The organism is Sphingomonas sp. Mn802worker (assembly GCF_000382485.1).
Taxonomy (GTDB): Bacteria; Pseudomonadota; Alphaproteobacteria; order Sphingomonadales; family Sphingomonadaceae; genus Sphingomonas.
In genome coordinates, this window is sequence record NZ_AORY01000014.1 from 1 (window position 1) to 169359 (window position 169359).

148 protein-coding genes and 1 pseudogene are annotated in these 169359 nt (G+C 67.3%); 77 read left to right on the forward strand and 72 right to left on the reverse strand.

What is annotated here, in order from left to right; all coding sequences use genetic code 11:
* The coding region (locus SMN802W_RS0112660) for an SDR family oxidoreductase (RefSeq protein ID WP_019517287.1) at nucleotides 1-699 on the forward strand (699 nt) is incomplete at its 5' end.
* A gap of 25 nt (nucleotides 700-724) precedes the next feature.
* On the forward strand, nucleotides 725-2029 hold the full coding sequence (gene pncB, locus SMN802W_RS0112665) for a nicotinate phosphoribosyltransferase (RefSeq protein ID WP_019517288.1): 1305 nt from the start codon (nucleotides 725-727) through the stop codon (nucleotides 2027-2029).
* 17 nt (nucleotides 2030-2046) lie between these two features.
* On the opposite strand, the gene SMN802W_RS17080 is transcribed toward pncB, so the two are convergent.
* The 3 genes from SMN802W_RS17080 to SMN802W_RS0112680 form a co-directional block, all read right to left on the reverse strand.
* Nucleotides 2047-2316, reverse strand: a complete 270-nt coding sequence (locus SMN802W_RS17080; RefSeq protein WP_019517289.1) for a hypothetical protein — start codon at nucleotides 2314-2316, stop codon at nucleotides 2047-2049.
* 73 nt (nucleotides 2317-2389) lie between these two features.
* A complete protein-coding gene (locus SMN802W_RS0112675; protein ID WP_019517290.1) occupies nucleotides 2390-3370 on the reverse strand; it encodes an SDR family oxidoreductase in 981 nt (326 codons plus the stop codon).
* Nucleotides 3367-3783 carry a cupin domain-containing protein gene (locus SMN802W_RS0112680; protein ID WP_019517291.1) on the reverse strand — a complete coding sequence of 139 codons (417 nt, stop codon included), beginning with the start codon at nucleotides 3781-3783 and terminating at the stop codon, nucleotides 3367-3369. Before SMN802W_RS0112680 ends, SMN802W_RS0112675 begins: the two co-directional genes overlap by 4 nt.
* A gap of 99 nt (nucleotides 3784-3882) precedes the next feature.
* On the opposite strand from SMN802W_RS0112680, the gene SMN802W_RS0112685 reads away from it, so the two are divergent.
* Nucleotides 3883-4725, forward strand: a complete 843-nt coding sequence (locus SMN802W_RS0112685) for a type 1 glutamine amidotransferase (protein ID WP_019517292.1) — start codon at nucleotides 3883-3885, stop codon at nucleotides 4723-4725.
* On the opposite strand, the gene SMN802W_RS0112690 is transcribed toward SMN802W_RS0112685, so the two are convergent.
* The 6 genes from SMN802W_RS0112690 to SMN802W_RS0112715 form a co-directional block, all read right to left on the reverse strand.
* Complete coding sequence (locus SMN802W_RS0112690; RefSeq protein WP_019517293.1) at nucleotides 4722-5207, reverse strand: metallophosphoesterase family protein; 486 nt, start codon at nucleotides 5205-5207, stop codon at nucleotides 4722-4724. The two genes, SMN802W_RS0112685 and SMN802W_RS0112690, sit on opposite strands and share 4 nt — an antisense overlap.
* Before the next feature lie 56 nt (nucleotides 5208-5263).
* Nucleotides 5264-6052, reverse strand: coding sequence for a glycosyltransferase family 2 protein (locus SMN802W_RS0112695; RefSeq protein WP_238560205.1), 789 nt, complete (start codon nucleotides 6050-6052; stop codon nucleotides 5264-5266).
* A 569-nt stretch (nucleotides 6053-6621) separates the two neighbouring features.
* Nucleotides 6622-7173, reverse strand: a complete 552-nt coding sequence (locus SMN802W_RS0112700; protein WP_019517295.1) for a DUF4142 domain-containing protein — start codon at nucleotides 7171-7173, stop codon at nucleotides 6622-6624.
* A 224-nt stretch (nucleotides 7174-7397) separates the two neighbouring features.
* Entirely contained in the window at nucleotides 7398-9488 is a 2091-nt protein-coding gene (locus SMN802W_RS0112705) for a TonB-dependent receptor (RefSeq protein ID WP_019517296.1), read from the reverse strand.
* An 84-nt stretch (nucleotides 9489-9572) separates the two neighbouring features.
* Complete coding sequence (locus SMN802W_RS0112710; protein WP_037524071.1) at nucleotides 9573-10727, reverse strand: CaiB/BaiF CoA transferase family protein; 1155 nt, start codon at nucleotides 10725-10727, stop codon at nucleotides 9573-9575.
* Nucleotides 10728-11406: 679 nt separating this feature from the next.
* Nucleotides 11407-12909, reverse strand: coding sequence for a DEAD/DEAH box helicase (locus SMN802W_RS0112715; protein ID WP_019517298.1), 1503 nt, complete (start codon nucleotides 12907-12909; stop codon nucleotides 11407-11409).
* A 282-nt stretch (nucleotides 12910-13191) separates the two neighbouring features.
* On the opposite strand from SMN802W_RS0112715, the gene SMN802W_RS0112720 reads away from it, so the two are divergent.
* Nucleotides 13192-15291, forward strand: coding sequence for an ATP-binding protein (locus tag SMN802W_RS0112720; RefSeq protein ID WP_019517299.1), 2100 nt, complete (start codon nucleotides 13192-13194; stop codon nucleotides 15289-15291).
* Between the two features lie 12 nt (nucleotides 15292-15303).
* Here SMN802W_RS0112720 and SMN802W_RS0112725 read toward each other — a convergent pair whose 3' ends face one another.
* On the reverse strand, nucleotides 15304-15786 hold the full coding sequence (locus SMN802W_RS0112725; protein ID WP_156818889.1) for a DUF3429 domain-containing protein: 483 nt from the start codon (nucleotides 15784-15786) through the stop codon (nucleotides 15304-15306).
* Nucleotides 15787-15906: 120 nt separating this feature from the next.
* The gene (locus SMN802W_RS0112735; RefSeq protein WP_019517301.1) at nucleotides 15907-17061 is read right to left on the reverse strand and encodes an acyl-CoA dehydrogenase family protein; all 1155 of its coding nucleotides are present in this window, start codon (nucleotides 17059-17061) and stop codon (nucleotides 15907-15909) included.
* A gap of 149 nt (nucleotides 17062-17210) precedes the next feature.
* On the opposite strand from SMN802W_RS0112735, the gene SMN802W_RS0112740 reads away from it, so the two are divergent.
* Nucleotides 17211-18224, forward strand: a complete 1014-nt coding sequence (locus SMN802W_RS0112740; protein ID WP_026326088.1) for a fumarylacetoacetate hydrolase family protein — start codon at nucleotides 17211-17213, stop codon at nucleotides 18222-18224.
* Between the two features lie 187 nt (nucleotides 18225-18411).
* On the opposite strand, the gene SMN802W_RS0112745 is transcribed toward SMN802W_RS0112740, so the two are convergent.
* Both SMN802W_RS0112745 and SMN802W_RS0112750 read right to left on the reverse strand, forming a co-directional pair.
* On the reverse strand, nucleotides 18412-20217 hold the full coding sequence (locus tag SMN802W_RS0112745; RefSeq protein WP_019517303.1) for a DUF885 domain-containing protein: 1806 nt from the start codon (nucleotides 20215-20217) through the stop codon (nucleotides 18412-18414).
* An 83-nt stretch (nucleotides 20218-20300) separates the two neighbouring features.
* Complete coding sequence (locus SMN802W_RS0112750; protein ID WP_019517304.1) at nucleotides 20301-21200, reverse strand: LysR substrate-binding domain-containing protein; 900 nt, start codon at nucleotides 21198-21200, stop codon at nucleotides 20301-20303.
* A 96-nt stretch (nucleotides 21201-21296) separates the two neighbouring features.
* On the opposite strand from SMN802W_RS0112750, the gene SMN802W_RS0112755 reads away from it, so the two are divergent.
* From SMN802W_RS0112755 to SMN802W_RS0112785, 7 genes are all read left to right on the forward strand, one after another.
* The gene (locus SMN802W_RS0112755; RefSeq protein WP_019517305.1) at nucleotides 21297-22844 is read left to right on the forward strand and encodes a CoA-acylating methylmalonate-semialdehyde dehydrogenase; all 1548 of its coding nucleotides are present in this window, start codon (nucleotides 21297-21299) and stop codon (nucleotides 22842-22844) included.
* 33 nt (nucleotides 22845-22877) lie between these two features.
* On the forward strand, nucleotides 22878-23387 hold the full coding sequence (locus tag SMN802W_RS0112760) for a hypothetical protein (RefSeq protein ID WP_019517306.1): 510 nt from the start codon (nucleotides 22878-22880) through the stop codon (nucleotides 23385-23387).
* Nucleotides 23388-23415: 28 nt separating this feature from the next.
* On the forward strand, nucleotides 23416-24570 hold the full coding sequence (locus SMN802W_RS0112765; protein ID WP_019517307.1) for an acyl-CoA dehydrogenase family protein: 1155 nt from the start codon (nucleotides 23416-23418) through the stop codon (nucleotides 24568-24570).
* Nucleotides 24570-25616 carry an enoyl-CoA hydratase/isomerase family protein gene (locus SMN802W_RS0112770; protein ID WP_019517308.1) on the forward strand — a complete coding sequence of 349 codons (1047 nt, stop codon included), beginning with the start codon at nucleotides 24570-24572 and terminating at the stop codon, nucleotides 25614-25616. The genes SMN802W_RS0112765 and SMN802W_RS0112770 overlap by 1 nt, the downstream gene beginning before the upstream one ends.
* A 16-nt stretch (nucleotides 25617-25632) precedes the next feature.
* On the forward strand, nucleotides 25633-26409 hold the full coding sequence (locus SMN802W_RS0112775; protein WP_019517309.1) for an enoyl-CoA hydratase: 777 nt from the start codon (nucleotides 25633-25635) through the stop codon (nucleotides 26407-26409).
* Nucleotides 26410-26415: 6 nt separating this feature from the next.
* A complete protein-coding gene (mmsB, locus tag SMN802W_RS0112780; protein WP_274543662.1) occupies nucleotides 26416-27390 on the forward strand; it encodes a 3-hydroxyisobutyrate dehydrogenase in 975 nt (324 codons plus the stop codon).
* Between the two features lie 174 nt (nucleotides 27391-27564).
* Nucleotides 27565-28209 carry a TetR family transcriptional regulator gene (locus tag SMN802W_RS0112785; protein ID WP_026326092.1) on the forward strand — a complete coding sequence of 215 codons (645 nt, stop codon included), beginning with the start codon at nucleotides 27565-27567 and terminating at the stop codon, nucleotides 28207-28209.
* A gap of 4 nt (nucleotides 28210-28213) precedes the next feature.
* On the opposite strand, the gene SMN802W_RS0112790 is transcribed toward SMN802W_RS0112785, so the two are convergent.
* Both SMN802W_RS0112790 and SMN802W_RS0112795 read right to left on the reverse strand, forming a co-directional pair.
* Nucleotides 28214-29428 (reverse strand): hypothetical protein, encoded by a 1215-nt coding sequence (locus tag SMN802W_RS0112790; protein ID WP_026326093.1) that lies wholly within the window; start codon nucleotides 29426-29428, stop codon nucleotides 28214-28216.
* Between the two features lie 70 nt (nucleotides 29429-29498).
* Nucleotides 29499-30923 carry an aldehyde dehydrogenase family protein gene (locus SMN802W_RS0112795; protein ID WP_019517313.1) on the reverse strand — a complete coding sequence of 475 codons (1425 nt, stop codon included), beginning with the start codon at nucleotides 30921-30923 and terminating at the stop codon, nucleotides 29499-29501.
* A gap of 226 nt (nucleotides 30924-31149) precedes the next feature.
* Between SMN802W_RS0112795 and SMN802W_RS0112800 the strand changes: the two genes are divergently transcribed.
* The 4 genes from SMN802W_RS0112800 to SMN802W_RS0112815 are packed head-to-tail and all read left to right on the forward strand — an operon-like array spanning nucleotide 31150 to nucleotide 36279.
* On the forward strand, nucleotides 31150-32079 hold the full coding sequence (locus SMN802W_RS0112800; RefSeq protein WP_026326094.1) for a right-handed parallel beta-helix repeat-containing protein: 930 nt from the start codon (nucleotides 31150-31152) through the stop codon (nucleotides 32077-32079).
* A 55-nt stretch (nucleotides 32080-32134) separates the two neighbouring features.
* On the forward strand, nucleotides 32135-33667 hold the full coding sequence (proS, locus tag SMN802W_RS0112805; RefSeq protein ID WP_037524099.1) for a proline--tRNA ligase: 1533 nt from the start codon (nucleotides 32135-32137) through the stop codon (nucleotides 33665-33667).
* A gap of 59 nt (nucleotides 33668-33726) precedes the next feature.
* Entirely contained in the window at nucleotides 33727-35967 is a 2241-nt protein-coding gene (locus tag SMN802W_RS0112810; RefSeq protein ID WP_019517316.1) for a VacB/RNase II family 3'-5' exoribonuclease, read from the forward strand.
* A gap of 9 nt (nucleotides 35968-35976) precedes the next feature.
* A complete protein-coding gene (locus SMN802W_RS0112815) occupies nucleotides 35977-36279 on the forward strand; it encodes a hypothetical protein (protein WP_019517317.1) in 303 nt (100 codons plus the stop codon).
* Between the two features lie 55 nt (nucleotides 36280-36334).
* On the opposite strand, the gene SMN802W_RS0112820 is transcribed toward SMN802W_RS0112815, so the two are convergent.
* From SMN802W_RS0112820 to SMN802W_RS0112835, 4 genes are all read right to left on the reverse strand, one after another.
* A complete protein-coding gene (locus SMN802W_RS0112820) occupies nucleotides 36335-37501 on the reverse strand; it encodes a saccharopine dehydrogenase family protein (protein ID WP_019517318.1) in 1167 nt (388 codons plus the stop codon).
* A gap of 81 nt (nucleotides 37502-37582) precedes the next feature.
* Nucleotides 37583-37921: a hypothetical protein gene (locus SMN802W_RS17670; RefSeq protein ID WP_156818890.1), complete on the reverse strand. Its 339-nt coding sequence runs from the start codon at nucleotides 37919-37921 to the stop codon at nucleotides 37583-37585.
* Nucleotides 37918-38094, reverse strand: coding sequence for a hypothetical protein (locus SMN802W_RS18385; protein WP_019517320.1), 177 nt, complete (start codon nucleotides 38092-38094; stop codon nucleotides 37918-37920). The genes SMN802W_RS17670 and SMN802W_RS18385 overlap by 4 nt, the downstream gene beginning before the upstream one ends.
* A gap of 119 nt (nucleotides 38095-38213) precedes the next feature.
* Nucleotides 38214-40019 (reverse strand): ABC transporter transmembrane domain-containing protein, encoded by a 1806-nt coding sequence (locus SMN802W_RS0112835; protein WP_026326095.1) that lies wholly within the window; start codon nucleotides 40017-40019, stop codon nucleotides 38214-38216.
* Between the two features lie 164 nt (nucleotides 40020-40183).
* On the opposite strand from SMN802W_RS0112835, the gene SMN802W_RS0112840 reads away from it, so the two are divergent.
* Complete coding sequence (locus tag SMN802W_RS0112840; RefSeq protein WP_019517322.1) at nucleotides 40184-41416, forward strand: polyhydroxyalkanoate depolymerase; 1233 nt, start codon at nucleotides 40184-40186, stop codon at nucleotides 41414-41416.
* 57 nt (nucleotides 41417-41473) lie between these two features.
* Here SMN802W_RS0112840 and SMN802W_RS0112845 read toward each other — a convergent pair whose 3' ends face one another.
* From SMN802W_RS0112845 to SMN802W_RS0112860, 3 genes are all read right to left on the reverse strand, one after another.
* Nucleotides 41474-41977 (reverse strand): pyridoxamine 5'-phosphate oxidase family protein, encoded by a 504-nt coding sequence (locus SMN802W_RS0112845; protein WP_019517323.1) that lies wholly within the window; start codon nucleotides 41975-41977, stop codon nucleotides 41474-41476.
* A gap of 351 nt (nucleotides 41978-42328) precedes the next feature.
* Nucleotides 42329-43507: an acetyl-CoA C-acyltransferase gene (locus SMN802W_RS0112855; protein ID WP_019517325.1), complete on the reverse strand. Its 1179-nt coding sequence runs from the start codon at nucleotides 43505-43507 to the stop codon at nucleotides 42329-42331.
* Between the two features lie 40 nt (nucleotides 43508-43547).
* On the reverse strand, nucleotides 43548-43982 hold the full coding sequence (locus tag SMN802W_RS0112860) for a MaoC family dehydratase (RefSeq protein WP_026326096.1): 435 nt from the start codon (nucleotides 43980-43982) through the stop codon (nucleotides 43548-43550).
* Nucleotides 43983-44155: 173 nt separating this feature from the next.
* Between SMN802W_RS0112860 and SMN802W_RS0112865 the strand changes: the two genes are divergently transcribed.
* A complete protein-coding gene (locus SMN802W_RS0112865) occupies nucleotides 44156-47098 on the forward strand; it encodes an L-glutamate gamma-semialdehyde dehydrogenase (RefSeq protein ID WP_019517327.1) in 2943 nt (980 codons plus the stop codon).
* Between the two features lie 62 nt (nucleotides 47099-47160).
* On the opposite strand, the gene SMN802W_RS0112870 is transcribed toward SMN802W_RS0112865, so the two are convergent.
* Nucleotides 47161-47547 (reverse strand): glycine zipper 2TM domain-containing protein, encoded by a 387-nt coding sequence (locus SMN802W_RS0112870; protein WP_019517328.1) that lies wholly within the window; start codon nucleotides 47545-47547, stop codon nucleotides 47161-47163.
* A 107-nt stretch (nucleotides 47548-47654) separates the two neighbouring features.
* Between SMN802W_RS0112870 and SMN802W_RS17090 the strand changes: the two genes are divergently transcribed.
* Nucleotides 47655-48176 carry a GAF domain-containing protein gene (locus SMN802W_RS17090; RefSeq protein ID WP_019517329.1) on the forward strand — a complete coding sequence of 174 codons (522 nt, stop codon included), beginning with the start codon at nucleotides 47655-47657 and terminating at the stop codon, nucleotides 48174-48176.
* Here SMN802W_RS17090 and SMN802W_RS17095 read toward each other — a convergent pair.
* From SMN802W_RS17095 to SMN802W_RS0112890, 3 genes are all read right to left on the reverse strand, one after another.
* Nucleotides 48160-48453 carry a hypothetical protein gene (locus SMN802W_RS17095; protein ID WP_019517330.1) on the reverse strand — a complete coding sequence of 98 codons (294 nt, stop codon included), beginning with the start codon at nucleotides 48451-48453 and terminating at the stop codon, nucleotides 48160-48162. The genes SMN802W_RS17090 and SMN802W_RS17095 overlap by 17 nt on opposite strands.
* A gap of 88 nt (nucleotides 48454-48541) precedes the next feature.
* Entirely contained in the window at nucleotides 48542-49723 is a 1182-nt protein-coding gene (locus tag SMN802W_RS0112885; RefSeq protein ID WP_019517331.1) for a mechanosensitive ion channel family protein, read from the reverse strand.
* A gap of 22 nt (nucleotides 49724-49745) precedes the next feature.
* Nucleotides 49746-50768 (reverse strand): DNA topoisomerase IB, encoded by a 1023-nt coding sequence (locus tag SMN802W_RS0112890; RefSeq protein ID WP_037524108.1) that lies wholly within the window; start codon nucleotides 50766-50768, stop codon nucleotides 49746-49748.
* Between the two features lie 105 nt (nucleotides 50769-50873).
* Between SMN802W_RS0112890 and SMN802W_RS0112895 the strand changes: the two genes are divergently transcribed.
* Nucleotides 50874-51434: a type 1 glutamine amidotransferase domain-containing protein gene (locus tag SMN802W_RS0112895; protein ID WP_019517333.1), complete on the forward strand. Its 561-nt coding sequence runs from the start codon at nucleotides 50874-50876 to the stop codon at nucleotides 51432-51434.
* A gap of 24 nt (nucleotides 51435-51458) precedes the next feature.
* Here the strand turns inward: SMN802W_RS0112895 and SMN802W_RS0112900 are convergent, their stop codons facing one another.
* Genes SMN802W_RS0112900 through SMN802W_RS18850 form a run of 3 tightly spaced genes read right to left on the reverse strand, consistent with a single transcriptional unit; the run spans nucleotide 51459 to nucleotide 53972 of the window.
* A complete protein-coding gene (locus tag SMN802W_RS0112900) occupies nucleotides 51459-52505 on the reverse strand; it encodes an acyltransferase family protein (protein WP_019517334.1) in 1047 nt (348 codons plus the stop codon).
* Nucleotides 52502-53845: a putative O-glycosylation ligase, exosortase A system-associated gene (locus SMN802W_RS0112905; protein WP_019517335.1), complete on the reverse strand. Its 1344-nt coding sequence runs from the start codon at nucleotides 53843-53845 to the stop codon at nucleotides 52502-52504. Before SMN802W_RS0112905 ends, SMN802W_RS0112900 begins: the two co-directional genes overlap by 4 nt.
* On the reverse strand, nucleotides 53838-53972 hold the full coding sequence (locus SMN802W_RS18850) for a hypothetical protein (RefSeq protein ID WP_019517336.1): 135 nt from the start codon (nucleotides 53970-53972) through the stop codon (nucleotides 53838-53840). Before SMN802W_RS18850 ends, SMN802W_RS0112905 begins: the two co-directional genes overlap by 8 nt.
* An 84-nt stretch (nucleotides 53973-54056) precedes the next feature.
* Here SMN802W_RS18850 and SMN802W_RS17100 point away from each other — a divergent pair, with 84 nt between their 5' ends.
* Both SMN802W_RS17100 and SMN802W_RS17675 read left to right on the forward strand, forming a co-directional pair.
* Nucleotides 54057-55292, forward strand: coding sequence for a TIGR04063 family PEP-CTERM/XrtA system glycosyltransferase (locus SMN802W_RS17100; RefSeq protein ID WP_019517337.1), 1236 nt, complete (start codon nucleotides 54057-54059; stop codon nucleotides 55290-55292).
* Nucleotides 55262-56425 carry a hypothetical protein gene (locus tag SMN802W_RS17675; protein ID WP_156818891.1) on the forward strand — a complete coding sequence of 388 codons (1164 nt, stop codon included), beginning with the start codon at nucleotides 55262-55264 and terminating at the stop codon, nucleotides 56423-56425. The genes SMN802W_RS17100 and SMN802W_RS17675 overlap by 31 nt, the downstream gene beginning before the upstream one ends.
* Here the strand turns inward: SMN802W_RS17675 and SMN802W_RS17110 are convergent, their stop codons facing one another.
* Together SMN802W_RS17110 and SMN802W_RS18595 are read right to left on the reverse strand one after the other, a co-directional pair.
* Complete coding sequence (locus SMN802W_RS17110; protein ID WP_019517338.1) at nucleotides 56426-56728, reverse strand: hypothetical protein; 303 nt, start codon at nucleotides 56726-56728, stop codon at nucleotides 56426-56428. It lies immediately after the preceding gene.
* Nucleotides 56728-56898 carry a hypothetical protein gene (locus SMN802W_RS18595; protein ID WP_019517339.1) on the reverse strand — a complete coding sequence of 57 codons (171 nt, stop codon included), beginning with the start codon at nucleotides 56896-56898 and terminating at the stop codon, nucleotides 56728-56730. Before SMN802W_RS18595 ends, SMN802W_RS17110 begins: the two co-directional genes overlap by 1 nt.
* A 99-nt stretch (nucleotides 56899-56997) precedes the next feature.
* On the opposite strand from SMN802W_RS18595, the gene SMN802W_RS17115 reads away from it, so the two are divergent.
* Nucleotides 56998-57621 (forward strand): S24 family peptidase, encoded by a 624-nt coding sequence (locus tag SMN802W_RS17115; RefSeq protein ID WP_019517340.1) that lies wholly within the window; start codon nucleotides 56998-57000, stop codon nucleotides 57619-57621.
* A 28-nt stretch (nucleotides 57622-57649) separates the two neighbouring features.
* On the opposite strand, the gene SMN802W_RS18390 is transcribed toward SMN802W_RS17115, so the two are convergent.
* Complete coding sequence (locus SMN802W_RS18390; protein WP_156818892.1) at nucleotides 57650-57841, reverse strand: hypothetical protein; 192 nt, start codon at nucleotides 57839-57841, stop codon at nucleotides 57650-57652.
* Between the two features lie 112 nt (nucleotides 57842-57953).
* Here SMN802W_RS18390 and SMN802W_RS0112945 point away from each other — a divergent pair, with 112 nt between their 5' ends.
* Both SMN802W_RS0112945 and SMN802W_RS0112950 read left to right on the forward strand, forming a co-directional pair.
* Entirely contained in the window at nucleotides 57954-59936 is a 1983-nt protein-coding gene (locus SMN802W_RS0112945; protein WP_026326100.1) for an autotransporter assembly complex protein TamA, read from the forward strand.
* A gap of 5 nt (nucleotides 59937-59941) precedes the next feature.
* Nucleotides 59942-64051, forward strand: a complete 4110-nt coding sequence (locus SMN802W_RS0112950; RefSeq protein WP_019517343.1) for a translocation/assembly module TamB domain-containing protein — start codon at nucleotides 59942-59944, stop codon at nucleotides 64049-64051.
* A gap of 42 nt (nucleotides 64052-64093) precedes the next feature.
* Here the strand turns inward: SMN802W_RS0112950 and SMN802W_RS0112955 are convergent, their stop codons facing one another.
* Complete coding sequence (locus tag SMN802W_RS0112955; RefSeq protein ID WP_019517344.1) at nucleotides 64094-65203, reverse strand: M14 family metallopeptidase; 1110 nt, start codon at nucleotides 65201-65203, stop codon at nucleotides 64094-64096.
* 2 nt (nucleotides 65204-65205) lie between these two features.
* The gene (locus SMN802W_RS18395; RefSeq protein ID WP_019517345.1) at nucleotides 65206-65808 is read right to left on the reverse strand and encodes a hypothetical protein; all 603 of its coding nucleotides are present in this window, start codon (nucleotides 65806-65808) and stop codon (nucleotides 65206-65208) included.
* Between the two features lie 173 nt (nucleotides 65809-65981).
* Here SMN802W_RS18395 and ykgO point away from each other — a divergent pair, with 173 nt between their 5' ends.
* Genes ykgO through SMN802W_RS0112975 form a run of 3 tightly spaced genes read left to right on the forward strand, consistent with a single transcriptional unit; the run spans nucleotide 65982 to nucleotide 67703 of the window.
* The gene (gene ykgO / locus SMN802W_RS0112965; protein WP_003046794.1) at nucleotides 65982-66107 is read left to right on the forward strand and encodes a type B 50S ribosomal protein L36; all 126 of its coding nucleotides are present in this window, start codon (nucleotides 65982-65984) and stop codon (nucleotides 66105-66107) included.
* A gap of 46 nt (nucleotides 66108-66153) precedes the next feature.
* Nucleotides 66154-66765, forward strand: a complete 612-nt coding sequence (locus tag SMN802W_RS0112970) for an HAD family hydrolase (RefSeq protein ID WP_019517346.1) — start codon at nucleotides 66154-66156, stop codon at nucleotides 66763-66765.
* 47 nt (nucleotides 66766-66812) lie between these two features.
* Entirely contained in the window at nucleotides 66813-67703 is an 891-nt protein-coding gene (locus SMN802W_RS0112975) for an EamA family transporter (RefSeq protein WP_019517347.1), read from the forward strand.
* Here SMN802W_RS0112975 and SMN802W_RS0112980 read toward each other — a convergent pair.
* Genes SMN802W_RS0112980 through purD form a run of 3 tightly spaced genes read right to left on the reverse strand, consistent with a single transcriptional unit; the run spans nucleotide 67700 to nucleotide 70245 of the window.
* Entirely contained in the window at nucleotides 67700-68155 is a 456-nt protein-coding gene (locus SMN802W_RS0112980) for a GreA/GreB family elongation factor (RefSeq protein WP_019517348.1), read from the reverse strand. The two genes, SMN802W_RS0112975 and SMN802W_RS0112980, sit on opposite strands and share 4 nt — an antisense overlap.
* Nucleotides 68152-68907: a hypothetical protein gene (locus SMN802W_RS17120; protein ID WP_156818894.1), complete on the reverse strand. Its 756-nt coding sequence runs from the start codon at nucleotides 68905-68907 to the stop codon at nucleotides 68152-68154. The genes SMN802W_RS0112980 and SMN802W_RS17120 overlap by 4 nt, the downstream gene beginning before the upstream one ends.
* Before the next feature lie 48 nt (nucleotides 68908-68955).
* A complete protein-coding gene (gene purD / locus SMN802W_RS0112990) occupies nucleotides 68956-70245 on the reverse strand; it encodes a phosphoribosylamine--glycine ligase (RefSeq protein ID WP_019517350.1) in 1290 nt (429 codons plus the stop codon).
* On the opposite strand from purD, the gene xseA reads away from it, so the two are divergent.
* Both xseA and SMN802W_RS0113000 read left to right on the forward strand, forming a co-directional pair.
* On the forward strand, nucleotides 70244-71686 hold the full coding sequence (xseA, locus tag SMN802W_RS0112995) for an exodeoxyribonuclease VII large subunit (RefSeq protein ID WP_019517351.1): 1443 nt from the start codon (nucleotides 70244-70246) through the stop codon (nucleotides 71684-71686). The two genes, purD and xseA, sit on opposite strands and share 2 nt — an antisense overlap.
* Nucleotides 71687-71698: 12 nt before the next feature.
* Nucleotides 71699-71899, forward strand: coding sequence for a DUF2093 domain-containing protein (locus tag SMN802W_RS0113000; RefSeq protein ID WP_019517352.1), 201 nt, complete (start codon nucleotides 71699-71701; stop codon nucleotides 71897-71899).
* Nucleotides 71900-71909: 10 nt separating this feature from the next.
* On the opposite strand, the gene SMN802W_RS0113005 is transcribed toward SMN802W_RS0113000, so the two are convergent.
* Nucleotides 71910-72443 carry a hypothetical protein gene (locus SMN802W_RS0113005; protein ID WP_019517353.1) on the reverse strand — a complete coding sequence of 178 codons (534 nt, stop codon included), beginning with the start codon at nucleotides 72441-72443 and terminating at the stop codon, nucleotides 71910-71912.
* A gap of 163 nt (nucleotides 72444-72606) precedes the next feature.
* On the opposite strand from SMN802W_RS0113005, the gene SMN802W_RS0113010 reads away from it, so the two are divergent.
* From SMN802W_RS0113010 to SMN802W_RS17130, 3 genes are all read left to right on the forward strand, one after another.
* Nucleotides 72607-75810: a TonB-dependent receptor domain-containing protein gene (locus SMN802W_RS0113010; protein ID WP_019517354.1), complete on the forward strand. Its 3204-nt coding sequence runs from the start codon at nucleotides 72607-72609 to the stop codon at nucleotides 75808-75810.
* 79 nt (nucleotides 75811-75889) lie between these two features.
* Nucleotides 75890-77410, forward strand: coding sequence for a putative 2OG-Fe(II) oxygenase (locus tag SMN802W_RS17125; RefSeq protein WP_019517355.1), 1521 nt, complete (start codon nucleotides 75890-75892; stop codon nucleotides 77408-77410).
* On the forward strand, nucleotides 77407-79272 hold the full coding sequence (locus SMN802W_RS17130) for a tetratricopeptide repeat-containing sulfotransferase family protein (RefSeq protein WP_019517356.1): 1866 nt from the start codon (nucleotides 77407-77409) through the stop codon (nucleotides 79270-79272). The genes SMN802W_RS17125 and SMN802W_RS17130 overlap by 4 nt, the downstream gene beginning before the upstream one ends.
* Before the next feature lie 43 nt (nucleotides 79273-79315).
* On the opposite strand, the gene clpB is transcribed toward SMN802W_RS17130, so the two are convergent.
* The 3 genes from clpB to SMN802W_RS0113035 form a co-directional block, all read right to left on the reverse strand.
* The gene (gene clpB, locus SMN802W_RS0113025; RefSeq protein WP_019517357.1) at nucleotides 79316-81895 is read right to left on the reverse strand and encodes an ATP-dependent chaperone ClpB; all 2580 of its coding nucleotides are present in this window, start codon (nucleotides 81893-81895) and stop codon (nucleotides 79316-79318) included.
* 62 nt (nucleotides 81896-81957) lie between these two features.
* Nucleotides 81958-82752 (reverse strand): glycosyltransferase family 2 protein, encoded by a 795-nt coding sequence (locus tag SMN802W_RS0113030; protein ID WP_019517358.1) that lies wholly within the window; start codon nucleotides 82750-82752, stop codon nucleotides 81958-81960.
* Nucleotides 82752-83816 (reverse strand): glycosyltransferase, encoded by a 1065-nt coding sequence (locus SMN802W_RS0113035; protein WP_162140021.1) that lies wholly within the window; start codon nucleotides 83814-83816, stop codon nucleotides 82752-82754. The genes SMN802W_RS0113030 and SMN802W_RS0113035 overlap by 1 nt, the downstream gene beginning before the upstream one ends.
* A gap of 51 nt (nucleotides 83817-83867) precedes the next feature.
* Between SMN802W_RS0113035 and SMN802W_RS17135 the strand changes: the two genes are divergently transcribed.
* Together SMN802W_RS17135 and SMN802W_RS0113045 are read left to right on the forward strand one after the other, a co-directional pair.
* Nucleotides 83868-84656, forward strand: coding sequence for a glycosyltransferase family A protein (locus tag SMN802W_RS17135; RefSeq protein WP_156818895.1), 789 nt, complete (start codon nucleotides 83868-83870; stop codon nucleotides 84654-84656).
* The gene (locus SMN802W_RS0113045) at nucleotides 84656-85639 is read left to right on the forward strand and encodes a hypothetical protein (protein ID WP_019517360.1); all 984 of its coding nucleotides are present in this window, start codon (nucleotides 84656-84658) and stop codon (nucleotides 85637-85639) included. Before SMN802W_RS17135 ends, SMN802W_RS0113045 begins: the two co-directional genes overlap by 1 nt.
* Nucleotides 85640-85642: 3 nt before the next feature.
* On the opposite strand, the gene SMN802W_RS0113050 is transcribed toward SMN802W_RS0113045, so the two are convergent.
* The 3 genes from SMN802W_RS0113050 to SMN802W_RS0113060 are packed head-to-tail and all read right to left on the reverse strand — an operon-like array spanning nucleotide 85643 to nucleotide 89858.
* Entirely contained in the window at nucleotides 85643-87034 is a 1392-nt protein-coding gene (locus SMN802W_RS0113050; RefSeq protein ID WP_019517361.1) for an efflux transporter outer membrane subunit, read from the reverse strand.
* The gene (locus SMN802W_RS0113055; RefSeq protein ID WP_026326104.1) at nucleotides 87031-88209 is read right to left on the reverse strand and encodes an HlyD family secretion protein; all 1179 of its coding nucleotides are present in this window, start codon (nucleotides 88207-88209) and stop codon (nucleotides 87031-87033) included. The genes SMN802W_RS0113050 and SMN802W_RS0113055 overlap by 4 nt, the downstream gene beginning before the upstream one ends.
* Nucleotides 88206-89858, reverse strand: coding sequence for an MFS transporter (locus SMN802W_RS0113060; protein ID WP_019517363.1), 1653 nt, complete (start codon nucleotides 89856-89858; stop codon nucleotides 88206-88208). Before SMN802W_RS0113060 ends, SMN802W_RS0113055 begins: the two co-directional genes overlap by 4 nt.
* Before the next feature lie 188 nt (nucleotides 89859-90046).
* On the opposite strand from SMN802W_RS0113060, the gene SMN802W_RS0113065 reads away from it, so the two are divergent.
* Nucleotides 90047-90823, forward strand: coding sequence for a class II aldolase/adducin family protein (locus SMN802W_RS0113065; RefSeq protein WP_019517364.1), 777 nt, complete (start codon nucleotides 90047-90049; stop codon nucleotides 90821-90823).
* 197 nt (nucleotides 90824-91020) lie between these two features.
* Here the strand turns inward: SMN802W_RS0113065 and pnp are convergent, their stop codons facing one another.
* The 4 genes from pnp to SMN802W_RS0113085 all read right to left on the reverse strand — a co-directional run bounded on the left by pnp (nucleotide 91021) and on the right by SMN802W_RS0113085 (nucleotide 95408).
* Entirely contained in the window at nucleotides 91021-93363 is a 2343-nt protein-coding gene (pnp, locus tag SMN802W_RS0113070) for a polyribonucleotide nucleotidyltransferase (protein ID WP_019517365.1), read from the reverse strand.
* Nucleotides 93364-93520: 157 nt separating this feature from the next.
* Entirely contained in the window at nucleotides 93521-93790 is a 270-nt protein-coding gene (rpsO, locus tag SMN802W_RS0113075) for a 30S ribosomal protein S15 (protein ID WP_019517366.1), read from the reverse strand.
* Nucleotides 93791-93814: 24 nt separating this feature from the next.
* Nucleotides 93815-94711 carry a tRNA pseudouridine(55) synthase TruB gene (truB, locus tag SMN802W_RS0113080; RefSeq protein ID WP_019517367.1) on the reverse strand — a complete coding sequence of 299 codons (897 nt, stop codon included), beginning with the start codon at nucleotides 94709-94711 and terminating at the stop codon, nucleotides 93815-93817.
* A 1-nt stretch (nucleotide 94712) separates the two neighbouring features.
* Complete coding sequence (locus SMN802W_RS0113085; RefSeq protein WP_019517368.1) at nucleotides 94713-95408, reverse strand: site-2 protease family protein; 696 nt, start codon at nucleotides 95406-95408, stop codon at nucleotides 94713-94715.
* A gap of 274 nt (nucleotides 95409-95682) precedes the next feature.
* Between SMN802W_RS0113085 and SMN802W_RS0113090 the strand changes: the two genes are divergently transcribed.
* The 14 genes from SMN802W_RS0113090 (at nucleotide 95683) to SMN802W_RS17140 (ending at nucleotide 108499) form a co-directional block, all read left to right on the forward strand.
* Entirely contained in the window at nucleotides 95683-96360 is a 678-nt protein-coding gene (locus SMN802W_RS0113090) for a TonB family protein (RefSeq protein WP_019517369.1), read from the forward strand.
* 53 nt (nucleotides 96361-96413) lie between these two features.
* Entirely contained in the window at nucleotides 96414-98000 is a 1587-nt protein-coding gene (locus tag SMN802W_RS0113095; RefSeq protein WP_019517370.1) for an amidase, read from the forward strand.
* 83 nt (nucleotides 98001-98083) lie between these two features.
* Entirely contained in the window at nucleotides 98084-99766 is a 1683-nt protein-coding gene (locus SMN802W_RS0113100) for a sensor domain-containing diguanylate cyclase (protein ID WP_019517371.1), read from the forward strand.
* A 67-nt stretch (nucleotides 99767-99833) separates the two neighbouring features.
* Nucleotides 99834-100043, forward strand: a complete 210-nt coding sequence (locus SMN802W_RS0113105) for a hypothetical protein (RefSeq protein ID WP_019517372.1) — start codon at nucleotides 99834-99836, stop codon at nucleotides 100041-100043.
* 66 nt (nucleotides 100044-100109) lie between these two features.
* Nucleotides 100110-101816 carry a long-chain-fatty-acid--CoA ligase gene (locus tag SMN802W_RS0113110; RefSeq protein ID WP_019517373.1) on the forward strand — a complete coding sequence of 569 codons (1707 nt, stop codon included), beginning with the start codon at nucleotides 100110-100112 and terminating at the stop codon, nucleotides 101814-101816.
* 45 nt (nucleotides 101817-101861) lie between these two features.
* Entirely contained in the window at nucleotides 101862-102101 is a 240-nt protein-coding gene (locus SMN802W_RS0113115; RefSeq protein WP_019517374.1) for an exodeoxyribonuclease VII small subunit, read from the forward strand.
* Nucleotides 102098-103012, forward strand: coding sequence for a polyprenyl synthetase family protein (locus SMN802W_RS0113120; protein WP_019517375.1), 915 nt, complete (start codon nucleotides 102098-102100; stop codon nucleotides 103010-103012). The genes SMN802W_RS0113115 and SMN802W_RS0113120 overlap by 4 nt, the downstream gene beginning before the upstream one ends.
* A gap of 2 nt (nucleotides 103013-103014) precedes the next feature.
* Complete coding sequence (gene coaD, locus SMN802W_RS0113125) at nucleotides 103015-103539, forward strand: pantetheine-phosphate adenylyltransferase (protein WP_019517376.1); 525 nt, start codon at nucleotides 103015-103017, stop codon at nucleotides 103537-103539.
* 120 nt (nucleotides 103540-103659) lie between these two features.
* Nucleotides 103660-104361, forward strand: a complete 702-nt coding sequence (locus SMN802W_RS0113130; RefSeq protein ID WP_019517377.1) for a peptidylprolyl isomerase — start codon at nucleotides 103660-103662, stop codon at nucleotides 104359-104361.
* Between the two features lie 28 nt (nucleotides 104362-104389).
* Nucleotides 104390-105427, forward strand: coding sequence for a tRNA preQ1(34) S-adenosylmethionine ribosyltransferase-isomerase QueA (queA, locus tag SMN802W_RS0113135; protein WP_019517378.1), 1038 nt, complete (start codon nucleotides 104390-104392; stop codon nucleotides 105425-105427).
* A complete protein-coding gene (locus tag SMN802W_RS0113140; protein ID WP_019517379.1) occupies nucleotides 105424-105939 on the forward strand; it encodes an EF-hand domain-containing protein in 516 nt (171 codons plus the stop codon). Before queA ends, SMN802W_RS0113140 begins: the two co-directional genes overlap by 4 nt.
* On the forward strand, nucleotides 105936-107084 hold the full coding sequence (gene tgt / locus SMN802W_RS0113145) for a tRNA guanosine(34) transglycosylase Tgt (protein WP_019517380.1): 1149 nt from the start codon (nucleotides 105936-105938) through the stop codon (nucleotides 107082-107084). Before SMN802W_RS0113140 ends, tgt begins: the two co-directional genes overlap by 4 nt.
* A gap of 2 nt (nucleotides 107085-107086) precedes the next feature.
* Entirely contained in the window at nucleotides 107087-107275 is a 189-nt protein-coding gene (locus SMN802W_RS0113150; RefSeq protein ID WP_026326108.1) for a hypothetical protein, read from the forward strand.
* Between the two features lie 114 nt (nucleotides 107276-107389).
* Nucleotides 107390-108499, forward strand: coding sequence for a cell wall hydrolase (locus SMN802W_RS17140; protein WP_156818896.1), 1110 nt, complete (start codon nucleotides 107390-107392; stop codon nucleotides 108497-108499).
* 6 nt (nucleotides 108500-108505) lie between these two features.
* On the opposite strand, the gene SMN802W_RS0113160 is transcribed toward SMN802W_RS17140, so the two are convergent.
* The 3 genes from SMN802W_RS0113160 to SMN802W_RS0113170 all read right to left on the reverse strand — a co-directional run bounded on the left by SMN802W_RS0113160 (nucleotide 108506) and on the right by SMN802W_RS0113170 (nucleotide 111826).
* The gene (locus SMN802W_RS0113160) at nucleotides 108506-108919 is read right to left on the reverse strand and encodes a hypothetical protein (RefSeq protein WP_026326109.1); all 414 of its coding nucleotides are present in this window, start codon (nucleotides 108917-108919) and stop codon (nucleotides 108506-108508) included.
* 96 nt (nucleotides 108920-109015) lie between these two features.
* On the reverse strand, nucleotides 109016-111295 hold the full coding sequence (locus SMN802W_RS0113165; RefSeq protein ID WP_019517385.1) for an NADP-dependent malic enzyme: 2280 nt from the start codon (nucleotides 111293-111295) through the stop codon (nucleotides 109016-109018).
* A gap of 39 nt (nucleotides 111296-111334) precedes the next feature.
* On the reverse strand, nucleotides 111335-111826 hold the full coding sequence (locus SMN802W_RS0113170) for a methylated-DNA--[protein]-cysteine S-methyltransferase (RefSeq protein ID WP_019517386.1): 492 nt from the start codon (nucleotides 111824-111826) through the stop codon (nucleotides 111335-111337).
* Nucleotides 111827-111953: 127 nt separating this feature from the next.
* Between SMN802W_RS0113170 and mutS the strand changes: the two genes are divergently transcribed.
* Entirely contained in the window at nucleotides 111954-114527 is a 2574-nt protein-coding gene (mutS, locus tag SMN802W_RS0113175) for a DNA mismatch repair protein MutS (protein ID WP_019517387.1), read from the forward strand.
* 43 nt (nucleotides 114528-114570) lie between these two features.
* Nucleotides 114571-117318, forward strand: a complete 2748-nt coding sequence (locus SMN802W_RS0113180; protein ID WP_019517388.1) for a [protein-PII] uridylyltransferase — start codon at nucleotides 114571-114573, stop codon at nucleotides 117316-117318.
* Nucleotides 117319-117375: 57 nt separating this feature from the next.
* On the opposite strand, the gene SMN802W_RS0113185 is transcribed toward SMN802W_RS0113180, so the two are convergent.
* The 4 genes from SMN802W_RS0113185 to thrS all read right to left on the reverse strand — a co-directional run bounded on the left by SMN802W_RS0113185 (nucleotide 117376) and on the right by thrS (nucleotide 126021).
* Nucleotides 117376-120201, reverse strand: coding sequence for a TonB-dependent receptor (locus SMN802W_RS0113185; protein WP_019517389.1), 2826 nt, complete (start codon nucleotides 120199-120201; stop codon nucleotides 117376-117378).
* Nucleotides 120202-120437: 236 nt separating this feature from the next.
* Nucleotides 120438-120971 carry a translation initiation factor IF-3 gene (gene infC, locus SMN802W_RS0113190; RefSeq protein WP_019517390.1) on the reverse strand — a complete coding sequence of 178 codons (534 nt, stop codon included), beginning with the start codon at nucleotides 120969-120971 and terminating at the stop codon, nucleotides 120438-120440.
* A gap of 136 nt (nucleotides 120972-121107) precedes the next feature.
* Nucleotides 121108-123873: a TonB-dependent receptor gene (locus SMN802W_RS0113195; protein ID WP_019517391.1), complete on the reverse strand. Its 2766-nt coding sequence runs from the start codon at nucleotides 123871-123873 to the stop codon at nucleotides 121108-121110.
* 144 nt (nucleotides 123874-124017) lie between these two features.
* On the reverse strand, nucleotides 124018-126021 hold the full coding sequence (gene thrS, locus SMN802W_RS0113200) for a threonine--tRNA ligase (RefSeq protein WP_026326111.1): 2004 nt from the start codon (nucleotides 126019-126021) through the stop codon (nucleotides 124018-124020).
* A gap of 257 nt (nucleotides 126022-126278) precedes the next feature.
* On the opposite strand from thrS, the gene SMN802W_RS0113205 reads away from it, so the two are divergent.
* The gene (locus SMN802W_RS0113205; protein ID WP_019517393.1) at nucleotides 126279-126899 is read left to right on the forward strand and encodes a retropepsin-like aspartic protease family protein; all 621 of its coding nucleotides are present in this window, start codon (nucleotides 126279-126281) and stop codon (nucleotides 126897-126899) included.
* A 3-nt stretch (nucleotides 126900-126902) separates the two neighbouring features.
* Here the strand turns inward: SMN802W_RS0113205 and SMN802W_RS17145 are convergent, their stop codons facing one another.
* From SMN802W_RS17145 to SMN802W_RS0113225, 4 genes are all read right to left on the reverse strand, one after another.
* Nucleotides 126903-128390: a PepSY-associated TM helix domain-containing protein gene (locus SMN802W_RS17145; RefSeq protein WP_238560207.1), complete on the reverse strand. Its 1488-nt coding sequence runs from the start codon at nucleotides 128388-128390 to the stop codon at nucleotides 126903-126905.
* Nucleotides 128387-128929 carry a hypothetical protein gene (locus SMN802W_RS0113215; RefSeq protein WP_019517395.1) on the reverse strand — a complete coding sequence of 181 codons (543 nt, stop codon included), beginning with the start codon at nucleotides 128927-128929 and terminating at the stop codon, nucleotides 128387-128389. Before SMN802W_RS0113215 ends, SMN802W_RS17145 begins: the two co-directional genes overlap by 4 nt.
* A gap of 137 nt (nucleotides 128930-129066) precedes the next feature.
* Nucleotides 129067-129438 (reverse strand): hypothetical protein, encoded by a 372-nt coding sequence (locus SMN802W_RS17680; protein ID WP_019517396.1) that lies wholly within the window; start codon nucleotides 129436-129438, stop codon nucleotides 129067-129069.
* Nucleotides 129435-130220, reverse strand: a complete 786-nt coding sequence (locus tag SMN802W_RS0113225) for an exodeoxyribonuclease III (protein ID WP_019517397.1) — start codon at nucleotides 130218-130220, stop codon at nucleotides 129435-129437. Before SMN802W_RS0113225 ends, SMN802W_RS17680 begins: the two co-directional genes overlap by 4 nt.
* Before the next feature lie 94 nt (nucleotides 130221-130314).
* Between SMN802W_RS0113225 and SMN802W_RS0113230 the strand changes: the two genes are divergently transcribed.
* Entirely contained in the window at nucleotides 130315-131139 is an 825-nt protein-coding gene (locus SMN802W_RS0113230) for a SirB1 family protein (protein ID WP_019517398.1), read from the forward strand.
* Here the strand turns inward: SMN802W_RS0113230 and SMN802W_RS0113235 are convergent.
* Nucleotides 131136-131579 carry a hypothetical protein gene (locus tag SMN802W_RS0113235; protein WP_019517399.1) on the reverse strand — a complete coding sequence of 148 codons (444 nt, stop codon included), beginning with the start codon at nucleotides 131577-131579 and terminating at the stop codon, nucleotides 131136-131138. The genes SMN802W_RS0113230 and SMN802W_RS0113235 overlap by 4 nt on opposite strands.
* Nucleotides 131580-131743: 164 nt before the next feature.
* Between SMN802W_RS0113235 and SMN802W_RS0113245 the strand changes: the two genes are divergently transcribed.
* Complete coding sequence (locus SMN802W_RS0113245; protein WP_019517400.1) at nucleotides 131744-132748, forward strand: LacI family DNA-binding transcriptional regulator; 1005 nt, start codon at nucleotides 131744-131746, stop codon at nucleotides 132746-132748.
* Here the strand turns inward: SMN802W_RS0113245 and SMN802W_RS0113250 are convergent.
* Entirely contained in the window at nucleotides 132745-133761 is a 1017-nt protein-coding gene (locus SMN802W_RS0113250; protein ID WP_019517401.1) for a putative sulfate exporter family transporter, read from the reverse strand. The two genes, SMN802W_RS0113245 and SMN802W_RS0113250, sit on opposite strands and share 4 nt — an antisense overlap.
* Before the next feature lie 117 nt (nucleotides 133762-133878).
* Here SMN802W_RS0113250 and SMN802W_RS0113255 point away from each other — a divergent pair, with 117 nt between their 5' ends.
* On the forward strand, nucleotides 133879-135171 hold the full coding sequence (locus tag SMN802W_RS0113255) for an MFS transporter (RefSeq protein ID WP_019517402.1): 1293 nt from the start codon (nucleotides 133879-133881) through the stop codon (nucleotides 135169-135171).
* A gap of 60 nt (nucleotides 135172-135231) precedes the next feature.
* On the opposite strand, the gene SMN802W_RS0113260 is transcribed toward SMN802W_RS0113255, so the two are convergent.
* A complete protein-coding gene (locus SMN802W_RS0113260; protein WP_019517403.1) occupies nucleotides 135232-137688 on the reverse strand; it encodes a TonB-dependent receptor in 2457 nt (818 codons plus the stop codon).
* Nucleotides 137689-137766: 78 nt separating this feature from the next.
* On the reverse strand, nucleotides 137767-138843 hold the full coding sequence (locus tag SMN802W_RS0113265) for a Gfo/Idh/MocA family protein (protein WP_019517404.1): 1077 nt from the start codon (nucleotides 138841-138843) through the stop codon (nucleotides 137767-137769).
* A gap of 54 nt (nucleotides 138844-138897) precedes the next feature.
* Here SMN802W_RS0113265 and SMN802W_RS0113270 point away from each other — a divergent pair, with 54 nt between their 5' ends.
* Genes SMN802W_RS0113270 through SMN802W_RS0113290 form a run of 5 tightly spaced genes read left to right on the forward strand, consistent with a single transcriptional unit; the run spans nucleotide 138898 to nucleotide 143053 of the window.
* Complete coding sequence (locus SMN802W_RS0113270) at nucleotides 138898-139806, forward strand: aldo/keto reductase (RefSeq protein ID WP_083925793.1); 909 nt, start codon at nucleotides 138898-138900, stop codon at nucleotides 139804-139806.
* 47 nt (nucleotides 139807-139853) lie between these two features.
* Nucleotides 139854-140912, forward strand: coding sequence for an LLM class flavin-dependent oxidoreductase (locus tag SMN802W_RS0113275; protein ID WP_193378589.1), 1059 nt, complete (start codon nucleotides 139854-139856; stop codon nucleotides 140910-140912).
* A gap of 26 nt (nucleotides 140913-140938) precedes the next feature.
* On the forward strand, nucleotides 140939-141526 hold the full coding sequence (locus SMN802W_RS0113280; protein WP_026326115.1) for an NADPH-dependent FMN reductase: 588 nt from the start codon (nucleotides 140939-140941) through the stop codon (nucleotides 141524-141526).
* Nucleotides 141507-142712 (forward strand): molybdopterin-dependent oxidoreductase, encoded by a 1206-nt coding sequence (locus SMN802W_RS0113285; protein WP_019517408.1) that lies wholly within the window; start codon nucleotides 141507-141509, stop codon nucleotides 142710-142712. The genes SMN802W_RS0113280 and SMN802W_RS0113285 overlap by 20 nt, the downstream gene beginning before the upstream one ends.
* Nucleotides 142709-143053, forward strand: a complete 345-nt coding sequence (locus SMN802W_RS0113290) for a hypothetical protein (RefSeq protein ID WP_019517409.1) — start codon at nucleotides 142709-142711, stop codon at nucleotides 143051-143053. The genes SMN802W_RS0113285 and SMN802W_RS0113290 overlap by 4 nt, the downstream gene beginning before the upstream one ends.
* 3 nt (nucleotides 143054-143056) lie before the next feature.
* Here the strand turns inward: SMN802W_RS0113290 and SMN802W_RS0113295 are convergent, their stop codons facing one another.
* The gene (locus tag SMN802W_RS0113295; protein ID WP_019517410.1) at nucleotides 143057-144415 is read right to left on the reverse strand and encodes a cation:proton antiporter domain-containing protein; all 1359 of its coding nucleotides are present in this window, start codon (nucleotides 144413-144415) and stop codon (nucleotides 143057-143059) included.
* A 220-nt stretch (nucleotides 144416-144635) separates the two neighbouring features.
* Between SMN802W_RS0113295 and SMN802W_RS0113300 the strand changes: the two genes are divergently transcribed.
* The 5 genes and pseudogenes from SMN802W_RS0113300 to phaR all read left to right on the forward strand — a co-directional run bounded on the left by SMN802W_RS0113300 (nucleotide 144636) and on the right by phaR (nucleotide 150217).
* Complete coding sequence (locus tag SMN802W_RS0113300; RefSeq protein ID WP_026326116.1) at nucleotides 144636-145769, forward strand: DUF47 family protein; 1134 nt, start codon at nucleotides 144636-144638, stop codon at nucleotides 145767-145769.
* Between the two features lie 10 nt (nucleotides 145770-145779).
* Nucleotides 145780-146793, forward strand: coding sequence for an inorganic phosphate transporter (locus SMN802W_RS0113305; RefSeq protein WP_019517412.1), 1014 nt, complete (start codon nucleotides 145780-145782; stop codon nucleotides 146791-146793).
* A gap of 70 nt (nucleotides 146794-146863) precedes the next feature.
* Nucleotides 146864-148465, forward strand: coding sequence for an MFS transporter (locus SMN802W_RS0113310; RefSeq protein WP_019517413.1), 1602 nt, complete (start codon nucleotides 146864-146866; stop codon nucleotides 148463-148465).
* 57 nt (nucleotides 148466-148522) lie between these two features.
* Nucleotides 148523-149566, forward strand: a complete 1044-nt coding sequence (alr, locus tag SMN802W_RS0113315) for an alanine racemase (RefSeq protein ID WP_019517414.1) — start codon at nucleotides 148523-148525, stop codon at nucleotides 149564-149566.
* Between the two features lie 91 nt (nucleotides 149567-149657).
* A pseudogene (gene phaR, locus SMN802W_RS17155) lies at nucleotides 149658-150217 on the forward strand (polyhydroxyalkanoate synthesis repressor PhaR).
* A 30-nt stretch (nucleotides 150218-150247) separates the two neighbouring features.
* Here the strand turns inward: phaR and SMN802W_RS0113325 are convergent.
* Nucleotides 150248-151051, reverse strand: coding sequence for a class I SAM-dependent methyltransferase (locus tag SMN802W_RS0113325; protein ID WP_026326117.1), 804 nt, complete (start codon nucleotides 151049-151051; stop codon nucleotides 150248-150250).
* 45 nt (nucleotides 151052-151096) lie between these two features.
* On the opposite strand from SMN802W_RS0113325, the gene SMN802W_RS0113330 reads away from it, so the two are divergent.
* Nucleotides 151097-151312 carry a hypothetical protein gene (locus SMN802W_RS0113330; RefSeq protein ID WP_156818897.1) on the forward strand — a complete coding sequence of 72 codons (216 nt, stop codon included), beginning with the start codon at nucleotides 151097-151099 and terminating at the stop codon, nucleotides 151310-151312.
* Here SMN802W_RS0113330 and SMN802W_RS0113335 read toward each other — a convergent pair.
* Together SMN802W_RS0113335 and SMN802W_RS0113340 are read right to left on the reverse strand one after the other, a co-directional pair.
* Entirely contained in the window at nucleotides 151309-152493 is a 1185-nt protein-coding gene (locus tag SMN802W_RS0113335) for a retropepsin-like aspartic protease (protein ID WP_019517417.1), read from the reverse strand. The genes SMN802W_RS0113330 and SMN802W_RS0113335 overlap by 4 nt on opposite strands.
* Before the next feature lie 69 nt (nucleotides 152494-152562).
* Entirely contained in the window at nucleotides 152563-154077 is a 1515-nt protein-coding gene (locus SMN802W_RS0113340) for a CpaF family protein (protein WP_019517418.1), read from the reverse strand.
* 299 nt (nucleotides 154078-154376) lie between these two features.
* Between SMN802W_RS0113340 and SMN802W_RS0113345 the strand changes: the two genes are divergently transcribed.
* The 5 genes from SMN802W_RS0113345 to SMN802W_RS0113365 all read left to right on the forward strand — a co-directional run bounded on the left by SMN802W_RS0113345 (nucleotide 154377) and on the right by SMN802W_RS0113365 (nucleotide 159236).
* Nucleotides 154377-154946, forward strand: a complete 570-nt coding sequence (locus SMN802W_RS0113345; RefSeq protein ID WP_026326119.1) for a F0F1 ATP synthase subunit delta — start codon at nucleotides 154377-154379, stop codon at nucleotides 154944-154946.
* Nucleotides 154947-154949: 3 nt separating this feature from the next.
* Nucleotides 154950-156479 (forward strand): F0F1 ATP synthase subunit alpha, encoded by a 1530-nt coding sequence (atpA, locus tag SMN802W_RS0113350; protein ID WP_019517420.1) that lies wholly within the window; start codon nucleotides 154950-154952, stop codon nucleotides 156477-156479.
* Nucleotides 156480-156594: 115 nt separating this feature from the next.
* Nucleotides 156595-157485 (forward strand): F0F1 ATP synthase subunit gamma, encoded by an 891-nt coding sequence (locus SMN802W_RS0113355; protein ID WP_019517421.1) that lies wholly within the window; start codon nucleotides 156595-156597, stop codon nucleotides 157483-157485.
* Nucleotides 157486-157509: 24 nt separating this feature from the next.
* Nucleotides 157510-158982: a F0F1 ATP synthase subunit beta gene (gene atpD / locus SMN802W_RS0113360; RefSeq protein ID WP_019517422.1), complete on the forward strand. Its 1473-nt coding sequence runs from the start codon at nucleotides 157510-157512 to the stop codon at nucleotides 158980-158982.
* Nucleotides 158982-159236, forward strand: coding sequence for an ATP synthase F1 subunit epsilon (locus SMN802W_RS0113365; protein ID WP_019517423.1), 255 nt, complete (start codon nucleotides 158982-158984; stop codon nucleotides 159234-159236). The genes atpD and SMN802W_RS0113365 overlap by 1 nt, the downstream gene beginning before the upstream one ends.
* Nucleotides 159237-159420: 184 nt before the next feature.
* Here SMN802W_RS0113365 and SMN802W_RS0113370 read toward each other — a convergent pair whose 3' ends face one another.
* Entirely contained in the window at nucleotides 159421-160323 is a 903-nt protein-coding gene (locus tag SMN802W_RS0113370; RefSeq protein ID WP_019517424.1) for a tyrosine recombinase XerC, read from the reverse strand.
* 19 nt (nucleotides 160324-160342) lie between these two features.
* Nucleotides 160343-160942 (reverse strand): DUF4197 domain-containing protein, encoded by a 600-nt coding sequence (locus SMN802W_RS0113375; protein ID WP_019517425.1) that lies wholly within the window; start codon nucleotides 160940-160942, stop codon nucleotides 160343-160345.
* Nucleotides 160943-161173: 231 nt separating this feature from the next.
* Here SMN802W_RS0113375 and SMN802W_RS0113380 point away from each other — a divergent pair, with 231 nt between their 5' ends.
* From SMN802W_RS0113380 to SMN802W_RS17685, 3 genes are all read left to right on the forward strand, one after another.
* Nucleotides 161174-163339 carry a primosomal protein N' gene (locus SMN802W_RS0113380; protein WP_026326122.1) on the forward strand — a complete coding sequence of 722 codons (2166 nt, stop codon included), beginning with the start codon at nucleotides 161174-161176 and terminating at the stop codon, nucleotides 163337-163339.
* Between the two features lie 232 nt (nucleotides 163340-163571).
* Entirely contained in the window at nucleotides 163572-164138 is a 567-nt protein-coding gene (locus SMN802W_RS19000) for a type I-E CRISPR-associated protein Cas5/CasD (protein ID WP_083925789.1), read from the forward strand.
* Nucleotides 164139-164577: 439 nt separating this feature from the next.
* Nucleotides 164578-165030, forward strand: coding sequence for a hypothetical protein (locus SMN802W_RS17685; RefSeq protein WP_156818898.1), 453 nt, complete (start codon nucleotides 164578-164580; stop codon nucleotides 165028-165030).
* 987 nt (nucleotides 165031-166017) lie between these two features.
* On the opposite strand, the gene phhA is transcribed toward SMN802W_RS17685, so the two are convergent.
* Nucleotides 166018-166884, reverse strand: a complete 867-nt coding sequence (phhA, locus tag SMN802W_RS0113390) for a phenylalanine 4-monooxygenase (RefSeq protein WP_019517429.1) — start codon at nucleotides 166882-166884, stop codon at nucleotides 166018-166020.
* Nucleotides 166885-166906: 22 nt separating this feature from the next.
* On the opposite strand from phhA, the gene SMN802W_RS0113395 reads away from it, so the two are divergent.
* Nucleotides 166907-167560 (forward strand): TIGR02117 family protein, encoded by a 654-nt coding sequence (locus tag SMN802W_RS0113395; RefSeq protein WP_037524081.1) that lies wholly within the window; start codon nucleotides 166907-166909, stop codon nucleotides 167558-167560.
* Between the two features lie 16 nt (nucleotides 167561-167576).
* Here SMN802W_RS0113395 and SMN802W_RS17170 read toward each other — a convergent pair whose 3' ends face one another.
* A complete protein-coding gene (locus tag SMN802W_RS17170; RefSeq protein ID WP_019517431.1) occupies nucleotides 167577-167951 on the reverse strand; it encodes a hypothetical protein in 375 nt (124 codons plus the stop codon).
* A 7-nt stretch (nucleotides 167952-167958) separates the two neighbouring features.
* On the reverse strand, nucleotides 167959-168573 hold the full coding sequence (locus SMN802W_RS0113405) for an SOS response-associated peptidase family protein (protein WP_019517432.1): 615 nt from the start codon (nucleotides 168571-168573) through the stop codon (nucleotides 167959-167961).
* Between the two features lie 469 nt (nucleotides 168574-169042).
* On the opposite strand from SMN802W_RS0113405, the gene SMN802W_RS0113410 reads away from it, so the two are divergent.
* Complete coding sequence (locus SMN802W_RS0113410) at nucleotides 169043-169264, forward strand: hypothetical protein (RefSeq protein WP_156818899.1); 222 nt, start codon at nucleotides 169043-169045, stop codon at nucleotides 169262-169264.
* Nucleotides 169265-169359: the final 95 nt, after the last annotated feature.

The window sequence follows — 169359 nt, forward strand, 5'->3', positions numbered from 1 at the left end:
ATCGGGCGCGCGGTCGCGCTTGCCTTCGCGCGCGAAGGCGCGGACGTGCTGATCAGCTACCTGAACGAAGATGATGACGCGGCCGAGACCAAGCGGCTGGTGGAGGATGCGGGGCGCAAGGCGGTGCTCGTGCCCGGCGACATCAGCGATCCCGCGCACGCGCGCGCGGTCGTCGCCAAGGCGGTGGAGGCGTTCGGTCGCGTCGACGTGCTGGTCAACAACGCGGCCTACCAGCACACCTTCGCCGAGATCGAGGACATCGCCGACGACGAGTGGGAGAAGACCTTCGCGATCAACATGCACGCGATGTTCTACCTGTCGAAGGCCGCGGTGCCGCACATGCGCGAGGGATCGTCGATCATCAACACGACGTCGATCAACGCCGACAAGCCGCTCCCCACCTTGCTCGCCTATGCGACCACCAAGGGCGCGATCCACAATTTCACCGCCGGGCTGGCGCAGCTGCTCGCCAAGCGTGGCATCCGCGTCAACGCTGTCGCGCCGGGTCCGGTGTGGACGCCGCTGATCCCGTCGACGATGCCGGCTGATCAGGTGAAGTCGTTCGGGCAGGAGACGCCGATCGGCCGCGCGGCGCAGCCGGCCGAGCTGGCGCCACCCTACGTCATGCTGGCTAGCGACGAGGCGAGCTATATCTCGGGCGCGACAATCCCGGTGACGGGTGGTACGCCGTTCCTGTGATCTGACGGACATGGAGTAAGGCCGCGTGGCGGTGACCGACATCGCCACGCGCGTGTACGACCATAGCTGGCGACTGGACCCGATCGTCCGCAGCCTGCTCGATACCGATTTCTACAAGCTGCTGATGCTGCAGATGATCTGGCGCGAGTACCGCGACGTGCGCGCGACCTTCGCGCTGATCAACCGGACGAAGTCGGTGCGGCTGGCGGAGGTGGTCGACGAAGCCGAGTTGCGCGAGCAGCTGGACCATGCGCGCGGGGTCAGGCTGGCGAAGAAGGAGCTGATCTGGCTGGCCGGCAACACCTTTTACGGCGAGCGGCGGATGTTCGCGCCCGATTTCCTCGCCTGGCTCGCCGACTTCCGGTTGCCCGATTACGATCTGCGCGTCGCCGATGGCCAGTACGAATTGCACTTCGAGGGTGCATGGACCGATACGACGATGTGGGAGATCCCCGCGCTCGCGATCGTCAACGAACTGCGCAGTCGCGCGGCGCTCAGGGCGCGCGGGCGCTTCGAGCTCGATGTGCTCTACGCGCGCGCCAAGGCGAAACTGTGGGAGAAGGTCGAGCGATTGCAGCAGCTACCCGAGCTGGTCATCTCCGATTTCGGAACGCGGCGGCGACACAGTTTTCTGTGGCAGCGCTGGTGCGTCGAGGCGTTGAAGGAGGGGCTTGGGCGCCGCTTCATCGGATCGTCCAACGTGTTGCTGGCGATGGACAACGACCTTGAGGCGATCGGCACCAACGCGCACGAGCTGCCGATGGTGATGGCGGCACTGGCCGATGACGATGCGGGCGTCGCGGCGGCGCCGTACCGCGTGCTGGAGGAGTGGCAGGCGCATTACGGCGGCAACCTGCGCGTCGTCTTGCCCGACGCGTTCGGGACCAAGGCGTTCCTGTCTCACGCGCCCGACTGGGTCGCAGACTGGACCGGGTTTCGTCCCGACAGCCTGCCGCCAATCGCCGCGGGCGAGCAGATCATCGAATGGTGGCGCGCGCGCGGGCGCGATCCGCGTGCCAAGCTGCTGATCTTCTCAGACGGAATGGACGTCGATTCGATCGAAACGACGTACCGCCACTTCGCGGGACAGGTGCGGATGAGCTTCGGCTGGGGCACCAACCTGACCAACGACTTTCGCGGCTGCGATCCGCAAGGCGGACACGCGCTGGAGCCGATCTCGCTGGTCGCCAAGGTGATCGAGGCCAACGGGCGACCGGCGGTCAAGCTGTCGGACAATCCGTCGAAGGCGACCGGGGACCCGCGCGAGATCGAACGTTATCTGCGGATCTTCGGTAACGAGGGGCGGACGCAAGCGACGGTGTTAGTTTGAGTGGCTTGGCGCAAGACCTAACCTGCTGACCCCTTCGAGGAGGGATGGTCGGCGGCCAAGTCGAGCAACGCGAACCAGTCGGCGTAGGGTGTGTTGCGTGCCATGTGGCGGTTGAGGTCGAGGGCGCCGTCTTCCCACCAGATCGGGCCACGTTCGCCCAGCGCGACCTTGGCGGCGTGGACGCGGGCACGGGCGGCGCTGATCGCGGTTGCGTCTTTCGCCTGGCCGATGATGCGTCGCGCGTTCATCAATTCGGCGACGAGTTCGGCGCGTCGCTCCGGCGACAACGCAGGGTTGCTTCGCCGCCACAATCGGCCGCGCACCACGATGTAGCGGCCATCGGGCGTGACAGGCGCAGGCTCAGTCGTGGCGCCGACGCCAGAGGAAGGCGGTGAGCCCCGCCACGCCTGCGGCGGCGATCCCGCCGGCGACCATGCCCGCCTTGCGCCGGCGCTCAGGATGGCGACGACCGCCGTCGGCCCCGCTGGGAGTCGCGGGCGGTTGGTGGATTGTGCCGGCATCGTCCTCGCCTGGCTTGGCGCGGTTTGACCAGACGTCCATGAAGCCGTTCATCATCGCGGCACCGAGGTTCGGCGCGGCGAACTGCCCGAGCTTCATCGCGCAGGCGGGCGCGCCGACAACGGTCGTGTTGCGCGGCCGTTTGGCGAGTTTCACCACCGCCTTTGCCACCGTTTCGGGTGCGAGCGCGCCGGGGGGCAGTGACAGCTTCGCGCCGGTGTAATTGCCCGCGTGATCGATACCGGGCGTGTCGACGAAGGTCGGGTAGACGTCGCAGACGTGGATGTGCGGGTGCTTCGATACTTCGGCACGCAACGCCTGGCTGAATCCGCGCAAGCCGAATTTGCTCGCGGCATAGGCAGCGGCGTAGGGCGTCGCGACAAAGCCGCCGACCGAGATCATGTTGACCCAGATGCCGCGGTCCTGCGCCAGAAAGATCGGCCACACCGCGTGCGCGTCGTTCATATGGCCTAGCAGATTGGCGTCGATCACCTGCTTGTGATCGGCCATCGGCACGTCCTCGTACTTGCCGACCACGCCGACACCGACGTTGCTGAACCACAGGTCGATCTCGCCCAGGATCGCCTTTGCCTCGGTGGCGAAGGCAGCGACGGCGGCGGCGTCGGTCACGTCGACCGAGCGTACCTCTGCAGTACCGCCCGCCGCGTGCACCTTGGCGGCAATGTCCTCCAGCCCCGCTTGCCCACGCGCGGCGAGCACGAGGTGCGCGCCCTTCTTCGCGAAGGCGAGCGCGGTGGCGGCACCGATCCCGCTCGACGCGCCGGTGATGACGACACGCAGGGTGGAGGATCGCTTGCTCACCGGCCGATCGCGTCCTTGATCGCATCACCCGCCTTGGCGAGCAGGCCCTTCTCGGCTTCCTCTGCCTCCGCCTTGGTCTTGAACGCGGCACCTTCGGGCTCGGCAGGCGGCGCGTAGACCGAGAACAGCTTCAGCGCGGTTGAGCCCTTGTTGGCGAAGTTGTGCTTTGATCCCTTGGGCACGACGACCATGTGGTTGGGACCCGCCTTGGTGTGATGGTCGTCGATCGTGACCTGCGCCTCACCGGTGACGATGAAGGTCGTCTGGTCGGCATTGTGCGTTTCGAGGCCGATATCCTCGCCCGCCGGGATGCTCATCAGCACCACCTGCACCTTGTTGTCGCGGTACACTTCCTTCTGCCAGAGCTCGTTGTTGTTCGCGAGCTCGACCATGTCCTTGTTGAAGATCGCCATCTTTCTTCCTTTCAATATGTTGCGGACAGAACGTCAGGGGGGCGCAAGCGTTCACTGCGTTCACAACAATGATTCGATCGGACGCGCGTGAGATTTCTGGTGGCAGAAAGTGAGACCGCGCAGGACCGTGCCAACCGGCGCGAGCGAGCAGGCAAGAGTTCGGGGGAGAGCTTCCAGGCGACGCTGGAGCAGATGGCGCCGGATGCGGAAGTCACTCGGGTTATGCCGGCCGACCCGGACGGTGACCGCCTGGGCGCGGACGAGATCGCTGAATACGACGCGGTGTTCCTGACCGGATCGCCGCTCCATGTCTATGACAACGCGCCAGAGGTCGACCGGCAGCTCGCCTTCATGCGCGCGGTGTTCGATAGCGGGGTGCCGTCGTTCGGATCGTGCGCGGGGTTGCAGGTCGCGGTCGCGGCAGCGGGTGGGCGCGTACGCAAGATGCCCGAGCGGCTGGAGGCGGCGGTCGGCCGACGGATCACTGCGACCGAGGCGGGACGCGATCACCCGCTGCTCGCCGGACGAGCGGCGTCGTGGGATGCGGCCTCGGTCCACAGCGACGAGGTCGAGGAACTGCCCGAGGGCGCGCTGCTGCTGGCGACGAACGGGGTGACGCGGGTGCAAGCAGTGGAAATCCGGCACGGCAACGGCGTGTTCTGGGGCGTGCAATATCACCCCGAGCTGAGCCCGGGCGAGATCGCTTCCGCGATCCGGGCGCAAAGCGAGTCGCTGGTTGAGGCGGGGCTGGCGAGCGACGAGGGCGCGGTGGAGCAGCGCGCCGCGCTGCTTGATCGTATCCAGCGCGACCCCGACGATCACGCCGCACGCTGGGAACTGGGCGTCGACGACGAGTTCGCGCACGAGGACCGGCGACGGCTGGAGATCGCCAATTTCATCGCCGCGATCCCGTCGCTGCGCGGTGGCAGGAACGGGGACTAGCGCGCGAGCAGGTCGGCGAGCGTGACGGGCGCGAAGTCGCGCGCGTCGACGCCGACATCGAACTGGCGCGGCATCGGCTTTAACCGACCGTGACTATGCCCGTGCAGGTTGATCGCGGCACGCGACTGACCGTTCCACGAACGAAAGGGGTAATGGCAGAGGACCAGCTTGCGACCGTCATGCTCGAGCTCGGCATAGTCGGCGACGCTCGCCCAGCCTTCGGCGGTGAGTGTGGCGTCGGGATCGTTGTTGCCGCGGATCAGATGCTTCGTGCCATTCAGGCTGGCGAGCAGTGCTGGCACGTCCGACGCGCGGCGCGCGACATCGCCCAGATGCCAGATTTCGTCATCAGCGCCGACCACCTCGTTCCAGCGCGCGACGAGCAGCGCGTCCATCTCCGCCACCGACGCGAAGGGGCGACGCTGGATGTTGATCGTGCGATGGTCGCCGAAATGCGTGTCGGCGGTGAAGAAACGCGTCATTGCCCGGTCGAACGTTCTGTGCGGCTTGCCTGATCCCCCCTATCTCCAATCTGTCATCAGGCGGGTTGCAGCAGGTCGGCCAGATAGGGATGCGCGCGGACGCGTCGCGCGTTGACCGCGTTGATCGCGTCGTCGTCGACCAGCCGCGCACCCGCGACGGTGCGGTACAGCGCGACGCAGCGATCGATCCGCGCGAAGCGGGCGCCATCCGCGGCGGCACGGGTGTAGAAATCCCAGTCGTTGCAATTGTGGAAGCTGGGATCGAAGCCCGCGACCGCGGTGACGATGGCCCGGCGCACGATCGACCAACTCGGCCCGATCACGCCGCCTGTGGCGAGCGCGCGGCGGATGTCGCCGCCCGACCAACCGCACTCGGGTTCGCCCGGCATTGCGTTCCCTTCGACGCGGGCGAAGGAGCCGACGATGATGTCGTGGCCCGCGGCTTGATCCAGCAGCGCGCGCGCTGCGCCCGGCAGCCATATGTCGTCGCTGTCGAGAAAGGCGACCCAGGGCGCGGTGCAGAGCGACACGCCGACATTACGTGCGTTCGACGCGCCGCCATTGCGCGGCAGGACGGCGGCCTCGACATTCGCGTGCATGCTCGCCAGCCGCCGGATGACCGCATCGCTGTTGTCGCTCGATCCGTCATCGACCAGCACGATGCGCGTCGGTGCGTGATCCTGCGCGAGGACGCTTGCCAGCGCATCGCCGACGACGTGCGCGCGGTTGTAGCAGGGGATGACGACGTCGTAGGCGGGCAGGGAAGCGTGCGTGGAGCGGGTAAGGTCGGAACGGCAGTCGTCGGTCGGCAGGTACATGGCGTCCTTTGCAAGTCTCGCGTGCACGCGCCGACATGATCGTCGCACGTACGATAAATATTCAGGGCTTTATGGAACCTTCTGCGAAGGTCAGAAGCACCATAGCAGATCGCGAGCGGACGGGAAGGTGCAAGAGCCTGTTTTCCGCCACTTCTCCGGTCGATTGTACGTCCTGACCTTGCTCCGCTACGATCCCGCTATGCGTGACGCAGCAGTCTGCGCGAGCGTGTCTCGGGTGGCGCGACCGTCGGGCACGACCACCCGGGGACGCGAGGATAATGCGGGAAAGTCGGGCAGGGCAGGCTTGCACGTTACGTCGCCGCGACGAAGCCGGCGGTTGCATGCGCAAGGCTCATGCCGGCTCAACGGCTATGGTCGCACAGGGGCGCGCCGCGCGATCGCAAGCTAAATCTAGTTGGTGCAACACAGCGGGTTTGTGCGCGCTGCCGGTTAGGTCGACGTTCGCCTACGTGGCCGTCGGCGGGATTCAAACAGCGCATGCGGCATCCGCTGATCAACAGAGAACGCCGCCCTGCTTTCAGCTACTCCTGCGCGACGCTGTCCAGCGGATCAGCGTCGCGCCTGAGCGGACCGGGTTACATCTTGTGCCCGGCGTCCATCTTTCCGGCCTGCATCTTGGTGACCATGTCGACGTGACGCTTGACGATCGGGGTCGCCGCCTTCGCGTTGGCGCGCAGCGCGGCCTGATCGCCGCCGGCAGCGTAGCTTTGCTGCAAGTCGAGCGCGGCCTGATGCGCGGGCAGCTGCTGCGCGAGATAGATGCGGTCGAAGTCGCCCGGTGCGGCCTGTTGCAATTCGTTGATCGACGCGGTTGCGCCGGCATCGAGCATCGGCGGCGTGGGGGTGAGCCCGGCCTTCTTTGCCGCCGCCATCGTCGCGGCAGTGGTCTTCTGATGGTCCTTGATCATCATGCTGGCAAAACGCTTAATCGCGGGGTTCTGCGACTTCTGCAGCGCAACCTGGCTCGAGTTGATCTCGTACAGGTCGCTCATGCCCGACGCCATGACATAGGGCATTGCCTGCGACTTCGCCTCGGCGGGCGGCGGAGGCGGCGGGGTCTGTGCAACGGCGGGAAGTGCGGCGGCGGCGGAGGCGAGCGCAAGTGCGATACCGGTGAGCGTCTTCATTTTCTTCTCTCCCTTACAGACAGGAATGTCGAGCGGACAGGAACATGGGTGACGCGGCACGACGCTGCGACATGCGTCCTTAACCAGAAGAACAGGGTTAAGTTTCCTAGCGAACACAAAAAGAACGCTGATATCGATCAAGCTCGTTGTTCTGCGTCGAGGAAAGTAGAAACGAGCTTTGCAGCCAACCATTACTTGGAGCGATCAGATTGAAGTGCGAGCGCTCACGATCCGCGCAGGCGAAAACCGATCCACAAGGTCCGCGGCGTCGCGCGTTCGACCAGGTCTGCGCCGCTGACGCCTGCCTCCACCCGCGCGTCGAAAAGGTTCTCCGCCCGCGCCTCAAGCGCCAGCGCGCGCGTGAGCGGCAGCGACAGATAGCCGTCGATCGTGGTTGCAGGAGCAAGCGTGCGCGTGTTGGCATCGTCCTCGAACTGGCGTGCGGCGTGGCGCAGCGTCGCCGACGCGGTCAGCGCGTCCCGTCGCCAGCCGAGCGTCGCGGAGACGAGGTCGCGCGGCGTCTGCGCCGGGCGCAGGCCGTCAAGCGTCGCCGCGCTGCCCAACGTTTCGACGCGCGGCGACACATGGCTCCACGATGCGCGTGCGAACAGCGGCCCGCTCGCGCGCCACTCCGCATCGATCTCGATGCCGGTCGAGCGGATGGCGTCGAGGTTTTGCCGCACGCGGTACACGCCCGCCGCCGACACGGAGCCGACGCCCGGGAAGGTACCGGGCCCGCGCGCGGCGGTGACGTTCGCGATCGCGTCCTCCAACCGGTTCCAGAACACCGTCGCGGCAAGGCTGACGCGCGCGGTGGGTGCGATCGTGACGCCGCCGTCGATCCCGCTCAGCCGCTCGGGTGAGAGCGCGGCATTGGCGGCGGTCGCATCGGCACCGACGCGGAACGGGCGGTAGAGCTCGTTCAGCGTTGGCAGGCGCCAGCCGCGATAGGCCGAGGCGCGCAAGCTCACGCCGTCGACCACCCGATAGGCGACGCCGGCACGTCCCGTCGCCTCCGTCCCATCGCGGTCGGCGAAATGATCGTTGGTGTAGACGGTGCCGGTGGTGAGCGCGCGTTCGCTCAGCCGACCGTCCGCGATCCACCAGCGATCGATGCGGCCGCCGAGCGTCAGCGTGAGTGGGCCGCGGGTCCGGCTCGCGTCGGCGAAGGCGCCAAGCGTCGTGCTGCTGCCGCCCGCCACGCGGCGACGCGTCGGCTGCGCGTTCACGTAGCTGTACAGCTCCTGTGTCCGTCCGCTGACATCGCGCCAGTCGACCCCGAGCCGCAGGTCCGCGTCCGCGCCGACCGGCGGCACGAGCTCCAGCCGCGCACCGACGCCGGTCGCGGGCGTGTTATACTGGTCGAGCGTCTGTGTCGCGGTGGTGCGCGCGGCGTCGATGCTGGCGAACTCGGACGCGAACGCGCGTGTCTGAAGATAGGCAAGCGCGGAATAGCCCCAGCGGCCTGTCGCATCGCCGTGCCCGACGAGGCGCAGGCTGGCGTCCGCGCCTTCGCTGCGGTTGGCGGAAAAGGCGGTGCCGCGCGTGCGCCGGTCGGTGAAGGCGCTGACGTTCGCCTGCAACTCGCTGTCGGTGCCGGTACGGATCACGCCGCGCATCGCGCCCGAAGCCTGCTCGTACGGCGCGCGGCCATCGACGGAACCGCGATCCTCCGCGACGATCGGAGTGAAACCGTCGCCGCGCGCATAGGCGGCGGACAGCGTCGCGAAACCGCGATCGTTGCTAAGCGTCGCCGATCCTTGCGTGTCGAGCGAGTTCCGGCTGCCATAGGCGACGCTGCCCATGTAGCGCGGCACTTGCGTCGGGGCGGCGCTTTCCAGCTCCACCGTGCCGGCGAGTGCGCCCGGGCCGTAGTAACCGCTGCCGCCGCCGCGGGTCACGCGGATGCGCCCGATGCGGTCGGTCGCATAGGCGGGGAAGGGCACCCAGCCGCCGAACGGATCGGCCTGCGGCACGCTGTCAAGGATCAGCAGCGCGCGGCTCGACGCGTTGCCGCCGATCCCGCGCAAGGAGATGCCCTGGCTGGTCGGATTGGCCGAACGCGAATCGGAGCGGCGGAACTGCTGCACGCCCGCCACGTCGGCGAGCACGCTTTCGAGCCGGTCGGCGGCGTTGGTTTGAAGCTGCTCGGCGGTGATCGTCACCACGCTGGCGGCGGCATCGCCGGGACGGTCGCTTAAACCCCGGCCGGTGACGACCACGTCCTCGCCGGTGATCGCCTCTGTGGGTGTCTGGGCGAAGGCCGAGGCCGCGCTGCCGAGCAGCAGGACGAGTGTGACGGTGCGACGGATCATGCGGTTACTCTTGCGCGGAAGCGCTCCTGTTAGCCGTGTGCGGCGGCCGACGCGTTAACTTTGCGCGGGTAGCGGGCGACTCGATCAGATCCAGTCGGCGTCGGCGTGCTCGCCCAGCCGCGGGCTGGCACGCGCGGCGATGACGCGGCGACCGTCGATCGTGATCGGCGCGGCCAGACCTGCCAGCCCGTCGACGCTGATCTGCATGCCCCTTGCAACCACCTGCGGGTCGGCGAAGACCTGATCGATGCGGTTGACCGGACCGACCGGTACTCCGGCATGCTCCAGCGCGGCGAGCAGATGGGCGCTCTCCCACTTCACCGTCTCCGCGACGATCAGCGGCAGCAGCGCGGCGCGGTTGCGCACCCGCGCCGGGTTGGTCGCGAAGCGCTCGTCAGCGGCGAGCGCGGGCGTGCCGAGTACCGCGCACAGCTTCGCGAACTGCCGGTCGTTGCCGACCGCGACGATCAGGTCGCCGTCGCCGGTCGGAAAGCTCTGGTACGGCGCAAGATTGGCGTGGCCGTTGCCCATCCGGCCGGGGACGGTGCCGCTCGCCATCCAGTTGAGCGCTTGATTGGCGAGCGCGCCGACCTGCGTGTCGAGCAGCGCCATGTCGATGTGCGCGCCCTGTCCGCTCCGCTCGCGCTCGCGCAAGGCGGCGAGGATCGCGACTGCCGAGTAGACGCCGGTGAATAGGTCGGCGATCGCGACGCCGCTTTTCTGCGGCGCGCCGTCCGGCTCACCCGTCAGCGACATGATCCCGCCCATGCCCTGAATGATGAAGTCATAGCCGGCGCGGTGCGCGTAGGGGCCGGTCTGCCCGAAGCCGGTGACCGAGCAGACGATCAGCCGCCGGTTCACTTCACGCAGCGTTGTGGCGTCGAGCCCGTATTTGGCGAGACCACCGACCTTGTAATTTTCGATCACCACATCGGCACCTGCGGCAAGGGCGCGCACGCGGGCCTGTCCCTCCCTGCTCGCGATATCGATCGCGACCGATCGCTTGCCGCGATTGCAGGCGTGGTAATAGGCCGCCGACAAATCGGTGCCGTCGTCGGCGGTGACGAAAGGCGGACCCCAATGGCGCGTGTCGTCGCCTTCGCCCGGACGCTCGACCTTGATCACGTCCGCGCCCAGGTCGGCGAGCAATTGCCCGCACCACGGCCCTGCGAGAATGCGCGCGAGTTCAAGGACGCGGAGGCCGGCGAGCGGACGGGGCGGGGTGGAGGTCTCTGTCATGCCGGGTGTTGTACCGGCGATGGGTGCGAAGTCGACGGGGCTGGGACGTGGTTGGTCACTGTCCTCTCTACCCCATCCACCAGACGCTGGAACTACATACCTAGTATGAGGTAGCAGACATCATCAAGGCGAATAAGCCGAAGGTGTGTAGTAGTATAGCGACCTCAAAGATAATAATAAGCTTTCTACCGCGCTTCATATCATCAAAAAGCCGGTACAAAGTAAAAGCCAGTATTGGAAAACGACAAAGGCGCAAGAAACGATAACATCACAGCTCCTCTACCAGAAGGAGACGAGTTTATGACCGCTGCAAACGCTCTCGGTCAAATCCCGATATGCAACTTCCGGTTGACATCGCGCCGGACCTGATCCGCGCGTGATGAAGGTAACGGGTCGCGCGAAGCTGCGCGGGCGCACGTGCGCGTGCGGGGTCAGCTTCGTTTCGGCGTGTATCGCGGTGAACAAACCGTCGTTGAACAGGCCGCGAACGCGGTGCCACCGGCTAATTGCCTCGATCAACCGCCGAACTGCCCAACCCTTGCCGGGTTGGCGCGGATGGTGCTCTCGGCCCGCATGTCTTGAACACGCCCGCCAACGCGACGAAGCCCGCTCCGCCCGCCACGCCGAAGCGAGAAGGGGCGGCACGGGCTTCGTAAGTCACCTGCTCAGATTGCGCAAATCAGACGAAGCTGCGACCGCCGCCTCCTCCGCGCCGACCGGAGCCGCCGCCACCACGCCGGCTGGCGTTGGCGTAGTTGCGGCCGCCGGTCGCGGCACCGGCGCCGCCGTTGCCACCGCTCGCGCCCTGGCGCGGCCCGCCCTGACGCTGGCCGTTGTGAGCCTGTCCGCCTTGCGCCGGACGACCGCCACCGTGTTGGCCGCCGCCGTGCGCGCGGGCGGGCGCCTGCGGCTCGTGCTGGCGCGAACCGTGTGCGGGGCGCGGTGCGTGCGTCGCCTTCGGGCGCGCAGGCCCGCGCTGGCGGTCGACGCGCGGTGCCGGGTCGGCACCGATCGTCTTGACGCGCTCGGCCTTCAGCTGGTCTGCGCGGCGGGTGAAGTCGTCGGGCAGCGGCACCGAGGGGATCTTCTGCCGCGTGACCTTCTCGATGTCCTTCAGGTACGGCCGCTCGTCATCGGCGCAGAAGGCGATCGCCTCGCCGCTCGCGCCCGCACGCGCGGTGCGGCCGATGCGGTGGACGTATTGCTCGGGCACGTTGGGCAGCTCGAAGTTGAACACGTGGCTGACGCCCGACACGTCGATGCCGCGCGCGGCGATGTCGGTCGCGACCAGGATCGGCACCTCGCCCGACTTGAACAGCGCCAGCGCGCGCTCGCGCTGCGGCTGGCTCTTGTTGCCGTGGATCGCGCTCGACGCGATGCCGTTGCCGGCCAGCAGCTTCACGACGCGGTCGGCACCGTGCTTGGTGCGCGTGAAGACGAGCGCGCGGTCGATCTTCGTTTCCTGCAGCAGGATCGTCAGCAGCGCCTGCTTCTCGGCCTGATTGCAGAAGATCACGCTCTGGTCGACGCGCTCGGCGGTGGTCGCGGCGGGCTTGATCGAAACGGTCGCCGGGTCGGTCAGAAACTGCGCCGCCAGATCACGGATCGCCACCGGCATGGTGGCGGAGAAGAACAGGGTCTGGCGCTTGCGCGGGACCATGCGGACGATCTTCTTCAATGCGTGGATGAAGCCGAGGTCCAGCATCTGGTCGGCCTCGTCGAGCACCAGGATCTCGATCATCGACAGGTTGATGTAGCCCTGCTCAACGCAGTCGATCAGGCGACCGGGCGTCGCGACCAGGATGTCGACGCCGCGCGCGACGTCCTGCCGGTTCTTGTTGATGCTGGTGCCGCCGAACACGGTCGCGACGGACATCTTGGAGAACGCGCCGTAGCCGCGCGCGCTTTCCGCGATCTGGCTGGCGAGCTCGCGCGTCGGGGCAAGCACCAGCATGCGGACGTGCGTCGGCAGCACGCGCTTGTCGGCAGCAACGAGGCGCTGGATCGAGGGCAGCACGAACGCGGCGGTCTTGCCGGTGCCGGTCTGCGCGATGCCGAGCAGGTCGCGGCCCTCGAGCAACGTCGGGATGCTGTCGCGCTGGATCGGCGTCGGTTCGGAATAACCCTTGGCCTCGATCGCGCGGACGAGCGGCTCGGCCAGGCCGAGATGTGCGAATGACATGGAAATATAGTCCAAATAAACGGACCCCCGACACGCATCGGGCGTGAAGAGGGCGGGGAGGTAAGAGACACCCCGCGTGACATGGGAGGTCGGTCGATGATCGACCGAGGCGGAGCCGGACCCCTTGCGGGATCGATCACGCTGCAAACGCCTCGATAGCGCGCCATGTGCTCGCTTGGCCGCGAAAAGTCAAGTTTGCGGTTGAACAAGCCGGCGGTGCGGGTGTTCAGCCAACCTCTCCCCTCGATCCTTCTTGCTCAATCACGATAGTTGATTTCGACCATGACCGATCCCTTCGCCGTTCCCACCCGCGATGATGCGCCAAGCGTCGGGCGCTGGCAGTGGGACGTGCCCGCCGACCGCATCACCGCGGATGCGTCGTTCGCGACGATGTACGGCGTCGCGCCCGACGTCGCGGCGGCCGGCGCACCGATCGCGACCTTCTTCGGCGGCATCCACCCGGCCGATCTGCCGCGTGTCGAGGCGGCGATCGCGCAGGCACTGGCGGGTAGCGACGCGTTCGAGCAGGAATATCGCGTCATCGGGCTGGACGGGCAGGTCCGCTGGCTCGTCGCGTCGGGCCGGGTCGAGCGCGACGAGACGGGGGCGGTGATCGCCTTCCCGGGCGTCAGCTACGATATCGATGCGCGCAAGCGGCATGAGCTCAGGCTTTCAGCGATCGTCGAGATCAACGACCGGTTGCGCAGCGGCGGTGACGTCGGCGATCTGGCGCTTGCCGCGGCCGAGGTGCTGGGGCGCGTACTCGACGTCAGCCGCGCGGGCTATGGCACGGTTGATCCGGTCGCGGAAACGATCACGACCGAGCGGGCCTATTGCGCCGACGGCATCGCGCCGCTGCCCGCGCTGCTGCACTTTCGCGACTATGGCAGCTATATCGAGGATTTGAAGGCGGGCGTGACCGTCGCGATTCCCGATGTGCGCGACGATCCGCGTACCCGCAGCACCGCAGAGGGGCTGCGGCAATTGTCCGCGATGTCGTTCATCAACATGCCGGTGACCGAGCAGGGCGGGTTCGTCGCGCTGCTGTACCTCAACAATGCGGTGCCGCGCGTGTGGAGCGATGCGGAGGTCGCCTTCGTCCGCGACGTGGCCGAACGCGTGCGCGACGCGGTCGAGCGGCGGCGCGCCGAGCGTGAGCTGGCGGACCTCAACGCGCGGCTGGAGGATGAGGTCGAGGCACGCACGACCGAGCTGATGCGCACGGAGGAACAGCTGCGCCAGGCGCTCAAGATGGAAGCGGTCGGCCAACTGACCGGCGGTCTGGCGCATGATTTCAACAACCTGCTGACCGGCATCTCGGGCGCGCTTGAGATGATGCAGCTGCGGGTCGGGCAAGGGCGCGTCAACGAGCTCGACCGCTATGTCGCCGCGGCGCAGGGCGCGACCAGGCGTGCGGCGGCGCTGACACACCGGTTGCTCGCCTTCTCGCGCCGTCAGACGCTCGATCCCAAGCCGACCGACGTCAACCGGCTGATCGCGGGCATGGAGGATCTGATCGGGCGCACGGTCGGCCCGCAGATCACGCTGGAGGTGGTCGGCGCGGCCGGGCTGTGGCCCGCGCTGGTCGATCCAAACCAGCTCGAAAATGCGCTCCTGAACCTGTGCATCAACGCGCGCGACGCGATGCCCGATGGTGGCCGGATCACGATCGAGACCGCGAACAAGTGGATCGACGAGCGCACCGCGCGCGAACGCGACCTGACGCCGGGGCAGTATCTGTCGATGTGCGTGACCGACACCGGCGCGGGAATGACGCCCGAGGTGCAGGCGCGCGCGTTCGATCCGTTCTTCACTACCAAGCCGATGGGCGAGGGCACCGGGCTCGGCCTGTCGATGATCTACGGTTTCGCGCGGCAATCGGGCGGGCAGGTGCGCATCTACAGCGAGTTGGGCGACGGCACGACCATGTGCATCTATCTGCCGCGCCATTATGCCGTGCAGGAGGGCGAGGGCGTCCAGCCGGTCGGCGAACTGGCGATATCGCCGTCCAGCGAGCGGCGTACCGTGTTGCTCGTCGACGATGAGCCGACGATCCGTATGCTGGTCGCCGAGGTGCTGGCCGAACAGGGCTATACCGTAGTCGAGGCAGGCGACGGCGCGGGCGCGATGGCGTTGCTCGCATCGGGGATAAGACCCGATCTGCTGGTCACCGACGTCGGGTTGCCCGGGCAGATGAACGGGCGGCAGGTGGCGGATGCGGCGCTGACACAGGTGCCGGGGCTGAGGGTATTGTTCATCACCGGCTATGCGGAGAATGCCGTGATCGGCAATGGGCAGCTTGCGCCGCACATGGCGCTGGTGACGAAACCGTTCGCGATGGACACGCTCGCCGCCAAGGTCAGCCTGCTGCTCGCCGACTGACCATCACGCGGATCAGACCGCGAGCACGCCGGCGATGATCGTCAGCACGCCGAGCCCGGTCGACAGCGGCACGCGCAGGCTCATCCAATTGGCCGGTGCGGCACCGCGCGCGACCAGCCGGCGGTCGACCGGCAGCGTCAGCAGGATCGCGCTGCCGAGCGCGACGAGTCCGCCGGGCAGGTGGATCAGCGCAAGCGCGACCAGCGCGCCCGCGACGAGGCTAGGCACGACCGCCAGCGTCACCAGCACCGCCTGACCGCGGCGCAGGTACATCGCCAGTCCCCACCACATGCCGCCGAGGAAGCTCAGGATCAGCGCGCCGTAGGCGACCGCGACCATGCCGCCGACCGGATAGCCCAGCCCCGCCAGCAGCGCCGCGGCGGCCTGCGGCAGCAGCCCGGCGAAGCCGAGCGCGAAGGCGGCCCTGCCGACCGGAAACGCGGCTGTTTCCACTTCCCGTTGATCGTCCATCCCGTTCATCGTCGCTTCTCTCACCACCGCGTTCCTGCCGCGTGACTACGCGACAGACGGATCATCGATCCGGCGCGGCGACGATGATCGCGCCCACGTTCATGCGCGGCACTGCCTCATGCGATGGCACACCGGCGCGTGGCGTCACAATTTGCGCGCGATCACTTCCTTCATGATCTCGTTGGTGCCGCCGTAGATGCGGCTCACGCGCGCGGCGCGCCACGCGCGCGCGATCGGATATTCGTTCATGTAACCCGCTCCGCCGTGGAGCTGGAGGCATTTGTCCATGACCTCCCACTCTAGCTCGGTATGGAACAGCTTGGCGGCCGCACCCTCCTCGTTGGTCAGCACGCCCGCCAGATGCCGCTTGATGCACCAGTCTAGGTGCGCCCAGCCGACCTGCAGCTTGGCCTTCAGGTCGGCGAGCACGAATTTGGTGTTCTGGAAATCGAACACCGTGCCCTTGAAGGCCTTGCGATCCTTGGTGAAGGCGACCGTCTCGTCGAACGCCTTCTGCGCGGTCGCCTGTACCGACACCGCGATCGACAGGCGCTCCTGCGGCAACTGGCTCATCAGGTAGACGAAGCCTTTGCCCTCTTCGCCCAGGCAATTGGTGATCGGCACGCGCACGTCGTCGAAGAACAACTCTGACGTATCGGCGGCGTCCTGTCCGATCTTGTCGAGCTTGCGGCCCTTCCTGAAGCCCTCGCGGTCGCTCTCGACCAGGATGATCGACATGCCCTTGTACGCCGGCTGCGCGTCGGGGTCGGTCTTCGCCACGACGAGCGTCAGGTCGGTGTTCTGACCGTTGGTGATGTACGTCTTCGAACCGTTGATGACGTAGTGATTGCCGTCCTTCTTCGCGGAGGTGCGGATCGATTGCAGGTCGCTGCCCGTGCCCGGCTCGGTCATCGCGATCGCGGTGACGACGTCGCCCGACACCATCTTGGGCAGCCACTGCGCCTTCTGCTCCTCGCTGCCGTAATGCTCGATATAGCCTGCGACGATGTCCGATTGCAGCGAGAAGCCCGCGGGGACGCCCGCATAGGCCATCTCCTCGTCGACGATCGCGTTGTAGCCGAAATCGAGCCCGAGCCCGCCATACGCTTCCGGCACCGTCGGGCACAGCATCCCGACCTCGCCTGCCTGTCGCCAGAACGATTTCGGCACCAGCCGGTCCTTGTTCCACTGATCGGCGAAGGGTTGGCCCTCCTTGGCGAGGAAACTGCGAACCGTCTGGCGGAACGCCTCGTGATCTTCGGTGTAGGCTTGTCGGCCGGCGACGGTATCGAGTGTCATGGGCGTCCTCTCACGGATGTTTTCGAGAGTGTCGGCAGCCGGCCGATCGCCGTCAAGTAACTTTTGTTATGGAAGGTAGCCGTGCGGCGAGGCGGCTCGACTTGGATGCGCCTTGCCTCCTATGATCGTGGGACAAGGAGAGCATGCGCATGAAACTGGCCAGCCTGAAGCCCAATGCCGAGCGGGGTCGCGACGGCAAGCTCGTCGTCGTGTCGAACGACCTCGCCTGGTATGCCGACGCGCAGCACATCTGTCCGACGTTGCAGGCGGCACTCGACGACTGGGATCGCGTCGCGCCGCAGCTGGAGTTGCTCGCGACCGACTTGGAGCATCAGACGATCCCGCGCGAGCGCTTCCACGAGCATGACGCCGCCTCGCCGCTGCCGCGCGCCTACCAGTGGGCGGATGGTTCGGCCTACGTCAATCACGTCGCGCTTGTGCGGCAGGCGCGCGGGGCGGAGATGCCAGAGACGTTCTGGCACGATCCATTGATGTATCAGGGCGGATCGGACGGCTTCCTGGGGCCGCGCGACGCGATCCCGCTCGCCGACGAAAGCTGGGGCTGCGACCTCGAGGCCGAGGTCGTCGTCGTGACCGGCGACGTGGCGCAGGGAGCCAGCCGCGACGAGGCACTCGCCGCGGTCCGGCTGGTCGGGCTGACCAACGACGTGAGCTTGCGCAACCTGATCCCGGGCGAACTCGCCAAGGGGTTCGGCTTCTTCCAATCGAAGCCCGCGAGCGCCTTCTCGCCGGTGTTCGTGACGCCCGAGACGCTGGGCGACTGGTGGAAGGACGGCAAGCTCCACCGGCGGTTGTGCGTCGACCTGAACGGCCAGCCGTTCGGGCGCGCGCAAGCCGGCGAGGACATGACCTTCGACTTCGGCACGCTCGTTGCGCACGCGGCGAAGACGCGGAAGCTTGGCGCGGGAACGATCGTCGGGTCGGGTACCGTGTCGAACCGTGACGCTGATGGCGGTCCAGGCAAGCCGATCGCCGAGGGCGGTGTCGGCTATTCGTGCCTAGCGGAGGTGCGCACCGTCGAGACGATCGCGTCGGGCACGGCGACGACGCCGTTCCTCAAGAAGGGCGACACGGTGCGCATCTGGGCGGAAGACGACCGGCATCACCCGATCTTCGGGGTGATCGAACAGACGGTGGAGTGACCTTACTTCCTATCCCCTGCGGGTAGAGGGTTAGAGATGAGGGGGGCGGTGTGTCACCGGAGCGCACCGCCTTAAGCCAGCCCCTCACCCCAACCAGTTCCGGGTCAACATTGCCCCGCATGTTGAGATCGTGCCGGGGGCATGATCGACTAGGAACTCCCCAGAAGGGAGAGGGCTAGAGGGACCATCATTTCCCCGACTTCGCCCAAGTCTCGATCTTGCGCTCCAGCACCGGCATCGGCAGCGCGCCGGTATCGAGCACCTGCGCGTGGAAGGCGCGGGGGTCGAACTTCGCACCCAGCGTCGCCTTGCTCGATGCCTTGAGCCGCGAGATGGTGAGCTGGCCCAGTTTGTACGCCAGCGCCTGTCCGGGAATGGCGATGTAGCGCTCGACCTCGGCGGTCGCATCGGTGCGCGCCATCGGCGAGTTGGCGAGCATGTATTCGATCGACTGGTCGCGCGTCCAACCCTTGGCGTGGATGCCCGTGTCGACCACCAGCCGCATCGCGCGCAGCATCTCGTCGTTCAGCCCGCCCATGCGCTGATACGGATCGGTCTCCATGCCGAGCTCGTTCCACAATGTCTCGGCATAGAGCCCCCAGCCTTCGGCATAGGCGGTGTTGCCGCCGAACCGCATGAACGCGGGCAGCGCGGTGTTCTCCTGCGCGAGGCTGATCTGGAAGTGATGCCCCGGCACCGCCTCGTGCAGGTACAGCGTCTCCATCTCCCACATGTAGCGCGAGGGGAGGTCATAGGTGTTGTAATAGAACACGCCCGGCCGCGATCCGTCGGGGGTGCCGCCATTGTACGAGCCGCCGGCGTCGGTCTTCTCGCGGAAGGCGGGGACCGGGCGGATCTCGAGTTTGGTCTTGGGGATGAGCGAGAATTGCTCACGCACGCGCGCGTCGACGCGGCGGCCGATCGCCTCATAGCCCAGCCGCAGCTGTTCGGCCGAGGTCGGCTGGAAGCGCTTGTCGGTGCGCAGATAGGTGAAGAACTCGGGCAGGGTGCCCTTGAAGCCGACTTTCGCCTTTTGCACCTCCATCGCCTTCAGGATGCGCGCGACTTCGCTGAGGCCGAGCTGGTGCACCTCCTCGGCCTTCAGGGGCAGCGTCGTGTTCGACTCGATCAGGTAATCGTACAGCTTCGCGCCGCCCGGCATCGCCGACAGTCCGACGCTCTCGCGCGCGACGGGCAGATATTCAGTTTCGAGGAAATCACGCATCCGCTTGTGCGCCGGGTTGATGACGTCGCGGATCTGCGCGGCATAGGCGGCGCGCAGGCGGGTCTGGTCGGCGGCGGAGATGCCGGCGGGGAAGGTCTTCACGGGGCCGTAGAAGGTCGAGCCTTCGATGCCTTGCTTGAGCAGATTGTCGAACTGTTCGACCATGTTGCGCACGACCAGCTTGGGCTGGACGATGCCAGCCTTCATGCCCTGACGGAAACGAACGATCGCTTCGTCCATCAGGTGCGCATATTGCGCGTTGCGCTTCAGGTTGTTGTCGTAATCCGCCACCGTCTTGAACGGCGCCGCACCCTGGCCTGAGGCGAAGTCGGGGTAGAAGGCCTGAAAGCCGTAGAAATGGTCAAGCGGGCGGACAACCGTCAGCGCGACGATGTCGGGCTGAAGCCCGCGCAGTGCGACCTCGGTCTGGTACTTGAACACGTCATAGGCGATCTGGTCGACGTGGGTCAGCTTCGCGCGGTCGATCTGCTTCAGGGCAGCAAGGTCGCGCTCGTTGGCGGCACGCTCGGCGGCGATCGAGGCGTCGGACAGGGGATCGCCGAGCCGGTCGGCGTAGCGCAGGTCGCCGCGGAAGATCGCGTTGATCGGATTGCGCTTCAGGCTGGCTTCGTCGCTGTCGTAGAACAGTCGCTTCAGCTTCGTGTCCTCTGCGCTGTCGCCGGCAACCGGGGCGGGGGGCGGCAGCGCCTGGGCGAAGGCAGCGCCCGAGCAGGCGAGCAGCAGGGCGGCGGTGATGGCGAAGCGCATGATCGGTGGTAACCCCTGAGACGATCCGCCGTGTCTATGGGGCGGCGCGGGCGCCGACAAGCGATTGTGGAACCCTCATCCCCTCACATGCCGGTCAGTTGCGCGCGGTGGCGCGTGACCAGTTCGACCAGCCACGCGCGGAAGGCGCGCACGCGGCGCAGCTGGCGCGTGTCGCGATGGGTGACGAGCCAGAAGGCGCGCGCGATCTCGACCTCGGGCATCACGCGGACGAGCGCGGGATTACCGCCGGCGATGAAGTGCGGCAGCACGCCCATGCCGGCGCCGCTCGCGATCAGCCGTGCCTGCGCGTTGATGCTCGAACTGCGCAAGCTTGGCGACAGAGCGGGATCGATCTCGCGCAGGTAGCGCAGTTCGGGCGAGTAAAGCAGGTCGGGGATGTAGCCGATGAGGCGGTGATCGGCGGCGATCGTCGCGCGCGTCGGCGTGCCGTGGCGATCGAGGTAATCGCGGCTGGCGTAGAGCCGGAGCGTATAGTCGGCGAGCTTGCTCGCGACGACGGGTCCTGCGCTCGGCCGTTCGAGCAGCACCGCGGCATCCGCCTCGCGCTTCGATGGCGACAGGAAGCCCGAGCTTGCCACCAGGTCGATCGTGAGCGCAGGGTGGCGGCGTGCGAAATCGTGCAGGTGCTCGGCGATCAGCCAGGTGCCGAACCCTTCGGACACGCTGACGCGCAACAGGCCCGACAGCGTATCGCGGTCGCCTTCACCGGTCTCGCCGATGCGCTCCGACGCGCGCTGCATCGCCTCGACCTGCGCCAGCAGTCGCTCGCCCGCTTCGGTCAGCACCTGACCCTCGCGCGTTTGCTCGAACAAGGTCGCACCCAGTCGCGCCTCAAGCCGGCGCAGGCGTCGCCCGATCGTAGTCGCGTCGACGCCGATCTGCGCTGCGGCACGCGCGATCTGCCCGGCGCGCGCTACGGCGAGGAAGTCTTGCAAGTCGCCCCAGGGTACCGGCTGCATCATTGCAGGTGGACGTTGCAGATTTGCCCGTTGCCTGCAACGCGCATGAGGCGCAGACGCCAGTAAAGGTTTTAGCACCCAGGATTTAGGAGAGCGGCAATGCGGTTCATCGACCATCACATCGTCGGCCATTCGGGTGGCGCGGGCGCCGGGCGTAGGGGCGACGTGTACGATCCCAACACCGGCCGTGTGCAGGCGAACGTCACGCTGGGCACGCAAGCGGACCTCGACCGTGCGATCGCGGCGGCGCAGGCCGCGCAGCCCGCTTGGGCCGCGACCAACCCGCAACGCCGCGCGCGCGTCATGTTCCGCTTCAAGGAACTGGTCGAGGCCAACATGGACGAGCTGGCGCACACGCTATCGTCCGAGCACGGCAAGGTGATCGCCGACGCCAAGGGCGACATCCAGCGCGGGCTGGAGGTGATCGAATTCTGCTGCGGCATCCCGCATGTGCTCAAGGGCGAGTATACGCAGGGCGCAGGGCCGGGCATCGACGTTTATTCGATGCGCCAGCCGCTGGGTATCGGCGCCGGCATCACGCCGTTCAACTTTCCGGCGATGATCCCGCTGTGGATGTCGGGCGTCGCGATCGCGACCGGCAACGCGTTTATCCTGAAACCCAGCGAACGCGATCCGTCGGTGCCGGTGCGGCTGGCCGAACTGTTCCGCGAGGCAGGGCTGCCCGAGGGCATCCTGCAGGTCGTCCACGGCGACAAGGAGATGGTCGACGCGATCCTCGATCATCCGGCGATCAGCGCGGTCAGCTTCGTCGGATCGTCCGACATCGCGCACTACGTTTATCGCCGCGGCGTCGAGGCCGGGAAGCGCGTGCAGGCGATGGGCGGCGCGAAGAACCACGGCATCGTCATGCCCGACGCTGATTTGGACCAGGTCGTCGCCGATCTGTCCGGCGCGGCGTTCGGCTCGGCGGGGGAGCGTTGCATGGCGCTGCCGGTCGTGGTGCCGGTCGGCGATCAGACCGCCGATCGCCTGCGCGAGAAGCTGATCCCGGCGATTGAGGCGTTGCGCGTCGGCGTGTCGACCGATGCGGAGGCGCATTACGGCCCGGTGGTGAACGCCGCGCACAAGCAGCGCGTCGAGAACTGGATCCAGACCGGTGTCGACGAGGGCGCGGAGCTGGTCGTCGACGGCCGTGGCTTCACGTTGCAGGGACATGAGGACGGCTTCTTCGTCGGCCCGACGCTGTTCGACCGCGTGACGACGGACATGAGCGCGTACAAGGAGGAGATCTTTGGCCCCGTGCTCCAGATCGTCCGCGCCAAGACGTTCGAGGATGCGGTGCGGCTGCCCAGCGAGCATCAGTACGGCAACGGCGTCGCGATCTTCACGCGCAATGGCCATGCCGCACGCGAGTTCGCCGCGCGCGTCAATGTCGGCATGGTCGGCATCAACGTGCCGATCCCGGTGCCGGTCGCCTACCACACCTTCGGCGGGTGGAAGCGCTCGGCATTCGGCGACACCAACCAGCACGGCATGGAGGGCGTCAAGTTCTGGACCAAGGTCAAGACGGTGACGCAGCGCTGGCCTGATGGGTTCGGCATGTCAGGCGGCGAGTTGCCTCGCGGAAGTGAGGACGGTGGACCCAGCCGTATCCAGGACGCGTTCGTCATCCCGACCATGGGATAACGACGGAGGGGCGCGATGCGGCAAGCTGGCTGGATGACGACGATCGGAGCGGCGCTGCTCGGCGCCTGCTCGCCGTCGTCGGACGCGGATTACAACACGGTCCACGTCGATCCGGCGCAGGCGCGCGCGCAGGCGCAGATCGACCGCGCCGCCGCCGCGCAGGGTGCGCGCACCGCGGCGCGTAGCGGGCTGCCGGTCGCGACGACGACGCCGACTTCTGCGGGTGCGCGCAAGCTGCCGGTGGCGTTTCAGGGCTATTGGGGCAGGACGCCGGGCGACTGCGCGCTCGCCAATGTCGACGCGCAAGGGCGGCTGGCGATCGAGGCCGACCAGTTGCGCTTCTTCCGCCAGCGCGCGCGAGTCGATGCGCTTGGCGAATTGTCGGCAAACGAGGTCGATGCGACGCTGTCCTTCAAGCACGACGACACGCGCTGGACGCACCCGACGCGCCTGACGCTCGAACAGGGTGGCACGCGCCTCCTAATGGTCGAGCAGGGCGACGCAGGCCGACCAGGGCAGACGGCGCGGTACCAGCGGTGCTAAACGGCGCCAACTCAAGCATGATTGAACGATGATGAGCGACACCAACCAGTTCGACCTGACCGAAGACCAGCGCGAGATACAGGAACTCGCGCGCCGCTTCACCGCCGACCGCATCACGCCGTTCGCGGCCGAGTGGGACGAAAAGTCGCATTATCCGGTCGACGTATGGAAGGCGGCGGGCGAGCTCGGCTTCGGTGCGATCTACGTCAGCGAGGCGTCGGGCGGCATCGCGCTCGGGCGACTGGAAGCGGCGCTGGTGATGGAGGCGATGGCCTACGGCTGTCCCGCCACGTCGGCGTTTATCTCGATCCACAACATGGCGGCGTGGATGATCGACCGCTTCGGTTCCGACGATCTGAAGGCGCGCTACCTGCCAGGGCTCGTCACGATGGAGAAGATCGCCAGTTACTGCCTGACCGAGCCGGGTTCGGGCTCGGACGCGGCGGCGCTGAAGGCGACCGCGCGCCGCGACGGCGACCATTATGTGCTGAACGGTACCAAGCAGTTCATCTCGGGTGCGGGCTATAACGACGTCTACGTCTGTATGGTGCGCACGGGCGAGGAGAAAAGCCGCGGCATCAGCGCGATCGTGGTGGAGAAGGACACGCCCGGCCTGTCGTTCGGCGCCCCCGAGAAGAAGCTCGGCTGGAACGCCAGCCCGACCGCGCAGGTGATCTTCGAGGATTGCCGGGTCCCCGCCGCCAATCTGGTCGGCGGCGAGGGCGAGGGGTTCAAGATCGCGATGGCGGGATTGGACGGCGGACGGCTCAACATCGGCGCGTGTTCGCTGGGCGGTGCGCAGCGCTGCCTCGACGAGTCGATCCGCTACACCAAGGAGCGGCAGCAGTTCGGGCAGCCGGTGGCCGAGTTCCAGAACACGCAGTTCACGCTCGCCGACATGGCGACCGATCTGGAGGCGTCGCGCGCGCTTCTGTACCTCGCCGCCGCGAAGGTGACCGCGAACGCGCCCGACAAGTCGCGCTTCTCCGCAATGGCGAAGCGGCTTGCGACCGACAACGGCTCCTCGATCGTCGACCGCGCGCTGCAGCTGCACGGCGGCTACGGCTATTTGCGCGATTACCCGATCGAGCGGTTCTGGCGCGACCTGCGCGTCCACTCGATTCTCGAAGGGACCAATCAGGTGATGCGGATGATCGTCGGCCGCGACCTGGTGCGCCAGTGATGGATCACGCGACCGATGACCTGATCGTCGAAACCGCGGATGCGGTCGGGCGCATTCGGCTGAACCGGCCCAGGGCGATCCACGCGCTCAACACCGCGATGTGCAACGGCGTGCTCGCCGCGCTGGAAGCGTGGCGGGCGGACGCGGACGTGCGCGTCGTGACGATCGACCACGCCGAGGGCAGAGGGTTCTGCGCGGGCGGCGACATCCGCATGTTGGCCGAGAGCGGCGCGAAAGACGGCGCCCTGGCGCGGCAGTTCTTCTTTACCGAATATCGCATGAACCACCGGCTGTTCACCTATGCCAAGGACACGGTCGCGTTCATGGACGGGATCACGATGGGCGGCGGCGTCGGCATCTCGCAGCCGTGCCGTTTCCGCGTCGCGACCGAGAACACGCGCCTGGCGATGCCCGAGACGGGGATCGGGCTGTTCCCCGACGTCGGCGGCGGCTGGTATCTGTCGCGGTTGCCGGGTCGGATCGGGCAATATTTGGCGCTGACCGGGCACCGGCTCGATGGTGCGGAATGCCATGCGCTCGGCCTCGCAACGCATTACCTGCCCGCGAGCGCGCTGGACGAGGCGAAAGCGCGGATCGCGGAGGGGTCGCAGGCGGTGCTCGATGGTCTTGCGATCGACGCGCCCGATGCTCGCATTCTCGCACAGCGTGACGCAATCGACCAACTGTTCGCGTCCGATCGGCTGGAGGAGGTGTTCGCCGCACTGGAGGCGGACACGTCCGAGTTCGCGCAAGCGACGCTCGCGACGCTCCGCACCAAGTCGCCGCAGACGATGAAGGTGTCCTTGAAGCTGCTCAAGGATGGCGCGGGAATGGCGACCTTCGCCGACGAGATGCGGCAGGAATATGCGGTCGGCAGCCGCGTGGTGCAGCGGCACGACTTCCTGGAGGGCGTGCGCGCGGTGATCGTCGACAAGGACAATGCGCCCCGCTGGAACCCCGCGACGCCGGAAGGGGTCAGCGATCACGTGATCGACCAGATCTTCGCGCCACTTCCGCAAGCCGAGGCGTGGACGCCGCACGACTGATCCGAAGGAGCTACGAATGGCCGAGTACGAAACCATCCTGGTCGAGCAGCGCGGGCGTGTGACGCTCGTCACGCTCAACCGTCCGCAGGCGCTGAACGCGCTCAACAGCCAGGTGCTCGCCGACCTGCTCGCCGCCTTCGCTGCGTTCGACGCCGACGCGTCGCAGGGCTGCGCAGTGCTGACCGGCAGCGAGAAGGCGTTCGCCGCCGGCGCCGACATCAAGGAGATGCAGGCACAAGGCTTCGCCGACATGTACGGCGGCAATTTCTTCGGCGGATATGAGCGGCTGACGCAGACGCGCAAACCCATCATCGCGGCGGTCGCCGGCTATGCTTTAGGCGGCGGGTGCGAGCTCGCCATGATGTGCGACTTCATCCTGGCGGCGGACACGGCCAAGTTCGGGCAGCCCGAGATCAAGCTGGCGGTGTCGCCCGGCATGGGCGGGTCGCAGCGGCTGACCCGCGCGGTCGGCAAGGCGAAGGCGATGGAGATGTGCCTGACCGGGCGCATGATAGACGCCGCCGAGGCCGAGCGTGCCGGTCTCGTCAGCCGCATCGTCCCTGCCGCCGAGCTGGTCGAGGAAGCGGTGAAAACCGCGGCGACGATCGCGGGCATGGCGCCGCTCGCCGTCATCGCCAACAAGGAGATGGTCAACGCCGCGTTCGAAACCGGCCTCGCGCAGGGTGTTCAGTTCGAGCGGCGGCTGTTCCACGGCCTGTTCGGCACCGCCGACCAGAAGGAAGGCATGAGCGCCTTCGTCGAGAAGCGCGCGGGCAACTGGTCGGGCAAGTGACGCGGGATCGGTTGCCGCAGTGAGGTCCTCGGCCGGCTTCGGAATGGGGAGCGGGTTGCGGCGAATAAATCTGGAGAGGACGGGATAATGGCACGCGTCGGTTTTATCGGACTGGGCAACATGGGCGGCGGAATGGCCGCGAACCTGGCGAAGGCGGGGCACGACGTGCACGCGTTCGACCTGTCGGCCGACGCGCTCGACAAGGCGAAGGCGGCCGGGTGCCTGCCGGTCGGCTCCGCGCGCGAAGCGGCGGAGGGTGCGGAGGCGATCATCACCATGCTGCCCGCCGGCACCCACGTCGAGCAGGTCTACCGTGAGAGCGTGTTCGATGCGGCATCCCCGTCGGCGGTGCTGATCGACTCCTCGACGATCGACGTCGCGACCGCGCGGCGTGTGGCGGAAGCGTCGACCGCGCGCGGGCTGCTCGCGGTCGACGCGCCGGTGTCGGGCGGCATCGCGGCGGCAAATGCGGGGACGCTGACCTTCATGGTCGGCGGCAGCAACGAGGCGGTCGAGCAGGCCAAGCCGTTCCTCGACGCGATGGCGAAGTCGGTGTTCCACGTCGGCGCGAGCGGCGCGGGGCAGGCGGTGAAGATGTGCAACAACCTCGTCCTTGCCTCCACCATGATCGCGACGTGCGAGGCATTCGCGCTTGCCGAGAAGCTCGGGCTCGACCCGCAGGCGTTCTACGATGTCGGCAGCGTGTCGACCGCGCAGAGCTGGTCGATGACCTCCTATTGCCCGGTGCCGGGGGTCGGACCCGAGAGCCCGGCCGACCGCGGCTATCAGGGCGGGTTCGCGACCGCGCTGATGCTCAAGGATTTGCGGCTCGCGATGGCGGCGGCGGCGGACGCGGGCGCGGACGTGCCGATGGGAACGCGCGCGAAGGAGCTGTACGAGGCATTTGCCGAAGCGGGTGAGGGTGCGACCGACTTCTCCGGTATTTTCAGGACGTTCGGCTCCGGTTCGGCCGGCGCCTAAGGCGAGCCCGGATCGGGCATAATCCTCGTTGCGCCGCGCACGGAACGCGCTATCGTCGTGCGCGGAGAGGATGCCGCAACGGCACCGACGACAAGGGCGAGTATAGCGATGCCCATTCATCGGGGGGCGGGAAGCAACCCGTCGCGTGAACGATCGCCTGTACCTGCATCCGGCGTGCCCGCGTCTGGTGCGCGAGTGGCGCGGCGGCGCAATTCGGCCGACCAACTGCTCGACGCCGCCAGCGCGCTAATGACCGAGCGTAATTCGGTCCACATCACCTTTGCCGATATCGCGGAGCGATCCGGGCTCAACTCCGCGCTGATCCACTACCGTTTCGGCGGCAAGCCGGGGCTGTTCCGCGCGCTGCTGGAGCGTGATGCGGGCGGCGTGTTTCCGCATCTCGACGCGCTGATCGCGTCCGACCGCAGTGCGGCCGAGAAGCTGCGGCTGCACGTGCACGGCGTGATCCGCGTTTACTGGCGGCACCCGTACATCAGTCGGCTGGTGGAAGTGATGACGGCCGAAAGCGAGTCGGACAGCGCGCGCTTCATCGCGCAGCGATTCACGACGCCGATCGCCGCCGCGCACGCCGCGATCCTGGCGCAGGGCGTGGCGGAGGGAACGTTCCGCCGCGTCGATCCGATGCTGTTCTACTTTACGTTGTTCGGCGCGTGCGAACATCTGTTCAGCGCGCGCCACTCGCTCAGCTGGTCGTTCGGCGTGGACGCGATCGACGAGGAACTGAGCCGCCGCTACGCCGATCAGGTCGCGGACACGGTGCTGGGCGGGGTGCTGCTGCGCGCGTGCGGCAGCGCGTGAGGCGTCACAGCGCCCATTCCGCGGTCAGCCAGAATTTCTGCGTGTCGGTGCCGAAGCGATCGGCGAGGTAATCGGCGTAGCGCGCCGACCACGTGACGCCGCCCACACTAGCGCTGGCAAGCAGGTTGACCTCGTCGCCGTAGCTGCGCACGAGACGATCGCTGTTGTAATGGTGCGCGAAGGCGGACAGCTCGACGTTGCGTGCCCGACCGAGCGTCGGCCAGCGCGCGCCGAGTCCGGCGTAGACGTCGCGCACGCCGTCCGCTGGCGTGGTCGTGAACTTGTCGGCCCAGCCCTGAAACCCGAATACAGCACCGTATGGTGTCTGAACGCTGGTGAGCGCGCGACCGTCGCTTGCACCGAGCACCTCGTAACCGAACGTCGCGACGATCGCGTGTCGCGACAGCTTGGCCTCGGCGAGCCAATAGTCGGCGGCATAGTCGTTCGGGTTGCGCGCATAGTCGCTCTGCCGCGCGTAACTGAGCGCGTAATCGACTGCGTAGCCGCCGCCGAGCGCGCGCTTCCCTGCCAGCCGCGCACCATAGGTCTGGCTGGAGAGGCGATAGCCCTGGTACGCGGCCTCATCCGCATCGATCAGGTAGGCGAAGCCGGTCAGCGTGCCGATCGGCGATGCGTAGCCGAGGAGCGCAAACACGCTGTTGCCGCCGATCGAGCGCGGGCGCGCGCCGCGCCCGTCGATGCCGTTGATCGGGCGCACGTTCCATACGTAGCTGATGTCCACCGTCAGTTTGGGCGCGAGCGTCGCTTGCGCACGTACCGCATCGAAGGTCTGCGCATTCTGCCGGAACTTCGCCGCACCGACGAAGCGCTGGTCGAGCAGCGCCAGATACTGCCGTCCGGCGGTGAAGGTCGCGCGGTCGGGTACGGCGTAGGACAAAGAAGCGCGGTTCAGCTCGATGTTCTGCGGATCGGCGATCGTCGGCCGCCCGGTGTCGCCCTCCAGCCCATCGAAATAGCGCGTCCCGATCGCGAGCGTGCCTTCGCCCTCGATCAGCGCGGAGAGGCGGTCGTAATCTGCCTCGACGCCGGTTCGGACGCGCAGGGTCACCGCGTCGGAGCGGCGCGGCAGGCCGTCCTGCTCCACGCCCTCGTAGCGCAGCCGTGCCTCGGCGAGCGGATCGAGCGTTACCGTCTGCGCGGTGACACTGCCCGCAGCCGCCAGCGACGCGGCAAGCGCGGAGAAAAGATAACGCTGCATGATCACCCCTTTGCGGAGGCGGCCATGCGACAGGCGCGGGGGCGCGCGCAACCCCGCGCCATTTGGCAGGTCAGGCGGGCGCGCCGGTGATCGTCTTCACTTCCATGAAGTCGGCGAGGCCGTATTTGCCGTTCTCGCGCCCGTTGCCCGACTGCTTGTAGCCGCCGAACGGTGCGGCGATGTCGGGCGACCAGCTGTTGATCGTGACCAGTCCGGCGCGCAGGCGACCCGCAACCTTTGCCGCCTCTGCCGGATCGCCCGAGATCGTCGCCGACAGGCCATATTCGGTGTCGTTGGCGATCCGCACGCCCTCGTCGATCCCGTCGTAGCTGGTGATCGTCGCGACAGGGCCGAACGTTTCCTCCTGCGCGATGCGCATGTCGGGGGTCACGTCGGTGAACAGCGTCGGCTGGATAAAGAAGCCCGCATTGCGTCCATCGGGTCGGCCAGGGCCACCGGTGACGAGCGTCGCGCCCTCGTCGATCGCCGACTGGATCAGCGACTGGATCTTCTCGAACTGTGCCTTGTTGACGACCGGTCCGATATGCTGGCCTTCGTCCATCGGGTTGCCGACCGGCGTCTGCTCCATCATCGACTTCACGATCGCGGTTGCTTGCTCGACCTGACTGCGGTGCACGAGCAGGCGGGTGGGGGCGATGCAGCTCTGCCCCGAATTGGCGAGCACGCCCGCAACCGTGGGGGGCAGCACCGTGCCGAGGTCCGCGCCCTCCAGCACTAGGTTTGCAGCTTTCCCGCCCAGTTCCTGATGCACGCGCTTGACCGTCGCCGCCGCTGCCTGCGCGACTGCGATCCCGGCGCGGGTCGATCCGGTGAAGCTGACCATGTCGACGCCGCGGTGCGCGCTGAGCGCCGCGCCGACCCCGGCACCGTCGCCGTTGACGAGGTTGAAGACGCCCGCGGGAACGCCCGCCGCGTGCATGATCTCGGCCAGGATCACCGCGCAGCCCGGCGCCTCTTCGCTGGGTTTCAGGATCATCGTATCACCGGCGGCGAGCGCGGGCGCGACCTTGGCGCAGATCTGGTTGAGCGGCCAGTTCCACGGCGTGATCATCGCGACGACGCCGAGCGGTTCGTGGACGACGCGCGCCTTGCCGATCGTTTCCTCAAAGGTGAAGCTGTCGAGCGCCTTGAGCGTCGCGGCGAAATGGCCGAGCCCGGTCGGCGCCTGCGCCGCCATCGCAAGCCCGATCGGCGCACCCATCTCCTGCGCCATCGCACGCGCGAGGTCGGGGATGCGCGTCTTGTACTCGGCGATGATGCGCATCAGCACCGCCTTGCGCTCGTCGACGCTCGTCTGCGACCAGGTCTCGAACGCGGCGCGCGCCGCGGCTACCGCACGGTCGACATCGGCAGGGGTGCCGAGCGTGATCTCGGTGCAGGGCTGCTCGGTCGCGGGGTCGATCACCTGATAGCGGCGGCCGCCGTCGCTCTCGACCCATTCGCCGTTGATATAGTGCTTGAGGTAGCTGTTCACGCGCGCTCTCCACCGTATGTTCTGCTTTGCTCAGGGTGATGGCGCGGGGCGCAGAGCGTTGCAAGGTGAAACGCAGATCGGCGGAACGATGCCCTACCGTGCCGGTATGGTACGGTCGGGCGCATGTTTAAGCTGGCGCGCCGGTCGGCATGTCGGTTAACCCTCTTTGCGGGTGGCGTGGTTCACCCGCACGCGTGCAAGGGTGCCGACGATCAAGGAGTCGTCCATGCGCAAGTTCCTGCCCCTCATCGCGCTCACGCTCGCCGTTCCTGCGGCAGCACAGGGGTCCGGTCCCTTCACGGTCCAACAGACCGGCCAATCGTTCAACAAGCTGGACGACGCGCTGATGGCGGTGCGCGGGCAGGACGTCACGGTGGTGATCGCGCCGGGTACGTACCATGAATGCGCGGTGCAGCAGGCCGGGCACGTCACCCTCAAGGCGGCGCGGCCGGGTTCGGTGATCTTTGACGGCACGACGTGCGAGGGCAAGGCAGCCTTGGTGTTGCGCGGAGAGGGCTCGGCGGTCGACGGCATTGTGTTCCGCAACATGCGCGTCGAGGACGGCAATGGCGCCGGCATCCGCATCGAGCTGGGTGACCTGACCGTCACCAATTCGATGTTCCTCGACAGCCAGGAAGGCATTTTGGGCGCGACCGATCAGCCGACGCGCATCCGCATCGATCATTCGACCTTCGCCGGGCTTGGCCAATGCGACGAGACGCCCGATTGCGCGCACTCGGTCTATCTGGCGACGCACGGCAGCGTGACGATCACCAATTCACGCTTCGAGCGCGGGCGCGGTGGGCATTACGTCAAGATCCGCGCACCCCGCGTGTCGATCACCAACAACAGCTTCGACGATACGCAGGGCCGCAAGACCAATTATGCGATCGACCTGCCCGAGGGCGGGACGGGGCGGATCGCCGACAATGTCTTCGTGCAGGGCACGCACAAGGAGAATTGGACCGGCTTCATCGTCGTCGCGGCCGAGGCGAAGAACTTCTCCTCCGCCGGCTTGCAGGTTGAGGGCAACACCGCCTCGCTCGCACCGGGGCAGGACAAGCAGCCCGCCTTCGTCGCCAACGCGAGCGGTGACCGGATGGCGATTGGGCAGAATCGGCTGGGCGCTGGGATCAAGCCGTACGAGACGCGCTGACGCCTAAACGTTTCGCTTCCATCGTGTGAGCAGTCGCGGCTATCGCTGCGGGATCATGATCAAGCACGCATTGTCCGTCACCCGCGAGGGTGATTTCGCCCAATGGTACCAGACCGTCATCAGCGAGGCCGACCTCGCCGAGGAGAGCGGCGTGCGCGGGTGCATGGTGATCCGCCCGTGGGGTTACGGCATCTGGGAGCGGATGCAGCGGTTGCTCGACGACGCGATCAAGGCGACCGGGCACGAGAATTGCTACTTTCCGCTGTTCATTCCGCTCAGCTATTTCGAGAAGGAAGCCGAGCACGTCGAGGGCTTTGCCAAGGAGATGGCGGTCGTCACGCACCACCGGTTGGTCGCGGACGGAAAGGGAGGCCTCGTCCCCGATCCCGCCGCGAAGCTGGAGGAGCCGCTGGTGGTGCGGCCGACCAGCGAGACGGTGATCGGCGCGGCCTTCTCGCGCTGGGTGCAGTCGTGGCGCGACCTGCCGGTCCTGATCAACCAATGGGCCAATGTCGTGCGCTGGGAAATGCGCACGCGCATGTTCCTGCGCACCGCCGAGTTCCTGTGGCAGGAGGGGCATACCGCGCACGCCAGCGCCGAGGAGGCACGCGACGAGACGCTGAAAATGCTCGAGGTCTACCGCGACTTCGCCGAGAACGCGGTCGCGCTGCCGGTGATCGCGGGCGAAAAGCCGGAGAACGAGCGCTTCCCCGGTGCGGTCGCGACCTACTCGATCGAGGCGATGATGCAGGATGGCAAGGCGCTGCAGGCCGGCACCTCGCACTTCCTCGGCACCAACTTCGCCAGCGCGCAGAACATCCGCTTTCAGAATGCCGAGGGGCAGCTCGAACTCGCCAATACGACCAGCTGGGGCGTGTCGACGCGGATGATCGGCGGGCTGATCATGGTGCACGGCGACGACGACGGGCTGCGCGTGCCGCCGCGGGTCGCGCCGTGGCAGGTGGTGATCGTGCCGATGCTGCGCGACAACGCGGACGACGCCGCGCTGGTCGACTATTGCAAGGCGCTGCAACAGGCGCTGGCGCTGCAAAGTGCGCTAGGCGAGCCGGTGCGCGCGCTGCTCGATCTGAAAGCGGTCAAGTCGACCAACAAGCGCTGGGGGTGGGTGAAGAAGGGCGCGCCAATCGTGATCGAGGTCGGCGGGCGCGACATGGCCGCAGGCAACGTGTCGGTGATCCGTCGCGACCGGCTGTACCGCGCCGACGGCAAGCTCGACAGCGTCGGCACGGCGAAGGACGATTTCGTCGGCGGCGTCGGCGCGATGCTCGCCGACATCCAGCAGTCGCTGTTCGACGAGGCCGACGCGCGGTTGAAGGCGAACATCACGCCTGCCGATGACTGGGCGCAGGTCGAGGCGCACTTCGCCGATGGCAACAAGACGCCCGGCTGGCTCGACGTGCGCTGGTCGCGGCCGACCGGGGACGCGCTCGACAAGGTGGTCGAGCGGCTGAAGGCGCTCAAGCTCACGCTGCGCAACGCGCCGATGGGGCAGACGCACCCGGAGGGGCAGTGCATCTTCACCGGCGAGCCGTGCGTCGAGCGCGTGCTGGTCGGGCGCGCGTACTGATTACTGCTTAACCCGTCCGCGCAGGTGACGCGGGCGGGCACAGCGCCTATCTCCGGCACGTGCCAAGAAAACCACAGAAGGTCGGCCTGCCGACCCGCGAGCAGATCCTCGACTTCATCTCAGCTTCGGCGCAGCCCGCGGGCAAGCGCGAGATCGCGCGCGCTTTCGCGCTTTCCGCGCAGGAGAAGATCGGGCTCAAGGCGCTGCTCAAGGACATGGCTGACGAGGGGCTGATCGACTCCGCCCCCGGTCGCGCGTTTCACAAGATGGGCGGCGTGCCAAAGGTCACGGTGCTGCGCGTCACCGCGATCGACGACGGCGGTAACGTCTGGGCCGCGCCGGAGAAATGGGACAGCGAGGCACCGCTGCCGCGCATCCGCGTGCGCGAGCAGAAGCGCGGCGCGCTGGGCGTCGGCGAGCGTATCCTCGCGCGCACCGAGGAGACCGGCAGCGGGATCACCGCGCATCCGATGAAGGTGCTGAAACCCACCTCCGAGCAGGTGATCGGCGTGCTGCGCGGGGCTGGGGACCGCTTGTGGTTGCAGAGCACCGACAAGAAGGAGCGGCGCGAATATGCGGTGTCGGACGCGGGCGGTGCGGAGGCGGGGGAGCTTGTCTCGGCCGAGCTCGCCGGACGCCCGCCGCGGATCACCGCGCGCGTCGTGCAGCGACTGGGCGATCCGTTCGCGCCGCGCAGCTTCTCACTGATCGCGATCGCCAAGCACGGCATTCCCGACACGTTCGCGCCCGAAGCGCTCGACGAGGCCGAGCGCGTCGCGCGACAGCCGCTCGGAGGGGACCGTGAGGACCTGACGCATCTGCCGATCGTCGCGATCGATCCCGCCGACGCGCGCGACCACGACGACGCGGTCTGGGCGACGCCCGACGACGATCCCGCCAACGAAGGCGGATGGCGCGCGATCGTCGCCATCGCTGACGTCAGCTTCTACGTCCGCCCCGGCAGCGCGATCGACCGCGAGGCGCGCGCCCGCGGCAATTCGGTCTATTTCCCCGACCGCGTCGTGCCGATGCTGCCCGAGATCCTGTCGGCGGACGTGTGTTCGCTGAAGGAAGGCGAGGACCGTGCCGCGCTCGCCTGCCACTTGCAGGTGACGAAGGCGGGGGCGCTGAAATCGTGGCGCTTCACCCGCGCCACCGTCCGACTCGCCGCCAACATCGCCTACGAGGATGCGCAGGCGACGATCGATGCCGGCGAGGGCGATCAGATCGACGCGCTGCGCCCGCTATGGGATTGCTGGCGCGCGCTGGCGGCGGCGCGCGACAAGCGCGAGCCGCTCGACCTCGATCTGCCCGAGCGGCGCGTCGTACTCGACGCGGGCGGCCGCATCATGTCGGTCGCCGCGCGCGAGCGGCTCGATGCGCACCGCTTGATCGAGGATTACATGATCGCGGCGAACGTCGCGGCGGCAAAGGCGCTGGAGGCGAAGAAGGCGCCGGTCATGTACCGCGTCCACGAACCGCCCGCGCGCGAGAAGCTGGTCGCGCTCAAGGACTATCTCGACACGTTCGGCGTGCCGTTCGCGATGGGGCAGGTGATCAAGCCCGCCACGTTCAACCGCATCCTCGAACGCATCGGTGACGCCGATTACCGGCCGCAGGTGATGGAGCAGGTGCTGCGCACGCAGACGCAGGCTTATTACGCGCCGCTCAATCACGGGCATTTCGGGCTGTCGCTCGGCAGCTACGGCCATTTCACCTCGCCGATCCGCCGCTACGCCGACCTGCTGGTCCACCGCGCGCTCGTCTCGGCCTATGGCCTGGGACCAGGTGGCCTCAACGGCGACGAGAATTTCGAGCATCTGGGCGAGCAGATCAGCAAGCTCGAGCGCCGCGCGATGGAGGCGGAGCGCGACACGATCGACCGCTACGTCGCCGCCTTCCTCGCCGAGCGCGAGGGGCAGGTGGTCGAGGTGCGGATCACTGGCGTGACCAACTTCGGCTTTTTCGCGACGGTCGACGGGATCGGCGGCGACGGGTTGATGCCGGTGCGCGATCTCGGCGGCGAATATTTCCGCTTCGACGAGGGTGCGCGGACGCTGACCGGCGAGCAGAGCGGCGAGGTCTATGCGCTCGGCCAGCGGCTCGATCTGCGGCTCGCCGAAGCGAACCCGGTGTCGGGGGCGCTGCGCTTCGAGTTGCCGGAGGGACGGTTCGCACCACCTTCGGCCTCGCGTCACCGCGCTGGCGGAGGTAAGGAGCGCACGCCGAACAAGGCCGGACGCGTGCTCAAACGCCGCGGTCGACCGGCGAACATCCGCCACGACGGCAAGAAGCGATAGGATCGAGCGATGATTGGCGACCGACTGCCTGCACTGATCGCGCGCACGCGCGGCCGCATCGTCGACTATTTCGTGAATGCGGGCGCGACCAAGCCCGATGCCGCGCTGCCCTATGCGCCCAAGGGCCGGCTGGAAACGCGGCTGTTCCGGCGGATGGTCGATTTCGGCCTGCTGGTCGAGGTGAAGCAGGGCCGCTTCTGGCTCGACCAGTCGCGGCTGTCCGACTTCCGCAAGGAGTCGCTGGCACGCGTGCTCGGCGGGATCGCGCTGGCAGGCTTCGCCGCAGCAGGTGCGATGGCGATCGGGGGATAAGGGACGGTGGCGAGTAGCGGCGGCCGGCGGGTGAAGATGCCCACCGCCGCCCACATCACTGCGCGGTGAAGGTCATTCCCGCGCTCGCCACCAGCCGATCGCGCAACTTCCTGCCCAGCAACGCGCCGGGCGTCCAGATGCCGCCATCGCCCTTCACGTCGTGCGCTAGGCACAGCGCACTTTCGGTCAGCATCCGGCTGGTGCAGCCATAACCGGGGTCGCGGTTGCCCGTCACCACCGCGTCGATCCGCTGTCCGTCGTCGTACAGCCCGGCGAACAATAGGTCGAAGTGTCCGGCCTCTCGTTCCTCCTTGCTCGGCCCCTCGCCGGGTTTCGGTCCCTTGTCGCCGCCGAACGGGTTCAGCTTGCCCAGCGCCTCGGCGGCGGCGCGGCCGAAGTCGCCAAGGCCGGTCACGACCATCTCGTCATAGACGATGTCGCCCCACGGCTGACCGAGCAGGAAGTTGGTGCGGTGGACGTTCTTGGTGTTGATCGGCGCCATGACGAATGGCGCGACCCAGGAATGCAGCGTCGGATCATATTCGGGGATCAGCCCCGATGGCTGGTTCGGCCCCTTGTGCCCCGGGGTCAGCGCGAACGGATCGGCGAGCAGCGGGATCAGCGACGGCTTCTTCGCCGCCGCCGCCATCGTCGCCTTGAGGCTCGCCGCAGTGCCGCCCGAAAAGCCGCCCTTCATCTCGCGCACGCGTGCCTTGATGCGGGGTACGGGCTTGCCGAAGCGCGCGCGTGCCGCCTCCTGCAACGTCAGCACGCCCAGGTCGAACGGGATCGAATCGAACCCGCAGGAGAAGACGATCCGCGCGCCGCTCGCCTGCGCGGCGGCGTGGTGCGTGTCGATCATCTCCCGCATCCATGCCGGCTCGCCGCACAGGTCGACATAGGCGGAGCCGGTCTCGACACAGGCGGCGACCAGGTCGCTGCCGTAAAGCTGGTACGGCCCGACCGTGGTGATGACGACGGTCGCGCGCATGCACATCGCGCGCAAGCTCGCGGGTGCGTCCGCGTCGGCGGTGACGATCGGTATGTCGGCGGACACGCCCATCTCGTCGCGCACTGCTTCCAGTTTGGCGACTGATCGCCCCGCCATCGCCCAGCGCACACCCGTCGGGTAGGTCTGCGCGAGATACTCGGCCACCAACCGCCCAGTGTACCCGCTCGCGCCGTAGACGATGACGTCGAACTCGCGTTGCGTCTGTGACATGTCAGCCTCCCTGCCGTTACGAGCGGAAGTAGAGCCGACAGCGCTGGGCGAGACAAGCCCGCGTTACGGGTCCGTAACGGATCAGGTGACCGGCGACGCTCTGACAACCGGCGCGTCGGCCGTCGCGACTGAGCGATCGCTCAACAGACGCTCGGCAGCCGCGAGGCCATCGGCGCCCGACACAGCGGCATCGATCGGGCGCTGCCCGAGCGCGTCGTCGTGCGTGTTGAGGAAGGCGAGCGCCGCGTCGCGGTTGCCGAACGCAAGGAACGCCGCCTGCGCGATCCGGCCCTGACGCTCGGCCGCGCCACGCTCCATCGCAACACGCGCAGGGCGAAAGTGGCGGCCGGCGGGCCTGGTGGGGGCAGGCTTCGTAGTTTCGCTCTCGAGGGCGGCGGCGGGATCGACGGCGTCGCTCAACTGACGCGGTCCAGCGTCATGGCGGCGGCGCCCATCGTTTCGCGCAGTGCCGCGATCCGCTGCCGATAACCGGTGGCCAGCCCGCGGTGCGCATGGCGGGCCTCATCACTGGAGCCGGATCCTGCGCGCATCAGCGATATCTGATGACGGTGAAGAAGGTAGTTGAGGTCCAAGCGACATACTCCTCGTCGTAAGCGGGAGCGCGATGGTCTCTCAGCCGCGCGCGCCTACGGTCCGGTTGCGCGTGGTACTACTCATATAGGTGATAGGCGCGCGAATAGATAGGCGCTGGTCAGGCCGCCTCGCTGAACTGCAGGCTGGCGAGCCGCGCGTAGAGCCCGCCGCGCGCGAACAGGGAGGCGTGCGTGCCTTCCTCGACGATGCGGCCCTCGTCCATCACGATGATGCGGTCGGCGGCGCGGACGGTGGCGAGGCGGTGCGCGATGACGATGGTGGTGCGGTCGGCCATCAGTCGTTCGAGCGCGTCCTGCACCAGCCGCTCGCTCTCCGCATCGAGCGCGCTGGTCGCCTCGTCGAGCAGCAGGATCGGCGCGTCACGCAGCAACGCGCGCGCGATCGCGACACGCTGGCGCTGCCCACCCGACAATCGCGCGCCGCCTTCGCCCAGGAAGGTGTCGAGCCCCTCGGGCAGCGCACGCAGGAAGTCGGCGGCGTTGGCGGCTTCGGCGGCGTGCCAGATCGCGGCATCGTCGGCGTCCCAGCGGCCGTAGCGCAAATTGTCGCGTGCGCTGGTGCCGAAGATCACCGTCTCCTGCGGCACCATCGCGATCCGCGCGCGCACCTCGGCCGGGTCGGTGTCACGCAGGGCGATGCCATCGACGCTGACCGTACCGGCGACGGGATCATAGAAGCGCTGAATCAGCTGGAACAACGTCGACTTGCCCGCGCCCGATGGGCCGACGATCGCGACGGTCTCGCCGGGTGCGACCGAGAGCGAGAAGTCGTGCAGCGCGGGCAGGTCGGGGCGCGTGGGGTAGCGGAACTCTACATGGGTGAAATCGACGCGGCCCTGCGGCGGCAGCGGCAACGCGACCGGGCTCACCGGCGGTGCGATCTCCGGCCGCTCGTCGAGCAGTTCGGCCAGACGACCTGCCGCGCCGGCTCCGCGCAGCAGGTCGCCGTACACTTCCGTCAGCGCGCCGAATGCGCCCGCGACGATGCCGCCGGTCAGCACGAACGCCGCGATTGCGCCGCCCGATAAACGCCCGGCGGCGACGTCGATCGCGCCCTCCCACATCACCAATGTGATCGCGCCGAAGACGAGCCCGATGACGATCGCGGTCATGATCGCGCGCAGCAGGATGCGCTTGCGCGCCGCCGCCATCGTCGCCTCGACCGCGTCACCGAAGCGCGCGGCCTCGCGGCGTTCCTGCCCGAACGCCTGTACGATCTTCATCGCGCCCAGCGTCTCGGTCACGATCGACCCGACATCGGCGATTCGGTCCTGCGAGGTGCGCGAATAGCCGCGCACGCGTTTGCCGAGCAGCGCAATCGGCGCGATGATCAGCGGGATGGCGACCACCAGCAATCCGGTCAGCTTGGGTGAGATGGTGAACAGGTAGACCAGCCCGCCGACGCTGGTGAAGGCATTACGCAGTGCGATCGATACCGTGCTGCCGACCACCGTCTCGATCTGTCCGGTGTCGGCGGTCAGCCGGCTGGCGATCTCCGACGGGCGGTTTTCCTCGTAGAAGCGTGGGGTGAGCGTCAGCAGGTGACGCTGCACCTGCGTGCGGATGTCGGCAACGACCCGCTCGCCCAGCCACGACACGAAGTAGAAGCGGAACGCGGTGCCGATCGCTAATACGACCACAATCATCAACATATAATGAAACGCGCCAGATACCGCAGAACTGTCGCCGCCCGCCGCGAAACCGCGGTCGATCACGCGCTTGAAGCTGTAGGGGATCGCGATCGTGGCCGCCGACGTGACGGCGAGCGCCACGCAGGCGCCGGCGATCTGCAAGGGGTACGCCCGCGCAGCGCGCCAGACCATCGCGAGATTGCCGATGCGGCGCGAGGGCGCGACCTCTGATAAGGTCGGAGCAGGGGCGGGAGCCGGGGGAGCGCTTGCCATGCGCGTGCCCTAGCAGCGGGGGCAAGGTGGCTCAACGCCGCGGCGGTGTGACCCATCGGCCACCGCGCATCACGAAGCGGCAGGGGGATGGTGCAACATCATTGTGCAGTGCAGCGTTTCGGTTAGTATCATGAGCCCCTGTCCGGGGCGGAGAGGCATACCCGATGTTCTACGACGCCTATGAACTGCAGCGCTCCTGGCTCTCATCCGCCAGCGCGCTGGCGACCGCGACCGCCGGCTGGCTCAACGATCCGGCAAACCCGTTCGCCTATCTGGGCGGCGGACCGGTGATGGCGAGTGCGCTGGAAGTATTCGCGCACGCGAGCGCGTCGCGTGGCAAGCCGGCGTTCGGGCTCGACACGACGGTGATCGACGGGCGTGAGGTGGCGGTCACCGAAGAGGTCGTGCTCGCACGCCCCTTCGGCGATCTGAAGCGTTTTCGCCGCGAGGGCATTGAAAGCGGACCCAAGCTGCTGATCGTCGCGCCGATGTCGGGGCATTTCGCGACGCTGCTGCGTGGCACGGTCGAGCGGATGCTGCCGTTCGCCGACGTTCACATCACCGACTGGCACGATGCAAAGAACGTGTCTGTCAGCAAGGGGCGCTTCGACCTCGACGATTATGTCGATTATCTCATCGCCTTTCTTGAGGAGATGGGCAGCAACGAAGGGCAGGGCGGGACGCACATGCTCGCGGTCTGCCAGCCGTCGGTGCCGAGCCTCGCCGCCGTCGCGGTGATGAGCGCGGACAAGAACCCCGCGCGGCCCAAAACGCTGACGATGATGGGAGGGCCGATCGACACGCGCGAGGCGCCGACTGCGGTCAACACGCTCGCGACCGAGCGACCGTTCGCCTGGTTCGAGCAGAACGTGATCGCGACGGTGCCGGCGTGCCATCCCGGTGCCGGCCGACGCGTTTATCCCGGCTTCCTGCAACTCACCGGCTTCATGTCGATGAATCTTGGCAACCACCTGCTCAGTCATTGGGAGATGTTCAAGCATCTGGTCCAGGGCGATGGCGCCAGCGCGCAGGCGACCAAGGACTTCTACGACGAATATCGCTCGGTCGCGGACATGACGGCGGAATTCTACCTACAGACGATCGACGTCGTGTTCCAGGAGCACAAGCTGCCGCGTGGGCTGATGACGCATCGCGGGCGGCGGGTCGATACGGGTGCGATTACCGACGTGGCGCTGCTCGCGATCGAGGGCGAGCGCGACGATATTTCGGGACTGGGACAGACCAAGGCGGCGCTGACGATCGCGACCAACCTGCCCGAGGAGAAGAAGCGCTATCTGATGGCTGAGGGCGTTGGCCATTACGGCATCTTCAACGGGTCCAAATGGCGCAACCGGATCGCGCCGGTGGTAGAGGAATTCATCACCGCCAACGCCTGAAACGCGAAAGCCGGCCGCGGCGACGCGACCGGCTCTTGTTGCATGTCGATGCGCGGGTCAGGCGTTCGAGTTTTCCGCCGTCGTCTGAACCTTGGCGTGGCTGCCTTCCTCACCAGCCTTGATCGTGCCGCCAAACAGCTGCTTCACCTTGCCCGAGATCGACATGTCGGTTTCCCACAGCTCGGCGCTGTCGATGTCGACCTGTAGCAGCGCGAGGTTGGGGTCTTCCTTGCCGCCCGGAAACCATGCCTCGACCTGGTTATTCCACAATTTGTCGATCAGCGCGCGATCGTTGTTGATGTGGCCGCGACCGTGCATGCAGGCAAAGAAATCGTGCCCCTTCGACACGAATTGCGCCATCAGCTTGTTCTTGTCCGCGACGCGGTTGTCCTTGCCGATGAAGAAGAACAACGTGTCGACCTGATCCTTGTCAAGCTGGACCGCCAACGGTTCGCTGTGCGTGCTGCCGTCCGCCGGGCCGACCATCAGGTACGGGCTCTCTGCCATCTTCTTCCACATGTCGGACTTGAGCTGCTTGGGGTCGGTGTTGGCGTCGGCCATCGTCGTCTCTCCTCGTGAGGGGTTCGGCGGGAGAACGAGGGGCGGCAGGGTTGGTTGCGCGTGCGTATCGGACCTGCTTGGATGACCGGTGGCGGCATTGTCGCCGTCGAACCGAAAAGGTGAACTATGTCACTCGCCGACTTGTCGCAGGTGCTTCCGGCGCTCTTCGGGTTCGGGATGCTCGTCCTGAAGATCGTGGAGGTCGCTCGCAAGAACTAGGCACGGGCGGGGCTCGATCTGGCAGTCGAGCCCCAAACGATAAGAACCCCGACCGCTGGCACGATCGGGGTTCCCGAAAAGGCGCTATGTCATCGCCGCAACCTACATAAGCCGATCTGGCTTACGGTTCAATTACAGCACTTCGAACAATCCGGCCGCGCCCATGCCGCCGCCGACGCACATCGTGACAACGACGTATTTCGCCCCACGACGCTTGCCCTCGATCAGCGCGTGGCCGGTCATGCGCGCGCCCGACATGCCGTAAGGGTGGCCGATCGAGATCGCGCCGCCGTTGACGTTCAAGAGCTCGTCGGGAATGCCCAGCTTGTCGCGGCAGTAGAGCACCTGCACCGCGAACGCCTCGTTCAGCTCCCACAGCCCGATGTCGTCCATCTTGAGGCCGTTGCGCTCAAGCAGCTTCGGGATCGCGAACACGGGACCGATCCCCATCTCGTCGGGCTCGGTGCCCGCCACTGCCATCCCGACATAGCGACCGAGCGGAGTCAGCCCCTTCTTGGCAGCGAGGCTTTCCTCCATCAGCACGCTGGCCGAGGCGCCGTCCGACAGCTGCGACGCATTGCCGGCGGTGATGTTGAGGTCGGGGCCGAGCACCGGCTTGAGCGATTTCAGCCCGTCCAGCGTCGTGTCGGCGCGGTTGCCCTCGTCCTTCGACAGCGTCACGTCCTTGTGCGAGACCTCCTTGGTCTCCTTGTCGGTCACCGCCATCGTCGCCGACACCGCCACGATCTCGTCGTCGAACTTGCCCGCAGCCTGCGCCGCCGCCGTGCGCATCTGCGACTGGTAGCCGTACTCGTCCTGCGCGTCGCGGCTGATGCCATAACGCTTGGCGACGATCTCGGCGGTCTGGAGCATCGGCATGTAGATGTCGCCGTGCATCGCCAGCAGCTCCTTGTCGGGCGCGACGCGCATCTGCGGAGTCTGAACGAGGCTGATCGACTCGACACCGCCGCCGATCGTCACGTCCATACCGTCGACGATGATCTGCTTCGCCGCGGTCGCGATCGCCATCAGGCCGCTCGCGCACTGGCGATCGACCGACATGCCCGATACGGTCGTCGGCAAGCCTGCGCGCAGCAGCGAGGTGCGCGCGATGTTGCCGGCCTGGTGACCCTGTTGCAGCGCGGAGCCGAGGATCACGTCATCGACCTCGCCGCCATCGATCTTGGCGCGCTCGACCGCGGCCTTGATCGCATGGCTCGCCAGCGTCGGCGAGGGCAGGTTGTTGAACGCGCCGCGGTAAGCGCGGCCAATCGGGGTACGGGCGGTGGAGACGATAACGGCGGAACGCATGGCGAGCCTTTCAGATGAAACAGGTTGGAGGAGTCGGCGGTCAGTTAAAGACCTGCGTGATCCATTCGGCGATCATCGCAGGCTTGTCCGAGCCCTCGATCTCGATCGTCGTCTCGGTGGTGTACTGATACTGGCCGGGGCGCTTTTCATCGAACTGGACGATCTTGGAGCGGCCACGCACGCGCGAGCCCGAGGGGACGGGCGCAAGGAAACGGACTTTGTTGCCGCCGTAATTGACGCCCATCTTCACGCCGTCGAGCTTCGGCGCGTTGGGCGTCTTCGCGGCGAGTTGCGGGAGCAGCGACAGAGTGAGGAAACCGTGCGCGATCGTGGTGCCAAACGGCGTCATCTTAGCCATTTCGGGGTTCACGTGGATGAACTGATGGTCGCCCGTCGCGTCGGCGAACTTGTTGATCATGTCCTGCGTCACCTCGATCCAGTCGGAAACGCTTTCCTGCCCGATGCTGGCCTTCATCTCGTCTGCGGTCACGACGAATTCCCCTTCACGGTACGACGCGCTAAAGCAGCGGCCGAGCGCCGCGCTGCACTGCGGCACTGCATAAGCGCGGGGTAGCCCATCCCGCAAGTGGTCCACGAACCGGAAACCTGAACATGTCCTCTGCCGTAGCGTCAGCAACCCGCGAAACCATGCGTCGCCTGCACCGTGCGAGCGAACCGGATGTTCTAAAACCGCTGTTGCAGCGCGCCGCACTGACGCCTGATTCGCGCGAGCGCGTGATGGACACCGCCTCGGGGCTGCTCGCCGACCTGCGCGCGGCGCAATCGCGCGGCTGGGTGAACCAGTTCCTGCAGGAATATCGCTTGAATTCGTCCGAAGGCGTCGCGCTGCTGAGCCTCGCCGAGGCGTTTCTGCGCGTGCCTGACCCTGAAACAGCCGACCTGCTCATCTCCGACAAGCTGGGCGAGGCGAACTGGCGTAGCCACGCCGGCCAGTCAAACAGCCGCCTGGTCAACACCGCGACCTGGGGACTGGTGGTCGGCCGCGCCTTGGTCGGTGAGGGCGAGGCTGGGCCATTGAAGCGCCTGCTGAGCCGCGCGGGCGAACCGTTCGTGCGCCAGGCGGTCGGTGCCGCGATGAAGATGATGGGCGAGATCTTCGTGATGGGGCGCACCATCGACGAGGCGATGCGCCGCATGAAGAAGCCCGACAATCGCGGCTTCACCGCCAGTTTCGACATGCTGGGCGAGGCGGCGCGCACGACCGCGGACGGCGAGCGTTACTTCAAGGCGTACGTCGATGCGATCGACGCAGTCGCGCGAGATTCCGCAGCCGGCCACTCGATCTCCGTCAAGCTGTCGGCGCTCCATCCGCGCTATGAAGTGGCGAAGTGGGGCGAGTGCGTGCCTGCGCTGACCGAGATGCTTGAGGCACTGGCGGTGCAGGCGGCGGGCAAGGGCATCGCGCTGACCGTCGACGCGGAGGAGAGCGAGCGGCTCGACATGAGCCTCGACATCATCGGCAATGTCGCCGCCCTACCGTCGCTGAACGGCTGGGATGGCTTCGGCATGGCGGTGCAGGCGTACGGCAAGCGCCCACGCCCAGTCGTCGCCTGGGCGAACGAACTCGGCCGCGTGATGAACGTCCGGCTGGTCAAGGGCGCGTACTGGGACAGCGAGATCAAGCGCACGCAGGTCGAGGGCTTGGAGGATTATCCGCTCTTCACGCGCAAGGCGTCGACCGACGTCAGCTACCTGGCGGTCGCGCGCGACATGCTCGACGCGCCCAACATTCGCCCCGCGTTTGCCAGCCACAATGCGCTGACGGTCGCAACCATCGTCGAATGGGCGGGCAACAGCCGCGATTTCGAGTTCCAGCGGCTCCACGGCATGGGCGACGGGCTGTACGAACGGCTGGTGCGCGACAACGGCTATCACTGCCGCATCTACGCGCCCGTCGGCGGGCACCGTGACCTGCTTGCGTACCTCGTGCGCCGCCTGCTGGAGAATGGTGCGAATTCGAGCTTCGTCCACCAGCTCGCCGACGCGCGGCTGACCGAGGACGAGATCCTTGCCGATCCGGTCGCCAAGATCAGCGCGGTCGGCGGCGCGCGGCATCCCTCGATCCCGCTTCCGGTCGACCTGTTCCGCGCCGCCGATGGGCACCGCAACTCGATGGGCATCGACCTGGCTGAGCGTGACGTGCTGTCAAAGACCACGCGGGCCATGCGAGCTCCAGTGAACCTGTCGGTCGAAAGGGTGAGCGCGCAGGCGGTGAACGACGCCGTCACGCGCGCGCACGCCGCCTTCCCTGCGTGGCGCGCGACGCCGGTTGAGGCGCGTGCCGACTGCCTCGATCGCCTCGCTGCCCTGCTTGAGCGTCACCGCGACGAATTGATGGCGATCTGCGTTCAGGAAGCGAAGAAGTCGATCGCCGACTCGATCGGCGAGGTACGCGAGGCGGCCGACTTTTGCCGCTATTACGCGATGCAGGCGCGCGCCAAGATGCAGCCGATCGAGCTGCCCGGGCCGACCGGCGAGCGCAACATGCTGCATCTCGACGGGCGCGGCGTGTGGGCGACGATCGCGCCGTGGAACTTCCCGTTGGCGATCTTCCTGGGACAGACCGTCGCCGCGCTGGTCACGGGCAACACCGTCGTCGCCAAGCCTGCCCCGCAGACGCCCGCGATCGCGCGGCGCGCGGTTGCACTCGCGCACGAGGCGGGCGTGCCCGTCGACGCGCTGATCCTCGTGCCCGGCGGGCCGGAGGTCGGTGCCGCGCTGACCGCCGACGCGCGCGTGCAGGGTGTTGCCTTCACCGGATCGACCGCGACTGCCAAGAAGATCGCACGCAGTCTGCTGGATGACGACGCCCGCCCGATCGTCCCGCTGATCGCAGAAACCGGCGGGATCAACGCGATGATCGTCGACTCGACCGCGTTGCCCGAGCAGGTGGTCGCTGACGTCGTCACCAGCGCGTTCCGCTCGGCCGGGCAGCGCTGCTCGGCGCTCCGCTTACTCTTGGTGCAGGAGGATATCGCCGACGGGCTGATCGAGATGCTGTCGGGCGCGATGGACCTGCTGACGCTGGGTGATCCGTCCGATCCGGCGACTGATGTCGGTCCGGTGATCGATCAGGATGCCTATGACCGGCTCATGGGCTACCGTGACAGCGCGCGCACGCAATGGGTCAAGACGATCAACGCACCCGCCGGGGGCCTGTTCGTGCCGCCGACGCTGATCCGTTTGGGGTCGATCGAGGAACTGAATCGCGAATGGTTCGGGCCGATCCTGCATGTCGCCACCTGGAAGGCGGGCGAGTTGGAGCAAACGATCGCGCGGGTGAACGCCAAGGGGTACGGCCTGACGATGGGGCTGCACAGCCGCATCGCGCGTGCGGCCGAAGTTACCGAGGGCCTGGCTGAAGTCGGCAACCTTTACATCAACCGTTCGATGATCGGCGCGGTGGTCGGATCGCAGCCGTTCGGGGGTGAGGGGCTATCCGGCACCGGACCCAAGGCGGGTGGGCCGCACTATCTGTATCGTTTCTGCGCCGAGCGCGCGGTGTCTGTCGATACTACCAGCGCGGGTGGAAACGCGACATTGCTCAGCCTCGACGAAGGCGGGATCTGAGCGGATATGAAAACGGCCGGGCACTGAATGCCCGGCCGTCGTTGCTCTGATTGGTCAGCCTATCAGCGGCACTTGACGTTGCCGCGATCGATCGAGCGGCCGAGCAGTGCGCCCGCGCCACCGCCCGCCAGCGTGCCGAGCGTACCGCCGCCGACGAGATTGCCGAGCAAGGCGCCACCGACGCCGCCGACGACCAGCCCGGTCGTGCCGTCGTTGCGCTTGCAATAGGCGCGACCGTCCTGCCCGCGGTAGATGCGGTCATTGCGGCCGAGCCGTCGATCGTCGCCGCGACGCTCACGATAGCTGTCGCGCGGGTTCCAGTTCCGATCGCCATCGCGCCAGTTATAGTCACGGTCGCCACGCTGCGCGGCTGCAGGGGCGATCGCCATCGGGGCAGTCATCGACGCGATTGCGGCGAGCGAGAAGAGGGCATTGCGGATCATCGGCATTCTCCTTTGCATCCTCAACGTCGCAAGGGCGTGCGGAGTTCATTGCCGCCAAATGTCTTGTCGAACGGCCGCAACGGGTTATCTAGCGCCTCGCTGCGGAGACAAACATGGATCAGATAAACGACCGTGAGCGCGCTCGGCTGAACAGCCTATTGCGGCTCGATGTCATCAACCAGCCGCCGAATGCGATGCTCAACGAACTGGCGGAGGTGGCGGCGCTGGCGCTCGACTGCCCAATCGGGATCGTTAGCTTGGTCGCCAAGGACCAGATTTGGCTCAAGGCATCCCCCGGGATCGATGGCCTCGACCAGCTCGCGCGCGACGAGGGGCTGTGCGGATCGGCGGTGCGGCAGGATGATCCCTGGGTGGTGGAGAATGCCGCGATCGACGTGCGCACGCTCGCCAATCCGCTGGTGGCAGGAGATTTCGGTCTGCGTTTCTACGCCGGCGTGCCGCTGAAGGGCTCGGACGGACATAACCTCGGCATGCTTGCCGCGATCGACGCGAAACCACGCCCGATCAGCGAGCGCGAGCTGACGATCCTGAAGAAACTGGGCGAGGTGGTCGTGCACCTGCTTGAGACGCGGCTGGAGGAGCGGTTGCTCGACGCGGTCACATCGGACGCGTGACGTTATCGAGGACGCTCCAGCCCTTGTGCGTCAGCATGGCGCCGCGCGCGATCGGCGTGTCGGCGGTGCCGATCAGCAGCGCCTCCATCGCGATCAATCCTTCGTCGACCAGCCCGCGCACCGCGGCGACGAACAGCCGGTCGTCATCGCCGCCGATCACGCCGAGCGCGTGAGGATCGAGGTCGGTCGCGACCGGCCATGCGGCGTGAAGCACGTGTAGCACGGCTGCGGTGATCGCCGTCTGGCGAAGCGTGTCGTGTAGCGGCGCGCTGATCATGTCGCCCCGTCTTAGCGGGCGAATTTGTTACAAAGAAGTGCACGAGCGCAACGGTTCACCGCAACATGCCGTAACGTAAGGCGCGCGATCAGCTCTCCGCTGCTTGTCGCCGCGCGGGGCCGTCGGGTGCCGGATCGACCAGCCGTCCGTCGGCTGCGGCGGTGTAGTTCACCTGCGTTGGATAGGCGATCACCAGCCCTTCGTCGTTGCAGCGCCGCACGATCGCGACGCCGACACGGTGTCGGCCGTCATACGCCTCCATGAAATCGGCCGAGGGACTGTCGAAGCGTAGGTCGAAGTCGAGGCTCGACGCGCCGAACTGGAAGAAGCCGCAACGGACGAACGTCATCCCGCACGCCTCGATCTCCTCCCGCATCATCTGTGGGAAGCGGTCGAGCAGGTCGGGATCGGTTTCATAGGCAAGCCCGATCGTGAAGGTCGAGCGGCGGCGCTCGCGCACTGTGTTGTTCTGAATTTCCTTGTCGAGCAGGTTCTTGTTGCTGATGACGCGCAACTCGCCGTCGATGCCGCGGATGCGCGTCGACTTGAGCCCGATCTCCTCCACATTGCCGCTGGTTTTGTCATAGGTCACGGCGTCGCCGCGGCGGAACGGCCGGTCGAAGATGATCGCCAGCGCGGCGAACAGATCGGCGAAAATGCCCTGCGCGGCCAGACCGATCGCGATGCCGCCGACGCCGAGCCCCGCGACCAGCCCGGTCACGTTGACGCCGAGATTGTCGAGCACGACGACGAGCGCGACCGCGAAGACGCTGAAGCTGACCAGCAACCGTATCAGCCCCATCGCGCTGCCCAGCGCCTCGCCGCCGATATGCTCTCCGCGGGTGCGATGCTCGATCGCGCCAAGGATGATCTCGCGCGCCCAGATCGCGGCCTGGAACACCGCGGCGATCGTGAACAGGAAGGTGACGGTGCTCGTGACATCCGCGGGCGCGCCTGCGTAGCCCACCACCAGCTTGGCCGACAGCATGACGATGAAGAAGCCGTGCGTCCGCTCGACCGCGCGGCCGAACACCGCCGACCAGCCCTTGCCTGTCTTGCTGCGCGCGACGATTCGGGGGCCGAGGCCGCGCAACCAGAACAACGCCGTGGCGATCGCCACGCCCGCACCGATGCCGATCAGGATCTTGAGCCAGTGGGTCTGTAGCCACAGCGCGCTCGAATTGAACAGGCTCTCAGCCTGATCCTGTACGCGTCCGGTATCGATGTGCGGTTTTGTAGCGGCGGCGGCGGTGTTGTTGGTGGTCGTCATGCTGTCCGATCGTCGAGCGGCGTTACGCCGCCTTGGCCGTTTCGTTGTGGTCCGCGCTCAGGAACGCGATCAACCCGCGCTCGGCGCGGCTGAGATATGGCGTCGAGCGCGGCAGTTTCAGTTCGGCGCGAAATGCGGTTTGCGCAGCCTTGCTCTTCCCGATCTCGATCAGTTCGGGGTGCACGTAGGATTTGCGCGCGATCGCCGGCGTGTTGCCCAGCCGCTCCACGACCGGCTCCAGCATCGTTTTCAGGCTGATCGGCTCGGGCGCCTGTGCAAGCGCCTCGAACGCGACGACGCTCGCGCCCCAGGTGCGAAAATGCTTGGCGCTGAAATCTTCGCCCATCGCTTCCTTGATGTAGGCGTTCACATCGGACGAGGTGATCGGGCGCGGCTCCCCTTCGGCGTCGACGTACTGGAACAGGTGCTGCCCAGGCAGATCCTGACATCGCTTCACGAATTGCGCGAGGCTGCGGTCGGTGATCGTCAGCATCCGCTCCTTGCCCGATTTCGCGCGATACTTGAGCCGGAGCGTCTTGCCCGCGATCTTCGCATGGCGATCACGCAGCGTGGTCAGCCCGAAACTCTTGTTCGTCTTGGCGTAAGTCTCATTACCGATCCGCAGATTGTGCGTGTCGAGCAGCTTGACGACTGCGGCGAGCGTGCGGTCCTTGTCGTGGCGACGATGCGCCAAGTCTTCTTCGACCTGCCGGCGCAATTTTGGAAGCGCCAGCCCGAAGCTGACGCACTTCGAATATTTCGCCGCCTCCTGCGCGGCGCGGAACTCGGTGTGGTAGCGGTATTGTTTGCGACCCTTCTCGTCCCAGCCGACCGCCTGCACATGGCCGAACGGATCAAGGCAGAACCACGCATCGGTGTAGGCCGGGGGAAGACCGATCGCATTCAGCCGGTCAATCTCGTCGCGATCGGTGACGCGCTCGCCGTCAGGCGTCCAGTAGCTCCACTTGCCCGCACGTGTCTTCTTGCGGGTGATGCCGGGTTCGCTGTCGTCACAGTAGTTGATCGTCGCCGTCACGCTGCGCATCGCCTCCTCATCTGCAAGCAAATGCGTGCAAGGCACCTTCGTTCCCGGAACGAGGATGCGGGCGCGGGGGTTCAGGCAGACCCTTTCCGACGGAGTTCCCCCGACATGGCCGACCTATCCAATATGCGCGTGCTGATGCTCGCCACCGACGGGTTCGAGGAAGCCGAGCTGTTCGACCCTCGCCAGGCGCTGCTCGATGCGGGTGTCACGGTGACGCTCGCCTCGATCAAGACCGATCCGATCCAGGGCGTCGTCAACGATGACCAGAAGGGCAAGTCGATCACCCCCGATCTGACGCTCGACGCGGTCGACACGCAGGAGTTCGACGCGCTGGTACTGCCAGGCGGTGTCGGCAATCCCGACAAGATGCGCTTGCAGGAGCGCGCGCTCGAGATCGTCGAGGAGTTCATGGATGACGATAAGATCGTTGCCGCGATCTGCCACGCGCCGTGGCTGCTGGTCGAGGCCGATGTGGTCGACGGGCGTCAGGTGACCAGCTGGCCGTCGGTCCGCACCGACCTGGAGAATGCGGGCGCTGACGTCGTCGACGAGCAGGTGGTGGTCGACGACAATCTCATCACCAGCCGCAAGCCCGACGACATCCCCGCGTTCAACAAGGCGATCATCGAGGCGCTGACACAGGTCGCCGCGAACGCCGACGACTGAAGCGTGCTGCCCCGGCCGGGTGATTTACTCGGCCGGGGCGAGCATTCGACGCGGCCCGGCGCGGTTGAGCACGCGCTGCGCAGGCCGCTCGACGAAGCGATACAGCAGCGCGGACGCGGCGAGCACCAGCGTGAGATAGCCTGCCACTGCGAGAGGACCGATCGGACCCGACTGGTGGACGAAGGCAAGCTGAAACAGCTTCCACAGAATGTAGTGCGACAGGTAGGTGGCGTAGCTGATCTCGCCCAGATAATGGATCACGCGTATCTCGAGCGGGTTCCCGGCGCGGCCTGCTGTCAACGCGGCGGCGAGCAGTAGCGCGGCGAACGCGGCGGGAACGACCAGCGTCTCGGGCGCGCCGCTTTCCCAGGCGGCGAACAGCATCGCGGCGGCGACGAGGTACGGCAACGCGGGCGGTCGGCGCAGGTAAAGAGCGGCAACCAGCGTGCCGGTGGCGAACTCGCACAAGCACCGCACGATGCCGAAATGCGGGATGTCCTGACCGAGCGATGTCACGCCTCGCATGACGAGGTGAAGCAGCAGCAGCGTGAGACCGGCGAGCCCGACCAGCGTCGTGCTGCGGCAGCGGCGCCAGTCGACGGCGGCGACAAGCAACGGGAAGGCGAGATAGGCGGCGAGCTCGCAACTGATCGACCACGCGGGATAATTCCAGCGCATCGGATCGGCGAGGCCCCATGACTGGACCAGCACCAAATGCGCGGGCAGGTCCTGCCACCGGAGCGCCGCGTCGCTGCGTCCGGTCACGGCGAACAGCAGCGCCAGCGCGATGGCGACCGCAAGCATGACGAGGTGGAGCGGCCAGACCCGCGCGACGCGCTTCTGCCAGAAGCGCACGACCACCGCCGCATCGCCGATGCGCAGGCGCTCGCCCCAGCTCAGCCAGATGACGAAGCCCGACAGCAGGAAGAAGAAGTCGACCGCCAGATAACCCTTGGCCAAGACGCGCTCGACGGCGGGCGGAAGCCCGGCGATCGCGCCGCGCAGATGGTAAAGGACGACCAGCCATGCCGCGATCCCGCGCAGGCCCGTCAGTGCGCGAAGCTCGCTCACGCCGGCATCGGCTGCGCGCGCGGACGGCGGACGATGCCCGGCGCCGCTTCCTCGCGACGCCGCCGCGCCAGATAGGTGTCGAGCCCGATCTGCGTGCCGATCAGCATGTAGACGAACGACTGGAACGCGACCGCGATGAACGCCGCGCCGAACAGGTAGACGACGTGCGCGCTCTGCAATCCCGCGGCAAGCGATCCCGCCCAGGCGAACGCCCCTTCGCGGTAGCGGCGACGCAGCACCTCCATCCGCACCAGCCCGGTCAGGTTGATGAGCAGCCACAGGCTCAACCCGACATAGCCCTGCTCACCCAGCATCTCGAAATACGCGCTGTGATAGCCGCGCGCCTTGTCGGTCACCGTGCTGTTGTGCACCGAGCCATCGGGCGCAGTCTTGACGATGTCGTAGCGGATGCGGTTGCCGCGATACGCCTCGAACCCGCCGCCGAACGGATGCGTCTTCGCGTATTCCATCGTCCACTTCCACACCGCGATCCGGGTGGAGGCCGATTCGTCGGCATTATGATTCTCGATCGTGCTCATGCGATTGCTGAACGACGCGGGCAGGAACGGCACCGCGATCATCCCCGCGACCGCGATCAGCGACAGGTACACGAACTTGCGCTTCACGTTGCGCAGCGACAGCAGCGCGACCAGCACGATGCAGATCAGCCCGGTGCGCGTCGAGGTGCCGATCGGGATCAGCAGGCACGCGAACACCAGCGCCAGGCAGAACAGACGCACCTTGTTGTCGGGCGGGAAGATCGTGCCGTAGCGCATGAACCAGACGATCAGCGGGATGATCGCGATCGCGACGGTCGAGATGGTGCTGCCCTCGTAGAGCCCCGAATTATTGTCCACCATCAGGTTCAGCTGACCGTAGCCGCCACCGCCCGCCAGCGTCTTGATCCCGCCGACGATGATGATCGACGCTGCCGACAGGATCATGAACAAGAGCAACGCCTCCATCCTGAGCCGGGTGCGCAGTGTCAGCGGCAGGAACGCGGCAAAGAACAAGGTGCGCGACACCCACTCCCATTTCTCCTGCGCCTCGACCGGGAAATCGGCGCTCATCTTGGTCGCGAAGCAATAGGCCATCAGCAGCAGGATCAGCCCCTGCCGCGGCGCGACGCGGCTGTCCTTCTTGTCGTCGCTCAGCGCCCAGCCGCCGAGCATCAGCACCGCCGCGATCAGCGAGATCGGCACCGCGTTGAGCATGTAATAGGTCAGCCGCTGCGGCGAGACGATATCGATGTAGACGTACGTCAGCACGAACAGGAACGGGCGGCGAAAACCCGTTCCCCATAATGCGACCAGAAAGGCGATGAAGGCCAGGTCACGCACGGCGGCGGCGACGCTCCACCGGGTCGGTCGGCGACACCTCGCGATCGAGGTCGGGGCGACGCAGCAGCAGGATCGCGGTCAGCATCATCAGCCCGTGCGAGAGCGCGAGTGCGAAATTGTCGATCATGGCCGCAGCGTCCTCATGGGAGGAGCGCTTTAGCCGCGCCCTGGTTGACGCGGCGTTAAACCTGGCCGGTGCATGAGGGTCGCCATGCGCATCCTCCACGTCCTCGATCACGGATTGCCGCTGCAAAGCGGTTACACCTTCCGCACCCGCGCGATCCTCCATGCGCAGATGGCGCGCGGGTGGCAGGTCGCGGCGGTGACGGGCGCGCGGCAGGGTGCGGCGCAGGCGGGAGAAGAAACCGTCGACGGGATCGACTTCTACCGCACCGTGCCGCCGCGCAAGCTGCCCGCGCCACTGGGTGAGCTGAGCGAGATCGCCGCGCTGGCACACCGGGTCGATGAGGTCGTCGAGCGGTTTGGTCCCGACGTGCTTCACGCGCATTCTCCGGTGCTGGGCGGACTCGCCGCGTTGAAGGTCGCGCGCGCACGCGGCCTGCCGCTGCTCTACGAAATCCGTGCCTTCTGGGAGGATGCCGCGGTCGGCAACGGGACCGGGCGCGAGGGCAGCGTACGCTACCGTGCGACGCGCGCGCTTGAGACGTGGCTGTGCCGCCGCGCCGATGCGGTGGCGGTGATCTGCGAGGGCTTGCGCGGCGACCTGATCGCGCGAGGCATTCCGGCGGGCAAGATCATCGTGTCGCCCAACGGTGTCGACCTGACCTTGTTCGGCACCCCGCCTGTGCGCGACACCGCGCTTGCGGCCGAACTGGGGCTTGGTGACGAGGTGATCGGTTTCATCGGCAGCTTCTACGATTACGAGGGACTCGACGACCTGATCGCCGCGATGCCCGCGCTGGTGGCCGCGCGGCCACGCGCGCAATTGCTGCTGGTCGGGGGCGGGCCGATGGAAGCTGCGTTGCGCGCGCAGGCCGCCGCCTCGCCCGCCGCCGCGCAGATACGCTTTGTCGGACGCGTGCCGCACGACGAAGTGGAGCGTTATTACGGGCTGGTCGACGTGCTCGCCTATCCGCGCAAGCGGATGCGGCTGACCGATCTCGTCACGCCGCTGAAGCCGCTGGAAGCGATGGCGCAGGAACGGATCGTTGCCGCATCTGACATCGGCGGGCACCGCGAACTGATCCGCGACGGCGACACCGGCACCTTGTTCGCGCCCGACGATCCCGCCGCGATTGCTGCCTCGTTGGCGGCGCTGCTCGCCGACCAATCGGAATGGCCGGAGCGGCGGCGGCGTGCGCGCGCCTTTGTCGAGGCGGAGCGTAACTGGTCGTCAAATATTGCGCGCTACGATCCCGTTTACCACGAACTCGCACACGCGCGGCAGGACCGAACATGGCAACCACATTCCCCCTTGAACGCGTGAGGCACTACGTCCTCCCTGCGGTCGCCGCGCTGATCGGGCTGGGCGTCGCGATCGGCATCGCAACGGTGCCGAGCGACGTGCTGAACGCCGCGGTCGATCGCGCCGGGTTCAACAGCGTGCTGCCCGCCGCCGCCTCGCCGATCGGCACAACCGGGCGAACGATCCTGGCGCTGGTCGCAGGCGCGCTGATCGCGGCGTGCGGCTTTGCACCGCAGGCAAAGGCGTGGCTGGTGGAGCGGCTCGACACGTTCGCGCGCAAGCCGGCCGACAGCGGTAGAGCGCTGCACGACGACGAGGAGGAGCCTCCCGTCATCCGCCGCGCCGATGCGCATCCCGATGCGCCGCCGCGCCGGCCGATCCGTGCCGCAAGCGATCTCGGCGATCCGCTGCCGATCTTCGGCGAGGAGGATGAGCGCTCCGCTCCGCTGCCGCCGCCGGCCGAGCAGCCGCTGCCCGCCGACCTCGACCGGCCGCTCGCCGACTTCGATCCCGCCGCGGTGCCGCTACGCCCGATGGCGCCACCCGAGCCGATCGCGCCATTGCTGCACCGTCCCGGATCGAACGGGAAGGTTGATGATGTCGCGATCGACGTGCCTGAATGGGTCGATGCATCCGATCAGCTGCCGCTCGCCTCGGCCGAGTCGCAGCATTGGCCTGAGGAAAACGCCTGGCGTTGGTTCGAAGACGAAGCGTCGCGTCCTAAACCGATGGCGCCCACGCTCGATCGAAGCGCATCGGGGCAAGCAACTTCGATCGAAGAGGTCGCGCTTGGCGTTGCCACGAACCCGCCTGCCGATCAGCAGGAGCGCAGCGACATCGATTATAGCGACAAAGCACCAGCAGTGATGCCGACTGCAGCGGTCGCTTCACCTGAGGCTCAAATGCCGCCCCCGCTTTCACCCAAGCTCGTGGTCGCGAGCGCCGCGCCGCGGGGCGATGCGCCCGACGAGTCGATTGCCGGTTTGCTCGCGCGATTGGAGCGCGGGGCCGCGCAGCGGCGCGTCGTCGCGACACCCATGCCCGCGCCCGCCTCGGCGCCGGTCCAGCCGCCAGCGCCACCGCCGGTCAGCGAGCCCGCGCCCGTCTCGCTCGACGACACGTTGCAGCGCCTGCGCCGCCTCGCCGCGGGCTGATCAGGCGAGCGCGACCGTCACACCTTCCAGCCGGAAGCGTGCCGCGCCGCCGTCGCTCGCCCGCTCCCCGACGCGCAGTTCGGCGACGACGTGACCGGGCACCGCGAGGTCGGTATCGCCCAGCGTCGCCAGCCACGCGTCGAGCGCATCGCCGCGCGTGCCGCACGCCTCCACCACATGACGTGCGCCATTGAAGGTCGCCGAGCGCCATTCGCGCGCCGCGTGGCTGGCAATCGCGATCGGCGCGCCCGCACGCCGCGCCGACGCGCATAAGGCACGCTCGAACCGTTCCGCCGCGCGCATCAGCGTTCCTCCATCATCGCGAACACGCGCGCGCAGATGCGCTCACCCGGCACGCGTCCGCGCCGCAGGTCGTGGACAAGGCGGGGGTCGCGCACCGCCAGCCGCCCGAATTTCGTTTCGGGCATGCCGGTGCGACGCAGGTAACGGTCGATGTCGGTCAGCAGGGTCATGCAAACGCGCTCCATAGAATCGGTGTCCGTTCAGACATGTTCCCGGTCTGTTCTGCATTTTCCAACTTGTCTAGGAATTTTCCTGCGCTACGAACGTGCATGGTTGAGACGCCCCGCGACACGCTCGATCGCCTGACGCAGGCACGGGGCACCAGCCTGTCGGCGCTGTCGCGAATGCTGGGGCGCAACGTCGCCTATCTGCAGCAATATGTTCGCCGCGGTACGCCGCGCGTTTTGCCGGAGCGCGACCGGCGCGAACTCGCCGCGTTCTTCGGCGTGGAAGAGGCGGTGCTGGGAGGACCGGCTTCGACGGCGCCTGTGCTGGTGCGGGTGCCCTATCTCGCGCTCGCCGCATCGGCCGGGCCGGGGGCGACCGCAGCCGAGGAACGCGTGCTCCGCTACGAGGCGTTCGCGCCCGAGGCGCTGCGCGCCGCCGGTATGGCAGCGGCCGACGCTTCGATCATCGATGTGCGCGGCGAGTCGATGGCACCGGGCATCCGCCACGGCGACCGCGTGCTGGTCGATCGCGCTGCGCGCACCGTTTCCTCGACCGGTGACCTGTTCGTGATCCGCGTCGACGACCTGCTGTCGCTCAAGCGCGTGCGGCGGGCAGGCGACACGCTGGTGATCGCGAGCGACAATCCGCTTTATCCCACCACCGAACGGCTGCTGCGCGACGTGGCGGTGATCGGCCGCGCGCGGATGCTGCTGCGCGACCTTTAACGTTCCGGGCTGGCCGGAACGCCGGCGATCAGCGGCGGCGGTCGATCAGCCAGATGCCCAACGCGATGGCGACGCCGAATGCCAAGCCGGCGAGGAAGCCGACCGACGGCTGTCGCATCGCGATCCCCACGCCGGTGCCGACCAGCGCGCCCATCGCGATGAAGAAACCGCCCGCGGCGGATGATCTGGTCGACTGGCTCATGTCGCAGCGCTGTGCCACGTCGGACCCGCTTGCGCCAGCGCGACGGGCCGTGGCGCGGCTGCGGTCCGAAGTGGACCTGCCCGCGCTTTGCCCCTGTTGCGCCGCGTGAGAGCGGGCTAAGCCGCGGATCATGGGTTCGCGTGTGGGACGCCGCGCGTTGCTGTGCGCGGCCGGGGGGATCGTTGGTCTGGTACCGGCTGCGCACGCGCAGCAGGTGAACCGAGCCGCGCCCACGTCTGTATCCGCCGTACCGCAATCGCCCGACCCGCTCGATCTCGATCCCTCAGCACCGCTCGCCGCGATGCCCGACATCGGCGTCGACTGGCCCGACCTGACCGCGGCTGCGTCGACGGCGAGCACCGATCCGCGCCGCGCCGACGTCGGCGCGCTGACCCGTTACGGCTACCGTGTCGAGGGGCTCGACGGGGTCGCCTCCGACCTGTTGCGGCAACGCTTCGAGGAACTGTCCACCCTTGCTGCCAACCACAACAAGGAAGCGAATGCCGCGCAGCTCGACCGCCGCGCGAAGCAGGATGCCGACCTGCTCGTCACGCTGCTGAAGGGGGAAGGCTATTACGACGCCGCGGTGACGACTTCGGTCGCGAATGAGGCGAAGCGCCCGGTGATCGTGCTACAGGCGACGCCGGGCTCGCTGTACCGCTTCGCCGGCGTGACGCTGAACGGTATCACGGGCGCGGGTGACAAGGCGGCTGCGCTGGAGAAGGCGTTTCCCATCACCGGCAACGATCCGGTCAATGCCGATACGATCGCCGCCGCCGAGGGCACCTTGCGCACCGCGGTCGGCGAGCAGGGGTTCGCCTTCGCCAAGGTTGGTGAGCCTGCGATCGTGGTCGATCATGCGACCCGCACCGCCACGCTCGCGCTCGACCTGTCCACCGGCACCGCGCGCCGCTTCGGCCGCATCACCGCCAACGCGAACAACCGCGTGTTCGACGCCGCGCACGTGCAGGAGATCGCGCGCTTCGCCCCCGGTGTTCCGTACACGACCTCGGGCGTCGACGACCTGCGCCGCGCATTGATCCAGACCGGGCTTGTCTCGACCGCGCAGGTGACACCGGTGCCGGGTGCCACGCCGGAGACGGTTGATCTCGACGTGCGGCTAGAGCCCGCGCCGCCGCGCACGGTCGCGGCCGAGCTCGGTTACGGCACCGGCGAGGGTGCGCGGTCCGAGGTCAGCTGGACGCACCGCAACCTGTTCCCGCCAGAGGGCGCGTTGACGCTGCGCGGCGTGCTCGGCACGCGCGAGCAGCTTGGCTCGGTGGTGTTCCGCCGCAACAATTTCCGCGAGCGCGACCAGGTGCTGACCGCGCAATTCGCCGCCGCGCATACACAACGCGACGCGTACGACGCCAACACGCTGACGCTGTCGGGATCGCTCGAACGGCAAACCAACATCTTCTTTCAAAAGACCTGGACCTGGTCGCTCGGCGCCGAGCTGGTCGCGACCGACGAGCGCGACGTGATCGCCTCGACCGGCGAGCCGCGCCGCCGCACCTTCTTCATCGGCGCGCTGCCCACCAGCCTCGGTTACGATGGATCGGACGACCTGCTCAACCCGACGCGCGGGTTCCGGCTGGCGGGGCGGCTCAGCCCCGAGATCAGCCTGCAGGGCAATGTCTTCGGTTATGCCCGCACGCAATTGGATGCCAGCGGTTACCTCCCCGCAAGCAAGGGCGTGACGCTCGCCGGACGCGTGCGCGTCGGCACCATCCTCGGCGCACCGCGCGATCAGATCGCGCCGTCCAGGCGCTTCTACGCCGGCGGCGGCGCGTCGGTGCGCGGCTACGGATTCCAGGCGATCGGCCCGCGCGACGTCAACAACGATCCGATCGGCGGGCGGTCGCTGTCCGAATTCTCGATCGAGGCGCGGGTCAGGGCGTTCGGCAATTTCGGCATCGTGCCGTTCTTCGACGGCGGGAATATCTACACCGGCGTCGTACCCGACTTCAAAGGGTTGCAGTACGGCGCGGGGCTGGGCGTGCGTTATTACTCCAACTTCGGGCCGATCCGCCTTGATGTCGGCACCCCGCTCAACCCGCAGCCGGGTGACAGCCGGGTCGCGGTCTATGTCTCGCTTGGGCAGGCGTTTTGAGAGCCATGTTGCGCTGGACCCTGCGGATCGTCGCAGGCTTGGGCGTGCTTATGGCGATGGTCGCGGTCGTGCTCGACAGCGACATCGGACACCGCTTCGTCGCCGACCGCGTCAACGCGCTCGCGCCCGCCAACGGCTTGCGCTTCCACCTCGGCCGCATCGATGGCTCGCTGTACGGCAAGGCCGAACTGGTCGACTTTCGCCTGAGCGATCCCGACGGGCTGGTGCTGGCGGTGCCGCGCGCGACGCTTGACTGGGATCCGTTCGCATGGGTGTCGAACCGGCTCGACATCGATGCGCTGGACGTGCCCTTGGCCATGCTCGCCAAGCTGCCGCGCACGATCGACACTGGAAAGCAGGGTCCGATCCTGCCTGACTTCGACATCGCGATCCGCCGCCTGCGTGTCTCCCGGCTGGTCGTGGCACCGCGGGTGACCGGGCGGCAGCGTTACGGGCGGCTTCAAGGGCGCGCCGACATCCGCTCGGGCCATGCCGCGGTCGATCTCGCCGCGTTGATCGAGGGAAGCGACCGCGTCTCCGCGCGGATCGATGCCGTCCCCGATGCCGGGCGTTTCGACATCGACGTGCACGCGGCAGGCGCCGCGCAGGGCGTGCTCGCGCAGTTGACAGGATTGCGCCGCGCCGTCTCGCTCGATGTCGGCGGCGTCGGTGACTGGCAGCGCTGGCGCGGGACTGCGCGCGCGCAGGTCGGCGGCGCGCGTGTGGCCGACCTCGCCCTCGGCAACGACGCTGGCCGCTACACGCTGACGGGTACGCTTGCGGTCGCCGGGATCACGCGCGGCAAGCTACAGGCGCTGACCGTCCCCCGCGTGGCGGTGAACGGCAGCGGGACGTTCGCCGGTCGGCGGCTTGACGGCACGTTGTCGCTGCGTTCGGCCGCGCTCGCCGCCGAGGCGACGGGCGTGGTCGATCTGGCCCGCACCCGGCTCGACAACCTGCGCCTGCGCGCGCGGTTGCTCAGGCCCGAGGCGCTGTTCCGTAACATGCGCGCGACCGGCATGGAGCTGCGCGCGATCCTCGACGGGCCGCTGCGCGCGTTCACGTTCGACTATCGCATCACGAGCGCCCGCTTCTCGTTCGACCAAACCGGGTTCGAGCAGGCACGCGCGGCTGGGCGCGGGCGCTGGTCAAAGGCGCCGATCGCGCTGCCGGTGCGCTTCACTGCCGCGCGCGTGACCGGCCTCGGCAATGTCGCGGGCGGCATCCTGCGCAATTTGGCGGTCGACGGTACGCTGCGGGTCACCTCCAGGCTTGTCACCGGCGACGATTTGCGGTTGCGTTCGGACAAGCTCACCGGGCGCATCAACCTTCAACTCGACCTGACGAACGGTCAGTTCGACATCGGCGTGAACGGCGCGCTCGGGCGATTGCTGATCCCCGGCCTCGGCGTGGTTGACGTGCAGTCGCGGCTCACTGTCGTGCCGGGCCCGGGCGGCCATGGCACCCGCGTCGTCGGACGCGGCAGCGCGCAGATGGTCCGGCTCGACAACGCCTTCTTCCGCAGCCTGGCGGGCGGATTGCCGCATGTCGAGACGCTGCTGGAGCGCACCCCGGACGGCGTCCTGCATTTCACCAACCTCGTCCTGACCGCACCGCAGATCAGACTGAGGGGCAGCGGATTTCGCCGCCGTGACGGCACGTTCCATTTCGAGGGCGCAGGGACGCAGGCGACCTACGGCGCGCTGACGTTGAAGCTGGACGGGCAGATCGAGCGGCCGGTGATCGACCTAGTCTTCCAGCGGCCGAACGCGGCGCTGGGCCTGACGGGCGTGCGCGCGCACCTCGATCCGACACCCGCCGGCTTCGCCTTCACCGCCGCCGGCGGATCGCGGCTTGGACCGTTCACGACCGAGGGGCAGATTCTGTTGCCGAAGGGCGGGACCGCACGGATCGCGGTCGCGCGGCTCGATGTCAGCGGCACCCGTGCGAGCGGCGCGCTCGACATCGTGCCCAACGGCTTCCTCGGGCGGTTGACCGTCGCAGGCGGGGGCATTTCCGGCACGCTCGACTTCGCGCCGCAGGGCACGATCCAGCGTATCGTCGGCTCGCTTGATGCGCGCGCGGCGCGGCTCGACAGCGTGTCGGTACGGCAGGGTCATGTGGATTTCACCACATTGCTCGATCCCACCGGCACGCGCGTCAGCGCGACCATGACCGGCAACGGGTTGCGGCGTGGCTCGCTCAGTATCGCGCGCTTGGCCGGCACCGCGACGCTGAACGGCGACACGGGGGAGGTGCGTGCCTCGATCGCCGGATCGCGCGGTGCGGGGTTCCAGATCCAGACGGTGACGCAAATCGCCGCCGATGGCTACACGGTGCAGGCACAGGGTAAGGTCGGTAACCAGCCGATCCGGCTCGACACGCCCGCACGGCTGCGGCGCGACGGCGACGATTGGCTGCTCGCGCCCACCAACCTGTCGTTCGCCGGTGGCCGCGCGCAGGCGTCAGGACGGTTCGGCGCGGTCGACACCGCGGTCGATCTCACCGTCGACACGATGCCGCTGTCGGTGCTCGACATCGGTTATGCCGGGCTCGGCCTCGGCGGCAACGCGTCGGGTACGCTTCATTACGCGGCGCGCGGAGCCGAGGCGCCGACCGGCCGCGTCAACATGACGGTGCGCGGGCTGACGCGCTCGGGGCTGCTGCAATCCTCCGCACCGATCGACCTGGGGATCGCGGGCGTGCTGACCGCCGACAAGGCCGGGTTGCGCGCGGTCATGGCATCGAACGGCCGCACGATCGGGCGCGCGCAGGCGCTGCTCCGGCCGCTGGGGCAGGGCGACGTGGTCGAGCGGCTGACGGGTGCGGGTCTGTTCGCGCAACTGCGCTACAGCGGGCCCGCCGACACCTTGTGGCGGCTGACTCGGGTCGAGCTGTTCGACCTCGCCGGACCCGTCGCGATCGCCGCCGATGTGTCGGGCAGCGTCCGCGCACCTCAGATCAGGGGGCAGGTGAAGGCGACCGGCGCACGGATCAGCAGCGCGACGACCGGCACCGCGCTCACCAACGTGCAGGCGACCGGCCGCTTCGCCGGATCGCAATTGCAGGTGGGAAGCTTCACCGCCGACGCCGGGCGCGGCGGCACGGTGACCGGCACCGGCCGGTTCGACTTCGCCGGCGCGAAGGGCGTCGCGCTCGATCTCAGGATGCAGGCGAACCGCGCGGTGCTGATCGACCGCGACGATATCGGGGCAACCGTGACGGGGCCGCTCACCTTCACCTCCGACGGGTCGGGCGGGCGGATCGCGGGCGACGTGCGGCTCGACGCCAGCCGCTACCGCCTCGGACAGGCGACCGTCGCGAGCGCATTGCCGCAGCTGAACGTGCGCGAGATCAACCTGCCCGGCGGCGGCGAGGCCGATGACGACGCCGGACCCGCGCCGTGGACGCTCGCGGTGCACGCGCACGCCAGGGGCGGGTTGATGGTCAGCGGGCTCGGCCTGTCATCGGAATGGTCGACCGACGTGAACATCGCCGGCACGCCGGACAATCCCGCGATCACCGGCCGCGCCGACCTGATCCGCGGCGATTACGAGTTTGCCGGGCGCGAGTTCGAGCTGGAGCGCGGCGTGCTTCGCTTCGCAGGCGAGGTGCCCGCCAACCCAGCGCTCGATATCGAGGCGAATGCCGACTCGACCGGGCTGCGCGCCAGCATTCGCGTCACCGGCGTCGCGCAGAAGCCCGAGATCACCTTCAGCAGCGTGCCTGCGCTGCCGCAGGACGAACTCCTGTCACGGCTGCTGTTCGGCACCTCGATTACCAACCTGTCCGCGCCCGAGGCGTTGCAGCTCGCCGCGGCGGTGGCGGCGTTGCAGGATGGCGGGAACGGCATCAACCCGATCAACGCGGTGCGCCGCGCGGCCGGGCTCGACCGCCTTCGCATCCTGCCAGCCGACCCGCAGACGGGGCAGGCGACCTCGATCGCGGCGGGCAAATACGTGACGCGGCGGCTCTATGCCGAAATCATCACCGACGGGCAGGGCTATTCCGCCACGCGGGTCGAGTTCCAGGTCACGCGCTGGCTGTCGCTATTGTCATCAATATCGACGCTCGGCCGGCAGAGCGGCAACGTGCGGGTGTCAAAGGATTATTGAGGCGCCGGCTCCCGCCCGGTCCCGGGCGGGGTGATCGGTCGATCACAGCCCGTCGATCATCTCCGACAGCACTTCCAGGCACGACACGCCGAGCTGCTTCGACCGCTCCGGGCTCCAGCCGAACTCGGCATCGGGGTTTGGATCGTGATCCTTGAACGGCATCTCCAGCGTCACCGACACCGCACCGAAGCGCTCGGCGAGCTGGTTGGTCGACATCGACAGGTTCGCCTTGCCCGCCGCCGACTTGTCGTAGCCGAGCTTTGTCTGGAAGTCGGGCGTGTGCGCCGCGAGACGCCGGCCGAAGTCGTAGAACTTGTCGCCGTGCGCGTCGGTCCACGACGGGATGCCCTCGAACCCCGCGATGAAGTTGGCGGCGATCGCCTCGTCACCATGGACGTCCATCGCGAAGGTGACGCCGGTGCGGTCCATCTCGGCCAGCACGCACCGCACCTCCGGGCTACGCTCGGCACTCGGCGAATGCCACTCGCGATTGAGGTTCACCCCAGCTGCATTGGTGCGCAAATGGCCGCGACGCGTGCCGTCCGGGTTCATGTTGGGCACGACGTGGACGGTCGCCTTGTCGAGCAACGGTCGCGCCGCATCGCTGGTCAGCCAGTCGAGCGCGCCTTCCATCCACCATTCGGTCATCGATTCGCCCGGATGCTGGCGGCCGTAGAGCCAGACCTGCTTCTCGCCCGACCCGATGCGGAGGTAATCGATCGCCTGTCCGTCGAGTGTCTGCCCGATCTCGCGATGCGTCACTCCCGGCCGCGCTGCGACACGCGCGATCAGATGCGCGTGCATCTCCATCGTGTACGGCGCGAAATAGGCGAACCAGGCAAGGTCGCCGCTGCCATCCCAGTCGAACTCCAGCACGCCATCCTTGTAGCGCGTGTCGATCATCCGCCACTGCGCGAGATCGGTCGAGGCGCGCGTCTTGTACCCCGGCCAGCCGAACGGATAGGCCGACTTGCCCGCGTTGAGGATGCGGAAGGTCGTCGCGCGACCCGCAAGGCCGGAAGCGCGAAAATAGAACCATTGAAAGAAGTCGGACTGGTGATCGTGGACGATCTCCAGATCGACGTGATCATCATGCACGGCGACGACACGAATGTTGCCGCCATCAAAGGCGGCGTTGATCGACACGGCCATGCTCACTTGACCTCGATCGTCCGGCCCGACTCGCCGGGGAAGCCCTTGAACAACGCGGCTGCCAGGCGCTGCGAGATCGATCCTGCATCGGCGGTCGGCGCGCGCACGTCGGTGAGCGACTGCGCCTGTCCTTCCCAGATCGCGTCCGGTCCCTTGCGGATGCGCACCGACAGTTCGGTCACCACGCCTTCGCCGCCACCACCGCCGCCGACCGGGAAGCCTACCCCCGCGCCGACTCCGCCGCCGCTGCGCCAGCCGCCGCCACCCACGCCGCCGCCGAGCCCGATCGACACCGGCGAGCGTCGCCGCGGCAGCGATTGCGGCGCGCGGGTGAAGCCGACCGTTGCGATATATTCGGCCGTGGCGCCGGGGGCGGGATTGGTGAAGCCCTGCCGCAAGAGCTGGCTCTGCACCGCGGCGGCATAGGTCTTGTACTCGATGCTGGGCGTCGTCGGACCGGGCAGCGGCTCAACCGCGATTGTGCCGCGTTGCGTCACCGGATCATAGTGGAAGCGCGTGGCCGAGACGGGAAAGGATTGCGGCCCCGTCGCGCAGGCGGAAACCAGCGTGGCGGTCGCGAGGGCGGCAAGTGGTAGGGCGCGCATGTGACCTTCTCTTTCCTGTGACGATCGTTTCGACTAGGTAACGCCGCACGATGCTGCAAGCTCCCGCGCCGCGCCGTTCGTGTGCGACGGGGAAGCGCGGTTGACTTGCGCGGCCGGCTTCACTAGGCGGCGCGCTTTCCCTGAAGACTCGAACACGACCGTAAAGGCGCACCATGAAGATCCGCAACAGCTTGAAGTCGCTCAAGGACCGCCACCGCGACAACCGCGTGATCCGTCGCCGCGGCCGTACCTATGTCATCAACAAGACCAACCGCCGCTTCAAGGCGCGCCAGGGCTGATTCGCCCGCTGCTGATTCGATCGGCACGGTTGGAATAAAGCGGTTCATGCCCGTTACGTCGGTGATCTTCGATGTCGGGCACGTCCTCTTCGATTGGGACCCGCGAGTCCTGTACGAGCGCCTGTTCGACGACGAACAGGCGCTCGACGTGTTCCTGCGTGATGTCGCCACGCGCGAGTGGCATTTCCAGCACGATGCGGGACGGCCGTTTGCGGAAACCTCGGCCGAGCTGATCGCGCTCCACCCCGAACATGCGGAGATGATCCGTCTCTGGGGACCGCGCTTTTCCGAGCAGATCCCCGGACCGATCGCGGGCATGACGGAGATCGTCGAGGAACTGGACGCGAACGGCGTGCTCCTGTTCGCGATCACCAATTTCTCGGGCGAGTTCTTTGCACCTTTCCGCGCGCGTGAGGCGGCGCTGTTCGACCGATTTCGCGACATCGTCGTGTCGGGCGACGAGAAGCTGATCAAGCCCGACGCCGCGATCTACCACCTCGCGCTGCGCCGTTTCGGCGTGGCGGCGGACGAGACGATCTTCGTCGACGACAACGAAGCCAACATCGCCGGTGCACGCGTGGTCGGCATCCGCGCGCATCACTTCCGCGACGCCGAGACGCTGCGCGTCGAGCTGACCGAGCTGGGACTGCTGCGCTGAGCCAGCCCGTCGTCAGCGCCGGGGCAACTGGAGTCGAGGGAGGGGATGTGCCGCTGCGCCACCTGCTGCTCGGGCTGGCCGTCGTGGTGGTCTGGGGCACCAATTTCGTCGTCATTCGCGTCGCGCTGGAGCAATTTCCGCCGCTCGCCTTTGCCGCACTTCGCTTCACGCTCGCCTTCTTTCCTGCAGCGCTGTTCATCCGTCGCCCGGCAGTGCGCTGGCGCGACCTCGCCGCCTACGGCGTGCTGATCGGCGCGGGGCAGTTCGGGCTGCTGTTCATCGCCATGAACGGCATGATCTCGCCCGGCCTTGCGAGCCTGGTGGTGCAGAGCCAGGTGTTCTTCACCATCGCGCTCGCGATGGCGTTCCGCGGCGAGCGGGTGAAGCGGGTGCAGGTGCTGGCGCTCGTCATGGCGACCGCGGGGATCGGCGTGATCGTCGCGCACGGCGGCGGGGCGGCAACGCCGCTCGGCCTCGTGCTGGTCATCGCGGCGGCACTCAGCTGGGCAGGCGGCAACCATGTCGCGAAGGCGAGTGGGGTGACCGACATGCTCGGCTTCGTCGTCTGGTCGAGCATGTTCGCGGTGCCGCCGCTGGTCGTCGCCGCGCTGTTGCTGGAAAGGGCAGGGCCGATCGCAACGGCGCTCGCGCAGGCGACGCCCGGCGCGTGGGCGGCAGTCGTGTGGCAATCGGTTGGCAACTCGCTGTTCGGCTATGCCGCCTGGGGCTGGCTGCTCGCGCGCCACCCGGCCGCGACGATCACCCCACTCGCGATGCTGGTGCCGGTGTTCGGCATGGGCGCGAGCGCGATGCTGCTGGGTGAGCCGCTGCCGGGTTGGAAGCTGGGCGCGGGCGCGCTGGTGCTGGGCGGCCTCGCGCTCAACATCCTGTGGCCGCTCGCCGGGCGCATCCCGTGGCGACGCGGCGCGGGCGCCTAAACGACCGCCATCACCTCGATCGCGTCCTCGCGACCGTTGAAGGCGACGATCTCGCCCGCCTCCGCGCCCATCAGCGCACGCGCGAGCGGAGCGGAGAAGGGGATGGTGCCGGCAGCCGGATCGGCTTCGTCGTCGCCGACCAGCGTCACGCGGCGTTCCTTGCCGCCAAGCGTGAAGGTCACGCGGTTGCCGAAGCCGACCGCCCCGTCCGAGCGCGGCGCGGTTTCCACTGCAGTTACCTGGCGCGTCTGCCAGTAGCGCAGGTCGCGACGCAGCTTCTTGACCACCTCCGCGTCTTCGGTCGCGGCAATCTGATGCTCCAGCGCGCCGATCCGCTCGTCGATCAGCGCGCGCCCGCGCGGCGTCACCAGATTGGGCCCGGACGGCAGCGGCAGCTCGAAGGTCGGCTCGAGATGCTCGTCGTCACTTTCACGGCGAAAGGCGACGCTCATCCGAGCTTGCCGAACTGCGCCTCGTAGCCGGCGCGATCGCCCTTCGCGAGCAAGCGCGCCTGCTCGCGCCAGCGGTCGCGCTCCATCCGGCCCTGGAACGCCCCCATCTTGGCGTCGAGCTCGGCTGCTTCGCCGTCATCGATCCATGCGAGCTGATCGACCTGCGTGATGCCGAGTTCGTTCAGACGCGTGGCGATCTTGGGGCCGAGCCCCTTTAGCTGAGTGATCGAGCCTGCGTCAGCCGGGGTTGCGGCGGGCGCGGAAGGTGCCGGGCGGGGCGTATCCGCGGCCGTGCTGGCGGGCGATGCGTCGAGCGGTGCGGCTGCCGCGATCGGCTCGTCGGCGAGCGGCGCTTCGTCCGGCTGCTCATCGAATGTTCGGTCGGCGGGTTGCGGCTGGCCGACCGTCGGGGACGGCAGCGGGGCAGGTGCCGGCTGCGGCGAAGTTTCGCGTGGGGCCGCGTCGCGCTCGTCACGGCCTTGCTCGGCTTTGTTTTCCTCGGGTGCGAGCGTCGATGCCGCATTCTGCTTCGGTGCGTCGGCGAACGAATCGCCCGCGAGATCGGCCTCACGCTCCTCGACGCCGTCGTCGCGCAGCGCCTCGATCCGCGTCTGCTCCTCCTGCTCGGCCACGCGGCGCGCGCGCTTCAATCGCGCGCCCTTGATCATGCCCAGGATCGTCAGCAGTGCGAGCACTGCCACCAGCCCGAGCGCGACCAGCACGAGCACGCTGTCCTGCGAAAACGGCATCATCGAGTAATTTCCCATGGCGCGAGAACGTAGAGCGCGCTCGTTATGTCCTCAAGCCGACGCTTGCTCATCCTCGCGCGCGATCTCGCGCCAACCGATATCGCGGCGGCAGAAACCGGTCGGGAAGTCGATCCGGTCGACTGCGGCATAGGCCGCCTTCTGCGCCGCGCCGACACTGTCGCCGGTCGCGGTGACCGCGAGCACGCGTCCGCCGCTCGCCATTAGCCGCCCGTCCTGCAACCGCGTGCCCGCCTGGAACACGCGCGCGCCGTCCGCCTCGGCCGCCGCGATCCCGTCGATCGTGCCGCCGGTCTCGGGTGTGCCCGGATAGCCGCGCGCCGCCATCACGACGGTCAGCGCGACCTCGTCGCGAAAGCTGGGCGCGGGCAGATCGGCGAGACGCCCTTCCGCCACCGCCAGCAGCACCTCCGCCAGATCGCCGTCGAAGCGCGCCATCAGCACCTGGCACTCGGGATCGCCGAAGCGGACATTGTATTCGATGAGCTTGGGCCCGTCCGCCGTCAGCATCAGCCCGGCATAGAGCACCCCGACGTACGGCGTGCCCGCGGCGGCCAGCGCATCGATCGTCGGACGCACGATCTCGCCCAGCGCGCGTTCCTCGTCCTCCGGTGAGAGGCACGCCGCGGGCGAATAGGCGCCCATGCCGCCGGTGTTCGCGCCGGTGTCGCCGTCGCCGACGCGCTTGTGGTCCTGCGCCGATCCGAACGATGCGCTGACCGTGCCGTCGCTTAGCACGAACAGGCTGGCTTCTTCCCCTTGCAGGAACTCCTCGATCACTGCCTCGGCCGGGCCGTCAGCGAACAGGTCGCGGATCGCCGCCTCGGCCTCGTCACGCGACATCGCGACCGTTACGCCCTTGCCCGCGGCGAGGCCGTCGGCCTTGATGACGCAGCGGCAATCGTCACCATCGGCGAAATCGTCGAGGCAGGCGAGCGCACCGTCGCGCGAGGTGACGCGGAAATAACGCGCGGTCGGGATGCCCACACGCGCGCACAAATCCTTGGTGAAACCTTTCGACCCCTCCAGCCGCGCTGCCTCGCGGCCGGGTCCGAACACCGGCACGCCGATCGCGCGGACGTTGTCGGCCAGCCCTTCGACCAGCGGCGCCTCCGGCCCGACCACGACCAGCCCGATCTGCTGTCGCCGCACGAAGTCGATCACCGCGCGGTGGTCGCTCGTATCCAGCTCCGCGATCGTCGCATGTTCTGCGATGCCGGGGTTGCCCGGTGCGGCGAAGAGCGTACCTAGAGCCGGCGACTGCGCCAGCCGCCACGCCAGCGCGTGTTCGCGGCCGCCCGACCCGATCAACAGGATATTCATGGCCGACCCCCTTTTCGATACGTCCGCGGACGCTCCGGCGAGCCGGCTGGTAGCCGAGCCGGTCGCGGGCGACAATGCGATGGCGCTGTCGGTCGGCGAACTGTCGGGCCGGTTGAAGCGGATGGTCGAGGGCGAGTTCGGCCATGTCCGGCTGCGCGGCGAGATCTCGGGCTACAAGCGCGTCGCCTCCGGCCACTCCTATCTGGCGCTGAAGGACGACAGCGCGGTGATCGACGGCGTGATGTGGAAAGGGAACAGCGCCGGCCTCGCCTTCCGCCCAGAGGACGGCGTCGAGGTGATCGCGACCGGGCGGCTGACGACCTATCCGGGGCGTTCCAAATACCAGATCATCATCGAGCGGATGGAGCTGGCGGGCGCGGGCGCACTGATGGCGCTGCTGGAGCGCAACAAGGCGCGCTTCGATGCGGAGGGGCTGTTCGCCAAGTCGCGCGCGCGCCGGGCACTACCGTTCATGCCGCGCGTGATCGGCGTCGTTACCTCAGGGACCGGCGCGGTGATCCGCGACATCCTCCATCGGTTGGAGGATCGCTGCCCGACGCACCTCATCGTCTGGCCGGTCAAGGTGCAGGGGCAGGGCGCGGCGGAGGAGATCGCGGCGGCCGTGCGCGGTTTCGACGCGCTGCCCGGCCGCAATGATGCGGCGCCGGGCGCTGTTGCAAGACCCGATCTCGTCATCGTCGCGCGCGGCGGCGGCTCGATCGAGGACTTGTGGGCGTTCAACGAGGAACCGGTCGTGCGTGCGGTCGCCGCCTGCTCGATCCCGATCATCTCCGCGGTCGGGCACGAGACCGACACCACGCTGTGCGACCACGCCGCCGATCTTCGCGCACCGACGCCGACCGCGGCGGCCGAGATCGCGGTGCCGGTGCTCGCCGATCTGCGCTACACGCTCGATGCGATGGGGGCGCGCACCGCTCGCTGCGCCAACCGCCATGTCGAGCGCGGGCGCGAGCGCTTGACCGCGATGGCGCGCCTGCTTCCTTCACGCGACCGGCTGCTCGGACCCCAGCGGCAGCGGATGGACGAGGCCGCGTCGCGCGCAGACCGTGCACTCGAACGCCGCGTCGCGGGCGCGCGCGGCACGCTCGACCGTGTGGCGGGCGCGATCCGCCCGGCGACGCTCGACCGCCGGCTGGAGGCGGCGCGCCGCAGCCTCGTCGACGTGGGTCGTCTGATCGAAAGCCTCAATCCCGATCGCATCCTCGAACGCGGCTATGCCCGCGTGACGACGCGTGGCGGGGCGACGATCACCACCGCGCAGGCGGCACGCGACGCGGGCGCGATGACGCTCCACTTCCGCCATCATGAGGTCGTCGACGTGATTGCCGACGCGGCGGTTGAGGAAACGCCTGCTCGGCCCCAGGTGCGTCGCAAGCCCCAACCGCACGCCGGCAAGCCCGAACAACCGACCTTCCTCTGACGGACCAGATCAATGCTCATGTCGAACACCAACCGCCCTGCGAAGCTTCACTACATGGCCAACGGCTTTCGCGTGCTGAGCACCGGCGACCATGTCGTCTGCGCCGCCTCAGGCGCCGCGATCGCGCTTGACGACCTGCGCTACTGGGACGTCGCCGGACAGCGCCCGTTCGCGACCGCGCAACTCGCCAGCGAGGCGATGCGGCCGCGCTAGGCGCGCAGGCTTAGCGGTCGCGCCGCACCTTGGCCGACGCGTTACCCTCGAACGCCGCGAAATAGCTGCCGAGCATCCCGGCGCTGATCCGCACCTTCGTGCCCGGCTTGATCCGCGCGAGCATCAGCATGCGGTCGTCGTCCTGCACCCAGCGCGCGCCGCCCTCGACCGTGAAGACCAGTTGCCCCGCGCTGTTCTTCGCCGAACTCGTCACCACCGTGTCGAGCCGCTTGAGCTCCGTATCCTCGCGCTTCGACGAGTCGGCATTGTCCTTCCCGAACAGGTTGCGCGTGGGCAGCGCGAAGCCGAACAGCGACCGCCGCGTTTCACGCACCGCTTTCTCGTCGAGCACGACGATCTTCTTCGTCTCGGCCGCGGTCGACAGCGCCGCCACCTCGCGATCGAAACAGGCGAGGCGGGCGCTGTCGCCCTTGATGGAACGGCACGCGATCAACGGGTCAAGTGCCTGTGTTCGCGGCGGATTTACGGTCCCGGCCGTTGCCGCCTGAAGCGCCAGCCCGATGATCACCTCTGCTGCTGCCATGTCTGTCCCCTGTGTCATTTCGGTGACGCTCTGCCGGGAAAGCGCTGCCGGATTGTAACGATGGATTTACAGCCGGCACGATATGGCAGCAAGCAGAGCCTAACGCGCCATGAAGTTGCGAGAACGGCAGTTTGGCGTTGTGAAACGGAAAGGGATTTCGGCAGTGAAGAAGCAATTGCTTGCCAGTCTGAAGGCGGGTGCGGCTCCGGTCATCATCGGCCTCGGCATCATGTCCGCGCCGGCGTTCGCGCAGACGCAGCCTGACACGACCACCGGCACGACGCCGCAGACGGCGCAGCCGACCGCCGGTCCGGTCGAGGGCCTGAGCCCCGCCGAAAAGCCCGCCAGCGCGGACGGCAACAATGCCGGCGCCGCGGCCACCGGCGACATCGTCGTCACCGGCTCGCGCATTCCGCAGCCGAACCTGACCTCGAGCAGCCCGGTCACGGTCGTCAACCAGCAGGATTTCAAGCTGCAGGGCGTGACCCGCACCGAGGATCTGCTCAACTCGCTGCCGCAGGTGTTCGCCGACCAGGGTGGCTCGGTCTCGAACGCCGCAACCGGCACCGCGACCGTCAACCTGCGCAACCTGGGTGCGAACCGCACGCTGGTGCTGATCAACGGCCGTCGCCTCGTCCCCGGCGATCCGACCGACTCGGCCGCCGACATCAACTTCATTCCCTCGTCGCTGATCAAGCGCGCGGAAGTGCTGACGGGCGGCGCGTCGTCCACCTACGGCGCGGATGCGGTCGGCGGCGTCGTCAACTTCATCCTCGACACCGATTTCACCGGGTTCAAGCTCGACGGCCAGTACAGCCTCTACCAGCATGACAACAATGCCGGTTCGGGCACGATCAACGCGCTGCGCAACCGCGGCTTCGGCTATCCGAGCGGCCCGGTCGCAGACGGCGGCACGATCGACGTCAGCGGCGTCATGGGCACGTCGTTCGACGACAACCGCGGTCACATCACGGCCTATCTCGGTTACCGCAAGATCAACGCGATCACGCAGGACAACCGCGACTACAGCTCGTGCGCGCTCGCGTTCAGCCGCGCCGGCGTGCCGAGCTGCGGCGGTTCGGCGACCTCGGCCAATGGCACCATCTTCGACGGCCAGTCGAACACCTATCAGGTCGGTGCCAACTCGACGCTGGTCCCCGGATCGACGCCGTACAACTACGCGCCGACCAACTATTATCAGCGCCCCGACGAGCGTTACACGGCGGGCTTCTTCGCCAATTACGAAGTGTCCGACGCGTTCAAGCCGTACATGGAAGGCATGTTCATGGACGACCGCACGGTCGCCCAGATCGCGCCGTCGGGCGACTTCGGCAACACGTATTCGCTCAACTGCAACAATCCGCTGCTCAGCGCGCAACAGCGCGGCATCATCTGCGCACCGACCAGCCTGATCGCGCGTACGGTGGTGCAGAACCCGGACACGGGTGCCTACACCACGGTTGCGCCATCCTACTCGGCGACGGGCGTGGTGTCGTCGATCGCGCAGAACCGTGCGCTGTACGGCAACACTGCCGGTGTGCCAGCGGATGCGTTCACCGCGTTCAACTTCATCGATACGACCACCGGCGGCACCTACAATCGCGGCTTCGCGCAGATCCTGCGTCGCAACGTCGAGGGTGGACCACGTCAGGACGACCTGCAGCACACCGCCTACCGCTTCGTTGCCGGTGCGCGTGGTGACGTGTCCAAGGGCCTGACCTACGACGCTTACTATCAGTATGGCCGGACCAACTTCGCCGAGACGTACCTGAACGATTTCTCGGTCACGCGCCTCGGCCGTGCACTGGATGTCGTGTCGGTCAACGGCACGGCGACCTGCCGTTCGGTCGTGGACGGCAGCGATCCGAACTGCGTACCCTACAACATCTTCTCGCAGGGTGGCGTGACGCCGCAGTCGGTCGCTTACCTCGCGACGCCGGGCTTCCAGCGTGCGCAGGTGACCGAGCAGGTCGCGTCGGTGAACTTCACCGGCCTGCTGGGCGAGTATGGCATCCAGTCGCCGTGGGCGAGCGAGGGTGTCGGCGTCAACTTCGGTGGTGAATATCGCCGCGAGACGCTGAACCTCAACACCGACACCGCGTTCCAGACCGGCGACCTTGCGGGCCAGGGTGCGGCGACGCTGCCGATCAACGGCGCGTTCAACGTCTACGAAGCCTTCGGTGAAGCGCGCGTGCCGATCATCTCGGACAGCTTCATCAACAGCCTCGCGATCGAGGGCGGCTATCGCTACTCGAAGTACGAGGTCGGCGCGCGCGACTTCAGCACCGACACCTACAAGGTCGCGGTTGATTTCGCGCCGGTTCGCGCGATCCGCTTCCGCGGCGCGTACAACCGCGCGGTTCGTGCACCGAACATCCAGGAGTTCTTCGCAACGCAGCGTATTGCGCTGAACGGGTCGACTGATCCGTGCGGCGGTCGTGTGCTGACCGCAGCGGACGCGGGCTGTCTCGCGCAGGGTCTGCGTGTCGGTCAGACCGTGGCGCTGAACCCGTCGGGCCAGTATAACGGCCTGATCGGTGGTAACCCGAACCTGCGCCCGGAAACGGCGGACACCTACACCGCGGGCGTCGTGCTGCGGCCGGAGTTCATCTCGTTCCTGCGCAACTTCGCGGTGACGGTCGATTACTTCAACATCAAGGTGAAGGACACCGTCCGTCAGATCGGTCAGGACACGATCCTCGCGTCGTGCACCGCCAATGCCGCGTCGCCGTTCTGCTCGCTGATCAACCGTGACTCGACCGGATCGCTGTGGCGCTCGAACCAGGGTTATGTCACCGACCTGACGCAGAACCTGGGCACGCTGCAGACGAGCGGCATCGACGTCGGCGCCAACTTCAATTCCGAAGTCGGCTCGGTCGGCACGATCTCGTTCAACTTCAACGGCACGTGGCTGAACGACTTCAAGGTCAACAACGGCGTCGTCGCGACCTACGATTGCGCAGGTTACTACGGCACGCAGTGCGGCACCCCGGCACCGGAATGGCGTCACAAGACGCGCCTGACGTTCACCCTTGCCGACGGCATCGGTATCTCGGGTCAGTGGCGCTACTTCTCGGCCGTCCGCATCGACGCGAGCAGCAACCAGTCGGCTTTGTCGGGTGACTTCACCGCGTACAATGCGCGCATCAAGCCGCAGAGCTACTTCGATCTCGCGCTGACCGCGCCGATCGCGGATAAGTTCGCTTTCCGCCTGGGTGTGCAGAACCTGCTCGACAAGGATCCGCCGCTCGTCGCGGGTGCGGGCGCCTATGCGCAGCCGGCCGGCTTCGCCAACGGCAACACCTATCCGCAGGTGTATGACGCACTCGGCCGCTACATCTACTCGGGTGTGACGCTAAACTTCTGATCGATCGATCAGCAATCGAGAGGGCCGGGGTATTCCCCGGCCCTTTTTTTGTGCGCGCGACCCGCTACGATCGCGCGGCATGTCGACGCACGATCAGGCACAGCCTCAGGCGACCGCCACCTCGTTGAGCGCACATGAGGCAGTGGCGCTCGCCAGTCACGCATCGGCGCATGGCGGCGAGGAGCAGGCGATCGACCGGGTAGCCGCCGCCGCCCGCCGCATCGGCAATGACCCGCTATTGTGGCAATGGACCGCGCTGTTGCACCGCGCGCTCGACGACCGACGCGCGGCGTTGCTTGCGTTCGAGGCCGCGACGCGCCTTGCGCCGCGCGACGTGCGGATCGCGCATGGCCTCGCGCAATGTCGCTATGAGGCGGGTCTAACGAGCCTTGAGCACTTCGATGCCGCGCTCGCCCTGGCGCCGTTCGATGCCGGATTGCTGCTCGGTCGCGCCGCGGCCTTGTTCTCCGCCGGGCAAGGGGAGGAGGCGTGCGTGAGCCTGCGACGCGTCCTCGCACAGGAACCGCGCTGGATCGACGGGCAGCGTGAACTCGCGCATCTGCTCTGGCTGCGCGGTGCGCGCGAGGAGGCTTTCGTGCCGCTCCGCCACAGCATCGCGGCGCAACCCGCCGAGCCTGCCAAGTGGCAGTTGCTGCTGGAATTGTTGATGGAGGCGAAACGCTACGACGACGTGCTCCGCCACGCCGCAGCGGCGCGCACCAGTATCGGCAACCAGCCCTTCCTTCGCGCTGCCGACCTCGCTGCGCGCGCCGAGGCAGGGCTGCTTTCCGCCGATAGCGACGCGTTCTCCTCCGCCAATCTGGCGAGCGATGCCGGTATGGCGGTCTACCACGTCCGCCATCTGCTGCGTCACCGGCGCGTTGATCGTGCCGCACGGGTCATCGAGCCGTGGCTGGGGCGTGCAGAGGCGGCGTCCTTCTATCCTTATGCCTCGCTGGTCTGGCGGTTGACCGACGATCCGCGCCACGCCTGGCTTGAGGGCCAGCCGCAACTGGTACAGCAGCATGACCTGTCGCGTGTCTTGCCGCTGGCTCGCCTTGCCGCCTTGCTGCGGGAGCGTCATCACGCCGGCGGACCGCATCTGAACCAGTCGGTCAACGGCGGCACGCAGACCGAAGGCATGCTGCTCGCGCGGATCGACCCCGAGATCGAGCAGCTGCGCGAAGAGATCCGCGCCAGCGTGCGCCGCTATATCGACGCGCTGCCGCCGCGTGACGGTTCGCACCCGACGCTTGCGCCGGATCGACGTGCGCGGCCGCGTTTCGCCGGATCATGGTCGGTGCGGTTGCGCGGCGGCGGGCATCATTCCAACCACGTCCATCCCGCCGGCTGGATCAGCTCGGCGCTCTACATCGACTTGCCTGAACGCGCCGCGGACGAACCGGCAGAGGCGGGCTGGCTCGCGATCGGGCAACCGCCCGCCGATCTCGGGCTCAGCCTTCCGCCCACCGCGATGATCGAGCCGACGCCGGGCAAGCTGGTGCTGTTCCCCTCGACGATGTGGCACGGCACCATGCCGTTTGCGGCCGGCGAACGGCTTACCGTCGCCTTCGACATCGCCTATCCGACGTCGCCATGACGAGCATCAGAGAGCAGGTATTGGGCGCAGCCGGTGCGGATTGGCGCACAGGCAAGCGCACCCGCGCGCGCGACCGGCTGCGCGACGCAATCGACCAACTGCCCGACGACCCGGTACTGCCGGCCATGGCAGGGCTGCTCGCATGTCAGGACGGCGATCCCGCGGCTGGCGCGATCTTGCTGCGACGCGCACTCACGCTCGACCCCGCCGAACAGGCGACGCGCTTCAACCTCGTCGCAGCGCTAATCGACGTGTGCGCCTTCGTGGAGGCGGACGAGGTTGCTGCATCGCTTGACGAGGCGAACTCGCGCGCCATGAGGATGCGCGCCTTCCTGTCGGCCGAGTGCGGCCGCCACGACGAGGCGGTGACCCGCTACGCCGCCTGGCTGCGCCTTCAGCCCGGTGACGCGCAAGGCTGGAACAACATCGGCAACAGCTACACCGCGCTTGGGCGCCACGATGACGCGATACAGGCGTTTGAGCGCGCGGTGCAAATCGCGCCGAACGAGGCCGCGCCGCACGTCAATGGTGCCAAGGCGCTGACCGACGCGGGTCGCGACGAATACCGACTGTCGTGGACGCGCCGCGCCGCCGGGTTGCTGCCAGACGATTACGACATCGTCTTCCAGCACGGCCTCGCCGAGGCGAACAGCCGCGACTTCGATCGTGCGGTGGAGGTGTTCGCCAGCGCGGTCGCACGCGCACCGCAGCGCTCCGACGCATATGTCGAGCTTGGCCTGCTGTACGAGAACCTCAACCGCATCGACGAGCTGGAGCAGCTTGTTGCAACCGCGCGCGCGAGCGGCGTTGCCGACCGGCACGTCGCGCTGATCGCGGCGTGGCTGCATCGGCGGCGTGACCGCCTGAACGACGCCGCGCGCGAGGCGGAGCTGATCGGCACTGACGTGGCACCCGTCAGGCGTCACCACATCCGCGCCGACATCGCCGAGCGGCGCGGCAAGGCCGGGGAAGCATTCGCCGAATTCACCTTGATGAACCAAGCCGCGCTGGCCGGGGCTGGGGCGGGCGAGGAGCCGGACTACCTGGCCCGCGTCCGTCAGGAAGGCGACGGGCGACTTGCCGCGACCGTGCGCGACGCGGCCACGTCAACGACGCGCACGCCGGCGTCGCCCGTTTTCATCATGGGCTTCCCGCGATCCGGCACGACGCTGCTAGACACGCTGCTGATGAACGATCCGCGCTTCCACGTGCTGGAAGAACTGCCGATCGTCGGTACGATCGAGGCAGAGGCGCGCGCCGGCGGCGGGATCGACCAGGCCGATCCCGACGAGCTGCGCCGGCGCTATTTCGCCTTGCTCGAGCGGGTGGCGCCGAACCAGCGCGGAGCGACCGTGGTCGACAAATTCCCGCTCCACATGGCGCGCGTGCCGCTGCTTCATCGCATGTTTCCCGACGCGCGGATGATCTTCGTCGAGCGACATCCGTTCGATGTCGTGCTGAGCTGCTTCATGGCGAACTTCCAGCCCAATCTCGCGATGCGTCACCTGACCTCGCTGGGCGAAGCGGCGGCGCTCTACGACGCGGCGATGACGAGCTTCACCAATGCGGAGAGCCAGCTTCCGCTCACCGTACATCGCTTCCGTTACGAGCGCCTCGTCGCCGATCCCGACGCGGAGTTGCGGGCGCTGATGCGCTTCCTCGACGTGTCGTGGAACGATGACCTCCTCGACAATCAGGCAAGCGCCAGCCGCCGCGGCCATATCGCCACCGCCAGCTATTCGCAGGTGACCGAGCCGATCTACACGCGCGCGATCGACCGGTGGCGGCGCTACGAACGCTATTTCGGTGACGCCGCGGCGCTGCTGCGGCCGTGGTGCGAGAAGCTCGGCTACGAGGCGTAGCCACGTCCGGGTGGGCTAACTTCCGCCCGGACGTCCGTCATCGCTACTGCGCCGACAAGGCGAGCTTGCCGTCACCCTCATCGACATGGACGGTCGCGCCGTCCTTCACCTCGCCACGCAGGATCAGGTCGGCGAGCGGGTCCTGCAGGTAGCGTTGCACCGCACGCTTCAGCGGCCGCGCGCCGTAGACCGGATCATAGCCGACCCGACCCAGCCACGCGCGCGCCGCATCGGTCAGGTCGAGCGTTACCTTGCGGTCGGCGAGCAGCTTGCCGACCCGCGACACCTGAATGTCGACGATCGGTCCCATGTGCGCCTGACCCAGCCGGTGGAACAGGATGATCTCGTCCAGCCGGTTGAGGAACTCCGGCCTGAAGTGTGCGCGCACCACGTCCATCACCTGCGGCTCGACGCTTTCCACGTTCGCGTCCTCGGGCATGTTGGCGAGGAACTGCGAGCCCAGGTTCGAGGTCAGGATGATCAGCGTGTTGCTGAAATCCACCGTCCGCCCCTGTCCGTCGGTCAGCCGACCGTCGTCGAGCACCTGGAGCAGCACGTTGAATACGTCGCCGTGCGCTTTCTCGACCTCGTCGAACAGGACGACCTGATAGGGCCGTCGCCGCACCGCCTCGGTCAGCACGCCGCCTTCCTCATACCCGACATAGCCAGGCGGCGCACCGATCAGCCGCGAGACCGCGTGCTTCTCCATGAACTCGCTCATGTCGATCCGCACCATCGCGTTCGGGTCATCGAACAGGAACTCCGCCAGCGCCTTGGTCAGCTCGGTCTTGCCGACGCCGGTCGGTCCCAGGAACAGGAACGAGCCGAGCGGACGGTTGGGGTCCTGCAAGCCGGCGCGCGCACGGCGTACCGCGGTGGAAACCGCGCGCACGGCGTCGGCCTGTCCGATGACCCGCTTGCCGAGCACCTCCTCCATCCGCAGCAGCTTCTCGCGCTCGCCCGCCAGCATCCGCTCGATCGGCACGCCGGTCCAACGACTGACGACGCCGGCGATGTCGTCGGCGGTCACTTCCTCGCGCAGCATCGCGCCCTGGGTCGTCGCTTGCGCCTCGACCAGCTGCCGCTCGAGCGCGGGGATGCGGCCGTAGGACAATTCGCCCGCGCGCGCGAGATCACCCTGGCGCTGCGCCTGTTCAAGCTCGAGCCGCGCGGCGTCGAGCTGTTCCTTCAGCTTCGCCTCGCCCGCGATCTTGTCCTTCTCCGCCTGCCAGCGCGTCGTCAGTTCGGCCGACTGCTGTTCGAGGTTGGCGAGCTCCTGCTCCAGATTGACAAACCGGTCGCGCGAGGCCTCATCCGACTCACGGCGCAATCCCTCGCGCTCGATCTTGAGGCGCAGGATGCGGCGGTCGAGCGTCTCGATCTCCTCGGGCTTGCTTTCCACCTCCATGCGGATGCGGCTGGCCGCCTCGTCCATCAGGTCGATCGCCTTGTCGGGCAGGAAGCGGTCGGTGATGTAGCGGTTCGACAAGGTCGCGGCCGAGACGAGCGCACCATCGGTGATGCGCACGCCGTGGTGCATCTCGTATTTGTCCTTCAACCCGCGCAGGATCGAAATCGTATCCTCGACCGTCGGCTCCCCGACGAAGACTGGCTGGAAGCGCCGCTGGAGCGCCGGGTCCTTCTCGACATACTTGCGATATTCGTCGAGCGTGGTCGCGCCGACGCAGTGGAGCTCGCCGCGCGCGAGCGCGGGCTTGAGCAGGTTGCCCGCGTCCATCGCCCCCTCCGACTTGCCCGCGCCGATCAGCGTGTGCATCTCGTCGATGAACAGCACGACCTCGCCCTCGGCCTGACGCACCTCGTCGAGCACGCCCTTCAACCGCTCCTCGAACTCGCCGCGGTATTTCGCGCCCGCGATCAGCGCGCCCATGTCGAGCGCCATCAGCCGACGGTCCTTGAGCGTGTCGGGCACGTCGCCGTTGGCGATACGAAGCGCCAATCCTTCAGCGATCGCGGTCTTGCCGACGCCGGGTTCGCCGATCAGCGCCGGATTATTCTTCGTCCGGCGCGCGAGGATCTGGATCGTGCGGCGGATTTCCTCGTCGCGGCCGATCACGGGATCGAGCTTGCCGTCGCGCGCTGCTTGGGTGAGATCGCGCGCGAACTTCTTGAGTGCGTCGTAGCGATCCTCGGCCGACTGCGTGTCCGCGGTGCGCCCGCCGCGCAGCTCGTTGATTGCGGTATTGAGCGCCTCTGGCGTTACGCCCGCCGCCTTGAGCGCCTTGCCCGCTGCGGTGTTGAGGCTGAGTGCCAGCGCGACGAGCATCCGCTCGACGGTGACGTAGCTGTCGCCTGCCTTCTTCGCGATCTCCTCGGCCTGGTCGAGGACGCGCACCGTGTCGGTGCCGAGACCCGGCGGGGTCTGCGCGCCCGATCCGCTCACGGACGGGATCTTGGCGAGCGCAGCGTCGACCTCGGCGGTTGCGCGGCGCGCGTCGCCGTCGGCGCGCGCGATCAGCCCCGCGGCCATGCCCTGCTCGTCCTCGAGCAGCGCCTTCAACAGATGTTCGGGCGCGATCTGCTGATGGTTCATGCGGATCGCGACGGTGCGCGCGGACTGGAGAAAGCCCTGTGCGCGGTCGGTAAACTTGTCGAGGTTCATGTCTGTCCCCTGAGGTCTTGCCGACTAGATGGTGTGATATTCAAGCAACACAAGTGTCCCTGCTATGCGTCAGTCTTCCACGTCTTCTCGCGCAGGTTGAGGTGCGTCAGCCGACGGTGCGCGAGGCGGGGCCCGAGGAAGCGGTAGAAGTACCAGTCCTTCGCGCCATGCGGCGTGAAGTGGTAAAGCAGCCGCTCGACAAGCGTCCAGCGCACGCGTGTCCGATCGGAACGGCGCGGGGAGGGGACGCACCACATGTCGTAGGGGTAGACCGCATCGCCGCGTGCGAGCACGCGTTCCATGATCTCGTGATCCATCAGCACATAGGGCCAGTGCGCGTGCGTGTAGCCTCCCGCCGCGACATAGGCCTCGGTGCGGAAGCACTGACCATAGCCGCCGGTGTGCGTCTGCTTCGGCCACAGCCGGCTGACACGCTGGTTGTGGCGACGCTTGGCGAGCGCGGCCGGGCCGTCGGCGGGATCGGTCACGTCGGTTGCCATCACCGCGACGACGCGCGTGCCGCCCTTAGCGAACGCCTGCGCCGCAGTGGCGAGATAGTGCGGGGGGTAGAAGGTGTCGGCGTCGGTGAAGGCGACGAACGGCGTCGCGATGTGCGGATTGGCGGTTTCCAGTGCGTGGATCTTGCCGGGCTGGTCCGTGAACAGGTGGATCACCTCGACATCATGCATCGCCGCCGCCGCGTCGCGCGCGATTTCGGCCGAGCCGTCGTCGGACGCATTGTCGACGAGGATCAGGCGGAAGGGCTTGAGTGTCTGCGCGTCGAGGCTGGCAAGCGTTGCGGCGAGGTAGTCGGTTTCGTTGTAGTAAGCGAGAACGACGGTCCATTCGGGCGCCATCACGCGTCTCCTCGCGCCAGCCGCAGCAGCGTCTGGCACGCGGGCTCGCTCGACCGCAGCCCATGCGTCGCCAGCGCGTGCGCGCGCGCCATCAGCCCCATTGCCGCCATTCGCGTCGGATCGGCGAGCAGTGCGGCGACCTCCCGTCGATAGTCGCGGTTGGTGACGCGCAGCCCGCAATTCGCCGGCAGCACGTCGGCGCTGATCCGGTCGGCGAAGGCGACCACCGGCCGGCCGCACGCCATCGCCTCGACGATCGCGCGCGGGAAATAATCGCGCCGCCCGGCGTGAAAGTAGAGCGCAGCCGAGCCGAGCAGCGCAGGTATCGCGGCATTCGGCACGTGGCCGAGCCAGTCGATTTCGGGATAGCGCTTGGCGAGCGCGTCCGCATCAGGTCCGCCGCCTGCGACCGCGACACGGTGCTCGACCGACAATGCGCCGACCTCGGAGAAGCTCTTCCACCGCGTCAACCGGCTGACCGCGATCACGTCGCGCCGCCGCTCGCCCATCACGGGGCGGAAGCGTTCGGTGTCGATCGACTTGGGCAGCCGCTCCATCCGCGCGTACGGGATCGCCGATCGCCACGGTACGCGCGGGCGGGCAAGCGCGCGTTCCTGCAACTCCGATTCGGTGAACACCATCGAGGCGTGCGGCACCAGCCGGCTCCAGTAATCGCCGCCGATGATGACCGCGAAGCGGCGCGCATCGGGCTTGAGCACGCGGTCGAACAGGCGATAGCCCGCGCCGCCGTTGCTGCCGATCACGACGAACAGGTCGGCCGTGTCGGCGCGCGCGGCGGCAACCATCGCGTCGCTGTAATGATCGCGCGACTTCGTGCCCCCGCCGTTTCGCGCGAACAGCCTGAGCGTGTAGGGTGCGCCCAGATCGGGCGTACAGCGCAGCACCGCGTCCTCGCGCGCCACACCCCATAACTCGACATCGGCTCCCAGCGCCGATAGGAGCGCGGGCATCCGGCGGTCGCGATTGTCCCAGCGCAGCCACTCCGCGGGATCGGCGACGCTGTGATACGTCGGGTAGGAAAGAACGAAGACGATGCGTGTCATGTCAAGGCGCGGCGGATACCAGCACGCTTTCGCGCTGACTAGGATCATGGCGTGACGCCCGCAGTCCAGCCGTTTGGTGACGATGGCCCGCGCATTTCGTGCCTGATGGTGACCGCCGACCGGATGGCGCTGGCCGAGCGATCGGTCGATTGCTTCCTGGCGCAGACCTATCCGAATCGCGAGCTGATCGTCGTTGACGACGGCGAGCAGGATTATGCGCCGATCCTGTCGCGCGTGCCCGCCAACCGGTTGATCCATCATCGCTTGGCCAAGGACCCCGCGACCACGCTCGGCGCACTTCGCAACTTGTCGCTCGATCTCGCGCGTGGCGACCTGATCGCGCAATGGGACGACGACGACTGGTTCGATCCCGAGCGGCTGGCGCGGCAGATCGTCGTGCTCGGCGACCACGCGGCATGCTGGTGCCCGGTCGCGCTGATGCATCTCGCCGAGCCCGAGTGGCTGGAACGCCCGTACATCGGCTGGTTCCAGGGCGGGGTGCCGAGCACGATCCTGCACCGTCGCCGCGACGACATCCGCTACCCGCTGGAGCGCCGCGGCGAGGACAGCACCTACCGCGACGCGTGGCGGCGGCTGGGGTTCACGCTGCTCGACGAGGGCGAGGCGGCGCTGCTGATCCGCTGCTTTCACGGCGGCAATACATGGGAGCGAACGCATTTCGAGAAGCGGATCGCGCTCACCCCGCGCGACCGGATCGAATGGGGCGTGCGCCGCCTGCTCGGGCGAACGGAAGGTTATTCGCGCTTTCGCTTGACCGGGCGACAGCAGGCATCGTTCGACGCCTTCTTCGCACACTCGCGCGCACTTGGGTTGTTCTGATGACGCTGATCGAGCGTGTGCGGTCATGGGCGGGAACGGAGGATGCAAAGCGCGTCGCGATCGCGCTGCGTGTGCTGTTCTTCGCCGCCATGTTCACCTGGCTCGTGCTCAAGGTACGCGCGATCGGCTGGCGGCAGGTGGCCACGTCGCTGCCGACCAACCCGCTGTTCTACCTCCTGTTCTTCGTCAATTTTCTGATCCTGCCAGCATCAGAGACGGTGATCTACCGCATCGTCTTCCGCCGGGCGCTGCCGCGCGCGTTCCCGGTGCTGATCCGCAAGCGCGTCTACAACAGCACGCTGGTCGGTTATTCGGGCGAGCTGATGTTCGCGATCTGGCTCAAGCGCAGCTTCGGGCTCAAGACCAAGCGCATTCTGGTGGCGTTGAAGGACAATGCGATCCTGTCGGCGGTGTCGTCGGGTCTCGTCACGTCCGTGCTGCTGGTGCTGTTCGCCGCAACGGGCAATGCGCGGCGGATCATCGACTGGCTTCACCCCGGACCCGCGCTGATCGTCGCTGGCATCCTCGCCGCAGTGTTCGTGCTGCCGGTGCTCTACCGCCTGCGCCGTCACCTGATCGCGCTGACGGGAGGGCAGGCCGTCAGCGTGCTCGGCATCCACGTCTCGCGCACCTCGCTCGTCGTGCTGTTGCAGGCGGCGCAATGGGCGGTGGTGCTGCCGCAGGAGCGCTGGGACACGTGGCTCGTCTTCCTGACCGCGCAGATGGTGATCTCGCGCCTGCCGATCATCCCCAACCGCGACCTCCTGTTTCTGAGCGCCGGGCTGGAGATGAGCAACACGATCGCGGGGCCGCGCGCGGCGATGGCGGGGCTGCTGCTCGCGGGCGGCGCGCTGACGCAGGCGATGAACCTCGGCTTCTTCATCGTCACCTCGTTCATCGCGCAGCCGCCGAAGCTCGACGCGCGCGAGATGGAGGAGGTGGACGACGCCGACGAGGAAGCGCTGATCGCCGGTACCGCCTGAGCGCTACCGCCCCGTCGCGTCGATCTCCGCGCGCGACCAGCCGCCGCCCATCGCCTGATACAAAGCGACGAAGTTGGTCAGACGGTCGGCCTGCGCCTGCGTCAGCGCGAGTTGCGCGGTCAAAAGGCTGCGCTGCGCATCGAGCTGCTCGATATAGGCCGAATAGCCCGCACGGTAGCGGTTGGTCGCATTCTCCAGCGCCCCGCGCGCCGCGTTCGCCTGATCGGCCAGGTCCTGCGCCTGCTGCGCGATGCGGGCATAGCCTGCCAGCGCGTCATCGACCTCGCGGAACGCGGTCAGCGCGGTGCGGCGATACGCGAATGCGGCCTGATCGCGCCGCGCCACCGCGCCGCGTTCCTGCGCGCGCAACCGCCCGCCGTCGAAGATCGGCGACAGGATGCTCGCCCCCAGCGAGAACACGCCGACCGGGTTCGCCAGCGCGGTCGACAGCACCACGCCCACAGAGCCGGTGAGCGCCAGGTTCGGCAGCATCGCCGCGCGCTGGCTGTCGAGCGAACGGTCGGCCGCGACCAACGTCTGCTCGGCCTGGAAAAGGTCGGGGCGGCGGCGCAGCAGGTCGGCTGGCAATCCGGCAGGAATTGGCGGCAGCTGCAATCGCTCGAGCGACAGCCCGCGCGCGATGCTGCGCGGCGCATCGCCGGTCAGCAGCGACAGCGCATTCTCCTGCCGGCTGATCGCGAGCTGCGCCTGCGGCACCAGTTGCGCGGTCGCGGCGTACTCCGCCTGCGCCTGCCGCAGTTCGAGCCGCGACGAGTAGCCGGTCTCGAACCGCCGCCGCGCGATGCGCAGCGCGTCGTTGCGTGCGGCCAGCGTCCCGCGTGCGATCTCCAATCGTTGGTCGAGCGCGCGGAGCGTGACGTAGCCCGTCGCCGTGCTCGCCGCGACCGCCAGCCGCACCGTGTCGCGTGCCCCCTCGCTCGCCAGCAATTGCGCGCGTGCGGCGCGGCTCGCCTGTTTCAGCCGCCCGAACAGGTCGAGGTCGAAGCTGGCGGTGATCGCGGGCTGTGCGCCCAGCGCGCGGCTGGGCGTGCCGAACGGGCTGAGCGTCTGGCCTTGCGTTTCGGGCACCTGTCCACCGATCGAGGGCAGCAGCTGCGCCCGCGCCAGCGCTTCCGCCGCACGCGCTTCTTCAACGCGTTTGGCGGCGACCGCGATGTCGAGGTTGTTGGCGAGCGCGCGCTCGACCAGCGCAGTCAGTTGCGCGTCGCCGAAGCTGGTCCACCAGGCTTGCGCGATCGGTTGCCCCGGCGGCGTCTGCGTCCGCCACGCCGGCGGCGGCACCACCGCGGCCGCGGCGGGCGCCTCGGCGCGCTTGCCCGGCAAGGTGCACCCCGCGAGCAGGAGCGCGGCGAACAGGGGAGCCGTGCGCGTCATTGCACCGCCGGCGCGCCGTTCAGGTCGACGCGCGCCTGCACCGACATGCCCGGGCGCAGCCGCTGCGCGAGTGGCTGACCGGAATCGATGCGGATGCGCACCGCGATCCGCTGCGGCACCTTGGTGAAGTTACCGGTTGCATTGTCCGATTTCAGCACCGCGAACTCGCTGCCCGCGGCGGGTGAGATACGCTCAACATGACCGCGGATGCGCGCGTTGTTGAGCGCGTCGACGGTGAAGCTCGCCGGCTGTCCGACAGCGATCCGCGCGGTTTGCGCTTCCTTGAAGTTGGCGATCACCCACACTTCGGGCGGCACGAGGAACATCAGCTGCGATCCCGCCGTCACGTACTGGCCGACGCGAACGCCGACCTCGGACAGCCGCCCACGCTCGGGCGCGCGGATCAGCGTGTTGGCGAGGTCGATGCGGGCGAGCCGCAACTGCGCTTCCGCGCCCGATACGCCCGCCTGCTGCCCGCCGCGGCCGACCTCGACCGTGCGGATGTCTTGGCTCGCGATCTCGCGCGCGGCCTGCGCCTGCCGCACGCCCGCCTGCGCCTGCCGCAGCGCGGCGAGCGTCTGGTCGCGTTCGCGTAGCGACACCGACCCGTCCTTCACCAGATCGTTGACGCGCGCCATATCGGCCTGCGCGCGCATCAACTGCGCCTGCGCATTCTCGACCGCCGCCTCCTGCGCGCCGAAACTCGCCTGCCGGCTCGCGGCCTGCTGGCGCGAGTTGGCGAGCGTCGCCTGTGCCGCCTCGACCTGCGACGCCGCTGCCTCGACGCGCTGTGCGTAGATGCGGCGGTCGATCTCGACCAATGGCTGCCCTTGCTCGACATTGGCGAAGTCACGCACCAGCACGCGCGTGACATAGCCCGATACCTGCGGGCTGATCACGGTCACGCGCCCGCGGACATAGGCGTTGTCGGTCGACTGGTCGTCGGGGTTGAACGGCCAGATCCGCCAAGCCGCCAGCACTGCGGCGAGTCCGGCGAGCGCCAGTACGACGATCAGCACGACCGAGCCCGCCTTCAGCTGCGGCGGACGCCAGCCCGACCCTTGCGGTGTGGCGGATGCGGGGACCGCACCATCGGCCGGCGTGCCGCCTTGCTCGGCGATCTTTTCCTCCGTCATCGGTGTCGGAGAAACGTTGGGGGAACGCGGGTCGGTCATGCGGCAACTCCGCGACGCGCGCGGATCGCACGCCGCACCAGCAGGAAAAGAAGGTAGAGGAAGGTCAGCGCAGCGAGCACCGCGACCAGCCGGAACACGTCGTTATAGGCGAGCACATTGGCCTCGCGCGTGGCCGATTGCGACAGCAGCGCCGCGCCCTCCGCGCTGCGCAGGCTTGGGTCGCCGACGACGCGACCGACCCCGGCGGCGCCCGCCTGGATGCGCTGCGTGACGATCGGGTCGGTCACGTCGACACCCTGCACCAGCGCAGCGCTGTTCGCCTTCTCGCGCACCACCTGGTACGTGCCGAGCAGCGCGGCACCGCCCAACCCACCCATCGAATTGATGATCCCGAACAATGCGATGAAGCTGATGATGTGCCCGCTGCCCGCCGCCAGCGCACGCGTCATTCCGAACAGCAAAGCGGGGCCGAGGAAGAACGCGCCGGCGAAGGCGATCACCGCTTGCGTCGCGTACAATTGCGGGGCGCGCGTCAGGCTGGTCGAATGCGAGTCGATGAAGGCGGCGACCGCGACCAGCCCGACCGCGAGCATGATCGGATGCGCCAACTTCTCGATGTTGAGCGTCACTGCGCTCGCCGCGACGCCCGCGACCGTCGCCAGCGTCAGGATCAGGAAGAACGGCACGAGCTGGTCGTTGTTCTGCCCCAGCACGGTCAACAGTCCAACCGCGCCGGTGGTCTGCTCCGCCAGCACGATCCGCGCCATAATCGTGACGATCGCAAAGCGCAGGATGTCCGCGCTCGCCAGCCAGCGCGTGTTGAGCAGCGGATTGGCGCGCCCGCTCTCGATCAGCAACGCGGCGGCGAGCATCGGGATCGCGACGATCATCGCCCAACCGATCCAGCTCGCCTGTGTCCACCATTCGATCCGCCCCAGCCCCAGCACCGCGGCGAACAGCGCCATCGAGCCTGCGAACAGCACGAAGGTGACGAAATCGAGTGGCTCGAACGCCTTGACGCGGTTGGTCGGCGGCAGCCTGAGCGCGATCACCGCGGCCAAGCTCATCGCCGCGAGCCCGAGCTCGAACAGGTAGAGCGTCCGCCACTGGCTCATCGCCAGCAGGTCGGGCGAGAACAGCCGCGCCATCGGCGTCGCGCATTGCGGCACGCCGATGCCCACCACCACCGCGCGCAGCCGCCACTTCGCCGGAAACCCCTGCATCAGATAATAGAGCGCCAGGCTGCTGATCGGTGCGCCCGCCATGCCGCCCGCCGCGCGCACCAGGATCGCCGAGCTGAAATCGCGCACGAACAGATGCGCGAAGGTGACGATGACATAGACCGCGAGAAAAATGATCGCGAAGGGGCGGAGCCCGAACTCCTGCCGGAACTTGATCATCAGCAGGTTGATGCTGACGTTGGTCATTACGTACACCGTCGGCAACCACGCGATCTCGGCCGGATCGAGCCCGAGCGCGCCCTGCAACGTCGTCGTATTGGCGGTGATCAGCGCATTGCCGAACCCCGCGGTCAGCCCCAGCAGCACGCCGATCAGTGCATAGGCGATGCGGCGGCGTGCGGGATGCTCGGGCGATCCGGGCGAGCCCGGCAACGCCGGCAGTTCGTGCTGCGCGAACGTCCATTGTTCTTCACGAAGGAAGTCGCGCACGCGCGCCATCACCGCCATGTTGCCGCTCTATGGCCGTTTCGCGACCAAGCGCAACGACCCATAAAGGGCGCGGCGGCACGTCTTGGCTGCGCCGCCACGGACTTGCCGGCCGCGGTACGTCAGATCGGCTGCGCAAGCGGGGCGGGGGTGACGCATGTTCGATCCTGCGGTATGACGTTGCGAAACGCAACGGAGAGGATCACGTCATGGCAACGCTGGCGACCGTCGACCATCAGGAGGCACAATATGCGCCGGGTGAGTGGGAGGCTCGGGTTGACCTCGCCGCCGCCTATCGGCTGGTCGCGCTATACGGCTGGGACGATCTGATCTTCACGCATCTGTCGGCGCGCGTGCCCGGACCCGAGCACCATTTTCTGATCAATCCGTACGACATGATGTTCGAGGAGATCACCGCCTCGTCGCTGGTTAAGATCGACGTCGAGGGCAATCCGGTCGGCCCCGCCACGCATCCCGTCAATCCGGCGGGTTTCACGATCCACTCCGCGATCCACATGGCGCGCGAGGATGCGGCGGCGGTGATGCACCTCCACACGCCGCACGGACAGGCGGTGTCGGCGATGGAGTTCGGCCTCCTGCCGCACACGCAGACCGCGATGATCGCGAGCCACGACGTCGCCTATCACGACTATGAAGGCATCGCGACCGACCTCGACGAGCGCGAGCGGCTGGTCGCCGACATCGGCACCAAGAACGCGATGATCCTGCGCAACCACGGCACGCTGGCGGTCGGCGACACGGTCGCCTCTTGCTTCCTCAGGCTCTACTTCCTCGAACGCGCGTGCGAGGCGCAGGTCATGATGTTGTCGGCGGGCCGCGAGCACCTCAACAATCCGCCGCAGGGTGTCGAGCACAAGGTCGCGGGACAGTCCAACCCCAAGGGCATGGGCGGCCTAGCGCAGAAGCTCGCCTGGCCCGCGCTGCTGCGCAAGCTCGACCGGATCGATCCGAGCTTCCGCCACTGAGCAGCGGCTGGCGGCTGCTCGTTCCGCGCCGTCGTTGCCACGGCGTTGAGCCCGCTATCTCGTCAGATGGTAGGAGGCGCGATCACGGGTCAAGCTGGGGATGACCAGCGCTGACAAGACCAGCGATAGCATCAACGAGAAAGGCCCCCGGCATCGCTGCCGGGGGCCTTTTCCATGTTATCGCTGACGGCTGACGCTTAGTCGCGGTCGCCGGTCAGGAAGGCGGGGGCGAACTCAGGATCGGGCCCGTTGTCCTTGCCGCCTTCGCTGCGCTCGCGGCGCGGGCCGCGGTCGCCGCCGCGGTCACCACCACGATCGCCACGACCTTCACGACGCGGACCACCACGATCACCACCGCCGCGGCCGTCACGGCGCGGACCACGATCACCGCGCTCGCCACCCTCACGCGGCTCGCGCTTCGGACGCGTGTCCTCCAGCTCCTCACCCGTCTCCTGATCGACAACGCGCATCGACAGGCGGACCTTGCCGCGCGGATCGATCTCGAGGACCTTGACCTTCACGGCCTGGCCTTCCGACACGACGTCGGTCGGCTTCTCGACACGCTCGTTCTTCATCTCGCTGACGTGGACGAGACCGTCCTTGCCACCCATGAAGTTCACGAATGCACCGAAGTCGACGATGTTGACGACCTTGCCGTCGTAGATCTTGCCGACCTCGGCCTCTTCGACCAGGCCCTTGATCCACTTGATCGCGGCCTCGATCTGCGCGCTGTCGGACGACGACACCTTGATGACGCCCTCGTCGTCGATGTCGACCTTGGCGCCGGTGGTGGCAACGATCTCGCGGATCACCTTGCCGCCGGTGCCGATCACTTCGCGGATCTTCGACTTGTCGATCGTGAACGTCTCGATGCGCGGCGCATGCGCCGACAGCTCGGTGCGCGTCGAGTCGAGCGCCTTCGCCATCTCGCCCAGGATGTGCGCGCGGCCTTCATGCGCTTGGCGGAGGGCGACGCGCATGATCTCCTCGGTGATGCCGGCGATCTTGATGTCCATCTGCAAGGACGTGATGCCCTCGCTGGTGCCCGCGACCTTGAAGTCCATGTCGCCCAGGTGATCCTCGTCACCCAGGATGTCGGACAGGACGGCATAGTCCTTGCCTTCGAGGATCAGGCCCATCGCAATGCCCGACACCGGGCGCTTCAATGGCACACCCGCGTCCATCATCGACAGCGACCCGCCGCAGACGGTCGCCATCGACGACGAGCCGTTCGACTCGGTAATATCCGAGGTGACGCGGATCGTGTACGGAAACTCCTCCTTGGTCGGCAGCACCGGGTGCAGCGCGCGCCAGGCGAGCTTGCCGTGGCCGACTTCGCGACGACCGGGCGCACCGAAGCGGCCGACTTCACCGACCGAGTAGGGCGGGAAGTTATAGTGGAGCATGAAGTTCTGGTACGACAGGCCGTTCAGCCCGTCGATCATCTGCTCCGCGTCGCGCGTGCCGAGCGTCGTGGTCGCGATCGTCTGCGTCTCGCCGCGGGTGAACAGCGCCGAACCGTGCGCGCGCGGCAGGAAGTGGACCTCCGCCTCGATCGGACGCACCGTCTTGGTGTCGCGGCCGTCGATGCGGCGGCCGGTCTTGAGGATCGCACCGCGCACGATGTCGGCCTCGAGCTTCTTCACCAGCTTCAAGGTGCCGAGATACTCGGCCGGATCGCTGTCCTTCAGCGACGCGAACGCCTCGCGCGCCTTGGTGCGGGCCGCATTGACCGCGGTCTGGCGCGCCTGCTTGTCGGTCAGCTTGTAGGCCGCCTCCATGTCCTTGCCGATGGCCTTCTTCAGCTTGGCCATCTTCGCCGACTTGTCCTCGACCGGCGCCAACTCCCACGGATCCTTCGCCGACTGCTCGGCCAGATCGATGATCGCGTTGATGATGTCCTGGCTCGCCTTGTGCGCGAACATGACCGCGCCGAGCATCACGTCCTCGGACAGCTCCTTGGCTTCCGATTCGACCATCATCACCGCGTCGTGCGTGGCGGCGACGACGAGGTCGAGCTCGCCTTCCAGCACCTCGGAGTCGGTCGGGTTGAGCTGATACTCACCGTCCTTGTAGCCGACGCGCGCGGCGCCGATCGGGCCCATGAAGGGCACGCCCGAGATCGTCAGCGCGGCAGAAGCGGCGACCATGGCGAGGATGTCCGGCTCGTTCTCGCCGTCGTACGACAGCACCTGCGCGATGCAGTTGATCTCGTTGTAGAAGCCTTCGGGGAACAGCGGGCGGATCGGACGATCGATCAGGCGGCTGACCAGCGTCTCACGCTCGGTCGCACCGCGCTCGCGCTTGAAGAAGCCGCCGGGGATGCGGCCCGAGGCCGAAAACTTTTCCTGATAGTGGACGGTGAGCGGGAAGAAGTCCTGCCCTTCCTTGACCGTCTTGGCGGCGGTGACCGCGCACAGCACGACCGTCTCGCCCAGCGTCGCGATCACGGCGCCGTCGGCCTGGCGCGCGACCTTGCCGGTTTCCAGCGTCAGGGTCTTGCCACCCCATTCGATGCTGACCTTCTTGGTATCGAACATATGATTTCCTTTGGACCGGATGCCCGATGCACCCGGGGCCTCTTGGTGCAGGCTGTCCGGCCTGCGCGGTGCGGGGCTTGTGGTCGCCCCTTCGCGCCGTCGCCGAATTGCGATGGCGCCGATAAGCGAAGGGCGGCCCGAGAGCCGCCCTTGCCGGTTACTTGCGAAGGCCGAGCTTCGCGATGAGATCGAGATACCGCTGACCATCACGCTTGCGGAGATAGTCGAGCAGCGAGCGGCGCTTGTTGACCATCATGAGCAGACCGCGACGCGAGTGGTTGTCCTTCGCGTGGCCCTTGAAATGCTCGGTCAGGTTGCGGATGCGCTCGGTCAGGATCGCGACCTGGACCTCGGTGGAACCGGTATCACCCTCTGCGCGGGCGTGTTCCTTGACGAGTTCCTGGCGGCGTTCTGCGGTGATCGACATTGTATCTTTACCTTCGACATCGGTTCAGAGGTTGAAGCCGCGAACGACGCGAAGCTGGTTGGCTTCGACCTCGGCCAGCGCGACGGGCGTATCGCCTGTGCACGCAAAGACGAGACCATCGTCGGCGGCGATCCCGTCCAGCACCCGCCCCTGTCGGAGCGCGCCTGCCTGGTCGGGGGTGAGGGGAAAGGCCGGGATGTCGTCCAGCCCCGCCCTCAATGGCAGGAGTAACGGTTCAAGCGCAGACGCCTTAGCGGCCGCGTCCAATTTGTCCAGCGTTATCGCCTGGGCAAGTGCGAACGGTCCCGCCTTGACGCGGTGCAGCCAGGTGACGTGGCCGACCGTGCCGAGCGCCAGCGCGATGTCGCGCGCCAGGCTGCGGATGTAGGTGCCCTTCGACACATGCGCGACCAGCGTGACCTGATCGAGCAGGGTGTCCCCCGCCGCATCACCGTCGCGCGTCAGGTTGTGGATCGTCACATTGCGGGAGGCGAGCACCACCTCTTCGCCCGCGCGCGCTAGGTCATAGGCGCGCTGCCCGTCGACCTTGAGCGCGGAATAGGCCGGCGGCACCTGCGCGATTGAGCCGGTGAAGCGCGGCAGCACCGCGTTGAGCTCGGCCACGCTCGGCCGTACGTCGCTGCGTGCGATCACCTCGCCCTCGGCGTCGAGCGTCGTTGTCTCCGTGCCGAAGCTGAGCGTGAAGGCGTAGACCTTGTCGCTGTCGAGCATCCGCCCGGCAAGCTTGGTTGCCTCGCCAAGCGCAATCGGCAACACGCCGCTCGCCAGCGGATCAAGCGTGCCGCCGTGCCCGACCTTGACCTTTGCGGCGCCAGCGGTGCGCAATGCGCGCTTCACCGCGGACACGACCTGCGTCGAACCAACTCCCACGGGTTTGTCGATAACCAGCCAGCCGTGCATGTCAGGCGATCGCCGCTGCGATGCCGAGATACACCTGCGTCAGCGCCTGCGCCGGCGGGCCGACCAGCCGCTGGACGATGTTGGCGCCCGGCACCAGCGCGGGCAGCACCAGCAGCAGGAGGATGAGCAGCGGAAAGCCGAACCGCGCCAATTTGTCCCATTGCAGCGCCGCGCGCTCGGGCAGCAGCCCGGCGACGACGTGCCCGCCGTCGAACGGCGGCAGCGGGATCAGGTTGAACAGCGCAAGGAAGACGTTGATCAGCAGGAAGTTGACGAGGTTGTCGCCCAGGAACGCCGCTGCGCTGCCGTCCGCCGGCTCACCCACCCAATGCGCGAAGATGCCGAGCAGCAGCGCCCCCACGAACGCCAGCGCCAAGTTCATGCCCGGGCCCGCGAGCGCGACGAGCATCATGCCGGTGCGCGGGGAAGTCCGCGTGATCCGCCGCGCATCGACCGGCACGGGCTTTGCCCAGCCGAACACCGGTGCCTTCGCGATCGCGAGCATCAGCGGCAGCACCACGGTGCCGATCGGATCGACGTGGCGCAGCGGATTGAACGACAGTCGCCTGAGCTGCGCCGCGGTCGGATCGCCCAGCGCGCGCGCGGCAAGCCCGTGGCTCACCTCGTGAAACACGATCGCGATCACCAGCGGGATGATCCACACCGCCGCCGACCAGATAACACCATTGGGGTTCATGGCCGCCGAGATAGGGCCGGAGCCGAGACAAGGCCAGCGCGTCCGCTGTAAGCAATAACATGTCGCGGGCGGCTTGACCGCGCGCGGATGAGCGTCAAACTCGTCGACCAACCTCTCGGAGTTCGTCACGCTCTACCGACAGTCAGCGCTCGGACATGATCCGCGTCGGACGCGCTGGGCCGTCGCGTCGATCGCACTGCATCTGGCGGTCGTCGCGCTGCTGCTCTGGTCGCCGGTGTCGCCTTTGCCACGCAGCCTGCCGACACCGGCGCTGATGACCTTCGATGTTCCGCCGCCGCTCGAGCCGCCGTTGCTGACCGCGCCGACCGAACCGGCGGTTCAACCCGATCCTGCGAGGTCGCGCAACGACGATCCCGGAGGCGCTTCTGCCGGGCGTGCCTCGCCACGCGACACGCAGGTCAAGCGCCCGCCCGCGCCGCAGCCCGAGGTGCCGCTACCGCCGGCACGGCTCGACCAATCGCCGATGCGCGCCGCGCCGATCACCGCAGACGGCTTTGCCGCGTCGCTCAATCCCGCCACCGACTCGATCGCGGGTCTGGGCAGCGCCGCGATGGGAGCAGGCATCGGCAGCAGCGACGGCGCGGGTGCCGGCAGCGGGCAGGGTGACGGCAACGGCGCTGGTCGCGGACGCGGCAAGCCGGTCCGCGCACGCTGGCAGCAGGTGCCGACCAACCTGGAAATGAAGCCCTATTGGCCCGAGCGCGCCCGCGCCGCGCGGCTGTCGGGCAAGGCGATCCTCGAATGCGTCGTGCCCAGGGTCGGACCACCGAAGAGCTGCCGTGCGCTTGCCGAGATCCCGAGCGGATCGGGCTTCGGACAGGCGGCGGTGAAGATGTCGCCGATTTTCCGCATCGTCCCCGTCACGCGTGAGGGCAGGGTCGAGGACATGCCGATCATCGTGCCGGTCGTGTTCACCTATACCGGCCGGTAAGGTCGGCTGCTAAGCCGCTTGCGTGCCTCCGGGCGGCACCGCATCATCGGCGCATGACCGTCCGCTCGCTTCGCCTCCTGCTCGCCGCCACGATGCTGGCAGCACCACTCCCCGCCGCCGCGCGCACCGTCGCGGTCGCGGAACAATCGATCGAGCAGATACAGGCGGCGATGACCGCGGGACGCGCGACCAGCGCCGAGGTGACCCGCGCCTATCTCGCTCGCATCGCGACGATGGACCGCAAGGGACCGACGTTGCGCAGCGTGGTCGCGCTCAACCCCGATGCGCTGGCGCAGGCGCGCGTGCTCGATGCCGAGCGCAAGGCCGGGCGCGTGCGCGGACCGCTCCACGGCGTGCCGGTTCTGGTCAAGGACAATGTCGAGACCGCCGACCGGGTCGCGACCACCGCGGGCAGCCTCGCGCTCGCCGCCAACGTGACCGGCCGCGACGCGCCGCTCGTTGCGCGGCTGCGCGCGGCGGGCGCGGTGATCCTGGGCAAGACCAACCTGTCCGAATGGGCTAACATCCGCTCCGACCGGTCGATGAGCGGGTGGAGCGCGGTCGGCGGGCTGGTGCGCAACCCCTATGCGCTCGACCGCACCGCCTGCGGCTCGTCGTCGGGATCGGGCGTGGCGGTCGCGGCGAGTTTTGCGGCGGCGGCGGTGGGGACCGAGACCGACGGGTCGATCACCTGTCCCTCGTCGCTGAACGGGGTGGTGGGGTTCAAGCCGACGCTCGGCCTCGTCAGCCGCACCCACGTCGTCCCGATCAGCCATAGCCAGGACACCGCCGGGCCGATGGCGCGCAGCGTCCGCGATGCCGCTTTGCTCCTGTCCGCGATGTCGGCACCCGACCCGGCCGATCCCGCGACCGCGGGGACGCAGGTCCGCGACTATACCGCCGGGCTGTCGACGGCGGCCTTGTCGGGGATGTGCGTCGGCGTGATCCGCCCGCGCGATTTGCCCGCCGATCTCGCCCAGCGCTTCGATGCCGCGCTCGCCGTGCTGCGCGCGCAGGGCGCGACGCTGGTGGAGATCACGCCGCCCAAGCTCGACGGGCTGGGCGAGGCGGAGATCCAAGTGCTGCTGACCGAGTTGAAGGCGGACCTGAACAGCTATCTTGGCTCCACGCCCGCCGCGGTCACGACGCGCACGCTCGATCAGGTCATCGCCTTCAACCGGGCGGACGCGAACGCGGAAATGCCGTTCTTCGCACAGGAAACGTTTGAGAAGGCGGCCGCGACCAAGGGGCTGTCCGATCCTGCCTACAAGGCAGCGCGCGCCAAATCGCTGCGGCTAGCCGGCGTGCAGGGCATCGACGCCATGCTGGCGCAGGCGAACGCGCAGGTGCTAGTCGAGCCGAGCTATGGTGCGGCGTGGCTGAGCGATCCGGTCTACGGCGATCAGTACAACGGCCCGTCCGCCGCCAGCCTTCCCGCGATCGCGGGCTATCCGCACCTGACCGTGCCGATGGGGCTGGTGCGGGGCCTGCCGGTCGGGCTGTCGTTCATCGGCATGCGCGGCGACGACGGGCGCGTGCTCGGGGCCGGCTACGCCTATGAACAGGCGTCGCACGCGCGCGTTGCGCCGCGCTATCTGCCGCACGCGGATGCAGGGGCCGGACTCGACGGACAGCGTTGATCGCGCGACCGGATATACGTGAGCGTCGACCGGCCGCTCAGCGATTTACGATATCTTCGCTTCGGCCGCTTTAATGATGTTCCATGCCGCTTCGTTTCCTGTGCCGGTCGATTGCCGCCGTGCTTGCCTTGTTGCTCGCGTGGCCGGCGGCGGCGCAAAGCGCCACAGCGGGTGAGATCGTCGCCACCTGCGTCGCGCCGGTGCATGCCAGCGACAGAGCCGCGGCGATGCTGCGCCCGCCCATGCGCTTCGATTGCACGACGCCGCAAATTGCCTTTGGCGCGGGCGATTACTGGGTGCGCGCACGTTCGGTGCCGACCGGCGCTGGAGCCGCACCGCGCGTGCTGCGGTCATGGAGCGTGTGGCAGCGCGCCGCGACCTTGTACTTCGGCTACGCCGACGGGGTGGTGATACGCCGCACGATCGACGACGTCGGTGCGGCACGCTCGATCGCGCTTGGCGCGGTGTTCGAGCAGCCGATCCCTGTTCGTGGGGTTCCGGTGACGCAGCTGCTCTGGCACGTACGCGGCGCCGCCAACATCCGCGGCATCGTCGCCAATGCGCGGATCGCGACGCCGGCCGAGAGCGTGAAGCGAAACCTCGTCTTTGCCACACTTTACGGCGGGTTCGGCGGGCTGTGCCTCGCGCTGCTGGTCTACAATCTGTCGCTCTGGTCGGCGCTCCGGCATCGGTTCCAGCTTGCTTATTGCGGCATGGTGAGCGCGCTTGCAGTCTATGCCTTTTCATCGTCGGGCGCGATGGCCTGGCTGTGGCCCGAACTCGGCAATCTCGCGCGGCTGCGGGTCAATTACGTCGCACTCGCGCTTGCCGCGGCGATGGCGTTATATTTCGCGCGCCACTTCTTTGAGTCGCGTGTGTTCGGCTCGCGGACGCTGCTCGCCGCGCGTGCTGTCGGCCTGTACCTTGTCGCGACTGCCGCCGCCTTCGCGCTGCTGGCGCCGTGGCAGGCGCGCGTCCTCGACCTTTTCTACTCGCTCGGCTTTGTGGCGTTGACGCTGCTGGCGGGCGTGATCCTCGTGCGCGCGTGGCGTGAGGGGAGCAATTACCTGTGGGTGTTCGGCGTGGCCTGGGCCGCACCCTTCCTGCTTGCCGCGATCCGCACGATGAGCAGCCTGCACCTGATCGCCTCGAGCACGTGGCTCGACAATTCGACACTCGCCGCGATGACGCTCGAGGCCTTGGTGTCGAGTGTCGCGATTTCCTACCGCATCCGCCTGCTGTCGATCGAGCGCGACGCGGCGCGCGCGCAGGAGCTGGTCGCACGCATGCTGGCGGATACCGATCCGCTGACCGACCTCCTCAATCGCCGCTCCTTCCTGCGCGAAGCATTGGTGGCAGGCGCACGCACGCCGCAATTGCTCGTTCTCGCCGACGTCGATCACTTCAAGCGGGTCAACGACACGCTCGGCCACGATCTCGGCGACGAGGTGTTGCGCCGTGTCGCCGCTGCGCTGCGCACGACCGCGCCGGCGGGATCGCTGGTATCTCGCATCGGTGGCGAGGAATTCGCGGTGCTCGCGCCGGCGGATACGCGTGGTCTGCCTGACCGCATCCTCGACGCGGTGCGCGCGACGCGGATGCCGTACGACCTCACCATCACCGTTTCGGTCGGCAGCCACGCCGGCGTGCTCGACCATGAGGGCGACTGGGCGACGATGTACCGGATGGCGGATCAGGCGCTCTACGCCGCGAAAACGGCCGGGCGCGACCGTGCGCGTGGCGCGGCCCTGTCGATCGCAGCCTGATCCCGTCGCAGGATCTTCTTCCCGCCCGCCCTCCGATCCTGTATGGGCACGTGCAGAGGGGAGCCTGATGCCGCAACATCGTCGCCGTCACATTGCCATCGCCGCCACCGGCGCCGTGCTGGCCCTGGTGGCGCTCAGGCACCCGTCCGCCGACCTGAAGATCATGACGCATGAGGCGCGCGACACCGCGCCGCATCGTATCCAGGCGGCGATCGACCTCGGGCTGGTCGGCGTCTCCGTGCTCTACACCTGGAGCGCGCCGCGCATCACCGGGTGAGGACGGACATGCAACGTCACGCGTGACCGATTGAAGCACGCGCGGCTCCTGCTTACACGCATGTCAATGATCGACGCTCCCATCTGGCAGACCAGCTACCGCCACCCGACGCCTTGGACGACCGAGCTGCCGCCGATGTCGATGCCGGCGCTGTTCGATGCCGCGGTCGAGCAACACGCCGTGCGCCCGATGATCGATTTCCTCGGTCGTCACTACAGCTATGCCGAGGTCGCCGACAGCGCACACCGCGTCGCCGCCGGGCTCGCCGCGCTCGGTTATGGCAAGGGCGACCGCGTCGGGTTGTTCCTGCCCAACGTGCCGCATTACGTCGCGGCCTATTACGGGGCGCTGCTGCTTGGCGCGACAGTGGTGAACTTCTCGCCGCTCTACACGGTCGATGAGCTGGTGCATCAGGTCGAGGATTCGGGCACGCGCGTGCTGTTCACGATCTCGGCCAGCGCGCTATTGCCGACCGCGCTCAAGGTGCTCGACCGCAGCGGGCTGGAGCGGCTGGTGGTCGGATCGGTCGCGGGTGCGCTGCCGCCGGCCAAGTCGCTCGTCTACCGCCTGTTCCGCGGCAAGGAGGTCACGAAGCGTCCCGATGACGCGCGCGTCACCGCCTTCTCCGCGCTGATCGACAATGACGGCAGTTTCGACCGACCCGCGATCGATGCCGAGCGCGGTGTCGCGCTGATCCAGTACACCGGTGGCACGACCGGCGCGCCCAAGGGCGCGATGCTGACCCACGCGAACCTGTCCGCCAACGCGCGCCAGGTCGTTTCGCTCGACCCGCGCCGCGACGAGGTCGACCGCATCGTCGGCGCGCTGCCGCTGTTCCACGTCTTTGCCAACACCTGCGTGCTCAACCGCACCGTCGTGAACGGCGGCGAGATGGTGCTGCTGCCGCGGTTCGAGGCGGGGCAGGTGCTGGCTGCGATTACGCGGACGAAGGCGACCGCGCTGCCCGGCGTGCCGACGATGTACCAGGCGCTGCTCGACCATCCAAAGTTAGCCGCCACCGACTTCTCGTCGCTGCGCATGTGCATCTCGGGCGGTGCGCCGCTGCCCGCGGAGTTGCGTGACAGATGGCAGGCGGCGACCGGTGCGCGGCTGGTCGAAGGCTATGGGCTGTCGGAGAGTTCGGGCGTGCTGACGTGTAACCCGTATGAGGGCGAGCAGCGCCCGGGCACGATCGGCCAGCCCGTGCCCGGCACCCGGCTGCGCCTCGTCGACAAGGAGGACGCCACGAAAGAGGTTGCCGCCGGCGCGCCGGGTGAGATCGTCGCGCGCGGGCCGCAGGTGATGGCGGGCTATTGGAACCGCCCCGATGCCGCCGCCGACGCGTTCGTCACGCTGGACGGGGAGCAGTGGTTGCGTACCGGCGATGTCGGCGTGATCGACGGCGACGGCTTCGTCGCGGTGGTCGACCGGTTGAAGGACATGATCTCGGTCGGCGGCTTCAAGGTGTTTCCGAGCCAGATCGAGGAAATCCTCTACCACCATCCTGCGATCAAGGAGGCGTTGGTGGTCGGCATTCCCGACGCCTATCGCGGCGAGGTGCCACGCGCCTATGTGACGCTGAACGACGCGTCTGACCCGGCGACCGCGACCGACCCGGACGCGCTGCTCGCCTGGCTCAACCCGCAACTCGGCAAGCACGAACGCGTCGACCGCGTGGTGGTGCGCGACACGCTGCCGAAGACGATGATCGGCAAGCTCAGCCGCAAGGACCTGCTGGCGCAGGTCGCCGCCGAGGCCGGCACCGCATCGTGACGGCGATCCTTGACCATCATCCCTGCGCTGCCGCATAGCCCGCGCATGGATCAGGCGATCGAGAACCTGTCGTTCGAGGAAGCGATGCGCGAGCTGGAAGGCATCGTCGGCAAGCTTGAATCCGGCGACACCCCGCTGGAGGATGCGATCCGGCTGTATGAGCGCGGCAGCGCGCTGCGGCAGCGCTGCGCCGACCGGCTCGACGCGGCACAGGCGCGGATCGAGGCGATCCGGGTCGGCGCCGACGGCAAGCCCGCGGGCGTGCACGCCTTCAACGCCGGATGAGCTCCGCGCCCGTCCAGCCGGCCGCACCCAGCCTCGCCGACGCGCTGGTCGAGGTGCAGGCCGAGATCGACCGCCGCTTCGACGCACTGCTCGCCGTTCCCGACGATGCACGCGCGCGGCTGTACCAGGCGATGCGCCACGCCGCGATCGGCGGCGGCAAGCGGTTGCGCCCGCTGCTGGTGTTCGCGACCGCGCGATTGTTCGACGTCGATCACGATCACGCCGGCCGCGCGGCGACCGCACTGGAGGCGATCCACGCCTATTCACTCGTCCACGACGATCTGCCAGCGATGGACAACGACGACCTGCGCCACGGCAAGGCGACCGTGCACAAGGCGTATGACGAGGCGACCGCGATCCTGGCGGGCGACTGCCTCCACGCGCTTGCGTTCGAGCTGCTGGCCGATCCTGCGACCCACCCCGACGCAGGCGTGCGCGCCGAACTGATCGCCGATCTCGCGCGGGCGTCCGGCCCCGCGGGCATGGCGGGCGGGCAGATGATGGACTTGGTCGCGGAAGGGACAACGTTCGACCTCGGCACCGTCACACGCTTGCAGCAGCTGAAGACCGGTGCGCTCATCTGCGCCGCGGTTGAGGCGGGCGCGATCCTCGGCCGCGTGGCGCCCGAACAGCGCACGTCGCTGCGCGGTTACGCGCACGACCTGGGGCTCGCGTTCCAGATCGTCGACGATTTGATGGACGTTGAGGGTGACGAGGAACTCGCGGGCAAGAAACTGCGCAAGGACGAGGCCGCGGGCAAGGAGACGTTCGTCTCGCTGCTCGGCATCGAACGCGCGCGCGAACAGTCGCGGATGTTGGTCGACCAGGCGATCGACCATCTGGCGCGCTACGGCGCGGAGGCCGACCTGCTGCGCCAGATCGCACGCTTCGTCGTCGAGCGGGATCGTTGAGCATGACTGATACGAGCGCAGCCGCCCCGCGCATCGGCGTCTACCCCGGCACCTTCGATCCGATAACACTCGGCCACATGGACATCATCCGCCGCGGGGCGAAGCTGGTCGACCGGCTGGTGATCGGGGTTACCACCAACCCGTCGAAGTCGCCGATGTTCTCGCTTTCTGAACGCATGGCGATGGTCGAGCGCGAGGTGGCCGGGATCGCGGGCGATATCCGCGTCGTGCAGTTCGACGCGCTGCTGATGAACTTCGCCGAGCGTGAGCGCGCCAGCGTCATCGTCCGCGGCCTGCGCGCGGTTGCCGACTTCGAATATGAATACCAGATGGCGGGCATGAACCAGAAGCTCAATGACCGGATCGAGACGGTCTTCCTGATGGCCGACGTCGCGCTGCAACCGATCGCATCGAAGCTGGTCAAGGAGATTGCGATCTTTGGCGGCGACATCCGCAAGTTCGTGACGCCATGTGTGCGCGAGGAAGTGGTCGCCCGCGTCGAGGTGGTCGGCCGCCGCGGCAGCTGACGCTCGTCAGCGCCAAGCCTGCGCGCCCTTCGGTTTGGCAAGCCCGCGCGCCATTCAGTTTGGCGCAAGCCGCGAATTGCTTTAGGTGAACGCCGTCCCTGTCATCACCGTGTAGGCCCGATGCGCTTTCTTGCCGCTTTCCTGTCGCTGATCCTGTCGTTCGTCGCGCTGCCTGCGTTGGCGCAGGCGCCCCAACCCGGTGCTGCTGCCCCGGCACAGCCATTGCCGACGACTGACCTTGCCAACGTCTGGCTGCTCGACCTGTCGACCGGCGGGCGTGTCGCGATCCTGCTGCGCCCCGATGTCGCGCCCAAGATGGTGGAGCGGATCAAGACGTTGACGCGCCAGCATTTCTACGACGGGTTGATCTTCCACCGCGTAATCGATGGCTTCATGGCGCAGGGCGGCGACCCGAAGGGTGATGGCACCGGCGGATCGCAGCTGCCCGACGTGCCGGCGGAGTTCAATTACCTGCCGCACGTGCGCGGCGCGGTGGCGGCAGCGCGGGCGGAGAAGGAAGACAGCGCGAACAGCCAGTTCTATATCGTCTTCCAGCCGCGCCTTCAGCTCGACAAGAAGTACACCGTATTCGGTCGCGTGATGACGGGCATGAACTACGTCGACACGATTGAGCGCGGCGAGCCGCCGGCGAACCCGTCGCGCATCCTCCACGCCTATATCGCCAGCGACAATCCGCCCGCCTATCAGGCCGCGCCCGCGCAGGCGGTGATCCCGGCCGCACTCGGCGACGTGACGCTGCCCGGAGCGAAGCCGGCGAAGCCGATGCCGGCGCCTGTGAAGAAGCGCAGCCCGCGCCGCTGACGCCTGCTCTGGTATTCGGGGTAAGCGCGTGAACGTCGACCTGTTCGATTTCGATCTGCCGGCCGAGCGGATCGCGCTGCGCCCCGCTGCGCCGCGAGACGCCGCACGGATGCTGGTGGTCGACGGTGCCGGGCTGCACGACCGCATCGTGTCCGACCTGCCGGTGCAACTGCGCGCGGGCGACCTGCTCGTCTTCAACGACACGCGCGTGATCCCGGCGCAGCTCGAGGGGACGCGCGGGCAGGCGCGCATCGGCGCGACGCTCCACAAGCGCGAGGGGTTGAGGCGCTGGCGTGCGTTCGTGCGCAACGCCAAGCGGCTGCGCGATGGCGACGTGATCGACTTCGGCCACGGCGTGTCCGCTACCGCAGGCGCGCGCGAGGAGGACGGCAGCCTCGCGCTCGACTTCCACGGCGACGAGCCGGTCGAGCTGCTGCTCGAGCGCGCCGGGCAGATGCCGCTCCCCCCCTATATTGCGGGCAAGCGCGCCACCGACGCGCGCGACGCCGAGGATTACCAGACGATGTTCGCGCGGCAGGCGGGCGCGGTCGCCGCGCCGACCGCGGCGCTGCACTTCACGCCCGATCTGCTCGCGCGGGCAGAGGCGGCGGGGATCGCGCACGCGACGCTGACGCTTCATGTCGGCGCGGGCACGTTCCTGCCGGTCAAGGCGGGCGACACCGACGACCACCGCATGCACGCCGAATGGGGCCGGATCGACGCCGCAACCGCCGATCGGCTGAACGAGGTACGCGCGCGCAGCGGGCGCGTGATCGCGGTCGGCACCACCTCGCTCCGCCTGATCGAGAGCGCGGCGGATGCGGACGGCACGATCCGCGCATTCGAAGGCGACACGTCGATCTTCATCACGCCCGGCTATCGCTTCCGCGGCATCGACGGGTTGATGACCAACTTCCACCTGCCGCGCTCGACCCTGTTCATGCTCGTGTCAGCGCTGATGGGACGGGAGCGGATGCAGGCGGCCTACGCGCACGCGATCGCGTACGGCTATCGCTTCTATTCCTACGGCGACGCATCGTTGTTGTTGCCGGAGGTCGCCGCATGATCGCGGCGCTGCTCGCGCTGGCGTTACAAGCGCCCGAGGCGGGCGACGTCGTCGTCCGCGCGCCGCTGCCCGGCACGCCGCAGACGCCCGCGACGATGGTGGTCGAGCCGGTGGCGATGATGATCGCGACTTTCGACACCGACGGCGACGGCTTCGTCGACCGGGCAGAGCTTCAGGCGGGCGTGCAGCATTCGTTCGAGGTGATCGACACCGCAAAGACGGGCTACCTGCGCTACATCGCCTTCGCCGACTGGGCCGAGCGCTGGCTCGGCGACCGCAACGCGCTGCCAAGCCCGTTCGAGGTCGATCGAAATCAGGACGATCAGATCTCGCTCGACGAGTTGCAGGACCATTTCTCGCGGCTGTTCGCGCGCTACGACAAGAACGGCGATCACCGGATCAGCCGCGCCGAACTGGTCACATATCGCACGGGACCGATCGACGCCAAGGGGCCGACTGCCGGACGACCGATGCCCAAACCCGCGCCTCCGCCTGAAAAGAAGCGCCGGTGACCCGCTTCGCCTTCACGATCGCCGCGAACGACGGACGCGCCCGCACCGGCGAGATCGCAATGGAGCGCGGCGTCATCCGCACGCCCGCGTTCATGCCGGTCGGCACCGCTGCGACGGTCAAGGCGATGAAGCCCGCCGATGTGCGCGCGGCGGGCGCCGACATCATCCTCGGCAATACCTACCATCTGATGCTGCGCCCGGGCGCCGAGCGCGTCGCGCGGCTGGGCGGGTTGCACGCCTTCATGGCGTGGGATCGACCGATCCTGACCGACTCGGGCGGCTATCAGGTGATGAGCCTGTCCGAGCTGACCAAGCGCTCGGAGGAGGGCGTCGCGTTCCGCTCGCATCTCGACGGATCGCGCCACCTCATCACGCCCGAGCGCTCGATCGAGATCCAGCGTCTGCTCGGCAGCAACATCACGATGGCGTTCGACGAACTGGTGCCGACGACCTCGACGCGCGAGGTGCAGGCTGCGGCAATGGAGCGGTCGATGCGCTGGGCGAAGCGCAGCCGTGACGCATTTGATGGGCGCGACGGCGCCGGCGGCGAGGCGCACGCCAAGCATAACGCGATCTTCGGCATCCAGCAGGGCGCGCTTGACGAGGGGCTCCGCCGCGCTTCCGCCGACGCGCTGGTCGACATCGGCTTCGACGGCTACGCCATCGGTGGTTTGGCGGTGGGTGAGGGGCAGGAGGCGATGTTCGCCTGCCTCGACTACGCGCCCGCGCAATTGCCCGCCGATCGTCCGCGCTACCTGATGGGGGTGGGCAAGCCTGACGACATCGTCGGCGCGGTTGAGCGCGGGGTCGACATGTTCGATTGCGTGCTTCCCACGCGCTCTGGCCGCACCGGGCAGGCGTTTACGCGCACCGGGCCGCTCAACATTCGCAACGCGCGCTTCGCCGAGGATCAGGGACCGCTCGACCCGACTTGCGCGTGCCCTGTCTGTGCCACGTGGAGCCGCGCCTATCTGCACCATCTGGTGCGTGCGGGCGAAATGCTTGGCGCGATGTTGATGACCGAGCATAACATCTTCTTCTATCAGGCGCTGATGGCCGATCTGCGCGCCGCGATCGCTGCGGGCACGCTCTCGGACTTTGCGGGCGATTTCCGCGCGCGCTACGGCCGCGGCAAGGGAGAATGACGATGAGCGACGAGCCGAACGAGATCCTCGAAGCCGCCAAGGCCGCAAAGGCGCACAAGGACGCCGGCGCCGATAAGGCGAAGGCGAGCGATAAGGCGCGCCGCTGGCAGCTTGGCAGCATCGTCGGGGTCGGCATCGGCTCGGCCGCGGTCGCCGCTGCATTGCTGTTCGCCAACGGCAAGAAGCGCTGACCATCCGCGACCCTGGCCGCGCGCCGCTAGCGGTTCGGCAAGGATTGCTGCGCTAAGGCGTGCATTGCCCTGCGGGACTGCAGGTCATGGCACGGAGCAGGCGCGATCATCGGCATGGCGAGGCGAACGGGACCGGGTACCGCTTTGGTGCGGTTGCGTCAGGTGCGCGTGTCGTGGGCGATCGTCGCGGCGCTCGTCATCCTGCTCGCCTCCGCGCTGGCGGTGCAGGGCATGCTGCGTGTCGTGGGGGAGGGGCTGACCCGGCGGGGAGGGGCCGTCATCAGCGTGCCGGTCCCCGGTCGCGCCCAATCGTCGGCCGGTCGCGCACAAGCCGCCGCCGACCCGGTCTACGCCTCTCCCGCTGCCGGCGCGACCGGAACGATCGCGCTGCCGCCCGTGCCGCTCGCCTTTGCGCGATTATCCGCCAACAACGGCTCGGTGGTCGCCGCACGACCATTCTCCACTGTGGCAGCAACTGCGGTCGATCGCGGCCGCGCGCTCGAATGCCTGACCGCGGCGATCTATTACGAGGCAGCGTCGGAGCCCGATGACGGCCAGCGTGCGGTCGCGCAGGTGATCCTCAACCGTGCGCGCCACCCCGCCTTTCCCGCCACGGTCTGCGGCGTGGTCTATCAGGGGTCGGAGCGGCGTTCGTGCCAGTTCAGCTTCGCCTGCGACGGCGCAATGGCGCGGGTGCCGTCGCCGTCCGGCTGGGCACGGGCGGCGCGCGTCGCGGCGGCGGCACTTGGCGGCTACGTCTTCGCGCCCGTGGGGCTCGCGACCCATTATCACACCTATGCGGTCACCCCGGCGTGGAACCGCACGCTGGTGATGACCGACGCGGTCGGCGCGCACTTCTTCCATCGCTGGAAAGGATTTTGGGGCACCGCCGGCGCGTTCGTCCAGCGCTACGTGGGCCATGAGCCGGTACCAGGTCCGCACCACATGGTCGATCCGATGATCCCGACGCCGATCGTCGCCGCAAGTCAGGCGATCGTCGCACCCGCACCCACGAGCGGAGTGACGGCTCCGATACCGACTGCCACGCCGACGCGCGCCCCCGCCGCTGACCGCAAGATTACGCCGGCGACCGACATGCAGCCACGTCACGCGAACAGCGGCGATGCCATTGCACCGCCGCCATCTGTTGCCGCACCGAAGCCCAACCTGCCCGAGTCGCAGGTGCTCGATCGCTGGAAGGACTCGGGCAAGCCGCTCAGATAACGTGCTTCAACGGCAGCGCACGTTGTTCCTGTCGACCGACTGACCCAGCGCCGCGCCACCCGCACCGCCGAGCAGCGCGCCGAGTAGGCCCGACCCGCCCGGCGCGATCGCTGAGCCGAGCACGCCGCCCGCCAAACCGCCCACGATCAACCCGGTCGTGCCATCGTTGCGGCGGCAGTAATAACGTCCGTCACGCCCGGCATATACGCGGTCGCGGCGGCTCAGCCGACGCTCGCGGTAGCTCGGATCGTCGCGGTAATAACGATCGGCGTAATAGCCGTTATACGCCGGATCGGGCCGGTTGTAATCGTACGCGCCATAGCCGTTATAGCCGGCGTAGCGCGGGCCGGGGCCGTAATCGCCTGCGCAACCCGCCACCAGCATTGCGGCGCCGAGCGCCATCACCGTCATCTTCATCATCCGCCTCCTTGAACCAAGTGACGGAGGCGAAATGAACGACCTGGGCGACGGGTTGCATTTTACGCGATGAGCAAAGTCTGCATCCCTGCCGCCCGTTTATCGTGCGATCCCGCCCGCCGCCAGCACCGCCAGCGTCATCAGGTCGCCCGCGGTCGACGTCATCGGCGCGATCTGCACCGGCTTCTCCATTCCGATCAGCATCGGGCCGATCATGTCGTCGCCGCCCAGTTCGCGCAGCAGCTTGGCCGAGATGTTGGCCGATTGCAGCCCCGGCATGACCAGGATGTTGGCCGGTCCCGACAGGCGCGCGAACGGATAGTTCGCCTGCTGCTTGGGATTGAGCGCCACGTCGGGCGACATTTCGCCCTCATATTCGAAGCCGACCTGCCGCCCGTCGAGCACGGTCACCGCCTGGCGGATGTTGTCGAGGAACGAACCCTCGGGCGTACCAAAGGTCGAGTAGCTCAGGAACGCGACACGCGGTTCGTGGCCCATCCGGCGCGCGACCGCGGCGGTCTGCTCCGCGATGTCGGCCAGCTCCTCCGCGCTCGGGCGTTCGTTGACGGTCGTGTCGGCGATGAAGATCGTGTGGCTCTGCCCGACCAGCACGTGGATGCCGAACGGGGTGCGATCGGGCTTGGGATCGATCACGCGGCGCACCTCGCGGTAGCTTTGCGCGAAGGTGCGCGTGATGCCGGTGATCATCGCATCCGCCTCGCCCAGTTGCAGCAACACCGCGCCGAAGGTGTTACGATCCTGGTTGATCATCCGCTCGCAGTCGCGGCGCAGGAAGCCGCGGCGTTGCAGCCGACCGTAGAGGAAGTCGACCATCCGCGGCACCAGCGGCGACTTGCGGCTGTTGTGGACCTCATATTCTTCGGGGTGCGTGATGCCCAAGGCAGCGAGACGGTCGTGCACGTCGTCGCGCCCGACCAGCACCGGGGTGCCGTAGCCGCCTTCCTTGAATGCGATGGCGGCGCGCAGCACGACTTCTTCCTCACCTTCGGCGAAGATCACGCGCTTGGGATGCGCACGCGCGCCCTCGTAGGCGAGGCTCAGCACCGACGTGGTCGGGTTCAATCGCGCGCGCAGCGACTGGCGATACGCATCGATGTCGAGGATCGGCTTGGTCGACACGCCCGAATCCATCGCTGCCTTGGCAACCGCGACCGACACTTCCTCCATCAACCGCGGATCGAACGGCGCGGGGATGATATATTCGGGGCCGAAGCTGTGCTGGACGCCGTAGGCCGCGGCGACTTCCTCCGGCACGCGCTGCCGCGCCAGTTCGGCGATGGCGTTGGCGGCGGCGATCTTCATCTCGTCGTTGATCGCGGACGCACGCACGTCGAGCGCGCCGCGAAAGATGAAGGGGAAGCCAAGCACGTTGTTGACCTGGTTCGGATAATCCGACCGCCCGGTGGCGATGATCGCGTCGGGACGCGCAGCGCGCGCCTGCTCGGGGCGGATTTCTGGCTCCGGGTTCGCCATCGCGAAGATGATCGGCGCCTTGGCCATGTCCTTGACCATCTCGGGCTTGAGCGCGCCCGCCGCCGACAACCCCAGGAACACGTCAGCACCCGCCAGCGCCTCGGTCAGCGTGCGCCGGTCAGTCGCGACCGCGTGCGTCGACTGCCACTGGTTCACGCCTTCGCGCCCCTGGTAGATCACGCCGGTGCGGTCGCAGATGATGACGTTCTCCTGCCTGACACCCATCGCCTTGATCAGGTCGGTGCAGGCGAGCGCCGCCGCGCCTGCGCCGTTCACGACGACCTTGATCTCGGACAGCTTGCGCCCGGTCAGCAGGCACGCGTTGATGAGCCCCGCGGCGCAGATGATCGCGGTGCCATGCTGGTCGTCGTGGAAGACGGGAATGTTCATCCGCTCGCGCAATGTCTGCTCGATGATGAAGCACTCGGGCGCCTTGATATCCTCAAGGTTGATGCCGCCGAAGCTCGGCTCCAGCAACGCGACCGCGTTGACGAAGGCGTCGACGTCCTCGGTCGCCAGTTCCAGATCGATCGAGTCGACGTCGGCGAAGCGCTTGAAGAGCACCGCCTTCCCTTCCATCACCGGCTTGGACGCGAGCGCGCCGAGGTTGCCGAGCCCGAGGATCGCGGTGCCGTTGGAGATCACCGCGACCAGATTGCCCTTGGCGGTGTAATCGTAGGCAGTGGCGGGGTCCTCCGCGATCGCGCGCACCGGCACCGCGACGCCCGGTGAGTAGGCCAGCGCCAGATCGCGCTGCGTCGCCATCGGCTTCGACGCGATGATCTCGATCTTGCCCGGCCGCCCTTCCGAGTGGAACAGCAGCGCCTCGCGCTCCGAAAACTGGTCGTTGCTCACTTCTTCGGCGGGGGTGCGCGGATCGGTCATGCCGCTGCCCTTACGGAAAGGTGGCCGCAATGTGAACCGCTACCAGACGCCCGCCACACGCCGCTCGTGATCGAGCAGGAAACGCTTGGTTTCTAACCCGCCTGCGAACCCGGTCAGCGCGCCGTTCGCTCCCACGACCCGGTGGCATGGCGCGACGATCGACAGCGGATTGCGCCCGTTCGCCGCGCCCACCGCGCGCGTGGCGGAAGGGCGGCCGATCGCACGCGCGATCTCGGCGTAGCTGCGCGTCCCGGCGAATGGAATGTCGGCGAGCGCCAGCCACACGTCGCGCTGGAACGGCGTGCCCTGCGGGTCGAGCGGCAGGTCGAACGTGGTGCGCGTGCCGGCGAAATACTCGCTGAGCTGCGCAGTAGCCGCGGTGAGCACCGGATGATCGTCGCGCTCGCTCGCCTCGCCAAGCCGCACCCGGTCGGGGGCCTCGTCCGGCCACAGGATCGCGACCAGCCCCGCGTCGGAGGCGACCAGCGTCAATGCACCGATCGGGGAGGGCAGGGACGTGCGGTACAGCATGGCGACGGCGGCTCCCGATGGCGACGGCGTGAGCATAGCGCCTACCGCCCGGCACTGACACGCCTTTCGCCGCCGCGCGCGCTTCTGTATCGCGCCCGCGATGGCGAGCCCTTCAACCCCGACCCCGATGATGGCGCAATATCTGGCGCTGAAGGCGGAGGCGGCGGATTGCCTGCTGTTCTATCGCATGGGCGACTTCTTCGAGCTGTTCTTCGACGACGCGCGCGTGGCTGCACAGGTGCTCGACATCGCGCTAACCGCGCGCGGCGAGCACGAGGGCGAGAAGATCCCGATGTGCGGCGTGCCGGTCCACGCCGCGACCGCGTACCTGCAACGCCTGATCAAGGCCGGGCACCGCGTCGCCATCGCCGAGCAGACCGAGACGCCCGAGGCGGCGCGTAAGGCGCGGGGGTCGAAGGCGCTGGTCGGCCGCGCGATCGTCCGCTTCGTCACCGCCGGTACCTTGACCGAGGAAGCATTGCTCGACGCGCGCGCGGCGAACTGGTGCGCCGCCATCGGAGAGGTAAACGGCGCGGTCGCAATCGCCGCCGCCGACGTCTCGACCGGACGCTTCGTGGTAATGGAGACCAATGCGGGCGGCATGGGTGCCGAGCTCGCGCGGCTGGGCGCGGCCGAGGTCGTCGCGTGCGAGGGCGCGGACCATCCCGCCAGCGTGTGGCGCCCGCGCGCCGACTTCGACAGCGCGGGCGGCGAGGCGCGGTTGAAGCGGCTCTACGGCGTCGCGACGCTCGATGGCTTCGGCCAGTTCTCGCGCGCCGCGCTGTCGGCGGCGGGCGCGCTCGTCGCCTATCTGGAGCACAACGCCAAGGGCGCGCTGCCCTTCCTGCGCCCACCCGCGCTGTCGGCTGCCGCCGAGGCGATGGCGATCGACGCCGCCACGCGCGAGAGCCTTGAGCTGACCTGCACGGTCACGGGCCAGCGCAAGGGCAGCCTGCTCGACGCGGTCGATCGCACCGTGACGGGTGCCGGCGCGCGGTTGCTCAGCGAGGACATCGCCGCGCCGCTGATGGACCTGGGCGCGATCGAGGCGCGGCAGGCGCTCGTCGCGCTGTTCCACGACGACGAAGGCTTGCGCGAGCGGTTGCGCGGCGCCTTGCGCGCGCTCCCCGACGTGGGCCGCGCGCTCGGACGGCTGGCGGCGGGGCGAGGCGGCCCGCGCGATCTGGGACAACTCCGCGACGGTCTCGACGGCGCATGGCACCTCGCCGAACTGCTCGGCCGCGTCGAGCCCGCGCCCGCGCTCCTCGCCGACACCCTGCCGCGCCTGCGCGGCCACGGCACCCTGATCGACCTGCTCAAGCGGGCGCTGGTGCCCGCACCCCCGATCGAGGCGAGCGACGGCGGCTATATCGCCGCGGGCTACGACGCCGCGCTCGACGACCTGCGCGATGCTGGCGCCGGCGGCCGCCGCGCGATCGCGGCGCTGGAGGCGAAATACCGCGCCGACACCGGTGTTTCCGCGCTCAAGATCAAGCACAACGGCGTGCTTGGCTATCATATCGAGGTGCCCGCGCGCGCCGCCGATCCGCTGATGCGCGCGGACTCGGGTTTTACCCACCGCCAGACGATGGCGGGCGCGATCCGCTTCAACGCGCCCGATCTGCACGAGGTCGCGTCCCGCGTAACGCAAGCCGGCGCGCACGCGCTGACCGCCGAGGCGGCGCATCTTGAGGAACTGACGCAAACCGCGCTCGCCGCGCGCGAGAACATCGCCGCGACCGCAGACGCGCTCGCGCGGCTGGACGTCGCCGCGGGCCTCGCCGAGCGCGCGGTTGAAGGTCATTGGACACGCCCGCAGATGGTCGAGCAACCCTGCTTCGAGGTCGCGGGCGGGCGTCACCCGGTGGTCGAGCGCGCGCTGGCGACATCGGGCGACCGCTTCGTCGCCAACGACTGCCGCCTGTCGGAGGCGAACCGCCTGTGGCTCGTCACCGGACCGAACATGGGCGGCAAGTCGACGTTCCTGCGGCAGAACGCACTGATTGCGGTGCTCGCGCAGGCGGGCAGCTACGTGCCGGCGGAACGCGCCACGATCGGCCTCGTCGATCGCCTGTTCAGCCGCGTCGGCGCGTCGGACAATCTCGCGCGCGGCCGCTCGACGTTCATGGTGGAGATGGTCGAGACCGCGGCGATCCTCGCGCAGGCGACGGCGCAAAGCTTCGTCATCCTCGACGAGGTCGGGCGCGGCACGTCGACCTATGACGGGCTGGCGATCGCCTGGGCGGTGGTGGAGGCGATCCATGAGGACAACCGCTGCCGCTGCCTGTTCGCGACGCACTATCACGAGCTGACGCGGTTGGCCGAACGCTGCGATGCGCTCTCGCTCCATCACGTCCGCGCGCGCGAATGGAAGGGCGATCTGGTGCTGCTGCACGAGGTGGCGGAAGGGCCGGCGGATCGCAGCTACGGCCTCGCGGTCGCGCGACTGGCGGGCATGTCGCCCGGCACCGTCGCGCGTGCGAAGTCGGTGCTCGCCAAGCTCGAGGCCGGACGCGCGAAGACCGGCGGGCTCGCCGCCGGGCTCGACGACCTGCCGCTGTTCGCCGCCGCCGCGCAGGCCGAGGAGGCGCAGTGCGACGCGATCCGCGCCGAGGTCGAGGCGATCGACGTCGACGCGCTCACCCCGCGCGAAGCGCTCGACACGCTCTACCGGCTGAAGGCGCTCGCGCGCGAGGGCTGACGCGGGGCTCCCCATCGCGGTCGCGCGCGCTTATGTCTGCGCAATGCGTCGTACCTTCGAGCAACTGCCCAACCGCCGCGCCATCGTCGACCGCCGCGTGCTTGCCGAAGCGCTCGCCGCGCTGCCGGGCAAGGCGGACGCACAGCTTCGCCGCGGCGCGACCGCGATCCTCAAGGCGGCGCTCGACGCCGGCCGCGCGGAGATCGCGCGGCGCCTGATCGAACATCCTTCGCGCGGGCTGGAGGCGGCAAACGCGCAGGCGTATCTGGTCGATCAGGTCATCGTCGCGCTGGCCGATTTCACGGTCGCGCGGCTTTATCCGCTGAACAATCCGACCGCGTCCGAGCGGCTGCTGCTGATCGCGGTCGGCGGCTACGGACGCGGCGAGATGGCGCCGTTCAGCGACGTCGACATCGGCTTCGTCACCCCGTGGAAGCAGACGCCCTGGGCCGAGCAGGCGATCGAATCGATGCTCTATGCGCTGTGGGACTTGGGGCTGAAGGTCGGCCATTCCAGCCGCTCGCTCGACGACATGGTGCGCCAGGCGAAGGGCGACGTGACCGTTCGCACCGCGCTGCTTGAGGCGCGCTACCTCTGGGGCGACGAGGCGTTGTACGAGGAGGCCGCGTCGCGCTTCGACCAGGAGGTGCGCAGCGGCACCGAGCGTGAATTCGTCGCCGACAAGCTTGCGGAACGAAACGCGCGCCACATCCGCATGGGCGACACGCGTTACGTCGTCGAACCAAACGTCAAGGAGGGCAAGGGCGGCCTGCGCGATCTCCACGCGCTGTTCTGGATCGGCAAATACGCCTACAAGGTGCGCAGCTCGCGTGAGTTGAAGGAAGCTGGGCTGTTCACCGCGGACGAATATCGCCTGTTCCACCGCGCCGACAATTTCCTCTGGGCGGTGCGCTGCCACCTGCACCTGATTGCAGGGCGCGCCGAGGACCGGCTGACGTTCGACTATCAGCGCGAGATCGCCCAGCGGATGCATTACGCCGACCGCCCCGGCAAACCCGCAGTCGAACGCTTCATGCAATTCTACTTCCTGCAGGCGAAGACCGTCGGCTCGCTGACCGGCCTGTTCCTCGCCCACCTGGAGGAGCGCTACAACCGGAGACACAGCGGTGAGCGGATCAAGCGGCTGCTGCGTAGCCCGCGCAAGCTGAACGGCTTCACCGTCGACCGCGGCCGGCTCGCGATCCCGCGCGACGACTTTTTCGCGGAGGACCCGGTGCGCCTGGTCGAGGCGTTCGCGCTCGCCGCGCAGACGAAGATGGAGATTCATCCGCTCGCGATGCGCTGCGCCACGCGCGACGCCAAACTCGCCGCCTCGGTCCGGCGCGATCCGCGCGCCAATGCGCTGTTCCTCGACCTGCTGACCAGCCCGAACGATCCCGAGCTGGTGCTGCGCTGGATGAACGAGACCGGCGTGCTCGGCCGCTTCGTGCCCGATTTCGCGCGCGTCGTCGCGCAGATGCAATTCGACATGTACCATCATTACACGGTCGACGAGCATACGATCCGCGCGCTTGGCCTGCTCGCCCGGATCGAACAGGGCACGCTCAAGGCCGACCATCCGCTCGCCAGCGCGGTGATGGAGCAGGTCGTCTCGCGCCGCGTGCTCTACGTCGCCGTCCTGCTCCACGACATCGCCAAGGGACGCGGTGGCGATCATTCGGTGCTGGGCGCGGAGGTGGCGCTGCGCGTCTGCCCGCGGCTAGGGCTCACCCGCGCGGAGACCGAGACGGTGTCGTGGCTCGTACGCCACCACCTGCTGATGTCCGCGACCGCGTTCAAGCGTGACCTCTCGGACTTCAAGACCATTCTCGACTTCACCGCGGTGGTGCAGAGCGTCGAGCGGCTGAGGCTGCTGCTGGTGCTGACCACCGTCGACATCCGCGCGGTTGGCCCCGGCACGTGGAACGGCTGGAAGGGGCAGTTGCTCGCCGACCTGTACGAAGGCGCTGAGGAGGTGCTGCGGCTCGGACACAAGCAGAAAGGCCGCATCGAGCGGATCGAGGCCAAGCAGGAAGGCTTGCGCGCTGCGATGAACTGGGATGACGAGGCGCTCGCCGCTTACGTGCGTCGCCTGCCCGAACCCTATTGGATCGCCGAGCCTGCCGACGTGCTGGAGGCGAACGCGCGCGTCGTCGCGCAGGCGGGCGACGCGCCGCTGTCGATCGCGGCGCAGGTCTATCCCGAACGCGGCGCGACGCTCGTCACCGTCTACGCGACCGATCATCCGGGATTGTTCTTCCGCATCGCCGGCGCGATCAACGTCGCGGGCGGCAACATCATCGACGCGCGCATCCACACCACGCGCGACGGCATGGCGCTCGACAATTTTCTCGTCCAGGACCCGCTCGGCCGCCCGTTCGACGAGGCGGAGCAGCTACAGCGCATCCGCGTCACGATCGAGGACGCGCTTGCCGGACGGGTGCGGCTGACCGACCGGTTGAAGGCGAAACCCTTACCCCGCCTGCGCGCCGACGCCTTCGCGATCGAGCCGAACGTGTTGGTCGACAACAAGGCGTCGAACCGCTTCACCGTGGTCGAGGTCAATGCGCGAGACCGCCCAGCACTGCTCAACCAGCTCGCCCACGCGTTGTTCCAGTCAAAGGTGACGATCCACTCGGCGCACGTCTCGACCTATGGCGAGCGCGCGGTCGACACCTTCTACCTGACCGATTTGACCGGCGACAAGATCGCGCTGTCGTCGAAGATCAAGGGGCTGGAGCGCCGCCTGCTCGCCGCCGCTGCCGGACGCGCGCTGGAGGAAGCGGCGTGAACGAAAAAGGGCCGGCTCGCGCGTGCGAACCGGCCCTTCTGCCGTAAGCGCTGCCGATCAGAAGCGCGTGCGCACCGTCAGGCCATAGGTCCGCGGCTCGGCCAGATACGAGGTGAAGATCTGGTTGGCCGCGGCGAAGCCGCCCGCGGTTCCGAACGCCTGCACCTGCGCCTGGCTGCCCGACCCTTGGAACGGTGCCGCAAAGGCGACTTGCTGGTAATCCTGGTTCAGCAGGTTCTGCGCCCAGACCTCGATCGCCCACAGGTCGTCGCGCCCGTGCAGGCCGACACGCGCGTTGACGACGGTGAAGCCATCCTGCGCCTTCTCGGGGAAGATGTCCGAGCCGGTGTTATAATCGGACGAGGTGCGCTGATCGATGTAGAACAGCGCCGACATGCCGTTCGACCCGATCTCCGGCGTCCACGATGCCGAGGTCGTGATGACGTTGCGCGGCGCCAGCGGCATCTGCGCGCCCGGCAGCAGGAACAGCGCGGGGTCAAGCGGCTCGCCCGAGGCCGATCCGACGATGTTGTTGCGGATCTTGGTGTCGGCGAGCGTGTAGCCCATCGTGATCGCGACCGACCGCGCCGGATAGAAGCCCGCCTCTAGTTCGACGCCCTGGCTGCGCACGCCCGTGCCGACATCGCCGGTGCAGCGCCCGGTCGCGGCGCTGTTGTCCTTGTCGGCGCCGTTCAGCCCGTCCTTGCAGCTGCTCAGATTCTGCACGATGAAGTTCGTGCCGTTGAACGTGTTAAGCTGGAAGTTGGTGAAGTCCGACCGGAACGCCGCCAGGTTGAAGGTGAACGGCCGTGACGAATATTTCAGGCCGATCTCATACGCATTGACCGTCTCGGGGTCGAAGCGCAGCGCGTTCACGTTCGGCGCCAGCGTCGTCTGCGGTAGATAGGCGAGGCCGAGGTCCGACTTGTCGAGGTTGAACCCGCCCGCCTTGAACCCGCGCGAGTAGCTCGCATAGGTCATCAACCGCTCGACCGGCTTCCACGACAGCACCGCGGTCCCGGTGAATTCGTCGTTGCTGAACTTGTCGCTCAGCGACTTGCCGTTCAGGGTCGAACTCGAATTGCCGGTGCAGCTGAGCGTCAGGATACCCGCAACCGTCGAGGCAAGCTGCGGGTTGGCGAGCAGCGGTGCCAAATTGCCCAGCTGCGACGCGCAAACGGTGTTGTCGTTGGTGAAGCTGGCGTCGAGGTTCTTCGTCTCCTTGGTCCAGCGCAGGCCGCCGGTCAGCGACAGCGTGTCGGTGATCTTCAGCACGTTGTGCGTGAAGAAGGCGAAGCTTTCGCTCTTCTGGTCGTAGATGTCGCGAATGCCGCCACGGTCGCTGATCGTCGACAAGGCGTCGATGCCGGCGAGGACGCGGGTCGCATTGGCGGCGGCGTTCGCCGCACCCGCGCCTTGCGCCGCGATCAGGCTACCGAGCACCGCCGTGCGACCCGACACGCCCAGGCCCGGAATGGTCGTGGTGCCGAGGCAGCCCGGCGCGTTCGGGTTACGCAGCGCCGCGGTCGGGTTCGCCGTCGCGATCACGCGGCAAGCGGCAAAGCGGCCATAGTCCCTGCCGAAGCGGATGTTGTCCGCCACGCGCAGCTTCTCGTTGCTGTAGAAGCCGCCGACGAGCCAGTTGAGCCGGTCTCCGAACGCTTCGCCGTTCAGCCGCACTTCCTGCGTGAAGGTCCGGAAGCGGCGATACGCATTGCCGTCGTCGGCGCGGTAAACGAGGTCGAGGTTGCCGTAGTCGAAATCGCCCGCGCCGCCCGACTTGTATTCGCGATAGGCGGTGATCGAGGTCAGCGCCGCACCGCCGAAATTCCAGTCAATCTGCGCCGACCCGCCATAATCCTTGGTGATGTTCGAATAGGCACGGCCAGGCGTCTGTGCGATGCGACGGTTGTACGGGTCGCCCGCGCTCGGGAACACCGCGCCGAGCGACTGCATGACCTGCACGATGCGATTACCCGCCGGATTGATGGCGTAATCACCCGGCGTGCCCGGCGTCGGGTCGATCTTCTCGCGCGTGTCGATATAGACCGCGCCGCAGCACTTCTCGTCACGCCGCGTGTAATCGCCGATCAGGCGGACGGAGAAATCGCTCGACGGCTCGAGCAGCAACTGGCCGCGCACGAAGAAGCGGTCGCGATCGTTATAGTCGGTGTTGTTGATGACGTCGCGGTAGAAGCCGTCACGCTTGGCGTAGACACCGTCGACGCGGAACGCGAGCAGGTCCTTGACGATCGGACCCGTCAGCGCGCCGGCGACGCGAACGGCGTCGTAATTGCCGTAGGTCGCCTCGCCGTAGCCGCCGAAGTCGAACGACGGCGCCTTGGTGTAGATGTTGATCGCACCCGCCGACGAGTTGCGCCCCGACAGCGTACCCTGCGGCCCGCGCAGCACCTCGACCCGCTCGATCTCGCCGATGTCGTTCAGCCCCGAACCCGTGCGGCTGCGATAGACGCCGTCGATGAAGGTGACGACCGAGCTTTCGAGGCCCGGGTTGTCGCCAACCGTACCGATGCCGCGGATGCGCGCGGAGGCGTTCGCTTCCGAACCCGTCGACGACACGCTCAGCGACGGCGCGAGCTGCGCCACGCCGCGGATGTCCGTCGCGCCCGAATTCTGCAGGCTCTGCTGGCTGACCGCGTTGATCGAGATCGGCACGTCGGCCAGCCGCTCGGCGCGCCTGGTCGCGGTGACGACGATGTCGCCTGCGCCCAGTTCATTCGTAGGGCTCGATTGCTGGGCGGTGGTGTCGGATTGTCCATCGACCGCGGCATTGCTGGTAACCGGGCTGGTCTGCTCCTGCGCGAGCGCCGGATAGGCAGCGAGGCAGGCAACGGTGGACAGAAGGGTCGCAGTGATGCGCATTGATGTCGGTCCTCTCCCGGATTTGAATATCGGGTTTGGCGCCGATCCTATGCGGATAGGTTTACGCGTCTAGTAAAACTTACGTGTCTCGTAACGAAAAGCATGGGCTGTGTGACACCTGTGCAACACCGCTCAGCGAAACGAATGCTCATGCTAGTGAGGCTGACGCTACGGAACGTGTGCGATCAAAGCGTCGGGTGGTGCGCCGACGGTGATCCCGCCGGCGCGCACCAACTTTATTTCGGCGACAGCACCATCAACATCTGCCGGCCTTCCATGCGCGGATAGGCTTCGACCTTGGCGATCTCGTTGGTTGCCTCGGCGACGCGCTGCAACACCGCCATGCCGAGCGAGCCGTGGCTCAGCTCGCGCCCGCGGAACCGCATCGTGACCTTCACCTTGTCGCCTTCCTCGATGAACTCGACCACCTTCTTCATCTTGGTGTCATAATCGTGGTCATCGATGTTCGGACGCATCTTGATCTCTTTGATCTCCTGCGTCTTCTGGCTCTTGCGGGCGAGATTGGCCTTCTTCTGCGCCTCGTACTTGAACTTGCCGACATCAAGGAACTTGGCGACGGGCGGGTCCGCGTTGGGGGACACCTCGACCAGGTCGAGCCCGACTTCCTTGGCCTGCGCCATCGCTTCGCGCGTGTACATGACACCGAGATTCTCGCCCTCGTGATCGATCACGCGGACCTTCTGGCTCTGGATCCACTCGTTGAAGCGAGGGCCGTTCATCGGTGGCGCCTGCATCGGGCGGCGCATCATGGGCGGACGGATAGATACTTCTCCTGTTGATTCACTCTGGCTGATATATGCTTTCGGTCACGAAATCGGAAGATGTCCGACGCACCCTCCTGTGCAAAGAGGAACGGCGCCGGTCGTTTTGTCGTCGATGTGTGCCTCAGAAGCTGCCGCGCAGCGTCACCCCGTAGGTGCGCGGCTCACCCGGAAAGCCGATGAACAGCTGGTTGGCGCTGCCTGGGAACCCGCCCGACGCGGCCTGCTGGACGCTGCGGAACGTGCCCGATCCTTGAGCGGGTATGTCGGACGCGAGCTGGAAGTAGCGCTGGTCGAGCAAATTCTGCGCCCACAATTCAACGCCCCAGCGCTTGTTCGCGCCGTACAGGCCAAGTCGTCCGTTCACGACCGCGAAGGCGTCCTGCACCTTTTCCAGGTCTAGGTCGGAGCCGGTGTTGGTGTCGCTCTGCATCCGCATGTCGACATACACCAACCCCGTCAGCCCGCGCGTGCCGACCGCGGGAGTCCAGCCGATACCGGCAGTGGTGACGACCTCGGGCGCGTTCGACAGGTCGTGGTCGGGCAATTGGAACAGCACCGGCGACAGCGGCCGCCCGCCGGTCCCGACCAGATCGCGGCGGTATCGCGTGTGTGCGTAGGTGAAGCCGAGATTGACCGACACGTCGCGCGCCGGCCGAATGGTGCTTTCCAGCTCGACCCCGGTCGACACCACGCCGGGGCGCAACCGGTCGGGCGCGCACGCGCCGGTCGCCGCCGAGGCATCGGTATCGGCGCGGTTCAGGCCGTCGCGGCACGACTGGATGTTCGCGACCTCGAAGCTCGTCCCGTTGTAGGTGTTGAGCTGGTAACCGCTGAACAGCTGGTGGAATGCCGCGACGTTGACGTCGATGCTGCGGCCGTTCCACTTCGCGCCGACCTCGTAGGCGGTTACCTTCTCGCTGGCGTAGGCGAGGTCGGCAACCTCGGCGCGTCCGTTGCCCGACGTGTTCGCCGGCCGGCTGAGCAGCGTCGCGCACGCCGCCTGTTGCGCTGCTGTACCCGCGCCCGCGAAGCACGGCCGGTCCAGTCCGGAGAAATCGAGGTTGAACCCGCCCGCCTTGTACCCGCGCGAGGCGGAGGCGTAGACGAGCACGCTCGTCACCGGCTTGAACCCCAGCACCGCGGTGCCGGTCCATTGCCCGTCGTCGAACGTCGACCCCGGCGTGCCCGCGGGAATGTCGACGCCTGCGCCGTTAACGACGCAGGCCAGCCCGGCGAGCGACTGGAGCGAGGAGTTGAGCAGCGCCGGGCAGAGCGTGTTGGTCGCGCGGTAATCGGCGCGTACCTGCTTGTGCTCGTCGGTGTAACGCACCCCAATCGTCGCGAACAATCGGTCGGGCACGATCGCAACAGTGTTGTGCGTGAACAGCGCCCAGTTGCGACTCACCTGCGTAAAATTGCCGTCGTTCGCGCCGGTGCCGTTGAGCGGTGCCGCGCCCAGTTGCCGCGCCACCGCGTCATAGCCTGCGAACACGCTCGTCGGCGCAGTCGAGCAGGTGGGGGAGGCGAGGTCGACATGCCCCAGCCCCGAGGCCGCAAACGAGGTCGCGATGATGCAATTGGCGAAGCGGGTGTAATCCTGCCCGTAACGCTGGTCGTCGTCGACGTTCAGCTTCTCGTTGCCGTAATAACCGCCGACCAGCCAGTCGAGCCGCCCGTCGAACGCGCGACCCGCCAGCCGCACTTCCTGAGAGAAGTTGCGGAAGCGGCGATCCAGATCCTGCCGGTCGAGCAGGTCGAGCCGGTTGAAATCGTTGTCCTGCCCCATCCGGTTCTTGTAATCGCGCCACGCGGTGATCGACGTCAGCGTCGCCCCGCCCAGATGCCAGTCGACCTCGCCCGACACGCCCCAGTCGCGCACCTCCGACCGGTACGGGACGCCAGCGCTCGTCGAGGTCGCGAACCGGAACCGCTCGTCCGCAGGCGGCAACTGGTAGTTTGCCCCCAGTGCCTGCAACAGCGGCAGCAGCGTGTTGGGACCGACCGCTACCGCATTCCCGGCGGGATCGGTCCGCGTCAGGTTGCGCACGGGACCCAGCAGCACGCCGTTGCAGCAATTCTCATGACGCTCGGCATAATCGCCGATGATCCTGACCGACAGCGCGTCACTCGGTGCCCAGGCGAACTGTCCGCGCGCCAGCCAGCGGTTCCGATCCTGGATGTCGGGCTCGCCGGGGGTCAGCTGTTTGATGAAACCGTCGCGGCGCTGCCACACGCCGTCGACGCGCAGCGCGGCGGTCTCGCCGACGGGCAGGTTCACCGCGCCGTCGAGCCGCCAGTAATCGTAATTGCCGTAGCTGACAGAGCCATGCGCGTCGGCGCGGCCGAGCTCTGGCGCGCGTGTCACGATGCTGATCGTGCCCGCGGTCGAGTTGCGCCCGAACAATGTCCCCTGCGGCCCGCGCAGCACCTCGACGCGGTCGACCTCGCCCAATTCGGTCAGCCCGACGCCGCTGCGGGCCCGATAGACGCCGTCGACGAACAGCCCGACCGAGCTTTCCAGCCCCGGATTCTCGCCCACGGTGCCGATGCCGCGGATACGCGCGGTGAAGTTCGCCTCGCTCGTCGCGCCGGAGACCAGCAGCGACGGCGCGACCTGATCGATCCCGCGCAGGTCGACCGCGCCGGTCGCGGCAAGCGTCTCGCCCGAGATCGCGGTGATCGCGATCGGCACGTCCGACAGGCGCTCCGCGCGCCGCGTCGCCGTGACCAGGATGTCGCCCGGTGTGTCGCCGGTCTGGTCAGTAGCCGGAGACGCGGACTGGTCGCCCGACCCGACCGGCGACTGCTGCGCGGCCGCGGGAAGGGTGAGCATCAGCGCGGACGAGAGCAGTCCGACCGCGAGCGCGGGCCGATACGAACGATACATGGGTGCGATCCCTGATGACCGCGGCATCTATGCGCCGCCTGATTAGGCGGGGGCGGTTAGCGGTCGTGCGGGGAAAGTCACGCGCTTTGTCGCTGGCCTGCGACGAGCCGATCGGTGATGCGCCGCCACCGATCGGCCCGACACTCACCGCATCATGTCGGGCGCGCGCGCCTCGTCGCGCAGTCGCTGCGTGATGTCGCCGAGCGCGACGAACTCCTGTCCCTGGCTCCCCAGGCGCCGCACCGCGACGGTGCCTTCGTCCGCCTCGCGCTTGCCGACGACCAGCAGCACCGGCACCTTCGCGACCGAATGCTCGCGCACCTTGTAGTTGATCTTCTCGTTGCGCAGATCGGTCTCGACCCGCAGCCCGGCGGCGCGCAGCTCGGCCGCGACCTGGTGCGCATACTCGTCCGCGTCGCTGACGATCGTCGCCACCACCACCTGCACCGGTGCCAGCCACAGCGGGAAACGTCCGGCGTGATGCTCGATCAGGATGCCGATGAAACGCTCGAACGTGCCCAGGATCGCGCGGTGGAGCATCACCGGGCGGTGGCGGTTGCCGTCCTCGCCAACGTAGCTCGCATCAAGTCGCTCAGGGAGCACGCGGTCGGACTGGATCGTCCCCACCTGCCACGTCCGCCCGATCGCGTCGGTCAGGTGGAACTCGAGTTTGGGGGCATAGAACGCGCCTTCGCCCGGCAGTTCCTCGAACTTCGCCTTGATCGCGTCGGACAGGCTCGACGCCTGCACCGCCTCGCGTAGCTCGGCCTCGGCCTTGTCCCACATCTCGTCAGAGCCGAAGCGCTTCTCGGGGCGCAGCGCCAGCTTCACCGCATAATCCTCGAAACCGAGGTCACGATAGACGCTGTCGAGTAGCTCGCAGAACTTGCGCACTTCCTCGACCAACTGATCTTCGCGCACGAAGATATGCGCGTCGTCCTGCGTGAACTGGCGCACGCGCATGATGCCGTGCAACGCGCCGTGCGGCTCGTTGCGGTGGCAGCAGCCGAACTCGGCCATGCGGATGGGCAGGTCGCGGTAGCTCTTGATCCCCTGCTTGAAGATCAGCACGTGCGCGGGGCAGTTCATGGGTTTGAGCGCCATCAGGTCGGCGTCACCCGACAGCACCGCACCCTCGTCTTCAGTGTTGGGAATCTCGTCGGGCACCACGAACATGTTCTCGCGGTACTTGCCCCAATGGCCCGACTGCTCCCACTGCCGCGCATCCATCAGCTGCGGCGTCTTCACCTCGGCATAGTCGGCGGCGTCGAGGCGGCGGCGCATGTACGCCTCCATCTGCCGCCACAGCACGAAACCCTTGGGGTGCCAGAACACCGACCCTTGCGCCTCCGACTGGAGGTGGAACAGGTCCATCTCCTGACCGATCTTGCGATGATCGCGCTTGGCGGCCTCTTCCAGCATGAAAAGGTGCTGATCGAGCTGCTTCTTGTTGAGCCAGCCGGTGCCGTAGATGCGGCTCAGCATCGCGTTCTTCTGGTCACCGCGCCAATAAGCGCCCGACACGCGCGTCAGCTTGAATGCGGCCGGGTCAAGCTTGCCGGTCGAGGCCATGTGCGGTCCACGGCACATGTCGAACCACTGCCCCTGACGGTAGATCGTCAGTTCCTCATGGTCAGGCAACTCCGCCGCCCACTCGGCCTTGAACGTTTCGCCCTGCTTGTTCCACGTCTCGATCAACTGCTCGCGCGTCCACACCTCGCGCGTGAACGGCTCGTTCTTGGCGATGATGCGGCGCATCTCGGCCTCGATCGCGGGCAGGTCGTCGTCAGTGAACGGGCGCTGCTTCCCGTCAATCTTACGGGGCGCAAAATCATAGTAGAAACCGTCGTCGGTCGCCGGACCGAAGGTGATCTGCGTGCCCGGAAACAGGTGCTGCACCGCCTCCGCCATCACGTGCGCGAGGTCGTGACGCGCGAGTTCGAGCGCGTCGGCCTCGTCCTTCTGCGTGACGAGCGCCAGCCGCGCGTCCTGCGTCAGGGGGCGCGTGATGTCGCGCAACTCGCCGTCCACCCGCGCGGCGAGCGCCGCCTTGGCGAGACCGGGGCCGATCGCAGCGGCGATGTCGGCGGGCGTGGTGCCGGGTGCGACCTCGCGAACCGAGCCGTCGGGCAGCGTGATCGAAAGCATGTTCATGGATCAATCCTGAGGAAATCTTCGGTGCCGCTTATGGCGGAAGTGCACACCGCGAAAGAGGCCGCGCGCAAACGTAGGCGAGCGGCGCCGTTCAGGCGCGCGTGTCGCCGAACCCCGGAGCCACCGGGGCGGTGCTAGTTCGCGTAGGGGAATGACGCGGTATCATCGCGCGCCGGCATAGCGCGAACGCGGTAATCGCGCCAGCCTGCACCATTGGGAGGGGCAGGGCGCCTACCTATATAAATCGCACGATGAGCACCGACTTCGCGGGCAACACCCACTTCTACATTCTGATCGGCGTGCTGCTGCTCGCCTCGGTGATCGCACGGCGCGTGCCGGTGCTGCGCACATTGGTGTCGCTTGCGGTCTGGGCCGGGCTCGCCGGGCTGCTCTACATGGTCGTCGCGCAGCGCGAACGGTTCGATCCCTGGATGGGGCGGATGGCGGCGGCGCTCGACATCGAGAGCCAGCAGGTGTCGGGCGAGGAAACGCGCATCCGCATGTCGCCCGACGGCCATTTCTACGTCCGGGCGCGGATCGGCGGTGTCGAGAAGCGCCTGCTGGTCGACAGCGGTGCGACGATCACCGCGCTCTCGCCCGACACCGCTGCGGCGGCTGGAGTCGAGGTGAAGCCCGCCTTGTTCCCGGTCGTGCTGCAGACCGCCAACGGCGCGATCCGGGCCGAGACGGGCGAGGTGAAGGAACTCCGATTCGGCAACGTCGTCGCGCGTGATCTGGCCGTCGTCGTGTCGCCCGCGTTCGGCAACATCGACGTGATCGGCATGAACTTCCTGTCGCGGCTGAAGAGCTGGCGGGTCGAGGGCCGCACGCTGATCCTCACCCCGCACCACCCGCAGGACACCGACGTCTGACGATCACGCCGGCGTCGGATTGACGTTGATCGTAGCGCGGTCGGCGGTTCGACGCGCGCGCATGCCCCATAGCAGCAACGGCACCGACAACCCGATCGCGACCAGGTCGATCACCACCGGCTCCGCGATCGCAGGCCGCAGCAGCACGAGGTGCCCGATCGCGGTCAGCAGCAGCGACCCTGCGCACACGCGCCGCAGCAGCAGCGCGTCACCGACACGCGGATAGATCACTGCGACCACGATCGCCGCCGCGAAGGCGCTCCAGAATGCCAGCGCTAGCGGTGCCTCCGCGCCGAGCCCCGCGCGCAGCCACAGCGCCCACACGATCAGCGTCGCCGATCCCCACACTGTCACGTTCCACGCCGCCCGCAACCGCTCGCCGCCCAACCCACGCCGCCGCCGCTTCTCCAGCCACAGCGTGTTGCCCGTCGCGGTGATCGCGCACAGCGCCAGCCCCATCAGCACGTACGCGATCTCGACCGGCAGCCCGGCGAAGTTGCCGAAATGCAGGTTGTATGACGACGCCGCGACCTGCTTGCCCACGGCGCCATCCGAAAGCCCGGCTTTCGAATGGAACGCGCCGGCTCGGTCGAAGAAATAGCTCTCGCCATAGACCAGCCGCCTGGGCTGCGCGGTGAGGATCTGGACATGCTGCCCCGCGGTGCCGGGCTCGTGGATAATGACGTAGGTCGCCACCGCGCCGGGCACCTGCGCCTCAAGCGTGCGCAGCGCCGCCGCCGCATCGGCGATATCCGCGGGCTTCGGATCGGACGGCGGCTCGTGCCCGAAGATGTGTGCATAAACCTTCAGCGTATCGCCGCCGGTATACGCCTTCGCCAGCAGCGTCGTGCCGACGCCGCCCAGCCCGATGAACGCACCGGTCAGCGCGACCGCCAGCACGAACGGCAGCGTCCACACGCCCAGCCGGTTGTGCCAGTCGGCGCGCGCCAGTTGCGCATCGTGGCGCGCGCGCAGGCGGAACGCGTCGCGGATGATCCTGGGATGCGCGAGCACTCCCGTCGTCACCAGCGCACACAGCATCACGCCTAGCGCACCGACCAGGATCATGCCCCAGGTCACCGGCAAGTGCAGATATTCATGCATCGCGATCAGGAAATCGGTCCACGCATGCCCTTCACGCGCGACGATCCGACCCTCCGCATCGACGTACCAGCCGCCCGAGTCAGTGGTGACGGTTGCACGCGGTAGTTCCGCGCTCGGCATCCGCACGTACAGATGCGTTGTCGCCGGCTTGCCTGACTCGCGCGCGACTGCCCCTGCGATTGCGCGCTGCACCGCGGCTGGCGACAGCGCGGTCATCTCGGGCACGTCGGGTTGTTCCCAGCGCTGCCAGCGGTCGTGGATCACCACCAGCGTACCGGTCAGGCAGATGATGTAGATCAACGCGCTGGCGAGCAGCCCGATCGCGGCATGACCGCCCAGCGCGCGCTTGACCAGCGTCTGGCGCGGCGACACCGGTGGCACGCTCACGCCACGCCCCACAGGATCGTGCCCGCGATCCCCGCGATCAGCGGTGCCGCCACCATCTGCGCCGGCCGCGCGCGGGTCAGCTGCACCGTCAGCAGCGCGGTCCAGATCACGGGTTGCAGGAACAGCGTCAGCACGACCGAGTCGCTGTCGAGCTCGCCGCCGCCGCGAACCGCCGCCTGCATTCCGAACGCCAGCCACTGCGCCGCGACGAACGCGATCGGCACCACCAGTGCGAACACCGCCAGTCGCCGTACCACGTCGCGGCGATGATGCGGAATCGAGATCGCGGGCGCGTCACGGGCCGCTCGACGCTCGCGCACCGGCGAGCGCCAGCCGGCGTACAGGACGCAGGTTAGCGCCACTGCCATGCCGACGACCACGCCAACCGCAAGCCCCCACGCACCATCGCTCCACGCAAGCGCGACCAGCGCCACCACCGCCAACGCCCAGCCGATCGCCGCCGCCAGCCGTGGTCCACTCCAGCCGAGCCGGACCAGCGCGATGCCGGCCGCAACCACGAACAACAGCAGCGCCGTCACTGCGCGTTCTTAACCGTGCAACGAGGAGTGCGCGTCATCGTCTCGCTTTTCCGCAACGCGCCCGCGGCGCCCTTTATCGCGCTATAACAACCACGCTATTGCAAATCAATCGCACACCTGCCGCCGTCTGTGCGACCTCAATGGCCACCCTCGACCCAGCCGATCCCGCCCGCACTCAGCGCAGCGGCGATCGCTTCTTCCAGCTCGATCGACTCCCATCGCTCCATTGGGTTCAGGTGCGCAACCGCTTCGGGCAGTAATTGCACGCCGAAGCGCCGCACCGCGCCGCTCGACTTGTACCCGGCCTTGTGCTGGTCGAAGCGCTGGTCGGGATCGCGCACTGTCTGACCGACATAGATGCCCCATGGCTGCCGCCGCGCCGGATGGTGCAGCAGGATCAGGTACACCGAGTAACCCGCCCGCGCGCTGCCGCGAGAGGTCGCGCGAAAACCTGCTGCGACCTGCGTCGCGCGCGCGATCACCTCTTCACCCGACAGCATCGACGTCACGCTGACCCATCGTCGTCGAGCGTGATCCACGTCGGCGCATGGTCGCTCGCGTGCGGCCAGCCGCGCACGTGCCGGTCGACGCCCGCGTCCGACAATCGCGCCGCGAGCGCGGGGCTGAGCAGCAGGTGGTCGATCCGCATCCCCGCATCGCGCGCATAGGCGTCACGCAGGTAATCCCAGAAGGTGTAGAGCCTGGCATCGGGGTGCAAGTGGCGCAGCGCGTCGGTCCACCCTTGTGCCAGCAACCGCGCGAAGGCCGCGCGCACAAAAGGCACGAACAGCGCGTCCTCCGCCCAGCGCTCGGGCGCATGCACGTCGCTTGGGCCGGGGATGACGTTGAAATCGCCTGCCAGCACCACCGGCGCGCCGCTGTCGATCAGCACCTGCGCGCGGGCGATCAACGCGTCGAGCCACGCCAGCTTATAGTCGAACCGTGCGCCCGGCCGCGGATTGCCGTTGGGCACGTACAGGCTCGCCACGATCACGCCGTTCACCGCCGCCTCGACGTAGCGGCTTTGCGTCGGATCGGGATCGTCCGGCAAACCGCGCTGCGTCTGGTGGATCGCGCCGACACGGGAGAGGATCGCGACCCCGTTCCAGCGCGGCTGCCCCAGCCACGCCGCCTCGTACCCGGCCTCGCGCAGCGCCGCAGCCGGAAACTTCGCCGGCGGCGCCTTCAACTCCTGCAGACAGGCCACGTCCGGTCGCTCCTCGCTCAACCAGCGCAGCAGGACGGGCAGGCGGCCGTTGACGCCGTTGACGTTGAAGGTCGCGATCTTCACTCCGGCCCTCCCGCGCTTCGACCGGACAGACGATCGCTGTTGCCACTCTGTTCCCTACGCACCTTTCGTTGCGCAGCAGGAACCATCGTGCGCGATGGCCGTCCCTGTCATCATGGATGCCGCCATCGTACAATTGGGCCTGGTCGAGGATGAGACGATCCAGCTCGACGCCGCCGCGCTCGAACTCGCCGCGCTCGATCATCCGGGCATCGACCTCGATCCCTATGCCGCGGTGCTGACCGCCATCACCGAACGCGTTGCCGCGCTGTCCGACATCGCTCCTTCCGCCAGCACGCAGGGCGCCGCGCTGGCGCAGGTGATCGCGGGCGAGTTCGGCTTCTCGGGCAACCGCGACCATTATGACGATCCCGACAATGCCGACCTGATCCGCGTCGTCGACCGCCGTCGCGGCATGCCGATCAGCCTTGCGATCCTTTACGTCGCCGCCGCCCGCCGCGTCGGCTGGACCGCCGACGTGCTCAACACGCCCGGCCATGTGCTAGCGAAAATCGGCCCGCCGACCGCCCCCGTCCTGACCGATCCTTTCAACGACGGGCAGGAGATGAGCCAGGAGGGATTGTCCGTCCTGCTCAGGCGGACGCTGGGCGAGGGAGCGGTGCCGCGCGCCGACCACGTCGCGGCGATGACCAACCGCGACGTGCTGGTGCGCCTGCTCATCAATCAGGCGACGCGCGCCGAACGCGCCGGCGATCCCCGTCGCGCTTTGGTGCTGTTCGCGCGGATGACCACCTTCGCGCCCGGCAACCCGCACGTCTGGTGGGAACATGCGCGATTGTCGCTGGTCGACGGCGATGTGAGTGCGGCGCGCGCCAGCCTAGGCGCGATGCTGGAGGTGACGCGCGACGCGGCCACGCGGGTGCGGATCGCCGCCGCGCTCGACTCGCTTGCCGGGACCTAGTCCGCCAACGCCTCGGCGACGGCCTCCTCGCTGATCTTGAACGCGTGCGCGAGTGCCGCGACCGACGCACCACGCCGTGCCAGCAATCGCAATCGGTCGAGGTCGAGCTCGGTCGCATAATGCCGCGTGTCGCGCTCCTCAGTCGCGTGTCCCGTCCGTGCGAGCGAGCCGGTGCTGCTGCGCCGCTTCGGCCGTGCATCGCGCGCGTCGGCGGCGGCAGCGCGACGCTGTTCCTCCTCGACGCGGCGCTGCTCGCGCTGCTGCTCGCGCATGGAGGACTGCGCGTCGCGCGCGCTGATACGAGCCTCGGTCCGCGCCTCGGCGGCGGCGATCCGCTCGGCCGCGCGGCGCGTCCGCGCTTCGGCGCGCTGCTCCTCGCGCTCGCCGCGAGTGCCGCTCAATGCGGGCGCGGCGGTGCTGCTACCCCAGGAACTGTGCATGCTTCCTCTTGATATGTCTGTGTCGAACCGAATTGGGCCCAGTCGTGCCGCCAGCCTCGTGTCCGGCGCCTAGGCGATCATCGACGCTGCGATCAACCATGCGCCGCGTCGGCCATTGTCGCGCTCGCCCGGCTTGTGCACTAGGAGCATTGGGGGAGACATTGATGCGCTCGACGATCAAGGACGTGTCGGAACGCGCGGGCGTATCGATCAAGACGGTCAGCCGCGTGCTCAACAAGGAGCGTTATGTCGGTGCCGCGACGCGCGAGCGTGTCGAGGAGGCGGTGCGCGCGCTCAACTTTCGGCCCAGCCTCGCTGCGCGCTCGCTTGCCGGGCGACGCAGTTTCCAGATCGGGCTGATCTGCGACAATCCCAGCCCCGCCTACGTCTACGCGATGCAGACCGGCATCCGCGACCGCTGCGAGGTCGATGGCGTGCGCATGATCGCGCAGCCCTACGACCGCAATTCGGGTCGGTTGCTCGAGGAGGTCGAGGCGCTGGTCGCGACCAGCCATTTGGACGGGCTGATCCTGACCCCGCCGGTTAGCGACCATGACGAGGTGCTCGACTTCCTGAAAGGCCGCGGCGTCCGCGTCGTGCGCGTATCGCCGGGTCACCGGCCCGAGGCGAGCGCGGCAGTCTTCATCGACAATCGCGCCGCCGCGCGCGAGGTTACGCGCCACCTGCTGTCGCTGGGCCACCGCCGCATCGGACACATCCTCGGCCAGCGCGATTTCGCGACCAGCACGCAGCGGTACGAAGGATATCTGGCGGCGCTTGCTGAAGCCGGCATCTTGCCCGAACCCGACCTGATTGCGCAGGGCGATTATGATTTCGCCAGCGGCGCGCGCGCGGCGGAGGCGATGCTGTCGCTCGGCACACCGCCCAGCGCGATCTTCGCCGCGTCTGACGACATGGCGGCCGGCGCGCTCGCCGCCGCGCACCGGCGCGGGGTCAAGGTGCCGGTCGATCTCGCGATCGCGGGCTTCGGCGACGATCCGCTCGCCAGCTACGTCTGGCCGCCGCTCACCACGATGCGCCAGCCGGTGCGCGATCTCGCCTGGAACGCCGCCGACCTGCTGCTCTCGCCGGAAGAAACCTTTGAGCAGCGCGAGCTGCCGCATGCGCTGATGGTGCGCGACTCGACCGGCGGACGCGTCGGGGGCTAGCCAATCAGGAACATCGCCGCGCCCAGCGCCAGCACGAACGCGCACAAGGTCGACGCCGCGATCACCAGCATCGGCCGCGGTCCCGCCTCCAAGAGCTGCGACAAGGGCGACCGGATCGCGGTCGCGGTGACGGCGGCGGCGAGCAGCCCGGCCGCGACGCGCTCCGCAGTGCCGGTGACCAGCGGAGGGATCATGCCGGTCGAGTTGATGCCCGCCAGCACGAAGAAACCGACGACGAACCACGGCAGACCCTGACGCTTGCCCGATTTCTCGCCGCGCGGCAGGAACATCGCCACGATCGCCAGCACAGGCGCCAGCAGCGCGACGCGGGTCAGCTTGACGATCGCCGCGATCTGCCCCGCGGCATCCGAGTAGGAATAGCCGGCGCCCAGCGCCTGCGCGACATCGTGGATCGATGCGCCGAGCAGGAACCCCGCCTTCAGGTCATTCATGTGCAGCCAGTGCGCGACGAACGGGTAGGTGACCATCGCCAGCGCGCTCAGCGCCGAAATGCCGACCAGCACCAGCGTCAGCTGCGCCTGGCTCGCGCGCCGCTCGCCAAGCGTCGTTGCCAGCGCCATCGCCGCGCTCGCGCCGCAGATCGCGACCGCGCCGCCCGCCAACGTGCCGAACGCCGCGTCGAAGCCGAGCCGGCGTCCCACCAGCACGCCGCACCCGATCGTCACCGCGACAATGACGAGCACCGCCAGCAGCGCGACCGGACCCAGTGCCACGATCTGCCCGAAGGTGACGCGCAAGCCGACGAGCACAATGCCCCAGCGCAGCAGCGACCGCGACGCGAACGCCAGCCCCGGGGTCAGCCGCGCATCCGCCGACAGGAAGTTGAGCGCCAATCCGATCAGCAGCGACATCAATGTCAGCGGCGCACCGTAATGGTCGGAGATGAACCCGGCTGACAGCGTCCCCGCCGCGACGATGATCAGCCCCGGCACATGGTCGCGCCACGTCGCCTTGGGGCTAGGTTCGAGGTCGCCGTACAGGTCGGCCGCCATCGGCAGGGTGGCAGAACGTGTAGCGGCCATCGTCGATCCCGGTGCTAGAGTGCGAGAGGACTAGCCTAAGTAAGCACACTCTGACAACGTTGTCGTCAATCAGATCGGGAGAGGGACATGGCGGCAGATGTGGCGACGCACAGTTCGAGGGACGGGGCAGGGGCAGAGGCGGGCAATCGCGCGCGCTGGGTCATCGTCGCGATGGTGTTCGTTGCGATCATGCTCAACTACGTCGACCGGCAGATCTTGGCGCTGCTGAAACCGACGCTCGAGGCGGAGTTCCGCTGGTCGGATCAGGATTACGCCAACATGGGTACCGCATTCCAGGTCGCGACCGCGTTCGCGTTCCTCGGCACCGGCTGGTTCATCGATCGCGTCGGGCTCAGGCGCGGGTTCGGCATCGGGGTCGGCGTGTGGAGCCTTGCGGGCATGGCACACGCCTTCGCGACCACCGTCACCGGCTTCCTCGGCGCACGCGTGGTGCTCGGCGTCGCTGAATCGATCGGCACGCCCGCCGCGGTGAAATCGGCCGCGACCTATTTCAACCACCGCGACCGGCAGATCGCGCTCGGCATCGGCAACACCGCTCCCAACGTCGGCGCGGTGCTGACCCCGGCGCTGATCCCGCCGCTCGCGGTCGCGTTTGGATGGCAATCGGCATTCCTGCTCGCGGGCGGGTTGGGACTTGTGTGGGTCGCAGTGTGGTTTGCGTTGCGCGTGCGGCCCGTCGCGCTCGACGCGGTCGCGGCCGCGCCGGTTCGCTGGCGCGATATCCTCAGCAGCCGCCGCACGCTCGCGATCGCGATCGCCAAGGTGCTGTCCGATCAGGTCTGGTTCTTCATGCTGCTCTGGCTGCCCGACCTGTTCCACCGCCTGTTCGGGTTGCAGCAAGGGACGCTCGGCTGGCCGATCGCGCTGACCTACGGCCTCGCCGCGATGGGCGCGATCAGCGGCGGCGTGCTGCCAGCGCGACTGATGGCGCGCGGCTGGAGCGTCAACGCCGCGCGCAAGTCGGCGCTGCTCGTCTACGCGCTGCTGGTCACGCCGGTGCCGCTCGTCATGTCGGTCGATAGCCCGTGGTCGGCGGCGCTGCTGCTCGGGCTCGGGCTGTTCGCGCACCAGGGCTTCTCGACCAACGTCTTCGGGCTCGCGACCGACGTAACGCCCGCGCGCGCGGTCGGCTCGACGATCGGGATCGCGGCGTTCTGCGGCAATCTCGGCTCGATCGGGATGATCCAGTTTCAGGCTTGGGCACTGGCGCACGGCCTCGGCTACACGCCCGCGCTGGTCATCTGCGCCACGTCCTACCTGCTGGCGCTCGGCTTCATCCAGCTGCTGATCCCGCGCATCGTCGCGGTCGAGCACGATGGTGAGAATAGGGGGGACGCGCCGGCGATCATCGCGCACTGAACGACAGACGCGAAAAAGCCGGCGAGGGCGACCCCGCCGGCTTCTCCTTCGCCGCGACGCTTAGAAGTTCACGCGCGCATTCACGCCGTAATAACGGTCCGCCTCGCGCGGGATGATGTAGCGGTAGCTGCCGCCCGGCCCGCCCGAGGTGATCGCCGCGGCGAAGCTCTGGTCGAACAGGTTCTTGACCTGGAAGTTGACGCGAAAGCGATCGTTCGCCTCGACGATCCCCGCCTGCACGTCGACCAGCCCATAGCCCTTGATCGTCGTCGCATCACGCACCGCGGCGCTGGCATCGAGCTGCGACAGCTGCTTCGACTGGTACGATCCCTGCGCACCCAGCGCGAAGTCGATCGGCCCACCCGTACGCAGGCGATAGTCGGCGCCGAGCGAGCCCTTCCACTTCGGCGCATAGGCGAGCGTGGTGCCGTTCGGGATCACTCCCGTCGTTACGCCGTTCGCCGGCACGCGGAACTGGTCGATATGCGCGTCGGTGTAGGCGACGCCGCCCGAGAACGACAGGTCGCGCACCGGCTGGAACAGAATGTCCAGCTCACCGCCGCGCGTCGAGATCTGCCCCGCATTGGTGAAGCGCGTGACCACCACGCCCTCGATCACGTCGGGGTTGTTCGCCTGGAAGTTGTAATATTTGGCGTAGTAACCCGCCAGGTTGATCACCAGCTTGCCACCGAACAGCGTGTTCTTCAGACCCACTTCGTAACTGTCGGCGGTCTCCGGCTGGATCACGTTGGTGCCCGTGCCGGTCAGATTGTAGAAGATGTTGAACGCCGGCCCCTTGTACCCGCGCGAATAGGTCGCATAGGCGGTCGACTGCCGCACGATGTCGTACTGCAACCCGACGCGACCCGACCAATTGTCGTTCGTCGTCTTGGCGGTAAAGGGAATGCCGTTGGACGCCGGCACCGCGGCGGTCGCGGCGGTGACGGGCGACACGCCGGTGCGGACCAGCCGCAGATATTCGTTGTACACGCCCTGGTCGAAATTGGGCGAGATGCCCGGTCCGGTCAGCGCCGTCCGCCGGATGTGCGACACGTCCAGCTGGTCGGTGGTGTAGCGCACGCCCACGATGCCGCGCAGCCGATCGGTGAAGTTGAGCGTGCCCTGGCCGAAGAAGGCGAGGTTCTTGAACACCGACCCGAACACCGCGGTCCCGGTCGGGCGCGTGACGGTCAGCCCGGGCGTCGAGCACGGCACCGGCACCGCCGGGGCAGGGGTGCACACTAGGTCGTTGCGCGTGAACGTCCGCGTCGTCTCCGCCCGCGAGTAGAAGGCGCCGAGCACATAGGAGAAGAACTGGTTCGACGGGCTGGTCAGCCGCAATTCCTGCGTGATCGTGTTCGACGTTTGCGGCCCGACATCGTGCAGCTGGTTGAACGTCGTATAGGCGCGCGGCAGCCAGTCGCCGTCGCGGATCTCGGTGTTGTCATACTCGCGGTACGAACCGATGTATGTGATCGTCTGCGTACCGAGCGTCCAGTCGGCCTGACCCGACACGCCCCAACTCTTCTCGTCGGTGTGCGTGATCAGGTCCTGGTTGATCCGCCGCGTGCGGTCACCCTGCGGCGTCGGCAGCACGCCCGAATTGATGAAGCCGTTGACCTGCGCGTTGGTGGTCGCACTGGCCGAGGTTGGGCCGGTGCCGATCACCTCGGCGCAGCAATCGTCGTTCGATCGGCGATAGTCGCCGATGATCGTGATCGTCAGGTCCGGCGTCGGATCGGCGACGACCATGCCACGCACGCCCCAATGATCGTAGCCGTTGACGCGGCGCCCACCGTAGGCGTTGTTGCGGATGTTGCCGTCGTAATTGCCGTAGAAGCCGGTCACGCGCGCGGCGATCCCCGTCGCCAACGGCAGGTCGAGCGCGCCGCGGACACGGTACTCGTTGCCGTTGCCAAAATAATAGCCGCCGTCGATGAAGCCGCCGAAGTCCTTGCCCGGCCGCTTGGTGACAATGTTGATGACGCCCGCCGAGGTGTTCTTGCCGAACAGCGTCCCCTGCGGCCCGCGCAGCACCTCCAGGCGGTCGATGTCGATCAGGTCGCTGAATGCCTCGCCTGCGCGGCTGTAGACGACGCCGTCGACGACGGTGGAGATCGATGGCTCACCCGCGATCGAGAAGGTAGAGGTGCCGACGCCGCGCAGGAACAGCGACTGGTTGATCGCGGTGCCCGATTTGCGGAAGTTGAGCGTGGGGACGAGGTATTGCGCGCCCTCAAGGTTCACAGCGCCCTTCGCCGCGATCGCGTCGCCCGACAGCACCGACACCGCGATCGGCACGTCCTGCAACCGCTCCGAACGCTTCTGCGCGGTGACGATGATGTCGCCGGGCTCGTTCGCCGCGCTCTGCGTCGCGGTATCGCTGCCCACATCGCCGGCGGTCGTGGCACTGCCGGTGCCGGTCGTCGTCTCGGGCGTGCCCGTCTGCGTCTGCGCCATTGCGGGCGCCGCCATCAGCGCCAGCCACGCGGTACTCACGGTCAACATCGTCTTCATCGTCTCGTTCCTCCCTAAAACCTACTCTCTCGCTGGAGATTTAGGTCAACGCTGTCACTGAAAGATTGTCTTTGGTGGCTAGAAACCCAGTTCGCTCATCTCGACGACGCGGTGCTCGCGCGCACTGATCTCGGCTGCGGTCCCGATCGCCACCGCCATCAACCCGTCGCGCGCACTCACCTCGACCGCACCTTCGCCCCGCACCGCCGCGTTGAAGCGCTGGTGCTCGTAGAAGGTCGAACCGTGGTGGCTGCCGGCGTTCAGCGCGGTCTCATCGACGTGGACCGTGCTGCGCTCGACCTGCTTGGGGTTCATGAACCCCACGCGCGGCGAATAGACGATCTCGCCGTCGGGTATCAGCACGTCGAGCCGTGCCTTGTCACCGACCGCGGTGATCTCCTCCTGGTTGGTCGCGCCGTCGGCGAACATCGACAGGTCGAGCATTGCGCGCACGCCATTGGCGAAATCGACCGTCGTGAAGCTGTTATCGATGATGTCGGGGGTGCGTCGGTCGTAACGCTCGTCCAAGTGGTTCACGTCCATCGCCCCGGAGCAATAAACGCGCACTGCCTCCGATTGCGTGATCAGCCGCATCAGGTCGAAGAAGTGGCAGCATTTCTCCACCATCGTGCCGCCGGTGTTGGCGCTGAAGCGGTTCCAGTCGGCGACCTTCTCAAGGAACGGGAAGCGATGCTCGCGAATGGAGAGCATCTGCAGGCGACCGACGCGCCCGGCGTGCACCTGCGCGATGAACTCGGCGGCGGGGGGCATGTAGCGATATTCCATCGCGGTCCAGAACGGCCGCGCGCTCGCCTCCGCCTGCTCGACCACCCAGCGCGCGTCCGGAATCGTCGTCGCCAGCGGCTTCTCGCACAGGATCGCCAGACCCTCGCCGAACAACGGCGTCAGCACGTCGCGGTGCGTGTAGTTGGGGCTCGCGACGATTACCGCGTCGACCAGCCCGCTCTTCGCGAGTTCGGCGGAGGAGGCGAACGACTGCACGCCCTCGCCGCGATCCCCAAGCGCCTTCTTCGCCCACCCAAGCGAGCGTTCGGTCGGGTCGGCGATCGCGGTCACCACCGCGCCCGGCGTGATCGCCAGATTGTTGAGATGCTCGACCCCCATCATGCCGGTGCCGACGAGGCCGTAACGCACTTGCCCTTCCAAAGCCCTTGCTCCTCTCCACTCGTCGCCGTACGTATGACAACGATGTCTGAAATCACTCTATCGCCCGAACCACGTCCTCTCGGCAAGAGCGGATTAACTGTCAGCCCGATCGCATGGGGGATGTGGCGCTTCGCCGGCGTTTCCGCGGCAGAGGGGCGTGCGCTGATCGAGGCCGCGTTCGACGCCGGGGTCACGCTGTTCGACACCGCCGACATCTACGGCTTCGATGGCTCAGGCGGGTTCGGCGACGCCGAGTCGCTGCTGGGCGAGGTATTCGCCGAAACGCCGGGGCTGCGCGACCGTATGGTGCTCGCCACCAAGGGCGGCATCACCCCGCCGGTGCCGTACGATTCGAGCACGGCGTATCTGACCAAGGCGCTCGACGACTCGCTTCGCCGCATGAAGGTCGACTCGGTCGATCTCTACCAGATCCATCGCCCCGACATCCTCGCGCACCCGCAGGAGGTCGCCCGCGCGCTCGACGACATGGTGTCTTCGGGCAAGGTGCGCGCCGTCGGCGTCTCGAACTATACCGCGGACCAGACGCGCGTGCTCGCCTCGTTCCTGTCGGTCCCGCTCGCCTCGCAGCAGCCCGAATATTCGCCGCTGTTCCTCGATCCGCTCACCAATGGACTGATCGATCAGGCGATGGAGATGGACCTGGCGGTGCTCGCCTGGTCGCCGCTCGGCGGCGGACGGATCGGCACGCCGGGCAATGCGCGCGAGCAGGCGGTGGCCGCCGCGCTCGATGCCGTCGCCACGCGCTTCGGCGTCAGCCGCGCGGCCGCGACCTACAGCTGGATCATGGCGCACCCGGCGCGGATCATCCCGATCGTCGGCACGCAGAACACCGCGCGCATCGCCGAACTCGCTGACGCCTTCAAGGTCAGCTGGTCGCGTCAGGATTGGTACGACGTTCTCGTCGCCGCGCGCGGCGAGCGGCTGCCGTAACCGACACACGATAACGAACGAAAGGGGAGAGGATTGTGAGCGATTCCATGCGTGGACCATGCGAGATTTCGTGGTTCTCGGCTTTGTGCGACGATGATTACGAGTTTCTGGGCGTGCCCGATCCCAAGCTGAAGTCTTCGTGGGAGCATTGCCGCGACATCGTGCTCGGGGCCGAAACCGGCGGGTTCGACAACATCCTGCTTCCGTCGGGCTACGCGCTCGGCATCGACACCACCGCCTTCGCCGCGGCGATCGCGACGCTCACAAAGCATATTCACCTGCTGATGGCGGTGCGTGTCGGCGAAAGCTGGCCGCCGCAGCTCGCCCGGCAGATCGCGACCATCGACCAGATCGCGCGCGGACGGCTGAAGATCAACATCATCTCCTCCGACCTGCCGGGTGAGAAACTCGCCTCCGCACCGCGCTACCAGCGGACGGTCGAGGCGATGCAGATCCTCAAGACGCTCTTGAACGGCGAGCATCTTAGCCACCAGGGCGAGTTCTGGAACCTCGACCTCGATCCCGCGGGCGTGAAGACCTTCTCCGGCGAGGCACCGCCGCTCTACTTCGGCGGCCTGTCGCCCGACGCGCGCGACGCCGCTGCGCGCGCCTGCGACGTCTATCTGATGTGGCCCGACACAAAGGAGAAGGTCGCGGAGATCATCGCCGACATGACGAAGCGCGGCGCCGACTACGGCCGCACGCTCAAGTTCGGCTACCGTGCGCACGTGATCGTCCGCGATACGGAGAGCGAGGCGCGCGCCTATGCCGACCGGCTGCTCTCCAAGCTCGACGCAGCGGAGGGCGCGCAGATCCGCGCCAAGTCGCTCGACGCGACTTCGATGGGTGTCGCCGCGCAGGCCGCGCTGCGCGAGGGCGCGTCGGACGATGGCTATGCCGAGGAGAACCTCTGGACCGGCGTCGGCCGCGCGCGTTCGGGCTGCGGCGCGGCGATCGTCGGCGATCCCGATCAGGTGCTCGCCAAGCTGCAAATGTACCGCGACATGGGAATCGACGCCTTCATCCTGTCGGGCTATCCGCACGCGGCGGAGGCGGACCTGTTCGCACGGCACGTGCTGCCGCGGATCGACCACGCGCCGCTGTGACGCACGGCTGGGGAGGGGACGGCAGCATGGACAAGCCATTGGTGGTCGGGATCGGCGGCACGATCGGCGGGCTGTCCTCGACCGAGCGCGCGCTCCGCATCGCGCTCGACGCCGCGGGCGAGCAGGGGTTCTGCACGCAGCTGTTCGGTGGCGAGGCGCTTGCGCGTCTGCCGCTCTACGATCCCAAGGCGACCAGCCGGACGCCCGAGGAACAGTCGTTCGTCGCCGCCGTGCGCCGCGCCTCGGCGATCATCATCGCCAGCCCCGGCTATCACGGCAGCATCTCGGGCGTGGTCAAGAACGCGCTTGATCTGCTTGAGGAGACCGCGCGCGACGCGGAACGCCCGTACCTCGCCGACGTGCCGGTCGGGCTGATCGCGACCGCCTACGGCTGGCAGGCGACCGGCTCGACGATCGCAGCGCTACGCTCGATCGTCCACGCGCTGCGCGGCTGGCCGACGCCGTTCGCCGCCGCGATCAACAGCCAAGTGACCAAGTTCGACGACGAGGGCGGCGCGAGCGACGCCGCGGTGGTCGAGCAGCTCCGCCTGGTCGGGCGGCAGGTCGCGCGTTTCGCGCCGTTGGTGGTGCACGATGTCGCTGCGCTCGCCTGATCGCCGCGAAGCGCTCGCGCTGCTCGGGCTAGGCGGCGCGGGGATTGCGACCGGCGCGGCCGCGCAATCGGTCGACCTCGGCTTCGTGGGCGGCACGCGCCAGCTCTCGGGCGACTGGCCGCAAAAGGGCAGCATGATCGTGCTACGCGAACGCGCGCCGCTGCTCGAAACGCCAATGAGCGCGTTGGACGGGGAGGTGTTTACCCCCAACGACCGTTTCTTCGTGCGCTGGCATTATCAGGACATTCCGACCGCGATTGATCCCGCGACCTTTCGACTGCGCGTCGGCGGCGCGGTGCGGCGCCCGATCGCGCTGACGCTCGCCAACCTTGCCAAGCTGCCGCATGTCGAGATCGCGGCGGTGAACCAATGCTCGGGCAACTCGCGCGCGCTGTTCAGCCCGCGCGTGCCCGGCGCGCAATGGGGCGACGGCGCGATCGGCAACGCGACGTGGAGCGGCGTGCGCTTACGCGACGTGCTCGACCTCGCCGGCATCGCGCCCGGCGCGGCCAACATCCGCGTCTCCGGCCTCGACCGCCCGCCGCCCGGGGCGCCGTGGTTCGCCAAGTCGCTTGGGCTGGACCATGCCCGCGACGGCGAGGTGATGATTGCGCTCGCCATGAACGGCGCGCCCTTGCCGATGTTGAACGGTTATCCGATCCGCCTGATCGTGCCGGGCTGGTACTCGACCTATTGGGTGAAAGCACTCGACCGGATCGAGGTGCTGACCGGTGAGGACGACAATTACTGGATGGCGAAGGCGTACAAGATCCCCGCGACCCCGAACGCGGGCGTGCAGCCGGGCGCGAAGGATTTCCCCACCGTGCCGATCAACCGCATGACCCCGCGCGCCTTCTTCACCAACGTCGACCGCGCGACCAAGGTGGTGGCGAACGATCCTTTCTACGTCCGCGGACTCGCGATGGGCGGGGCAAATGCGGTCGCGCGCGTCGACCTTTCGATGGATGCAGGTAGGACGTGGCACGCCGCGCACCTCGGCCCCGATCAGGGCAAATACGGCTTCCGTTTGTGGGAGGCTACCATCGGCGGGCTACGGCCGGGCGGTTACCGTTTGTGGGCGCGTTGCACCAATGCGGCCGGGCAGGCGCAATCGATGGACGCGATCTGGAACCCCGGCGGCTACATGCGCAGCCAGATTGCCTCAGTCGCGGTGACGGCTGCATGAAGCTAGCGATCATCGCCGCGGCGGTGCTGCTCGCCGCCTGCTCGGCCGAACCCGACGCCTCCCCGACGAAGCCGGCCGGCGCGTTGCAGCCGGTCAGCATCACGCTGCCCGCCGAAACCGCCGCGTTGCCCGACACGCCTGCGGGCACGACACTGTCGCAGCATTGCACCGCCTGCCACTCGCCCGATTTCCTCACCCGCCAGCCGCCGCTGACGGCCGAAAAATGGCAGGCGACTGTCACCAAGATGCGCGAAGCCTATCACGCTCCAATTAGCCCTGCGGACGATCCCGCGATCGTCGCCGCGCTGGTGACGCTACAAGGCGCACCACCGGCACGCTGACCCTTACCGCGCCGGCACCTCGCTCAGCGCGCCGGTCGCGCGACCGTGCCGGCCATAGACCCACTCGAACAGCGGGCTTGCCATCATCGTCGTCACGATCGCCATCAGCACCAGCATCGCGAACAAGGTCGGACCGATGATGCCCTTCTGCAGCCCAATGTTGATGATGATCAGCTCCATCAACCCGCGCGAATTCATCAGCGCGCCGATGCCCAGCGCGGTGCGATTGTCCTCCCCCGCCAGCCGCGCCGCGAGGTAGCAGGCACCACCCTTCGCCAGCACCGACGCCGCGAGGATCACTGCTGCGACCAGCAGCAGCGCCGGCGAACTGACCGTGTCCATCCGCGTGTTGAGCCCGGAGTAGGTGAAGAACATCGGCAGCAGTAGCACGACCGTCAGCGGCTCGATCTTGGCGCGGATCTCCTCCGTCAGCGTACCACGCGGCATTACCACGCCCATGATGAACCCGCCGAAGATCGCGTGGATGCCGACCGCATCCATCAGAAACGCCGACAGGCAGAACGCGATCAGCACGACGGCAAGCAACGGGGGCGTCAACTCATCCGTGCGCTCCACCGCGCGCGCCGCCGGGGCGAGCAGCCGCGGCCCCGCGATCAGCACCAGCGCCGCCCATGCGACCCCGCCGCCGATCGCCAGGATCGCGACACCCGCGCCGCCACCGAACGTCGCCAGCACGACCGCCAGCACGCACCACGACACCGCGTCGTCGAACGCGCCTGCGGTCAGCGACAGCGTGCCAAGCGCCGAATCGGCCAGCCCGCGCTCGTTGATGATCCGCGCCAACATTGGAAACGCGGTCAACGCGATGCACGCGCCCAGGAACAGGGTCGCGTTGAACTGGCTGATCCCGGCCGCGAACAGTCCGGGCACGCCGAGCAACCACGGCGTCAGCAGAATGGCGATCGCGAACGGCGCCGCGATCCCGGCGAGCGAGACGACCGACGCACTGCGCGCCTTGGACCGGAAATGATCGAGCCGAAGCGTCGTGCCTACCAGGAACATGTAGAGTCCGACGCCCAGCTGCGCACCGGCGTAGAGCACGTTCTTCGTTTCCTTGGGAAAGATCGCGCCCTGCAATCCCGGCGCGACGAGTCCGAGCAGCGATGGTCCCAGCACGACGCCCGCGATCATCTCGCCCACCACCTGTGGCTGCCCCAGCGCGACGCGCCCGATCCAGCCGACGACCCGACACGCGATCAGGATCACCGCGAGCTGGAGAAAGAAATGGATCGAGAAATCACCCGGCGCGTAGCTCGCGGTGCCGTTCACCGCCGCGCCGTGCGCGCCCAGGACGCCGCCTGCCGTCCGCCACAGGCTGTTCACCGCCTCTTCCATGACCATCACTCCCCTTGGTCGATCTGAAACGACAAACCTGCGCTTCTGACAAGTAGGGCTGAGGTCGGATGGTCGCGCGCGGCCTCGGCTATCCGCGGTGTGCGCGATCGATCGAGCGCGCACAGGATCGCCCACACTGTACGGCTCGCGGCGGCCGCTGTAAGTGGGCTGCGCATCCTTGATCGCCTTCGATCGTCGACACGATGCGTCAAACGGGGACCGTGCCATTCGACAGATCGCCGCCTTGCCGTACCGGATCGATGCTGCCGCAGGGGCCGACGGCGCGATCTGCGTCATGCTGGTCACCTCGCGCGGGACCGGGCGGTGGATCATTCCCAAGGGCAACATCGGCATGGGTAGCACCTTGCCGGAGGCCGCCGCGCAGGAGGCGGAGGAGGAAGGCGGCGTGCGCGGCGCGCTCTGTCCGGTCCCGCTCGGCACCTATCGTTATCGCAAGCGGCGCGGCAGCGGCGCGTCGCTGATGATCGACGTCGATGTCTTCCCGCTCGCCGTCACGCAGGAACTGCCGACGTGGAAGGAGCAGGGGGAGCGCGAGCGGCGCTGGTTCCCGCTCGCCGAAGCCGCGACCCGGATCGACGAGCCCGATCTGCGCGAACTGCTCCGCTCGTTCGCGCCGTCGCAGTTCCGCGTTGCAGTGCAACAATCCGGTGCTAGGTCGGCCGCGAATCGGGCTTCAAACCAAAAGTGGGGTACAATGTTCGCGTGGTTTCAACGGCTGTTGCCGAAGACCGGTAATTTCTTCGAGATGTTCGAGGCGCACGCCGCGACCGTCCTTGCCGGCGCAGAGGCGACCGCGCGGCTGCTGGCGGGCGGCCCGTCCGCGAAGGAGCACATCCGCGAGATCATTGAGCGCGAGCATGACGCCGACACGATCACGCGCGACGTGCTGAAAACCGTCCGCAAGACGTTTCTTACTCCCTTCGATCGCGGCGCGATCACCGCGCTGATCGGCGCGCTCGACAACACCATCGACGAGATGCAGGCGTTCGCCAATGCGGTCGACCTCTACGACGTCGACATGTTCGAGCCCGAGATGCGCGACATGGCCGCGATCATCGTCGATGCCGCGCGCGTCACCGCGGAGGCGATCCCGCTGTTGCGCGACGTGGCGCGCAACGGCGACCGGCTGCATGAGTTGACCGAACGCGTGATCCGCATCGAGGGTCATGCGGACGAGATCCACGCCGCCGGTCTCAAGCGCTCGCTGCAAAAACACGGCACCAGCGACACGTTGCGCTTCGTCGTCGAGCGCGAGCTCTACAAGCATCTGGAGCGCATCGTCGACGCGTTCGAGGATGTCGCCGACGAGGTCGACGGCATCGTGATCGATCACGCCTGAGGGCGGGACCATGCACGAACTCGCCTTTCCGCTGCTCGTCGGCCTGATCGCCGTCGCGCTCGCCTTTGACTATCTCAACGGGCTGCACGACGCGGCCAATTCGATCGCCACCGTGGTTGCGACCCGGCTGCTCTCGCCGGTCAAGGCGGTGCTGTTCGCCGCGGTGTTCAACTTTGCCGCCTATTTCCTGACCATCATGTTCCCCAGCCTCCACGCGGTGGCAGAGACGATCGGCAAGGGATTGATCGACAAGGATATCGTCACCCCCGCCGTCATCTTCGGCGCGCTCGGCGGCGCGATGTTCTGGAACGTCGTCACCTGGCTGCGTGGCATCCCGTCGTCGAGCAGCCACGCGCTGGTCGGCGGGTTGATCGGCGCGGGCGTCGCGCATGCCGGGATCGGCGGCATCCAGTGGGGCGGGCTCAACAAGACCGTGCTCGCGATCGTGCTCTCGCCATTGCTCGGCATGATCCTCGCCATGCTCGTCATGCTCTTGTCGAGCTGGGCGTTCCGCCGTTCGACCTCAGTTCAGGCCGAACGCAGCTTCCGTGCGCTCCACCTGCTGTCGTCCGCCGCTTACTCGCTCAGCCACGGCTTGAACGATGCGCAAAAGACGATGGGGATCATCACTGTGCTGCTCTACTCGACCGGGCGGCTGTCGGGGCCGTTCGAGGTGCCGCACTGGGTCGCGATCAGCTGCTACATCGCGATCGCGCTCGGCACGATGACGGGCGGGTGGAAGATCATCGAGACGATGGGCTCGCGCATCACCAAGCTGTCGCAGCACCAGGGCTTCTCCTCCTCGCTCGCGGGCTCGATCGTGCTGTTCACTGCCTCGGCGCTCGGCATCCCGGTCTCGACCACGCACACGATCACCGGCGCGATCATCGGTGCGGGCACCGCCCGGCGCGCGTCGGCGGTCCGCTGGGGCGTCGCGCAGGGCGTCGTCGTCGCGTGGATCATCACCATTCCCGCTTCCGCCGCGGTCGGTGCGCTCTTCTACGGCCTGACCCGCCTGTTCTGATCGCTCTATCTGATCCACTTGCCCTTGCTCCTTCCCCACGACATGACGTGGGGAAGGGGAGGACGGGCACATGGCCGCAGTGTTGATCGACGGGGAAGAACCGCCAAGCCACGGCGACATCCGGCTCGTCATTTCCGCCTCCGCGCTCGGCACCGTGTTCGAATGGTACGATTTCTTCATCTACGGAACGCTCGCCGCCTCGGGCATCATCGGGCGCGCCTTCTTCCCCGCCGGCAACGAGACGGTGCAGACGTTGCTCGCCTGGGCGGGCTTCGCGGTCGGCTTCGGCTTTCGCCCGCTGGGCGCCGCGCTGTTCGGCTATCTGGGGGACCGGCTCGGGCGCAAATACACCTTTCTCGTCACCATCACCCTGATGGGCATCGCCACCGCCGGCGTCGGCCTGACGCCGTCCGCCGCCACGATCGGCTATGCCGCGCCCGCGATCGTGCTGCTGCTCCGCATCGCGCAGGGGCTGGCGCTCGGCGGCGAATATGGCGGTGCGGCGATCTACGTCGCGGAGCACTCCCCGCCGGGCCGCTCGGGCTTCTACACCAGCTTCATCCAGGCCGGCGTCGTCGGCGGCTTCATTCTCAGCCTCGCGGTCATCCTGCTGTTCAAGGCGCTGGTGCCCGGCGCCGCATGGGAGGCGTGGGGCTGGCGGCTGCCGTTCCTGTTCTCGCTGCTGCTGCTCGCCATCTCCTTGTGGATGCGACTCAAGCTGTCGGAAAGCCCGGTCTTTCAGAAGATGCGCGCCGCGGGCGAGCGCGCGGTCAATCCGCTGAAGGAAAGCTTCACCTATCCCGGCAACATACGCCGCATGGTCGTCGCGCTGTTCGGCATCGCCGCCGGACTGACCGTGATCTGGTACACCGCGATGTTCACGGTGCTGTCGTTCCTGCAGACGACGATGCGCGTCGAGGAAACCACCGCGCAGCTCATCACCGGCTTCGGCGTGCTGATGGGGACGGGCTGGTTCCTGCTCTTCGGTCATGTCAGCGACAAGGTGGGCCGCAAGAAGCCGATCGTGGTCGGCTATGTCCTGACACTTCTGCTGCTGTTCCCGATCTTCTGGACGATCGGCGCGGCGGCCAATCCGGGGCTGGCGCGCGCGGCGGAGGCGAACCCGGTCGTCGTCGCCGGGGCAGACTGCCGCTACAGTCCGTTCGACAAGCAACAGGCGACCGCGTGCGGGACGCTGCTCGACGCCTTGTCGAAGAAGGGCGTGCCTTATTCCACGCGCAAGGCCGCCGAGACGCAGGTCACGATCGGCAGCAGGATCGTCGCGGATACCTCACCCGCGGGGCTGGACGCCGCCCTGACCGCCGCGGGCTATGATCTCGCCAAGGTCACGCCGTCCGCCGGCAACATCGCGCTGATCCTTGTCGCAATCCTTGCCATGTCGATGCTGTCGGGGATCACCTACGGCCCCGTCGCGGCGCTGCTGGCGGAGATGTTCCCGCCCGCGATCCGCTATTCCTCGCTGTCGATCCCCTACCATCTCGGCACCGGCTATTTCGGCGGCTTCCTGCCCTTCATCAGCCAATATGTCGTCGCAAAGACCGGCGATCCCTATTCGGGGCTGTGGTACACCTGGGGCGTTACGCTGCTCGCCCTGCTGGTGACGCTGTTCGGCCTGAAAGAAACGCGCGACCACCGCGACGCTGTGGCGTGATCGCGCCGGGCGGGGTAGGGGCGCGCGGATGATCCGCGTCCGCCGCTCCGTCCACGCATGACCGCCCCGCAACGCCTCTCCCTTGATGGCGCCGCGCTTGCGGCAAACTGGCGCGCGCTCGCACGCGCGAGCGGCGGCGCGGCTTGCGGCGCGGCGGTAAAGGCGGACGGCTATGGTCTCGGCGTGCGCGATGTCGTCACCCGGCTGCTCGCGGCGGGATGCCGCGACTTCTTCGTGTCGTCGTGGAACGAGGCAGCGGCGCTTGCCGACCTCGATCTGGCGAGCGCGGGCGCATCGCTGTCGGTGCTCCACGGCGTGCGCGACGCCGACATGACGATAGCCACCGCGTCCCAGGCCCGTCCGGTCCTCAGCACCTCCGCGCAGGTACGTCGCTGGCAGGGCGCGGGCGGCGGCGCGTGCGACGTGATGGTCGATACCGGCATGAACCGCCTCGGCATCGCACCCGACGATATCGCCGCGGGACTGCTGGGCGGCGTCGCGATCGACACGCTGTTGAGTCATCTCGCCTGCGCCGATGAGGACAGCGCGATGAACGAGCAACAGCGCACCCGCTTCGCCGCGCTCGCCGGGCGAACGAACGCGCGGCGGTTGAGCCTCGCCAACTCGGCCGGGATCACGCTCGGTGTCGATTACCACTTCGATCTCACGCGTCCCGGTCTCGCGCTCTACGGCGGCATGCCCGTGCCGGCGCTGACTGACGTGATCCGCCCCGTCGCTCGGATCGAGGCGGAGGTGCTGCAACGCCGCCTGGTGCGTGCAGGGGAGACAGTCGGATACAACGCTACCTGGGTTGCCTCGGTCGACACGCAGGTCGCGATCGTCAACCTAGGCTATGCCGACGGTTACTGGCGTGGCTTCTCCGACACCGGCCTCGCCTTTGCGGGCGATGTCCAGCTGTCCGTCATCGGGCGTGTCTCGATGGATTTGGTCGCGCTCGACGTGACGGGCGCGGACGTGGGCGAGGGAGACTGGATCGCGTTCGACCCCGACCTGCCGCGTGCGGCACGGGCATCAGGCATGAGCCAGTATGAGCTGCTCACCGGCCTGGGCCATCGCTTCGATCGCATCTGGCACGACTGATCTGCACGCTTGCTGCGCAGCACAGCGCGCTTGTTGCAGCGCGTCACGCGGTACGATAGCCTTCGCACCATAACGATCAGGCGAGGCGAGGATGAAGAAGCAGCATCAGGGCGACGGCGTGGTCATCATCAAGAAATACGCCAACCGCCGACTCTACAATACCGAGAGTTCGTCCTACATCACGCTCGACCATCTGGCCGCGATGACGCGCGCGGGTCGCGACTTCAAGGTGCTCGACGCCAAGACCGACGAGGACATCACGCACAATGTCCTGACGCAGATCATCATGGAGGAGGAGAGCCGAGGGCAGACGATGCTGCCGGTGCCGTTCCTGCGCCAGTTGATCGCGCTCTACGGCGATTCGATGCAAGCGATGGTGCCGGGGTATCTCGAGGCGTCGATGGACAGCTTCCACCGCAACCAGTCCGAATTCAAGACCGCGGTCGAGGGCGCGTTCGCCGGCTCGCCCTTCGCCGAGATCGCCAAGCGCAACATGGAGATGTTCGAGGCCGCGGCGAACGCCTTCGCACCCCCGGCAGCAAGGGTGCGGCGGCCAGGCCGGCGTCCGCGACCAGCAAGGATGACGAGATCGCCGCGCTCAAGGCCGAACTCGCCAAATTGCAGGACAAGGTCGAGAAGCTGGTGCGGTGAGCGGCCGCGACGCCGCTCACCGGCGTCAGTTCAGCGTGGCTTGACGAAGCGCAGCGTCATCCGGTCGCTTTCGCCGATCGCGGCATATTTGGCGCGATCGGTGTCGCCCGCGGCATAGGTCGGTGGCAGCGTCCACACCCCCTTCGGATGATCGGTCGTGTCCTTCGGATTGGCGTTGACCTCCGACGATCCCGCCAGCTTGAACCCGGCTTCCTCCGCCAGCCGACGGATTGTCGATACCTTCAGGTAACCGCTCTCGCGTTCGCGCGCCGCATCGGCCTTCTCCGGCAGGCGATGGTCGACGATGCCGAGCGTTCCGCCGGGCTTGAGCATCGTGAACCATGCCTTGAACACGTTCGCCGCCGACTGCCCGCCCGCCATCGTCAGATTGTGGACGTTGCGGAACGTCAGCACCACGTCCTGGCTGTTCGCGGGCACCGTCGATGCGCCGGTCGCCGGATCGAGCGTCGCGACACTGCCGGTCAGCGACTTCGCTGCGAGCATCTGTTTCGCACCCTCTGCAGCCTTCGCCGAGGTGACGAGTGCAGTGTAGCTGCCGCCGCTTGCGGGCACGCGCGCGAGGATCTGGCTGTACCAGCCACCGCTCGGATTGTATTCGACCACCTTCTTCGCCGGGGTCACGCCGAAGAAGGCGAGCGTCTCGGCCGGGTGCCGGTAACGATCGCGCGCGCGGTCGGCTTCGCTGCGCGCCGGATCGGCGATCGCGCGCGATATCGCGGGGTCGGCTTTCGGCGTCGCGGCGTGAACGGCGATACTCAGCGCCAATGCGGGAAGGATAAGCGCGGAGCGCGCGAGAAACGTGGAACGGGGCATCGAACCTCCTGTGTTTGATGCGTGCAGGCTGGACGAGCGATGGACGTGGCACAAGTGCTGAACGATGCGAGCGAGGTGCCGCTAGCCGCCGGGATCGTCGCGATCCTGGCGCTGCTGCTCGCGCTCTTTGCGGCGTGGCGTGAGCGGCGGGGCACGATGCGCGTCGATCCCGACGCGGTCGGGCTGCTCGACTGGCGCGGGGTGCAGATGCTTGCGCTGCTCCTGCTCGCGGTCGCGCTGCTGCTGGTGGCGAAGGGCTAGTAGAAGTTGGCGAGCGTCAGCTGTCGCTGTGTGCCGTCGCACAAGGTCAGCGCGACGGTTCGCCCAGCCGCGCCGGCGGTCCAGCGCGCGAGCGGGCTGGTGGCATAGGCGGGCGTCACCGGCTGTCCGTCGACGCGGCAGATCAGGTCGCCGCCGCGCCATCCCGCCGCCGCCGCGGGTCCGCCGCGCATGACGTGCAGCACCTTCAAACGATCTTGCGCGATGCCCAGCAGCAGCCCGCTGGTCGACCTGAGCGGCGGCTGGTCCGCACTGGTTCCGGGTGACAGCAGCATCTGCCCGGCGGTGGGATCGAGCAGCACGCGGTAATTCTGCAGGAACCCCGATCCGATCCGACCCGCGACCCCGATCTTGTCGGAAAAACCGCCGCTCGGCTCGACCCGCACCTCGACGTTCTTCGCGATCGTCTTGCCCACAACCATCTGCGGCACGACCGCGACTTCGCTGACGACCGGGCCCGCGAGCCCGAACGACACGGTGGTGGTAGTCGCGCGGCTCGACATCTGCGCGGTGTTCCAGCCCGCCTTGTTCAGTGTGATCGCCGAACCGTCGCCGGTATCGACCACCATCGGGCGCAACTCCGCGCCGCCGAGCACGACCGAACTGACATAAACCAGGCGTTCGGGCGCGATCGACAGCGGCGACGATGTGCCCGCGAACGGCGTACGTCCGGACTTCAGAAAACGGAAGCGCCGCCCGGCATAATCGATGTCAAGCGCATAGCCCGCGGTCAGGTCGCGGCCGACGAGCAGGTCGACCGCGGTCGCGCTTCCCGTGGCGGCGGCGGGCAGATCGGCGACGACCAGCCGGCCGCCCTCGCGCCTCAGGCCGCCAATTGCCAGCATGCGCGTCGCGATCCAGCCGACCGGCACCGATCCGCCGATTACATCGGCCTTGGCATCGCCGCGCACGCGCAGGTGCTGCGCCTCGGCGTAGCGCTTCGCAAGCACCGAATAGCTGACACCGGTATCTAGGATCGCGCTTGCCGGCTTGCCTTCCAGCGCCATCACGAAGCGGATCTGGTTGCCCGGCGTGAACTCGAACGGGATCCAGCGCGTCTCATGGTCGGGCGACAGCGTCTGCGTGCCTTTGTCGAAATCGGCGGCGGCAGGCGCTGCTGAAACGGGTGCGAGCGCGGCGGCGAGGGCAAGAATGATCGACACGAGCGGCGTTGTAGCGCGCTTGCTCGGCGGGTCACGCCTGTTTCGCCCAGCCTCTTACAAACAGGCCTCTTACAGGCAGGCTTCCAGAAACGCTTGGTCGAACCCGAACTGCTTGGCCTTGTCGATCGTATACGGGCGCAGCCCCATGGCGCGATACTCGCCGATGATCTTGCCGTCGGCGCTCTCGTCCAGATACTCGAACTTGAACAATTCCTGCGTCACGATGACAGGGCCTTCCATCCCGATCACCTCGGTGATGTTGGTGACGCGGCGGCTGCCGTCGCGCAGGCGCTTGACCTGGATGATCATGTCGACCGAGTCGGCGATCTGACGGCTGATCGCTTCCTTGGGCACCTTGATGTCCGACATCATGACCATGTTCTCCATACGCGCCAGCGCTTCGCGCGGGGAATTGGAGTGGAGCGTGCACATCGATCCGTCGTGGCCGGTGTTCATCGCGGCGAGCATGTCGAAACACTCGCTGCCACGAATTTCGCCCAGGATGATGCGGTCCGGGCGCATACGCAGCGCGTTTTTCACGAGGTCGCGGATGCTGATCTCGCCCTGACCTTCAAGATTGGCGGGGCGCGTTTCCAGCGGCAGCCAGTGCGGCTGTTGCAGCCGCAGCTCGGCCGCGTCCTCGATCGTCAGCACGCGCTCGCCCGGGTCGATCATCTTGGACAAGGCATTCAGCATCGTCGTCTTGCCCGAGCCGGTACCGCCCGAGATGACGACGTTGAACCGGCACGCACCCGCGATCTTCAGCGCGGTCGCCATCTTGGTCGACATGCTGCCGAACCCCGCCATCATGTCGAGCGTGATCGGCTTGGCGGAGAACTTGCGGATCGAGATCGCCGTGCCTTTCAGGCTCAGCGGCGGCACGATAACATTGACGCGGCTGCCGTCCTTCAGGCGCGCGTCGGCCAGCGGCGTGGTCTGGTCGACGCGGCGGCCGACCGAGTTGCAGATACGCTGTGCGATCTGGAACAGATGCTCCTCGTCGCGAAACTGAATCTGTGCGAGTTCGAGCTTGCCCTTGCGCTCGACAAAGGTCTGGTCCGGGCCGTTGACCATGATGTCGCTGATGTCGGCGTCCGCCAGCAACTCCTCGAGCGGCCCGAGCCCGAGCAACTCGTCGACCAGCACCTTTTCCAGCGCGAACTGCTCGCGCCGGTTGAGCGTCAGCCGCAGCTCGGCCAGCACCTCGCCGATGATCGGGCGGAATTCCTCCGCCAACTCGTCCTTGCCGAGCGTCGCCGCGGCCTCAGGGTCGACGCGTTCCAGCAGACGCGGCAGCACCTGCTCCTTGATGCGGTGGATCGATGCCTCGAACCCCTCGACCCGGCTCGATCCAGCCTCACCCGACGCCGCCTGGCGGTCGGCCAATCGCTGCATCGCATCGAGCTGCGACGCGGGCACCAGCGACTCCTCCGCCGCGGGCAGCGTCAGCGTATCGAGTGCGGGGAACTGCTCCCCTGACGGCTCAGGCTTCTGGAACCCGCCGCCCTGCATCGGGCGCGCAACGCCGAAGCCGGGTCGCGCCGCTGCACCACCGATATTGTTACGACGCCCGAACGCGTTCATTCCACCACGATCCTTACGGTTCTTGAGGTTGGCGTAGCGCGGCAAGGCTTGCGATTTACCTAATGCCGCGTTCAGCCTTCGTGAGGCGTTGGCTTGTGAGGTGACACGCGGATCATCTGACGTTCATCATCGTTTCACGCAGGCACGCGTCCCCGGTTGTCAATCGCGGGGACCGATGCTACCCGCCCGCCAACCCTTGCGAGGCGCCGTTTGCGCGCCATTGCGCTCGCTCGGGGAAAAATCCTCAGGCGACCAGCGCTCCTGGACGCGGACATTGTTAGGCAAGGAATTCGGATCGCGTGGATAGTTCCAGCGGCACACACGGTAGCAGCATCCAGGCGAGCCTGGGCGGACGCTACGCCACCGCTTTGTTCGATCTCGCGGTCGATGCGCGCACGGTCAACGAGGTCGAGCAGAGCCTGTCGCGCGTCCGCGACGCGCTCGATCAGTCAGCCGATTTCCGCACGCTGACCTCGTCGCCACTCGTCGCGCGTGGCGAAGCGGCCAAGGCCGTGCTCGCCACCGCCGACGAACTGGGCGTCGACGCCACCACCAAGAGCTTCCTCGGCGTCCTTGCCGAGAACCGCCGCCTGGGACACCTTCCCGCGATCATCCGCGCCTATCGCCAGCTCGCTGCACGTCACCGCGGCGAGACGACTGCCGAGGTGACCAGCGCGCACCCGCTTTCCGACGATCAGGTCGCCGAGCTGAAGCAGCAGCTGCGAACCCGCGTCGGACGCGAGGTGTCGGTCGACCTCTCGGTCGATCCCGACCTGCTCGGCGGCCTCGTGGTCCGCATCGGTTCCCAGATGATCGATTCGTCGATCCGCACCCGTTTGAATGCGCTCGCCAGCGCGATGAAAGGCTGAGTAATGGACATCCGCGCCGCTGAAATCTCCCGCGTCATCAAGGATCAGATCGCCAATTTCGGCACCGAGGCACAGGTCAGCGAGACCGGCCAGGTGCTGTCGGTCGGCGACGGCATCGCGCGCATCTACGGCCTCGATAACGTCCAGGCGGGCGAGATGGTCGAGTTCGCCAACGGCGTGCAGGGCATGGCGCTGAACCTCGAGGCCGACAACGTCGGCGTCGTGCTGTTCGGCTCGGATTCGGAGATCAAGGAAGGCGACACCGTTCGCCGCACCGGCACCATCGTCGACGTCCCCGTCGGCAAGGGGCTGCTCGGGCGCGTCGTCGACGGCCTCGGCAACCCGATCGACGGCAAGGGCCCGATCGTCTCGGACCAGCGCAGCCGCGTCGAGGTCAAGGCGCCCGGCATCATTCCGCGCAAGTCGGTGCATGAGCCGGTGCAGACGGGCCTGAAGGCGATCGACGCGCTGGTGCCGGTCGGCCGTGGCCAGCGCGAGCTGATCATCGGCGATCGTCAGACCGGCAAGTCGGCGATCGCGATCGACACCTTCATCAACCAGAAGCAGGCGAACGCCGGCACCGACGAATCGAAGAAGCTCTACTGCGTCTATGTCGCGGTTGGTCAGAAGCGGTCGACGGTCGCTCAGCTCGTCCGCACGCTGGAGGAAAACGGTGCGATGGAATATTCCATCGTCGTCGCCGCGACTGCCTCGGACCCTGCGCCGCTGCAGTTCCTCGCGCCCTACACCGGGACCGCGATGGGCGAGTATTTCCGCGATAACGGGATGCATGCCGTCATCGTGTTCGACGATCTGTCGAAGCAGGCGGTCGCCTATCGCCAGATGTCGCTGCTGCTGCGCCGTCCGCCGGGCCGTGAAGCCTATCCGGGTGACGTCTTCTATCTCCACTCGCGCCTGCTTGAGCGCGCGGCGAAGATGAATGAGGCGAACGGCGCCGGGTCGCTGACCGCGCTGCCGATCATCGAGACGCAGGCGGGCGACGTGTCGGCCTACATTCCGACCAACGTGATCTCGATCACCGACGGCCAGATCTTCCTCGAAACCGACCTGTTCTTCGCCGGTGTCCGCCCTGCGATCAACGTCGGCCTGTCGGTCAGCCGCGTCGGTGGCGCCGCGCAGACCAAGGCGATGAAGAAGGTGTCGGGCTCGATCAAGCTTGAGCTGGCGCAATACCGTGAGATGGCGGCGTTCGCGCAGTTCGGCTCGGACCTCGATGCCTCGACGCAGAAGCTGCTCAACCGCGGCGCCCGCCTGACCGAGCTGCTCAAGCAGCCGCAGTTCAACCCGATGCCGTTCGAGGAGCAGACGGTGTCGATCTTCGCGGGCACCAACGGTTATCTCGATCAGGTCGCGGTGCAGGACGTGGTGCGCTACGAGTCCGCGATGCTCAGCTTCATGCGCGAACAACACGCCGACGTGCTGACCGCGATCCGCGACAGCCGCGAGCTGAGCAAGGACAGCGAGGGCAAGCTGAAGAGCGCGCTCGACTCTTTCGCGAAGACCTTCGCGTAAGAGAACAAAGCCCTCTTCCCGCCGGGGAGAGGGTTGGGAGAAGGGCCGCCCCAAGCGACACGGCCCGGACGAACGCTGATCCTGATCCGCTCGCGGTGACGGTAAGAGGAAATGAATGGCGTCTCTTAAGGCCCTCAAGATCAGGATCAACTCGGTCAAATCGACCCAGAAGATCACCAAGGCGATGAAGATGGTCGCCGCCGCCAAGCTGCGCCGCGCGCAGGAAGCGGCGATGGCCGGTCGCCCCTATGCCGAGCGGATCGAGAGCGTGGTCGCCAGCCTCGCCGCGCGCGCAGGCGGGGAGGGCGCGTCGCCCTTGCTCGCGGGTACCGGCAAGGATCAGGTCCACATGCTGGTGGTCGTCACTTCCGAGCGTGGTCTGGCGGGTGCGTTCAACACCAACATCGTCCGCGCCGCGCGCCGCAAGGCCGAGGAGCTTGAGGCCGCGGGCAAGACCGTTCGTTTTTACACGGTCGGGCGCAAGGGCCGCGTGATCAAGCGCTTCTATCCGACCGGCGTCGTCGCCGACCACGATCTGTCGACGATGAAGGTCGCGCGCTTCGATGAGGCGAAGGCGATCGCTGATGACCTGCTCGCGCGCTACGCCGCTGGCGAGTTCGACATGGCGCACCTGTTCTACGCCAAGTTCCAGTCAGCGCTGGTGCAGATCCCGACCACGCAGCAGATCATTCCGGTCTCGGTCCCGACGCGTGATCCCAAGCTCGCGCCGACGCTGTCAAACGACGGCGACGCCGCGGTCGAGTATGAGCCGAGCGAGGAGAAGATCCTCGCTGACCTGCTGCCGCGTAACGTCGCGGTGCAGGTGTTTCGCGCGCTGCTCGAAAACGCCGCGTCGGAGCAGGGCAGCCGCATGAACGCGATGGATAACGCCACCCGCAACGCCGGGGACATGATCAATCGCCTTTCGATCCAGTACAACCGCACGCGTCAGGCCGCGATCACGACCGAGCTGGTCGAGATCATCTCCGGCGCCGAAGCGCTTTAAGCATTCAGAAGCAGGAACCAGAACATGGCTACCGTCCTCGATGATCGCCCCAACGTGTCGGGCAGCAACAATGTTGGCCGCATCAGCCAGGTGATCGGCGCCGTCGTCGACGTGTCGTTCGACAACCACCTGCCCGCGATCCTCTCGGCGCTCGAGACCGACAACAACGGTAACCGCCTCGTGCTTGAGGTTGCGCAGCACCTGGGCGAGAACACCGTCCGCACGATCGCGATGGACTCGACCGAGGGGCTGACCCGCGGCCAGAACGTGACCGACACCGGCAACCAGATCACCGTGCCGGTCGGTCCGATGACGCTCGGCCGCATCCTGAATGTCGTTGGTGAGCCGATCGATGAGCGCGGTCCGGTGCAGACCGACCTGCGCGCGCCGATCCACGCCTCGGCCCCGCTGTTCGTCGATCAGTCGACCGAGAGCGCGATCCTCGTCACCGGGATCAAGGTCATCGACCTGCTCGCGCCGTACGCGAAGGGCGGCAAGATCGGCCTGTTCGGCGGCGCCGGCGTCGGCAAGACCGTGCTGATCCAGGAGCTCATCAACAACATCGCCAAGGGCCACGGCGGCACGTCGGTGTTCGCGGGCGTGGGTGAGCGTACCCGCGAGGGCAACGACCTTTATCACGAGTTCCTTGACGCGGGCGTCATCGCCAAGGATGCCGACGGCAACGCGATCAGCGAGGGCTCGAAGGTCGCGCTGGTATACGGCCAGATGAACGAGCCCCCCGGGGCACGCGCTCGCGTGGCCCTCTCTGGGCTCGCGATCGCGGAGTACTTCCGTGACCAGGAGGGGCAGGACGTGCTCTTCTTCGTCGACAACATCTTCCGCTTCACGCAGGCGGGTGCAGAGGTATCGGCGCTGCTCGGCCGTATTCCGTCGGCGGTGGGCTATCAGCCGACCTTGTCGACCGACATGGGTGCGTTGCAGGAGCGGATCACCTCGACCAACAAGGGCTCGATTACCTCGGTGCAGGCCGTCTACGTCCCCGCGGACGATCTGACCGACCCGGCGCCGGCGACCTCGTTCGCGCACTTGGACGCGACCACCGTGCTCAACCGCGCGATCTCGGAGCTGGGCATCTACCCGGCGGTCGATCCGCTCGACTCGACCAGCCGCGTGCTGGAACCGCGCACGGTCGGTCAGGATCACTACGAAACCGCGCGTGCGGTGCAGGCGACGCTGCAGAAGTACAAGTCGCTGCAGGACATCATCGCCATCCTCGGCATGGACGAATTGTCCGAAGAGGATAAGCTGACCGTCAGCCGCGCGCGCAAGATCCAGCGCTTCCTGTCGCAGCCGTTCCACGTCGCGGAGGTGTTCACCAACATCCCGGGCAAGTTCGTTCAGCTCGACGACACGATCCGCTCGTTCAAGGCGGTGGTGAACGGCGAGTACGACCATCTGCCCGAGGCGGCGTTCTACATGGTCGGCGGCATCGACGAGGTCGTCGCCAAGGCCGAGAAGCTGGCGCAGGAGGCGTAATGGCGCTCCACTTCGAACTGGTCACGCCCGAGCGCCTCGTGCGCTCGGACGAGGTCTATATGGTGACCGTGCCGGGTACCGAGGGCGACTTCGCGGTGCTTGAAGGCCACGCGCCACTCATGGCGACGATCCGCGACGGCAACGTGCTGGTGCAAAAGGCGCAGGGCGCAGTGCCCGAGACGATCGTGGTCCGCGGCGGTCTGGCCGAAGTCAACGCACGCGGGCTGACCGTCCTGGCCGAACACGCCGAATGATCTGACTGGCAGCAGCGCGTTGCACGCTGCTGCCGCCTGCATCGCTGCGCCGGCTGGTCCGCAGCTGTCCTACGCGGACCTGTGTCGCTAGCGCGACACCATGACCTGCTGCCCCTTTACAAGCGAAGTTGACATATGCCCGCGTGTGCGCGCGTGAATGTCAACTTTCTCAACTTCCACTCGGTCAGGCACGCGGATGCGCGTTGCGATAGACATCCATCAGGTGCGCGGCATCGACCTGCGTGTACACCTGTGTCGAACTCAGACTCGCATGGCCGAGCAGTTCCTGGAGTGCACGCAGGTCCGCTCCCCGTCCGAGCAGGTGCGTCGCGAAACTGTGCCGCAGCGCATGCGGCGTGGTACGGTCGGACAGACCCAGCTTCCCGCGCGCGCGCTGCACCTTCACCCGCACGACACCGGCCGACAAGCCGCCGCCACGAACCCCGCGAAACAATGGCTGGTCACGCTCCAGCGGCCATGGCACACGCCCGGCATAATCCTCGATTGCCGCCCGCACCTCGGGCAACAGTGGCACGATCCGCGTCTTCGTGCGCTTGCCGGTCACGACCAATGTCTCGCCGAGCGGCAGCGCCGCCCCGGCCAGCGCCAGCGCCTCACCGATCCGCAACCCCGCGCCATAGAGCAGCAGCAGCACGGCCCAATCGCGTGCGCCGACCCATGGCTCCTCGCTCTCCTCCGCCACCTCAGCGGCGAGCGCCACCGCATCAAGCGGGGATATCGGTCGCGGAACTCCTTTCTTGACTCGCGGCCCCTTGAACGTCGGCGCGGCACCTTCGTCATTTGCCCAGGCAAGAAATGCGCGTACGGCAGACAGCTCGCGCGCGGCGGATGCGTTGGAAAGCCCCTTCGTCCGCTCCCCTACACCAACCACGCGGCTGGCAAGGTATGCGCGCAGATCAGCCGCTTCGACGCGAGCAAGCGACGCACGATCGACAACAGCACCCCAGTGGTCCGTCAAGAAGGCGACAAATCGCTCGGCTGCGCTCCGATACGCGCGCACCGTGTGGATCGAGCGCCGCCGCTGCTGTGCTAGGTAGATGCTGAACTCGAATGCCGGACCTTGCATCACCCTTGCTTAATGGATGTCAACCGAGCAGGCGACCGCCCGCGAAGATCGACTCGACCAGCGGATCACGTGCAGAACGCGGGTCGGCGCGGATTGCCGCCTCCTCACGCCCGATCGCGCGCCACAAACCTCGGGCAGCCGACGTCGCCACCATACGCTGCAAGCCGACGATATTGATGCCGGTCGCCGCGCCGAGCACCGGTCCTAGGACGCCGTTGCCATCGAAGCTGCGCAAAGCCGCGCCAACTTCTGGAAGCATGGCATCAATGATGCGCGGACCGATGGCGCGCTCAAGATAGTTACTGCCCGCGGTCGGCCCACCGCGTGCAATCCCTACCGCATCGGTGAAGCTCAGGTTGCGGATCGCGTCGAGTATGACGGGCGCAGCACGATCGGCTGCCTCGCCCGCCGCGTCGTTTACCAAACGAAGCATTTGATCCTGCACCGGTCGTGATCGCAACAACGCACCGAGCACCGCGCCCGATCGGTCGCCGTACGCCGTGGTGTCCGGCAAGGTGATGCGTGCCACGGCATCGTTCAGATACCCATTGTCCGCCGCCAGCCGGGTCACCGCTCGCTGCGTCGAGATGGTCAGCAGGCGACGGAGTGCTTCATCCAAGCTCCCCTCTGCGCCGATCGTAGCACACCCTGATAGCAGCATCGCCGAACCGAGTAAGCTTCCGGTCACGAACGCGCGCCGACCAACTGCGTCAATCGACGATTTTGTCCCACTTGGCATCATTGTCCTTCTCCAGGGTACACAGCGCATCCTGCTAAGGCGTGTCCAATAACGAGGCCTGAACGATCTCGCGGCTTTGTCATTTCGCCGGCATACCTACATATTGAAACGATGTCTCGAGCCCGTGTCCTCGTCCTGAATGCCGCACTGGGTCCGCTGGATTATCGGGTGCCACACGGGATGTGGGTCGAGCTCGGTTCGATCGTTGTCGTACCGCTAGGCCCGCGCCAGGTGACCGGTGTGGTGTGGGAGGCAGAGCGGCTCCCATCCGATGCAGAGGTAGGCGACAACCGCCTTCGTAACTTGCTGGCGGTCGCAGATGTGCCGCCGCTCCCCGCACCGCTCAGACGCTTGATCGAGTGGACGGCGGATTATTACCTCGCACCCGTCGCAGTGGTCGCGCGAATGGCACTTTCCATGACTGCGATCGAGGCATCGCGAACGGTGATCGAGTATCGTGCGACCGGTAGTGTCCCAGACCGTCTCACCGCACAGCGCAGGCAGGCGTTGAGCAGGCTTGATGACAGACAAGGGCTGATTCGCGAACTCGCCGAGATTGCGGGGGTGAGTGACACGGTGATTCGCGGTCTGGTGAAATCGGGCGCGGTCGAACAGGTCGAGGTCGATATCGACTTGCCCTATCCCCAACCTAATCCGGCACATGCCCCGCCCAGCCTGTCTGACGAGCAGGAAGTGGCATCGGCTAGGTTGGTGGCGGACGTAGACGCGCGAGCATTCAGTCCAACCTTGCTTGATGGGGTGACCGGGTCGGGCAAGACCGAGGTGTATTTCGAAGCGGTAGCAGAGGCTGTTCGAAAAGGGCGGCAGGTTTTGGTGCTGCTACCTGAGATTGCTCTTACCGAGCCCTTTCTTGCCCGATTTAAGGGGCGGTTTGGTTGCGAACCGGTGGCATGGCACTCAGGCCTGCGCGCAACGGAGCGTCGACGTGCGTGGCGAGCGATCGCGAGCGGATCGGCACGGGTAACGGTCGGCGCACGTTCCGCGCTATTTCTTCCTTATGCCGACCTGGCCCTGATCGTTGTCGATGAGGCACATGAGACGAGCTTCAAGCAGGAGGACGGCGTTCATTACCACGCGCGAGACGTGGCTGTAATGCGCGGGAAATTCGAAGGGTGTCCTGTGATCCTTGCCTCAGCCACGCCAGCGATTGAGACGCGGCAGCAAGTTGAGCTGGGTAATTACGCAGAGGTTAAACTGCCGCAGCGCTTCGGCGCGGCGAAGATGCCTGCGATCGAGACCATTGACCTGATCACCGACCCTCCGCCGCGTGGGCGATGGCTTGCGCCTAGGCTGGTGGGTGCGATTGAGGAAAATTTAGCCAAGGGTGAACAGTCGCTGCTGTTCCTAAATCGCCGCGGTTACGCGCCGTTGACGTTGTGTCGAACTTGCGGACATCGTTTTCAATGCCCGAACTGCACAGCGTGGATGGTCGAGCACCGACTGACCCGACGGCTGGCATGCCACCACTGCGGCCACGTTGAGCCGGTCCCGCGGCTTTGCCCGGATTGTCAAGGTGAAGACACGCTGGTCGCGTGTGGGCCAGGCGTCGAGCGCATTGCGGACGAGGTTGCAACATTGTGGCCTGAGGCGCGCACCGCGGTAGTTACCTCAGACACCATCTGGTCTCCGGCAAAGGCGGCTGAGTTCGTCGCGCAAATGAACGCGGGCGCAATCGACATTATTGTTGGTACCCAGCTCGTGACCAAGGGCTACCACTTTCCGAACCTAACGCTTGTGGGCGTGGTGGATGCTGATTTAGGGTTGGAAGGTGGAGATCTGCGTGCGTCGGAGCGAACGTTTCAGCAGATCAGGCAAGTTTCAGGTCGTGCTGGTCGCGGTGAGAAGCCGGGGCACGTGTTTATCCAAACACATAATTCGTCAGCTCAGGTGATGCAGGCGCTGGTGTCGGGCAACTCAGATGCCTTTTACGCAGCGGAGATAGGGGCTCGTCGCGACGCCGAAGCTCCGCCGTTCGGTCGCTATGCGGCGATCATCGTGTCGAGCGAGGACAAGGCGGCGGCTCAGGCGACGGCGCTGTCGATCGCGCGTTGTGCGCCTGATATTAAAGGCATGCATGTCTACGGACCCGCACCAGCGCCATTGGCGATGCTGCGTGGGCGACATCGCTTTCGGTTGCTGGTGCACGCACGCAGGGCCCTTGGCATGCAAGACGAGATACGGCGTTGGTTGAGCGAAGTGACGTGGCCAGCAAAGGTGCGCGTTGCCGTTGACGTCGATCCTTATAGCTTTGTCTGACTCACGGGTTGGGGTGTGATCGGGCAGGCTTCGCTGTAAGTTGAAGCCTTAAGATCAGCGTGCGGCGAGCGATGTTCAACGCGGTTGAGAAGATGATCGTCATGGGGTGTAATCCTCCAATTGCCGACTGGCGAGGGAGAGGTGCCACAAAGCCCGATTACACAGTATTTTAGATATATCGATAATGGATCGATCGCAGTACACGCTGCGTAGAACGTACTAAGAACGGTTCGTGAACAAGACGAATACCGTTTCAATATCAGTCGTAATCGAGGGCGCGCGAGCATGCTTTCGTCGTCCCGAATTTACCACTGATCTTGTCTCTTACGACATCATACCTCCTTATGCTGCGGACCAAATCCTTAGGCACGCTTTGCATCTGGGGCCGAGGCGATGGTCGATTGACCGCATCCGCGTGGCCAAACCTATTAAGTTCATTTCGGATCAAGTTTCTAGTGATCGTGGTCCTAGGCGGGCGCTTTTACTAGATGACGTCCGGTACGTGGTAGAGGCATGTATCAGCTGCTCAGCGGAAGAAGAGGCAGAGTTGCAGATCATAATCAATGAGTCGCTGGCAACGCCACAGAACGTATACCTGGGACTTGCTGAATGTCCCGGTATCATACGGTCCTTTAAAGTCTGCGACATCAATCAGAACCTAATTGATCCATGTGTCTTCGACCTCGGATGGATGGTAAGAACGCAGAAGAGCGATAAGGATAGATTTCCAATTTTCTTTAGAGCACGCCTAGTTGATGGAGTAGTAGATGTAAGAGGGTCTAGCTTGACCGCTAGTTAGCTGAGCGCCGCTTATAGCCCTGACGTGATTTGCCTGGAGGTGGTCCATCGCGTGCGCCGGCGGAAGCGGCAATGCGTCAGGCAAGGTTGTTCGAAGCAGCTGTCGAAGCGCGGCGATCCGATGGAGACGATGTCGCGGGTTTGTAAAATTTGAACTGTTCCGGCCGGTGCTGAAGTAGGCGCTGGTACGATGACGGCATGAAAGACGACCGCCCGCCCTATGACCCGGTGGCGATGTTCAAGGTGCTGGTTGTGGCAGCACAGAACACGGTGAGCGATGCGAAGACGAAGTCTCTGACCCGGGGTCGGCTGAGCTAGCTATGGTTCCTAGGCCTCGATCTGGGTGCGGCGATGCCGGATGAGAATGCGATAACGCTGTTTAGTAAGAAGCTGACCGTGCCAGAGCGATCAACGCACTGTTCACCGCCTTTGACCGATCTTTGCGCGACTGGAGATCTCTGCCGATGGCCAGACAGATCGTCGACGCCACGCTGGTTAGAGCGTGCAAGCAGCACACCGCAGCCGAGCGGCAAGCGATCAGAGCAAGCAGAACCGTCACGGCGATACGGCCGAACAACTCGACCAAGCCGGCACAGAAGGGCACCGGTGCACGCTGGACGCTGAAGTTTGCCAAAGCTAGCGCGTTGTCGGATCGCTGGCCGTGGATCGACATCGCCATTCCCAGCCTCGACTTAAGAGCAGCATCGCGACCTGTCGGCACGACGGCTTCGTTCGACGCGGCAAGGTCACCGGTGGTGCTTGCTTCGACGGACGGATGCTGCGCGCCGGTGACCCGCGACAACATGGCCTCCGACGTGTGGGCGGACATGACCTATCGCAGCCACGCCAACGAAGCCTGGATGAAGGCGATCGGACGGGTCAGCCGCATCTAACACAAGAAATCCAAGGCAAGGCGCTGTCATCGCGTATCGCCGGATCTAATGTGAACCGCTCTGCCGTGGGTTCTCGCATCGAGCGCGTCCTTGCCGGGCTGAAGGACCAGATGGGACTGTTCATCCGAACCATCGGCCTCGCCCGCCCTGAGGTGAAGGTCGGCTTGGCGCAGCCTCGTCTACAATATCGCCCCTCAATCTTCCACAAACGTCGTGCCGCCACGGGGTAGCTGCGCCGGGCGCGAACGTTTTCCAGAAATAAGTAATCGAAAACGGCTCGTTCAAACTGCCAGCGACTTACCCAGTAACCGCCTCGCCCCATCAACATTGACATGCACGTTGATAGGAGTTCCTAAGTTCGAGGCGAGCGACACGCCAGACTGCACTAGGCGGAATAATTCGGCCATCGTTGACTACTGGGCCAATCCGCAACATGCCGACCGTCGAAGTCGAGAGAGCGCTACCATCCTGCCGCAAACTTCGTTGACGTGACGTCGCGACTAACTTCAAACGGCATCTGACGACCCGATTCGGTTCACCCTCAACCAACACGCTCGAACGGCCACAAGGATGTAACATTTTGGAACTCCCAAAGCGCGCGCAGGCGTGAAGTTGCAGGACGAGCTTTCGCGCAACACTCAAGGTCTTCTTTGCATATAACCCTGTTTGTTGGGACGGCGTCATGATGCCTGAACGGCCGCCGCGCTGGTGGTTACGTCGATCGACTAACTGCCTGTGACCTATGCTGTCAGAGCTTGAAGTGTGTGTTGGACAATCCGCTAGGAACTCAAAGCGGTAGCATCGAAACACTCCATGTTGATGCCCATTTTCTCATGCATAACACGATGCTTGCGCATCCGGTCACAATTGCCTGATAGCGCTGGTGCGAATATCATCCTCAACTACGACAAAGCCTAATTTACTTTCCACTATCAAGCCGGACACGATCAGGTGACAAATTAAAATAATTCTACAGCCCTAAAGACTCTATTGACGTTGTTCGACGTACTCTTGGCTTCCGCGTGTAATAATTCGATCATCCGGTAGCAGTGTAGCAACAGGAATGTCAATTTTGTTCTTCAATCTTGCGTAAAGCGGGGAAAAGTCGGTCTCGATTGTTACGCGCAGAAGTTCGTCGAAGCTAGGGATTACAAAATAATTCTGTTGAAAATCGTCTATCCGGTATTCGGTTCGCATGACTCGCGGTAGATCGAATGCGATACGGTGGGGACTTGAACTACCTAGTGCGAACCTACTCTCCGCAGCCGATGAAACGATGCCTGCGCCGTAGATGCGAAGATCGTCACCTTCCTTGACCAGCCCAAATTCGACCGTGTACCAATATAGCCGTCCGAGGTATTTCAACGCATTGAGCCCCAGCGCGCGCTGCCCGCCTTTGCCATAGGCCTCGAGATAGTCGGCAAAGATCGGATCGGCCAACATCGGGACGTGGCCAAATACGTCATGAAAGACGTCTGGTTCTTGCAGATAGTCGAGCTGATCTGGGCGCCGGATGAAATTGCCAGCGACGAAGCGCCGGTTTGCCATATGGTCGAAAAAGACGTCATCAGGCACGAGACCGGGAACGGCGACGACCTGCCAACCGGTCAGCTTCATCAATCGATCAGAAAGCGCATCAAAGTCGGGAATGCCGGGTTTGTCGAGGCGCAGGACGTCGAGCCCGCGCATCCATGCCTCGCTCGCGCGTCCGGGTAGCAATCTCGACTGGCGGGCGAACAGCGTGTCCCAAGTTGCATGTTCTTCGGGCGTGTAGTTCGACCAATTCTGCGCGATCGTCCAGTCGGCGGCGGCATCGGCGGGCGAGGCGGTGAGAACGTGCGTTTCCTCAGGCATGGGCTTGTTCTAGCAGTGCGCGATGCGACGCCAAGCCCGGCTGTTCAGAATAAGCGCGCGGGTGGTCGTAGGCATTGTGGAGCTGTATCTGGCGGCGGGGTTGATCGGAGGAGCGCTGCTGACGAGCGCCGGCTGGAGCGAGCCGCAGACCGGTGTGGCCATCTGGGTGGAGGACAACGGCATCCACACCGATCTGGTTCTGCCGAAGCAGGCTGCCGGCGTAGACTGGCGTGGCGTGTTCGGTGCGGAAGCTATCCGTCAGCCCATTTATGCCGATTACCCGTTTGTCGCGGTTGGTTGGGGTGAGCGGCAGTTCTTTGTCGATACGCCGACGTGGCGGGATGCCCGGGTTGGAACCGTCATCGCGGCAGCGCTGGGGAGTGACATGACGGTGCTGCATGTCGAACATGTCGCTCGTCCGGTCGGGGGTGAGCATGTTCGTCGGATCGTGCTGAGGCCGGGGGAGTATCGTCAGCTGGCGAAATTCGTGCGGGCCAGCCTGGGCGAGGGTCGAAGCGTGCGCGGGTATGCGGGGCATGATGCCTTTTATCCGGCGCGGGGGCGGTATGATGCGCTGCATACTTGCAACACGTGGACGGGGCGGGCGCTGGCAGCGGCCGGGGTGAGGGTGGGCGTGTGGACGCCCTTTCCTGCGACCGTCGGCTGGTGGTTATGAGCGCCCGCCGATCCCATCAGTTGGCGGCGCCGGTCTGATTGGCGAGTTCGCCGCGGGTGGCGGCAAGCGTCGGGGCGGGGCCGGTGGCGGGGCGGAGCGACTCGCGCTCGCTCGCGGGCACGGCGGCGGTGGGGTCGGGGCGGAAGTCGACCGGCGCGCGGGTGGTGCCGGGGGTCGGGGTCGAGGGCTTGAGGTCGGGGGCGGGGTGTTCGCCGGCGGACGGGCGGCTGGCGAGCAGCTTGTCGAACAGGCCGAAGCGAAGCGCACCGAAGAGTCCGGCGGCGACGGCGCCGATGCCGGCGGCGACGGCGACGCCGCTGGTCTTCTTCACCGGCTTGTCGGCGGGTTTGCGGTTCGCGCTGCGGCGGGTTGCGGGGTTGTTCTGTGCCATCGCCACGTCAACCGCCGGGCGGGGCAGGCGTTCCGTCGACACGTGTGGGCGTAAGCGTGCCAGCGGGGGCGGGACGACAGAGATCGCGGGACGCAGCCGAGCCATCGAGCCATCCACGCCAGTCGGAGCGATCGAGCACCACCACCTGGCGGTCGTGATAGGGGGCGATGTCGGGCCCGGGGCGGGTCGTGAGCATGGCGAAGGCCTGCCCCACCGCAGCGTCGTCGCGCCACACGCCGGCAATACAGAACCAGGGTTCGCGCGCGTGGGTGAACAGCCACTTCGTCTTGCGCTTCTGCCCCGGTTCGGTGGGTGCGGTGAATTCGTAGAAGCCGTCGACGGGGATCAGGCAGCGCCCGCGCGCGATGTTGCGGTCGTCGGAGCGGTAATTGTAAACCGGGCGGCCGTGTGCGCCCGGCCAGCTCCAGCGGCGGGTGACGAGTTCGGCCTCGCCGGGTGCATCGGGGGCCGGGCGGACGATGACGGTCGGGTCGGTGATCCGGATCGAGGCGAGCGGGGCCATGTTGGGCGCCCCCTCGGGAAAGCGAAGCGGGATGCGCAGGTCGTGGAAATCCTGTCGCAGGAGGCCGAGTTCGATCCGGCGGGCGGCTTCGTTGCACATCGCGCAATGCTAGAGCGTGGCGGTCGGGGAGGCGAGGGGCGGGCGAGCGGATGGCGAGCATAGCGCTGGCGGCGTGAGCTATGGTCGGAGCCGGGCTGGCTGGAGGCGGGCTGGGCGAGATCGAACAGGCGGCTGGAGCGGCGGTTCGGGTGGCGAGCGTGCCGCCGGTGTCGGTTGTCGCGTTCGTGGCGCCGTTGCCCGGTACCTCAATAGGCACGGGGTGAGCCGCTGAATGTCGGTCGGGAGTGGGCTGTTCGACGTTGACCGACGTGGCGGTTTTGGCGGCGGGAGGGGTCGGGATGGTATCGCGCTGTTCGTCGTCCGCTTTGGCGGCGGCGGAGGCGGGGGTGTCGGGTTGTTCGGCGGTGGCGGTGTTGTGCGACGGGCTGGTGTCTGACTTGGGGTCGGCGGGAGCGTCGTCGCTTTCTTCCTCGTCCTCGTCGCTGAAGCGGGCGGCCTCGGCGAACCATTGGTCGCGCTCGCGGCCTTCGGTGATGTGGCGGACGGCGGCTTGGATGCGATGGGGTGCCTCGATCTGGTCGATCTCGTCCTCGTCGAGCTCGCGATGGTAGTCGTGGTCGCCCCATTCGCCGAACTGCTCGCCGAAGAAATGGTCGGCGGGGGAAGCGGGTGCGCCAGGCGTCGGCGTGGTCGCACCACCAGACGGGTTCGGGGCGATCGGCGGGGCTGACGTAGGGGGTGAGTCCAAGCGGAAGTTGAGAAAGTTGACAGTCACGCGCGGGTGCGGGGCGGGGCGGGGCGAGCGCGAGGAGGCCGGCGGCCTCT

What these genes read in the sequence shown, in the direction of transcription:
- SMN802W_RS0112720 (WP_019517299.1), top strand. Translation starts at nt 13,192, where the DNA reads ATGACCGATCCCTTCGCCGTTCCCACCCGCGATGATGCGCCAAGCGTC.
- SMN802W_RS0113305 (WP_019517412.1), top strand. Translation starts at nt 145,780, where the DNA reads ATGCACGAACTCGCCTTTCCGCTGCTCGTCGGCCTGATCGCCGTCGCG.
- SMN802W_RS0112815 (WP_019517317.1), top strand. Translation starts at nt 35,977, where the DNA reads ATGATTGGCGACCGACTGCCTGCACTGATCGCGCGCACGCGCGGCCGC.
- SMN802W_RS0112890 (WP_037524108.1), bottom strand. Translation starts at nt 50,768, where the DNA reads ATGCGCAGCGTGACGGCGACGATCAACTACTGTGACGACAGCGAACCC.
- SMN802W_RS17120 (WP_156818894.1), bottom strand. Translation starts at nt 68,907, where the DNA reads ATGATGCCGTTTTCGCAGGACAGCGTGCTCGTGCTGGTCGCGCTCGGG.
- SMN802W_RS0112845 (WP_019517323.1), bottom strand. Translation starts at nt 41,977, where the DNA reads ATGGCCGACGCCAACACCGACCCCAAGCAGCTCAAGTCCGACATGTGG.
- truB (WP_019517367.1), bottom strand. Translation starts at nt 94,711, where the DNA reads ATGCACGGCTGGCTGGTTATCGACAAACCCGTGGGAGTTGGTTCGACG.
- atpA (WP_019517420.1), top strand. Translation starts at nt 154,950, where the DNA reads ATGGACATCCGCGCCGCTGAAATCTCCCGCGTCATCAAGGATCAGATC.
- SMN802W_RS17170 (WP_019517431.1), bottom strand. Translation starts at nt 167,951, where the DNA reads ATGGCACAGAACAACCCCGCAACCCGCCGCAGCGCGAACCGCAAACCC.
- SMN802W_RS17140 (WP_156818896.1), top strand. Translation starts at nt 107,390, where the DNA reads ATGGCGAGGCGAACGGGACCGGGTACCGCTTTGGTGCGGTTGCGTCAG.
- ykgO (WP_003046794.1), top strand. Translation starts at nt 65,982, where the DNA reads ATGAAGATCCGCAACAGCTTGAAGTCGCTCAAGGACCGCCACCGCGAC.
- SMN802W_RS0112870 (WP_019517328.1), bottom strand. Translation starts at nt 47,547, where the DNA reads ATGCCGATGATCCGCAATGCCCTCTTCTCGCTCGCCGCAATCGCGTCG.
- SMN802W_RS0113355 (WP_019517421.1), top strand. Translation starts at nt 156,595, where the DNA reads ATGGCGTCTCTTAAGGCCCTCAAGATCAGGATCAACTCGGTCAAATCG.
- SMN802W_RS0113235 (WP_019517399.1), bottom strand. Translation starts at nt 131,579, where the DNA reads ATGCACAGTTCCTGGGGTAGCAGCACCGCCGCGCCCGCATTGAGCGGC.
- SMN802W_RS0112750 (WP_019517304.1), bottom strand. Translation starts at nt 21,200, where the DNA reads ATGATGCAGCCGGTACCCTGGGGCGACTTGCAAGACTTCCTCGCCGTA.
- SMN802W_RS0113170 (WP_019517386.1), bottom strand. Translation starts at nt 111,826, where the DNA reads ATGCTGTACCGCACGTCCCTGCCCTCCCCGATCGGTGCATTGACGCTG.
- SMN802W_RS0113120 (WP_019517375.1), top strand. Translation starts at nt 102,098, where the DNA reads ATGAGCTCCGCGCCCGTCCAGCCGGCCGCACCCAGCCTCGCCGACGCG.
- SMN802W_RS0112760 (WP_019517306.1), top strand. Translation starts at nt 22,878, where the DNA reads ATGACGACGATCGGAGCGGCGCTGCTCGGCGCCTGCTCGCCGTCGTCG.
- SMN802W_RS0112860 (WP_026326096.1), bottom strand. Translation starts at nt 43,982, where the DNA reads ATGAAGGCCAGCATCGGGCAGGAAAGCGTTTCCGACTGGATCGAGGTG.
- SMN802W_RS17100 (WP_019517337.1), top strand. Translation starts at nt 54,057, where the DNA reads ATGCGCATCCTCCACGTCCTCGATCACGGATTGCCGCTGCAAAGCGGT.
- SMN802W_RS0113380 (WP_026326122.1), top strand. Translation starts at nt 161,174, where the DNA reads ATGTCTCGAGCCCGTGTCCTCGTCCTGAATGCCGCACTGGGTCCGCTG.
- SMN802W_RS17095 (WP_019517330.1), bottom strand. Translation starts at nt 48,453, where the DNA reads ATGATCAGCGCGCCGCTACACGACACGCTTCGCCAGACGGCGATCACC.
- SMN802W_RS0112745 (WP_019517303.1), bottom strand. Translation starts at nt 20,217, where the DNA reads ATGCGCTTCGCCATCACCGCCGCCCTGCTGCTCGCCTGCTCGGGCGCT.
- SMN802W_RS18850 (WP_019517336.1), bottom strand. Translation starts at nt 53,972, where the DNA reads ATGATCGACAATTTCGCACTCGCGCTCTCGCACGGGCTGATGATGCTG.
- SMN802W_RS0113405 (WP_019517432.1), bottom strand. Translation starts at nt 168,573, where the DNA reads ATGTGCAACGAAGCCGCCCGCCGGATCGAACTCGGCCTCCTGCGACAG.
- mutS (WP_019517387.1), top strand. Translation starts at nt 111,954, where the DNA reads ATGATGGCGCAATATCTGGCGCTGAAGGCGGAGGCGGCGGATTGCCTG.
- SMN802W_RS0113270 (WP_083925793.1), top strand. Translation starts at nt 138,898, where the DNA reads ATGTCTGAAATCACTCTATCGCCCGAACCACGTCCTCTCGGCAAGAGC.
- SMN802W_RS0113230 (WP_019517398.1), top strand. Translation starts at nt 130,315, where the DNA reads ATGGCCGTCCCTGTCATCATGGATGCCGCCATCGTACAATTGGGCCTG.
- atpD (WP_019517422.1), top strand. Translation starts at nt 157,510, where the DNA reads ATGGCTACCGTCCTCGATGATCGCCCCAACGTGTCGGGCAGCAACAAT.
- SMN802W_RS18595 (WP_019517339.1), bottom strand. Translation starts at nt 56,898, where the DNA reads ATGACCCTGCTGACCGACATCGACCGTTACCTGCGTCGCACCGGCATG.
- SMN802W_RS0113000 (WP_019517352.1), top strand. Translation starts at nt 71,699, where the DNA reads ATGCTCATGTCGAACACCAACCGCCCTGCGAAGCTTCACTACATGGCC.
- SMN802W_RS0113365 (WP_019517423.1), top strand. Translation starts at nt 158,982, where the DNA reads ATGGCGCTCCACTTCGAACTGGTCACGCCCGAGCGCCTCGTGCGCTCG.
- SMN802W_RS0112950 (WP_019517343.1), top strand. Translation starts at nt 59,942, where the DNA reads ATGTTGCGCTGGACCCTGCGGATCGTCGCAGGCTTGGGCGTGCTTATG.
- SMN802W_RS0113035 (WP_162140021.1), bottom strand. Translation starts at nt 83,816, where the DNA reads ATGACACGCATCGTCTTCGTTCTTTCCTACCCGACGTATCACAGCGTC.
- thrS (WP_026326111.1), bottom strand. Translation starts at nt 126,021, where the DNA reads ATGCTTTCGATCACGCTGCCCGACGGCTCGGTTCGCGAGGTCGCACCC.
- SMN802W_RS0113055 (WP_026326104.1), bottom strand. Translation starts at nt 88,209, where the DNA reads ATGACCGACCCGCGTTCCCCCAACGTTTCTCCGACACCGATGACGGAG.
- SMN802W_RS0113395 (WP_037524081.1), top strand. Translation starts at nt 166,907, where the DNA reads ATGCGACGCCAAGCCCGGCTGTTCAGAATAAGCGCGCGGGTGGTCGTA.
- SMN802W_RS0113095 (WP_019517370.1), top strand. Translation starts at nt 96,414, where the DNA reads ATGACCGTCCGCTCGCTTCGCCTCCTGCTCGCCGCCACGATGCTGGCA.
- SMN802W_RS0112980 (WP_019517348.1), bottom strand. Translation starts at nt 68,155, where the DNA reads ATGAGCGTCGCCTTTCGCCGTGAAAGTGACGACGAGCATCTCGAGCCG.
- SMN802W_RS0113090 (WP_019517369.1), top strand. Translation starts at nt 95,683, where the DNA reads ATGACCTTCGATGTTCCGCCGCCGCTCGAGCCGCCGTTGCTGACCGCG.
- SMN802W_RS0113310 (WP_019517413.1), top strand. Translation starts at nt 146,864, where the DNA reads ATGGCCGCAGTGTTGATCGACGGGGAAGAACCGCCAAGCCACGGCGAC.
- rpsO (WP_019517366.1), bottom strand. Translation starts at nt 93,790, where the DNA reads ATGTCGATCACCGCAGAACGCCGCCAGGAACTCGTCAAGGAACACGCC.
- SMN802W_RS0113260 (WP_019517403.1), bottom strand. Translation starts at nt 137,688, where the DNA reads ATGAAGACGATGTTGACCGTGAGTACCGCGTGGCTGGCGCTGATGGCG.
- SMN802W_RS0112970 (WP_019517346.1), top strand. Translation starts at nt 66,154, where the DNA reads ATGCCCGTTACGTCGGTGATCTTCGATGTCGGGCACGTCCTCTTCGAT.
- SMN802W_RS0112835 (WP_026326095.1), bottom strand. Translation starts at nt 40,019, where the DNA reads ATGGCAAGCGCTCCCCCGGCTCCCGCCCCTGCTCCGACCTTATCAGAG.
- infC (WP_019517390.1), bottom strand. Translation starts at nt 120,971, where the DNA reads ATGATGCGCCGCCCGATGCAGGCGCCACCGATGAACGGCCCTCGCTTC.
- SMN802W_RS0113140 (WP_019517379.1), top strand. Translation starts at nt 105,424, where the DNA reads ATGATCGCGGCGCTGCTCGCGCTGGCGTTACAAGCGCCCGAGGCGGGC.
- clpB (WP_019517357.1), bottom strand. Translation starts at nt 81,895, where the DNA reads ATGAACCTCGACAAGTTTACCGACCGCGCACAGGGCTTTCTCCAGTCC.
- SMN802W_RS0113130 (WP_019517377.1), top strand. Translation starts at nt 103,660, where the DNA reads ATGCGCTTTCTTGCCGCTTTCCTGTCGCTGATCCTGTCGTTCGTCGCG.
- SMN802W_RS17675 (WP_156818891.1), top strand. Translation starts at nt 55,262, where the DNA reads ATGGCAACCACATTCCCCCTTGAACGCGTGAGGCACTACGTCCTCCCT.
- SMN802W_RS0113250 (WP_019517401.1), bottom strand. Translation starts at nt 133,761, where the DNA reads ATGGCGGCCGACCTGTACGGCGACCTCGAACCTAGCCCCAAGGCGACG.
- SMN802W_RS0113115 (WP_019517374.1), top strand. Translation starts at nt 101,862, where the DNA reads ATGGATCAGGCGATCGAGAACCTGTCGTTCGAGGAAGCGATGCGCGAG.
- purD (WP_019517350.1), bottom strand. Translation starts at nt 70,245, where the DNA reads ATGAATATCCTGTTGATCGGGTCGGGCGGCCGCGAACACGCGCTGGCG.
- SMN802W_RS17125 (WP_019517355.1), top strand. Translation starts at nt 75,890, where the DNA reads ATGTCGACGCACGATCAGGCACAGCCTCAGGCGACCGCCACCTCGTTG.
- SMN802W_RS17130 (WP_019517356.1), top strand. Translation starts at nt 77,407, where the DNA reads ATGACGAGCATCAGAGAGCAGGTATTGGGCGCAGCCGGTGCGGATTGG.
- SMN802W_RS0112945 (WP_026326100.1), top strand. Translation starts at nt 57,954, where the DNA reads ATGGGTTCGCGTGTGGGACGCCGCGCGTTGCTGTGCGCGGCCGGGGGG.
- SMN802W_RS17090 (WP_019517329.1), top strand. Translation starts at nt 47,655, where the DNA reads ATGGATCAGATAAACGACCGTGAGCGCGCTCGGCTGAACAGCCTATTG.
- SMN802W_RS17115 (WP_019517340.1), top strand. Translation starts at nt 56,998, where the DNA reads ATGGTTGAGACGCCCCGCGACACGCTCGATCGCCTGACGCAGGCACGG.
- SMN802W_RS0112680 (WP_019517291.1), bottom strand. Translation starts at nt 3,783, where the DNA reads ATGGCGATCTTCAACAAGGACATGGTCGAGCTCGCGAACAACAACGAG.
- SMN802W_RS0112715 (WP_019517298.1), bottom strand. Translation starts at nt 12,909, where the DNA reads ATGTCATTCGCACATCTCGGCCTGGCCGAGCCGCTCGTCCGCGCGATC.
- coaD (WP_019517376.1), top strand. Translation starts at nt 103,015, where the DNA reads ATGACTGATACGAGCGCAGCCGCCCCGCGCATCGGCGTCTACCCCGGC.
- SMN802W_RS0113065 (WP_019517364.1), top strand. Translation starts at nt 90,047, where the DNA reads ATGGCAACGCTGGCGACCGTCGACCATCAGGAGGCACAATATGCGCCG.
- SMN802W_RS0112885 (WP_019517331.1), bottom strand. Translation starts at nt 49,723, where the DNA reads ATGACGACCACCAACAACACCGCCGCCGCCGCTACAAAACCGCACATC.
- SMN802W_RS0113245 (WP_019517400.1), top strand. Translation starts at nt 131,744, where the DNA reads ATGCGCTCGACGATCAAGGACGTGTCGGAACGCGCGGGCGTATCGATC.
- SMN802W_RS0113255 (WP_019517402.1), top strand. Translation starts at nt 133,879, where the DNA reads ATGGCGGCAGATGTGGCGACGCACAGTTCGAGGGACGGGGCAGGGGCA.
- SMN802W_RS0112775 (WP_019517309.1), top strand. Translation starts at nt 25,633, where the DNA reads ATGGCCGAGTACGAAACCATCCTGGTCGAGCAGCGCGGGCGTGTGACG.
- SMN802W_RS0113295 (WP_019517410.1), bottom strand. Translation starts at nt 144,415, where the DNA reads ATGGTCATGGAAGAGGCGGTGAACAGCCTGTGGCGGACGGCAGGCGGC.
- SMN802W_RS0112790 (WP_026326093.1), bottom strand. Translation starts at nt 29,428, where the DNA reads ATGCAGCGTTATCTTTTCTCCGCGCTTGCCGCGTCGCTGGCGGCTGCG.
- SMN802W_RS0112705 (WP_019517296.1), bottom strand. Translation starts at nt 9,488, where the DNA reads ATGATCCGTCGCACCGTCACACTCGTCCTGCTGCTCGGCAGCGCGGCC.
- SMN802W_RS0113100 (WP_019517371.1), top strand. Translation starts at nt 98,084, where the DNA reads ATGCCGCTTCGTTTCCTGTGCCGGTCGATTGCCGCCGTGCTTGCCTTG.
- phhA (WP_019517429.1), bottom strand. Translation starts at nt 166,884, where the DNA reads ATGCCTGAGGAAACGCACGTTCTCACCGCCTCGCCCGCCGATGCCGCC.
- SMN802W_RS0113340 (WP_019517418.1), bottom strand. Translation starts at nt 154,077, where the DNA reads ATGAACGCGTTCGGGCGTCGTAACAATATCGGTGGTGCAGCGGCGCGA.
- SMN802W_RS0113160 (WP_026326109.1), bottom strand. Translation starts at nt 108,919, where the DNA reads ATGATGAAGATGACGGTGATGGCGCTCGGCGCCGCAATGCTGGTGGCG.
- SMN802W_RS0112865 (WP_019517327.1), top strand. Translation starts at nt 44,156, where the DNA reads ATGCGTCGCCTGCACCGTGCGAGCGAACCGGATGTTCTAAAACCGCTG.
- SMN802W_RS0113045 (WP_019517360.1), top strand. Translation starts at nt 84,656, where the DNA reads ATGACGCTGATCGAGCGTGTGCGGTCATGGGCGGGAACGGAGGATGCA.
- SMN802W_RS0113050 (WP_019517361.1), bottom strand. Translation starts at nt 87,034, where the DNA reads ATGACGCGCACGGCTCCCCTGTTCGCCGCGCTCCTGCTCGCGGGGTGC.
- pnp (WP_019517365.1), bottom strand. Translation starts at nt 93,363, where the DNA reads ATGTTCGATACCAAGAAGGTCAGCATCGAATGGGGTGGCAAGACCCTG.
- SMN802W_RS0112690 (WP_019517293.1), bottom strand. Translation starts at nt 5,207, where the DNA reads ATGACGCGTTTCTTCACCGCCGACACGCATTTCGGCGACCATCGCACG.
- SMN802W_RS0113110 (WP_019517373.1), top strand. Translation starts at nt 100,110, where the DNA reads ATGATCGACGCTCCCATCTGGCAGACCAGCTACCGCCACCCGACGCCT.
- SMN802W_RS0112755 (WP_019517305.1), top strand. Translation starts at nt 21,297, where the DNA reads ATGCGGTTCATCGACCATCACATCGTCGGCCATTCGGGTGGCGCGGGC.
- SMN802W_RS0112800 (WP_026326094.1), top strand. Translation starts at nt 31,150, where the DNA reads ATGCGCAAGTTCCTGCCCCTCATCGCGCTCACGCTCGCCGTTCCTGCG.
- SMN802W_RS0112765 (WP_019517307.1), top strand. Translation starts at nt 23,416, where the DNA reads ATGATGAGCGACACCAACCAGTTCGACCTGACCGAAGACCAGCGCGAG.
- SMN802W_RS0113275 (WP_193378589.1), top strand. Translation starts at nt 139,854, where the DNA reads ATGCGTGGACCATGCGAGATTTCGTGGTTCTCGGCTTTGTGCGACGAT.
- SMN802W_RS0113290 (WP_019517409.1), top strand. Translation starts at nt 142,709, where the DNA reads ATGAAGCTAGCGATCATCGCCGCGGCGGTGCTGCTCGCCGCCTGCTCG.
- SMN802W_RS0112855 (WP_019517325.1), bottom strand. Translation starts at nt 43,507, where the DNA reads ATGCGTTCCGCCGTTATCGTCTCCACCGCCCGTACCCCGATTGGCCGC.
- SMN802W_RS0113150 (WP_026326108.1), top strand. Translation starts at nt 107,087, where the DNA reads ATGAGCGACGAGCCGAACGAGATCCTCGAAGCCGCCAAGGCCGCAAAG.
- SMN802W_RS0113060 (WP_019517363.1), bottom strand. Translation starts at nt 89,858, where the DNA reads ATGGCGGTGATGGCGCGCGTGCGCGACTTCCTTCGTGAAGAACAATGG.
- SMN802W_RS0113195 (WP_019517391.1), bottom strand. Translation starts at nt 123,873, where the DNA reads ATGTATCGTTCGTATCGGCCCGCGCTCGCGGTCGGACTGCTCTCGTCC.
- SMN802W_RS18395 (WP_019517345.1), bottom strand. Translation starts at nt 65,808, where the DNA reads ATGCGCGCCCTACCACTTGCCGCCCTCGCGACCGCCACGCTGGTTTCC.
- SMN802W_RS0113325 (WP_026326117.1), bottom strand. Translation starts at nt 151,051, where the DNA reads ATGCCCCGTTCCACGTTTCTCGCGCGCTCCGCGCTTATCCTTCCCGCA.
- SMN802W_RS0112770 (WP_019517308.1), top strand. Translation starts at nt 24,570, where the DNA reads ATGGATCACGCGACCGATGACCTGATCGTCGAAACCGCGGATGCGGTC.
- SMN802W_RS0112700 (WP_019517295.1), bottom strand. Translation starts at nt 7,173, where the DNA reads ATGAAGACGCTCACCGGTATCGCACTTGCGCTCGCCTCCGCCGCCGCC.
- SMN802W_RS0112895 (WP_019517333.1), top strand. Translation starts at nt 50,874, where the DNA reads ATGGCCGACCTATCCAATATGCGCGTGCTGATGCTCGCCACCGACGGG.
- SMN802W_RS0113185 (WP_019517389.1), bottom strand. Translation starts at nt 120,201, where the DNA reads ATGCGCATCACTGCGACCCTTCTGTCCACCGTTGCCTGCCTCGCTGCC.
- SMN802W_RS0113370 (WP_019517424.1), bottom strand. Translation starts at nt 160,323, where the DNA reads ATGCAAGGTCCGGCATTCGAGTTCAGCATCTACCTAGCACAGCAGCGG.
- SMN802W_RS0112840 (WP_019517322.1), top strand. Translation starts at nt 40,184, where the DNA reads ATGTTCTACGACGCCTATGAACTGCAGCGCTCCTGGCTCTCATCCGCC.
- SMN802W_RS0112820 (WP_019517318.1), bottom strand. Translation starts at nt 37,501, where the DNA reads ATGTCACAGACGCAACGCGAGTTCGACGTCATCGTCTACGGCGCGAGC.
- SMN802W_RS0112735 (WP_019517301.1), bottom strand. Translation starts at nt 17,061, where the DNA reads ATGACACTCGATACCGTCGCCGGCCGACAAGCCTACACCGAAGATCAC.
- SMN802W_RS0113165 (WP_019517385.1), bottom strand. Translation starts at nt 111,295, where the DNA reads ATGACCGATCCGCGCACCCCCGCCGAAGAAGTGAGCAACGACCAGTTT.
- alr (WP_019517414.1), top strand. Translation starts at nt 148,523, where the DNA reads ATGACCGCCCCGCAACGCCTCTCCCTTGATGGCGCCGCGCTTGCGGCA.
- SMN802W_RS0113280 (WP_026326115.1), top strand. Translation starts at nt 140,939, where the DNA reads ATGGACAAGCCATTGGTGGTCGGGATCGGCGGCACGATCGGCGGGCTG.
- SMN802W_RS0113205 (WP_019517393.1), top strand. Translation starts at nt 126,279, where the DNA reads ATGAGCACCGACTTCGCGGGCAACACCCACTTCTACATTCTGATCGGC.
- xseA (WP_019517351.1), top strand. Translation starts at nt 70,244, where the DNA reads ATGGCCGACCCCCTTTTCGATACGTCCGCGGACGCTCCGGCGAGCCGG.
- SMN802W_RS0112955 (WP_019517344.1), bottom strand. Translation starts at nt 65,203, where the DNA reads ATGGCCGTGTCGATCAACGCCGCCTTTGATGGCGGCAACATTCGTGTC.
- SMN802W_RS0112710 (WP_037524071.1), bottom strand. Translation starts at nt 10,727, where the DNA reads ATGACAGAGACCTCCACCCCGCCCCGTCCGCTCGCCGGCCTCCGCGTC.
- SMN802W_RS0113030 (WP_019517358.1), bottom strand. Translation starts at nt 82,752, where the DNA reads ATGGCGCCCGAATGGACCGTCGTTCTCGCTTACTACAACGAAACCGAC.
- SMN802W_RS0113180 (WP_019517388.1), top strand. Translation starts at nt 114,571, where the DNA reads ATGCGTCGTACCTTCGAGCAACTGCCCAACCGCCGCGCCATCGTCGAC.
- proS (WP_037524099.1), top strand. Translation starts at nt 32,135, where the DNA reads ATGATCAAGCACGCATTGTCCGTCACCCGCGAGGGTGATTTCGCCCAA.
- SMN802W_RS0113285 (WP_019517408.1), top strand. Translation starts at nt 141,507, where the DNA reads ATGTCGCTGCGCTCGCCTGATCGCCGCGAAGCGCTCGCGCTGCTCGGG.
- SMN802W_RS0112740 (WP_026326088.1), top strand. Translation starts at nt 17,211, where the DNA reads ATGAAACTGGCCAGCCTGAAGCCCAATGCCGAGCGGGGTCGCGACGGC.
- SMN802W_RS0113105 (WP_019517372.1), top strand. Translation starts at nt 99,834, where the DNA reads ATGCCGCAACATCGTCGCCGTCACATTGCCATCGCCGCCACCGGCGCC.
- SMN802W_RS0113085 (WP_019517368.1), bottom strand. Translation starts at nt 95,408, where the DNA reads ATGAACCCCAATGGTGTTATCTGGTCGGCGGCGGTGTGGATCATCCCG.
- SMN802W_RS0113005 (WP_019517353.1), bottom strand. Translation starts at nt 72,443, where the DNA reads ATGGCAGCAGCAGAGGTGATCATCGGGCTGGCGCTTCAGGCGGCAACG.
- SMN802W_RS17110 (WP_019517338.1), bottom strand. Translation starts at nt 56,728, where the DNA reads ATGCGCGCGGCGGAACGGTTCGAGCGTGCCTTATGCGCGTCGGCGCGG.